Source organism: Kribbella sp. VKM Ac-2568, assembly GCF_004345365.1.
Taxonomy (GTDB): Bacteria; Actinomycetota; Actinomycetes; order Propionibacteriales; family Kribbellaceae; genus Kribbella; species Kribbella orskensis.
The window spans coordinates 167,652-393,892 of the sequence record NZ_SLVF01000007.1 but is presented as its reverse complement, the minus strand read 5'-3'; the positions used below and the strand labels follow the sequence as shown (position 1 = coordinate 393,892).

General features: G+C 68.4%; 223 protein-coding genes, 1 tRNA gene, 1 other RNA gene and 1 pseudogene (2 of these 226 cut by a window edge). 137 read left to right on the top strand and 89 right to left on the bottom strand.

Annotation, left to right across the window (positions count from 1 at the left end):
- Positions 1-1,030, top strand: the 3' portion of a protein-coding gene (locus tag EV648_RS22715; protein ID WP_132295160.1) for an MFS transporter. Its footprint begins 242 nt before the window's first position; the window shows 1,030 of its 1,272 coding nt (coding positions 243-1,272); its start codon lies off the left edge, out of view; it ends in the stop codon at positions 1,028-1,030.
- Here the strand turns inward: EV648_RS22715 and EV648_RS22710 are convergent.
- Both EV648_RS22710 and EV648_RS22705 read right to left on the bottom strand, forming a co-directional pair.
- Entirely contained in the window at positions 972-1,412 is a 441-nt protein-coding gene (locus tag EV648_RS22710) for an SRPBCC domain-containing protein (RefSeq protein ID WP_132295157.1), read from the bottom strand. The two genes, EV648_RS22715 and EV648_RS22710, sit on opposite strands and share 59 nt — an antisense overlap.
- Entirely contained in the window at positions 1,409-1,786 is a 378-nt protein-coding gene (locus EV648_RS22705; RefSeq protein WP_132295154.1) for a helix-turn-helix transcriptional regulator, read from the bottom strand. The genes EV648_RS22710 and EV648_RS22705 overlap by 4 nt, the downstream gene beginning before the upstream one ends.
- A gap of 150 nt (positions 1,787-1,936) precedes the next feature.
- Between EV648_RS22705 and EV648_RS22700 the strand changes: the two genes are divergently transcribed.
- Together EV648_RS22700 and EV648_RS22695 are read left to right on the top strand one after the other, a co-directional pair.
- Positions 1,937-2,146 (top strand): type II toxin-antitoxin system VapB family antitoxin, encoded by a 210-nt coding sequence (locus EV648_RS22700; RefSeq protein WP_199234754.1) that lies wholly within the window; start codon positions 1,937-1,939, stop codon positions 2,144-2,146.
- 5 nt (positions 2,147-2,151) lie between these two features.
- Positions 2,152-2,580: a PIN domain-containing protein gene (locus EV648_RS22695; protein ID WP_132295561.1), complete on the top strand. Its 429-nt coding sequence runs from the start codon at positions 2,152-2,154 to the stop codon at positions 2,578-2,580.
- Positions 2,581-2,590: 10 nt separating this feature from the next.
- Here the strand turns inward: EV648_RS22695 and EV648_RS22690 are convergent, their stop codons facing one another.
- On the bottom strand, positions 2,591-3,640 hold the full coding sequence (locus EV648_RS22690) for a carbohydrate kinase family protein (RefSeq protein WP_132295151.1): 1,050 nt from the start codon (positions 3,638-3,640) through the stop codon (positions 2,591-2,593).
- Between the two features lie 127 nt (positions 3,641-3,767).
- Between EV648_RS22690 and EV648_RS22685 the strand changes: the two genes are divergently transcribed.
- The 11 genes from EV648_RS22685 (at position 3,768) to EV648_RS22640 (ending at position 14,917) form a co-directional block, all read left to right on the top strand.
- Positions 3,768-4,154, top strand: a complete 387-nt coding sequence (locus tag EV648_RS22685) for a hypothetical protein (protein WP_132295148.1) — start codon at positions 3,768-3,770, stop codon at positions 4,152-4,154.
- Entirely contained in the window at positions 4,147-4,311 is a 165-nt protein-coding gene (locus EV648_RS42680; RefSeq protein WP_158294049.1) for a hypothetical protein, read from the top strand. Before EV648_RS22685 ends, EV648_RS42680 begins: the two co-directional genes overlap by 8 nt.
- A 246-nt stretch (positions 4,312-4,557) precedes the next feature.
- Positions 4,558-5,247: a cell division ATP-binding protein FtsE gene (gene ftsE / locus EV648_RS22680; protein ID WP_132187239.1), complete on the top strand. Its 690-nt coding sequence runs from the start codon at positions 4,558-4,560 to the stop codon at positions 5,245-5,247.
- Positions 5,248-5,277: 30 nt separating this feature from the next.
- Complete coding sequence (gene ftsX, locus EV648_RS22675; RefSeq protein ID WP_132295145.1) at positions 5,278-6,189, top strand: permease-like cell division protein FtsX; 912 nt, start codon at positions 5,278-5,280, stop codon at positions 6,187-6,189.
- Positions 6,190-6,411: 222 nt separating this feature from the next.
- On the top strand, positions 6,412-7,689 hold the full coding sequence (locus EV648_RS22670; protein ID WP_241995490.1) for a M23 family metallopeptidase: 1,278 nt from the start codon (positions 6,412-6,414) through the stop codon (positions 7,687-7,689).
- A 21-nt stretch (positions 7,690-7,710) separates the two neighbouring features.
- A complete protein-coding gene (gene smpB, locus EV648_RS22665) occupies positions 7,711-8,181 on the top strand; it encodes an SsrA-binding protein SmpB (RefSeq protein WP_132187242.1) in 471 nt (156 codons plus the stop codon).
- 70 nt (positions 8,182-8,251) lie between these two features.
- Positions 8,252-8,812, top strand: a complete 561-nt coding sequence (locus EV648_RS22660; protein WP_132187243.1) for a DUF1707 and DUF4870 domain-containing protein — start codon at positions 8,252-8,254, stop codon at positions 8,810-8,812.
- Between the two features lie 109 nt (positions 8,813-8,921).
- Positions 8,922-9,300: a transfer-messenger RNA gene (ssrA, locus tag EV648_RS22655) on the top strand.
- Between the two features lie 510 nt (positions 9,301-9,810).
- Positions 9,811-11,679: a hypothetical protein gene (locus tag EV648_RS22650; protein ID WP_132295139.1), complete on the top strand. Its 1,869-nt coding sequence runs from the start codon at positions 9,811-9,813 to the stop codon at positions 11,677-11,679.
- A gap of 56 nt (positions 11,680-11,735) precedes the next feature.
- A complete protein-coding gene (locus tag EV648_RS22645) occupies positions 11,736-14,162 on the top strand; it encodes an ATP-binding domain-containing protein (protein WP_132295136.1) in 2,427 nt (808 codons plus the stop codon).
- A gap of 74 nt (positions 14,163-14,236) precedes the next feature.
- Positions 14,237-14,917, top strand: coding sequence for a hypothetical protein (locus tag EV648_RS22640; protein ID WP_132295133.1), 681 nt, complete (start codon positions 14,237-14,239; stop codon positions 14,915-14,917).
- 163 nt (positions 14,918-15,080) lie between these two features.
- Here EV648_RS22640 and EV648_RS22635 read toward each other — a convergent pair whose 3' ends face one another.
- The 3 genes from EV648_RS22635 to EV648_RS22625 all read right to left on the bottom strand — a co-directional run bounded on the left by EV648_RS22635 (position 15,081) and on the right by EV648_RS22625 (position 17,706).
- The gene (locus EV648_RS22635) at positions 15,081-16,259 is read right to left on the bottom strand and encodes a hypothetical protein (protein WP_132295130.1); all 1,179 of its coding nucleotides are present in this window, start codon (positions 16,257-16,259) and stop codon (positions 15,081-15,083) included.
- Positions 16,260-16,423: 164 nt separating this feature from the next.
- Positions 16,424-17,137, bottom strand: coding sequence for an SRPBCC domain-containing protein (locus tag EV648_RS22630; protein WP_132295127.1), 714 nt, complete (start codon positions 17,135-17,137; stop codon positions 16,424-16,426).
- Positions 17,134-17,706 carry a winged helix-turn-helix domain-containing protein gene (locus EV648_RS22625; RefSeq protein ID WP_132295124.1) on the bottom strand — a complete coding sequence of 191 codons (573 nt, stop codon included), beginning with the start codon at positions 17,704-17,706 and terminating at the stop codon, positions 17,134-17,136. The genes EV648_RS22630 and EV648_RS22625 overlap by 4 nt, the downstream gene beginning before the upstream one ends.
- 158 nt (positions 17,707-17,864) lie before the next feature.
- On the opposite strand from EV648_RS22625, the gene EV648_RS22620 reads away from it, so the two are divergent.
- The 3 genes from EV648_RS22620 to EV648_RS22610 all read left to right on the top strand — a co-directional run bounded on the left by EV648_RS22620 (position 17,865) and on the right by EV648_RS22610 (position 21,974).
- Positions 17,865-18,782 carry a DNA polymerase beta superfamily protein gene (locus EV648_RS22620; RefSeq protein WP_132295121.1) on the top strand — a complete coding sequence of 306 codons (918 nt, stop codon included), beginning with the start codon at positions 17,865-17,867 and terminating at the stop codon, positions 18,780-18,782.
- Positions 18,772-19,554 (top strand): DNA polymerase beta superfamily protein, encoded by a 783-nt coding sequence (locus tag EV648_RS22615; RefSeq protein ID WP_241995488.1) that lies wholly within the window; start codon positions 18,772-18,774, stop codon positions 19,552-19,554. The genes EV648_RS22620 and EV648_RS22615 overlap by 11 nt, the downstream gene beginning before the upstream one ends.
- 266 nt (positions 19,555-19,820) lie before the next feature.
- Complete coding sequence (locus EV648_RS22610; protein ID WP_132295118.1) at positions 19,821-21,974, top strand: alpha-galactosidase; 2,154 nt, start codon at positions 19,821-19,823, stop codon at positions 21,972-21,974.
- Here the strand turns inward: EV648_RS22610 and EV648_RS22605 are convergent.
- The 3 genes from EV648_RS22605 to EV648_RS22595 are packed head-to-tail and all read right to left on the bottom strand — an operon-like array spanning position 21,971 to position 24,371.
- Positions 21,971-22,750, bottom strand: coding sequence for an ABC transporter permease (locus tag EV648_RS22605; RefSeq protein ID WP_132295115.1), 780 nt, complete (start codon positions 22,748-22,750; stop codon positions 21,971-21,973). The two genes, EV648_RS22610 and EV648_RS22605, sit on opposite strands and share 4 nt — an antisense overlap.
- Positions 22,747-23,553, bottom strand: coding sequence for an ABC-2 family transporter protein (locus tag EV648_RS22600; RefSeq protein ID WP_132295112.1), 807 nt, complete (start codon positions 23,551-23,553; stop codon positions 22,747-22,749). Before EV648_RS22600 ends, EV648_RS22605 begins: the two co-directional genes overlap by 4 nt.
- The gene (locus EV648_RS22595; RefSeq protein WP_132295109.1) at positions 23,550-24,371 is read right to left on the bottom strand and encodes an ATP-binding cassette domain-containing protein; all 822 of its coding nucleotides are present in this window, start codon (positions 24,369-24,371) and stop codon (positions 23,550-23,552) included. The genes EV648_RS22600 and EV648_RS22595 overlap by 4 nt, the downstream gene beginning before the upstream one ends.
- Before the next feature lie 330 nt (positions 24,372-24,701).
- On the opposite strand from EV648_RS22595, the gene EV648_RS22590 reads away from it, so the two are divergent.
- From EV648_RS22590 to EV648_RS22580, 3 genes are read left to right on the top strand one after another with little or no spacing between them, the layout of a single operon-like run.
- Positions 24,702-25,214 (top strand): DUF1707 domain-containing protein, encoded by a 513-nt coding sequence (locus tag EV648_RS22590; RefSeq protein ID WP_132295106.1) that lies wholly within the window; start codon positions 24,702-24,704, stop codon positions 25,212-25,214.
- Positions 25,211-25,624 (top strand): hypothetical protein, encoded by a 414-nt coding sequence (locus EV648_RS22585; RefSeq protein WP_132295103.1) that lies wholly within the window; start codon positions 25,211-25,213, stop codon positions 25,622-25,624. The genes EV648_RS22590 and EV648_RS22585 overlap by 4 nt, the downstream gene beginning before the upstream one ends.
- Positions 25,617-27,107 (top strand): multicopper oxidase family protein, encoded by a 1,491-nt coding sequence (locus EV648_RS22580; protein ID WP_241995485.1) that lies wholly within the window; start codon positions 25,617-25,619, stop codon positions 27,105-27,107. Before EV648_RS22585 ends, EV648_RS22580 begins: the two co-directional genes overlap by 8 nt.
- Before the next feature lie 145 nt (positions 27,108-27,252).
- Here the strand turns inward: EV648_RS22580 and EV648_RS22575 are convergent, their stop codons facing one another.
- Positions 27,253-27,489, bottom strand: a complete 237-nt coding sequence (locus EV648_RS22575) for a hypothetical protein (RefSeq protein WP_241995483.1) — start codon at positions 27,487-27,489, stop codon at positions 27,253-27,255.
- A 119-nt stretch (positions 27,490-27,608) separates the two neighbouring features.
- Here EV648_RS22575 and EV648_RS22570 point away from each other — a divergent pair, with 119 nt between their 5' ends.
- Positions 27,609-28,112 carry an RDD family protein gene (locus tag EV648_RS22570; protein ID WP_158294048.1) on the top strand — a complete coding sequence of 168 codons (504 nt, stop codon included), beginning with the start codon at positions 27,609-27,611 and terminating at the stop codon, positions 28,110-28,112.
- Here the strand turns inward: EV648_RS22570 and EV648_RS22565 are convergent.
- From EV648_RS22565 to EV648_RS22535, 7 genes are all read right to left on the bottom strand, one after another.
- The gene (locus EV648_RS22565; RefSeq protein WP_132295094.1) at positions 28,093-29,187 is read right to left on the bottom strand and encodes a sulfite oxidase; all 1,095 of its coding nucleotides are present in this window, start codon (positions 29,185-29,187) and stop codon (positions 28,093-28,095) included. The two genes, EV648_RS22570 and EV648_RS22565, sit on opposite strands and share 20 nt — an antisense overlap.
- An 81-nt stretch (positions 29,188-29,268) precedes the next feature.
- Positions 29,269-29,877 carry a response regulator transcription factor gene (locus EV648_RS22560; RefSeq protein ID WP_132295091.1) on the bottom strand — a complete coding sequence of 203 codons (609 nt, stop codon included), beginning with the start codon at positions 29,875-29,877 and terminating at the stop codon, positions 29,269-29,271.
- Positions 29,874-31,019 carry a sensor histidine kinase gene (locus EV648_RS22555; protein WP_132295088.1) on the bottom strand — a complete coding sequence of 382 codons (1,146 nt, stop codon included), beginning with the start codon at positions 31,017-31,019 and terminating at the stop codon, positions 29,874-29,876. Before EV648_RS22555 ends, EV648_RS22560 begins: the two co-directional genes overlap by 4 nt.
- A gap of 36 nt (positions 31,020-31,055) precedes the next feature.
- A complete protein-coding gene (locus EV648_RS22550; RefSeq protein WP_132295085.1) occupies positions 31,056-31,790 on the bottom strand; it encodes an ABC transporter permease in 735 nt (244 codons plus the stop codon).
- Positions 31,787-32,686, bottom strand: a complete 900-nt coding sequence (locus EV648_RS22545; RefSeq protein ID WP_132295082.1) for an ABC transporter ATP-binding protein — start codon at positions 32,684-32,686, stop codon at positions 31,787-31,789. The genes EV648_RS22550 and EV648_RS22545 overlap by 4 nt, the downstream gene beginning before the upstream one ends.
- Positions 32,687-32,801: 115 nt before the next feature.
- Complete coding sequence (locus tag EV648_RS22540; RefSeq protein ID WP_132295079.1) at positions 32,802-33,656, bottom strand: DMT family transporter; 855 nt, start codon at positions 33,654-33,656, stop codon at positions 32,802-32,804.
- Positions 33,657-33,818: 162 nt separating this feature from the next.
- Positions 33,819-34,457 (bottom strand): TetR/AcrR family transcriptional regulator, encoded by a 639-nt coding sequence (locus EV648_RS22535; RefSeq protein WP_132295076.1) that lies wholly within the window; start codon positions 34,455-34,457, stop codon positions 33,819-33,821.
- A 66-nt stretch (positions 34,458-34,523) separates the two neighbouring features.
- Here EV648_RS22535 and EV648_RS22530 point away from each other — a divergent pair, with 66 nt between their 5' ends.
- The 3 genes from EV648_RS22530 to EV648_RS22520 all read left to right on the top strand — a co-directional run bounded on the left by EV648_RS22530 (position 34,524) and on the right by EV648_RS22520 (position 37,603).
- A complete protein-coding gene (locus EV648_RS22530) occupies positions 34,524-36,005 on the top strand; it encodes an NAD(P)/FAD-dependent oxidoreductase (protein WP_132295073.1) in 1,482 nt (493 codons plus the stop codon).
- A 120-nt stretch (positions 36,006-36,125) separates the two neighbouring features.
- Complete coding sequence (locus EV648_RS22525; protein ID WP_241995482.1) at positions 36,126-37,388, top strand: hypothetical protein; 1,263 nt, start codon at positions 36,126-36,128, stop codon at positions 37,386-37,388.
- A complete protein-coding gene (locus EV648_RS22520) occupies positions 37,385-37,603 on the top strand; it encodes a hypothetical protein (RefSeq protein ID WP_132295070.1) in 219 nt (72 codons plus the stop codon). Before EV648_RS22525 ends, EV648_RS22520 begins: the two co-directional genes overlap by 4 nt.
- 163 nt (positions 37,604-37,766) lie before the next feature.
- Here the strand turns inward: EV648_RS22520 and EV648_RS22515 are convergent, their stop codons facing one another.
- Together EV648_RS22515 and EV648_RS22510 are read right to left on the bottom strand one after the other, a co-directional pair.
- On the bottom strand, positions 37,767-39,107 hold the full coding sequence (locus EV648_RS22515) for a fibronectin type III domain-containing protein (protein WP_241995481.1): 1,341 nt from the start codon (positions 39,105-39,107) through the stop codon (positions 37,767-37,769).
- Between the two features lie 99 nt (positions 39,108-39,206).
- The gene (locus EV648_RS22510; RefSeq protein WP_132295067.1) at positions 39,207-39,962 is read right to left on the bottom strand and encodes a MerR family transcriptional regulator; all 756 of its coding nucleotides are present in this window, start codon (positions 39,960-39,962) and stop codon (positions 39,207-39,209) included.
- A gap of 103 nt (positions 39,963-40,065) precedes the next feature.
- On the opposite strand from EV648_RS22510, the gene EV648_RS22505 reads away from it, so the two are divergent.
- Positions 40,066-41,871 (top strand): hypothetical protein, encoded by a 1,806-nt coding sequence (locus EV648_RS22505; protein WP_132295064.1) that lies wholly within the window; start codon positions 40,066-40,068, stop codon positions 41,869-41,871.
- Between the two features lie 70 nt (positions 41,872-41,941).
- Positions 41,942-42,913 (top strand): alpha/beta fold hydrolase, encoded by a 972-nt coding sequence (locus EV648_RS22500; RefSeq protein WP_241995480.1) that lies wholly within the window; start codon positions 41,942-41,944, stop codon positions 42,911-42,913.
- An 83-nt stretch (positions 42,914-42,996) separates the two neighbouring features.
- On the opposite strand, the gene EV648_RS22495 is transcribed toward EV648_RS22500, so the two are convergent.
- A complete protein-coding gene (locus tag EV648_RS22495) occupies positions 42,997-43,407 on the bottom strand; it encodes a DUF6855 family protein (RefSeq protein ID WP_132295061.1) in 411 nt (136 codons plus the stop codon).
- Between the two features lie 90 nt (positions 43,408-43,497).
- On the opposite strand from EV648_RS22495, the gene EV648_RS22490 reads away from it, so the two are divergent.
- The 6 genes from EV648_RS22490 to EV648_RS22460 all read left to right on the top strand — a co-directional run bounded on the left by EV648_RS22490 (position 43,498) and on the right by EV648_RS22460 (position 49,542).
- The gene (locus EV648_RS22490) at positions 43,498-43,914 is read left to right on the top strand and encodes a helix-turn-helix transcriptional regulator (protein WP_132295058.1); all 417 of its coding nucleotides are present in this window, start codon (positions 43,498-43,500) and stop codon (positions 43,912-43,914) included.
- Positions 43,911-44,354 carry an SRPBCC domain-containing protein gene (locus EV648_RS22485; RefSeq protein WP_132295055.1) on the top strand — a complete coding sequence of 148 codons (444 nt, stop codon included), beginning with the start codon at positions 43,911-43,913 and terminating at the stop codon, positions 44,352-44,354. The genes EV648_RS22490 and EV648_RS22485 overlap by 4 nt, the downstream gene beginning before the upstream one ends.
- 47 nt (positions 44,355-44,401) lie before the next feature.
- Positions 44,402-45,580, top strand: coding sequence for a CaiB/BaiF CoA-transferase family protein (locus tag EV648_RS22480; RefSeq protein ID WP_132295052.1), 1,179 nt, complete (start codon positions 44,402-44,404; stop codon positions 45,578-45,580).
- Positions 45,581-45,822: 242 nt separating this feature from the next.
- A complete protein-coding gene (locus EV648_RS22475; RefSeq protein ID WP_132295049.1) occupies positions 45,823-47,397 on the top strand; it encodes a sugar ABC transporter ATP-binding protein in 1,575 nt (524 codons plus the stop codon).
- A complete protein-coding gene (locus EV648_RS22465; protein WP_241995479.1) occupies positions 47,394-48,509 on the top strand; it encodes an ABC transporter permease in 1,116 nt (371 codons plus the stop codon). The genes EV648_RS22475 and EV648_RS22465 overlap by 4 nt, the downstream gene beginning before the upstream one ends.
- 25 nt (positions 48,510-48,534) lie before the next feature.
- Positions 48,535-49,542: a substrate-binding domain-containing protein gene (locus EV648_RS22460; protein WP_132295046.1), complete on the top strand. Its 1,008-nt coding sequence runs from the start codon at positions 48,535-48,537 to the stop codon at positions 49,540-49,542.
- Positions 49,543-49,614: 72 nt separating this feature from the next.
- Here the strand turns inward: EV648_RS22460 and EV648_RS22455 are convergent, their stop codons facing one another.
- Positions 49,615-50,610: a LacI family DNA-binding transcriptional regulator gene (locus tag EV648_RS22455; protein WP_132295043.1), complete on the bottom strand. Its 996-nt coding sequence runs from the start codon at positions 50,608-50,610 to the stop codon at positions 49,615-49,617.
- Between the two features lie 119 nt (positions 50,611-50,729).
- Here EV648_RS22455 and EV648_RS22450 point away from each other — a divergent pair, with 119 nt between their 5' ends.
- From EV648_RS22450 to EV648_RS22440, 3 genes are read left to right on the top strand one after another with little or no spacing between them, the layout of a single operon-like run.
- A complete protein-coding gene (locus EV648_RS22450; protein WP_132295040.1) occupies positions 50,730-52,160 on the top strand; it encodes an NAD-dependent malic enzyme in 1,431 nt (476 codons plus the stop codon).
- Positions 52,157-52,567 (top strand): VanZ family protein, encoded by a 411-nt coding sequence (locus tag EV648_RS22445; protein ID WP_241995478.1) that lies wholly within the window; start codon positions 52,157-52,159, stop codon positions 52,565-52,567. Before EV648_RS22450 ends, EV648_RS22445 begins: the two co-directional genes overlap by 4 nt.
- Complete coding sequence (locus tag EV648_RS22440) at positions 52,564-53,121, top strand: YqgE/AlgH family protein (protein ID WP_132187270.1); 558 nt, start codon at positions 52,564-52,566, stop codon at positions 53,119-53,121. Before EV648_RS22445 ends, EV648_RS22440 begins: the two co-directional genes overlap by 4 nt.
- Positions 53,122-53,902: 781 nt before the next feature.
- Here the strand turns inward: EV648_RS22440 and EV648_RS22435 are convergent.
- Entirely contained in the window at positions 53,903-54,166 is a 264-nt protein-coding gene (locus EV648_RS22435) for a DUF3039 domain-containing protein (RefSeq protein ID WP_132187271.1), read from the bottom strand.
- A gap of 140 nt (positions 54,167-54,306) precedes the next feature.
- Here EV648_RS22435 and EV648_RS22430 point away from each other — a divergent pair, with 140 nt between their 5' ends.
- The 3 genes from EV648_RS22430 to EV648_RS22420 all read left to right on the top strand — a co-directional run bounded on the left by EV648_RS22430 (position 54,307) and on the right by EV648_RS22420 (position 57,186).
- Positions 54,307-54,879, top strand: a complete 573-nt coding sequence (locus EV648_RS22430) for a Uma2 family endonuclease (protein WP_132295037.1) — start codon at positions 54,307-54,309, stop codon at positions 54,877-54,879.
- A gap of 90 nt (positions 54,880-54,969) precedes the next feature.
- Positions 54,970-56,733: a DEAD/DEAH box helicase gene (locus tag EV648_RS22425; protein WP_241995519.1), complete on the top strand. Its 1,764-nt coding sequence runs from the start codon at positions 54,970-54,972 to the stop codon at positions 56,731-56,733.
- Between the two features lie 102 nt (positions 56,734-56,835).
- A complete protein-coding gene (locus tag EV648_RS22420; RefSeq protein ID WP_132295031.1) occupies positions 56,836-57,186 on the top strand; it encodes a hypothetical protein in 351 nt (116 codons plus the stop codon).
- Positions 57,187-57,295: 109 nt separating this feature from the next.
- Here the strand turns inward: EV648_RS22420 and EV648_RS22415 are convergent, their stop codons facing one another.
- The gene (locus EV648_RS22415) at positions 57,296-58,141 is read right to left on the bottom strand and encodes a helix-turn-helix transcriptional regulator (protein WP_132295028.1); all 846 of its coding nucleotides are present in this window, start codon (positions 58,139-58,141) and stop codon (positions 57,296-57,298) included.
- A 102-nt stretch (positions 58,142-58,243) separates the two neighbouring features.
- On the opposite strand from EV648_RS22415, the gene EV648_RS22410 reads away from it, so the two are divergent.
- Positions 58,244-58,969, top strand: coding sequence for an SDR family oxidoreductase (locus EV648_RS22410; RefSeq protein WP_132295025.1), 726 nt, complete (start codon positions 58,244-58,246; stop codon positions 58,967-58,969).
- 62 nt (positions 58,970-59,031) lie between these two features.
- On the opposite strand, the gene EV648_RS22405 is transcribed toward EV648_RS22410, so the two are convergent.
- A complete protein-coding gene (locus EV648_RS22405) occupies positions 59,032-59,220 on the bottom strand; it encodes a hypothetical protein (protein ID WP_132187278.1) in 189 nt (62 codons plus the stop codon).
- A 113-nt stretch (positions 59,221-59,333) separates the two neighbouring features.
- Here EV648_RS22405 and EV648_RS22400 point away from each other — a divergent pair, with 113 nt between their 5' ends.
- Positions 59,334-60,569: an MFS transporter gene (locus tag EV648_RS22400; protein ID WP_199234752.1), complete on the top strand. Its 1,236-nt coding sequence runs from the start codon at positions 59,334-59,336 to the stop codon at positions 60,567-60,569.
- Here EV648_RS22400 and EV648_RS22395 read toward each other — a convergent pair whose 3' ends face one another.
- Positions 60,570-61,313: a hypothetical protein gene (locus EV648_RS22395; protein ID WP_241995477.1), complete on the bottom strand. Its 744-nt coding sequence runs from the start codon at positions 61,311-61,313 to the stop codon at positions 60,570-60,572. It lies immediately after the preceding gene.
- Positions 61,314-61,368: 55 nt separating this feature from the next.
- Between EV648_RS22395 and EV648_RS22390 the strand changes: the two genes are divergently transcribed.
- Positions 61,369-62,013, top strand: coding sequence for an IclR family transcriptional regulator (locus EV648_RS22390; RefSeq protein ID WP_132187281.1), 645 nt, complete (start codon positions 61,369-61,371; stop codon positions 62,011-62,013).
- Between the two features lie 22 nt (positions 62,014-62,035).
- Here EV648_RS22390 and EV648_RS22385 read toward each other — a convergent pair whose 3' ends face one another.
- Positions 62,036-62,509, bottom strand: coding sequence for an Lrp/AsnC family transcriptional regulator (locus EV648_RS22385; RefSeq protein ID WP_241995476.1), 474 nt, complete (start codon positions 62,507-62,509; stop codon positions 62,036-62,038).
- Between the two features lie 160 nt (positions 62,510-62,669).
- On the opposite strand from EV648_RS22385, the gene hppD reads away from it, so the two are divergent.
- The 6 genes from hppD to EV648_RS22355 all read left to right on the top strand — a co-directional run bounded on the left by hppD (position 62,670) and on the right by EV648_RS22355 (position 68,798).
- Positions 62,670-63,872: a 4-hydroxyphenylpyruvate dioxygenase gene (gene hppD, locus EV648_RS22380; RefSeq protein WP_132295013.1), complete on the top strand. Its 1,203-nt coding sequence runs from the start codon at positions 62,670-62,672 to the stop codon at positions 63,870-63,872.
- Positions 63,873-64,038: 166 nt separating this feature from the next.
- Entirely contained in the window at positions 64,039-64,509 is a 471-nt protein-coding gene (locus EV648_RS22375) for a DUF2690 domain-containing protein (protein ID WP_132295010.1), read from the top strand.
- A 43-nt stretch (positions 64,510-64,552) separates the two neighbouring features.
- On the top strand, positions 64,553-65,926 hold the full coding sequence (locus EV648_RS22370; protein WP_132295007.1) for an FAD-binding oxidoreductase: 1,374 nt from the start codon (positions 64,553-64,555) through the stop codon (positions 65,924-65,926).
- A 150-nt stretch (positions 65,927-66,076) separates the two neighbouring features.
- Positions 66,077-66,685: a hypothetical protein gene (locus tag EV648_RS22365; protein WP_132295004.1), complete on the top strand. Its 609-nt coding sequence runs from the start codon at positions 66,077-66,079 to the stop codon at positions 66,683-66,685.
- 6 nt (positions 66,686-66,691) lie between these two features.
- Positions 66,692-67,390 carry a two-component system response regulator CseB gene (gene cseB / locus EV648_RS22360; protein ID WP_132295001.1) on the top strand — a complete coding sequence of 233 codons (699 nt, stop codon included), beginning with the start codon at positions 66,692-66,694 and terminating at the stop codon, positions 67,388-67,390.
- Positions 67,391-67,553: 163 nt separating this feature from the next.
- A complete protein-coding gene (locus tag EV648_RS22355) occupies positions 67,554-68,798 on the top strand; it encodes a HAMP domain-containing sensor histidine kinase (protein ID WP_132294998.1) in 1,245 nt (414 codons plus the stop codon).
- Between the two features lie 95 nt (positions 68,799-68,893).
- Here EV648_RS22355 and EV648_RS22350 read toward each other — a convergent pair whose 3' ends face one another.
- The 3 genes from EV648_RS22350 to EV648_RS22340 form a co-directional block, all read right to left on the bottom strand.
- A complete protein-coding gene (locus EV648_RS22350) occupies positions 68,894-72,676 on the bottom strand; it encodes an endo-alpha-N-acetylgalactosaminidase family protein (RefSeq protein ID WP_241995475.1) in 3,783 nt (1,260 codons plus the stop codon).
- A gap of 159 nt (positions 72,677-72,835) precedes the next feature.
- Positions 72,836-74,038, bottom strand: a complete 1,203-nt coding sequence (fahA, locus tag EV648_RS22345) for a fumarylacetoacetase (protein WP_132294995.1) — start codon at positions 74,036-74,038, stop codon at positions 72,836-72,838.
- Positions 74,035-74,889 (bottom strand): hypothetical protein, encoded by an 855-nt coding sequence (locus tag EV648_RS22340; RefSeq protein ID WP_132294992.1) that lies wholly within the window; start codon positions 74,887-74,889, stop codon positions 74,035-74,037. The genes fahA and EV648_RS22340 overlap by 4 nt, the downstream gene beginning before the upstream one ends.
- A 102-nt stretch (positions 74,890-74,991) precedes the next feature.
- Between EV648_RS22340 and EV648_RS22335 the strand changes: the two genes are divergently transcribed.
- Both EV648_RS22335 and EV648_RS22330 read left to right on the top strand, forming a co-directional pair.
- A complete protein-coding gene (locus EV648_RS22335) occupies positions 74,992-76,182 on the top strand; it encodes a homogentisate 1,2-dioxygenase (protein WP_132294989.1) in 1,191 nt (396 codons plus the stop codon).
- Between the two features lie 504 nt (positions 76,183-76,686).
- Complete coding sequence (locus EV648_RS22330) at positions 76,687-77,199, top strand: hypothetical protein (protein WP_241995474.1); 513 nt, start codon at positions 76,687-76,689, stop codon at positions 77,197-77,199.
- Between the two features lie 7 nt (positions 77,200-77,206).
- Here EV648_RS22330 and EV648_RS22325 read toward each other — a convergent pair whose 3' ends face one another.
- Positions 77,207-77,995: a polysaccharide deacetylase family protein gene (locus EV648_RS22325; RefSeq protein ID WP_132294983.1), complete on the bottom strand. Its 789-nt coding sequence runs from the start codon at positions 77,993-77,995 to the stop codon at positions 77,207-77,209.
- Positions 77,996-78,168: 173 nt separating this feature from the next.
- Between EV648_RS22325 and EV648_RS22320 the strand changes: the two genes are divergently transcribed.
- The 4 genes from EV648_RS22320 to EV648_RS22305 all read left to right on the top strand — a co-directional run bounded on the left by EV648_RS22320 (position 78,169) and on the right by EV648_RS22305 (position 82,323).
- Positions 78,169-80,046 (top strand): bifunctional UDP-sugar hydrolase/5'-nucleotidase, encoded by a 1,878-nt coding sequence (locus EV648_RS22320; RefSeq protein WP_132294980.1) that lies wholly within the window; start codon positions 78,169-78,171, stop codon positions 80,044-80,046.
- Between the two features lie 514 nt (positions 80,047-80,560).
- Complete coding sequence (locus tag EV648_RS22315) at positions 80,561-81,340, top strand: SDR family NAD(P)-dependent oxidoreductase (RefSeq protein WP_132294977.1); 780 nt, start codon at positions 80,561-80,563, stop codon at positions 81,338-81,340.
- A 92-nt stretch (positions 81,341-81,432) separates the two neighbouring features.
- The gene (locus EV648_RS22310) at positions 81,433-82,011 is read left to right on the top strand and encodes an isochorismatase family protein (protein WP_132294974.1); all 579 of its coding nucleotides are present in this window, start codon (positions 81,433-81,435) and stop codon (positions 82,009-82,011) included.
- A gap of 15 nt (positions 82,012-82,026) precedes the next feature.
- On the top strand, positions 82,027-82,323 hold the full coding sequence (locus tag EV648_RS22305; RefSeq protein ID WP_132294971.1) for a DUF664 domain-containing protein: 297 nt from the start codon (positions 82,027-82,029) through the stop codon (positions 82,321-82,323).
- Between the two features lie 219 nt (positions 82,324-82,542).
- On the opposite strand, the gene EV648_RS22300 is transcribed toward EV648_RS22305, so the two are convergent.
- A complete protein-coding gene (locus EV648_RS22300; protein ID WP_132294968.1) occupies positions 82,543-83,277 on the bottom strand; it encodes a Type 1 glutamine amidotransferase-like domain-containing protein in 735 nt (244 codons plus the stop codon).
- Between the two features lie 287 nt (positions 83,278-83,564).
- Between EV648_RS22300 and EV648_RS22295 the strand changes: the two genes are divergently transcribed.
- The 4 genes from EV648_RS22295 to EV648_RS22275 all read left to right on the top strand — a co-directional run bounded on the left by EV648_RS22295 (position 83,565) and on the right by EV648_RS22275 (position 87,003).
- The gene (locus EV648_RS22295; protein WP_132294965.1) at positions 83,565-84,416 is read left to right on the top strand and encodes a phosphotransferase enzyme family protein; all 852 of its coding nucleotides are present in this window, start codon (positions 83,565-83,567) and stop codon (positions 84,414-84,416) included.
- 161 nt (positions 84,417-84,577) lie between these two features.
- Positions 84,578-84,934 carry a YciI family protein gene (locus EV648_RS22290; protein WP_132294962.1) on the top strand — a complete coding sequence of 119 codons (357 nt, stop codon included), beginning with the start codon at positions 84,578-84,580 and terminating at the stop codon, positions 84,932-84,934.
- Between the two features lie 74 nt (positions 84,935-85,008).
- On the top strand, positions 85,009-85,653 hold the full coding sequence (locus tag EV648_RS22285; protein WP_132294959.1) for a class I SAM-dependent methyltransferase: 645 nt from the start codon (positions 85,009-85,011) through the stop codon (positions 85,651-85,653).
- Between the two features lie 582 nt (positions 85,654-86,235).
- On the top strand, positions 86,236-87,003 hold the full coding sequence (locus tag EV648_RS22275) for a sulfite exporter TauE/SafE family protein (RefSeq protein WP_132294956.1): 768 nt from the start codon (positions 86,236-86,238) through the stop codon (positions 87,001-87,003).
- A 41-nt stretch (positions 87,004-87,044) separates the two neighbouring features.
- On the opposite strand, the gene EV648_RS22270 is transcribed toward EV648_RS22275, so the two are convergent.
- The 3 genes from EV648_RS22270 to EV648_RS22260 are packed head-to-tail and all read right to left on the bottom strand — an operon-like array spanning position 87,045 to position 90,444.
- The gene (locus tag EV648_RS22270) at positions 87,045-88,043 is read right to left on the bottom strand and encodes a YdcF family protein (RefSeq protein WP_199234751.1); all 999 of its coding nucleotides are present in this window, start codon (positions 88,041-88,043) and stop codon (positions 87,045-87,047) included.
- Between the two features lie 39 nt (positions 88,044-88,082).
- The gene (locus EV648_RS22265; protein WP_132294953.1) at positions 88,083-89,387 is read right to left on the bottom strand and encodes an ADP-ribosylglycohydrolase family protein; all 1,305 of its coding nucleotides are present in this window, start codon (positions 89,385-89,387) and stop codon (positions 88,083-88,085) included.
- A gap of 58 nt (positions 89,388-89,445) precedes the next feature.
- Positions 89,446-90,444, bottom strand: a complete 999-nt coding sequence (locus EV648_RS22260; RefSeq protein ID WP_132294950.1) for a hypothetical protein — start codon at positions 90,442-90,444, stop codon at positions 89,446-89,448.
- A 139-nt stretch (positions 90,445-90,583) separates the two neighbouring features.
- Between EV648_RS22260 and EV648_RS22255 the strand changes: the two genes are divergently transcribed.
- The gene (locus tag EV648_RS22255) at positions 90,584-91,819 is read left to right on the top strand and encodes a D-arabinono-1,4-lactone oxidase (RefSeq protein ID WP_241995472.1); all 1,236 of its coding nucleotides are present in this window, start codon (positions 90,584-90,586) and stop codon (positions 91,817-91,819) included.
- 3 nt (positions 91,820-91,822) lie between these two features.
- Here the strand turns inward: EV648_RS22255 and EV648_RS22250 are convergent, their stop codons facing one another.
- Entirely contained in the window at positions 91,823-95,509 is a 3,687-nt protein-coding gene (locus EV648_RS22250; protein WP_132294944.1) for an ATP-binding protein, read from the bottom strand.
- Positions 95,506-96,975 (bottom strand): lecithin--cholesterol acyltransferase, encoded by a 1,470-nt coding sequence (locus EV648_RS22245; RefSeq protein WP_132294941.1) that lies wholly within the window; start codon positions 96,973-96,975, stop codon positions 95,506-95,508. Before EV648_RS22245 ends, EV648_RS22250 begins: the two co-directional genes overlap by 4 nt.
- 137 nt (positions 96,976-97,112) lie before the next feature.
- Here EV648_RS22245 and EV648_RS22240 point away from each other — a divergent pair, with 137 nt between their 5' ends.
- From EV648_RS22240 to EV648_RS22230, 3 genes are read left to right on the top strand one after another with little or no spacing between them, the layout of a single operon-like run.
- A complete protein-coding gene (locus tag EV648_RS22240; protein WP_132294938.1) occupies positions 97,113-98,162 on the top strand; it encodes a LacI family DNA-binding transcriptional regulator in 1,050 nt (349 codons plus the stop codon).
- A gap of 3 nt (positions 98,163-98,165) precedes the next feature.
- On the top strand, positions 98,166-100,397 hold the full coding sequence (yicI, locus tag EV648_RS22235) for an alpha-xylosidase (protein ID WP_132294935.1): 2,232 nt from the start codon (positions 98,166-98,168) through the stop codon (positions 100,395-100,397).
- The gene (locus EV648_RS22230) at positions 100,390-102,324 is read left to right on the top strand and encodes a beta-galactosidase (protein ID WP_132294931.1); all 1,935 of its coding nucleotides are present in this window, start codon (positions 100,390-100,392) and stop codon (positions 102,322-102,324) included. The genes yicI and EV648_RS22230 overlap by 8 nt, the downstream gene beginning before the upstream one ends.
- Positions 102,325-102,894: 570 nt before the next feature.
- Here the strand turns inward: EV648_RS22230 and EV648_RS22225 are convergent.
- Together EV648_RS22225 and EV648_RS22220 are read right to left on the bottom strand one after the other, a co-directional pair.
- Positions 102,895-103,404 carry a MarR family winged helix-turn-helix transcriptional regulator gene (locus EV648_RS22225; protein ID WP_132294928.1) on the bottom strand — a complete coding sequence of 170 codons (510 nt, stop codon included), beginning with the start codon at positions 103,402-103,404 and terminating at the stop codon, positions 102,895-102,897.
- Complete coding sequence (locus EV648_RS22220; protein WP_241995518.1) at positions 103,401-104,690, bottom strand: nicotinate phosphoribosyltransferase; 1,290 nt, start codon at positions 104,688-104,690, stop codon at positions 103,401-103,403. Before EV648_RS22220 ends, EV648_RS22225 begins: the two co-directional genes overlap by 4 nt.
- 186 nt (positions 104,691-104,876) lie before the next feature.
- Between EV648_RS22220 and clpS the strand changes: the two genes are divergently transcribed.
- The 6 genes from clpS to EV648_RS22190 all read left to right on the top strand — a co-directional run bounded on the left by clpS (position 104,877) and on the right by EV648_RS22190 (position 108,537).
- Entirely contained in the window at positions 104,877-105,164 is a 288-nt protein-coding gene (gene clpS / locus EV648_RS22215; protein WP_132187310.1) for an ATP-dependent Clp protease adapter ClpS, read from the top strand.
- Complete coding sequence (locus EV648_RS22210; RefSeq protein WP_132294922.1) at positions 105,161-105,718, top strand: DUF2017 domain-containing protein; 558 nt, start codon at positions 105,161-105,163, stop codon at positions 105,716-105,718. The genes clpS and EV648_RS22210 overlap by 4 nt, the downstream gene beginning before the upstream one ends.
- A 36-nt stretch (positions 105,719-105,754) precedes the next feature.
- On the top strand, positions 105,755-106,732 hold the full coding sequence (locus EV648_RS22205) for an aldo/keto reductase (RefSeq protein ID WP_132294919.1): 978 nt from the start codon (positions 105,755-105,757) through the stop codon (positions 106,730-106,732).
- Positions 106,733-106,802: 70 nt separating this feature from the next.
- Positions 106,803-107,246, top strand: coding sequence for a Mov34/MPN/PAD-1 family protein (locus tag EV648_RS22200; RefSeq protein ID WP_132294916.1), 444 nt, complete (start codon positions 106,803-106,805; stop codon positions 107,244-107,246).
- 51 nt (positions 107,247-107,297) lie between these two features.
- On the top strand, positions 107,298-107,576 hold the full coding sequence (locus EV648_RS22195; RefSeq protein WP_132294913.1) for a MoaD/ThiS family protein: 279 nt from the start codon (positions 107,298-107,300) through the stop codon (positions 107,574-107,576).
- Between the two features lie 13 nt (positions 107,577-107,589).
- A complete protein-coding gene (locus EV648_RS22190) occupies positions 107,590-108,537 on the top strand; it encodes a PLP-dependent cysteine synthase family protein (protein ID WP_132187315.1) in 948 nt (315 codons plus the stop codon).
- Positions 108,538-108,575: 38 nt separating this feature from the next.
- Here EV648_RS22190 and EV648_RS22185 read toward each other — a convergent pair whose 3' ends face one another.
- Positions 108,576-108,938 carry a zinc finger-like domain-containing protein gene (locus EV648_RS22185; RefSeq protein ID WP_132294910.1) on the bottom strand — a complete coding sequence of 121 codons (363 nt, stop codon included), beginning with the start codon at positions 108,936-108,938 and terminating at the stop codon, positions 108,576-108,578.
- A 180-nt stretch (positions 108,939-109,118) separates the two neighbouring features.
- Here EV648_RS22185 and murI point away from each other — a divergent pair, with 180 nt between their 5' ends.
- The 3 genes from murI (at position 109,119) to EV648_RS22170 (ending at position 111,565) form a co-directional block, all read left to right on the top strand.
- Positions 109,119-109,922: a glutamate racemase gene (murI, locus tag EV648_RS22180; RefSeq protein ID WP_132294907.1), complete on the top strand. Its 804-nt coding sequence runs from the start codon at positions 109,119-109,121 to the stop codon at positions 109,920-109,922.
- Between the two features lie 63 nt (positions 109,923-109,985).
- Positions 109,986-110,732 (top strand): MBL fold metallo-hydrolase, encoded by a 747-nt coding sequence (locus EV648_RS22175; RefSeq protein ID WP_132294905.1) that lies wholly within the window; start codon positions 109,986-109,988, stop codon positions 110,730-110,732.
- Positions 110,732-111,565, top strand: a complete 834-nt coding sequence (locus tag EV648_RS22170) for an alpha/beta fold hydrolase (protein ID WP_132294902.1) — start codon at positions 110,732-110,734, stop codon at positions 111,563-111,565. The genes EV648_RS22175 and EV648_RS22170 overlap by 1 nt, the downstream gene beginning before the upstream one ends.
- Here the strand turns inward: EV648_RS22170 and EV648_RS22165 are convergent.
- The gene (locus EV648_RS22165) at positions 111,558-112,739 is read right to left on the bottom strand and encodes a Gfo/Idh/MocA family protein (protein WP_132294898.1); all 1,182 of its coding nucleotides are present in this window, start codon (positions 112,737-112,739) and stop codon (positions 111,558-111,560) included. The genes EV648_RS22170 and EV648_RS22165 overlap by 8 nt on opposite strands.
- A 145-nt stretch (positions 112,740-112,884) precedes the next feature.
- On the opposite strand from EV648_RS22165, the gene EV648_RS22160 reads away from it, so the two are divergent.
- From EV648_RS22160 to EV648_RS22140, 5 genes are all read left to right on the top strand, one after another.
- Complete coding sequence (locus EV648_RS22160) at positions 112,885-113,754, top strand: SGNH/GDSL hydrolase family protein (protein WP_132294895.1); 870 nt, start codon at positions 112,885-112,887, stop codon at positions 113,752-113,754.
- Between the two features lie 10 nt (positions 113,755-113,764).
- Positions 113,765-114,481, top strand: coding sequence for a ribonuclease PH (rph, locus tag EV648_RS22155; RefSeq protein WP_132294892.1), 717 nt, complete (start codon positions 113,765-113,767; stop codon positions 114,479-114,481).
- A complete protein-coding gene (rdgB, locus tag EV648_RS22150) occupies positions 114,478-115,083 on the top strand; it encodes an RdgB/HAM1 family non-canonical purine NTP pyrophosphatase (protein ID WP_132294889.1) in 606 nt (201 codons plus the stop codon). Before rph ends, rdgB begins: the two co-directional genes overlap by 4 nt.
- A 1-nt stretch (position 115,084) precedes the next feature.
- The gene (locus EV648_RS22145) at positions 115,085-115,669 is read left to right on the top strand and encodes a hypothetical protein (protein ID WP_132294886.1); all 585 of its coding nucleotides are present in this window, start codon (positions 115,085-115,087) and stop codon (positions 115,667-115,669) included.
- 108 nt (positions 115,670-115,777) lie between these two features.
- A complete protein-coding gene (locus EV648_RS22140; protein ID WP_199234750.1) occupies positions 115,778-116,188 on the top strand; it encodes a hypothetical protein in 411 nt (136 codons plus the stop codon).
- A gap of 7 nt (positions 116,189-116,195) precedes the next feature.
- Here EV648_RS22140 and EV648_RS22135 read toward each other — a convergent pair.
- The 3 genes from EV648_RS22135 to bcp form a co-directional block, all read right to left on the bottom strand.
- Positions 116,196-116,276 (bottom strand) — tRNA-Leu (locus EV648_RS22135).
- Between the two features lie 67 nt (positions 116,277-116,343).
- Complete coding sequence (locus EV648_RS22130; protein ID WP_241995470.1) at positions 116,344-117,972, bottom strand: substrate-binding and VWA domain-containing protein; 1,629 nt, start codon at positions 117,970-117,972, stop codon at positions 116,344-116,346.
- 420 nt (positions 117,973-118,392) lie between these two features.
- On the bottom strand, positions 118,393-118,860 hold the full coding sequence (bcp, locus tag EV648_RS22125; protein ID WP_132294880.1) for a thioredoxin-dependent thiol peroxidase: 468 nt from the start codon (positions 118,858-118,860) through the stop codon (positions 118,393-118,395).
- 172 nt (positions 118,861-119,032) lie between these two features.
- Between bcp and EV648_RS22120 the strand changes: the two genes are divergently transcribed.
- From EV648_RS22120 to EV648_RS22065, 12 genes are all read left to right on the top strand, one after another.
- The gene (locus tag EV648_RS22120) at positions 119,033-120,076 is read left to right on the top strand and encodes a glucose 1-dehydrogenase (protein WP_132294877.1); all 1,044 of its coding nucleotides are present in this window, start codon (positions 119,033-119,035) and stop codon (positions 120,074-120,076) included.
- 39 nt (positions 120,077-120,115) lie between these two features.
- On the top strand, positions 120,116-120,400 hold the full coding sequence (locus tag EV648_RS22115) for a DUF3618 domain-containing protein (protein WP_241995469.1): 285 nt from the start codon (positions 120,116-120,118) through the stop codon (positions 120,398-120,400).
- Between the two features lie 44 nt (positions 120,401-120,444).
- Positions 120,445-120,741, top strand: a complete 297-nt coding sequence (locus tag EV648_RS22110) for a co-chaperone GroES (RefSeq protein ID WP_132187654.1) — start codon at positions 120,445-120,447, stop codon at positions 120,739-120,741.
- Between the two features lie 109 nt (positions 120,742-120,850).
- Positions 120,851-121,276 (top strand): MarR family winged helix-turn-helix transcriptional regulator, encoded by a 426-nt coding sequence (locus tag EV648_RS22105; RefSeq protein WP_132294871.1) that lies wholly within the window; start codon positions 120,851-120,853, stop codon positions 121,274-121,276.
- 111 nt (positions 121,277-121,387) lie between these two features.
- A complete protein-coding gene (locus EV648_RS22100; protein ID WP_132294868.1) occupies positions 121,388-121,984 on the top strand; it encodes a TetR/AcrR family transcriptional regulator in 597 nt (198 codons plus the stop codon).
- 44 nt (positions 121,985-122,028) lie between these two features.
- Positions 122,029-122,985: an alpha/beta fold hydrolase gene (locus tag EV648_RS22095; RefSeq protein ID WP_132294865.1), complete on the top strand. Its 957-nt coding sequence runs from the start codon at positions 122,029-122,031 to the stop codon at positions 122,983-122,985.
- 2 nt (positions 122,986-122,987) lie between these two features.
- Positions 122,988-124,097, top strand: coding sequence for a succinyldiaminopimelate transaminase (gene dapC, locus EV648_RS22090; protein ID WP_132294862.1), 1,110 nt, complete (start codon positions 122,988-122,990; stop codon positions 124,095-124,097).
- A 99-nt stretch (positions 124,098-124,196) separates the two neighbouring features.
- A complete protein-coding gene (locus EV648_RS22085; RefSeq protein WP_132294859.1) occupies positions 124,197-125,603 on the top strand; it encodes a M15 family metallopeptidase in 1,407 nt (468 codons plus the stop codon).
- Positions 125,604-125,713: 110 nt separating this feature from the next.
- On the top strand, positions 125,714-126,370 hold the full coding sequence (locus EV648_RS22080; RefSeq protein WP_132294856.1) for a hypothetical protein: 657 nt from the start codon (positions 125,714-125,716) through the stop codon (positions 126,368-126,370).
- 43 nt (positions 126,371-126,413) lie between these two features.
- On the top strand, positions 126,414-127,568 hold the full coding sequence (locus EV648_RS22075) for an amino acid deaminase/aldolase (protein WP_132294853.1): 1,155 nt from the start codon (positions 126,414-126,416) through the stop codon (positions 127,566-127,568).
- Positions 127,565-128,866, top strand: coding sequence for a D-arabinono-1,4-lactone oxidase (locus EV648_RS22070; RefSeq protein WP_132294850.1), 1,302 nt, complete (start codon positions 127,565-127,567; stop codon positions 128,864-128,866). The genes EV648_RS22075 and EV648_RS22070 overlap by 4 nt, the downstream gene beginning before the upstream one ends.
- 9 nt (positions 128,867-128,875) lie before the next feature.
- Positions 128,876-129,598, top strand: a complete 723-nt coding sequence (locus EV648_RS22065; RefSeq protein WP_132294847.1) for a PIG-L deacetylase family protein — start codon at positions 128,876-128,878, stop codon at positions 129,596-129,598.
- Positions 129,599-130,383: 785 nt separating this feature from the next.
- On the opposite strand, the gene EV648_RS22060 is transcribed toward EV648_RS22065, so the two are convergent.
- From EV648_RS22060 to gndA, 4 genes are all read right to left on the bottom strand, one after another.
- Positions 130,384-130,797, bottom strand: a complete 414-nt coding sequence (locus tag EV648_RS22060; protein WP_132294844.1) for a hypothetical protein — start codon at positions 130,795-130,797, stop codon at positions 130,384-130,386.
- A gap of 109 nt (positions 130,798-130,906) precedes the next feature.
- Complete coding sequence (locus EV648_RS22055) at positions 130,907-131,464, bottom strand: DUF6817 domain-containing protein (protein WP_132294841.1); 558 nt, start codon at positions 131,462-131,464, stop codon at positions 130,907-130,909.
- Positions 131,465-131,780: 316 nt separating this feature from the next.
- Complete coding sequence (locus tag EV648_RS22050; protein ID WP_132294838.1) at positions 131,781-132,269, bottom strand: DUF6319 family protein; 489 nt, start codon at positions 132,267-132,269, stop codon at positions 131,781-131,783.
- A gap of 203 nt (positions 132,270-132,472) precedes the next feature.
- Complete coding sequence (gndA, locus tag EV648_RS22045; RefSeq protein ID WP_132294835.1) at positions 132,473-133,948, bottom strand: NADP-dependent phosphogluconate dehydrogenase; 1,476 nt, start codon at positions 133,946-133,948, stop codon at positions 132,473-132,475.
- Positions 133,949-134,196: 248 nt separating this feature from the next.
- Here gndA and EV648_RS22040 point away from each other — a divergent pair, with 248 nt between their 5' ends.
- From EV648_RS22040 to EV648_RS22030, 3 genes are read left to right on the top strand one after another with little or no spacing between them, the layout of a single operon-like run.
- On the top strand, positions 134,197-137,430 hold the full coding sequence (locus EV648_RS22040) for a DUF2961 domain-containing protein (protein WP_132294832.1): 3,234 nt from the start codon (positions 134,197-134,199) through the stop codon (positions 137,428-137,430).
- Positions 137,430-139,085: a family 43 glycosylhydrolase gene (locus tag EV648_RS22035; RefSeq protein WP_132294829.1), complete on the top strand. Its 1,656-nt coding sequence runs from the start codon at positions 137,430-137,432 to the stop codon at positions 139,083-139,085. The genes EV648_RS22040 and EV648_RS22035 overlap by 1 nt, the downstream gene beginning before the upstream one ends.
- An 11-nt stretch (positions 139,086-139,096) precedes the next feature.
- Positions 139,097-139,633, top strand: coding sequence for an isochorismatase family protein (locus tag EV648_RS22030; RefSeq protein ID WP_241995467.1), 537 nt, complete (start codon positions 139,097-139,099; stop codon positions 139,631-139,633).
- 4 nt (positions 139,634-139,637) lie between these two features.
- Here EV648_RS22030 and EV648_RS22025 read toward each other — a convergent pair whose 3' ends face one another.
- Complete coding sequence (locus EV648_RS22025) at positions 139,638-139,988, bottom strand: hypothetical protein (protein WP_132294823.1); 351 nt, start codon at positions 139,986-139,988, stop codon at positions 139,638-139,640.
- Between the two features lie 148 nt (positions 139,989-140,136).
- On the opposite strand from EV648_RS22025, the gene EV648_RS22020 reads away from it, so the two are divergent.
- From EV648_RS22020 to EV648_RS22005, 4 genes are read left to right on the top strand one after another with little or no spacing between them, the layout of a single operon-like run.
- Positions 140,137-140,589: a hypothetical protein gene (locus EV648_RS22020; RefSeq protein WP_132294820.1), complete on the top strand. Its 453-nt coding sequence runs from the start codon at positions 140,137-140,139 to the stop codon at positions 140,587-140,589.
- Positions 140,586-141,815, top strand: coding sequence for an NRAMP family divalent metal transporter (locus EV648_RS22015; protein ID WP_132294817.1), 1,230 nt, complete (start codon positions 140,586-140,588; stop codon positions 141,813-141,815). Before EV648_RS22020 ends, EV648_RS22015 begins: the two co-directional genes overlap by 4 nt.
- Position 141,816: 1 nt before the next feature.
- Entirely contained in the window at positions 141,817-142,116 is a 300-nt protein-coding gene (locus EV648_RS22010; protein WP_132294814.1) for a hypothetical protein, read from the top strand.
- Positions 142,103-142,444, top strand: a complete 342-nt coding sequence (locus EV648_RS22005; RefSeq protein ID WP_132294811.1) for a PRC-barrel domain containing protein — start codon at positions 142,103-142,105, stop codon at positions 142,442-142,444. Before EV648_RS22010 ends, EV648_RS22005 begins: the two co-directional genes overlap by 14 nt.
- A 15-nt stretch (positions 142,445-142,459) precedes the next feature.
- Here the strand turns inward: EV648_RS22005 and EV648_RS22000 are convergent, their stop codons facing one another.
- The 4 genes and pseudogenes from EV648_RS22000 to EV648_RS21985 all read right to left on the bottom strand — a co-directional run bounded on the left by EV648_RS22000 (position 142,460) and on the right by EV648_RS21985 (position 145,184).
- Positions 142,460-142,861: a VOC family protein gene (locus tag EV648_RS22000; RefSeq protein WP_132294808.1), complete on the bottom strand. Its 402-nt coding sequence runs from the start codon at positions 142,859-142,861 to the stop codon at positions 142,460-142,462.
- Positions 142,862-142,900: 39 nt separating this feature from the next.
- A pseudogene (locus tag EV648_RS21995) lies at positions 142,901-143,613 on the bottom strand (SDR family NAD(P)-dependent oxidoreductase).
- 42 nt (positions 143,614-143,655) lie between these two features.
- Positions 143,656-144,483, bottom strand: a complete 828-nt coding sequence (locus tag EV648_RS21990) for an NAD(P)H-binding protein (protein ID WP_132294805.1) — start codon at positions 144,481-144,483, stop codon at positions 143,656-143,658.
- Positions 144,480-145,184 carry a 3-keto-5-aminohexanoate cleavage protein gene (locus EV648_RS21985; RefSeq protein WP_158294046.1) on the bottom strand — a complete coding sequence of 235 codons (705 nt, stop codon included), beginning with the start codon at positions 145,182-145,184 and terminating at the stop codon, positions 144,480-144,482. Before EV648_RS21985 ends, EV648_RS21990 begins: the two co-directional genes overlap by 4 nt.
- 82 nt (positions 145,185-145,266) lie before the next feature.
- Between EV648_RS21985 and EV648_RS21980 the strand changes: the two genes are divergently transcribed.
- The 3 genes from EV648_RS21980 to EV648_RS21970 all read left to right on the top strand — a co-directional run bounded on the left by EV648_RS21980 (position 145,267) and on the right by EV648_RS21970 (position 148,550).
- Positions 145,267-146,121, top strand: a complete 855-nt coding sequence (locus EV648_RS21980; RefSeq protein ID WP_132294799.1) for a class I SAM-dependent methyltransferase — start codon at positions 145,267-145,269, stop codon at positions 146,119-146,121.
- A gap of 90 nt (positions 146,122-146,211) precedes the next feature.
- The gene (locus EV648_RS21975) at positions 146,212-146,973 is read left to right on the top strand and encodes a hypothetical protein (protein ID WP_132294796.1); all 762 of its coding nucleotides are present in this window, start codon (positions 146,212-146,214) and stop codon (positions 146,971-146,973) included.
- A gap of 137 nt (positions 146,974-147,110) precedes the next feature.
- Positions 147,111-148,550, top strand: coding sequence for an HNH endonuclease signature motif containing protein (locus tag EV648_RS21970; RefSeq protein ID WP_241995466.1), 1,440 nt, complete (start codon positions 147,111-147,113; stop codon positions 148,548-148,550).
- A gap of 316 nt (positions 148,551-148,866) precedes the next feature.
- Here EV648_RS21970 and tyrS read toward each other — a convergent pair whose 3' ends face one another.
- A complete protein-coding gene (gene tyrS / locus EV648_RS21965; RefSeq protein WP_132294793.1) occupies positions 148,867-150,066 on the bottom strand; it encodes a tyrosine--tRNA ligase in 1,200 nt (399 codons plus the stop codon).
- 166 nt (positions 150,067-150,232) lie between these two features.
- Positions 150,233-151,351 (bottom strand): phosphotransferase, encoded by a 1,119-nt coding sequence (locus EV648_RS21960; protein WP_132294790.1) that lies wholly within the window; start codon positions 151,349-151,351, stop codon positions 150,233-150,235.
- Positions 151,352-151,443: 92 nt separating this feature from the next.
- Between EV648_RS21960 and idi the strand changes: the two genes are divergently transcribed.
- The 3 genes from idi to EV648_RS21945 all read left to right on the top strand — a co-directional run bounded on the left by idi (position 151,444) and on the right by EV648_RS21945 (position 153,745).
- Positions 151,444-152,088 carry an isopentenyl-diphosphate Delta-isomerase gene (idi, locus tag EV648_RS21955; protein WP_241995465.1) on the top strand — a complete coding sequence of 215 codons (645 nt, stop codon included), beginning with the start codon at positions 151,444-151,446 and terminating at the stop codon, positions 152,086-152,088.
- A gap of 67 nt (positions 152,089-152,155) precedes the next feature.
- Positions 152,156-152,731, top strand: a complete 576-nt coding sequence (locus tag EV648_RS21950) for an RNA polymerase sigma factor (RefSeq protein ID WP_132294784.1) — start codon at positions 152,156-152,158, stop codon at positions 152,729-152,731.
- Positions 152,732-152,743: 12 nt separating this feature from the next.
- The gene (locus EV648_RS21945) at positions 152,744-153,745 is read left to right on the top strand and encodes a GNAT family N-acetyltransferase (protein WP_241995464.1); all 1,002 of its coding nucleotides are present in this window, start codon (positions 152,744-152,746) and stop codon (positions 153,743-153,745) included.
- Between the two features lie 10 nt (positions 153,746-153,755).
- Here EV648_RS21945 and EV648_RS21940 read toward each other — a convergent pair whose 3' ends face one another.
- The 3 genes from EV648_RS21940 to EV648_RS21925 all read right to left on the bottom strand — a co-directional run bounded on the left by EV648_RS21940 (position 153,756) and on the right by EV648_RS21925 (position 156,569).
- Positions 153,756-154,763, bottom strand: coding sequence for a 2-dehydropantoate 2-reductase (locus tag EV648_RS21940; protein WP_132294781.1), 1,008 nt, complete (start codon positions 154,761-154,763; stop codon positions 153,756-153,758).
- Positions 154,764-154,983: 220 nt separating this feature from the next.
- Positions 154,984-156,111 (bottom strand): peptidoglycan recognition family protein, encoded by a 1,128-nt coding sequence (locus EV648_RS21930; RefSeq protein ID WP_132294778.1) that lies wholly within the window; start codon positions 156,109-156,111, stop codon positions 154,984-154,986.
- Complete coding sequence (locus tag EV648_RS21925; protein ID WP_132294775.1) at positions 156,111-156,569, bottom strand: DUF3574 domain-containing protein; 459 nt, start codon at positions 156,567-156,569, stop codon at positions 156,111-156,113. Before EV648_RS21925 ends, EV648_RS21930 begins: the two co-directional genes overlap by 1 nt.
- Positions 156,570-156,740: 171 nt before the next feature.
- On the opposite strand from EV648_RS21925, the gene EV648_RS21920 reads away from it, so the two are divergent.
- The 5 genes from EV648_RS21920 (at position 156,741) to EV648_RS21900 (ending at position 164,648) form a co-directional block, all read left to right on the top strand.
- A complete protein-coding gene (locus EV648_RS21920) occupies positions 156,741-159,575 on the top strand; it encodes a BTAD domain-containing putative transcriptional regulator (protein WP_132294772.1) in 2,835 nt (944 codons plus the stop codon).
- 269 nt (positions 159,576-159,844) lie between these two features.
- Entirely contained in the window at positions 159,845-160,069 is a 225-nt protein-coding gene (locus EV648_RS21915; RefSeq protein WP_132294769.1) for a hypothetical protein, read from the top strand.
- Positions 160,060-161,058, top strand: a complete 999-nt coding sequence (locus EV648_RS21910; protein ID WP_132294766.1) for a sigma-70 family RNA polymerase sigma factor — start codon at positions 160,060-160,062, stop codon at positions 161,056-161,058. Before EV648_RS21915 ends, EV648_RS21910 begins: the two co-directional genes overlap by 10 nt.
- Before the next feature lie 186 nt (positions 161,059-161,244).
- Positions 161,245-161,658 (top strand): SgcJ/EcaC family oxidoreductase, encoded by a 414-nt coding sequence (locus EV648_RS21905; protein WP_132294763.1) that lies wholly within the window; start codon positions 161,245-161,247, stop codon positions 161,656-161,658.
- A gap of 386 nt (positions 161,659-162,044) precedes the next feature.
- The gene (locus tag EV648_RS21900; RefSeq protein WP_132294760.1) at positions 162,045-164,648 is read left to right on the top strand and encodes a LuxR family transcriptional regulator; all 2,604 of its coding nucleotides are present in this window, start codon (positions 162,045-162,047) and stop codon (positions 164,646-164,648) included.
- Between the two features lie 57 nt (positions 164,649-164,705).
- On the opposite strand, the gene EV648_RS21895 is transcribed toward EV648_RS21900, so the two are convergent.
- Positions 164,706-166,067 carry an FAD-binding oxidoreductase gene (locus EV648_RS21895; protein WP_132294757.1) on the bottom strand — a complete coding sequence of 454 codons (1,362 nt, stop codon included), beginning with the start codon at positions 166,065-166,067 and terminating at the stop codon, positions 164,706-164,708.
- Between the two features lie 130 nt (positions 166,068-166,197).
- Positions 166,198-167,217 carry an aldo/keto reductase gene (locus tag EV648_RS21890; protein ID WP_132294754.1) on the bottom strand — a complete coding sequence of 340 codons (1,020 nt, stop codon included), beginning with the start codon at positions 167,215-167,217 and terminating at the stop codon, positions 166,198-166,200.
- Positions 167,218-167,325: 108 nt separating this feature from the next.
- Here EV648_RS21890 and EV648_RS21885 point away from each other — a divergent pair, with 108 nt between their 5' ends.
- Positions 167,326-168,240, top strand: coding sequence for an AraC family transcriptional regulator (locus EV648_RS21885; protein WP_132294751.1), 915 nt, complete (start codon positions 167,326-167,328; stop codon positions 168,238-168,240).
- A gap of 133 nt (positions 168,241-168,373) precedes the next feature.
- On the opposite strand, the gene EV648_RS21880 is transcribed toward EV648_RS21885, so the two are convergent.
- The 5 genes from EV648_RS21880 to EV648_RS21860 are packed head-to-tail and all read right to left on the bottom strand — an operon-like array spanning position 168,374 to position 174,099.
- Entirely contained in the window at positions 168,374-169,333 is a 960-nt protein-coding gene (locus tag EV648_RS21880; protein WP_132294748.1) for an ABC transporter permease, read from the bottom strand.
- A gap of 13 nt (positions 169,334-169,346) precedes the next feature.
- Entirely contained in the window at positions 169,347-170,270 is a 924-nt protein-coding gene (locus EV648_RS21875; RefSeq protein ID WP_241995463.1) for an ABC transporter permease, read from the bottom strand.
- Entirely contained in the window at positions 170,267-171,316 is a 1,050-nt protein-coding gene (locus EV648_RS21870; RefSeq protein ID WP_132294745.1) for an ABC transporter ATP-binding protein, read from the bottom strand. The genes EV648_RS21875 and EV648_RS21870 overlap by 4 nt, the downstream gene beginning before the upstream one ends.
- The gene (locus EV648_RS21865) at positions 171,313-172,293 is read right to left on the bottom strand and encodes an ABC transporter ATP-binding protein (protein WP_132294742.1); all 981 of its coding nucleotides are present in this window, start codon (positions 172,291-172,293) and stop codon (positions 171,313-171,315) included. Before EV648_RS21865 ends, EV648_RS21870 begins: the two co-directional genes overlap by 4 nt.
- 3 nt (positions 172,294-172,296) lie before the next feature.
- Positions 172,297-174,099 (bottom strand): ABC transporter substrate-binding protein, encoded by a 1,803-nt coding sequence (locus EV648_RS21860; protein WP_132294739.1) that lies wholly within the window; start codon positions 174,097-174,099, stop codon positions 172,297-172,299.
- Positions 174,100-174,267: 168 nt separating this feature from the next.
- Between EV648_RS21860 and EV648_RS21855 the strand changes: the two genes are divergently transcribed.
- The 4 genes from EV648_RS21855 (at position 174,268) to EV648_RS21840 (ending at position 180,502) form a co-directional block, all read left to right on the top strand.
- Positions 174,268-174,951, top strand: coding sequence for a response regulator transcription factor (locus tag EV648_RS21855; RefSeq protein ID WP_132294736.1), 684 nt, complete (start codon positions 174,268-174,270; stop codon positions 174,949-174,951).
- 2 nt (positions 174,952-174,953) lie between these two features.
- A complete protein-coding gene (locus tag EV648_RS21850) occupies positions 174,954-176,369 on the top strand; it encodes a HAMP domain-containing sensor histidine kinase (RefSeq protein WP_132294733.1) in 1,416 nt (471 codons plus the stop codon).
- Positions 176,370-176,533: 164 nt separating this feature from the next.
- The gene (locus tag EV648_RS21845; protein ID WP_132294730.1) at positions 176,534-178,132 is read left to right on the top strand and encodes an ABC-F family ATP-binding cassette domain-containing protein; all 1,599 of its coding nucleotides are present in this window, start codon (positions 176,534-176,536) and stop codon (positions 178,130-178,132) included.
- A 1,383-nt stretch (positions 178,133-179,515) separates the two neighbouring features.
- Entirely contained in the window at positions 179,516-180,502 is a 987-nt protein-coding gene (locus tag EV648_RS21840) for an RNA polymerase subunit sigma-70 (RefSeq protein ID WP_241995462.1), read from the top strand.
- On the opposite strand, the gene EV648_RS21835 is transcribed toward EV648_RS21840, so the two are convergent.
- Positions 180,477-181,310: a S9 family peptidase gene (locus EV648_RS21835; protein WP_132294727.1), complete on the bottom strand. Its 834-nt coding sequence runs from the start codon at positions 181,308-181,310 to the stop codon at positions 180,477-180,479. The two genes, EV648_RS21840 and EV648_RS21835, sit on opposite strands and share 26 nt — an antisense overlap.
- A gap of 97 nt (positions 181,311-181,407) precedes the next feature.
- Between EV648_RS21835 and EV648_RS21830 the strand changes: the two genes are divergently transcribed.
- On the top strand, positions 181,408-181,968 hold the full coding sequence (locus EV648_RS21830) for an ABATE domain-containing protein (protein WP_158294044.1): 561 nt from the start codon (positions 181,408-181,410) through the stop codon (positions 181,966-181,968).
- Positions 181,969-182,123: 155 nt separating this feature from the next.
- On the opposite strand, the gene EV648_RS21825 is transcribed toward EV648_RS21830, so the two are convergent.
- Positions 182,124-182,696 (bottom strand): TetR/AcrR family transcriptional regulator, encoded by a 573-nt coding sequence (locus tag EV648_RS21825; protein ID WP_132294721.1) that lies wholly within the window; start codon positions 182,694-182,696, stop codon positions 182,124-182,126.
- A gap of 69 nt (positions 182,697-182,765) precedes the next feature.
- Here EV648_RS21825 and EV648_RS44190 point away from each other — a divergent pair, with 69 nt between their 5' ends.
- The 4 genes from EV648_RS44190 (at position 182,766) to EV648_RS21800 (ending at position 186,244) form a co-directional block, all read left to right on the top strand.
- Positions 182,766-183,797 carry an SDR family NAD(P)-dependent oxidoreductase gene (locus EV648_RS44190; protein ID WP_241995460.1) on the top strand — a complete coding sequence of 344 codons (1,032 nt, stop codon included), beginning with the start codon at positions 182,766-182,768 and terminating at the stop codon, positions 183,795-183,797.
- A 95-nt stretch (positions 183,798-183,892) separates the two neighbouring features.
- Entirely contained in the window at positions 183,893-184,381 is a 489-nt protein-coding gene (locus tag EV648_RS21810) for a DUF1453 family protein (RefSeq protein ID WP_132294718.1), read from the top strand.
- A 7-nt stretch (positions 184,382-184,388) separates the two neighbouring features.
- Positions 184,389-185,606, top strand: coding sequence for a sensor histidine kinase (locus EV648_RS21805; RefSeq protein WP_241995459.1), 1,218 nt, complete (start codon positions 184,389-184,391; stop codon positions 185,604-185,606).
- The gene (locus EV648_RS21800; protein WP_199234748.1) at positions 185,603-186,244 is read left to right on the top strand and encodes a response regulator transcription factor; all 642 of its coding nucleotides are present in this window, start codon (positions 185,603-185,605) and stop codon (positions 186,242-186,244) included. The genes EV648_RS21805 and EV648_RS21800 overlap by 4 nt, the downstream gene beginning before the upstream one ends.
- A gap of 47 nt (positions 186,245-186,291) precedes the next feature.
- On the opposite strand, the gene EV648_RS21795 is transcribed toward EV648_RS21800, so the two are convergent.
- Positions 186,292-186,567, bottom strand: coding sequence for a DUF1905 domain-containing protein (locus EV648_RS21795; protein WP_132294712.1), 276 nt, complete (start codon positions 186,565-186,567; stop codon positions 186,292-186,294).
- Positions 186,568-186,661: 94 nt separating this feature from the next.
- Here EV648_RS21795 and EV648_RS21790 point away from each other — a divergent pair, with 94 nt between their 5' ends.
- Entirely contained in the window at positions 186,662-187,186 is a 525-nt protein-coding gene (locus tag EV648_RS21790) for a GNAT family N-acetyltransferase (RefSeq protein ID WP_241995457.1), read from the top strand.
- On the opposite strand, the gene EV648_RS21785 is transcribed toward EV648_RS21790, so the two are convergent.
- The 10 genes from EV648_RS21785 to EV648_RS21745 all read right to left on the bottom strand — a co-directional run bounded on the left by EV648_RS21785 (position 187,140) and on the right by EV648_RS21745 (position 197,790).
- Positions 187,140-188,210: a cation diffusion facilitator family transporter gene (locus EV648_RS21785; RefSeq protein ID WP_241995455.1), complete on the bottom strand. Its 1,071-nt coding sequence runs from the start codon at positions 188,208-188,210 to the stop codon at positions 187,140-187,142. The genes EV648_RS21790 and EV648_RS21785 overlap by 47 nt on opposite strands.
- Positions 188,207-188,617, bottom strand: a complete 411-nt coding sequence (locus tag EV648_RS21780) for a helix-turn-helix transcriptional regulator (RefSeq protein ID WP_132294706.1) — start codon at positions 188,615-188,617, stop codon at positions 188,207-188,209. The genes EV648_RS21785 and EV648_RS21780 overlap by 4 nt, the downstream gene beginning before the upstream one ends.
- Positions 188,618-188,714: 97 nt before the next feature.
- Entirely contained in the window at positions 188,715-189,416 is a 702-nt protein-coding gene (locus EV648_RS43330) for a hypothetical protein (protein ID WP_199234747.1), read from the bottom strand.
- On the bottom strand, positions 189,311-190,072 hold the full coding sequence (locus tag EV648_RS43325; protein ID WP_255512862.1) for a hypothetical protein: 762 nt from the start codon (positions 190,070-190,072) through the stop codon (positions 189,311-189,313). Before EV648_RS43325 ends, EV648_RS43330 begins: the two co-directional genes overlap by 106 nt.
- Positions 190,073-190,277: 205 nt before the next feature.
- Positions 190,278-192,446, bottom strand: coding sequence for a TIM-barrel domain-containing protein (locus tag EV648_RS21770; RefSeq protein WP_132294703.1), 2,169 nt, complete (start codon positions 192,444-192,446; stop codon positions 190,278-190,280).
- Between the two features lies 1 nt (position 192,447).
- On the bottom strand, positions 192,448-193,575 hold the full coding sequence (locus EV648_RS21765; RefSeq protein ID WP_241995454.1) for a glycoside hydrolase family 15 protein: 1,128 nt from the start codon (positions 193,573-193,575) through the stop codon (positions 192,448-192,450).
- A complete protein-coding gene (locus tag EV648_RS21760) occupies positions 193,572-194,822 on the bottom strand; it encodes a sugar ABC transporter substrate-binding protein (RefSeq protein ID WP_132294697.1) in 1,251 nt (416 codons plus the stop codon). The genes EV648_RS21765 and EV648_RS21760 overlap by 4 nt, the downstream gene beginning before the upstream one ends.
- A gap of 28 nt (positions 194,823-194,850) precedes the next feature.
- Positions 194,851-195,711 carry a carbohydrate ABC transporter permease gene (locus tag EV648_RS21755; RefSeq protein WP_132294694.1) on the bottom strand — a complete coding sequence of 287 codons (861 nt, stop codon included), beginning with the start codon at positions 195,709-195,711 and terminating at the stop codon, positions 194,851-194,853.
- Positions 195,704-196,585: a carbohydrate ABC transporter permease gene (locus EV648_RS21750; RefSeq protein WP_132294691.1), complete on the bottom strand. Its 882-nt coding sequence runs from the start codon at positions 196,583-196,585 to the stop codon at positions 195,704-195,706. Before EV648_RS21750 ends, EV648_RS21755 begins: the two co-directional genes overlap by 8 nt.
- Complete coding sequence (locus EV648_RS21745; RefSeq protein WP_132294688.1) at positions 196,582-197,790, bottom strand: ROK family transcriptional regulator; 1,209 nt, start codon at positions 197,788-197,790, stop codon at positions 196,582-196,584. Before EV648_RS21745 ends, EV648_RS21750 begins: the two co-directional genes overlap by 4 nt.
- Positions 197,791-198,129: 339 nt before the next feature.
- Here EV648_RS21745 and EV648_RS21740 point away from each other — a divergent pair, with 339 nt between their 5' ends.
- A complete protein-coding gene (locus EV648_RS21740) occupies positions 198,130-198,381 on the top strand; it encodes a hypothetical protein (protein WP_241995453.1) in 252 nt (83 codons plus the stop codon).
- A 163-nt stretch (positions 198,382-198,544) separates the two neighbouring features.
- Complete coding sequence (locus tag EV648_RS21735) at positions 198,545-199,714, top strand: epoxide hydrolase family protein (protein WP_132294682.1); 1,170 nt, start codon at positions 198,545-198,547, stop codon at positions 199,712-199,714.
- 13 nt (positions 199,715-199,727) lie between these two features.
- Here EV648_RS21735 and EV648_RS21730 read toward each other — a convergent pair whose 3' ends face one another.
- Both EV648_RS21730 and EV648_RS21725 read right to left on the bottom strand, forming a co-directional pair.
- Complete coding sequence (locus tag EV648_RS21730; protein ID WP_132294679.1) at positions 199,728-200,681, bottom strand: zinc-binding dehydrogenase; 954 nt, start codon at positions 200,679-200,681, stop codon at positions 199,728-199,730.
- 1 nt (position 200,682) lies between these two features.
- A complete protein-coding gene (locus tag EV648_RS21725) occupies positions 200,683-201,630 on the bottom strand; it encodes an NAD-dependent epimerase/dehydratase family protein (protein WP_132294676.1) in 948 nt (315 codons plus the stop codon).
- Positions 201,631-201,685: 55 nt separating this feature from the next.
- Between EV648_RS21725 and EV648_RS21720 the strand changes: the two genes are divergently transcribed.
- Positions 201,686-202,312: a DUF2461 domain-containing protein gene (locus EV648_RS21720; RefSeq protein WP_132294674.1), complete on the top strand. Its 627-nt coding sequence runs from the start codon at positions 201,686-201,688 to the stop codon at positions 202,310-202,312.
- A 1-nt stretch (position 202,313) separates the two neighbouring features.
- Here EV648_RS21720 and EV648_RS21715 read toward each other — a convergent pair whose 3' ends face one another.
- Positions 202,314-203,186, bottom strand: a complete 873-nt coding sequence (locus EV648_RS21715; protein ID WP_132295514.1) for a helix-turn-helix transcriptional regulator — start codon at positions 203,184-203,186, stop codon at positions 202,314-202,316.
- Between the two features lie 509 nt (positions 203,187-203,695).
- Between EV648_RS21715 and EV648_RS21710 the strand changes: the two genes are divergently transcribed.
- Both EV648_RS21710 and EV648_RS21705 read left to right on the top strand, forming a co-directional pair.
- Positions 203,696-203,887, top strand: a complete 192-nt coding sequence (locus EV648_RS21710; protein WP_132294671.1) for a hypothetical protein — start codon at positions 203,696-203,698, stop codon at positions 203,885-203,887.
- Between the two features lie 23 nt (positions 203,888-203,910).
- Complete coding sequence (locus tag EV648_RS21705) at positions 203,911-204,099, top strand: hypothetical protein (RefSeq protein WP_132294668.1); 189 nt, start codon at positions 203,911-203,913, stop codon at positions 204,097-204,099.
- 304 nt (positions 204,100-204,403) lie between these two features.
- Here EV648_RS21705 and EV648_RS21700 read toward each other — a convergent pair whose 3' ends face one another.
- Positions 204,404-204,637 (bottom strand): DUF397 domain-containing protein, encoded by a 234-nt coding sequence (locus EV648_RS21700; protein ID WP_132294665.1) that lies wholly within the window; start codon positions 204,635-204,637, stop codon positions 204,404-204,406.
- Positions 204,638-205,167: 530 nt separating this feature from the next.
- On the opposite strand from EV648_RS21700, the gene EV648_RS21695 reads away from it, so the two are divergent.
- The 4 genes from EV648_RS21695 (at position 205,168) to EV648_RS21680 (ending at position 209,212) form a co-directional block, all read left to right on the top strand.
- The gene (locus EV648_RS21695; RefSeq protein WP_132294662.1) at positions 205,168-205,995 is read left to right on the top strand and encodes an SAM-dependent methyltransferase; all 828 of its coding nucleotides are present in this window, start codon (positions 205,168-205,170) and stop codon (positions 205,993-205,995) included.
- A gap of 87 nt (positions 205,996-206,082) precedes the next feature.
- On the top strand, positions 206,083-207,303 hold the full coding sequence (locus EV648_RS21690; RefSeq protein WP_132294659.1) for an APC family permease: 1,221 nt from the start codon (positions 206,083-206,085) through the stop codon (positions 207,301-207,303).
- Positions 207,304-207,403: 100 nt separating this feature from the next.
- The gene (locus tag EV648_RS21685) at positions 207,404-208,249 is read left to right on the top strand and encodes a SigB/SigF/SigG family RNA polymerase sigma factor (RefSeq protein ID WP_132294656.1); all 846 of its coding nucleotides are present in this window, start codon (positions 207,404-207,406) and stop codon (positions 208,247-208,249) included.
- Between the two features lie 165 nt (positions 208,250-208,414).
- On the top strand, positions 208,415-209,212 hold the full coding sequence (locus tag EV648_RS21680; protein ID WP_241995452.1) for a hypothetical protein: 798 nt from the start codon (positions 208,415-208,417) through the stop codon (positions 209,210-209,212).
- 72 nt (positions 209,213-209,284) lie between these two features.
- Here the strand turns inward: EV648_RS21680 and EV648_RS21675 are convergent, their stop codons facing one another.
- A complete protein-coding gene (locus EV648_RS21675; protein WP_132294651.1) occupies positions 209,285-209,740 on the bottom strand; it encodes a carboxymuconolactone decarboxylase family protein in 456 nt (151 codons plus the stop codon).
- 151 nt (positions 209,741-209,891) lie between these two features.
- Between EV648_RS21675 and EV648_RS21670 the strand changes: the two genes are divergently transcribed.
- Positions 209,892-210,785, top strand: coding sequence for a LysR family transcriptional regulator (locus EV648_RS21670; protein ID WP_132294648.1), 894 nt, complete (start codon positions 209,892-209,894; stop codon positions 210,783-210,785).
- 46 nt (positions 210,786-210,831) lie between these two features.
- A complete protein-coding gene (locus tag EV648_RS21665; protein ID WP_132294645.1) occupies positions 210,832-211,965 on the top strand; it encodes an NAD(P)/FAD-dependent oxidoreductase in 1,134 nt (377 codons plus the stop codon).
- 3 nt (positions 211,966-211,968) lie between these two features.
- On the opposite strand, the gene EV648_RS21660 is transcribed toward EV648_RS21665, so the two are convergent.
- Complete coding sequence (locus EV648_RS21660) at positions 211,969-212,820, bottom strand: phosphotransferase (protein ID WP_132294642.1); 852 nt, start codon at positions 212,818-212,820, stop codon at positions 211,969-211,971.
- 62 nt (positions 212,821-212,882) lie between these two features.
- On the opposite strand from EV648_RS21660, the gene EV648_RS42675 reads away from it, so the two are divergent.
- Positions 212,883-213,041 carry a hypothetical protein gene (locus EV648_RS42675; RefSeq protein ID WP_158294043.1) on the top strand — a complete coding sequence of 53 codons (159 nt, stop codon included), beginning with the start codon at positions 212,883-212,885 and terminating at the stop codon, positions 213,039-213,041.
- Here EV648_RS42675 and EV648_RS21655 read toward each other — a convergent pair.
- A complete protein-coding gene (locus EV648_RS21655; protein WP_132294639.1) occupies positions 213,031-213,966 on the bottom strand; it encodes a helix-turn-helix domain-containing protein in 936 nt (311 codons plus the stop codon). The genes EV648_RS42675 and EV648_RS21655 overlap by 11 nt on opposite strands.
- Positions 213,967-214,163: 197 nt before the next feature.
- Between EV648_RS21655 and EV648_RS21650 the strand changes: the two genes are divergently transcribed.
- From EV648_RS21650 to EV648_RS21640, 3 genes are all read left to right on the top strand, one after another.
- Positions 214,164-215,051, top strand: a complete 888-nt coding sequence (locus EV648_RS21650; RefSeq protein ID WP_132294636.1) for an ABC transporter ATP-binding protein — start codon at positions 214,164-214,166, stop codon at positions 215,049-215,051.
- Positions 215,048-215,890: an ABC transporter permease gene (locus EV648_RS21645; protein ID WP_241995451.1), complete on the top strand. Its 843-nt coding sequence runs from the start codon at positions 215,048-215,050 to the stop codon at positions 215,888-215,890. Before EV648_RS21650 ends, EV648_RS21645 begins: the two co-directional genes overlap by 4 nt.
- Before the next feature lie 134 nt (positions 215,891-216,024).
- Complete coding sequence (locus EV648_RS21640; protein ID WP_132294633.1) at positions 216,025-216,972, top strand: TIGR03560 family F420-dependent LLM class oxidoreductase; 948 nt, start codon at positions 216,025-216,027, stop codon at positions 216,970-216,972.
- 34 nt (positions 216,973-217,006) lie between these two features.
- Here the strand turns inward: EV648_RS21640 and EV648_RS21635 are convergent, their stop codons facing one another.
- A complete protein-coding gene (locus EV648_RS21635; protein WP_241995450.1) occupies positions 217,007-218,128 on the bottom strand; it encodes a sigma-70 family RNA polymerase sigma factor in 1,122 nt (373 codons plus the stop codon).
- A 64-nt stretch (positions 218,129-218,192) separates the two neighbouring features.
- Here EV648_RS21635 and EV648_RS21630 point away from each other — a divergent pair, with 64 nt between their 5' ends.
- Together EV648_RS21630 and EV648_RS21625 are read left to right on the top strand one after the other, a co-directional pair.
- Complete coding sequence (locus tag EV648_RS21630; RefSeq protein WP_132294630.1) at positions 218,193-218,873, top strand: DinB family protein; 681 nt, start codon at positions 218,193-218,195, stop codon at positions 218,871-218,873.
- Entirely contained in the window at positions 218,870-219,502 is a 633-nt protein-coding gene (locus EV648_RS21625) for a maleylpyruvate isomerase family mycothiol-dependent enzyme (RefSeq protein WP_199234745.1), read from the top strand. The genes EV648_RS21630 and EV648_RS21625 overlap by 4 nt, the downstream gene beginning before the upstream one ends.
- Here EV648_RS21625 and EV648_RS21620 read toward each other — a convergent pair.
- Positions 219,487-220,284: an alpha/beta fold hydrolase gene (locus EV648_RS21620; protein WP_132294627.1), complete on the bottom strand. Its 798-nt coding sequence runs from the start codon at positions 220,282-220,284 to the stop codon at positions 219,487-219,489. The genes EV648_RS21625 and EV648_RS21620 overlap by 16 nt on opposite strands.
- Positions 220,285-220,675: 391 nt before the next feature.
- On the opposite strand from EV648_RS21620, the gene EV648_RS21615 reads away from it, so the two are divergent.
- Positions 220,676-222,451, top strand: a complete 1,776-nt coding sequence (locus tag EV648_RS21615) for an HNH endonuclease signature motif containing protein (protein WP_132294624.1) — start codon at positions 220,676-220,678, stop codon at positions 222,449-222,451.
- Positions 222,452-222,802: 351 nt separating this feature from the next.
- On the opposite strand, the gene EV648_RS21610 is transcribed toward EV648_RS21615, so the two are convergent.
- Positions 222,803-223,210, bottom strand: a complete 408-nt coding sequence (locus EV648_RS21610; RefSeq protein ID WP_132294621.1) for a hypothetical protein — start codon at positions 223,208-223,210, stop codon at positions 222,803-222,805.
- Positions 223,211-223,238: 28 nt separating this feature from the next.
- Positions 223,239-223,565 carry a nuclear transport factor 2 family protein gene (locus EV648_RS21605; RefSeq protein ID WP_241995449.1) on the bottom strand — a complete coding sequence of 109 codons (327 nt, stop codon included), beginning with the start codon at positions 223,563-223,565 and terminating at the stop codon, positions 223,239-223,241.
- Positions 223,566-223,659: 94 nt separating this feature from the next.
- On the opposite strand from EV648_RS21605, the gene EV648_RS21600 reads away from it, so the two are divergent.
- Positions 223,660-224,229: a PadR family transcriptional regulator gene (locus tag EV648_RS21600; RefSeq protein WP_132294618.1), complete on the top strand. Its 570-nt coding sequence runs from the start codon at positions 223,660-223,662 to the stop codon at positions 224,227-224,229.
- On the opposite strand, the gene EV648_RS21595 is transcribed toward EV648_RS21600, so the two are convergent.
- Positions 224,206-225,123 (bottom strand): aminoglycoside phosphotransferase family protein, encoded by a 918-nt coding sequence (locus tag EV648_RS21595; protein WP_132294616.1) that lies wholly within the window; start codon positions 225,121-225,123, stop codon positions 224,206-224,208. The genes EV648_RS21600 and EV648_RS21595 overlap by 24 nt on opposite strands.
- Positions 225,124-225,264: 141 nt before the next feature.
- Here EV648_RS21595 and EV648_RS21590 point away from each other — a divergent pair, with 141 nt between their 5' ends.
- Both EV648_RS21590 and EV648_RS21585 read left to right on the top strand, forming a co-directional pair.
- Complete coding sequence (locus EV648_RS21590; RefSeq protein WP_132294613.1) at positions 225,265-225,612, top strand: YciI family protein; 348 nt, start codon at positions 225,265-225,267, stop codon at positions 225,610-225,612.
- A protein-coding gene (locus EV648_RS21585; RefSeq protein WP_132294610.1) for an RNA polymerase sigma factor crosses the window boundary here: on the top strand, positions 225,609-226,241 show its 5' portion. The gene runs 624 nt beyond the window's last position; 633 of the gene's 1,257 nt are visible here — the first part of the coding sequence; the start codon lies at positions 225,609-225,611; the stop codon falls past the right edge of the window. The genes EV648_RS21590 and EV648_RS21585 overlap by 4 nt, the downstream gene beginning before the upstream one ends.

Here is a 226,241-nt window from a genome sequence, read left to right as displayed (position 1 = left end):
CCGCGTCCTCCCACCACTGGCAGCCCTCTGCGGATCAGGCCTGGCCGCGACAGCCGTCACCCGTACTCCGAACGCGGCCGAGCTGGTGCTCCTCGTCGGCCTGACCGGGGTGTTCGCCCCGCCGCTCGGGCCTTCGATGCGCTCGACCTGGCGGCTCATCACCGACAAGTCCGACCTGAAGCAGCGCGCCTATGCCCTCGACGCGATCTGCGAGGAATCGCTCTACCTCGGTGGTCCGCTCATCGCCGGACTCCTGATCAGCTTCTGGTCCGCGCCGGTCGCGTTGTCGTGCACGGCGGTGCTGATGGTCTGCGGGACCTTCGCGATGGTGACGACGCCGCTGGCTCGTCACGTCGCGGAACAACCTCCGACTCCGCGGAGGTTCCTGGATCCCGGGCCGCTCCGCAGTACGGGATTGCGGCGGGTTCTGGTCGTCATCTTCTTCGTGGCCGCCGGGGTGAGCGTCGCCTATGTCTGCGTGGCAGGCGTTGCGCAGGGCCAGGGTCGCGCTGGGGCGGCCGGGTTCGTCGAAGCCGCTATCGGCCTCGGCAGTGTGATCGGCGGGTTGGCCTGGGCCCGCCGTACCCACGCTCGCTCGCACTGGCAGCATCTGGCCGGACTGATCGCCTTGCTGGGCGTCGGATTCCTTGCTGCGTCGATGGCCGGCAACCTGATCGTGCTGGGTGTGGTGCTGGGGATCGGCGGACTCGCCGTGGCCCCGCTCTTCGTCGTGTCCTACCTGGCCGCCGACGAGCTCACCCCGGCCCACGAGCGGACCGAGGCGAGCACGTGGATCAACACTATCAACAACCTGGGCAGCTCGGCCGGCTCGTCGCTGGCCGGCCTCGCGATCGATCGCACGACTCCCTCCCACGGCTTCCTGGCCGCGGGGCTGCTGCTCCTAGCCGTCGCGCTGGTCAGCTCTCTCAGCAGAGTCAGCGCGATCAGCACGGTCGGCAGGGTCGGCAACGTCAGCTTTGGGCGGCGAGCAGCTTCTCCATCGCGTCGAAGAAGCCGTTGTAGCCCATGATCGTGGCCTCGACCTGCTCCTGGGTGAAGTCGCCGCGGAGCTGGGTCAGGGTCATCTCGGTGCCGCCGGGGACCTCCGCGAACACCACCACGATCGGGACGTCCGAGGGGTTCGCGGGGTCGTCGGTCATCGTGAACGACAGGCGCTCGGGTGGGTCGACCTCGGTGTACTCGCCGACCCAGTGGATCTGGTTGCCGTCGGGCAGTTGCATCACGGCGTTCCACGCGCCGCCGACCCGGACGTCGAGGCTGAGCGTGTCCAGCGGTACGTCGACCGCGTCGGTGCCGAACCAGACGGAGAAGTGCTCCGGCTTGGTCCACGCCTCGTAGACGAGCTCGCGGGGCGCGTTGAAGGTGCGGGTGACGACTACGTCTTGGCTCATGGCCGTTCTTCTGGGGTGTCGTTGGCTGGGCTGTCGTTGGATGGCGTGTTGTGCTGCTGCAGCTTGTCGAGATAGCTGCCGAGCGTGTCGAAGCTGTCGGCCCAGAACTTCTTGTAGTCGCCGATCCACTCCGACGCCGCGGCGAGCGGCCGCGCGTCCAGCCGGGCCGGCCGGTACTGCGCGTCCCGGCCGCGGGTCACCAGACCTGCGGTCTCGAGCACCCGGAGGTGCTTCGAGACCGCGGCGAAGCTCATCGCGAAGGGTTCGGCGAGTTGGCCGACCGTCGCCTCACCCGTCGACAACCGCGCCAGGATGGCGCGTCGCGTCGGGTCGGCGAGAGCCGCGAAAGTGCGGCTGAGCTGGTCGGTCGGCATGGTCGCTGGCTCCTATTCAACTACTTGGTTCTAAACCGATGAGTTGAATATAGCGCGGAAAGCGGGAGAGTCAAGTGGCGAGCGGTGACAGGTATCGGTTTGGCGACGGAGTATGTCTGGGTATATATACATGGCTATATCGTTGTCTACATGAAGACGATGATCGATCTCAATGACGAGGCGTTGGCGCTCGCGGCGAAGGAGTTGGGAACTGTGACGAAGAAGGACACGGTGAACGCCGCCTTGGAGTTCGTCGCCAGAAGACGCGAACGTATCGAGGCCCTGCTCGACGACCCGTTCGCCTTGGGGGTCGGGCCTGACATCGCCGATTCGGACATCATGCGGGAGGCTCGCCGTTGAGCACGGTGACCGGTGTGGGCAAGCTCTATCTGGTTGATACGTCGGCGCAGGCTCGCAGTCGGCATCCGGCCGTGCGAACCGTGATCGCCGGTCTGATCGTGGATCGTGCGGCCGCAACGTGCGTCACCGTCGATCTCGAAGCCGGTTACTCAGGCCGGGATCTTGAGGACCTACGGACGATCGCCGCCCGGAGGAAGGCGTTGTACACGGTGCTTCCGGTCACTGAGGCCATCGCCGATCGGGCCCGTGAAGTCCAGCTTCGGATGGCGGCGCGGGGGCATCATCGCGCGGCCGGAGTGGTGGATTTGCTGACCGCCGCCGTCGCAGAGGAACACGATGCGGTGATCCTGCACTACGACGCCGATTTCGAGCACATCGCCGCAACCACGGGGCAGCCGCATCTCTGGGTGGCGCCGCGCGGGACTCTGGACTGATTCGCCGACGTCAGGCGTCGGAGAGGCGGGCGATGGTGGCGCTGGCTCGGCGGACGATGGGGACCGGCCCTTCGGGGAGGACGTCGCCGATGAAGGTGTAGTGGCGCAGTACCTCGGGGTCGACGTCGCCCGGGCGGTGACGGCTGTGGTCGCGGACCCAGTCGATGATGTCGCCCCAGCCCGGCGCCGCCAGGGATCCGCCGAAGTGCTGGACGGACAGGCCGGCACACAGGTTGCCGAACGCGAGCCGGTGAGCCAACGGCCAGCCACGCAGCGTCCCCAGTACAAGGGAGGCAAGGAAGACGTCGCCCGCACCGGTTGGGTCGTACGAGCGAACGGGCAGGGCCGGGATGTACTCCTCCTCGCCCGTCTCGGAGTCGATCGCGAGGACACCGTCAGACCCATTGGTCACGACGGCCAGCGGGACCCGCTCGGCCAGTTTGTGCAAGGCGGCCTTGGGGGAGTCGGTCCGGGTATAGGCCATCGCCTCGCCCGCGTTCGGGGTGAAGGCGTGGAAGCCGTCGAGGACGTCGAGCACCGCGGGGGACCAGACGTCCGTCGGGTCCCAGCCGACATCGCCGAACAGCAGCGCGCCGGACTGGCGCGCCTCGGCGGTCCAGCTCGGCAGTTCCTCCGCGACCGGCACGATCGCGGATCTGGTCTTCAGGCCGGGCCCGACCAGCTTGCTCGGATCGCCCGGCGCCTCGTGGGCGTGGGTGACCATCGCGCGGTCCCGGTCGATCGACATCGACACGGTGACCGGGGAGTGCCAGTGCCCGATCCGGCGCGAGTGGGACAGGTCGACCTTCTCCTGGTCGGCGAGCGTGCGCCAGCAGAAGTCGGCGTACACGTCGTCGCCGAAGACGGCGGCCAGGCCGCTGCGCAGGCCGAGGCGGCTCGCGGCGATGGCGAAGTTGGCGACACCGCCCGGGCAGGAGCCCATGCCCTCGGCGAAGATCTCGGTACCGGTGGTCGGAGCGGACTCCAGGCCGGTCAGCACGATGTCGAGGAACACGGTCCCCTGCACGAACACGTCGTAGCAGGGCTCGTCGTCCTTCACGGTGACACTGCCCCCTCTGGTTGTGTCTCGACGATGACTTGTCGGTGGCTGGTGGTGTGCTGTCCTTCGTAGCATCATCGACCGGCCACCACCATGGATTTGGGAGGACCTTGATGAGTTCTGAGGCGTGTCCGTGATCCCTACCTGGATCTCGGTGATCGGCGTCGTGGTCACCGTGCTGAGCCCGCTCCTCGCCTTGGGAGGCGTCGCGCTGGGCGCCTACCTGACCCGCAAGTCCGACCGCGAGCTGGATACCTGGCGGCACCGCGAGGAGACGATGCGGATGGTCCGCTGGGCCGTCGAGCAGATCCTGGACGGCGACGAGGCCGGGACTGACGCCGGGGTGGTGACGCTGCGCTCACTGATGAGATCGGAACTGTTGCAGCCCGAGGACTACGACCTGGTCGCCGCGCTGACGGCCGCTGTAGCGATCGACCGGGTCGGGCAGGCCGCGTACGCTGATATCGCGGAAGAAGATGCCGATGTGGTCGAGGGAGACAATGCCGATGGCTGAGAAGAAGACCGTCAAGGTCTCCCGCCAGGCGGTCGAGCTGGCCAGGTTGCACGTGGAAGCCGCCCGCAAGGCCGGCCGCAAACCCGACGCCGGCGTCGCCCGGATAGCCGGCGCCCGCCCCGAGAACGGCAACGGCCCGACTCCGGCCCCGGCCTGATCTGCTACTCCAGCCACTGCTGCGAGCTTGCTCGCGTACTCAGCCAGTGACTGCCTGTGCCGTGCCCGCCCACCTCAGCCGGCGCAGCGCAGTACGGCTATAGGACAGTGACGCCCGAGCCGGGACGCCTGCTCGGACCACGCCCGGGAAGCCCCTACACTGATCGACGGCCGCTCCGGTGGCGTACGGTGCCTTGGTGGCTACCTGTGCGCTGCTCCCTGTTCCCGACCACGGCCGGAAGCTCCCGTGATCCGCTTCGAGAATGTTTCCAAGACCTTCGAGGGTCAGTCCAAGGCTGCCCTGCTGAACGTCAACGTCGAGATCGAGAAAGGCGAGTTCGTCTTCCTGGTCGGCACCTCCGGGTCCGGCAAGTCGACGTTCCTTCGTCTCGTCCTGCGTGAGCACCGGAGCTCCAAGGGCCACATCATGGTGGCCGGCAAGGACCTGAACCGGCTGGCCAGCTGGCGGATCCCGCAGATGCGCCGCCAGATCGGCACCGTCTTCCAGGACTTCCGGCTGCTGCCGAACAAGACCGTCGCGGAGAACGTCGCGTTCGCGCTGCAGGTGATCGGCAAGCCGCGCTCGCACATCCGCAAGACCGTGCCCGAGGTGCTCGAGCTGGTCGGCCTGGACGGCAAGGAGGATCGGCTGCCGGACGAGCTGTCCGGTGGTGAGCAGCAGCGGGTGGCGATCGCCCGCGCGTTCGTGAACCGGCCGATGATCCTGATCGCGGACGAGCCGACCGGAAACCTGGACCCCGGCACCTCGGTCGGCATCATGAAGCTGCTGGACCGGATCAACCGCACCGGGACGACCGTGGTGATGGCCACCCACGACGTCTCGATCGTGGACCAGATGCGCAAGCGCGTGATCGAGCTGGAGAACGGCCATGTCGTCCGCGACGAGTCGCGTGGCGTCTACGGCTACCAGCACTGAGACCCACGACGATACGGAACTGACTCTCCTATGCGACTCAACTACATCCTCTCCGACCTGGGCATCGGCCTGAAGCGGAACCTCTCGATGACGATCGCGGTCGTCGTCACCATCTGGGTCTCGCTGTCGCTGTTCGGCAGCGCCCTGCTCGCCCGCGAGCAGGTGGACCTGATGAAGGGGAACTGGTACGACAAGATCCAGATCTCGATCTTCCTCTGCACCAAGGACTCCGGCGGCCGCGGCTGCTCGGGCGCCGAGGTGACCACGGAGCAGAAGAACCGGATCAAGCAGGTGATCGAGTCGAACCCGGACACCGCGCCGGAAGGCGTGTTCGGCGAGTCCAAGAAGGAAGCCTTCGACCAGTTCAAGAAGCTCTACAAGGACTCCCCGATCGTCAGCACGGTGACCGAGGACCAGATGCAGGAGTCCTACCGGGTCAAGCTGAAGGATCCACAGCGCTACCAGAACCTGATCAGCGCGGTCGTGGGTCTACCGGGGGTCGATACGGTCCAGGACCTCAGACAGTATCTGGATCCACTCTTCAACGCGCTGAACAAGCTGAGATGGGGAGCGCTGCTGGCCGCCGGGTTGCTGCTGGTCGCCGCGCTGATGCAGATCTCCAACACGATCCGGCTGGCTGCCTATGCCCGGAGACGGGAGATAGGCATCATGCGCCTGGTGGGCGCCTCGAACTTCTACATCCAGCTGCCATTCCTGCTGGAAGCGATATTGGCGGCCCTGATCGGCGCGGTCCTTGCCTGCGGCACCCTCTGGCTCGGGGTGTACTTCCTGGTGAAGAAGCAGGCGGAGGAGACGTTCCGGGTCTGGCAGTGGGTCGGCGCCTCCGAGACGCTGCGGGCCACCCTGATCATGGTGGTCGTCGGTCTGGTGCTCGCGGTGATCCCGACATTCCTGACAACGCGGAAATACCTCAAAGTCTGACCCGGGTGACTTATCGTGCAGTAGCACGACAACTCAATCCATAGCAAGGGGTCGACTGTGGTCCCGCACTTCCCCGGTGCGAACCCGCTCAGGCGGGGGAGCATCAAGCGAGACGACAGCATCGGCACCACCGAACTACCGAACCGACGGACACTCAGGCAACGCCTGGGCGGGCCTGCCGGTCGGCCGACGATGGTCGCCGCTTGCTGCGTTGTCCTGTCCATGTCCGCCGGAGTCCTGGCGGTGGTCCCGTCTGCCCAGGCGGTGCCACCGGATCCAGCAGCGAAGAAGAAACAGCTCGACTCGCAGATCCAGGAGTCGCGCGCCGACCTGCACGAGTCGTACGACCAGCTCGCCAAGTCCACCGCCTCGTACACTCTCGCCGAGACGCAGTACAAGGCCGTCCAGGTCCGGTACGCCGCGGCGCAGGGCCGGCTGGCGGCCGCGAAGGCCGCCGATGTGGTTGCCGCGAGCAAGTTGAAGGCCGCCGAGGAGGCGCTGCAGACCGCGTTGTCCGACGTGGACGCCGGTGAGCAGGTGATCCTGGAGCAGAAGCACGTGGCCGGCCGCGCGGCGCAGTCGGCGTACCAGCAGCAGAACAGCCTGGTCGGGCTGTCGATCGTGCTGAACGGCGCGTCGCCGGCCGACGTCGCCACCGGCGTGCAGGTCCAGCGCAACGTGTTCGGCATCCAGGGCAACACGATCACCAAGCTCAACAATGCCCAGGCCCAGCTCGCGAACAAGCGCGCCAAGGTCTCCCAGGCGGAGAAGATCGTCGCCGCTCAGCGGGCCGAGGCCGCCCGGACCGTTCAGCAGGTCACCGCGCTCACGCTGCAGGTGGCCAAGGACAAGGCCGAGGCCGCGAAGCTGGCTCAGGCACGACTGGTCGCGTACAAGGCCGCCGAGAAGGACAAGAACAGCGAGTTGGCGCAGTACAACGCGCTGGTCGCCGAGCGGAACCGGGTGCAGGCGATCCTGGTCGCCCGGGCCAAGGCCGAGAAGGCTGCGGCCGCCCGGCGCAAGGCCGCGGCGGAGGCCAGGGAGCGCGCGAAGGCGAAGAAGGAGCACCGGCCGCCGCGCGACGTACCGGACGACCCGGGCAGCTCCTCAGGGCTGAGCTACCCGATCAACACCTACATCACCTCGCCGTACGGGATGCGGTTCCACCCGGTGCTGCACTACTGGAAGCTGCACGACGGCACCGACTTCGGCGCCGGCTGCGGTACGCCGATCCACGCCGCCGCGAGCGGGGTCATCACGGACCGCTACTACAACGGCGGCTACGGCAACCGGCTGTTCCTGTCGAACGGGGTGATCAACGGCTCGTCGATCACCACGGTCTACAACCACCTGTCGCGGTACAAGGTGCGCGTCGGTCAGCGGGTCAAGAAGGGCCAGGTGATCGGCTACGTCGGCACCACCGGCTACTCGACCGGTTGCCACCTGCACTTCATGGTCTACCAGGACGGACGGGTGGTTAACCCGATGAAGTGGTTGTGAGTTGTCTGGGATACTGGTCGGATGGTGAAACAGACCGGCCAGAAGCCGATCGCGCAGAATCGTAAGGCGCGACACGACTACCACATCGACGACGTGGTGGAAGCCGGACTCGTGCTGACCGGGACCGAGGTGAAGTCCCTGCGGCTGGGTCGGGCCTCCCTCGTCGACGCTTTCGCGTCCGTGCGGGGCAACGAGCTGTGGCTGCAGAACCTGCACATCCCGGAGTACACGCACGGCACCTGGACCAACCACGAGCCCCGGCGTACCCGCAAGCTGCTCCTGCACAAGGACGAGATGCAGAAGCTGATCAAGGCCGTCGAGCAGCAGGGCGTCAGCCTCATCCCGCTGTCGCTGTACTTCAAGGACGGCTACGCCAAGGTCGAGCTCGCCACCGGGCGCGGCAAGAAGGACTACGACAAGCGGCACGCCCTGGCCGAGCGCCAGGCGAACCGCGAGGCCCAGCGAGCACTGAGCGACCGCAGGAAGGGCTAGGGGTCTCCCCAGGGGTGGTTCCGGGCGTCACCCGATGGGTTGCGGGGTGGTCCGGCGTCAGGCTGGGGGCATGTCCACTTCAGAGCTGCTGGTGACGCCGGCCCAACGGGACCGAGCGGTCGAGATCCTGCAAGAGATGTACGCCGACGGCCGGGTCGAGCGTGTCGAGTTCGACACCCGCCTGGAACTGGCGCTCAAGGCCCGCACCCGGGCCGAGCTGAACGGCACCTTCGACGGACTGGTGGCGCGCCCCGTCCCGACGTACGTGCCGGCGGCCTTCACCCGACCCGCCCCGGTCAAGCGGTACGACAGCCAGGGCCGCGGCCTCGGCACGATCGCCCACTGGCTCGGGTATCCCACCTTCTTCGTCGGCCCGGCGCTGATCGTGGCCACCGCCGGCAAGGAGAACCCTGCGGTCCGCAAGCACGCGGTAGAGGCGTTGAACTTCCAGTTGAGCGCGTTGGCCGTCTTCGCCCTCCTAGGCGTGGTCACCGGCGTCACCGAAGGTTTCACCGGCTTCCTCTTCCCCCTGGTAGGCCTCGTCTGGTTCGTCCTCACCGGCATCGGCGGTCTGGCCACCCTCCTCGGCTCCAACTTCCGCTACCCCTTCACCCTCCGCCTGATCAAGTGACCCACGGTGACGGGAATCTGTGGTGCGGCAGCCTTGTTGGACTTGATAGTGTGGACCTTCCGCGGTCAGTCAGAGCGCTACCGGACCACGGGAGATTGACAACTCAACAGGGGGTGAACGGTTTCGACTTTGGACGTACGTTCCAAGAGAAGCGGGCCGAGGATCCAGGGTTATCTCGTTAACGATCTCTGGAAAACAATAACTGCCAACGCTAAAGCGCGCAGTAGCTTCGCTCTCGCCGCCTGACGGCCTGAGCTAAAAGAAGCGGTCAGCCCGGGGTTGCTTCCGACCCGGTTCCTGGCCTCAGCTAGGAAGCTTGCTTCGTTAACCCGGTCGCGGGGTTAACGCGGGACATTTACAGCGACTGAGTCTGTCGGCAACGTGTCTGTACGAGTGCTGGGACTGAGAAAACGACACAACAGACTGCGCCCGGAGAAGTCTTGGATCGACGCTGAAGGACGCGGGTTCGATTCCCGCCACCTCCACCCCTGAAAAGTTGGACGAAGCCCCGGCAGCCCAAAGCTGCCGGGGCTTCGTCATGTCTGTGGTCGGGGCGATCTGAACGCTGCCGGATACGAGGTGTAACGGATGAAGCCTCTTCAGCGATAGGCGGATGACAAGTCCAGGGATGGATCGGGTTGGATTGCGCTTGTCGCGACTGTCAGGGAACGGGGGAACATCGTGACGGCGGCCATGTGCCCCTCTCGACTTCAGGAAGTTGATTGGCGAGGTGTCGTAGCACTTCATCACGCGGGGCACCAACCTCAAGCTGCGAGTCGAGATTGGCGAACAGGCACTCGGCTGGCTCTCAGAGGACGATGTCCCTTGCGAGAACGGCCGCGCGCTGAAGCTCGATCATGCGGGCTTCGAGGAGAGGCAATGAGCGACTCTGGTCAGCCGGAGTTTTCGTCTTCTGCGGCCCTGGCCAGTCACCTGTCCATCGCGCGCCGCACAATGGCAATTGTGGTTTGCGGGACTTCGAGGGGAACTGAACGCAGATGTCGCTGGTCTACCGCTCTGTCTTCAACGACTCTGACGGTCGCATCGCAACCGCGCTCCGCCCGGAGTTCGAGCGGTGGTTGGATTCGAAGGCTCTGCGCCTGCCGAAGTCGGGACTTTCACAGCGAGGGTCCGCCCTCGAATCCGACGATGGTGCCATCGCGTGGGCAACAGAGCTCGACACGCAATTGCCGAACGGCGACAGAATCTACCGCGTGCGCCTGATCGAGGAGACGGCGGACGCACGCTGGATCACGACCGCAGCTGCGATCCGGCCAGCCGGCGACGCTACCTCGGTCGAACTTAGTCCTGCCCGGATTTGGGTGGATCTCGAACATGAGCCTGTCCGGAGAGCCAATCCCGTGCGGCCTGGGAGCCCTCGACTCGTCCGCGAGCTCCTGGCGGCAGGGGAAGGGTATGACGGACCGGTTCCCCTGACTGCTGAAGACTGGACTCTGCAGCAGAGCCACGTCGCGGAGATTGCGTCCTATATTTCGTCGCCGCACCGATCTGTTCCGGTCATCGTGTTCGCGCACGACGGGCAAGATGCCTACGACCAGCCGCACCTGACACGGCGTCTTGCGCGCGATGTGGCCGGTGTGGCCGCGGTCTTCAGGCTCGCCGACGCCTCGGCCACTGAGCAGCTCGCGAACAGCTTGCCCGAGGGCTATGCCGTTTATGGCGGGGCAATGCGTACCTATCTCCCCGGGGCGATATCCGACCCCGCCGATGTGGCGTCGCGGCACCGGATCCTTGGTCGGACTTCGCTCGTAGCCCTCGGCAGCAGGGCATTTCCTGCCGTGAAGGACCAGATTCTCGAGCTCTCGACGCGGCGCCCCGCACCCGTGGCGCTCCGATCCGCCCAGTCGGTCGCGGCACCTTCGGAACGAGTCCGACGGTCTGTCTCCGCCACCGCAGCCGCCGGTATCGGCCGCACCTGGCTGAACGAGCGGCTGGATCGGATGCGGCGAGCTCTGAGAAACCACCGCGGCAATGACCTTGCACCTGCGTCGACGTTGAGCCTAGACGACCTAGAGGCATTCGACGTAGTTCTGGATGAGCTGGTGTCTAGCCTTGCTACGCAGGCTCCAGCTGTGCACGACCTGGTGCCGGTGGCTGAGGTCGAACTCCGTCGCCAGCTGGTGCGGGAAACTGAGGAACGCGAGGCGCTTGAACAGCTACTCAACGAAGCGCAGGAGAACATCGAGGACCGCGCTTTGCTGGTTAGCCAGCTAACAACGGCCTACGACGATCTCACCATTGAGGCAACTGAGGCGAGAGAAGAGGTTGATAGCCTCGATCGCCGCGTCCGTTGGCTGGAACGACGCGTACGTGACCTCGGCGACCCGGGTGTGGGCACCGATGAAGAACTCCCGACCGCTCCATCTTCCGTGGCTGAGGTTGTGGCACTCGCAAGGCAGCATCTCAGCGCAATCCACGTAGGAGAGATCGAAGAAGACGCCGCTGAACTCGATCTGCACGGCGGTGCCCAGCTGTACGCGATCAAGAGCTGGGCTGCGCTTTGCGCCCTGGATGCGTATGCCCAGGCCAGGAGCGCCGGCATGTTCCACAACTCCTTCTACGCGTGGTGCCAGGAGCCCCCGCCGGGCCAGCCCGCGATATCAGCAACGGCCGTTGCCATGGTCGAGAGTGAGTCGGTGGAGTCGTCGTCCGACCTCCGCAACGCCCGTACATTCGCAGTGCCGACACAGGTCGCTGTGACCGGCCGCAAGTACATGCCGGCTCATGTGAAGGTGGTACGCCGAGGAGCGCCGGCACCACGCCTGCATTTTTATGACGACGCGGCTGGCACGGGGAAGGTGTACGTCGGCTACCTAGGTGCCCACCTGCCGACCGCTCGATTCTAATGACGCGTTGCCGATGAATAGATCAAACAGGTTTCGATCTTGGGAGGGGATACGGGATGGCTAGCGTTGCCGAGCTCGAGGAAGAGCAGACCTACTTTGACAGGGCGGCTGAGGCACGAGAGCGAACTAGGCAGACGCTCTCTTCAGCCTCAGCCGCTGCTGCTGGCTCGCGTGCTGCCGCCTCGGCCGTCAATCGGGGCGCAAAGTCGCTGCTAGACAATGTGGCAGACGCTGATGAAGCCGTCTCGTTCGCCATGTTCGAGGACGAGTCGGGTGAGAGGCTCTACCTTGGCAAGCACGCGATCAGTGACGCCGAGCGGAATAAGCTCGTGATCAATTGGCAGGCAGACGCTGCCTCCCGCTATTTCCAGGCATCGTATGAAGACTCCTGCGGCGTCCTTCGGCGACGCAAGTTCGTGACAGAGCGAAATAAGGTCATCGACTTCGATGAGGTCCTGTTCGCCGAGTTGGCAAAGGCCGTCGAGGACATCACCGAGGCGGATCGAAACGGCATCGACGACTCCGTCCTTCGAGACCTTGAGCAGGACCGCACCGGCGAGATGCGCGATATCGTCCAAACGATTCATGCAGCTCAGTACAAGCTCATCCGCTCGCCGCTTGACCAGCTTCTCGTTATCCAGGGCGGACCTGGAACCGGGAAGACAGCGGTGGCGTTGCACCGCGTGTCATGGCTGCTCTTCAACCATCGGCAGAGCCTGGCAGCCGACGATGTGCTCGTGATCGGCCCGAACCCTACGTTCACCCGCTATATACGGGCGGTCCTGCCCGGTCTGGGCGATGCCGAAGCCGTCCACCGGGACCTGCGTTCTCTAGGGCCGATCTCATCGAACTCGCGACCCGAAGATGTTGACGTACAGCGTCTCAAGGGCAGCGGGAGGATGGCGGCGCTGCTCGAGACTGCCCTGCAGCAGCGCGTACGGTTTCCAGCGGGCGTCGAGATCATCGAGGTTGGGCCGCCTACACGTCCAACCCGGCTGGGGGCTGCTGATGTCGAAGGACAGCTGCGCAGGTTCCTCCAGAACGCCCCTACCTACGCGGCCGGCCGCAATGGATTCAGAAGCTGGCTCGCGGGTGAGGTGACGAGTGAAGCCAGTCCCGCGCAGGTCGACGCAGCCGTCGAGCGCGTGTGGCCGTCCCTCACCCCCCAACTGTTTCTGCGAGATCTACTTGGATCCCGAGAGCGCCTTGTGGCGGCCGCTGGTGACCAGTTCACGGCAGGTGACGTTAGTCGTCTCCTGAGGCAGCCAGCTGGACGTCTGAGCGAAGAGACTTGGAGCGATGCCGACATCGCACTTGTCGATGAAGCCGCCTTCTTGATCAACGGCCGCGGCCACACCTACCGACACGTTGTCATCGACGAGGCGCAGGACCTGTCACCGATGCAGCTTAGATCCGCGCGGCGGCGGTCACGGAATGGATCGATGACGATCGTCGGTGACGTCGCCCAGTCGACTGGACCTTGGGCAAGGGATACGTGGGACGAAGTTGTCGAAGCGCTTCAGCAGGATTTCCCGACCACCGTTGAGGAACTGACACTTGGGTATCGCGTTCCCCTGCAGATCTACGAGCTTGCCGCTCGTCTTCTCCCGGAGGCGGCGCCGTCCATCACGCCGCCTCGCATCGTCAGATCCGGACCCGCAGACCCCACCCTGATCCAATGTGAGGACGATCAGCGGATCCCTCACGCGCTGGACGCTGCACGGGACTACGCAGGACGGGGATTGTTCGTCGGGCTCGTCGTGGCTGATTCGATGCGTCAGTTCCTCGTCGAGGAACTTCGGAAGGCGGGCATCGCCTGGAGCGACGCGAGCAAAGGCGATCTGAGCAAATCGATCAACGTGCTGTCTGCCGAGGAGGCCAAGGGCCTTGAGTTCGACGCCGTGGTCTTGATCGAACCCGAGGCGATCGTCGCCGAATCCGACAGCGGCTTGCGGCTGCTTTACGTGGCGCTTACGCGCTCCACGCGGTACCTCACGGTGACGTACACGGGACGTTTGCTTCCCAGCAAGCTCGACGCGTCCGCCATTACGATGGAAGAGCAGGCGGCCATTCGGGCTGACATCGCTGTCCGTTCCACAGAGGATGAAGCGACCTCATTGGCGAGTCCAGTCGAGATCGAGATGACGCCCGCCGCTGGTGCTGCATCTATGGTGGCAAGTCGAGGTCCCCGGGCAGCCTCAGCACCGGACTCTCTGTTCGAGATCGCTGTCGTCCCCAGTACCGATGCGACGCTGTCACAGACAAGGCATGTATCAAGCCCGACTAGGTCCGTAGACATGGCATCATCCAATGCTCCGGTCGTCGCCGACCTCGGTCGTCTTGTCGCGGACACTGTCGCTTCGTCCATTGCCGCGAGCATTCGCGAGAACGTGCCAGTCGCAAGGTGGGCTTACGTCGTCGATAGGGTGCGTCGAGAACTCGAAGTCAGCAGCGACGATCTTCTGGATCTGCTGACCGACTAGTAGCGATGCTCAGTGAGCTCGCGACCGGCACTCGACGGATCAGCAGTAGTCCATCGATCGGCAGGAGGAGAGATATGCAACCCGACTCAACGACTCAGGGCGATCTGAGCGACGAGTCCGGCTTTTCTGACGACGTGACAGCGCCCGAAAGCCGTGCAGACGAGGTCGAGGATCTCGGCGATCTTCGCAGCATTGCCGAGGACATCTTCCGGACCTGGTACGGAGGCACGGAGATCGAATGGGCCGAATACGCATGGGCATGTCTCGGCAGTGCAGGACTGACTCGGTTTGACACCGAAATTGAGCGGGCCCGCGTCGTGTGCCGACTTCTGGCGTTGGCCGCCCTTGCTCGCGAGTTCTATGCGCGTGCATATGGGGAAGGCTATCCCGGTGAGCATCCGTTCTCTGAAGACGATGTCCTCGGGCCTTATCCACGCATCGATCCATTTGTGCTGGGACAACTAGCGGAGAGGGATGGGGTCGACACGGACATCGAGTTCGGGTACGACTTTGAGGAAGGCGTCGCAGGATATGCGCTCCGCGAGATCGTCCGCGCCCAGTGCCGAACTGTCGCCCAGACTCTCACGTCCAGATGGGGATCCGCTCTGTCGTTCGCCTCGCTTTGGGCGTCCGCCAATGACGACACCAAGTACCCCCTTGCCGATGACGTCGTTCGAGACATCGTCAACGTCGACATCACGAACATGAAGATGGACGGGTGGCACTGGATAGAGGAAGGGATGCCCGTCGGCTGAGCGTCACCCTTGGTTCACCGTTGAGCACCCCAGCGCAGGTGCCTCGAGGAGTGGTCTCACTGGCGGAGGCAGGAGCGGGGCCGAGCCCAGCCACCTGCACCTCTTGGAAGTCGAACAAAGTCCCGGCAGCCCGCAAACCGCCGGGACTTTGTCATACCCAGTGCTAGTTCAAAGTCATTCTCGGTTCGCCGTTGGTTAGGCCTGGACCGGTGATCGCGCAGGCGCCGCCGCGGTTGGCGGTGTAGGACTGGCGGACGCAAGAGCGTAGGGCTAGTTGGGCCCAGTAGTTGGGGTGTAGGGATTCTTGGATGTAGTAGTTGGAGCCGATGGTGGTTACCGTGCGGATTTGGTTGATCCATTCGGTTTTGTCTACCGCAGCGGGGGCGGTCCAGGAGGAGAGGCCTACCTCTTCGTAGAGGCCTACGGCTTTTTCGCAGAGGCGGCGGCCGTTGAAGGTGGATTGGAGTTCCAGGAGGCGGGTGTTCGAGAGGCCTGATTGGGTGATGGCGGCTCGGACGGTGTTGTTGATGGTGGCCAGGGCGGTGGTGTTGGCCCAGTCGGCGTCCGCGTTCCAGAAGCCGCAGCCGCCGATGTTCTGGCGGGTGTAGCCGGTCTGGCCGTAGCGAAAGCCGCTCGCCGGCGGGATCGGGGACGGGTACGTCTGCACCAGCAGGTTCCACGCGTTGTCCGCGTAGCCCGCGTTGCGCATCGCCGTCCGGATGTTCTGGAACGAGGTCGCGATCCGGCCCCGTACTGCGGTGACGTTGGCCGAGGTGAAGTTCGCGACCACCGACGAGTCGTCCTTGCAGTAGTCCGGGAACCACGAGGGCGACAGCAGGAAGTCCGTCACGCACGACGTCACGATCGAGGCGAAGTTGAAGTCGTTGCCGCCGATCGAGGCGACCACCAGGTTCACGTTGTGGGTCGAGGCGAACTGCTGCAGCATCCTCGCCTGGCCGAGGTGGCCCGCGCCGTCGTCGTAGAAGTCGAGTCCGGGTTTGAAGGTGTCCCCGGTCGTGGTGTTCGTACGGGCGCCGGAGCACGCGAGGTTCAGCCCGCCGACGCCGCCGCCGATGAACGCCTCGGCGGATCTGCTGCGGTGGCACTTGGCGATCGTCTCCGCGGTGCCGGCCGCGTTGTCGTGGTACGCGTGGGCGCCGAGCGCGTCCGCGGGTGCCTCGGAGTTGTTCGAGCTGCCCGCCCAGCGGCCGGCCTCACCCGAGATGTAGGAGTCCCCGACGGTCACGACGTACGGCGTACCGGAGCCGGGGCCGTCCGCGTGGGCGGCGGGGGTGGTGACGACCAGGCTCCCGGCCGTCAGGACGAGAGTGGTGATGGTCAAGGACAAACGACGACTTCGCGGACTGAGCACCGGAAGGCCTCCTCGCCGAAGGTCGGTGACCACTTGGACCCCGTGGTGGTCACCGTGCAGCGAGAATGTACTCCTGAGTAACGTCGAAGGATAGACCGAGAGTGCTGGCACGTATGCGCCCTGTCACCACCGTGTCACTCGGTCGACGGATACCGCAGCGACCACCAGTCGCTCCACCGCTTGTCAGTCCCGGCAAGAGCGGCATCGTCCACCCCATAGAACGTGAGCACGGCCATCGCCGCACCGTTCGGCTTCTTCTCGCCGGCGCCGACGTGGCTCAGCACGAGCAGCCCGTCGCCCCACTGGTCGACCGTCAGCCCCACCTGGTTGTCCGACCGGAACCACACCCGCCCGGTCGCCCGCTCGCCGACCAGGTCCACCTCGTACTCCGAGCCGACCGCCGCGGTGATCCCCAGTTGCTCGGCCGGACCCGTACTGCGGTCGCCCGCGCCCGAGTAGAACAACGTCCGGCGGGGTTCACCGGGATGCCGTTCGAGAGCGAAGCGGAGTTGCTGGACGAAGGTGATCCAGCCCTCGGTGATGTCGTCGTAGTACGCGTCCCACTCGGGGTCGTCGCCGTGCGGTGCGCGCGTCAACGTGATCCTCGAACCACCTTCGGCAGGCTCCACCACGAACCGGTCGCCGCCGTGGATCTCCAGCATCCGGCTCTCGCTCTCCCCGGCGTCCTCTGTGTACCCGGTGAAGAAGATCAGGTCGATCTCGGCGTCCAGCCCCTCGTACTCCCACCCGTGCCAGTGCCGGATCTTCTCCTTGTCGCGGAGCGCGTCCCAGACCGCCTCGACGGGCGCGGCCACCGTCACCACGATCACCGGGGTCTCGTCACTCATGACTTCCCTCCTTCTGTACTGCGGGGTGCCGGGTGGCCGCCGGCGATCACCCGGTACGGGCGTCCGCCTTCGGCGTCGAAGGCCTCGATGGTCTGCCGGACGGCTTCGGTCAGCGCGTCCGTGAAGCGGTGCACATCGCCCGGCTCGGTGAATCGCACCTCGGCTTCGAGCGTGAAGGTCAGCAGTCGCTTGCCGGCGGCATCGGCCTTGTTCTGCATCCGGGCCACGTCGCGAACGGTGCCAGCGGCAACTTCCACCAGGTGCTCGGCCGCGTACTGGTCGCCGATCCGGCTGAAGGTGCGCCCCATCACGGACGGGTCCACGACAAACGAGCCGGAGGTCGCACGCAGGATCCGCTCGACACATCCCCGCCGCTGCCGCTCCTCGACCAACTCCACCAGCCCGGCCTTCTCGAGTTCGCGCAGGTGGTAGTTCACTCGCTGCCGCGGCAGTTCGAGGGCAGCCGCCAACTGAGTTCCCGAGGCAGGCTCCTGGAGCAGATCAAGCAGCTTCCGCCGCAACGGCGACAGCGCAGCCCGCACCTTCTCCGGCTCCTCCAGCAACTTCATGCCCACAGACTCGTATTGACAGTTTCATTTGTCAATAAGCCAGACCGGAGCTGCAGCACTGACCAATACGGTCTCCGACCGGGCGCTCACGCTCGGCGCGACCGGTGGCGGGAGGTTGGTGAGTGGTGGCGGTCCGGGAGTGAGAGAGCATGGGCGGCATGTCTGTTGAGGGGCCGCAGTTGCCGGTGGGGACTCAGGTTGTACTGCGGGTGGCGCGGACGGATGGCGCGGGTGGGACTGCGCAGCGCGGGGCTACCGGGCGGGTCAGTGGCGTCACCCCGGACGGGCGGTACGCCGTGAGGTTGGTCGATGGGCGGGACGCCACGGCTCAGCGGGATCAGCTCAGTCTGCGTACGGCGTACCAGGACGACGCTGTCGCCGTGGATCAACCCGATGGGGACAAGATGGTCCGAGAGCACACGATCTACGCGGCGGTGGTCGGGTCGCGGGCGTTCGGATTGGACACCGACGCCTCCGACACGGACACGCGTGGGGTGTACGTCGCGCCGACCGAGGCGTTCTGGTCGCTTGCCAAACCGCCGACTCACGTGGACGGGCCGGAGGATGAGTGGTTCTCCTGGGAGGTCGAGCGGTTCTGCGAGCTCGCGCTGAAGGCGAACCCGAACCTGCTCGAGGTGCTCCACTCGCCGCTAGTGGTCCGCCAGACCCCGCTCGGCGAGGAGCTCGTCGGACTCCGCGAGGTGTTCCTGTCGCAGCTCGCCTACCAGACGTACTCCGGCTACGTGCTGAGCCAGTTCAAGAAGCTCGAGGCGGACTTCCGGCGGGACGGGGCGCCGAAGTGGAAGCACGTCATGCACCTGATCCGGTTGTTGCTTGCAGCCCGTACTTTGCTGCGCGAGGGCCGGCTGGTCGTCGACGTCGGCCCGCATCGCGACAGGTTGCTCGCGGTCAAGGCCGGGGCCGTCGAATGGGAAGAAGTGGAACGCTGGCGGCTCGGCCTGCACGAGGAGCTCGACGAGGCGTTGCGGAAAACCGTGCTGCCGGCCACGCCCGATGTCGGTAGGGTCGACGCCTGGCTCAGATCGGTCCGGCGGAGGAGCATCGGTGACGCGTGACATGCGGCAGCTCGACTACGACGAGCTGCGCGGCGTCATCGCCGACCAGCCCTATATGTTGCTCTTCGCAACGGTCTCCGGCGCTCACCTGTACGGCTTCCCGAGCAGGGACTCCGACATCGACCTGCGCGGGGTGCATGTGTTGCCCGCCGAGGAGGTCGTCGGGTTGACCACTGGACCGGAGACGCTCGACCGCACCTGGTTCCAGAACGAGGCCGAGGTCGATCTCGTCACCCACGACCCGGCCAAGTTCGCCCGGCTGATGCTGCGGCGCAACGGCTACGTGCTGGAGCAGGTGTTGTCGCCGCTCGTCGTCGCCACGACCCCGGAGCATGAGGAACTCGTCGCTCTGGCGCCGGGCTGCCTGACGAAGTGGCACGCGCATCACTACCGCGGGTTCGCGAGCACTCAGTGGACGCTGTTCGGGAAGTCGGGCGAGCTGAAGCCCCTGCTCTACACGTTCCGGGTGCTGCTCACCGGCATCCACCTGATGCGCGCGGGCGAAGTACAGGCTGATCTGCGCGAACTGCAGACGATCGTCGCCGAGGCGCCGGGGTATCTGGGGGAGTTGATGGCGGCCAAGGCGGAGGCTGAGCATGGGCCGCTGACCGGGCCGCTGACCGGGCCGTCCAGGGACCTGCTCGAGCGGGATGTGGTCGCGCTCCAGGCAGCACTCGACCAGGCCGAGACCGACTCGAAGCTGGCGGACCGGCCGACTGCTGACGCCGCCCTTCACAACCTCCTCGCACGGACGCGGCTGCGCTCAGCCTGAGCATTCCCGCGAGGACGCGGCTGCGCTCAGCCTGAGCATTCCCGCGAGGACGCGGCTCTGCTCAGGCTGAGCCGTCCCGCGAGGTGACCGGATAGCGGTCAATCGGTGGCCGGCTCTGCGCTGAGCGTGGCCGCATCAGGCGCGCCCTGTGCAGCGGGGGAGGCACCCTCTAAGGTATTTACTTAACTGCGTGAAGCTATTGACACCTGCCGTGATTGGGTAAATAGTTTCGTCCTGAAACAATCAGAAAGCAGAGTGAATCAACAGTGTCGAACATCAAGGTGCTGCAGCTCCGCTCGGCGGGTGTCAGCCTGGTCCTGGACTGCTCCGGTCCTGCCCTTCCGTCCGTCCTGCACTGGGGTGCGGACCTGGGAGCCATGGACGAGGCCGCGCTGGCCGATCTCCGCCGGGGCGCCGGCGCGGTCCAGGCCGGCAACGGGCTCGACGACAACCTGCCGGTCGCGATCATCCCCGAGTACTCCGCCGGCTGGTTCGGCCTGCCCGGGCTCAACGGGCACCGCGACGGCCACGACTTCTCCGCGTCGTTCCAGCTGACCGCTGTCGAGCAGACCGGGAACACGGTCCAGGTCCAGGCGTCGGACCAGCAGGCTGGTCTGAAGGTCGACCTCACCATCGAGCTGACGGATTCCGGCCTGATCCGGACGAAGGCCGAGCTCACGAACACCGGCGATTCGGCGTACACGGTCGACGGGCTGGTGCTCGCGCTGCCGGTGCCGACCGAGGCGACCGAACTGCTCGACATGACCGGCCGGCACATCGGCGAGCGCGTCCCGCAGCGGCACGCGTTCACCCAGGGCGCGCACATCCGCGACAACCGCCGCGGCCGCACCGGCGCCGACGCCACTCTGCTGCTGATCGCCGGCACCCGCGGCTTCGACTTCGGCTCCGGCGAGATCTGGGCCGTCCACACCGCCTGGAGCGGCAACCACCGCTCGTACGCCGAACGCGGCATGAGCGGGTACGCCGTGATCGGCGGCGGCGAGCTCCTCCTCCCCGGCGAGGGCCGTCTCGAAGCGCAAGGCTCCTATGCCACCCCCTGGATCTACGGCTCGTACGGCGTTGGCCTCGACCGGGTGTCGACGCGATTCCACGAGTACCTGCGGGCGCGGGAGACGCACCCGAAGACCGACCGCCCGGTGGTGCTGAACACCTGGGAGGCCGTGTACTTCGACCTGGACCTCGACAAGCTGAAGGCACTCGCCGACGCGGCCGCCGAGGTGGGAGCCGAGCGCTTCGTGCTCGACGACGGCTGGTTCCGCGGCCGCCGCGACGACCACGCCGGGCTCGGCGACTGGTACGTCGACGAGGGGATCTGGCCGAAGGGGCTGCACCCATTGGTGAACCATGTCACCGGGCTGGGGCTGCAGTTCGGCCTCTGGGTCGAGCCGGAGATGGTCAACCCCGACTCCGACCTGGCCCGTGAGCACCCGGACTGGATCCTTGCCACCGGCAACCGGATGCCGCCGACCGCACGCCACCAGCAGGGGCTCAACCTGGGCATCCCCGAGGCCTACGAATACCTGCTGGAGCGGCTGGACAGTCTGCTGAACGAGTACGACATCTCCTACCTCAAGTGGGACCACAACCGCGACTTCGTTGACGGGGGCAACCAGCAGACCGGCACCGCCGGGATCCACGAGCAGACGCTGGGCGTGTACCGGCTGCTCGACGAGCTCAAACGCCGCCACCCCGGCCTGGAGATCGAGTCCTGCTCGTCCGGTGGGGCTCGCGTCGACCTCGGCATCCTGGAGCGGACCGACCGGGTCTGGGGCAGCGACAGCAACGACGCCCTGGAGCGGCAGAAGATCCAGCGCTGGACCCAGATGCTGCTGCCGCCGGAGCTGATCGGCTGCCACGTCGGCCCACCGAAGGCGCACACCACGGGCCGGACCCAGAGCCTGGCGTTCCGGGCGACGACCGCGTTGTTCGGCCACTTCGGCATCGAGTGGGACATCAGCGCGGCGACTCCTGAGGAGCGCGCCGAGCTGGCAGGGTGGGTCGCGCTGCACAAGGAACTCCGGCCGCTGCTGCACACCGGCCGGGTGGTCCGGGCCGACCGTGGTTCGGACGACTTCCTGCTGCACGGCGTCGTCGCGCAGGACGGATCCCGCGCCGTCTACTCCGCCGTACAGATGGCCCAGTCGGTCACCTCCGATGTCGGCCGCGTCCGGCTGCCCGGGCTCGACCCGAACCGGACGTATCGGGTGAGCAAGGTCGCCACCCCCGGCCCGGAGCCGCGCAACTCGGCGCCGTGGTGGGTCGACGGCGGCCGGGTGGAGCTCAACGGCGCAGCCCTCGCCGCGGTCGGCTTACAGGTGCCGACGCAGTGGCCCGAAAACGCGATCCTGCTGGAAGTTCAGGCCATCGACGTCAACCAGATCCTGTCCGCAAACTCCTAGCTCGCGCTGCTGTAGCGGCGGCCGGCGACGCGCCAGTGCACGACGGTGAGCGTGAAGCCGGCCGCCAGCAGCAGAATCGCCAGGGAGATCGCGGCGGTGGAACCAGTCAGAACGCCGGTTGGCACGGCCGCGATCAGCCCGGCCGGGACGATCGTCGCCAGGATCAGCTGGACCGTTTTCGGGAAGTAGGCGAGGGGATACTTGCCTGCTTCCCGGAGTTGCTGGGCGACCTCGTTGACGGGTTCCGCGCTGTCGACCCAGAAGGCGAGGTACGCGAGGTTCGCCCAGAGTAGGCTGAAGCCGACGAAGCCGATCGCCATCCAGAGCAGGGCAACGAGCAGCAGACCGGGGCTCGGCGAGAGGTGAGCCGCATGGGCGCCCGCAACCGCTAGCCCGAGTCCCGTGACGACCCGGCCGAGCTCTGCCGGCTCCATCCACCTCAGCGTCGCGTAGAGCTGGGCATTCACCGGACGGATCAGGATCAGGTCGAGCTCGCCGCGGCGGACGTAGCCGTCGATCCGGCGGACATTCGGCGCCACGAAGCAGTCCATCAGCCCGGTGCAAGCGCCGTACAGGCCGACCACTACCAGGGTCAGTGGTCCGTTCCAGCCGACGGCCGTGGCCGAGACGTCGGCGAGGATCAGGACCGGGATGACGCCCAGGATGAGCTCGGTCGTCGACGAGACCGCGGTGATGATCGTCTGACTGCGGAACTGCAGATCCCGCCTGATCGCCTGCACGAAGCAGCTCCACCACAGGCGCGCGAACCTCCTCATGCGCCGGCTCCCTGGTAGTTGCGCAGACCGATCCGCCAGATCACGACGGCCGCCCCGAGGAAGGTCGTGAACCAGCCGACGGCCAGGAGGTAGCTTTCATCGGATGGCCTGCCCAGCAGCACTTCCAGCGGAAAGGACACCATGAAGCGGAACGGCTGTGCGGTCAGGAACCCGGAGAACGCGGCGGGGAAGAGCGCGAGGGGAATCAGTGCCCCGGATAACGTTCTGGCGAGCAGTTGCCGCAGCCTGTCGATCGCGGAGACATCCTCGAACCAGAAGGCCAGCGAGCCGATCACCACATCGAGCGCGAAGGTCATTCCCGCGGCCATGAACAGAGCAACCAGGAAGGCGATCCACCGCAGACCGGGCGGCGGCAGGGCGACCTTGTCGCGGAAGAGGAGGCCGAGGGCGACCGCCAGCGGAGCGAGCAACGTCAGCTTCATCAGCTTCTCGGCCACGTTGTTGGCCAGGCCGTTGACGTGGGTCGAGCACGGCCGGACGAGCCAGGAGTTCAGCTCGCCCAACCGGATGCCGGCGGCAAGGAAACCCGAGGTCCAGCTGGAGGTGAGCATGGAGACGAGGCTGACCAGCACGAGGTAGGTGGTGAGGAAGGACTCGGAGACCGGTGGCGTCGCCCCTTGCGCGATGGCTCCGCGCCAGACGAGCAAGGAGATCGCCGGCGCGATGATGTTGCTGAGCTGCATCATGGCCAGCCACCAGCGGTAGTGCAGGACCAGGGAGATCTCCCGGGCGACCAGGACCCGCAGTACGCGAAGGATCCTCAGCTTGGGGGCGGCGGTCATGAACCCGCCGTGAAGAGATTCGACATCACCTGGTCGAGATCCGCCTCGCCGCCGGCGTCCGCGTGGCCGCGCAGGGCGGTGAGATCGCCGTCGAAGATGGTCACGCCGTGGTTGATCACGACGACGCGTTCGCAGAGTGCGGCCACGTCGTTCATGTCGTGGCTGGTGAGCACGATCGTGGTACCGAGGTCGCGGTTCAGCTCGGCGAGGAACCTGCGGACGCTGAGCTTGGCGACCACGTCGAGACCGACGGTCGGCTCGTCGGCGAACAGCAGTTCCGGGCCGTGCAACAACGCCAGCACCAACTCGCACCGCATCCGCTGTCCGAGCGACAGTTTCCGGACCGGGACGTGCAGGATGTCCTGGATCCCCAACCGTTCGGCGAGATCGTCGACGCTGCGGTCGAACCGCGGCTTGGGGATGGCATACATCTCCCGATGGATCACCAGCGAGTCGTACGTCGAGACGTCCCACCAGAGCATCGACTTCTGGCCGAACACGACCGAGATCCGGGACAGGAAGTCGAAGCCGCGGCGGGACGGTCGATGGCCGAGAACCTCGAGCTCGCCTTCCGTCGGCCGCAGTAGGCCGCAGAGCATCTTGATCGTGGTGGTCTTGCCCGCGCCGTTCGGACCGAGCAGGCCGATGATCTGGCCGCGCGGCACCGTCAACTCGAGGGCGTCGACCGCCAGGCGTTCCCGCCGGTCGGGGCGGAACACGCCCTTCAGCGCACCGGTCAACCCGGGGCTCTGCTCGGTGTAGCGGTAGGTCTTGGTGAGTCCCTCGGCGCGGATCGCTGGTTCGCCGGATTTGGGCATGGGACGCCATCCGTTCCGCGACTCCACGCAGACTGGGGGAGCCGCCTCACTGGATAGCCGGAGTCTGCCGGCGGCCACACGGATCGGCGCGACCGTTGTCGACCCTAACCCGATCAGCGTTTCCGGATCATCCGATTTTCGCCCGCTGGGGGTTCGACCCTGGCCCGGTCCCTGGTACGGCATACCCCAGCGGGAGTACGTCGTACTGCGTCCAGGGGTGCAGGGTGCGTCGGCTGGAGTAGCCGAGGTGTAGCCGCCGAGGCGACGCGGTGAAGGGGTCCCGGAGGACACGATCGGTGCAGTCGGAAATCGCGAGCATCGAGGAGTGTCATGAACGAGGAGAGGCCGGGCGGAAGCATCCGCATTGGCGACCAGGAGAGGGAAGACGCGGTCAAGCGGCTCGGCGCTCACTACGAGGCCGGCCGGTTGAGCGCGGAGGAGCACCAGGAGCGCGTCGGCGAGGCGCTGCAGGCGAAGACCCAGGAGGACCTCGCGGGGTTGTTCGCGGATCTTCCCGGCGAGCGGCCGGCCGCTGAGGATCAGGCTGAGCAAGGCGCGCCGTGGGGTTGGACGCGGCCGCCGTGGACCGCGCCGCAGGACACGAACGCCGCACGTCAGGGCGGTCCCAGTCAGGGGCAGTGGAGCAGCGCCGGGCCGCCGTGGGCCGCGAAGGAGCCGTTCGGGACGATCCCGTTCCCGCTGTTGATCGCGCTCGCTGTGATCGGAGTACTGGCGTCGATCGGTTGTGTGGTCGGCGGTGGGCACCCGCCGGTGCTGCCGCTGCTGCTGATCGTGGCCGGCGTCGTGATCTACAAGAAGCGCAAGCAGGAGCGTCGGGCATGAGGGCGGTCTATCGGGTGCTCGCGTCCGCGATCGCGGTGGCGGTAGTGCTCCAGGTCGCGTCGATCGCGCTGGCCGGGTTCACCATCGCCAGCGACGCCGAGGACGGGACCACCATCGGCGCGGACTACAGCAACTTCGGGCAGAGCTTCCACAGCATCGCCGGTACGGCGATCGGGCTGCTCGCGCTGGTGTTCCTGATCGTGTCCTTCCTGACCGACGTACCGCGCGGCCGCACGCTGGCCGGGATCGTCGTCGGTCTGGTGGTCCTGCAGTTCCTGCTCGCGATCGTGTCGTTCGGAGTACCGGCGCTCGGCATCCTGCACGGCATCAACGGGCTCGCGATCGCCGGTGTGGCCGGCGCCGCGTCCCGACGGGCCGCCACCGTGGCCCAGCCCGCGACTAGTGGCTAGGTGGAAGGGGCGACTGGTCGCCCTCGGGGTGGCGCTGGCGGTGCTTGTACCGCTGGCCTACCTCTGGGCGACCAGCCTCGTCCCCGGCAACTACTCGGCGATGGACATGGGGTACGCCGACTACGGTGGCGGGCCGTCGTCCGCGGAGCACATGCACCATGGCGGGAAGAGCGTGGCGGATCTGGTGGGTCCGACCTCCAGTACGCCGGATGTCGCGGTGACGCTGACCGCTCGGAAGCAGAAGTTCACCCTCGCCAGCGGGGAATCGGTCGACGGGTTCACCCTGAACGGCAGTTCGCCGGGCCCGCTGATCCAGGCGCGTCAGGGTGACGTTGTCGAGGTGACCCTGGTGAACGAGTCCGTGCCGGACGGAGCCACCTTGCACTGGCACGGCATCGACGTACCGAACGCGGAGGACGGGGTCGCCGGGGTCACGCAGGACGCAGTACCGGTCGGAGGGAGGCACGTGTACCGATTCCGGGCGGAGCAGGTGGGGACGTATTGGTACCACTCGCACCAGGTGTCGAGCGAGGAGGTCCGCGGTGGTCTCTTCGGCACGATCGTGATCTCGCCGCGCGGTACTGCGGCCGGCAGTCGCGGGGCTGGTGCTCGTGAGGCCGGTGCTCACGAGGTGGTTGCCGCGATCCACACGTACGACGGCAAGCGGACCATCAACGGGCGCACCGGCACTCAGCGAGTGGATGCGCCTGCCGGGACGTCGGTCCGGGTGCGGGTGATCAACACGGACAACGCGATCGTCCGGACGGGGTTGGTCGGGGCGCCGTACAAGGTGATCGCGGTCGACGGGCGTGAGGTGCACGGGCCGACTCCTGTGACTGCTGGATATGCGTTGGCCGCTGGGGCTCGGGTGGATCTCGAGGCGGTCGTTCCTGCGCGGGGCGCCTTGCGGTTGGATGCTGGTTCTGCTGCTGTGTCGATGGCGATCGGACCGGCCGATGCTGAGGTGCCTGGGGACGCGCTGTGGTCGGAAACCGTTGATTTGTTGAGCTATGGGACTTCGGCGCCGCTGGGGTTGGACCCGGCGAAGGCGGACCGGTCCTTCGAGTACCGGATCGGCAGACGGCCGGGGTTCCTGGACGGCGTACCCGGGTTGTGGTGGACGATCAACGGCCACAAGTTCCCTGACGTGCCGATGTTCATGGTCGCCGAGGGAGACGTGGTGCGGATGAAGATCAGCAACACCAGCGGCCAGGCCCACCCCATGCACCTCCACGGCCACCACGCCGTCGTCCTCTCCCGCAACGGAGTGGCCGCCACGGGCTCACCGTGGTGGGTCGACACTCTCGAGGTAGGCGACGACGAAAGCTATGAAATAGCCTTCCTGGCCGACAACCCAGGCATCTGGATGGACCACTGCCACAACCTCCCCCACGCGTCTGAAGGGCTGATGACGCATCTGGCCTACGAAGGCGTCAGCACGCCGTACAAGATCGGCGGTGCCGTAGGCAACAAACCGGAGTGACTTGTCCTTCGGCCCGCATCGCGCCTCCTCCATCGGCCGCTCGACACCGCGACCAGGTGCCGAGCTGACTTTGTGCACCGCCTGAGCGGTCTGCGCACGGCAGGATGCTCGGAGCGTGCACAAGGTCCGGAACCGGGTACCGCCCTCAGCTGATACTTGCCAACGACAACAACTGTTGGCTGATGCGTTCGGCGCGGGCTCGGTTGAAGGCGGCTATGCGTTCGCAGGCGGCATCGATGGCGGCTCGCTGGGTGTCGTAGTAGCCGTACCAGAAGGGGTCGTCCGGTTGTGGGTCGAGGTGGTCGTCGATGTCGGCGTACCAGTCGCAGCCTGCTCGGAAGACTCTTGCGTGCAGGTGGATCTCCGTGCCCAGTGTGTTCATCGCCCGCATCCCCGTGAGGTGAGAAATCGTGCGTTGCCCACTTCCCATCATGAAACCGCCGGACGCCGATTTCGCGACCCGACACGCGGCTGGTCGCGAAGATGCGAAAGGGTGGGCGCATGCGTACCCGACAGCTGGCCTGGCGCCGTCTGACTGCCTGGCTGGTCGACTGGCTCTGCATCCTGATCCTGCCGGCTGTACTCGTGCCGATCGGCCTGCTCGTGCACAGCGCGGGTGTCGACGTCCCCGGGTGGGTGCTCAACCTCGGCGCGTTCCTCATCCTGATCGTGCCGGTGACCTGCTGGCTGGCCTGGTGCGAGTCGGGACCGCACCAGGCCACTCCCGGCAAGCGCCTCCGCGGCCTCAGGGTGGTCGGCCGACTAGGCGAACGAGCCACCTTCGGTCGCACGCTCGTACGGAATTCCCTGAAGGTCGCGCTGCCCTGGGAGCTCGGGCACACGGTCGCTTACGGGTTCGCGGCCGGCTCCGAGGGCGCCTGGCTGACCGTCCTCACGATCCTCACGTACGGCGTACTGCTCGCCTGGCTCTGGTCGATCCTCCTACCGCGAACTCCGTACGACGTATTGAGTGGCACCCAGGTGATTACCGCACCAGCACGGTGATCCGCTGGGCCGAGTTGTTCGCGAAGCCGCCGCGGTTCCACGGCGCCTCGATCGGCTGCACCCGGCCGCTCTCGTCGTACCCGCGGACCGTCAGCACGTGCTCGCCCGGACGCGCGTCCCAGTCGTACTCGAAGCCACGCCACGCAAGGTCGTCGCTCGCGGCATCGAGTTTCGCGTCCTGCCAGCTGACTCCGGCGTCGACGCTGACCTCGACCCGCTCGATCGGGGCCCACCCCGACCACGCCCGGCCCTGCAGCGTGACGGTGCCTGCGGCAACGAACCGGTGGCGGCTCATGAAGTCCGGGTGGCCGGGCGGGATCAGCAGTGCGCGCGGCTCGATCCGGGTCACCGCGACGCCGTCCTCGCCCGACTCCTGGCGGAACCGGTAGGCGACCGCGTTCTGGTACCCGGCGAACTCGTGGTCGATCACCTCGATCGATCGCAACCACTTCACGCTGGCCATGCCGTACCAGCCGGGCACGATCAGCCGCAGCGGATACCCGTGCTGCGGCGGCAGCGGCATCCCGTTCATCTCCCAGGCGACCAGCGCGCCGGCCTCGAGTGCTTCGGCGACGGTCAGCCCGCGCTGGTAGTCCTGCTCGACCCCGCGCTCGAAGCCGTGGTCCGCGCCGGTGAAGACGACGTCCACCGCGTCCTCGCGCAGTCCGGCCGCGCGGAGCAGGTTCGCCAGCGGTGCACCGGTCCACTCGGCCGTGCCGACGGCCTCCATCAGCCAGGGCTGACTGATCGGCCGCGGATGCAGCCCGGCACGACCGTTGCCCGCGCACTCCAAGGTGACCCGGACGGTCTCCCGCCCCATCGCCCGCAGCTCGGTCAGCCCGAAAGACAGTGGTTGCTCGACGCAACCATCAACTGTCAGCCGCCAGGTCGACGCGTTCGTGGCCGGGATGTCGTAGTGCACCAGCACGTAGTGCAACCCGGGCGGCGTCAGTTCGTACCGCAACGCCTCCAGCGGGATCCCGTGATTCCGGGCCGCCAACTGCAACTCGTCGCCGGTGATCCCCTCACCCGTGTCGGCCAGCCGCCCCTTGGTACTGAAATGCTCGATCGACATCACAAGGCCCCTTTCCCCCAGCTGTCAGCCTAATTCAAACCTCACTACCAGTCATCGCCCGGTGTGGCGTCCGGTCTCCGGTCAGAGCCAGCCGTTGTCGTTGGCTATCCGGACCGCTTCGGCCCGCGTCCGGGCGCCGGTCTTGCCGATGGCGGCGGAGAGGTGGTTGCGGACGGTCCCCTCAGAGAGGTGGAGCTCGCGCGCGATGTCCGCGACGGTGCCCCCTTCGCGAGCGGTCCGCAGTACGTCGGACTCCCGAGCGGTCAGCGGGCTCGTGCCCGCCACGAGGGTCTCAGCGGCCAGCGACGGGTCGACCACCCGGAGCCCCTGGCTGACCCGCCGTACAGCATCGGCCAACTGCGCGGCAGGGGTGTCCTTGACGACGAATCCCGCAGCGCCGGCCTCCATAGCGCGGCGCAGATACCCCGGCCGGCCGAACGTGGTCACCATCAGCACCCGAACCCCCGGTACTGCGGACCGCAGCGCGGCGGCTGCCTCGATCCCGTCCAGCCCGGGCATCTCGACGTCCAGGAGAGCCACGTCCGGCTTCGAACTACGAGCGGCTTCGACGACCTCGTCGCCCCGGCCGATCTGGGCCACCACCTCGAGATCCGGTTCCAGGTCCAGCAGCGCGGCCAGGGCTCCCCGGACGAGTGCCTGATCGTCCGCGATCAGCAGTCGGATGCTCACGGGTCAACTCTGACAGCCAGCCGGAACCCACCGTTCGGCGCGGTCCCGACGGTCACGGTCGCGCCGGTCTGGTTCGCCCGCTCACGCAGCCCGATCAGCCCGTGCCCGGACATCTCACCGCTGGGAGTCGGTCCCTTGCCGTCGTCGATCACCTCGATCGACGACTTGCCGAGCTCGATCCGGCATCGCTTGGCGCCCGAATGCCGGATCACGTTCGTGACTCCCTCGCGCACCACCCAGGCGAACAGCTCGCGGTTCTTCTCCGGCACCTCGTCCACCGTCGTCGGGAGGTCCGCCCTGATCTCAGCCGCCTGCAGCGCCGCCCGGGCAGCCACCAGCTCGCCTGCAAGACTCAACTCGCGGTACCCCGCAACAGCCGCCCGTACGTCGGCCAGCGCCGCGCGTGCGAGTTGTTCCACATCGGCGACCTCGGCGGCCGCACGGTCCGGATTGGCCGGGATCAGACGCCCGGCCAGCTCGGCCTTCACCGTGATCACCGTGAGCGAGTGCCCGAGGATGTCGTGCAGGTCCCGCGCGAACCGGTTCCGCTCCTCCTGCACGGCCAGTTCGGCGAAGTCCTTCCGGGCCTCGGCGAGCTCGACGCTGCGCAGGATCGCCCGCCGCAGCCCGAACACCGCCAACCCGCCGAGCACGATCGAGAATCCGTACGTGCCGTCGTCGTGCCAGCCCGGGACCAGCCGCAGGGAGATCTCGACGAGCGCCAGCAGCGTCAGCCCGAGGAACACCCCGGCTCGCAGGGGGAGCAACATCATGCCCAGCGCCTCGACGTACACGAGGGTGGTCAGACTGCTCTCGCCCGCGGCCGGGATCATCAGCGCGGTCATGGCGAGCAGGGCGACGAGGAAGCCGATCCGCACGACGACCGGCAGTTGCGTGCCCTGACGGTTCTGGTAGCGGGCCCAGCCGAAGAATCCGAGGTAGCCGAGCGCGAAGAGCGCCAGCGCGGCGATCCCGAGCACCCGCTCGGCCATCTCCCGGTGCTTCAGGATCTCGCCGAGCGGCTTGCTCAGGAAGACCAGCCAGACCCCCGCGAACAGCCAGCCGATCCCGGCGCGCCGGCGGAGGTCCCCGAAGGGTCCCGGCACCGGCCCGTCCGGGATCGGCTGGTTGATGAACGTCACGCTGTCACGCTATCTGTCGGGGTCGAAGGACCGGAGTCAGGCGCGGGCGGTGTCGGCGCGGAAGCGGCGCAGGCCGATGGCGCCGAGCACCACGGTCCAGCCGAGCACCACCAGCAGGGCGTGCATGTCGAGGCCGCTCTGCGACAGCGCGCTGCGGGAGCTCAGCCCGGTCCAGTACGCCGGGGTGAACTCGGCGATGTGCTTCATCAGCGAGGGCATCGACTCGACCGGCAGCCACAGTCCACCGAAGGCGGCGATCAACATGGTGGTCAGACCGGTGATCGGCTGGACGCTGTCGGGCTTCGCGACGTATCCGATGACCAGGCCGAGCCCGGCGAACGGCAGGGCGCCCAGCCAGGAGACGAGCGCCACCGAGGCCCACTGGCCGGCGCTCAGGTGCACGTGGCCGAAGATCATTCCGGCCGCGAACACGACCACCAGCGGCGGGATCGCCAGCAGCAGCGACAGGATCACCTTGGTGACCACGTAGGCCTGCGGCTTCAGCGGGGTGAGCCGCAGGGTCCGGTTCCAGCCGCCGTCGCGTTCCATCGCGATCACGCCGCCGCTGCTCATCGCGGCGGACAGCGAGCCGAACATCGCCATACTGACCATCACGTAGGCGATCGCGGAGATGCCGGCCTCCGTGTCGGTCTGCTTCAGGCTCATCCCGAAGATGACGAAGAGGATCAGTGGCATGAGGATCGAGAAGATCAGCACCCGGCGGTTGCGCAGCGTGCGCTTGATGTCGAAGAGCAGGTAGTCGAGGTTCATGCGAGGGTCTCCTGTTCGGCGCTGATCGCCAGTACGGCGTCCTCGAGGTCGGCCGAGGTCACTTCGATGTCATGGGCGGAAGTGTTGGAAAGCAGGTAGCGCAGGGTGTCGTCGGAGTCGGCGCACTGCAGCAGTACTACGTCGCCACGCGTCTCCACCGTCCGTACTCCGGGGAGCGCGGCGAGGGTGGCCAGGTCAGCGCCGGGCACGGTGGCCCGGATGGTCCGGCCGGACACGCTCGCCTTGATCTGTGCGGCGGTGCCGTCGGCGGTGACCTTGCCGTCCCGCATCAGCACCACGCGGTCGGCGTACGCGTCGGCCTCTTCGAGGTAGTGGGTGGCGAACAGCACGGTGCGGCCGCGCGCGGTCTCGGCGTGCATCGAGGCCCAGAAGTCCCGGCGCGACTCGACGTCCATCCCGGTGGTCGGCTCGTCCAGCACGATCAGGTCGGGCTGCGGGATGATCGCCATCGCGAATCGCACCCGCTGCTGCTGACCGCCGGACAGGCCCTTCATCTTGCGGTCGGCCAGGTCCGCGATCCCCGCGCGGTCGAGTGCCTCCTTCACCGGCAGCGGCTTGCGGTGCAGCCCGGCGACCAGGGTCAGCAGCTCGCCCACCTTGGCGTCCTCGATGATCCCGCCGCTCTGCAGCATCACGCCGACCTGGCCCGCGGCGATCGCGTCGACGGCAGAGGTACCGAAAACCTGCACGCTGCCCTGGTCGGGCCGGACCAGGCCGAGCAGCATCTCGATCGTGGTCGACTTGCCCGCGCCGTTCGGGCCCAGCAGCGCCACCACTTCGCCCGACCGGATGGTGAGGTCCACCCCGGCCACGGCCTGGACTGTGCCGTACTCCTTGGTCACGCCGCTCAGGGTGACCGCAGTCGTTGTCGTCATACCCAGAAGCTTGCTGGCGCACGGCGTACCGGCCCTGGTTCGGCCGTCACGACGTACCCATGACATCCGTCAGCCGCACATCAGGGTCGCCCGTCAGGGCCGACCTCAGGGGCCGTCAGATGTCGGGGGCTTCGGAGCGGGGGGTGCGGGTGATGGCGATGGAGGCGCCGACGACGCAGGCCATGCCGATCAGTTGGATGGGCGCGAGGCGCTGGCCCAGGATCAGGTAGCCGGCAGTGGCGCCGACGGCCGGCTCGAGGCTCATCAGGACGCCGAACACGGCCGGCTTCATTCGGCGCAGGGCGAGGGTCTCCAGGGAGTAGGGGAGAACCGAGGAGAGCAGGGCGATCGCGAGTCCGAGGGTGAGGGAGTGCCAGTGCAGGAGTTCGGCGCCTGCGCTGCTGATGCCGATGGGTACGGTGATGAGCGCGCTGACCACCATCGCGAGCGCCAGACCGTCGAGCTGGGCGAACCGGCGGCCGGTCTCGGCGCTGAGCAGGATGTAGCAGGCCCACAGGGCGCCGGCCAGCGCCGCGAAGCCGATGCCTACCCAGTCGACGGCCTCGAGCTCCTGCCCGTTCACCAGTACTACGCCCAGGGCGGCCGCCGCGACGGCGATCAGGTCGCGGCGCTTCCGGGACATCGCGGCTGCGAGTCCGAGCGGTCCGATGAACTCGATGGTGACGGCGACGCCGAGCGGGAGCCGTTCGAGCGACAGGTAGAACGACAGGTTCATCAGGCCGAGCACGATGCCGAAGGCAACCACCGCGAGCAGGTCGCGTTTGGTCCGGTTCCGCAGCGACGGGCGGGCGATCAGCAACAGGATCGGGACAGCCATCGCGAGCCGGAGCGCAACGGTGCCCGGGGCCCCCAACGTTTGGATCAGCTTCGCCGCCAACGCCCCGCCGAACTGGACGGAGACGACCCCACCCAGCACCATCGCCGTCGGCGGCACCCGCAATGTACGCACAAATCGATCAGATCACGCCGCTCCGGTGCCGCCGTGCCAGGCCCGGGGTGTGGACGGCGGACGCCCAGCCCATCAATCACCAGGGATCGGCCGGAGGAGACCTCCGTGTCGAGCGCGGACGGTGCGTGGTGGGCGCCGATTGATGGGGTGGGGGTCCGCGGGTCAGCCGCGGAGGGCGTCGAGGCCTCGCCAGAGGAGTTCCTGCAGGGTGGTGGCCAGTTTCTCCGGGGTGGGGGAGCCGCCGTTCTGGGTTCGCCAGATGGCGAGGCGTTCGGTGGCGCCGGAGATGGACTGGGCGACGATCTGGATCTGCTCCTCGTCGATCGCCCGGTCCGCCGGCAGGTTGAGCCGGACCATCGTCGCGATCAGTTCGACGAAGTCGGCCCGGACCTCGTCCGCGGCCTGTGCGGCGGGACCTGCCGAGAGCATCCCCTCGTCGACGATCACCGACCACGCCCGCGGATGCTCGTCGAGGAACGTGAACCAGGCGACGAACCCGGAGTACATGGCGTCCTCCGGATCGCTCGCCCCGAGCACCGCGTCGGAGACGGCGTCCAGCAGTTGCGCCCGGAGTCGGGACAGGCAGGCGAGGAACAGGCCGTCCTTGGAGCCGTAGTACTGGTAGACGAGCGGCTTGGAGACGCCGACGGCGGCCGCGATCTCGTCCATCGAGGTGCCCTGATACCCGCGCTCGCCGAAGATCCGCTCGGCCGCGTCGAGCATCTCCCGCTCGCGGGCCGCGCGGTCGCGGCGCCGCTTGACCGGTACTGCGCTGTCAGCGGCCGGGGTGGTCGAGGTCACTTGCGCAGTCTAACTGACTCCGAGTAACTTACTGGGAGTAAGTTCACTCTCGCCCCGGAGGTTCCGATGGCAGCCGCGCAGGATCACCAGCCCCGCACCGAAGCTCAGAAGCACCGCATCGTGGTGATCGGGACCGGGTTCGCCGGGATCGGGATGGCGGTCCGCCTGAAGCAGGCCGGCTACCACGACTTCGTCGTACTGGAGCGGGCCGATGATGTCGGCGGCACTTGGCGCGACAACACGTACCCGGGCTGCCGGTGTGACGTGCCGTCGCACCTCTACTCATTCTCGTTCGCACCGAACCCGGACTGGTCGAGCACGTTCTCCCCGCAGCCCGAGATCGAGGCGTACCTGCGGAAGGTGACGGACGGGTTCCGCGTCCGGCCGCACATCCGCTTCGGCCACGCCGTCGAGTCCGCTCACTGGCAGGGCGACCACTGGCTGATCCACACGAACCAGGGCGACTTCACCGCGGACCTGCTGCTCTCCGGGATGGGCCCGCTCGCCGAGCCGTCGTACCCGAAGCTCGCGGGAATCGAGTCGTTCGAGGGCGACGTCTTCCACTCGGCGCAGTGGAACCACGACCTGGACATGAGCGGCCGCAAGGTGGCCGTGATCGGCACCGGCGCGTCGGCGATCCAATTCGTGCCGGCGATCCAGCCGGACGTCGAGGAACTCCACCTTTTCCAGCGCACACCGCCGTGGGTGATGCCGCGCCCGGACCGCAAGATCAGCGGCGTCGAGAAGGCAATCTACCGACGGTTTCCCCTTGTGCAGAAGGCCGTCCGGGCCGGCATCTACTGGGGTCGTGAGTCGCTCGTGCTCGGCTTCGCCAAGCTCCCGGCGATCATGAAGCAGGGGCAGAAGATCGCCGAGCGGCACCTCCAGCAGCAGATCCGCGACCCTGAACTGCGCACCAAGCTGACGCCGGAATTCACCCTCGGCTGCAAGCGGGTGCTGATCTCCGACGACTACTACCCGGCGGTCGCGCAGCCGAACGTCGAGGTGGTCACCGATCCGATCCTCGAGGTCACCCCGACCGGCATCGTCACCGAGGACGGCGTGAAGCACGAGGTCGACACGATCATCTACGGCACCGGCTTCCGGGTCACCGACCTGCCGGTGATGGACATGCTGCACGGCCGCGACGGCCGGACCCTGCGCGAGGTCTGGGCGCACGGAATGGAGGCCCACCTCGGCACGGCGATCGCCGGCTTCCCGAACTTCTTCCTGCTGATCGGCCCGAACACCGGCCTCGGTCACAGTTCGATGGTGTTCATGATCGAGTCCCAGATCGCCTACATCCTCGACGCGATCCGGACGATGGACGCGAACGGTCTGCGCGAGGTGGAGGTCCGCCCCGAGGTGCAGCGCGAGTTCGTCGACGGGGTCCGCTCGTCGATGCGCAACACGGTCTGGACCCGCGGCGGCTGCACGAGTTGGTACCTCGACGCCGAGGGCCGCAACACCACACTCTGGCCGTCCTTCACGTTCCGCTTCCGCCAGTTGACCAGGCACTTCGACCGCAGCCAGTACTTGACCCGCTGACGCCCTGGCTATGTGACATCGATCGTGTTACATTCGATCGGTCATATAGCGAGCTGATCGGAGGGCGCCGTGGCGCTGCTGATTCCAATGCACGGTATCGGCGGACGAGGGGACCTCCCGGTGCCGTTGTGGCTGGCGGTCTACTCGGCGGCCGCGGCGGTCGCGGTGTCCTTCTTCGCGCTGGCAGCCTTCTGGTCCCGGCCGCGCTTCGAGCTGACCGCCGGTACGCCGCTCGCCCGGCTGACGCGGATCGTCGACGCTCGCGCGACCCGGTGGTTCCTCAAGGTCATCGGGCTGGCGGCGCTCGCGCTGCTGCTCGGCTCGGCGTGGTTCGGCAGCAGTTCGCCAAGCCTCAACCCGGCGTCGACCTGGCTCTACGTCTGGATCTGGGTCGGCATCATCCCGCTTTCGCTGCTCTTCGGCCCGATCTGGCGGCTCGCCAACCCACTGCGCACTCTTGCGGCCCTCATCCGGCGCAAGACCTACCGCGACCTCCCTGACAGCATCGCTTACTGGCCGGCAGTCGCGGGACTGGCCGGGTTCCTCTGGCTGGAACTCGCCTACCCGGACGGCTCCGAGCCGCTGGTGGTCGCGATCTTCGTGACGACCTACACGCTCGTGAATGTTGCCGCCGGCATCGTCTACGGCCCGCGCTGGTCCTCGATCGGCGACAGCTTCGAGGTGTACGCCGAGGTGCTCGCCAAGCTGAGCCAGATCGGTCGCGACGACCAGCGCCGGCTCGTACTGCGGAACCCGCTCGCCGGGCTGGCCACGATCCCGCAGGAGCCGGGCATCGTCGGACTGCTCTGCCTGTTACTCGGCTCGACCGCCTTCGACGGCATCAGCCGGTGGTCCGCCTGGACGAACCTCACCGGCGAACTCGGCCGCGCGGGACACATCGCAGTACACACGGCTGGTCTGCTCGCGGCGGTCGCCGTGGTGTCCGGGTTGTTCGTGCTCGCGGCGCGGGCTACCGGCGTCGCGCAGGTCCGGCCCGGGGCTGTGGGCAACGCCGGGCTGCCCGGGGCGTTCGTGCACTCGCTGGTGCCGATCGCGATCGGGTACGCCGTCGCGCGCTACTTCTCGTTCGCGATGTTCCAGGGCCAGGAAGGGGTGCTGCTGGCAACGGATCCGTTCGGCCGCGGCTGGGACCTGCTCGGTGCCGGTGACACGAGCATCGACTACGCCTTCCTGGGTACCGGGCTGATCGCGAGGGTCCAGATCGGCGCGATTGTGCTCGGACATGTCACAGGGGCGGTGTCCGCCCACGATCGCGCCGCTGGGCTCTTCCGGCGGCGGCAGCTGCGGCGCGCGCAGTACCCGATGCTCGCGGCCATGGTTGCCTTCACGGCCGGTGGGATCGCGCTGGTGACGGCCTCATGATCGTCCTGCACCTGGGTGGCATTCCCGAGACCGCGATGTTCCTCGGCCCGATCCTGCTGATCATCGCCTTCCTGAAGATCGCTCGGCGCAACGAAGCGGGCGCGGTGGACGACGAGGACGACTGGGACGCCGACCTCGGCGATCTCACCCCGCCGGACGAGAACCCGTCAGCGCCGGCCATGCCACAGAGTGGACAGCGGTTCAGCGGACCTTGACCGCGACGGCTGCGCCGTTCCTGACATTGCGGCCGTCGCTCACCTCGACGTGATAGCCGACCGATTGGCCGCTCTTCACACCCGTGTCGGTGAACGTCGTCACCGTGGGTTTCGTCCACGAGTACGAGTAGCGGGACCAGCTACCGACCTTCGTGGTACCCCGCTACAGGGTGTAGGTCAGCGAGATGTTGTCCACGTCGACCACGGTAGGGAAAGTGACCGTCGTCTGGTTGGGGCGCTTGCTGGACGCCTTCGGCGCGACCGGCAGACCCGGCCGCGCACCGCCCGGGGGGTTGGTGAACCGGGTGAGGCCCTGCTGCCCCACGCCGTTCACGCGAGTGAAGTCGCCGCCGACCCAGAGGTCGTTGCCGCCGGACGCGAACGCCAGCGGGCCGACCTCCGTGGTGCCGCCAGCGTCGGTGTTCGGGTACCACGGGCCGAGCTTGCCGTCGATGGCGTTCTCCACCAGCAGGTGGTGCATGCCGGTCTTGTCGGGGAAGCCGCCGTCCTGGCTGCAGTCGTGCGCGTGCGACCCCTTGTAGAGCCAGTTGCCCATCGCCTTGATCGCCTCGGTCGCGCCCAGGCAGTTGCTCTGCCACACCAGCTTGCCGTTCGTCGCGTTGGCAGCCAGTACGCCGTCGTAGCAGCCGATGCCGCTGCCGGCGTTGGCGACGAAGACCTTGTCGCCGAGGGTGTCGATGTCCTTGACCCGACTCGTGCAGTCGGGCGACGCCTCCGGGATCGCCTCGGATGCCGGCATCGAGTAGGCGTTGCCGGTCGTGGTGCTCACCATCGCCAGCGCGTTGTGGTCGTTGTCCTTGAGCGTGGTGAAGCCACCGCCGACGAAGACGCGGGTGCCGTCGTCGGACACGTCGATCGCGTAGACCTCGTCGTCGGCATCCGGGTTCCACGCCAGCAGGTCGCCCTGGATCAGCCGGACCGCGGCCAGCCGGTTGCGGACCTGGTTGTCCAACCGGCCGAAGGAGCCGCCCAGGAAGACCCGGTTGCCGGAGATCGCCAGCGCCTTGACGCGGTAACCGACCACCGGGTCCCAGGCGGAGACGATCCGGCCGGTCGCCACGCTGAACATCGCGATGTGTTGGCGGGGCAGGCCGTTGACGGTGGTGAAGTCGCCGCCGATCACCACCCAATTGCCGTCCGGGCTGGTCGCGATGCTCCAGACCGCGCCGTTGAGCCTCGGCGCGAAGGTGGTCGGCGCGCCGGTGGTGCGGTTGAACGCGGCGATGTAAGTGCGGGCCGCCTCACCCTGTCCGGCCGGTTTGCCTGGCTGGCGGATCCGGGTGAACAGGCCGCCGGCGTACACCGTGTTCCCGGCGACGGCGAGTGCGTTCACGCTGGCGTTGGTCTGCCACGACGTCTGCTTGATCGCGGACACGGCCGAGGCGAAGCCCGTCGTGGCTGCCTCCACCGGTGGCCCGGAGGGGATCAGCGCCGCGGCGAGCACGGCGGCAGCGGTCACGACTGCAAGAACCAGCTTCTTCATCAAACGTCCTCAGGGCGGGCCGACGGGCTCTTGTGATCAAGCGTGGTGACTGAGTGCTGTCACACGATAACTGTCCGCTGAACGTTTTGAAGTGTCGGGTCAGCCGGTGGAGGAGGCGGTGTCCGGGGGAAGGCCGAGTTCTTGGTAGGCGGCGATCTCGATCTCGCGGCCCATCGCCTCGCGGAAAGCGGCGACGAGGGCCTGGCCGGCCAGCGGGATGATGTTCTCCAGGGTGCGCTGGATCTCGGGCCAGCCGTCGGCCGGCATCCGGGCGTCGGCGAACTGGCGCCAGACCGTACCGCGGAACAGCTCGACGTAGATCTTGGCGACCTCGTCGGCCTGGTGGAACAGCTTCGGCAGCATCTCGAAGATCGCCTCCAGCGGGACGCCGAGCTTGATCACCTCGAGGCCGGTGCGGAGGAGATCCGGGTTCGGGATCCGCAGCCGGCCGTCGTCCTGCCGCTCGGCGATGCCCAGCTCGACCAGCTTGGCGATGGTGGCGGCGTTGTGCGGGATACCAGCGCGCTCGGCCAGTTGGAGCTCGGTGATCACCTCGGGCTCGGTCGGCGTCCACGGGCTGACCAGCGTCTCGAAGACCCCCAGCGCGAGCGCGCCGTCGGGGAGCTCGCTCATCATCCGCTCGACCGCGGACAGCGTGTAGCCCTTGTCGAGCAGCTCGCGGACGAGCGTCAGCCTGGCCACGTGGTCGGCGCCGTAGTACCCGGTGCGGCCGGCCAGGCGAGGCGGCGGGATCAGCCCGCGGCCGGCGTACGCGCGCACGTTGCGGACCGTCATGCCCACCTTGGCGGCGAGCTGGTCGACCGTGAACTCCTCGCTGGCCGACTCCGCCGGCATCTGTCCTCCCACCCTTGACAGTGTTGCAGACTCCACGTTACATATCTTATGTAACATTATTCATGGCGCATGCTGACTGTAAGGCCTAGCGAGGGGAGTGCCGATGTCCGTCCCGCTGGCGACTTCGACCGGAACCGCGACGTTCGACCAGATCGCGATCGTCACCGGCCTCGTCTCGCTGCTGTACCTCGCACTCGCCGTGCTCCTGTGGCGCGAACGCACCGGAAGGCCCACGCTGGTAGGGAGACTTGCGGACACCATCGGGAGACTGGACGGAGTCCCCCGATGGGCCGCGATCACCCCGTACCTGCATGCGGTCTCGCTGCTCGCCTGCGCCTTCGGGGTCTGGTGGGACATCGCGGTGCACATCGACAAGGGCCGCGACACCGGCCCGTTCGGCACCCCCGCGCACTACCCGATCTTCTTCGGCATCCTCGGCGTGATCGTGTCCGGCGTGCTGCCGATCGCGCTCGCCCGCAAGCCGCTGCCCGCCCGGACGATCAAGCTGACCAAGGGCTGGCGGATCCCGTGCAGTGCGGCGCTGGTGACGTTCTGCGGCACGTTCGCACTGGTCGGGTTCCCGATGGACGACGCGTGGCACCGGCTGTTCGGCGAGGACGTCACCCTGTGGGGTCCGACGCATCTGCTGATGATCGGCGGCGTGGTGTTGTCGATCTTCGCCCGGCTGCTGGCGTCCGCCGAGGTCGAGCAACTGGTCGGCATCAACCTGCGCCGCCGGTTCCAGGAGATCGTTGCCGTCGGCGCCTTGCTGATCGCCTGGGACCTGTTCAGCACCGAGTTCAACTACGGCGTGCCGCAGTTCCCGTTGATCCTGCAGCCGATCCTGATCGTGTTCGGCGCCGCGCTGGCGTTCACGCTGCTGCGTGCCCGGCGCGGTCCCGGTACGACGTTCGGTGCGCTGGCCGTCTACCTGATCATCCGGGGCGGTATCGCCTGGGCGGTGAACCAGCCGCTGGGGGAGATCCTCGGCCACTTCCCGCTGCTGATCGTCGAGGCCGTCATCGTCGAGGTCGTCGCGCTTGCCCTCGGCAACAAGAACCGTTTCCGCCTGGGCCTGGTCTCCGGCGCGCTGATCGGGACCGTCGGCGTGCTCGCGGAGTACTGGTGGAGCACAGTGTGGATGCCGATCCCGTGGCCCTCGTCGATGATCCCGTCCGCCTTGGGCTTCGGGGTGGTCGCCGGGATCGGCGCGGGTCTGGTCGGCGCCTGGCTGGCCACCCGGTACGCCGAGGTCGCGGGCGAGGTTCGAGCCACCCCGTCGGTACGCCGTACTCACCAGCTCGGCGCGATCGGGCTGGTCGCAGTACTGGCGGCTCTCTTCTTCTGTGTACCGCGGTCGGCTGATCCCGGGGTGAGCGGGACGGTCACGCTGGATCGGGTGGCCACCGGTGCCGAGCCGACGGCGTACGTGACGGTGAAGCTCCAGCCGGCCGACGCCGCGGTGGATGCGCGCTGGTTCGAGGCCATGTCGTGGCAGGGCGGCGGGTTCATGACGCACCGGATGATGAAGGTTGCCGACGGCATCTACCGGTCGGCCGAGCCGTTGCCGATGTACGGCAAGTGGAAGTCGATGGTCCGGCTGCACCAGGGACAGCGGGATCTGGTCGCGATGTGGGTCTACGCACCCGAGGACCTGGCGATCCAGAAGCCGGCCGTGCAGGTTTCGGACGGGCAGACGGTCGAGTTCATCGGCGAGCAGCAGGTGCTGCGCCGGGAGGAGCGGACCGACGTACCACGCTGGATGTGGAACGGCGGCTATGCGCTGCTGGCGGTGGTCGGGTCGCTGGAGATCCTCGGGATCGCCTGGCTCGTCGGTCGAGGTGCTCGCGGTGGACGGATGCGTGCCGCGCACCTGGAATCGCAGGAGCGGGCGAGGGAGATTGCGTGACCGGCTTGCGGACCAAGCAGCAGCGGCGCGAGGGTGGACTGGGCGAGTGGACTGACAAACTGGGGAAGATATGACGATTCAGGCGGACCGTGCCGGGGTGGTGACTCCGGACGGCGTGCGGTTGCACGTGGAGACCAGTGGGTCGGCGGATGCGCCGGTGACCGTGGTTCTCGCGCACGGCTGGACGTGTTCGACCCGGAGCTGGCACCACCAGCTCGACGGGTTGCCGCGGGTGCTCGGCTCGTCCGCAGTACGCGTCGTCGCCTACGACCACCGCGGGCACGGGCGGTCCGATGCCGCACCGGCTGGGACCACCCGGATCGAGCAGCTGGCCGATGATCTCGTCACCGTGCTCGACGAGGTCGTCGGGGACGGGCCGGTCGTCTACGCAGGCCACTCGATGGGCGGGATGACCTTGATGGCGCTGGCGGACCAGCACCCGGAGTTGTTCGGCTCGCGGATCGCCGGTGCGGCGCTGGTGAGTACGTCGTGCGGGCAGATCTCCTCGCGCGCGTTCGGGCTGCCCGCGCGGTTCGACGGTGCCGCGGCGGCGGTCGCGCCGCGGGCGATGAACCTTGCAGGCGAACGTATCGAGCGCCGTGCTCTGCGTCGGGCCACTCGGCAGTCCGAAGCTGCTGTACGGGCTCAACGGGCCGCCTGGGTGGAGTTGGCGTCGACGCGGATGCGACGGCCCGCAGTACGGCAACTGGTGTTCGGCAAGAAGGCGGATCCGGCCGAGGTGGACATCCTGATGGCGGATCTGGCGCACACGCCCGGGCGGTCCTTCAGCGGGTTCTTCGAGGCGATCACCCGCCATGAGCTCGGGCATGCGTTGAAGGCGCTCGACGGGATACCGGTGGAGATCATGCACGGCACGCGGGACCGGCTGTTGCCGCCGCGGCACGGCAACCGGATGGCGCACGAACTACCGTCGGCACGGCTGTGGATGTACCCGGGCGCCGGGCACATGCTCATGCAGGAGCGGCCCCGGGATGTGACGCAGCGCCTCGCCTCCCTGGTACGCCGTACCGCCGCCGCCTAGGTACGCCGTACCGCGGCCTGGGCACGCCGTACCGGCCCCTCCCAGGTACGCCGTACTGCGGTCGCGGGGTTGCGGGGGTTGGCCTAGATCGCGCGCATGCGGTTGTTGCGGGCGTTGTGCTCGACCTCGGCGAGACCGAGTGCCTCGAGCACCGGTGGCACGTAGTTGGCGAACCGGCCGCGGAAGCCCTTCTTGAGCCCGTACCATCCGCCGACCGGGTTGTCGTCGGCGCGAGCCCAAGCCTCGACGGTCCCGGGCGCGGCAGGCTTCTGCTCGTCCGCGTTCCCCAGCGGCATCCAGTCCCCGTACCCCTTGAGCATCTCGTGCAGGTCGTCGATGCACCGCAACTGGTAGCTCAGCTTGGTGCTCCCCACCTGGCACATCAACGCCGGCGGATCCGCCGTCTCGTCCCGATACACCTGGTACTGCGAGCCGCCCGGCGGCGTACTCACTGTCCAGGGGTCCTCTTTCGTCCCCGACCCGGTGAAGGCCATCGCCGTTCCCTCCCTTGGTTGTCCGTCAACCTTCGGTTACCGTAACACCGAAGTTACCGAGTTCGGCAGGGTCGGAGAGGGGTCGGGACGATGTCGGAGCCAGCCAGTCGATCGCCGGCCGACCGTGCGGGAGGGGCCGCCGTACCGGCCGAGGGCGGGCGTGCGCTGGAGGCGCTCGGGGATGCGAACCGGCGGGCGATCGTGGAGATCCTGGGGAGCGGTGCGTTGTCGGTGCAGCAGATCGCCGAGCGGTTGCCGATCAGCCGCCCGGCGGTGTCGCGGCATCTCCGGCTGCTCAAGGAGGCCGGCCTGGTCGACGACGAGCCGGACGGTACTCGACGTGTGTACCAACTCAGAGCCGCCGGGGTGGAAGCGATCCGCGACTACTTCGCCGAGGTCTGGGGTGCCGCGTCCACCCGCTTCCGTATCGTCGCCGAGAACACCGAACCCCGCGATCACCACGGCTCCGGGGTCGATCGCCGCGGGTCCGGGGGAGGGGGCACATGATCGAGCCGCTGGTGGTCGAGTTCGAGGTCGCGGCGCCGGTGACGCACGCGTTCGACGTGTGGACCGGACGGTGCGCGACCTGGTGGCCGCCGAGCCACACGGTCAGCGGCAACCCCGACGCGATCACCTTCGAACCACGCCCGGGCGGCCGGATCTTCGAGACCTCACCCGCGGGCGACGAACACCTCTGGGGCGAGATCCTCGACTGGGAACCACCCGGGCGCCTGCGCTTCCGCTGGCACCTCTTCTTCGACCCGAGCGAAGCCACCGAGGTGGAACTCACGTTCACCCCGCACCCGTACGGCACCGTAGTACGACTGGAACAGACCGGCTGGGACAAGCTCGGCGAACCGGCCGCGTCCACCCGCCGGGAACGCACGGGCCATGCGTGGTCCGCTATCACCACCCGGTATGCCGCCGCGGTTGGTTCGTCGGAATGAGTAACGCGTCACGGCCGATCGGGGTGCCACTCGCCTAGTGTGGCGAGGTGCAGAATCTGCTTTCGGATGTCGTGGTCGTGGACCTGACCCGGGCGCTCGCGGGACCGCAGGCCGCCATGATGCTGGGGGACCTCGGGGCGCGGGTGATCAAGGTCGAGTCACCCGACGGTGGCGACGACAGCCGGGGCTGGGGGCCGCCGTTCGTCGGGCCTGACGGCGAGCAGGAGTCGACGTACTTCCTCTCCGCCAACCGGAACAAGGAATCCGTCACCGCGGACCTGAAATCGGCCGAGGGCAAGGAGTTCCTGACCGCGCTGGTCCGCAAGTCGGATGTGCTGATCGAGAACTTCCGGCCCGGGGTGCTCGACCGGCTCGGGTTCTCCGTCGAGCGGCTGCACGAGCTCAACCCGAGTCTGGTGATCCTGTCGATCACCGGGTTCGGGCACGACGGACCCGAGGGCGGACGCGCGGGGTACGACCAGATCGCCCAGGGCGAGGGCGGGCTGATGAGCATCACCGGCGCGGTCGAGCCCACCAAGACCGGAGTACCGATCGCTGATCTGCTGGCCGGCATGTACGGCGCTTACGGTGCGCTCGCCGCGCTCCATGAGCGGAGCATCACCGGCAAGGGGCGCGTGGTGCGCACGAGTCTGCTGGCGTCGGTGGTCGGGGTGCACGCGTTCCACGGCACGAAGTGGACGGTGGCTGGTGAACTGCCCGAACGCGTGGGGAACCACCACGCGCAGATCGCGCCGTACGGGATGTACCACACGACCGACGACATCATCCAGGTCGCCGTCGGCAGCGAAGGCCAGTGGCGCACTTTCGCCCCCATCGTCGACTTGGATCCCCTGGACGAGCGCTTCGCCACGAACTCCTCTCGCGTGGCCCACCGCGACGCCCTGACCGCAGCCATCGAGTCCGCCTTCGCCGGGGCTCCCGCCGACGTCTGGCTCGCTCGCCTCTCGGAGGCCGGAATCCCCTCAGGCAAGGTCCGCGACTTCCAACAGGTCTACGAGTGGGACCAAACCCTCTCCCAGGGCCTCCTCATCGAAGTCGACCACCCAACCCTCGGCCGCATCAACCTCCCCGGCCCACCCCTCCGCTTCGACGACAACCCCCACGCCGGCGCCCGCCGGACCAACCTCCCCCCACCCCGCCTGGGCGAACACAACACCTCCGTCAGAGCCTGGCTCGACGAAGGCCGGACCGCCGGCACTCAGTAAGCGGTGCCGTCGGGCTCGGCTCACGCGTGGCGGCCCGGTCCTGGAGCGGCAGTTCGGCGGTTGGTGAGTGGTGGCGGTCCGCGACCCCTTCGATGGGCTGCGGCGACCCTGGTCTCGCGATGGGGTGCGCGGGTGGTGAAGGGGTCACGGTTGGGGGTGGGGTGGGGGTAAGGGGTTGACGGGTTGAGGAGCTCGGGTCTAGCGTCCGGGAAATCGATTACTCACCCGATCGCGGAGGTGCCATGGCCGAGGTCGCCGACCTGGTCCGGATGTCCCGGATCGGCAAGCGGTACGGCGGTGTACAGGCCTGCCGGGAGGTCGACTTCACCCTGGGCGCGGGCGAGGTGCACGCCTTGCTGGGGGAGAACGGCGCCGGCAAGAGCACGCTGATGAAGATCCTGTCCGGCGACGTCACGGAGTACGACGGGCAGATCGAGATCAACGGCCGGAACGTCAGCTTCGCCGGCCCGACGGACGCGCAGGCGGCCGGGATCGCGATGATCCACCAGGAGCTCGACCTGGTTCCCGGGCTGTCGGTCGCGGACAACATCTTCCTCGGCCGTGAGCTCCGCACCCGCTGGAAGACGGTCGACCGCCGCCGGATGGAACGCGAGGCGCGCACCCTGCTCGAACGCAGCGGCGTCGACCTCGACCCCCGCCGCCCGGTCGGCGAGCTTCGCGTCGGCGAGCAGCAACTCGTCACCATCGCGAAGGCGATCTCGCTCGACGCGCGCGTGCTGATCATGGACGAGCCGACCTCCGCGCTCACCACCTCCGAGGTCGAACGCCTCTTCGTGGTGATCCGCGAACTGCGCCGCGGCGGCGTCGGCATCGTCTACATCTCGCACCGGATGGAGGAGATCGCGCAGGTCGCGGACCGCGCGACGGTGCTGCGCAACGGGCAGTTCGTGACCAGCTTCGATCCGCGCAGGCTCAGTACCACGGAGGTGGTCGAGGCGATGGTCGGACGCCCCGTGCAGACCATGTTCACCACCCCCGACGCGGCCGCCGGCGACGAACTCCTCCGCGTCGACAACCTCGTCCTCAAACCACGCCGTCCCCGCCCCGGCCGTCGCGACCCCGACGGCATCTCCCTGACGGTCCGCTCCGGCGAGATCGTCGGCCTCGCCGGCCTGCTCGGCGCGGGCCGCACGGAGTTGCTCGAGACCCTGTACGGCGTTGCGCCGGGCGGGTCACGCTCCGGGCGAATCGTCCTGCAGGGCAAGGAGATCCAGCCTCGCAGTCCGCGGCACGCATTGAGCCAGGGGATCGGGTTCGTCCCGGAGGACCGGCGCACCTCGGGGCTCGTGCTCTTCCACTCGATTCTGGCGAACACCGTCGTCTCCAGCCTCCCGTCGTACGGGCGGCTCGGGGTGATCGCACGGCGGATGGAGCGCGCGGCATCGGTACGGATGGCCGATCGGCTGCGGCTGAAGTTCGGCCGGCTGCAGGACGACGTGGGGACGCTGTCGGGCGGGAACCAGCAGAAGGTCGTGTTCGGGCGGATGCTGCTGACCGAACCGCGGCTGCTGCTGCTCGACGAGCCCACCCGCGGCGTCGACATCGGCGCCAAGTCCGAGATCTACCGCCTGCTGGGCGAACTGGCCGGGCAGGGCATCGGAGTACTGCTGGCTTCGTCAGAGCTGCCGGAGCTGGTCGGTGTCTGCGACCGCGTGGTCGTACTGCGGGACGGGCGCGACGTGGCGTCGTTCAGTACGGCCGACTCGAGCGAAGGCGATCTGCTCGCTGCCGCTATGGGAGACCGTGCCGAATTCGAAGGCAGGGCCGTGTTCGAAGAGGTCGGAGGACCGCAGTGACCAACGCTCAGGACAAATCGGCAACGGCACCGGCGGACGCCGACCGGCAGGCGGAAGCTGTCCCGCCGACGGCGGCGGGGACGACGACGGCCGTGAGCGCCGCGAAGGCGCCGACGGCGGTCGCCGAGAGCTCGGGTGGTGTGGTCGCGACGCTGTTCCGGTTCCAGAGTGTGTTCGGGCTGCTCGCGGTGTTCATCGCGGCGATCATCTTCTCGCCCCGGCGCGACGGCGAGATCCTCTTCCTCAGCGCGGACAACCTCGCCAACGTCGTCCGCGCGGTCTCCGAGATCGGCATCATCGCCGTCGGGATGACGTTCGTGATCCTGATCGGCGGCATCGATCTCTCGGTCGGCGCCGTGCTCGGCCTGGCCGCGGTCGGCTCCGCAGTACTGATGGTCGAGAACGACTGGGGTTTCCTGCCGTCGATCGTCGTGGTGCTGGCGATCGGCCTGGTCTTCGGCGCGCTGCAGGGCATGGCCACGGCGATGATCGGGATCCAGTCCTTCATCGTGACGTTGGCGGGCCTGCAGATAGCCAGAGGATTAGCCCGGATCTGGTCCGACGGCCAGGGCGTGGCCATCGCCTATGGCAACGGTCCGAACGAGGCGCCGGACTCGTTCGCGATCCTGGGCGAACGCACCTTCGGCGGCCTGGTCCCGATCCCGGTGCTGATCTTCGCGGTGGTCGCGATCGCCGCCATCGTCTTCCTCCGGGTCAGCGCTTTCTCCAGACACCTGTACGCCGTCGGCGGCAACGAGAAGGCGGCTCGTCTGTCGGGTGTGCCCGTGATCCGGGTCAAGATCGCGGTGTTCGCGATCTGCGGGCTGCTCGCCTCGCTGGCCGGCATCGTGCACGCGGTCCAGCTGAACCAGGGCAGCCCGAACGACGGCATCGGCTACGAGCTCGACGCGATCGCCGCGGTGGTGATCGGCGGGACCAGCCTGGCCGGCGGCCGGGGATCCGTCGCGGGCACGGTGGCCGGCGCGCTGCTGCTCGGAGTACTGAACAACATCCTCGCCCTCAACAACATCGACTCCAACATCCAGCTCCTGATCAAGGGACTCGTGATCGTCGCCGCGGCCGCGCTGCAACGGCTCCGTCCCGCTTCGTGACGCTCCGCCCAGAGAAAGGCTCGACATGCGAAACCTGAAAGCCCCGCTAGCCGCCGCGGCCGTTGCCGCCCTGGTACTCGCCGGCTGTGGAACCACCAGTGAACGAACCTCGGCCGAGCCGCAGGCCGGCAGTTCGAAGGAGTGCAAGGGTGCCGACGGCAAGTACACGATCGGGATGAGCCAGGCGAACGTCGCCGAGCCCTACCGGCAGCGGATGGACGACGACATCAAGGCGGCAGCCAAGGACGTGCCGCAGTTCGATGTGAAGTTCGCCGACGCGGCGCAGGACAACGCCAAGCAGGTCGCCGACGTGGAGAACTACCTCACCCAGCAGATCGACCTGCTGATCATCAGCCCGAACGAGGCCAAGCCGCTCACCGCGGTGGTGAAGAAGGCCTTCGACAAGGGCATCCCGGTGATCGTGCTGGACCGCAAGGTCGAGGGTGACGCGTACACCGGCTTCATCGGTGGCGACAACGTCGAGATCGGTACCGCGGCCGGCAAGTTCGTGGCCGAGAAGCTGCTGCCGAGCGGCGGCAACGTGGTCGAGATCAAGGGCCTGGCCGGCGCCACCCCGCAGGCCGAGCGCAACCAGGGCTTCGCGGCCGGGATCAAGCCGAACCCGAAGATCAAGATCATCGCCACCGCCAGCGGCGACTGGCTGCGCGAGAAAGGCCAGGCGCAGATGGACGCGCTGCTCAAGGCCAACCCGAAGATCGACGTGGTCTACGCGCACAACGACCCGATGGCCGAGGGCGCGTACCTGGCGGCGAAGGCGGTCGGCCGGGAGAAGGAGATGAAGTTCATCGGCATCGACGCGCTGCCGATCCCGTCCGGCGGCATCAAGGCCGTCGAGCAGGGCCGCCTGAGTGCGACCTTCACCTACCCGACCAACGGCAAGGAAGCGATCGCCGCGGCGAAGAAGATCCTGGTCGACTGCGGCACGATCGAGAAGACCCAGACCCTCCAGACCCGCCTGATCGACAAGTCCAACGCCGCCTCCATCTACGCCGAAGAAAACCCCACCGGCTGACCCACCCCGCGATGCCCTGGCGTCCGGAGAAGTGCGGACCCCGCTCCGCGCTTCTTCGGACGCAAGCCGTCGTCAGCCGCGGTGGGAGGAGCCGCGTTCGATCAGGCGAGCACCAAGGGTGGTAGTGGTGGCAGGGCGGCTGTTGTCGGCGATTCTTGCCAGTAGCAACCTCGCGGCCACGGTGCCGATCTCGTACGCCGGCTGGGCGACCACCGAGAGCGGCGGATCCACCAGTTCCGCCCAGGGCGCGTCATCGAAGGCAACCATCCCGACATCCCTGCCCGGCCGGATCCCGTGCTCCTGCAGCGCCTGTAGAACACCCACCGCCATCGCGCTGTTCGCGACGAGCAACGCGTCCGGCGGCTCGGCCTGGTCGAGCAGATCCTGCGCCGCCCGCCGAGCCCCCGCCGCCTTGTACTCCGTACGCCGTACCAGCTTGGTCGTGCTGCGGAGACGGGCGGCCTTGAGCGCGTCGCGATACCCCGCGAGCCGGTCGTCCGCAGTACGGACGCCGAGTGGTCCGGTGATACAGCCGATCCGGTCGTAGCCCTGGGCAATCAGGTGCGCGGTTGCCTGCCTCGCGGCGAGCCTGGTGTCGACCAGCACGACGTCGCTCTCCTGCTCCGGCAGCGGCCGGTCCACCGCCACGAACGCAGTACCGCGGCTGGTCAGCTTCTCGACGCTGGTCGTCGTACCGCTGGGGGACAGGATGACGCCGGCGACGCGTTCCTGGATCGCGATGTCGATGTAGCGGTTCTCCTTGTCGGCGCTCTCGTCGGAGTTGCACAGCACGACGGAGTAGCCGACCTCGTGCGCGACGTCCTCGACGCCGCGGGCGATCGCGGTGAAGAACGGGTTCTCGACGTCGGAGATGATCAGCGCGACGACCGCGGCCTCCTGCCGCCGCAGGTTCCGCGCCGGGCCGTTCGGCTGGTAGCCGAGCTCCTCGGCGGCCTCGCGGACCCGGGCAGCCAGGTCGCGATCGACGGTGGACTTGCCGTTCAGCGCCCGCGAGACGGTGGCCGTGGAGACCCCGGCCCGGGCCGCGACATCACTGATGGTGGCCACGTCCGCCCTCCCTTCGACGCCTCAGGGTAGCCTGCGAGTAAAGGATTACCCAGCCGATCCGGGTGAACGCAATGTACGGAACCTGCGGGCGGTCCGGGCGTCGTGAGAAGATCGCGGGCGTGACTGCCTTGCCGAGCGTTTCCTACTCCATCACCGTCCGCCTCGAGGTCCCCGCCGGTGGCTCGACGGTGAGCAAACTGACGACCGCCGTCGAGCAGGCCGGTGGCCTCGTCACCGCCCTCGACGTGACGGCCTCCGGCCACGAGCGGCTGCGCATCGACGTGACCTGCGCGGCCGCCGACACCGAGCACGCCGGCCGCCTGGTCGAGGCGATGCGGGCGGTACCGGGCGTCGAGATCGGCCGCGTCTCCGACCGGACCTTCCTGATGCACCTCGGCGGCAAGATCTCGATGGAGGCCAAGCACCCGATCCGCAACCGCGACGACCTGTCGATGATCTACACCCCGGGGGTGGCGCGGGTCTGCCTGGCCATCGCGGCCAACCCCGACGACGCCCGCCGGCTGACGATCAAGCGCAACAGCGTCGCCGTGGTCACGGACGGCTCCGCGGTACTCGGGCTCGGCAACATCGGCCCGAAGGCCGCCCTGCCGGTGATGGAAGGCAAGGCTGCCCTGTTCAAGCGGTTCGCCGGGATCGACGCGTGGCCGCTGTGCCTGGACACCCAGGACACCGAGGCGATCATCCAGGTGGTCAAGGCGATCGCGCCCGGGTTCGCCGGCATCAACCTGGAGGACATCTCCGCGCCGCGCTGCTTCGAGATCGAGGCCCGGCTGCGCGAGGAACTGGACATCCCGGTCTTCCACGACGACCAGCACGGTACGGCGGTCGTCGTACTGGCCGCGCTCTTCAACGCGCTGCGGGTGGTCAACAAGGAGATCAGCAACGTTCGGGTGGTGATGTCCGGCGCTGGTGCGGCCGGTACGGCGATTCTCAAGCTGCTGACCGCCGCGGGAGTCAAGGACGCGATCGTCGCCGACATCGCGGGGGTCATCCACCTGGAGCGTGACGGGCTGTCCCCGGAGCTGCGCTGGATCGCGGAGAACACCAACGCCGCGAAGTACAGCGGCGACCTGAAGGGCGCGCTGTCCGGGGCCGACGTGTTCATCGGCGTCTCGGCACCGAACATCCTGAACGGCGACGACATCGCCACCATGAACGAGGACGCCATCGTGTTCGCGCTGGCCAACCCGGATCCCGAGGTCGACCCGGCGGCGGCGCACGAGCACGCGGCCGTGGTCGCGACCGGCCGGAGCGACTTCCCGAACCAGATCAACAACGTGCTGGTCTTCCCGGGCGTCTTCCGCGGTCTGCTGGACGCGCAGTCCTCCTCGGTGTCGATCGAGATGGAACTGGCCGCCGCCCGGGCGCTGGCCGGTGTGGTCACCGACGACGAGCTGAACGCGGACTACATCGTGCCCAGCGTCTTCCACCCGGAGGTGCACACGATGGTCGCGCACGCCGTTCGTGACGCCTGCGGAGGCAAGGCGCCGGCGGCGGAAGTGTTCCCGGACGACTCCCCGTCACTTTGAGCACGACCGCTGTGAAGTCGTCCGGCCCGCGTGCAGTCTGGCGGGTCCGGTTGTGGCGGGCCGCGTTCGTGCTGGCCTGCCTGATCCACCTGTACGGGCTGTACTCGCCGCACCAGGCCGGACCCGAGGCGAGCTTCCCGCTCGAGGACAAGCTGGCCCACCTGCTGCTGTTCGGCTCGGTCGCCTACCTCGGCCTGCGCGTCGGCGTACCGGCTCGGTGGTTGCTTCCGGTGCTGGCCGCGAACACGATCGTCAGTGAGCTGGTCCAGCATTTCCTGCTGCCGCAGCGCAGCGGGGATCCCCTGGACACGGTCGCGGATCTCTGCGGGCTGGCGCTAGGTGCCTGGCTGGGCTTTCGGGCTCTGCGGGCCCAAAAGGTTGCCGGGCACGACATGATGGGTGCATGACGGCCTCGACCCTGACCGGTTCGCTGCTGGTGGCGACCCCGTTGCTCGACGAGCCGCCCTTCCGCCGCTCGGTGATCCTGCTGCTGGACCACGACGAGGACGGCGCACTCGGGGTGGTCGTCAACCGTGCCGCCGACCTGGAGGTCGACCGGGTGCTGTCCGACTGGTCGACCACCGTCAGCGAGCCGGGCGTGCTCTTCATGGGCGGCCCGGTAGGCACCGACAGCGCCCTCGCCGTCGCCGAGGTGATCGAGTCCGCCGACCCACCGGGCTGGCGCGGATGCTTCGGCCGCATCGGCCTGATCGACCTGGACGTCCCACCCGCCCTGCTCGAAGGCGCGATCCAGCGAATGCGCATCTTCGCCGGCTACGCGGGCTGGAGCAGCGGCCAACTCGAAGGCGAGATCACCGAAGGCGCCTGGTACGTCGTCCCCTCCGAACCCGACGACGTCTTCAGCCTCCACCCCGACAGCCTCTGGCGCCGAGTCCTCCGCCGCCAAGGCGACCAAATGGCGTATCTGGCCACGTATCCAGACGACCCCACGCAGAACTAACTGGTACTGCCCCACGCGGCTCCTACGCCGCTCGCTCCCACCCAACCCCGGCCCGCGGCTGCTCCGTCGCCGCTCAGCGAATGCCGGGTAGCCGCAGCGGAGCGAACAATCGCCGGACGGGCTCGGGGTGGTTCGCCGATACGCCCCGCGTACTTCGCGCCGCACGGCGAGGCGGTCTCGTCCCAGGCCGCCGCGAGGCTGTCAGGCCCGGCTCGTCTGACAGGAAATCCACCTCGAGCTGCTGCTCCGGCACTGCTGTACCGAACAACAGGAAGAGGTCGCTCGCGAGGTCAACCTCCACACCTATCCAGACGGTTGAGGGGCGCAGAGAACGCAGTACTTCCTGTCGTTGTGTACGCCGCTTGCCCGTCCTCAGCGATTGCGGCGCGCGCTTCAACCTTCCAACACCGCTTCGCCCACCCAGAGGCAAGCCCACCTCCACGGCTTGCCCCAGTCGTTGAGGCTCATCGGTCACCAGCTCTCACTCACCCCGCCCCGCGACTCCTCCGTCGGGCACGCGAGTTACTCGACAGGTGTCCTCAGCCGGGCATGCGGAGTACGGCGGAGCGGTTGAGAACGCGCAGTATGAGCTGTCCTAAGCCCGGGCAAGCGGAGTACGGCGGCGTGGGCGGCGGGACGCGCAGTACGAGCGGCGGCCGGGAGCGCGCAGTACGTGCGGTGGCTAGGGCCGAATGGCGCCCTACAACAGCTGGCGTGCTTGCTCGCGTGCCTGGCTGGGCACGCGAGTTACTCGGCGAGCGACCTCAGGCTGGCGTGGGGACTACTCGTCGTTGTCGTCGTCGCCGGGGTTCAGGGAGTCCCAGATTTCCTTGCACTCCGGGCAGACCGGGAACTTCTGCGGGTCGCGGCTGGGGACCCAGACCTTGCCGCAGAGGGCGACGACCGGCGTGCCCATCACCATCGCCTCGGTCAGCTTGTCCTTCGGCACGTAGTGCGAGAACCGCTCGTGATCGCCCTCGTCCAGCGACGGCTTGGTGCGCTCGTCGATGACCGTCTCTGCGCCGGGGCTCAGCTGAGTACTCATGCCCAAGAGTGTAGGTCGCCCCGTCCACCAACACCCGCACTTTGTCCACAAGCCCGCACCAGAAACATCCCTGTGGACAACCGGGGCAGCCGCGGGCAGATGACGGCACGTTGTAGGCATGGACTACTGAAGGAGGCACCATGGGGCTCGTGGATCCCGTGCAGGACGACTACACCGTTCCCTGGCCACCCAACCGGCCGCTGACCAGGGACGACCTCGATCGGATGCCCCATGACGGGCACCGGTACGAGCTCGTCGACGGTGCGCTGATCATGACGCCCGCGCCCTCACGCCTGCACCAGCGAGCCGTCGCAGCGGTCTACCGCGCGCTGTTCGCGGCCTGTCCCGACGAGTTGGAAGTGCTGTTCGCTCCACTTGATGTCGTCATAGCGCCCGACACCGTGATTCAGCCTGACGTCCTGGTCGCTCGTCGCGATGACTTCACCGAGCGGGATCTGCCCAAGGCGCCTTTGCTCGCGGTTGAGGTGTTGTCGCCGAGCACCAAGCGGGTCGACCTGATGCTGAAGTGGTCGCGGCTGGAGGCGGCCGGCTGTCCGGCGTACTGGGTGGTGGATCCCGACACGCCGAGCCTGATCGCGTGGGAGATGCGGGATGGGGCATATGCGCAGGTCGCGAAGGTCACCGGGGATGAGGTGGCGCGCCTGGAGGTGCCGTTCGCGGTGACGGTGGTGCCTGCCGATCTGACCTCGTAGGCGTTGTCGGGTAACGTTCCTGCACGGCCGACAGTCGACTATCGGGGGAGTATGCCGTCCGTGGATTCGCACGCGCCCGCACCACCTGCCGTGCTTCCTCCGGCCTATCCGGACCGCGCTGCTTGGGGTACTGCGAGCAAGCTGCGGGCCTGGCAGGCGGAGGCGCTCCAGCTGTACCTGGACCAGCAGCCGAAGGACTTCCTGGCGGTCGCGACGCCGGGCGCGGGGAAGACCACCTTCGCGCTGACGGTTGCTGCCGAGTTGCTGCACCGCCGGGTGATCGAGCGGATCACGGTGGTGACGCCGACCGAGCACCTGAAGGTCCAGTGGGCTGACGCAGCTGACAAGGCCGGGATCGCGATCGACCCGGCCTTCGCGGGCCGCCGGGGCCGGACGAACAAGGACTTCCAAGGTGTCGCCGTCACCTACGCGGGCGTCGCGGTGAACCCGCTCGCCTTCCGGGTCCGGACCGAGAAGTTCCGCACCCTGGTGATCCTCGACGAGGTGCACCACGGCGGTGACGCGCTGAGCTGGGGTGACGGCGTGCGGGAGGCGTTCGATCCCGCCACCCGGCGCCTGGCATTGACCGGTACTCCGTTCAGGTCAGACGACAACCCGATCCCGTTCGTCACCTACGAGCACGGCCACGACGGGGCCGCCCGGAGCAAGGCGGACTACACGTACGGCTACGGCCACGCGCTGCGCGACCACGTCGTACGGCCGGTCATCTTCATGTCGTACTCGGGTGAGATGCGCTGGCGCACCAAGGCCGGCGACGAGGTCGCGGCGCGGCTCGGCGAACCGTTGACGAAGGACCTGACCGCCCAAGCCCTCCGTACTGCGCTCGACCCGACCGGCGAGTGGATGCCCGCGGTGCTGGCGGCTGCGGACAAGCGGCTGACCGAGGTACGGCGGCATATGCCGGACGCGGGTGGGCTCGTCATCTCGGGTGACCAGAACACGGCTAGGGCGTACGCGAAGGTGCTCCGCGAGCTGACCGGCGAGGCGCCCACCGTCGTACTGTCCGACGAGAAGGCGGCGAGCAAGAAGATCGCCGCGTTCTCCGAGGGCGAGCAGCGGTGGATGGTCGCGGTCCGGATGGTGAGCGAGGGCGTCGACGTACCGCGGCTCGCGGTCGGGGTGTATGCCACGCCCACCTCGACCCCGTTGTTCTTCGCGCAGGCCGTCGGGCGGTTCGTGCGGGCGCGCAAGCGAGGTGAGACGGCGTCGGTGTTCGTACCGTCGGTGACTCGGTTGCTGAGCTTCGCGGCGGAGATGGAGGTCGAACGCGACCACGTCCTCGGCCGGAAGAACTCCAACGAGGACGGCGATATCTTCGCGCTCGAGGACGATCTGCTGAAGAAGGCGAACCAGGCCGAGGGAGCCAGCGACGACCTCGAGGCGAAGTTCGAGGCGCTCGGGTCGGACGCGACGTTCGACCGGGTGGTCTTCGACGGCGGCGACTACGGCACGGGTGGTGACATCGGGTCCGACGAGGAGCTCGACTTCCTCGGTCTGCCGGGGTTGCTCGAGCCCGACCAGGTCCGTGAACTGCTCCGCAAGCGCCAGGCGAAGTCGCTGGCGGCGCAGAAGCGCTCGCGGCGCGGGGACGCGTCCGACGACAGGGACCCGACGCCGAAGGAACTCGCCACCCACGAGCAGGTCTCCCTGCTCCGGCGCGAGCTCAATGGCCTGGTCGCCGCCTGGCACCACCGCACCGGCCAGCCGCACGGAGTCATCCACAACGACCTCCGCCGCAAACTCGGCGGCCCCGCCGCGGCCCACGCCTCCTCCACCGAACTCCGCGACCGCATCGAACTCATCCGAGACTGGGCCACCCAACGCCGAGCCTGACCCACCCCCGTACGCCGACCTCCTGGGCGCTGGTGGCTGCTGACGCCGCGCCTGGGGGTGGGATTGTTTGGGGGTGGGTGGTTGAGGTGGCAGGATCCGGTGATGAGTTATGACTTGGTGGTTTGGGTGGGGAAGCGGCCGAAGGATGCAGCCGAGGCTGATGAGCGGTACGAGGAAGTCATGGACCTGCTCGAGGCGAACGCCGACAACACCCCACCCAACCCGCGCCTGGTGGCCTACGGGGCGGCTCTCGTCCGCCGCTGGCCTGAGCTCGACGATGCCTTCGACAGCCCGTGGGTCGTCTCCCCGCTGATCGCCGACGCGGTCGGCGACGTCTTCCCGTTCAGCATCGACTCCAGCCGCGCCGACGAGGTGGCCCCGTACGCAGCCCGCCTGGCCGCCGAGCAGGGCCTGACCTGCTACGACCCCCAGGAAGGCGCCCTCCGCCCCTGACGACACCCCGCGCGGCCGCCAACCCAGGCCGTCCTACGGGCGTGAGGCCGAGACGGCGCCGGGGGTGTGCGATAGACGGGACGTGCTCGAGGTGCATCACGCTGCGTGCTCAAGAATCAGCCAGCAGCGACTGGGTCCCCACGACATCGAGAAGCCGGAGAGCCTCGTCGGAGGAGGAGCCGGGCGCGGCGGTGTAGAGGATCACCCGCTGGTCGCGCTCAGGGATCACCAGCACCTCGCAGATCATGTCGATCCGGCCGACCGTCGGGTGGAAGATCGTCTGGCACATGCTCTGCTGGTTCGCGACCTCGTGCAGCGCCCAGATCCGGGCGAACTCCTCGCTGCCCGCAAGCAGGTCCGCCACCAGCGCCGAGATCGCCGCATCGTCGGGATACCGGCCGGTCGCGGCGCGCAGATCGGCCGCCGTCTCCCGGGCGAAGTCGTTCGTCGCCTCCTCCCCGAACCGCTCCCGCTGCCGGTCGCCGGAGAGGAACCGCAGCCGCAACAGATTCCGCTCCCGCGGCGGCAACGCGGAGAAGTCGGCGATCAGCGCGGCCGCCAGCGGATTCCACGCCAGCACGTCGTACTTCGCGTCGAGCACCAGAGCCGGTACGTCGAGCCGCGCCAGCATCCGCAGTACTCCGGTCCGGACCTCGGCAGGTGGTCCCGGCGGAGGCGCGGGCTGTTCGCCCGCCAGCCGGAAGAGGTGATCCCGCTCGGCATCGGACAACCGCAACGCCCTGGCCAGTCCGGCGAGCACCGGCCGGGAGGGACGCGGACCACGCCCTTGCTCCAGGCGCGTGTAATAGTCCGTCGACATGGTGGCGAGGCTGGCGACCTCCTCGCGCCGCAGGCCCGGAGTGCGCCGCCGGAGGCCTGCGGGCAGTCCCACATCGGCAGGGCGCAGGCGTTCCCGCCGGATGCGGAGGAACTCCGCCAACTGTGCCCTGTCCATATCTCCAAGGATCTCAAGCGCGGAAAGTCCCAACCAGGGACCGCCGATCCCTGGTTCGGCTCGCTCTGCCTGGAAGCCGGGATCCCGCCCAGCCTGGACCGTATGAACAAGAAGATCGCGCTGGTCACCGGCGCCAACAAGGGAATCGGCAAGGAGATCGCCCGGCAGTTGGGCGAACTCGGCTACACGGTCCTGGTGGGCTCGCGGGACCTGGCCCGCGGTGAGGCCACCGCCAAGGAGCTCGTTGCTGACGGCATCGACGCTCGGGCGGTCCACCTCGAGGTCACGGACGAACGGTCCACCGGCGCCGCGGCGGCCGCGATCGAGCGCGAGCACGGGCGGCTCGACGTACTGGTGAACAACGCGGCGATCATCCCCGAGGGCGACGGGCCGGTGTCCCAGATCTCGGCGGACGCGCTGCGGGCGGGGTACGAGACGAACGTGATCGGGCTGGTTCTCAGCACCCGGGCGATGCTGCCGTTGCTTCGCCGGGCGGACGACGCGCGGATCGTGAATCTGTCGAGCGAGCTGGCGTCGCTGACCCGCGTGGGGGATCCGGAGTCGCGGATGTCGACCGTGCGGACGCTCGCCTACAACTCGTCCAAGGCCGCGGTTAACATGGTCACGGTGATGCTGGCCAACGAGCTGCGAGGCACCGGCATCCTGGTGAACGCCGCTGACCCGGGCAACTGTGCCACCGACATGGGCGGCTGGGACGCCGCACGCACGCCGTCCCAGGGCGCGGCCGTCGCCGTCCGCCTCGCCACCCTCACGCCCGACGGCCCCTCCGGCGAGCTCCACGCCGAATCCGGCCGCCTGCCCTGGTGAGAGCACGCCCCGGCTGAGGCCGCCACCGAAGCCGCGGTGCAGTCAGGTCGGGCGTGAATGTGTCAGTCGAAGTCGAAGATCGAGTTCTTGTCGTAGAAGTGCAGGACGTAGCGGCAGTTCTGGCAGATCAGCAGGGTCATCCGGTGGGAGGTGAAGCCCCAGCGCGAGTCGCTGCGGGCCTCCTCCTGCTGGAACTGCGGGCAGCTGCAGAGTGGGCAGGTGAGCGTCGGTGCTTGCGGCTGGTTCGTCATAACGGGTACTGACGCACGCCGCCCGTCCGCGGTGCCCCCGAACCAGATGGTCCGCCAAGCGGTGCCACCCGGCCGCTATAACGAGCGAGTTGGTCGTGACATAGGTTCTGACCGTGGCCCGCCTGCTGACTGATATCCGTCCGCTCAAGGAGTCGGCCGATTTCCGGCGGTTGTGGATCGGGTCCACGGTTTCGCAGCTCGGGCAGCAGATGACCGCGGTGACCGTCTCGATCCAGGTCTACGCCCTGACCCACTCGACGTTCTCGGTCGGCCTGGTCGGACTCTGCTCGCTGGTGCCCCTGGTCGTCTTCGGCCTGTACGGCGGGGCGATGGCTGACGCCGTCGACCGGCGACTCCTCGCACTGGTGTCCTCGGGCGGTCTCTGGTTGCTCTCGATGCTGCTGGTCGTCCAGTCCGAGCTGCACTGGAACCAGGTCTGGGTCCTGTACGCCGTGGTCGCCGTCCAGTCGGCGTGCTTCGCGGTGAACGGCCCGGCGCGCTCCGCGATCATCCCGCGGCTGATCCGCCCGGAACTGCTGCCGGCCGCGAACACGCTCAGCCAGGCGGCCTTCAACCTCGGCTTCACCGCCGGGCCACTGCTCGGAGCCGCGGTGATCGCCTGGCAGGGGTTCGGCGCGGCGTACCTGGTCGATGTCATCACCTTCACCGCCGCCCTGTACGCGCTGTTCCGGCTACCCCCGGTCCCACCGACCGGCACGGTCCGGCGCGCGGGACTCCGCTCGGTGCTGGAGGGATTCACCTTCCTCAGGGCGGCACCGGTCCTGCTCGCCACCTTCGTCGCGGACATCCTGGCCATGGTCTTCGCGCAGCCCCGCGCGCTCTTCCCCGCGGTGGCGGGCTCCTTCTTCGGGGGCGGCGTACGGACCGTCGGCCTCCTGCAGGCGGCTCCCGCGATCGGGGCGCTGGTGGGAGTGCTGTTCTCGGGCTGGGTGAGCCGGGTACGCCGCCAGGGCGTGGCGATCGTTGCCGCGATCACCGTGTACGCCGCCGCGGTCGGCCTGTTCGGGTTGTCCCGCACGATCTGGCTGGGAGTCAGCCTGCTCGCGCTGTCGGGAGCCGCCGACATGGTGAGTTCGGCGTACCGGAACACCGTCCTGCAGTCGGCGGCGCCGGACGCGATGCGCGGGCGTCTCCAGGGCGTGTTCATCGTCGTGGTCGCGGGTGGCCCGAGGCTCGGGGACTTCGTCGCCGGCACGACTGCCTCACTCACCACGCCCACGATCGCGCTGCTCGGCGGAGCGTGCGTGTGCATCGTCGGCCTGCTCATCCTGCTCGCCTGGAACAAGCCCTTCCGCCGCTACGACTCGCAAGTCCGCGCCCTGCGCTGATCAGCCGCCGGTGGCGAGCTTCTTGAGCACGGTGGGCCAGGAGTCCATGTCCGGGTTGATCTGGGTCATCGGCTTGTCGCCTACGGTGACGATCTTGCGATCGCCGAGCGGCTTCTTCAGCTTGACCGGGGTGAGCGAGATCGCGTCGTCCGGCGGGCACGGCTCGGTGGAGTCGAACAGCACCGAGATCTTCTCGTCGGTCTGCTGGATCTTCAGGTCGATCGTGCAGTCCGCGCCCACGCCGACCAGGAAGTCCGCCTCGTCGTAGTCGGGCCTGTTCTGGATCCACTTCAGGTACTTGGGCTTCTTGCCCTCGACCATCTGGTACGCCGGGACCGGCTGCTGGGTCTTCTCGAACGCCTCGCCGCTGCCGGTGTTGAAGAACTCGCCGAAGATCATGTTGATGCACGGATCGGCCATCGTCTTCTGGTCGTCCACCGCGCCCCACGCCTTGGCCGCCTGGTAGCAGCCGTTCGCCTCCCGGTTCAGCGAGACGTTGAAGCCGATCAGTGCCAGCGCGGCGATCACCAGGGTGCCGGCGAGCATTCGCCGGGACCGGATCTGCTTGTCGCCGAGCCGATCGGCGTCCTCGACCTCCTCGGCCGTCGCGTCCGTCGGCTGTTGCCGGAACAGCCCCAGAACGTTGCTCGTCCAGCGCGGATTGATCAGCGTCGGGACGGCGTAGACGAGAATCAGCACGACGCAGAAGGCGATGGCGGGGAGGAGCGCCCAGTAATTTCGCACGGCAGCAAGATACGGGGCCATCGGGCCGCGGCCGAAAAACGGTTACGCTTCGCCTGTGCCCGCAGAGACGTCCCAGACTCTCGACCGGGGACTCACCGTCCTCGAGTTGCTGGCGGACGCCCCGGACGGCCTGTCCATCACCGAACTGGCCGCCGCGCTGAGCGTCAGCCGGACCGTCGTCTATCGCTTGGTGAACACCCTCGAGTTGCACCGGCTGGTCCGGCGCGACAGTGAGGGCAGAGCCCGGCTCGGGCTGGCCGTGCTGCACTACAGCCGCCGCGTCCAGCCCACCCTTCGCGACGCGGCCCTGCCGGTACTGCGCTCGCTGGCCGAGGACACCGGTGCGACGGCACACCTGACCGTGGCTGACGGTGATGAGGCGCTCGCGATCGCGGTGATCGAGCCGAGCTGGACCGATTTCCACGTGTCGTACCGGATGGGATCACGGCACGCGCTCGACCAGGGCGCCGCCGGCAAGGCCATCCTCGCGGGCCGCCGCAAGCCGGATCCGGCCGGCCGCCCCTTCGTCATCACCGCCGGCGAACTCCAGGCCGGCGCGCAAGGCGTGTCCTCCCCGGTCCTCGGCGTCCCAGGCGTCGAAGCCTCGATCGGCGTCGTTGTCCTCGGCAAGCTCGACCGCGACTTCGTCGGCCCCCGAGTAGCCCGCGCCGCCGTAGAAGTAGCCAAACGCCTCGCCTGACCGCCCGCGACACGCCCGAGAATCACGGCTTCGTGGCGGCGTGCAGGAGCGGGAGGACTCGGTGGGGGATCTGTTCGGCCAGGGCGATGACGGTGGAGGCGCGTTGGATGCCTTGGACGATGACCACCTGGTCGATGACGCGTTGCAGGTCGGCGTTGGAGCGGGCGACGATGCGGCACCACAGGTCCTCGGCACCGGTGATCGTGTGGACCTCCAGCACCTCGGGGATCCTGGCCAGGGCGGCTGCTACCGCGGTGTGGCCTGAGCCCTGCTCGATCTGCAGAGTCGCGAACGCGGTCACCGGGTAGCCGATCGCGGTGGTGTCGACGTCCGGGCCCCAGCCGCGGACCACGCCGTCGCGCTGCAACCTGTCCAGCCGGGCCTGCACGGTCCCGCGGGCCACCCCCAGCCGGCGCGAGGCCTCCAGCACGCCGACCCGCGGCTCGGCGGCGAACAGGTCGAGGATGCGCGCGTCCAGCGCGTCCACTCCAGTCACTGGCTTCCTCCTAGTCATGGTGACCAAATAGCCCAATAGAACCTAGAGAATACTGATCAACCTGCGCAGTCAAACAGAGAACTGTTGCGCAACCTGTCCGCATCCGGCCAAGCTCACCACCAAGCCGAACCCGACCGACCCACCGACCGGGAGGACCCCGATGACCAGCACCGACCTCACCCCCGCAGAGCTCGACGCCGATCTCGATCTCGACCAGCTGAAGCAGCTCGTCGGACTGGTGCCCTACGACGAGAGCACCGACCCGTTCCCGGTGACCGCGATGGACGCCGTGGTGTTCGTCGTCGGCAACGCCACCCAGACCGCGAAGTACTACCAGCTCGCCTTCGGGATGGACCTGGTCGGCTACTCCGGCCCGGAGACCGGCAACAAGGACAGCAAGGCGTTCGTGCTGAAGGCGGGCTCGGCGCGATTCGTCATCACCGGGGGCGTGCACCCGGCCAGCCCGCTGCACGACCACCACCGCAAGCACGGCGACGGAGTCAGCGACATCTCGCTCGAGGTGCCGGACGTGGACAAGTGCATCAAGCACGCGCGGGTCGCGGGCGCCACCGTGCTGGAGGAGCCGCACGACGTGACCGACGAGCACGGCACGGTCCGCCGCGCCGCGATCGCGGCCTACGGGGACACCCGGCACTCGCTGATCGACCGCAGCGGGTACCACGGCCCGTACCTGCCGGGGTTCGTCGAGGCCGAGACCTCGGTGGTCCGGCCCGAGGGGCACCCGAAGCGGCTCTTCCAGGCCGTCGACCACGTGGTCGGCAACGTCGAGCTCGGCCTGATGGACGAGTGGGTGACGTTCTACAACAAGGTGATGGGCTTCGTGAACATGGCGGAGTTCATCGGCGACGACATCGCCACCGACTACTCCGCACTGATGAGCAAGGTGGTCGCCAACGGCAACCACCGGGTCAAGTTCCCGCTGAACGAGCCGGCCATCGCGAAGAAGAAGTCGCAGATCGACGAGTTCCTGGAGTTCTACGACGGCGCCGGCGCCCAGCACATCGCGCTGGCCACCAACGACATCCTGCGCACCGTCGACATCATGCGGTCCAACGGCGTGGAGTTCCTGGAGACGCCCGACTCGTACTACGAGGACCCGGAGCTGCGGGCCCGGATCGGCAACGTGCGGGCGCCGATCGAGGAACTGCAGAAGCGCAAGATCCTGGTCGACCGGGACGAGGACGGCTACCTGCTGCAGATCTTCACCAAGCCGATCGGGGACCGGCCGACGGTGTTCTACGAGCTGATCGAGCGGCACGGCTCGCTCGGTTTCGGCAAGGGCAACTTCAAGGCGCTGTTCGAGGCGATCGAGCGCGAGCAGGAGCGCCGCGGCAACCTCTGACCGCCCGACTGATCGGTAACTTCGCGACACGCACGGTGACACGCCCGGGACACTCCGTTCCGGGCGCGTTCATTGTCCGATTACCGGATTGAGTGTCAGGTCAGGGGAGGTTCGCGTACTCTGCCCAATGAGTGTGCGTCGGGGCGTACGCTCAGGAAGGGTTTCGATGAAAACACTGGGCATTCTGCTCAGCACCGCGGGCCTGGCCGGAGTAGGCGTTCTCGCCCTGGCCACCCCAGCTCAGGCGGCCGAAGCCGCCAGCTGCTCGGGTGCGACATCCATCTCGTCCAACAGGATCCTGCGCGACCACAAGCCACCCGGCTTCGGCAGCGTCCGGCTGGTCCGGGACAGCTGTTCGCAGTACTGGGCCGAGATCACGATGATCTCGCGGCTGCCGAAGAACGCTAGGGCGAACGCCTACTTGGTCCAGTACGGCGGAGCCAATGCGGGCCGAACGTTGTCGTGCGACAGCAGCGGCGGCACCGACGCGGTGATCGCCGGGCAGCGAACGTGCCGGACGCCGAAGGTGAAGTCGACCGACCGCCGGGTGACGTTCGTGGCGGTCGGCCGCGAGTTCCACAACTACGGTGGCGGCTTCAAGGAGATCTCGGAGAACGCGACCAGCCGGACCCGCTGACAAGTCCTGCCACATCCCGCTGGGCGCACTAGGCTCAACCGGTATGAACGATCTAGTCGAGCGTCTTCGGCAGGTGCTGCCGCCGGAGGCGCTGGTAACCGATCATGACCGGATCCAGAGCTACCGCTATGACCGGGCGATGTTCTGCCCGGCCGGTGAGCCGATCGCGGTTGTGCTGGCGCGAGAGACGGCGCACGTCCAGGCGGCGGTGCGGATCGCCGCCGAGGCTGGGGTGCCCGTCGTGCCGCAGGGCGCGCGGTCGGGCCTGTCCGGTGCCGCGAACGCGCTGGACGGCTGCATCGTGGTGTCCCTGGAGAAGATGGACAAGATCCTCCAGATCGAGCCCGTCGACCGGTACGTCGTAACGCAGCCCGGCGTCTTCAACGCGGTGCTGTCGCGCGCCGTCGCCGAGCAGGGACTCTTCTACCCGCCGGACCCGTCCAGCTGGGAGTTCTGCTCGATCGGCGGCAACCTGTCGACGAACTCGGGCGGCCTGTGCTGCGTGAAGTACGGCGTCACCACGGACTACGTGCTCGGCCTCGAGGTCGTCCTCGCGGACGGCCAGGTGCTGCGGACCGGGCGCCGTACCGTCAAAGGCGTCGCGGGCTACGACCTGACCAAGCTGATCGTGGGCAGCGAGGGCACCCTCGGCATCATCACCGAGGCCACGCTGGCGCTGCGGCCGGCGGCGGCCCGGCCGCGCACGATGGCGGCGCTGTTCGACTCGGGTGTGACGGCCGGCAACGCGATCATCGAGATCATCCGCAGCGGCGTCTCGCTGTCGTTGCTGGAGATCATGGACCGCACCACCATCTCGGCGGTGAACGACTACAAGCGGATGGACCTGCCGACCGAGGCCGCCGCGATGCTGATCGCGCAGTCGGACGCGGGCGGCGAGGCCGGTGCCGCGGACGTGGCGACGGTGGCGAAGCTCTGCCGCGAGTTCGGCGCGATCGAGTGCATCGAGGCGGACGACCCGGCCGAGGGCGAACTGCTGCTCGAGGCGCGCCGGGTGGCGCTGACCGCGCTGGAGACGCTGGGCACCACGATGATCGACGACGTCTGCGTACCGCGGTCGCGGCTGGCCGACTTCATCGGCGCGGTCGAGGATCTCTCCGCCAAGCTGGACATCACCGTCGGGGTGCTCGGCCACGCGGGGGACGGCAACATGCACCCGACCGTGGTCTTCGACGCGACCGACCCCGAGCAGGCCCGCCGCGCCCAGGTGGCGTTCGACCGGATCATGGAGATCGGTCTGGAGCTCGGCGGCACCATCACCGGCGAGCACGGGGTGGGCGTGCTGAAGCGGGACTGGCTGGTCCAGGAGATCGGTCCGGTGGCGGTCTCGGTGCACCACGCGATCAAGGCCGCGCTGGACCCGAAGAACCTTCTCAATCCCGGCAAGGTCGTGATGTGAGGGTTCTTTCAAGTTCTGTGATTCAACCGCAACGGAACTGCCGCGGCCACAGGACGTTCATGGCCGTCGAATGTGACGTGCCGGCCGCACCATGGAAGGCAGTTGACTGAACCAGCGGGGGAGATTTTGAGGCAAGGCAGGAGGAGACCCATGCGCGCACGGCAGCTGATCCCGGCTGCACTCGCCGTGGGCAGCCTGCTGGCGCCGGCCGGTTGTGCGAACGGCAGCGGGCTGCGGGTCGAGGACTCCAACGTGCCCGCCCCCGCGTCGACGCCGTCGATGTCCACCAAACAAGGGTTCGGATCGAGCGAGGAGCCGACAGCGAAAACCGTCCCGGCCGTCACCCTGAGCCTGGACCAGGTCCGCAAGATCCTGCTGGCAGACAAGAAGCTGGACGAGCAGTCGCGCAAGGTGCTGGACAAGTGCACCGTGACCACGCGTTGCCTGAAGCCTGGCCCCACCGTCGACGCGATGCACACCGGCCGGCCCCAGCAGGTGGTGCTGATCCAGACGTTGGACCCCTTCGTCTTCGGCGCGTTCCTGATCGCGCCGGAGCCGTCGCCGCCACGTCGGGTTTGGAGTATCGCGGCTCAGCAGTTGAAGATCAATGCCGGTAGGCAAGGCGAGCTGATCGTCCAGTCGGAGCTATTCGACCTGGACGACAAGCCCTGTTGTCCGTCCGGAACCCGGGTAGAGGTCTACCGTTGGGTCGGCGGGCAGATGACCAAGGTGAGCTCGCAGGATCAAAAGGGAGACTGAACTTCGGTGGTACCGGAAGAACCGGCAGCGCGCATCCTGATGGTCGAGGACGACGCGGTGATCCGTGAGGCGACCCAGTTGAGCCTTGAACGCCACGGGTACGACGTCACCACGGCCGAGGACGGCCTGGAGGCGATCGAGAGTTTCGAGAAGCTGCACCCGGACGCGGTGATGCTGGACATCATGCTGCCCGGCCTGGACGGCATCTCGGTGTGCCGGCGGATCCGGGAGTCCAGCACGGTCCCGATCGTGATGGTCTCCGCCCGCGGCGACGCGCTCGACGTGGTCCTGGGGCTCGAGGCAGGCGCCGACGACTACGTCACCAAGCCGTTCGACACCCAGGTCCTGGTGGCCCGGTTGCGCGCCGTGATGCGCCGCGCGGTCGCGGACCCGGAGCGGCCCGCGCCGTCGACGGGCGCGAGCATCGAGTCGTTCGGCGACCTCGAGCTCGACCGCGAGGCGCTGGAGGTCCGCCGGGCCGGCAGCACCGTGCAGCTCACGCCGACCGAGCTGAAGCTGCTGATCGAGTTCGCGAACAACCCGGGCGTGGTGCTGAGCAGGTCCACCCTGCTGCAGCGGGTCTGGGACTACGAGTGGGGTGGCGACGGCCGGCTGGTCGACGTCCACCTGCAGCGGTTGCGGACCAAGATCGGCGCGGACCGGATCGAGACGGTGCGCGGATTCGGGTACAAGCTGCGGGCCTAGTGTCCTCCGTCCGAGATCCGCACGCCAGCTCCGGCGTCCAGGCGGGCGCCTCGCTGCGTTGTCGGAAGCGAACGATGAACCCCGCATCGAGCGCTTCCTCCGCCTTGCGATCCACCCGCCTGGACGCCGGAGCTGACGCACTGACCCCGGACGGAGGACACGGATGGGCCTCCGCAGCAAACTAGGCCTGATCATCCTGCTCGTCTCCTCACTCGCGATCCTGGTGCTCTGCGTCGCGGTCTACACCCAGGCGCAGTCGTCCCGGCTGGACCGGACCCGCAGCTTCGCCGACGAACGGATCCAGTCCGCCGCGGAGATCTACAACCGCACCGACGTGCAGGGGCTGGGCGCCCGGCTGGACGATCCGGACCTGCCGCCGCAGTTGCGGGAGGCGGTGCTGGAAGGCAAGCGGGCCACCTTCAAGACGGCGTCGCCGAACGCGAAGATGTGGGCGGCCGTCGGGGTCAATGACGGCCGGATCCTGTCGATCGTGCAGGACTACGACACCGATGACGCGTCGATGAGCGCGCTGCGCCGCGCCCTCATCCTGGGCGGGATCGGAACGGTGGCCCTGGTCGCCCTGGTCAGTGTCGTCGCGGCCGGCAGCCTGTCCCGCCGCATCGTCGCAGTCGCCGGTACCGCGCGTCGCATCGCGGGCGGTGATCTCGATGCCTCGGCGGCGGAAGTGGCCGGCAAGGGCAAGGACGAGGTGCAATCGCTGGCGACCGCGCTGGACACGATGGCCAGTTCCCTGCGGGGCCAGCTAGAGGCCGAGCGCCGCTTCACCGCGGACGTCGCACACGACCTGCGAACCCCGGTGACCGGGCTGCTGACGGCGGCTGAGCTGTTGCCGCCCGGCCGTCCGAGTGAACTGGTCCGGGACCGTGCGAAAGTTCTGCGGCGGCTGGTGGAGGACCTGCTGGAGATCGCGCGGTTCGACTCCGGTGTCGAGCAGGCCGACCTGGAACACGTCGGCCTCGGCGCGTTCGTCGGGTCCGCGGTCGGCCGGCTCCGGATGCAGCAGTCGCTCGCCCCGGACAGCGTCGTCGTACACCGGGTCGGCCGGGAGGAAGTGGTGTCCACCGACTCCCGCCGGATCGAGCGGATCCTGGCCAACCTGATCGTCAACGGCCTGCGGCACGGACGGCCGCCGATCGAGGTGACGGTGGAGGGCCGGACCATCGAGGTAGTGGACCACGGCAACGGTTATCCCGAGGAGTTGATTGCCGAGGGCCCCCGTCGGTTCCGGTCCGGGATGGCCGAGCGCGGGGTCGGTCACGGACTCGGCCTCACCATCGCCGCCGGCCACGCGAAAGTCCTCGGCGCGGAACTCACCTTCGGTACGGCGCCCGGCGGCGGCGCCTGCGCCCGGCTGGTTCTCCCCGGCACTCCTGACACGGAGTCGTAACCCAGGACAGCTGCCAACCCAGCACAGCTCCTGACCCAGGACAGCGGCGCCATTCTCGGGGGAGATGGCGCCGCTGTCTGCTGTTCGGGCAGTCCCTACCGGGTGCCGTAGACGTTCAGTTCCGCGGCCGATCCGAAGACGGCGCCGTTCAGCGAACTGGTGCCGACGAACTTCACGTAGCGGCCGGCCTTCGCGGGGAAGTCGACCCGCTGCACGGCGATGGAGTTGGGGAACTCACCGGTCTGCACCGGTGTACCCCAGTCCTGCCCGTCCGCGCTGACGTAGATCTCGTAGCCCTTGAACATCCCGTTCGTGCCGCTCTGCCGAGGCAGGTAGCTGAACCCGTCCACCTGGTACGTCGTACCGAGGTCCAGCGTGATGTGGTGCGGATACGTGGCCGGGGTGGGGACCTCGGACCAGGCGGAATGCCAAAGGGTGCTGGGGTTTCCGTCGAGGGCAGCGATCGCCGGGCCGCCGGTGGCGACGTCCTCGCTGCTCACGTCGGCCACCTTGATCCGGGACTGCGGCACGATCCCGGGCGGCAGGAGCGTAGCCTCGGCCGTGGTCGTCGCCGTACCACCGGTTGCCGTGAGCACGTACTTGCCCTCCGGTGTCCCGGCCGGTGGGGTGACGTTCCAGGTCGTGGTGACACTGGTGCCGGCGGCAACCGTCGGGTGGGCCGCCGGAGTGGTTGCCTCGACGGTCCACCCGGCCGGCGCCGTGAGGGCCAGCGTGATGTTGTTGACGGCAACCACGTCGTTGTTGGCGAAGGTGGTGACCACCGTGTTCGCCTCGCCCGAGACCATGCCGTTGAGGCCCGCCCCGGACAGGTTCAGCGAAGTACAGTCGGCAGCTTCACTGGATGCGCCCAGGTCGGTGACGGCGAAGTTGTCCATGATGAAGTCGGCCTGGTCGCCACCGGATGACAGCTTGCGGAGGCCGACCCAGTAGTCGCCGCCGCAACCGGCCACGAACTCCTGGTCGAAGGTCGCCTTGGTCCGCTGCGCGCCGATCGGGGTGGACTTCACCTCGACGGACTGCGGGCGGTCGACACCCTGCACCCAGGTGTACTGGCCGGCCTGGCCGCTCTCGTAGTCGAAGCTGACCTTGTACTTGTGGCCCGGCTTGAAGTCGACAGTCCATGGTGCGGTCCGGTAGACGAGGCCCTCGTTCTCCTCGTGCGACTTGAGCGACCAGTCGCCGTCGAGCACGTCGTCGACGAGTTTGCCGTTCCAGCCGGCCTGCGTGTACGGCGCGTGCTTCTTCAGCAGGCTGGTCCGCGGGTCCGTGGTGCCACCGGCATCGCCCTTCACAAACGGTCCCCAGCCCTGGTCGACGTTCTCGAAGTCGTCCACCAGGCCGGCGCTCGGCCGCTTCGTCTCGACCACCCGGACGTCGTCGATGCGGACCTTGGCGTTGCCGGCCGCGGCTCCGATGCTCAGGTCGGCGGTGGAGCCGGTGGCGTCGAAGAGCACGCGCGCCCGCTGGTAGTACAGGTCTTGCTTGTCGTCGGACGCGACCTTGTTCTGCGCCGTGGACCGGCTGAGCGAGGTGCTGACGCCGTTCACCGAGATCGTGGTCTTGCGGGACTTGCCCGGTTCGACCTCGATCCACGCGGAGGCGCTGTACGTGCGGCCCTTGGTGAGGCCGGTGATCCGCTGCTTGAGCGTGGTCTGGTCGGGTCCCATGACGGCGACGTGCTGTCCGTTGGCCAGGGTGTCGAGCTTCGCGGAACCGGTCGGGCTCCAGGCCTTCAGGTCACCCGCGTTGAAGCCCGGGTCCTTCAGGTGGCTGCCCTCGCCCCAGTTGACCGCCTGCGGAGCCGGGGCCTCGTCGGGGTACAGGACGTAGGGCTGGCCGGGTTCGGCGTTCAGGGTCACGACGCCCTTGCGGACCGGTGCCGTGGTCGTCTTGACCCGGCCGGTGTCGGTCAGCTTGTAGACGGTGAACTTGCTCGTGCTCGCCAGCGCCGCGGGCACCCGCCACGCGGTCAGGCCGCCTTCGGGGTTGTAGTGGTAGAGCTTCTTGTTGTCATCCCACGGGAGCAGGTACTTGTCGCCGTCGAGCACCTTGGCCGCGCCGACGTACAGGCTGCGCTTGCCGCTCTCGACGGTGCCGCGGACGCCGCCGGTGAAGGCGATCTCGTTCGGGTTCCAGTCGCTGATCTTCTGCTGCTGGAGGAACTTGGCCGGCAGGTTGCGCTGCCAGATGTTGGCGTAGAACTTGTTCCAGTCTGTCTCGCTGGTCCAGCCCTCGAACTCGACGATCGACGACTGGCCGAGGATCGGGTCGGCGTTCCAGACGTCCTTCTCGTGGTTACGGACGAACCGGATGATCTTGCTGTTGAGGCCCTTGTTGGTGGCGCCGCCGTAGTCGAGGTCGTTGGCCCAGTGCGACCACAGCGAGGTGCGCTCGTGCCGGTCCGCCCACTCGGTGGCGACCTGCCAGCCCTGGTCGGCGAGCTGCCTGGTCAGGCCGTCCGCCAGCCAGCCGGACTGGTAGTACACGTCGATGTAGAGCTCCTGCAGGTTCTTGTCGGTCTCGTCCCGCAGTTGCTGGAAGCGCTTCACGATGTTGCCGGTGGCAAGATCCGGGCGCTGCTTGATGTAGTAGCTCTGGTTCAGCCAGTTCCAGCCCTTGCTGGACTTGTCCACCAGGTCCTCGCTGAACGCGTTCGCCTCGGGGTACGACTCGGTCGCGTTCACGTGTACGCCGAACGCGGCGTTCCAGTCCTTGCCCGTCGTCAGCAGCGTGTTCAGGTCGGCGAGACCGCCGGCGCGGATGTTGTAGTTGCCGCCGTAGTCCGGATGAGCCGAGTCGTGGCCCTCGGAGCCGTATCCCTTCAGCAGCGCCATCTGGCCCAGGCCGTCAGTGGCGAGCGAGATGCGCTTCACGTCGTCGAGCGTGCGCAGGAACGGGTGCGTCGCCTGGCTGGCGAAGTTGAACGGGATGTGCGTGACGACCCGGTTCTTCACCTGGTCGCCGCCCTTCGGCTCGGTCATGATCGAGCGGAACGCGATCGCGCCGTCCTGCCAGTCGACGGTCTTGTCGTTGTTCGCATCTGGCGTCACGACGACCTTCGCCCAGGGGAGCGGCTCGGTGTACGGCGAGGTGTCGGCGCGGTAGGTCCACTGGCCGCTCCACACGCCGACCCGGCTGGTCCCGTCGGTGGCCTTGCGAGCGCGGTGCCAGAAACGCGCACCGTCGTCCACGGATTGCCCGGACGGCTTGTCGTAAACGGAGTTCGACTCGATCCCGGCGGCGAGCCCGCTCGTGTTGACGAACGCGTACGCCGCTCCGGTGGCTGCGGGCTCGGCCGGAGTCGTCGGGGTGACCGGGGTGATCTTGTCCGCGGTCCGGGTGGAGTCCGGGTCCAGCGTGGTGAAGGCGGTGGTCGCGCCGGCGTCGGTGCTGGCGACGGAGACCAGGTCGTGGTCGGGGATGTCGATCGTTTTCACCCGGCTGGTCTCGGTGTCGCTGACCGCGTCGATGCTGAACTTGGTCACCCGGCCGGTCACGGCCAGGCTGGCGTCGAGCTCGACTCCGGGGAGCGCGTCGAAAGCCAGCTTGTACGACGCCCGGCTGCCGGTGATCGTCGGTGGGCCGGCCAGGTGCGCGGTCCGGGCGGTGCCGTTGATGGTGATCGTGGAGATGGCGTCGGGCTGGCCGCCGAGGGACCTGCCGGACGCGGTGTCGGCGTACCGGATGACGCGCGGGAAGTCGGCGCCGATGGTGACGGTCAGCTCGTTCGAGCTGAGGGTGAGCGGGTCTGCCGCGGCTGGGGCGGCCTGTGCTGGGGCGAGTGCCGGGGCGGCCACGAGGAGGCTGCCGGCGAGGGCGATAGCGGCGGTCAGAGCCGCTGGGCGAATGGGAATCACGGGCGCACTCCTGGAAGGACGGAAGGGGTGTCGATCCGGATTCTGTGCGCAGGAACGAGCATCAGTCAAGAGAAACGAACAGTTATGAACAGGATTGGCGGTTTTGACAGCACAAAGCCCGCCTCCGATCGGTCAACCGGGGACGGGCTTCGAGGGGCTTCAGATGGCTGGGAGGATGCGGCCGGTGACGGAGCCGAGGCCGATGGGGGTGCCGTCGGCGGCGGTGGCGTGGGCGGTGATGGTGACCTCGTCGCCGTCCTGCAGGAAGGTGCGCTCCTCGCCGTTCACGGTCAGCGGCTCGCGACCGCCCCAACTCAGCTCGATGAGCGAGCCGCGTTGATCCTTCCCGGCCCCGGAGACCGTGCCGGAGGCGAAGAGGTCGCCCGTGCGGACCGAGGCGCCGTTCACCGACAGATGAGCGAGCATCTGGGCCGGCGACCAGTACATCTCCTTGTACGGCGGACTGCTGACGAGCTGGCCGTTCAGGTACACCTCGAAGGTGATGTCGTAGTTCGTCAGCCCGTCGCCCGCGAGGTACGGGAGGACGGCGGGTTCCTGCTTGCCGAGTGGGACGGCCGCGGCCTCGAGTGCCTCCAGCGAGACCACCCACGGGGAGATCGAGGTGGCGAACGACTTGCCGAGGAACGGCCCGAGTGGCACGTACTCCCAGGCCTGCAGATCCCTGGCGGACCAGTCGTTCACCACGACCACGCCGTACACGTGGTCCTTGAAATCATCAACGGAGACAGGCTTTCCGAGCATCGACGGGCTCCCGACGACGAAGCCGAGCTCCACCTCGATGTCGAGCCGCTGCGACGGCCCGTACGTCGGGGCGTCGTCGGCCGGGGCCTTCCGCTGCCCCGAGGGGCGGACGATGTCGGTGCCGCTGGCAACCACTGTGCCGGCGCGGCCGTGGTACCCGACCGGCAGGTGCTTCCAGTTCGGCAGCAGCGGTGCGGAGTCGGGCCGGAACAGCCGCCCGAGGTTCGTCGCGTGCCGCTCGGAGGCGTAGAAGTCGACGTAGTCCGCGACCTCGAACGGCATCAGCATCGTCACCGCGGACTGCGGGATCAGGTGCGGCTCGACCGCGTCCCGCTCGTTGGAGTTCCAGACCAGTTGCAGCAGCCACTCGCGGGTCGCGTGCCAGATCCGCGGGCCGCGCGCGAGGAACGCGTTCAGCGTCGGCTCGGCGAAGACCTGCGCGCCGTCCAGCATCTGCGCCGACGCGACCAGCGCCAGATCGATCACCTGGTCGCCGATCGCGGCGCCCACCCGGGGCTCCTCGTCCCCGGCCCGGAAGATGCCGAGCGGCAGGTTCTCGGGTCCGAACGGGGAGTTCGCGGGGATCTCGATCCAGGTCACTTGGTCTCCAGCAGGCCGAGTTCGGTCAGGTCGTGACGGGGTTCGTCGATGCTGCACGAGCCGAACGAGGTGAACCACTTCCTGGTGCCGACGGCCTGAGCCTCGGACAGGTCCCTCGCCTGTGCGGCGAGTGGTTCGCCGTCACGATTCTCCAGCAGCGCGGCCATCTCGTCCTGGGCGGCTCCGTCGAGCGAGGCCCGGGTGGCGAGCAGGACGTTGAGGAAGCCGTGATGCTCGAATCCGGTGTCGGTCGCGGTGTGCCGGACGGCGTTGTGCAGGCCGGCGGTGCACTTGAACGCGACCTCGCGATCCAGGCAGGCGGTGATGAACGCCGCGACCTGGTCCGCGTTCGGGAACAGCGAGGCGTCGAGGCCGCCGGTGCGCAGTTTGGCCGCGTAGCCCGCGTCGGCGACCACGTCGAGCGCCCGCTCCCAGGCGCCGTCCAGGCCGATCTCGACGAAGGCGTTCTCCTCGTCGAGGCAGTCGTCGCAGACGCGGACCACCCGGAGCGCGTTGCGGGACAGGTCGTCCTCGTCGCGGAGTCGCACCTCGACCGACTTGACGACCACTTCGGACGAGCGGTCGCCGTACCGGACGGCGGGCTCGATGCCGCCGGCGCCGCCGATGATGACCACGCTGACCTCGAGCGGGCCGCCGCCGGTGCGGGCCGCCTCGGCGGCAACCTTCATCAGGTCGTCATCGGTGCACACGAACGGGCCGACGAGGTCTGCATGGTCCGACTTCCGGTGCGCCCGGTGCGCGGCCACGGCCTCGACCAGGGGCAGGTCCCCGGGCGGGAACATCGCCGCGTCGTCGACCAGGTGCCGGAACAGGGCAGGGATGGTTGACATGCTGGTGAGCCTAACGGATGCTTTCGGTAAGCGGACACAAGCGTCCGATAAACGTACGACACCGGTCGGTCACCGGTGTGTTTCCGTTCGGAAGAAGGAGCCATGGCGCACTACCGGCAGGTCGGGCAGATCCCGCCGAAGCGACACACCCAGTTCCGCAAGCCCGACGGTGGGCTGTACTACGAGGAACTGATGGGCGAGGAGGGGTTCTCGTCCGACTCGTCGCTGCTGTACCACGCGGGGGTGCCGTCGGCGATCGTCGATTCGCAGGTCTGGGAGTTGCCGGACCTCTCGACCACGCCGAACCACCCGCTGACGCCGCGTCACCTGAAACTGCACGACCTGTTCAAGGCCGGCATCGACAACAACGCGGTCGAGCACCGCCGGCTTGTGCTGGGCAACGGCGACGTCCGGATCTCGTACGTCGTGGCCGCCGAACCGTCGCCGTACTACCGCAACGCCATCGGCGACGAGTGTGTCTACGTCGAGCGCGGCTCCGCGACCGTCGAGACCGTGTTCGGCGTGCTCGCCGCAGCCGAGGGCGACTACGTGATCATCCCGCGAGCCACCACGCACCGCTGGATCCCGGGCGCGGACGGAGTACAGGCCTACTGCATCGAGGCGAACAGTCACATCGCGCCGCCGAAGCGTTATCTCAGTCGCTTTGGCCAGTTCCTCGAGCACGCGCCGTACTGCGAACGCGATCTGCAGACGCCAGGTGACGTCTTCGTTGTCGAGAGCAACGATGTGGAGGTGCTCGTCAAGCACCGGGGCAACGGGCCGAGCGGGATCGTCGGCAGCCGGATGACGTACGCGACCCACCCCTTCGACGTGGTCGGCTGGGACGGTTGCCTCTACCCGTACACCTTCAACGTGAGCGACTACGAGCCGATCACCGGCCGCATCCACCAGCCGCCACCCGTGCACCAGGTCTTCGAAGGCAACAACTTCGTCATCTGCAACTTCGTCCCGCGGAAGGTCGACTATCACCCGCTGTCGGTGCCCGTGCCGTACTACCACTCGAACGTGGACTCCGACGAGGTCATGTTCTACTGCGGCGGCGACTACGAAGCCCGCAAGGGCTCCGGCATCGGCCTCGGCTCCATCTCCCTGCACCCCGGCGGCTACGCCCACGGCCCGCAACCGTCGGCCATCGAGGCGTCTCTAGGCGCGGACCGGTTCGAGGAGTTGGCGGTGATGGTGGACACCTTCCGTCCCCTGGAACTCGGCGAAGGCGGCGCGGCAGTCGACGACGGGGTCTACGCCTGGACCTGGGCCGGCCGCCGCGTCTAATCCCACGCCCCTCCTGCGTCGCGGCCCCCACCCACTCGGTGGGCGCGGCCGCGGCTCCTGCTTGCAGACCGTAATGTTCAGTGGGCGACTGCCCGAACGTGCGTGTCAGCCCTGCCGGTTGCCGGGGGCGGCGTACCGAGTGACAGGAGGTCGACGGGATTCGGTCATCTTGCGGGAGTTGGCACGCGGGGCCTGGGGCCGACGACTGGACTACTTCCTGTCACTCGGTACGTCGACCTGGGGCGACGCCACGGAGTAACAGACCGGGGCGGTTTTGGTGCCCGCTGTGGGGTTGCTCCGTCAGCTGTCCGGGCGGTCGGCGCGTGGGGCGGGCCGGAGTACTGGGGGTGTGTCGCTGCGGGGGACCTTGGGTGCTGCGATTGTGTACCTATGAGTGAGCGGGCGCCGGTGCAGACGTTTGTTGTCGGCATTGATCGGGAGGTTGTGCTGCGGCGGCGGGGTTTGGTCAGCAGGGTGCAGCGGCGGGGGGCTTGGGTCACGTTGGTGATCGGGGCCTTGGGCATCCTTGTGGCGCTGGTCGCGTTGGTTGCCTTCCGGGGTGCGGGGTTGTGGCCGTTTGCGTTGCTGCTGATCGCGGCGATGGTGCCCTTGGTGCTCAGTACCGTGCTTGCGCTCAGGCTGGAGAAGGAGCGGCAGGAGTGGTACGCCGCGAACGAGTTGCCGCCGGTCGCGATGCGGATGTCGCCGAAGGCGCTCGAACTCGCGGTCGAAGGCGCTGCCTTCCCGGTGATCCTGCCTTGGAAGACGGTGAAGGGGTTCCGGCAGGTGAAGATCTTCCGGCTGTTCGTGCTTGAGCTGCGGCTGGCTCCGGGGATCGGGGCCACCACGGCCGGAGTACGGGGACTCGATCAGCCGGCCGTGCGCGCTGTCATCAAGCCGAGTCCGCTGCTGAAGCCGACCGGGCTGTACCTCGTGAACGCGCTCGACCAGCCGGTCCACGTGATCGACCAGGCGCTCAAGCACTTCTCCGGCGGCACGGCCGGCATCGAGCACTGAGAACGGCTCAGCAGCCCAGGGCTTGGTAGGTGTAGCCCTGGGCGGTCAGTTTGGTCAGGGCGTGGTCCAGGGCGGCGACCGTCTGGGCACGGTTGCCGCCGCCGTCGTGCATCAGGATGATCGCGCCGGGGCGGGCGCCCTGGAGGATCGCGCGTTCGATCTTCGCCGTGCCGGGCTTCTCCCAGTCGAGGGTGTCGACGTCCCAGAGCACCTGGCGCTGGTGGTACGACGCCGCGACCGCCGCCACGTGCGCGTTGGTGGCGCGGTACGGCGGACGGAAGCACTTCGACGGCACGCCCGACGAGATCTCCTGGCGGATCTTGGCCGGCGTCAGGTGGGTCAGCATCGGGTGGTCCCAGGTGTGGTTGCCGACGTGGTGCCCGAGGCGCTTCTCCAGTGCCACCAGGTCCGGGTGCGCGGCCGCCTCACGGCCGAGCACGAAGAACGTCGCCTTCGCCTTGTGCTTGGCGAGCAGGCTGAGCACGCGCGGCGTCCACTCCCGCTGCGGCCCGTCGTCGAAGGTCAGGTAGAGCACCTTCCCACCAGGCCCGTGGGGCTGGGCGTTCCCCTGATGCGTGACCGGGTGGGACGTTTGCCCGGTCCGCCGCGCCGGCGGCGTCGTATGGCGGCCTTCCGGTACGACGGCCAGCGGTCCGTGGTTCGCGGCGGGTCTCACCTCGGTTTGCGCGACCGGGCCCGCGGTCGCGTGGTCGGAGGAGGGCTTGGCTGCTTGGGCGAGGGCGGCCCCGAACAGGACGGCAGCGACGAGCAGGAGTCTGCCGGGCGGCAAGGTCATGGGCGGCATCTTCTCGCGGGGAAGGGGCCATCCCATCACCACCCCGGGGTGTGTCGCCCGTATCGTGCAGCCCAGGCCGCGTCCTCCCCGCCCGGGAACCAGAGGACAAAGGTCCTCCCCGCCCGGGAGGACAGCGCCCTGAAGCCAGAACCCAACGATGCGTGAGGCGAATCATGACGGACAGCAGGAGCGAGGACCAGGCGGTTGACCGGAGCATGGGCAGGCGAACGGTGATCGGGGGCGCCGCTGCGACGGCCCTGGCCGCGGCCGGCTTCCAGGCGGTCCCCGCGTACGCCGGCGGCTCGTACAGCGGGGGATCCAACGGACGGACGGTCCGGCTCAGCGTGATGGGCACCACCGACCTGCACGGCAACGTCTTCAACTGGGACTACTTCAAGAACACCGAGTACGACGACACCGCGCACAACGACATCGGCCTGGCCAAGGTCTCGACCCTGGTCAAGGCGGTCCGCGCCCGGATCGCCAAGGAGCGCCGTACTCCGGCCCCGCTGATGCTCGACGCCGGTGACACCATCCAGGGCACCCCACTGGCCTACTACTTCGCCAAGATCGAGCCGATCACGGGCGGCCACGTGCACCCGATGGCCGCGGCGATGAACGAGATCGGGTACGACGCCGCCGCACTCGGCAACCACGAGTTCAACTACGGGCTCGACATCCTCCGCAAGTTCCAGCGGCAGTTGCGGTTCCCGCTGCTCGGCGCCAACGCGCAGGACTGGACCACCGGGCTGCCGGTCTTCCCGCCGTACGTGCTGAAGCGGGTGCATGTACCGGGCGAGAAGCCGATCACGGTCGGCATCCTCGGTCTGACCAACCCGGGCATCGCGATCTGGGACAAGGCGAACGTCGAGAACAAGGTCAAGTTCGGCGGCATCGTCGAGCTCGCCAAGGTCTGGGTGCCGCGGGTCCGCAAGGCCGGCGCCGACGTGGTGATCGTGTCCGCGCACTCCGGCATGGACCTGTCCTCCTCGTACGGCGACGCGCTGCCGGTCCCGGAGAACGCCTCCGCCCTGATGGCCGAGGAGGTCCCGGGCATCGACGCGGTGCTCGTCGGGCACGCGCACCTGGAGATCCCCGAGCGCCTCGTGACGAACAAGGCGACGGGCGAGTCCGTAGTACTGGTCGAGCCGCTCAAGTGGGGCATGCGGCTCGCTCTGATCGACCTGGACCTGCAGAAGGTCCGCGGCCAGTGGAAGGTGGTCGGCCGGCACAGCCAGGTGCTGAACGCGAACACGGTCGCCGCCGACCCGAACGTCACCAAGCTGCTGCAGAAGGACCACGACAAGGTCGTCGAGTACGTCAACTCCAAGATCGGTACCTGCACCGAGGCGATGTCCGCGGCGACCGCGCCCTGGGAGGACACCGCCGCGCTGGACTTCGTGAACTTCGTCCAGGCCGACGCGGTCAGCAAGGCCCTCGCCGGTACTCCGGAGGCGGCGTTGCCCGTGCTCGCGATCGCGGCGCCGTTCAACCGGGCGGCGGCGATCCCCGCGGGTGACGTCTCCGTGCGGGACGTCGCCGGGTTGTACATCTTCGACAACACCCTGCTCGCGGTGACGATGACGGGCGCTCAAGTGAAGGACTACCTCGAGTTCTCCGCGCAGTACTTCAAGCAGGTCAGCGGCCCGGGGCCGTTCACGCCGGACCAGGTGACGAACGCGCCGACGCCGACCGCGCCGGGCGGGACGCCGGACTACAACTACGACATCCTCGGCGGGCTGGCGAAGCCGCTGGCGTACAAGATCGACATCGCGAAGGCGGTCGGGGCGCGGATCAGCGACCTGACGTACGGCGGGGAGGCGGTGACGGCCGACCAGCAGTTCGTCGTCGCGGTGAACAACTACCGCCAGTCCGGCGGCGGGAACTTCCCGCACGTCAAGACCGCCCCGGTGCTCTACAACCGCCAGGTCGAGATCCGCCAGCTGATGATCGACTACGTCACCACCACCGGCGAAGTGAACCCGAACACCTTCCACACCACCGACTGGTCCCTCACCGCCAACGGCGCCCCCGTCGTCATCACGCCCTGACTCCCCCGCCCCCTCCTCCCCGCCCCGGCTCACACCTCCGCGCTGCTCGAGAACGCACGCGAGGTGTGAGCCGGCGCTCATTCGTGGATCAGCGTTCTGGGCAACCGCATTCCCGCCCCGAAATCCACGACTCAGTCCGTACTGGTACGTCGGCAGCGGATGCAAGCATGCATCCGGGATGTCTGTGGAAGTGGTGGTGGCTGTGGGCAACGATCAGCTGGTTGCCGAGATCACCAGTCGCCCGGGTGATGGCACCTCCGTCCACTTCACTCTGGGGCCCGTGCAGTTCGCTCTCGGGCAGTACGAGCCGGCGCCGGCGACGGGTGCGCGGTTCAACTTCGAGGTCGCCGAATCCGCGACGGCGACGGCAATGAACTGGGGTTCGTGCAGAAGTAGTCAACCCGCCGGGAGTGGTGCTCGGCCAGGGTGCAGGAGCCTGGGTCCTCGAGCCTGGTTGCGGGCGGGTGATTAGTCGGCTAAGTTTTTGGTTAGCCGACTAAAGGATGGAATGGTCATGGATCTGGGATTGCGCGACGCGGCCGTGTTGGTGACGGGCGGGTCTTCGGGGATCGGGCGGGCGACGGCGGTCGGGTTTGCCCGGGAGGGGGCTCGGGTGGCGATCACCTACAACTCCCGACTGGACGCGGCCGAGGAGGTCGCCGGGGAGATCAAGGCCGCCGGCGGCGAGGCGTTCGTCGTACCGATGGACCTGCGGGAGCCCGAGTCCGTCGAGGAGGCGGTCGGGGCGGTTGTCGCCGCGTGGGGTGGGCTCGACGTGCTGGTGGGGAACGCGGTGAACTGGGGGAGCGGCAGCTTCCACGACCGGCCGACCCGGATCGAGGATGCGCAGGCCGAGCAGTGGGTGCCGGTGATGCGGGCCAACCTGGAGGGCAATTTCCACCTTGTCCAGCAGGCGGCTCCGGCCCTGCGGCAGTCGAACCAGGGCCGGCTGGTGTTGCTGTCGACGGATCTGGCCGAGCGTGGCATGGCCGGTTCCTGGGCGTACGGCGCCGCGAAGGCCGGGTTGCACGGCATGGTGGCGAGCCTGCAGCACGACCTCGGCCAGGACGGCGTACTCGTGAACATCGTGATGCCCGGCATCACCCTCGAGAACGGCGAGCACCGGGTGATCCCGCAGCCCGCGCTGGCGGAGATCGCACAGAAGTTCACCGCCCGGCGGCTCCCCGAGGCGGCGGACGTCGCGGCCGCGATCGTCTTCCTCTGCTCGCCGCGGACCACCGCCACGCAGGGCGAGATCATCCGCGTCAACGGCGGCTCGCCGATCCCGGCCTGACCGATCGCGCCACATCGGCGACACGGCAACGCCCGGAGATCAGGCCTGAGGCTTGTACCGTAGCTGTCAGGACACTCTGAAGGAGCGTTGCGATGACGCGGGCGTTGATCGTGGTCGATGTGCAGAACGACTTCTGCGAGGGCGGGAGCCTGGCCGTCCGCGGCGGCGCCGACGTGGCGTTCCGGATCGGGCAGCTGCTGCACCAGTGGCACGAGGCCGATGAGAAGGACCGGGAGTACGCGTACGTCGTCGCGACCCGGGACCACCACGTCGACCCGGGCGACCACTTCTCCGCGAATCCCGACTTCGTCACCTCCTGGCCCCGGCACTGCGTGGCCGGCACGGACGGCGTCGGCTTCCACCCGAACCTCGACCCGCAACCGTTCGACGCGATCTTCGACAAGGGCGAGCACGCCGCGGCGTACTCCGGGTTCGAGGGGAAGTGCCAGGACGGCCAGGGGCTGGCCGCGTGGCTGCAGGAGAAGGGCGTCACCCAGGTCGACGTGTGCGGGATCGCCACCGACTACTGCGTCCGCGCGACCGCCCTCGACGCGAACAACGCAGGCTTCGGTACGACGGTGCTGGCCCGGCTCACCGCAGGGGTGGCACCGGCCAGCACCGAGCAGGCCATCACCGACCTGCGCACTGCGGGAGTCACTGTCACTACCTGACGGTTCCAAGTCGTCATGGGCGGACGTGAGTTTCCCGACGAGTGGCCCACCGTCAAAACCGAGCCCCGAGACGCCGACCTGATGGTCGGTGAGAACGACACAGTGGACCACTGGGTCGCGTGTTACCGGGAGCAGATTGAGCAGTCCCGCGCTGTCGCGGCTTCGATGGATCTTGACAGTCCATGCGCGCGGCCAGACCTCATCGAGTGCAACGTGCGATACGTCCTGTTCCACATGATCGAAGAGACCGCGCGCCATGCCGGCCACGCGGACATCATCCGCGAGACCCTCGACGGCTCACGCGGAATGTGAGCCATACCCGGCGCAGCCCGGCCCCCTTCGCTCGTACCGAAGGGGGCCCGGTGCAACTAGAGCTCGCCAAAGCAGTTGCCGGACGAACACTGCATGTCCGGCGGGGCGCGCTACGAAACTGAAGTGGCGGGACCGCGCAGTGAATTCGACCGCGAAGAGGGCGATCGCGAGCAAGACCGGGATCCTGACCACAGGGTGGTATCGCGGCCCCTTCGTGTATCAGGGGGTGAACAACTTCCACTGGCCCTCGGAGATGACTTCGACGGTGCCGTCGGTCACTTTGATGGCGGTCTGGTCGTCGATCGCGTACGTCGGCGCGGGAATCCGTGCCGCCCACTTCTCTGCGTTGGCCAAGGAAGCGTCGGGGTGGTAGGGGTGGTCCAGGTGCGGGATCACCGCGAAGTCAACGAGTCCCACTCCCTGTCCCGTGACCAGGATTCTGTCGACGTCTCCTTGGGGTGTGGCGAAGACGATGTCCTCCGATTTCAGTGGTCCGTCGTTTCCGCGGGGCGGTTCGGTGTAGGTCTCGACGAAGGTGGAGGTAGCAGCGATGCTCCCGGCGCTCACCCCCACGTAGACCGCCTCGGAGCGCAGCGTCGGCAGGAGATCGGCCAAACCGGAGCGCTGCATCCAGTTTGCGAGAAACAGGGGGTCGCCGCCCCCTACCAGCAGCGCGTCGGCGTCGCGGACCGTTGGCACCCAAGCAGCCTCCTCGATGCTCGGCAGCACCGACAACTCCAGGATCCCCAACGATTTCCACCCCAGTTCGCACAACTTCGATGGAGTCTCGCCGCTGATCGCCCGCGACGCCATGTAGGGGCCGCCGGGGAAGGGGTAGATGGCGGTGGGGATGAAGAGGGCGTTGGACTCGGCGATCGGTTTGCCTAGCAGGTCGACCAGCGTGTCGTGGATGCTCGCGTTCTTGACGCCACCGGAAGTGAGAAGAAGCCTCATGTCGCCTTTCCTTGGTTGTCTGGCGAGTGCGATGCCGCCGAGCCGTCGTCAGGCGTCACACCGAGCTCACAGTCTGTCAGTAGCGGTGGAGCGAGCGCCCTCATGTGCGGCCGCTCACCCCTGCAACGAACGTCTCTGCCCCGATCCGACAGCGCCTCCCGGATTTCTCCAAGAAACTTTCTGGTAGCCAGCGCACGATGGCGCCATATCGACAACTTGGTATGGTGCCCGGGTTGTGCCGCTTGGAGCGATTCGGCGGTTCTCAGAGGAGAGGGGCAAGGCGAACGATGCGGGCGTCAGAGGCCCAGCGTGCGGTGGCTGCGGCCATGTCTATCGCCTCATCCCTCGGACTGCCGGTCGACGACGCGATCGTTCTCAATGACTCGAACAAGCTCACTCTGCGTCTTCTGCCTTGTGACGTCCTGGCCCGGGTGGCACCTGTGGCCGAGCAGGTCGCACAGTTCGAGATCAAGCTTGCTCAACGCCTCGCCGAGTCCGGGAGCCCTGTGGCTGCTCTCGAGCCTCGAGTGGAACCGCGTGTCTATGAGCGTGATGGCTTCGTGGTCACGCTGTGGACCTACTACGAACCCGTGACACCTGAAGAGGTCTCACCAGCCGACTACGCCCATGCGCTCGAGCGGCTGCATGCCGGCATGCGCAAGCTCGATATCCCGACGCCGCACTTCACAGATCGAGTTGAGAGTGCCCAACAACTCTTGGCAAGCCGTGACCTCACCCCAGCGCTTGCCGACGCGGACCGGGAGCTCCTGAGTAACACGTTACGAAGCCTGAGACGAGCGATCGACGAAAGCGGCCCCGCCGAGCAGCTTCTGCACGGCGAGCCTCATCCAGGCAACCTGCTCACCACGAAGACCGGGCTGCTGTTCATTGATCTTGAGACGTGCTGCCGTGGGCCTGTCGAATTCGACCTCGCACATGCACCCGAAGAGGTCAGCGAGCACTATCCAGATGTCGATCAGGATCTGCTGCGCGAGTGCCGGATCCTTGTGCTGGCGATGATCACAACGTGGCGCTGGGATCGAGGCGACCAACTCCCGAACGGGCGCCAACTGGGCACAGAGTGGCTAAGCCAGATCCGAGCGGCGCTCGGTTGCAAGGCGCCCGAGACCCACAGCTGATCGCGGGCCATCGGGTTCCTTCGGTTCACGCCGGGCACCTCGGCGACGAAACGCCCGGCCACCTGCATGCGTTGGATGTCCGCAGGCGTCTTCAGTTCAATCACGTATACCTCGCGTCACAGGCGCCCGTACAGGCTGAGCCTGTCACTTAGGCTTGCGGCATGAAGTTCGACCAGCACACTCTCGTTCTGTTGGTGCCGCCGGCGGACGCGCCTGAGCTGAGCGAGCAGGAGGCTGACGCGCTCCAGGACGCACACCTCGCCTTCCGCGCGGATCTGCGCGAGCAGGGCTATCTCGTCGCCGGCGGGCCATTGCTTGGTCAGGACGACGAGCGCTTGCGTGGAGCTTCGGTGATGTCGGTCGACCCGGAGACCGCGCGCGAGTTGTGCAGTGCCGACCCGGCGGTGCGGGCCGGCCGCCTCGAGGTACAGGTGATGACCTGGATGGTGCCTGCGGGCAACATCCGCTTCGAGAAGGTTTCCGCTCCGCGTTCGGTGGCCGAAGTAGACGCGGACTAACGCCGTCGCGTCGCGGCTCGCCGCCCTGCTAGCCCCCCGAGCGCCGAAGAACTCGGTCAACTATGGTTCCGTCCGTGGATGCCAAGACTGACGAGCTGAGGGCCGCACACGATGTGCTTGCGGAGTGGTATGCCGAGCGCCTGGTGGGAGCGCTGGACGCGATGCCCATCGAGCGGGCGGTGCTTGGGTTGTTCTGTGAAATGACCCTTGCCGCAGACCTCGGCACCGACGTCGCGGACATCGGTTGCGGGACCGGCCGGCTGGCTCCCTTTCTGAAGGGGCACGGTGTGACCCCACGCGGGGTCGATCTCTCGCCCGAGATGGTCAACGTCGCCCGGCGTGACTATCCGGACTTCACCTTCGAGGTCGCGGACCTGCGGGACCTGCCCTTCGCAGACGCCTCGCTGGCAGGGGTGGTGTGTTGGTACTCGCTGATCTTCCTCGCGCCTGCCGACCGTCCGGTCGCCTTCGGCGAACTCGCCCGCGTCGTGAAGCCCGGGGGCTACCTGGTCACCGCCTTCAAGGACGGTGACGGCAAGCTCCGGCGCGGCGGCCGCAGCGCCGGCCTCGGGGTCGAGTTCGACGGGTACTGGCTGTCGGCGGACGAGATGCAGCGCCGGCTCGCCGACGCCGGGTTCGCGACGGCGTTCTGGGCCGGCCGGCCCGCCGAGGAGCAGGAATCCACTCCGCAGGGTTACCTGCTCGCTCGGAGAACCTGAATCCAAGGCGGACCGGCAGTTACGGACGGCTCCTAGCCAACGGCCTCAGAAACTGACCGCGCTGATTACTTACGCCCCTGCTTCGTGGGCGGGATGATCGTGCTGTCGCCGGGGTTGGCTTTCGGCTGTTTGGGTTGCTTGGGTTTGCGGACTTCGCGTCCGCCCTTGTTCTTGGACATCTCGGGCTCCGGGGCTCGGTTCGGATGGGCTGGGTTCGCTGGGCGAACCTCGTACGCCGCGGTACTCCTGGGCCTCGGTTGTTGCACTTGACGGTACACCTCTGGGGAGATGTTCAGCTGAGATCGGCCAGTTGTTTGCGAAGGCGGTCGGCGTACGGCGGGAGGCGGCGGTCCGCGACCTCGAGGGCCTGGTACGGCGCGATCGAAGTGCCGCGTTGGCGCGGCGTGACTCACTGGCCTAGCAATAGCTCAGTGACCCATTGTCAATAAGGTGGTCTCATGGCCGACGACCGCTTCCCCCGCCCCGTACTCCGTACCCGGCTGTATGAGCAGGTCGCCGAACAGATAACCGGGTGGACCACGTGATGCTGGTCAGCGACGTCGCGCTGCTGCGCGAGCAGCCGTGACGGGGCTCGAACAGGTGGCGATCCTGGCGGCCGGGCTCATCGCGGGCATCCTGACGTCGACGGTCGGGGTCGCCTCGCTGGTGAGCTTCCCGGTGCTGCTCGCGATCGGTATCCCGCCGGTGGTCGCGAACGCCTCGAACACGGTCGGCCTGATCCCGGCCGGGCTCAGCGGCTCGCTGGGCTATCGCCGCGAACTGCGGGAGCAGCCGCACGTCACCTGGTACGTCGTCGCCACCTGTGCGATCGGATCGATCGGGGGAGCGGCGCTGCTGTTGTGCCTGCCTGCCGGCGTGTTCGAGGTCGTCGTACCTTGGCTGATCCTCTTCACCTGCCTGATCGTCGGCGCGCAGCCGTGGATCTCGCGCTGGCTGCGGTCGCGGCACGAGGACCCGGATTCGCTCGAGCCGCGGACGTCGATGTCGCCGGTCACCACCTTCTTCGCCGCGCTGACCGGCGTCTACGGCGGGTACTTCGGAGCCGGGTCCGGGGTGATGATGATGGCGGTGCTCGGGCTCGGCCTCGACCTGGAGTTGCGGGTCGTCAACGCACTCAAGACGCTGGCCGTGCTCGCCGCGAACGTGATCGCCGGGCTGATCTTCGTCTTCGTCGCCGACCTCAACCTGACCGCGGTCGGTCTACTGGCTGCCGGTTCGGTAGTAGGCGGCTACACCGGAGCCCACATCGGCCGCCGGCTCCCACCCACCCTCCTCCGCATCCTGATCGTCCTGGCCGGCATCACCGCCGCCATCGTGATGCTCCGCTAGCTGTTCCTGCGTGCCCATTGACCTGGACAAGCGATCGCCCATCAGATGACGGGCAGGAGGGCGTGGGCGAGGATCAGCAGGACGATGATCGTGTTGGCGAGGCGGTGCTCGGCGAGGATGGCGATGAACTCGCGGATGGTTGCGCTCGGCCAGTAGTACGCGGCGGTCGGGGAGCCGATCACCTGGCCGTTGACCTTCGCCTTGCGGGCGATGAAGGCGGCGCGGAGGGCGTGGAAGTTGTTCGTCACCACCAGACAGCGGTACTTCGGGACCAGGCCGACCATGATCTCGCGGCTGAAGGTGAGGTTCTCGAAGGTCGACGTCGAGCGGTCCTCGCGCAGTACGCGGTCGGCGGGGATGCCGTGCTCGATCAAGTAGTCGGCCATCGCGTGTGACTCCGGCACGTCCTCGTCAGGTCCTTGACCACCCGAGGTGATCAGCAGCGGAGTTCGGCCTTTGCGGGTTTGCTGGTCGTAGACGGCGTGGGCGCGATCCAACCGGCTGGCCAGCAAAGGTGGCACCCTGCTGCCTCGGAGTCCGGCGCCGAGCACGACGATGAAGTCGACCTTCCGGCTGAACCTGAAGCGCCCGTAGACGAAGGCGTAGAGCAGGAAGCAGACGAACAGGAACGACACGTACGTGAGGACCCCGATCAGCACGCTCCGCACGATCTCCAGCGGACGCCAGCCCATCTGCTGCACCAGCACGCTGAACACGACGAACCCGATGATGCCCAGCCCGGCCAGCAGCGACAGCAGGTTGGCCGGGCGGCGGCCTTCGCGCCGCAGCATGACCACGCCGTTGGCGATCAGGAACACCGCCAGCACCGCGATGCTCAGCGGGATGCAGACGAGAACGGCGACGACGAGTACCTTGGCCGCCGACTCCGAGACCTTCTCGAGGGCGAACACCACGCCGAGACCCGCGAACAGCAACATCAGCACGAGGTACACCCCGTTGCGCAGCAGCCGTTGATCGCGCAGGAAGCTCACCAGGAACAGCACGAGCCAGACCCCGGCCATGCCGAACGAGATGATCACGCCGGGTATCAAACCACGGGCCGAGCACTCACCGCCGGATCACGAGGGCGGGTTGCCGGACCGTAACTCCTGCCGGACCGCCTCGGTCCGGGTGACGAGTTCGTCGATGGTGATCCGGTCGAAACCACGGACCGCGCTGCGCACAATGCCCTTGCCAGGGGCAACCAGTTCCGCGGGGATCGCGGCCGAGCCGTGGAGAGCGCCGAAGACGCTGCCGGCGGTGGCGCCGTTCGAGTCGGTGTCCCGCCCGGCGCCGACGACCAGTCCGAGCGTCCGCACGTAGTCGTCCTCACCCCAGAGCAGCCCGGCGCTGATGATCGCCGCGTTGTTCAGGGTGTGGACCCAGTTGTAGTCGAGCTTGTGGTCGATCCAGTCCAGTGCCTCGGCGGCGGTCGCGCCCGCCTCGGACAGGTCAAGCAGTTTCTGCTGGCTCTCGGCCATCCGTGAGCGCGATGGAACCACCGACAGCGCAGTACGGAGTGCGTCGGCGGCGGTGTCGGCGACGAGAGCCTGGGCGACCAGCGCGGCTGCCCACTGGGCGCCGTAGATGCCGTTGGCCGTGTGGGAGAGGACCGCGTCGGTGCGGGCCATGCGTGCCGCACTGGTCGGGTCGCCGGCGTTCACGTAGCCGTAGGTGTCCACCCGGATCAGGGCACCGATCCACTCGCGGTACGGATTGCGGTTGGTGGCGGTGTTCGGTGGCTTGAGGCCGCTGACCAGGTTCCGGTACGCGACCCGCTCGGCGGTGTAGGTCTGGGTGAACGGCATCCGGTCGAGCCACTCGCGGGCGATGTCCTCGGTCGACAACTCGGCGCCGTAGGTCTCCAGCAGATGCAGCCCGAGGATGGTCCAGTCGAGATCGTCGTCCCGGGGGATCGCGTCGAACCGGCCGGCCGAGGCCTCCGCCGCCGACGGGTGCAGCGAACCGATCCCCTCGGGGAGCGGGTCCACCAACGGGACGAAGCCGCTCAACGGCCAGTCGCCCGCGGCCCGCAGGTAGCGCTCCACCTCGGTGTGGCTTAGCCCTTCGACCGGCTTGCCCATGGTGTTGCCGATCGCCCGGCCGAGCCAGGCGCCGCGGATGCGGTCCGGTACGTCGTCGCCGGCCGGGGTGACGGCCGCCCCCGCGCCGAGGGAGGACAGGTCCGACGGCTCGTCGTACGGCCAGTCCTCCCGGCGGCGCAGGTCGCGCAGCGCGTACTCGATGGCGGCCAGTTCGTGCGGATCGTCCGCCGCGGCCGCCGCGCGGGCCCGGTCGAGCAGGTTGCCGGCCGGGTACCCGGCGCTCAGCAACTGCTCGGCCTCGTCGGGAACGAGGTCGCGGGGATCCAGGACGTTGTGCACGGGTGCTCCTTGAACTGACCGCCATCGGGCGGTGGCCTCAGGCCGGACTGCGGTGGCGTCAGGCCAGACTGGTGAGGGACGAGATCGTGGCCTTGTGCAGGTGGCTGATCACGTTCAGGGTCTTCGGGTCCGAGCGGTAGACGTGCGAGCCGGACTCGAACACCAGGTACGCGCGGCCGCCGTACTCCGTGATGCCCTCCGACATGCTCGGAGCGCGGAAGCAGCTCAGCTTCGCCTTGTCCAGATCCGGCTGGCCGCGGCGCACGACGTACAGGTTGCTGCGCTTGTCGCGGCCGTACGACGTGCTGAAGACGAAGTGGCTGCCGGTGACGAGCAGGCCCTGGGTCTTGGTCGGCACCTCCCACGCCTTGTTGATGGTGGTCAGCGAGCCGTTGCTGTTGATCTTGTACTGGTACATCTTGTCGCGGCCCTTGTCGTTGAACTTGCCGGACCAGACGTAGCCGCCGTAGCTGGTCAGGAAGGACGCGCCGTAGACCTTGCGTTCTGTGCCGACCGCCTTCAGGTACGGCGTGCCGGCCGCCTTCATCGCGGACTTCAGCGAGGACAGCTTGTACTTGCGGATGCCGTTGGTGCTGCCCTGAACGAACGCCCAGCCGTTGCTGGTGGTGATGCCGCCGCCGTGGGTGGCGGCGATGGCGACCACGCCGACCGTCTTGTTGGTGGCCGGGTCGATGCCGATGATCTGCGAGTTCGCGCCCGTCCGGTACGCCGTGACCAGCAGCAGGTCCTTCGAGCCGTCCCAGTTCCACCAGGTGCCGACGCCCTGCGGGGTGTAGCTGCCCAGGTTCGGTACGGCGGCGCTGTTGCTGAAGCGGGCGTCGTAGACCTTCGAGGCCGACGGCCCGTCGTAGAACGGCTTGCCGCCGGTCGCGGTGCTGCAGCTGATCGCCGTCGCGGCAGCGGTGCTGCTGGTGGCCGCCTGGGAGGCGTCGGACCCCTTGACCGCCACGGTGACCGCTGTACCCGCGGCGAGCACGCTCGCGAGTCCGATCGCGGTGGCGACCCGGTGCCGGCGAAGGATGGTGATGCGACTCATGAATTCCTCTCTCGATCGTTCAGGTCCTTCGACCCTAAGCGGCGACCGGGGTCGACCTGGGGACCCGCGGTGGTGTGGGTTGTGTAAGGCTCGACACGAGAGTGCCGGTCGGCCGGTGCGGGATGAAGGGTGTGTCGAAGTGGGCGAGCTGACGAACTGGGCCGGCAACATCACCTTCTCCACGGAGGTCCGCCGGCCGGAATCCGTGCCGGAGCTGCAGGAGCTGGTCAGGGACTCGGATCGGGTCCGGGTGCTGGGGACCGGGCACTCGTTCAACCGGATCGCGGACACCACCGGCACGCTGGTCTCGGTGGCCGACCTGCCGCGGGTGATCACGGTAGAGGGCGACTCCGTCACGGTCTCCGCCGGCCTCCGGTACGGCGAGGTCACCGCCGCGCTCCAGGCCGAGGGGCGAGCCCTGCACAACCTCGGGTCGTTGCCGCACATCTCCGTCGCGGGCGCCTGCTCCACCGGCACGCACGGATCCGGCGACACCAACGGCACCCTCGCCTCTGCGGTCTCCGCGATCACCTTCATCGGCGCCGACGGCGAGCTCGTCACGCTCACCCGCGACGACCCCGACTTCCTCGGCTCGGTGATCTCGCTCGGCGCCCTCGGGGTCACGGTCCGCCTCACGCTCGACACACGGCCGGCGTACGAGATCAGCCAGGTCGTGTACGACGGGGTCCCGGTCGGGCGGCTCGGCCCGGACTTCGAGGAGATCTTCGCCAGCGCGTACAGCGTCAGCGCCTTCACCGACTGGCTCGACCCCGACGTGATGGTGTGGCGCAAGCTGCGCGCCGGTACGCCGTACGAGCCCGAGTGGCTCGGCGGGCGGATCGCCGATGGGGCCCGGCACCCGATCAAGGCGATGCCGGCCGACTTCGCCACCCAGCAGGGCGGAGTGCCCGGACCGTGGAACGAACGGCTCCCGCACTTCCGCCTCGAGTTCACCCCGAGCAACGGCGAGGAGTTGCAGTCGGAGTACTTCCTGCCGCGCGCCGTGGCCGGTCAGGCGTTCGAGGAGATGCGAACCCTCGGCAAGCGCTTCGAGGGGCTCCTGCAGATCTCCGAGGTACGGACGATCGCCGCGGACGACCTCTGGCTGAGCCCGAGCCAGGGCCGCGACACCGTGGCTCTCCACTTCACCTGGATCCAGGACGAGGCCGCCATCCGCCCGGTGGTCGGAGCTCTCGAGGCGGCCATCCTTCCGCTCGGCGCCCGCCCGCACTGGGGCAAGGTCTTCACCACCGACGCCGCCACCCTCCGCGAGTGCTACCCGAAGGTCCCCGAGTTCATCAGCCTCGCCGCGAAGTACGACCCGGCCGGCAAGTTCCGAAACGACTACCTGGACACCTACCTGCCGTCGGCCTAAGGGCTACGAGGCGAAGTACTCGCTGCCCGACTGCGGTTCGAAGGTTCGCGCAAGAGGCAAGGCTTCGGTCAGCGCGGCGATCTCGACCGTCGGCGCAGCTCCCACCAGCCGTGCGAGCAGCGTGTCGAGCGCGGTCGGATTGCTGAGGGCAACGGGGACGAAGCGGGCGATGAGTGCCGTCGTCTCGATCTCGGGCAGGTTGGCGGCCAGGACCTCGGCGGACAGCCACGTGGCCATCATCGGCGCGAACGCCGGGTCCGGCACCACGACCCAGGAGCCGTCCGGCAGGACGTCGGAGCGCGAGTGATCGGGATTGGCGTAGGCGAGAGCCGCGATGGGCAGGTGGAAGACGTCGAGAGCCAGCCGCTCGATCGTGTTGGCCTGGGAGACGACGTCCATCGCGACGTGGTCCTCGCGCCTGCGGAGGAAGAACTGCTCGCCGACCCGGTGCATGCTGCCGAAGTCGGCTGCTCGCGCCGAGGGTGAGGAGACGAAGTCCTCGACCTGCGTAGGGAGGTCGGCCGGCGGCTCCAGCCGCTGCGCCAGGCAGTTCACCATCGCCGTCATCCGGGCGGCGAACGGTGGATCCTGGATGTTGTGCGCGGCCAGCCGCGCCAGCTCCAGACAGCGGAGCCTTCGCTGCGGGAACTCAGGCCGTACGACGAGGTTCGCCTCGGCCAGCGTGAGCAACGCGGGCGCCCTGAAACCGGCGAAGCCGAGCCGGAGACCCGCGGCCTTGTCCAGGAGCCGGCCGGCCGTGACCGGATCGCCGGCACCAGCGAGCGTCTCGGCCATCGCGGCCATGCGGCGCCGGTGGAACGACCAGAGATCGTTGCCACCGGAGTGGTGCGGCGCGGGCCGGCCCTCGGCGTGATCGAGCAGATAGTCCGCCGTACGCTCGAGATCCTGCGCCGTCTCGGTGAGATCCGGCCGGGCGGCGGCGCCTGCCCGTCGGTCGACGCTGAACCGGAGAGAGTCGCCGAACCGGACCGGAGACGGGTTCAGCGCGCTCTCCACCACGTGGACGATGTGGAGGCGCGCCTGGGCCGGGTCCGGGAGCAGCCGGACGATGGCATCGAGGAGCACCGCGAGCGCGCGGTTCCGGTAGTCGGCGTACGGGTTGGCGCCCTGCAGGTCGATGTACGCGTCGAGCAGCGCGTCGCCGTGGCCCGGGTTCCCGAGCGCCGCGTTCACCAGCACCTGGACCTCGGCGTCGACGCTGAATTCCGGTGACTGATCGGGACCCTCGCTATAGCTGGACGCCCGGGAGCTCAGACCCTCGAGGTTGCTGCCGGCCGACAGCGCCGTGATGATCTGCTGCGCCTGGTCGAGCAAGACGTCATCGGCTCCCGGCGAGGACACGGCAGGCTGGGGATCCCGTGCCATCGCCCCGCGGACTCTGACAGTCAACTCCCCGAGCAGGGACATCCCACCACCGTCGTCGTCCAGCAACCGCCGCACCTCGTCTCCGGCCTGATCCACCGCCAGCCAGGCGATGCACAACCGGGCGGCGGTCCGCCAGAGGTCGCCGGCGGGGAGCAACTCGAGACGCCAGACCGCCTCTTCCCATTGCCCGCGCCGGGCCAGATCGAAGACGGCGGCCGGTTGCAGCCAGCGAGTGCGGGCGTCGACAAACTCCAACGACATGGTCGCGAGGGTGCTGACGTCGATGGGTTCGACCTCGGCGAGGCGCTCGATCAGATGGTTCATGTCGGCCACCAGGCCGGCGCCGTCGCCGACCTTCTCGACCCGCGCCGTCTGGTAGTCGTGGTTGCGGGTGAGCTCGACGATCGCGCGTAGCCGTGGCCCTTGGTCCGCGGGTGGTGTGTTCGCGACCTCCTCCAGATGGTGGCTGACCCCTTTGGCCAGGGCATACCGGCAGTGATGCTCATGCCAGCGGTCACACCACGACAGGATCGCTTCTCGCGCCTGCCGGGTGCCCTCGATGCCCAGTCCACGGGAGACATAGTCCTTGAGCCGCCAGTGCGCGAACGCGATTCCCACCTCCTCGAGATCGCCCCGGACATAACGCTTCACGGTGTTCAGGGCCGGTCCGAAGGAGAAGAAGTCGAGCCCGTCGGTCCCACTGATGTCGATCAGCTCGGCCTGCGTCATCGGCGCGAGCGCGACGGTGAGATACGACAGCAGCGTCCGTACTTCGGCGTTGGGCGCGGATCGGTTCAGATCGGCCCACCAAGCCCCGATGTAGTCCCGCAGGCCGTGCTCGACGCGGGCGAGGTCGTCGAGGTTCGCGATCTCGTGATCGACGACCTGGTCGCAGAGCAGCCGGACGTAGAACGGATCGCCCTGGGCGCGCTGGGTGAGAACCGCGAAGGCTTCCGGTTCGAGCAACCAGGCCGGCGCGCCGGCGCCTTCGAGAATGGCGCGTACCGCGGCGTCGTCGAACGTTCCGAGCCTCAGCACCTGGGGGTTCCGCAGCCCGAGTTCCCTGCGCCAGTCGGTTCCCGCGACGGACCGCGCGGAGAGCACGACATGCACCGCGGCGGGCAGTTCACGCGGCAGGGTCGCCTTCGACAGGGACCATCCTTCGATCTCGTCGACGCCGTCGATCACGATGACGACCGGCCCCGGCGGCGGGCGGCCGGCGTCCAGCAGATCCAGCCAGCTCGCCTCCAGGATGCCGAGCGACCCGGTCGCGTTCACCGGCCGCCCCCACGCCCAGGAGGCCTGCTGCAGCAACGACTGGAAGAAGTCGAACTCCCGGTCGGCCGTGCCGTACTGCCTGCTGATGAAGTGATAGACCGGGCTGACGTCGACCCGGTCGGTGAGGCGCCGGAGCCACTCGGCCAGCAGCGCTGTCTTGCCGGTGCCCGCGTCACCGGTCACCAGGCAGTAGCCCGACGGCTCGTCGGCGATGAAGCGGTCGAGGGTGCTGAGTTGCTCTTCCCGCCCGGCCACGAACGAGTACTCGTCCATGAGTTGGCGATAGCGCAGCCGCAGGTCCGCGTTGATCCGCTCCATGCCGTCCGGCTTCGGGTCGTAGACCTCGATCCCGACGATGTCCTGCAGATAGGCGACGTCGATGGCGAACTGGAACTCCCTGCCTGGGAAGGCCAGTTGCTCCAGTCCGGCCTCGGTCGCGCGGTCGTACGACATCAGCCCGTCCGTTCGCCCGCTGCCCTCGGGGGTGGCCGGATTGATGGCCTCCCTGGCCATCGCGAAGCCGGTGCACTCGACCAACGCGTACTCGCCTCGCGTGACCAGTTCGCGCAGTACCTCGCTGTCCGTCAACAGCCCGTCGGTGAACGCGCCGCCGTTCTCGCGCTGCCTGCGGACTCCGCTGTCCGCGCGACGTCTGTCGGTGCCCGTCGACACCGCGATGAGGGCGTGTCCGTCGAGTACCACGACGACGGGAAGCAGGTCCTTACCCAGGGCCGCTCCTGCCAGCAGCAGGGCCAGGTCCAAACAAGTGCCGTCACCCGCACCGCGCAGGATCGCGTCGGGCGGCCGCACTTCCTGGCGAGCCTCGTCGGCGCGGTACATCTCGCGGGACCAGCGGATGTCCATCGCCAGCAGTGCCTCGTACAACTCGCGGAGGATCAGGCTCAGGTTTCCCGCGGCGTGTGCGTCGGCAGTCGGGGAGGCGAGCCGGACCGAGCCGGCCGTGCTCGCGAGCACGTAACCAGCCAGAGCCTTCTCGTTGCCCTTCGGCCAGACCGGCCAGGTCATCCGGCCACCTCGAACACGTCCGTCACCGGAAGGGCCCGGTATTGCGGACCCGCCACCCCGACGGTCACCCGGTATTGGCCTGGCGCGAGCTCCCCCAGCTCGGCGACGGCGTAGTCGTCGGTCCTGGGGAGCACGATCTGCGTGGTGGCGCCCACTCCGCCGGTCGGCTCGACCACGACCCGCAGTACCGACTGGACGGGGTGGTTCTCCCTGTCGACCAGCCGCGCGCGCAGTACGACGGGTTCGTCCGGCAGGAACACGTCGTCGACGACGAGATCGACGGCGGTGATCCCTGGCGCGTAGCTGCCCTGGATGTCCCGCATGTGCATGCTCTGCGATTGGCGGAGCCGTTCGACCAGGTCGTCGAGCGCCGACGCGCTGTTCTGCAGACCGCTGTGCTTGGCCCCGACGAAGGTGGCGGCGAAGGCGGACTCCATCTCGATCGGGATGGCCGAGATCCGGGGCACCGTGCCGTCACCACCGGAGACGTCGTCCTCGATCCAGCCCGGCAGTTCGTTGTTCACCGTGAGTCGGTTGTCCTGCAGCAGAGCCGACTGCTGCGTGTCCTGGTAGACGCCGACGAAGGGCACGACGGCGTACGCCTTGTTGTACGCCGGGTCGTTGGCGTGCTCGTCGACCTTCGAGCGGATCTCGTCGTGGAACTCCGCGGCGGCCGCCACATAGCGGGCTGCCATTTCCTCGAAACCGGATTCGACCACGGGCAATCGGACCTCGCTCGGGCGCTTCCACTCGCCGTCCTGCCGCACAGATCTGTAGATCGGCAGCAGTTCGTAGACGGACGGGCAGCTGAGCAGCACCGCTGTCAGGTCGACGAAGGCTCTCTTGTAGCCGTTGGCCAGATAGCCGACCGCGTCGAGCGACCCGCGGTACGGCGTACCGAACGTCACCAGGGCTTTGGTCTCGCGCCATCCCTCGAGTACCTCGAGCCAGTAGCGGGCCACCAATCCGCCCATGCTGTGCGCGACCAGGATCAACCGCGCCTCGGGCTCGCCGGAGTGGTCGCGCCAGGCGGCGAGCTTGTCCCGGATACCGGCCTCGAAAGCCTGTGCGCCGGCGCGGTTGCTCAAGCGCCAGTCGTAGGGAAATGTCAGCAGATTCGCCGGGCCGGGGTCCGACCAACTCCCGGGCGTGACGTCGAACCTGCTCTCCAACGCGTCGTAGATCGGCTTGTAGCCGTCGATCTTCGCCAGGCCGAAGACACCGTGGAAGCCGTCGACCAGGCCGGTCGCGGTGATATCGGTCGGGGGAGGGTCGGACCGGGGATCGTGCTGCGGTACGGCGAGCTGCTGAAGGCTGTCGCCGCGGGAGCGGAGATAGGACCACAGGGCCCGGCCGGACACGTCCCACAGGTCGCGGCGGTCGCCGTTCCCGGTCGCTTGCGAGAGCACGCTGCCGGTGATTCCGGGCAGCACGACGATGACGTCACGCATCTTGAGCTTGGCCATCGAACCGGCCCCCCTTGCACCCTGAGGCCAAACAATCACTGCCCGCTGAGCAGGTCAACGGTTGACGCCCCGGAGACCTTGGCCTAACTTTGTCGAAACGCTTCGACGAAGCGTTTCGATGATCGCCGGAGGCGGGCATGGCGACGATGACCGACGTGGCTCGGCGAGCCGGGGTGTCGGTGAGCACGGTGTCGTACGTGTTGACCGGGACGCGGCCGATCTCGGAGGCGACCCGGGACCGGGTGCTCGCGGCGATGGCGGAGCTCGACTACCAGCCGAACGCGATGGCGCGCGGGCTGGCCAGCCGGAAGAGCAACATCGTCGGCTTGCTGCTGCCGCTCACCGGGCGTGGGCTGGGTGCCACCGAGACCGCGTTCGTCACCGGTGCCACCGAGGCCGCGCGCGAGGCCGGGTACCACCTGATGCTGTGTCCGGTCGGCGCCGCTGACAGTGATGAGCTGCAGTCGCTGGCGACCCAGCGGTTGCTGGACGGCTTCCTGGTGATGGAGGTGCAGTTGACCGATCGGCGGGTCGAGCTGCTCCGGAAGCTGGAGTCGCCGTTCGTGCTGATCGGGCGGACCGAGGACGGCGCCGGACTGGCCTGTGTGGACATCGATTTCGAGCAGACCGTGGACGACGCGGTCGCGCACCTGGTCGACCTCGGGCACGAGACCATTGCCTACATCAACCATTCTCCCGCCAGCCTGGCCAGCGGTTACGGCCCCGCCAAACGGACCGAGGCGGCCTTCCAGGCGGCACTCGAGCGGCACGGGATCACCGGCGTGATGGTGCCGACCGAGGACACCGCCGCCGGTGGCCGGGCCGCGATCCAGCGGGCGCGCGAGGAGTGCCCGGCGTTGACCGGCGTGCTGGTGATGAACGAGAACGCCGCGCTCGGGATCCTCGCGGAACTGCGCGAGGCCGGCCTCGACGTACCGGGTGATGTCTCGGTGGTGTCGATGGTGACCTCTGAAGTCGTCGCCGATCTGGCGAGTCCCGCGCTGACCGCGATGACGTCTCCGGGGGCTGTGCTCGGCGCGGCGGCCACCCGGGTGCTGCTGAAGAGGCTCGCCGAGGACGACGGTTCGACGTACGAGGAGTTGTTGCCCTGTGCGCTGGAGGTCCGGGGGACGAGCGGCCGGGCGAAGAAGAGGAAGACGGCCAGGAGTGCACGAGCAAAGAGGTAGTAGATGAAGTTCACTGACGGCCACTGGCAGCTTCGCGAGGGCCTGACCAGGCTCCGGCCGGCCGAGGTGGAGAGTGTCGAGGCCGGCGAGCGCTCGCTCACCGTCTACGCACCGGCCAAGCGGATCGTGCACCGCGGCGACACCCTCAACCAGCCGCTGTTCACGATCACCTTCAGCTCGCCCGCGCTCGGGATCATCGGCGTCCGCGTCCAGCATCACAGCGGCGGCCGGCCACCGCGTCCGGCGTACCGGCTGAACAGCGGGAACGAGCACCCGGTCAAGGTGGAGGTGGATGCGGAGACCGCGAGGCTGACGAGTGGTGGGCTCACCGTGGTGATCGCGCTCGAGGGCCCTTGGAACGTGCGCTTCGAGCGGGATGGGCGGTTGCTGACCGGGTCGGCTGCCAGCAGCATCGGGCTGATCACCGATCCGGCCGGGTGCACGTATGTGCACGAGCAGTTGGCGTTGGGCGTGGGTGAGACGGTCTACGGCCTGGGCGAGCGGTTCGGTCCGCTGGTGAAGAACGGGCAGGTCGTCGACATCTGGAACGCCGACGGCGGCACGTCCAGCGAGCAGGCGTACAAGAACGTGCCGTTCTACCTGAGCAGCGCCGGGTACGGCGTCCTGGTGGACACGCCGGCGCACGTGTCGTTCGAGCTCGGGTCTGAGGTGGTCTCGCGGAACCAGTTCAGCGTCGAGGGTCAGGAGTTGAGCTACTACGTCATCGACGGGCCGACGCCCAAGAAGGTGCTCACCCGCTACACCGGGTTGACCGGGCGGCCGGCTCAGGTGCCCGCGTGGTCGATGGGGTTATGGTTGTCGACCTCGTTCACCACCGACTACAACGAGCCGACGGTGACGAGCTTCGTCAACGGGATGGCCGAGCGGGACCTGCCGCTGAGCGTGTTCCACTTCGACTGCTTCTGGATGCGGCAGTTCCACTGGTGCGACTTCCTCTGGGATCCCGCGGCGTTCCCGGACCCCGCGGGGATGCTGCAGCGGCTGAAGGCGCGGGGCCTGCGGATCAGCCTTTGGATCAACCCGTACATCGCCCAGCGCTCGGTGCTCTTCGAGGAGGGGCGCGAGCTCGGCTATCTGCTGAGGCGTGCGGACGGCTCGGTCTGGCAGTGGGACATGTGGCAGGCCGGGATGGGGATCGTCGACTTCACCAACCCGGCGGCGACCGCGTGGTTCCGCTCGAAGCTGCAGGCCTTGATCGATATCGGAGTGGACTGCTTCAAGACGGACTTCGGTGAGCGGATCCCGACCGAGGACGTGGTCTGGTCCGACGGATCTGATCCCGGGCGGATGCACAATTACTACCCGCACCTCTACAACGAGGCAGTGTTCGACCTGTTGCGGGACAACCGCGGCGAGGGCGACGCCGTACTGTTCGCGCGGTCGGCGACGGCCGGCGGGCAGCAGTTCCCGGTGCACTGGGGTGGCGACTGCGAGTCGACGTTCGAGGCGATGGCGGAGTCGCTGCGGGGCGGATTGTCCTTGGCTGCTTCGGGTTTCGGCTACTGGAGCCATGACATCGGAGGCTTCGAGGGGACGCCGGAACCGGCTGTCTTCAAGCGGTGGGTGCCGTTCGGGCTGCTGTCGTCGCACTCGCGGCTGCACGGCTCCGGGTCCTACCGGGTGCCGTGGGCGTTCGATGACGAGGCAGTCGACGTATTGCGATCGTTCACCAAGCTGAAGATGTCCCTGATGCCCTACCTGGCGGTGGCGGTCTCCGAAGCCCACACGGCTGGTACGCCGATGATGCGGCCGATGGTGCTGGAGTTCCCTTCAGACCCGGCGGTCGCCTATCTCGATCGGCAGTACATGCTCGGGCCCGATCTGCTGGTGGCTCCGGTGATGAGTGCCGAGGGGGCGACCAGGTTCTACCTGCCGGAGGGTCTTTGGACGGACCTACTGACCGGGGAGCGGCTGGCTGGTTCTCGGTGGGTCACTCGGACCTACGGCTTTGGCAGGTTGCCGCTGCTGGTCCGGCAGGGGGCGGTGATCCCCTTCGGGTCCGTGGACGATCGGCCTGAGTACGACTGGGTGGAGGACGTGGAGTTGCGCTGGTTCGAGCCGGTCGAAGGCGAGGTGGCCCGTGTCTGTCTCCCCGGGCCGAACGGGGCGCCTGCAGCGGTGATCGAGCTGACTCTGGTGGACGGTACGGCGCAGAGCAGGGTGGTCGAAGGTGTCTGCGAGCGATACGAGGTGAAGGTCGTACTCGGTGGCTGAGCTGTACTACGGGGGCGACTACAACCCGGAGCAGTGGTCCCCGGCGGTGTGGGCCGAGGACATGGCGTTGATGCGGCAGGCCGGGGTGAACCTGGTCACCGTCGGGGTGTTCTCCTGGTCGAGCCTGGAGCCGGAGCCCGGCCGGTACGAGTTCGGCTGGCTTGACCGGGTGCTGGATCTCCTTGCCGGTAACGGGATCCGGGTGAATCTGGCGACGCCGACTGCCTCTCCGCCGCCGTGGTTCAGCCTTGCCCATCCGGAGGCTCTACCCGTCACGGCTGACGGCGTACGGCTTCTGCATGGCAGTAGGGACACGTACTGCGTGTGCAGCCCGGCGTACCGAGAGGCCGCTGTCGGGCTCGCCCGGGCTCTTGGGGAGCGGTACGGCAGCCACCCGGCGCTGGAGATGTGGCATGTGCACAACGAGTACGGCAGCACCTGCTACTGCGACCAGGTGGCCGTGTCGTTCCGGCGGTGGTTGGAGGACCGGTATGACGGGTTGGCCGCGCTGAACGAGGCGTGGACGACCGCCTTCTGGAGCCAGGGGTACTCCGCGTGGGAGCAGGTGTTCCCGCCGCGGCGGACGCAGTACCTGGCGAATCCCGCGCAGGTGCTGGACTTCCGCCGGTTCTTCTCGGAAGAACTCCTTACGGCGTACGGAGAACAGAAAGCGGTACTGCGGTCGCTGAGTCCGGGGATCCCGATCACGACCAACTTCGTGTTCGGGTCATGGGTGCCGGTGGATCACTGGCGCTGGGCCCGCGAGGTGGATCTCGTTGCCATCGACCACTATCCGGAGGGTGCGGGGATCGAGGCCGAGCAGCAGACCGCGTTCGGTGCGGACCTGGCGCGGTCCTGGGCCGGTGGTGGTTCGTGGCTGCTGATGGAGCAGGCGGCCGGCTCGCTCAACGACGGCGGCCGGATGCATGCGAAGGAGCCCGGCAGGATGGCCCGGCACAGCGTCTCGCACATCGCCAGAGGTTCGCGGGGATCGCTGTTCTTCCAGTGGCGTGCGTCCCGGGGTGGGTCCGAGCGTTTCCACACCGCGATGGTTCCGCACGCGGGTCCGGACAGCCGGGCCTTCCGCGAGATCACCGCGCTGGGTGAGGCGTTGCCGAGGCTCGCCGAGGCCGACGAGGGTGCGGTCGACGCCGAGGTGGCGATCCTGTGGGACGCCGAGTCCTGGTGGGCGACCGACGGGCCGGGTCTGCCGTCGCCCGAGATCGACTATCTGGCCGCCGTACGAGCGGCGCACCGGCAATTTTGGTCGTTGGGCGTCAGCGCCGATTTTGCCCATCCCACAGGAGATCTGAGCCGGTACCGCGCCGTCATCGTGCCGAGCCTCTACCTGGTCTCCGACGAGGCCGCCGCCGCGATCAACCGGTACGCCGAGGGTGGTGGACAACTGCTGGTGACCTCGTTGAGCGGAATCGCCGACGCCACCTCGCAGATCCGGCTCGGTGGCTATCCCGGCGCCTTCCGCGATGTCCTCGGCATCCGGGTGGAGGAGTTCCTCCCGGTGGACTCGGTCGACCTGGACACGGGTGACCACGGCACCGGCTGGAGCGAACGCCTCCGCCTCGAAGGTGCCGAGGCCCTCGCCCGCTACCAGGGCGGACCACTCGAAGGCCTGCCCGCGATCACCCGCCACCACAACGCCTGGTACGTCTCCACCTGGCTCGACGACCCGTCGTACAAGTCCCTTGTAGACAAGGTGATCCGCGCCGCCGGCATCATCCCACCCGACCTACCGGAAGGCGTCGAGGTGATCACGCGAAGGTCGAACAAGACCCGCTGGCGCTTCATCCTCAACCACACCCCGCACCCCGTCGCCCTCCCCGGCGGCGGCGTCGACCTTCTGACTGGCGAAACTGCCGACACCGACCTCATGCTGGCAGCCGGAGCCTGGACGGTCCTAAGAGACTGACCGTCACAACCAACGCCACCACCGACTTCTCCGAACCGCGCTAGATGCCCCCCGGGGGCCCTCGGCCCTCGGCAACCGCAAAGTACGGGTGGGTTACCTGTTGTTGTTGTGCCTTACCTGTCGAACCTCCGGTGGGACAACCCACAACACCGGCAGGTAACCCCCACGATGCCCGCCGCGATGCCCTCCGCCCGCAGCCTGCTGGCCAGCCGATCGCCTGCCTCTGAGGGGACAACCCCTCAGAGGCAGGGATGCCTGCCCGGAATCCGAGAGGGCAACCCACCCACTCCGGGGTTGACCCCCTCAGAGGCACGCCGGCATGCCGGACCTGAGGGGACAACCCCTCAGAGGCGGGGATGCCTGCCCGGAATCCGAGAGGGCAACCCACCCACTCCGGGGTTGACCCCTCAGAGGCACGCCGGCATGCCGGACCTGAGGGGACAACCCCTCAGAGGCGGGGATGCCTGCCCGGAATCCGAGGGGGCAACCCACCCACTCCGGGGTTGACCCCTCAGAGGCACGCCGGCATGCCGGACCTGGAACCCGGGGGAGCCGAGCGTGGGGAAGCGGCTAGCCGGGGAGTTCGTCGATGTTGGCGGTGATGGTCCAGAGGAGGTTGCGGAGGAGGCGGCGGTGTTCGGGGGAGATGCCTTGGAGGGCGCGGTCGCCTGCCTGGGCGTGGAGTTGCTGGACGGTCTTGGCCAGTTCCTTGCCGCGGTCGGTGAGTTCGATGCTGACCTGGCGGGCGTCGGTGGTGTTCTTCAGCCGGCGGACCAGGCCGGCCGCCTCCATCCGCTGGGTCGTGCGAGTGGCCGTCGGCACCTCGACGTCGAGGACCTTGGCCAGCTGGGCGACCGGGAGCGAGCCGAGGTGCAGCAGCTTGGCGAGCACGATCTCCTGGCCGGTGTGGACGCCGGTGCCGGTGAGTTCGTCGCTGACCGCCTTGCGGGCCGCGCGATCGGCGAACCGCAGGGCGATCAGGATGTCCCCGCCGCTGGCCGGAGCGTCGGGGTCCCACCGCAACGGCTCGCCGGCCGCGGCGGGCTGCCCGCGCTCCGCAGTACCGTCGGCTGTGGTCACCTCGCGCTCCGGGAGACGAAGGGATTGCGGGCGTTCAGGTCGCCGATGTACTCCGTCGGGATGGCCGGCTCGCCGCGGCTGAGCTGGCTCGCGCTGCGCGGGAGTTCGTCGCGGACCTTGAGGTGGTGCGCCTGCGACTCGTCCGGGGTGGTCCGGCCGACGATCTTGCCGGCCTCGACCAGCGGCTTCAGCAGTTCGCGGTCGTCGCCGTCGTCCGCTGGCGGCTCGCCGACGCCGATCAGCTCGACTTCGGCGACGCCCTTGGCCGAGCGGCGGCGCAACGCGTACTTGCGGCCGCCGATCGAGATCTTGTCCGGGCTCTTCTTGGCGACCGGCAGCAACGCGCCGCTCGAGTCCTCGCGGGCGACCAGCTTGTAGACGAACCCGCAGGTCGGATAGCCGCTGCCGGTCACCAGCGAGGTGCCCACGCCGTACCCGTCGACGGCCGCGGGCGCGAGGGCCGCGATCTGGTACTCGTCGAGGTCGCTGGTCACGATGATCCGGGTCTTGGTGGCGCCCAGCGAGTCGAGCTGGTCGCGGACCTGGCCCGCCAGTGACGGCAGGTCGCCGGAGTCCAGCCGCACCGCGCCGAGGTCGGTGCCGGCCACGTCGATCGCCATCGCCACCGCCTCGGTCAGGTCGTAGGTGTCCACCAGCAGCGTGGTTCCCTTGCCCAGGGCATCCACCTGGGAGGTGAAGGCGTCCCGCTCGGTGTCGTGCAGCAGGGTGAACGAGTGCGCCGCCGTGCCCGCGCTGGGGATGCCGAACCGCCGGGCCGCCTCCAGGTTGGAGGTCGTCGCGAAGCCCGCGATGTACGCCGCGAGCGCCGAGGCGACGGCCGCCTCCTCGTGGGTACGGCGCGAGCCCATCTCGATGCAGGGGCGGCCGCCGGCCCACCAGGTCATCCGGGACGCCGCGCTGGCGACGGCGGAGTCGTGGTTCAGGATCGACAGGAACACGGTTTCCAGCAGCACCGCCTCGGCGAAGCTGGACTCCACGATCAGCACCGGCGACCCGGGAAAGAAGATCTCCCCGTCGGCGTAGCCGGAGATGTCGCCGGTGAACCGGTAGTCCGCCAGCCAGTCGGCCGTCGCCTGGTCGACGATGCCCCGGTCGGCCAGGAAGGCGATCGTCTGCTCGTCGAACCGGAACCGCTCGAGGGCGTCGAGCAGCCGGTTCACGCCCGCGACCACGCCGTACCGGCGCCCGTCGGGCAGGCGGCGGGCGAACAGCTCGAAGACGGACCGGCGATGCGCCGTGCCGTCGGCGAGACTGGCCTGCAGCATGGTCAGCTCGTAGTGGTCCGTCAGCAAGGCTGTCGTAGCGTTCACAGAGGTAGTGTCCTCCGCCGGTCGTTCGTGCACATCTCCGGTGCCCAGGCACGCACCTGGACACCGGAGCTGAAGCACGAACGACCGGCGGAGGACACTGCCTATTGCGAGCCGGGAACCGATGATGGAGAGAATGGGTAAGTGACCACCGCACCGAGCGAGCTCGAGAGCCCCGAAGTCGACGAGGCGATCGAGTTGAGCCCACCGTGGGTGACCATCGTCTGGAACGACCCGGTCAACCTGATGGACTACGTCACGTTCGTCTTCCAGACGTACTTCGGCTACTCCAAGCAGAAGGCGGAGAAGCTGATGATGCAGGTCCACCAGGAGGGCAAGTCCGTCGTGTCGAACGGCAACCGTGAGGCGATGGAACGCGACGTCGAAGCCATGCACAGCTACGGCCTCTGGGCCACCTGCGAGAAGTCGTGACGAGGTTCCGCAAGCGCAAGAAGACCGTGATCGTCAGCTTCGCCGAGCACGAGGCCGACATCCTGGCGAACCTGCTCCGCAACCTGGTGGAGCTGCTGTACGACGGGATGCCGCCGCGTGTGAGCGAGTCGAGCGACCCGCTGGCGGCACTGCTCGACAACGACGGGCCCACCTCGCCGCCGGAGGACGTGGTACTGCAGCGGCTGCTGCCGGATGCGTACAACGCGGACGACCAGGCGTCGTCGGAGTTCCGGCGGTTCACCGAGCGCGGGTTGCGCGACGGCAAGGCGTCCGATGCCAAGCGGGTCCTCGCCGCGTTGGAGGACGCCGACGCGGTAGAGGACGGGATCGTGCTCGAGGGCGAGGACCAGCTCGCCTGGCTCCGCGCGCTGAACGACCTCCGGCTGGCGATCGGCACCCGCTTGGACATCAAGGAGGAGGACGACTACTCCGTCTGGGAGAAGCTGCCCGACGACGATCCCCGGCGCCTCACCTACGACCTCTACGACTGGCTCGGCTACCTCCAGTCCGCCCTGCTCCACAACATCCGCTGACTCGTTCCCGGCGGGCGCCTAGCTAGTGTGGGCGGCATGGAGAAGCGGACGTTGGGTCGGACCGGTCGGGATGTCGGTGTGGTCGGGCTGGGGGCCTGGCAGCTCGGGGCGGACTGGGGCGAGGTGGACGAGAGCGACGCGCTCGCCGTGCTGAACTCGGCCGTCGAGGGCGGGGTCACCTTCATCGACACCGCCGACGTGTACGGCGACGGGCGCAGCGAGCGACTCGTCGGCAAGGTGCTGAAGGAGCACCTGGAGCTGACGGTGGCCACCAAGATGGGCCGCCGGGTCGAGCAGATCCCCTCGAACTACAACCTGGACGCCTTCCGCGCCTGGAACGACCGCTCCCGGGAGAACCTGGGCGTCGACACGATCGATCTGGTCCAGCTGCACTGCCCGCCGACCGAGGTGTACTCCACCGACGCCGTGTTCGACGCGCTCGACACGTTGGTGCAGGAGCGGCGCGTCGCGGCGTACGGGGTGAGCGTGGAGACCTGCGCGGAGGCGCTGACGGCGATCGCGCGGCCGAACGTGGCGTCGGTGCAGATCATCCTGAACGCGTTCCGGCTGAAGCCGCTCGACGAGGTGCTCCCGGCCGCCCAGCGCGCCGGTGTCGGCATCATCGCCCGGGTCCCGCTGGCGAGCGGCCTGCTGTCCGGCAAGTACGACGAGAACACCACCTTCGGCCCGGACGACCACCGCAACTACAACCGCAAGGGCGAGGCCTTCGACGTCGGCGAGACCTTCTCCGGGGTCGACTTCGGCACCGGCCTGGAGGCGGTGAAGCGGCTGATCCCGATCGTCCCCGAGGGCGCCACGATGGCCCAGTTCGCCCTCCGCTGGATCCTCGAGCAGCCCGGCGTCTCGGTCGTCATCCCCGGCGCTCGCAACCCCGACCAAGTCCGCGGCAACCTCGGCGCCGCCGCCCTCGCCGCGCTCACCGAAGGCCAACTGAAGGCCGTCCAGACCGTCTACGACGAGCTGATCCGCCCTCAGATCCACAACCGCTGGTAACACCTGTCCGCATATTGGACCGACCTCGCTGTTGGCGGGGTGGGTGCGGTGGCCGCCGTACCGTGGGGGCGTGCTGATCATCGACACCGCGACGTACGAGGCGATCGTGGACCATGCTCGCCGGGACCACCCGGACGAGGCGTGTGGCGTGGTCGCCGGGCCGGAGGGATCGGACCGGCCGGCGCGGTTCATCCCGATGCTGAACGCGGCAATGTCGCCGACGTTCTACGAGTTCGACTCGGGCGACCTGTTCCGGCTGTACAAGGAGATGGACTCCCGCGACGAGGAGCCGGTGGTGATCTACCACTCGCACACCGCCACCGAGGCGTACCCGTCGCGCACCGACATCAACCTGGCCCAGGAGCCCGGCGCGCACTACGTGCTGGTCTCGACCCGGGACGGCGCCGACTCCCCGTCGTACGACGGACCGGTCGAGTTCAGGTCGTACCGGATCATCGACGGCGAGGTCACCGAGGAAGAGGTCCAGGTCGTCCCGGCCTACCCGGCGGAATGACCCGACCAGCGGCGGATGTTGGCAACAGTAAAGACCGAGGAGAGAACTGATATGGCGATCGAACTGCGGGTTCCGACGATCCTGCGCACGTACACCGGCGGCGAGAAGGCGGTGAACGGGGCGGGTAGCACGCTGGCCGAGTTCATCGACGACGTGAACGGCAACCACCCGGGCCTGAAGGAGCGGATCGTGGAGGGCCGGCCGGAGGAGCTTCGCCGGTTCGTCAACGTGTACGTGAACGACGAGGACGTGCGCTTCACCGGTGGCCTCAAGACCGAGGTGAAGGACGGCGACGTGGTCGTCGTACTGCCCGCGGTCGCCGGCGGCTGACGGAGCCCCGGTCATGCGCTTCGACAGTCTGCTCGACTCCGTCGGCGGTACTCCGCTGGTCGGCCTGCCACGGTTGTCCCCGACGGCGGACGTGCGGTTGTGGGCCAAGCTGGAGGACCACAACCCGACCGGTTCGATCAAGGACCGGGCCGCGTTGCGGATGCTGCTGGACGCCGAGAAGGACGGCCGGCTGCGACCGGGCAACACCATCCTCGAGCCGACCTCGGGCAACACCGGGATCTCGCTCGCGATGGCGGCCAAGTTGCGCGGCTACCGGATGGTCTGCGTGATGCCGGAGAACACCTCTGAGGAGCGCCGGCAGATCCTGCGGATGTGGGGGGTCGAGATCATCTCCTCCCCGGCCGCCGGTGGTTCGAACGAGGCCGTCCGGGTGGCCAAGCAGGTCGCGGAGGAGCACCCGGACTGGGTGATGCTCTACCAGTACGGCAACCCCTCGAACGCGGCCGCGCACTACGACGGCACGGCCCGGGAGATCCTCGCCGACCTCCCCTCGGTGACGCACTTCGTCGCGGGCCTCGGCACCACCGGCACGCTGATGGGCGCCGGGCGGTTCTTCCGTGAGCACAAGCCCGAGGTCCGGATCGTCGCCGCCGAACCCCGGTACGGCGAACTGGTCTACGGCCTGCGCAATCTCGACGAAGGCTTCGTTCCCGAGTTGTACGACGAGACGCTCATCGACGCGCGGTTCTCGGTCGGCCCGAGAGACGCCGTACGGCGGGTCCGGGAACTGCTGGACAACGAGGGCATCTTCGCGGGGATCTCCACCGGGGCGATCCTGCATGCGGCCCTCGGTCAGGCGGCAAAGTGCGTCCGCGACGGTCAGACCGCGGACATCGCCTTCGTCGTGGCCGACGGCGGCTGGAAGTACCTCTCGACCGGCGCCTACGAGGGCACCATCGACGAGGCCGAGGACCGCCTCGAGGGCCAGCTCTGGGCCTGAGGTTCCTTAGCCTGCTGGAGAAATGCCGGCGGGTGGGATCAGGTCTTGAAGAGCACTTTGCGTCCTAGTCGGGGATGCACACCGCGACCCTTGCAGCTGTTGCAGGGGCGCTGCGCGTAGCTGAAGAACGCGCCTTTGTGCCGTCCGGCGCCCTTGCAGCGATTGCACTTCCGGTTCGGGTGCAACGACAGCGAGATGACGTACGCGGCGAAGACGGCGACGGCGAGGAGCAGCAGCATTCCGGTCGGGCCGAGAGTCGTCGCGATGTCCGCGCTGGTGCTGGACGCGTTCGTTTCCGCAGCCTGACCGGCGGCCGAGCCTGCTGCCGCGGCGTTGGTGGGATGCGGATTCGGTGCGGCGGTGGAACTCAGGGCCACCGCGAGGTGGACTGCCAGATTCATGGCATCGCTGAGGGCGGTTGCAAACACATCCGTCAAGAGTGGCCTGGGTCACGTCAGATTGCAATTCCGCAGAGTAAAGATGTGGACAACTCCGGCGTGTCGTTCACCCCGCTTAGGTAAGGGTTACTTCAGCTCTGCCCGCTACCGGACTTGTCGGCTCGCACAGCTAAGGTTCGACTCGTGGCAGACGCACCGATCGGCATCTTCGACTCCGGCTTCGGAGGACTCACCGTCGCCCGCGCGGTGCTCGACCAACTCCCGCACGAACCGATCCTCTACCTGGGCGACACCGCCCGCCAGCCGTACGGTCCCAAGCCGATCGCCGAGGTCAGGGAGTATGCGCTGGAGTGTCTCGACCACCTGGTCGAGGCCGGCGTGAAGACCCTCGTGATCGCATGCAACTCGGCCAGCGCCGCGATGCTCAGAGACGCCCGCGAGCGGTACGACGTACCGGTGGTCGAGGTGATCCTGCCGGCAGCACGTCGTGCGGTCGCCGCCACCCGGAGCCAGCACGTCGGAGTGATCTGCACGCAGGCGACGGCGACCTCGCTGGCCTACGACGACGCGTTCGCCGCGGCGCCGCAGGTGGATCTCCTGACCAAGGCGTGTCCGCGGTTCGTGGACTTCGTCGAGGCGGGCGTCACGTCGGGTTCCGAGCTCCTCGCGGCCGCTCACGAATACCTTGATCCGCTGGTGGAGGCCGGTGTCGACACGCTCATCCTCGGCTGCACGCACTACCCGCTGCTGACCGGCGTCATCTCGTACGTGATGGGCGACAACGTCACCCTGGTCAGCAGTGCGGAGGAGTGCGCGAAGGACGTGTACGGCGTGCTCACCAAGAGCGGCCTGCTCCGCGCCGACGACCTGCCCGAGCCCCGGCACCGCTTCGTCACCACCGGGAGCCCGGCCGAGTTCGCGGCGATCGGCTCGCGCTTCCTCGGACCGGTGATCTCCGGCGTCGACCAGTTCGCCTGGGTGCGCTGAGTAGTTGCCTGCACCACACAACGTTTCCTGCGAAGCCGGCAACCCGCCGGTAATGTTCCAGTCATGAAGCTCACCGTGCTCGGCTGCTCCGGGTCCGTCCCCGGGCCCGACTCGCCCGCCTCGAGCTATCTGGTCACCGCGGACGGGTTCAACCTCGTCCTCGACCTCGGCAGTGGTGCGCTGGGAGCCTTGCAGCGCTACCTCGCCGTCAGCGAGATCGGCGCGATCGGCCTGTCCCATCTGCATCCTGACCACTGCATGGATCTGTGCGGCCTGTACGTCGCGGCGAAGTACTCGCCGACGTCACCGTTGCCGAGGATCCCGGTCTACGGTCCACCCGGTACGGCCGGCCGGATGGCGCTCGCCTACGACCTGCCGGAGGATCCGGGGATGCAGGAGGAACTGGAGTTCCACACCTGGCAGGCGATCCAGCGGATCGGCCCGTTCACCGTCCGGACCACTGCGATGGTGCACCCGGTCCCGGCGTTCGCGATCAGGGTTGAGCACGGCAACAAAGCGCTCGTCTACACCGGCGACACGGGCCCGAACGACGGCCTGGTCGAGCTCGCCCGCGGCGCGGATCTGCTGCTCTGCGAGGCCGCCCTGCGCGACGGCGATCCGAACAACCCGCACGATCTGCACATGACTCCGGCCGATGCCGGCGAACACGCCAAGCGAGCCGAGGTGAAACGCCTCGTCATCACGCACGTACCGCCCTGGTTCGACCGCGACACCCAGGCGGAAGCTGCCCGCCGCACCTACCCGGGCGACGTCCAGGTGGCCACCCCGGGCAAGCTCTTCGAGATCTGATGGAGTTCGTCGCACTCCCAGACGGCACCCGCCTGCGCACCTGGACAACCGGTACTGCGACCGCCCGGCCGCCGGTGATCCTCGTGCACGGTGGTCCGGGGCTGTGGGATTACCTCGAGCCCGTCGCCGCGCTGCTGGACGACCTGACGGTGGTGCACCGGTTCGACCAGCGGGGTTGCGGTGGTTCGGATCCTTCGGACGAGCAGACGATGCAACGACTCTGCGACGACATCGATGAGCTACGCCGGCACTGGGGTCATGAGCAGATCGCTGTCGTCGGCCACTCGTTCGGTGCGACCTTGGCGCTCACCTATGCGGCGGCCCATCCCTCGCGCGTCGCTCGGGTGGGTTACCTCTCCGGTGTCGGGCTCGGCGACTGGTACACGCCGTACGACCGGGAGCGCACGCTTCGGATGTCCGACGAGCAGCGTGCTCGCCTGACCGAGTTGCAGCGTCAGAGCCGGAGCCCTGAAGAGGAGATCGAGTTCCGCGCGCTCTCGTGGTTCACCGATCACGCCGATCGCGAGCAGGCCTGGATCTGGGCGCTGGAAGATGCCGCGGTCCCGTTGCCGATCAACTTCGCGGCGAACAAGGCCATCAACGCCGAGACCGACTCCTGGACCGACGGTCACCAGGCTGCCGTGGCAGGGAACCTCCCGATGCCGGTATGGCTGGTGCACGGCACGGGTGACCCGCGGCCGGCGAGCGCAGTACGGGCTCTGGCTGGGCACATCCCCGACCATGAACTGCACCTGATCGAAGGCGCCGGCCACTCCCTTTTGCGGGAGCGGCCGGACGCGCTTCGCGAAGTACTGAAGGCCTTGCTCAGCTAGGACTCTGGCCGCGGTCGAAGTACTCGACCAGGGCCGGATCGAGCGCCGGTACGTCGATCGGGGTGCCGTTGGCGCGCAGCGAGGTGGTCGCCGCGTAGCCGGCTGCCACGGCCGCGCGGGCGGCGACCGGCGAGGTCAAGGTGGCGCCGCCGTCGCGCACGAAGCGGACGAACTCGGCCACCAGCCGGGGATCGGCACCGGCGTGACCGCCTTCGGCCGCGGGGATCTCGACGACCTGGTCGGCGTCCTCGCGATAGCCGGAGCGGCGGCTGTTCCACACCTTCACGGTGTCACCCGGACCGTCGCCGAAGTTCTCCAGCCGCCCGGCCGTGCCGATCACCGTGTAGTTGCGCCAGTAGTCCGGGGTGTAGTGGCACTGCTGGTAGGTGAGGTAGACCCCGTTGTCCAGTTGGAGATTCGCCATCGAGAGGTCCTCGACGTCCATCACCGGCGCCATCCCGGTCTGGCTCAACGGCGGCCAGTTGTCCTCGGAGACGAAGTCGGCGAACCGCTGCCCGGAACGATCCATCCGGTCCTCGATCGCGCCGTACATGGTGAGACCGCCGAAGGCGTTCGCGCGGGTGGTGTAGCCGCCGGCCAGCCAGTGCATCACGTCGATGTCGTGGGCACCCTTCTGCAGCAGCAGGCTGGTGGTCCGGCGACGATCGGCGTGCCAGTCCTTGAAGTAGAAGTCGCCGCCGTGCCCGACGAAGTGCCGGCACCAGATCGCCTTCACCTCGCCGATCGCGCCGGAGGCGATCAGGTCGCGCATCGTCAGCACCACCGGCATGTGCCGCATGTTGTGGCCGACGTACAGCCGGGCGCCGCTCTCGTACGCCGCCTGCAGCACGCGGTCGCAGCCGGACGTGGTGATCGCCAGCGGCTTCTCCACGAACACCGGTACGCCGGCCCGGAGGAAGTCGATCGCCGGGTCCTCGTGCAGGTCGTCGGGGGTGGTCAGGAAGACGCCGTCCAGCTTCAGGTCGAGCATCTCGCGGTGCTCGGCGTACGCCGTTGCGTCCGGCAACTCGTCGAGCGTCGCCTTCCGCTGCACCTCGCTCGGGTCGCACACCGCGACGAGGCGGGACCCCGCGCCGGGCAGGTGCGCGTGCCGCGCGATCTTGCTCCGGGCCCCGAGGCCGACCACACCGAACCGTAGGTCTTCAGTACTCATGCACCAGGCTCCTGCACGTAGATGATTGCAGAAGCCTATGTCCGAACACTTCCGACCTTCAACACCCGTCCGCTCCTGAGGTGTCCACCAGGCTGTCACCTGCGTCTCACCCTGGCATCGACCAGTCCGGTCACCATGACGGAATGTGAGCCTCCACTATGTGGCACTGGGCGACTCGACCACCGTTGGTGTCGGGGACCCGCTGAATGGCACGACCACCGACCTTTCCGGTGCCGGAGCGCGGCCGGGGCAGGGGTGGCGAGGCTGGGCCTCGCTGCTCGCGGATGCCCTGGACAGTTCCCACCGTGTGACGTTCTCGAACCTCGCGACCAGTGGCGCCACCGCATCGATGGTGGCGGCCGACCAACTCCCCGCCACGGGCACCGGCCCGATCGACCTCGCCTCACTGATCGTCGGGGTGAACGACACGCTGCGCTCGACCTTCGACCGCGGCGAGATCCGCGACTGCCTGCAGTACTGCGCGGAGCACCTGACCGCCCGCGGCGCGTTGCTGCTGACCGTCCGCTTCCACGACCACGGCCAGGTGTTCGGCCTGCCGTCCTGGTTGCGCCGGCCGCTGTGGCAGCGGATCGAGCAGGTCAACACCGTGTACGACGAGCTGTACTCGCGGTTCGGCGGGATCCGGATCGACATGGCGGACTATCCAGAGGTGTACCGCCGGGACTTCTGGAGCGTCGACCGGCTGCACCCGGGTGAGCGGGGGCACCGGCGGCTGGCCCGAGCCTTCTCCGACGAACTCCACCGGCGTGGGACGCGGATCGCGGTGCCGCCTGAGCTCGACTGTGCGGGGGAGCCGCCGACCAGGTGGGCGGACGCCCTGTGGATGGTCCGCGAAGGCGTCCCCTGGCTCGGCCGCCGAGCCGGCGACCTCACTCCCTGGGCCGCCCGCATGGCCCTCAGCCAACTACGCCCACCAACCCCGCGCGCCACGACCACCCCTACTCTCACCCGGACAGCAGTCCCGTCGGCCGATGCGGAGGTGCAGACCACGTAGGGTTTCCCGCATGGCTCGTATCGATGGACGTACCCCTGACCAGCTCCGGCCGGTGACCCTGACCCGGAACTGGCTCGACCATGCCGAGGGATCGGTGCTGGTCGAGTTCGGTAAGACGCGGGTGCTGTGCGCGGCCAGTGTTACCGAGGGTGTGCCGCGGTGGCGCAAGGGTTCCGGCCTGGGCTGGGTCAGCGCGGAGTACGCGATGCTGCCGCGGTCCACGAACACGCGCTCGGACCGGGAGTCGGTGAAGGGCCGGATCGGCGGCCGGACGCACGAGATCTCCCGGCTGATCGGGCGGTCGCTGCGCGCCGTGATCGACTACAAGGCGCTCGGCGAGAACACCATCCTGCTGGACTGCGACGTGCTGCAGGCCGACGGCGGCACCCGGACTGCGGCGATCACCGGCGCGTACGTCGCGCTCGCGGATGCGGTGTCGTTCCTGCGCGACCGCAAGGCGCTGAAGGGCGAACCGCTGACCGGCTCGGTGTCCGCGGTCTCCGTCGGCATCATCGACGGCACCCCGATGCTCGACCTCTGCTACGAGGAGGATGTCCGGGCCGAGACCGACATGAACCTGGTGCTCACCGGCGACGGCAAGTTCATCGAGGTGCAGGGCACCGCCGAGGGCGCCCCCTTCGACCGCGCCGAGCTGGACAGCCTGCTCGAGCTGGGGACGGTGGGCTGCGCCGAGCTGACCAAGCTCCAGCAGGAGGCGCTGGCATGAGCAAGATCCTGCTGGCCTCGAACAACCAGAAGAAGCTCGAGGAACTCCGCCGGATCCTCGCCCCGATCGTGCCGGGCATCGAGGTGCTCGGCCTGGCCGATGTCGCGCCGTACGAGGAGCCGGCGGAGACCGAGCCGACCTTCGAGGGCAACGCGCTGCTGAAGGCGAAGGCGGCCCTGGCCGCGACCGGGCTGCCGTCGATCGCGGACGACAGCGGGATCTGCGTGGACGCGCTGAACGGGATGCCCGGCGTGCTGTCCGCGCGCTGGTCCGGCCCGGCGAAGGACAACCACGCGAACAACCTGCTGCTGCTCGGCCAGCTGGAGGACGTGCCGGACGAGCGCCGGGGTGCGTCGTTCGTGGCCGCTGTCGCGTTCTGCCGGCCGGACGCGGAAGACGTCATCGTCCGCGGCGAGATGCCCGGCTCGGTGATCCGCGAGCTGCGTGGTACCGGTGGCTTCGGGTACGACGTGCTCTTCCAGGCGGAGGGGTACGACCGGACCACTGCTGAACTGTCGATCGAGGAGAAGGACGCGATCTCCCACCGGGGCAAGGCCCTGCGTGAGATCGCCCCGATCGTCGCCCGAGCGCTGGAGGCCTGAGATGTTGTTCGCCGGATCCGATCGTGACGGGGTCGCCGAGGGGCGCATCACCACCGCCTACCGGCGCTGGTCCGAGGCCCGGGTGGTGGAGGGCCGGATCTACCGGACCAACGCCGGCCGGATCGAGATCGAGAGCGTCCGCCAGGTCAACCCGGACCTGATCGCGGACAACGACGCCGACGTGATCGCGGCGGACCGGCAGAACGCGAAGGACGTCCGCCGCCGGCTGCGCGGCAACGAGGACTGGCCGACGTTCCTGGTGAAGTTCCACCTGGTCGAGGGCCCGGACCCGCGCGAGGAGCTGGCCGCCTCCGCGGACTTCTCGCCGGCGGAGCTCGAGGACCTCAAGGCCCGGCTCGCCAAGCTGGACGAGCTCAGCCGCCACGGCGCCTGGACCACCGACACGCTGCGCCTGATCCAGTCCAAGCCGGCCGTCCGGGCCGGCGACCTGGCCGCGGACCTCAACCGCGAGACCCCCGCCTTCAAACTCGACGTCCGCAAACTGAAGAACCTCGGCCTCACCTACAGCCTCGAAACCGGCTACGAGCTGAGCCCCCGAGGCGCGGCGTACCTCGCCACTGTCTGACCCACGGTCACAGTTCGTACGATCCGCGCCAGGCCCTAGGCATTTCCGACACGGAGCGTTACGGTGACCCACATCCCGAGGGGGGCTCGGGGATGAGGGGGAATTGTCATGTCTCAGCAGTATCCGGACCAGCAGCAACCATCCGCGCACCAGCCGATTCCGGAGCCGCCGATGCTTCCGGCGCAGCAGCCGCCGGGCGGTCCGCAGTACGGGAACCATCCGATGCCGCAGCAGGCGGGGTATCCGCAGATGTACGGGATCGGCTATCCGCACCAACAGGTGGCAGCGAAGAATCCGGGGCTGGCGCTCGTCGCGTCGTTCTTCGTCCCGGGCCTGGGCTCACTGATCAACGGAAGCGTCGGCATCGGGATCGCCATCTTCGCCGCGTACTGCGTCGCCTGGGTGCTGACCCTGGTGATCATCGGCTTCGTCCTGGTCCCGGCCGTCTGGGTCTGGGGAATGATCGACGCCTACCAAGGCGCCAGGAACTGGAACACCAGGCACGGGATCATCAGCTAGTGAAGGGTGCCAGAGGCGGGACTCGAACCCGCACACCCGAAGGCACCGGCACCTAAAGCCGGCGTGTCTGCCGTTCCACCACTCTGGCAACGAGGAACCGCGTTCCCAAGCGCCATCTTAGGGACTTGGGAACGCGGTTCGCCCGGTGGTCGTGCTCAGCGGTTCTGCAGCGCGTCGATGAAGACCTGCTGGAGGTCCGACGGGTTGCGGGCCACGTAACTCTGGCCGCCGGTCGCCTGGGCCAGTTGGCGCAGTTCCCCGGCGTCGGTGTCCGGCCCCATACCGAGGGCGATGATCCGGACCGGCCGGGCCGGGTCGCGCAGCGACTCGAGTGTCTGCACGGCACGCGCCAGGCTGAGGCTGCCCGGGTCGTCGTTCTTGCCGTCGGTGAACAGCAGGACCGAGTTGACCGCACTCGGGTCGTAGCTGCTCCGGACCGCCCGGACCGCGGCGATGGCCGTGTCGTACAGACCGGTGCCGCCGTTCGGGATCGCTGTCTGGGTCGTCAGGCTGCCGAGCATCCTCTGCCGTTGGGCCGGCGTCAGCTTGGCGATCGGGACCAGTTCCCGGAAATCGGCACCGAGGTCACCGATCTTGGTCGAGAAGGTCCACAGGCCCAGCGCCGCGTTTTCCGGGAAGAGCTTCAGACCGCTGGCGGCGGCCTCGATGGTCAGCTGCATCCGGGTCTTGTTGCCGACCTTCTCGGCCATCGAGCCGGACACGTCGATCACCGCGAGCGAGTGGGCCGACAGCGACAGCTTGGTCCACTCGAGCAGGCCCTTGTTGATCGCCGCCGTGGTCGGCTTGGTCAACTGGGTGACATCGCCGACCCCACGCCCGCCGCCGAGCGGGCTGAGCTGCGGGTCCCGGAAGCCGGCGTCGTCGCGAGCCTGGCCGGCCGCGTCGGTGAGCATCTCCGCCGCGAGCGCCTTGCCCGCCTCGGTGACGGCTTCGTTGTTGGTCTTGGCGGTGACGACGACCGGGTAGTCGAGCACCAGCGTTCCGGTGCGCGGCAGGATCGCCCTCAGCTGCGCCTCGGGGTGCTCTTCCTGGTACTTGACGAAGCTCGCCTCCGACGCCGGGACGACGACGTTGCTGCCGTCCTGGTTCGCCCGGCCGAACAACCCGTTCACGTCCGTGTACGGCTTGGCCATCGAGCCGAGCCGCTGCGCCAGCGGGATCAGGACCCCGGCGGTCTGCAGGTCGGTCGCGCTGGTCTTCGCCCGCTCCGACGCGATCGACAGCAGTGCCAAGGTGCCGGGTGACTGGGTCAGCGGGTCGAGCAGCGCCGGCGAGTTCGGTGGCGCGAACGAGCTGAGCCACGACGACGTGTTCGCGAAGTTCTCGCTCCGGCTGACCAGCACCAGGGGTGAGCTGGCGACCGACGGCACGGCGATGGCCGGCACCGTCTGCCCGTCATCGGCCTGGGCGATCCAGAGCGAGGAGTCGGGCACCCAGAGGTCGGGCCCGTTGTCATTTCCGTTCTTGACCTCCTGGGCGACCTTCGCCGAGGGAGCCGCGCTGATGGTGAACTGCAAGCACGGACCGTCGTTGTTGTCCTTGTTCGCCAGCGACTTCGCGGCCGACTCCAACTGCGGCTGGAGCTCGGGTGTCGTGCTGAGCCGGATCTGGGTGGGGTCGTCGCACGACTTCCCGCCCAGGAACCCGTCGGCACCCGATTCCGATCCGAAGGAGCGGACCACAAAGACGGCGCCCAATGACAGCACCAGTAGGCCGACGGCGGTCAGATACACCGGACGACGGTTGTTGTTACTTTTCGTCACCGCAGAGGAATGTTTTCCCATCGCGGCAGGTCCCTCCCTCCCAGAGGCAGACTGCGGGCGCAGATTACCCGCTTTGCACTGGTCAGGGCGAAGTTGGCGACCTTTGTTCACGCCGTGGACCAGGGGTTGCATCTGGACGCCGACTGCGCGGCTGGTACTGGTCGTCCCTGAGGAGGCTCGAAATATCGCGGAGGGTAGCTAAGCGACTCCAGTCCGGTGAGGTCGGCGTGTGATCCAAATCACAGTGACTGGTCGCTCAAGCGACCGTTGGATGCACCATGCCCATGAAACGGTTGCGGGTTTCCCTTCGAACCTTGACATGACAACGACCGCAGCCAGTAGACCCTGCCGTGCCGAAAAGGTTGTCTTTCACGATCGCCGACCGGCTTCACGGCCGCGGCGAACCGCGGGGAGGTGAGATCAGAGACCGAGGTCGCGGCGCAGCTTGGCGACGTGGCCGGTGGCCTTGACGTTGTACTGCGCGACGGCGATTTTGCCCTCCGGGTCGATCACGAAGGTCGAGCGGATCACTCCGGTCACCTTCTTGCCGTACATCGTCTTCTCCCCGAACGCTCCGTACGCCGACAGGACCTCTTTGTCCGGGTCGCTCAGCAACGGGAAGGTGACCCCGTCGCGCTCCCGGAACTTCGCCAGCTTGGCCGGCTTGTCGGGGGAGACCCCCAGTACGGCGTACCCAGCGGCCGCGAGCGAGTCGAGCGAGTCGCGGAAGTCGCAGGCCTGCTTGGTGCAGCCGGGCGTCATCGCGGCCGGGTAGAAGTACACGATCACGTTCTTGCCGCGCAGGTCCGCCAAGGAGACGTCGTTGCCATCGGCGTCGGGAAGGGTGAAGTCGGGTGCGGCGTCGCCGACGGACAGACGTTCGGACATCAGGAGCCCCTCCACGGATCGGTTGATTGTCAGACATTCTGCCGTACGCCGGTTCGCGAGGCGGAAGTGGCTCCTGGTGCCTGTGGTACCCCGCTCGCCTGACCCGGTTGCCGGGAGCCGGGGAACGGCGGGGTGACTTGCGTGTCGGGGTGGGGCGGGGTGGAGTGGAGCCATGCGGGCGATGACGGTGGTGCCGGGCAAGGCTGACTCTGCCGCTGTCGGCGAGCTGGCCGAACCGCCCGAGGCGGACGGCTCGGTCCTGGTCGAGGGACTCCTCACCGGCATCTGCGGCACCGACCTGGAACTCGTCTCCGGCGCCTTCGGCAGCGGCCGCCCCGGCTCGGACAAGCTGGTGATCGGCCACGAGTCCCTCGGCCGGGTCCTGGATGCTCCGCTCGGCTCGGGCTTCAACCCCGGCGACCTCGTAGCCGGAATCGTCCGCAGGCCCGACCCCGAGCCCTGCCCGGCCTGTGCCCGGGGCGAGTGGGACTTCTGCCGCAACGGCCGCTACACCGAGCGCGGCATCAAAGAGATGGACGGGTATGGCGCTGAGCGCTGGAGAGTCGACCCGTACTTCGCCGTACCGGTTCCCACGGAGCTCGGGGGCCTCGGAGTACTGGTAGAGCCCACGAGCATCCTCACCAAGGCCTGGGACCAGGTCGACCAGGTGGCGGCGCGATCCTGGTTCTCCCCGGAGCAGGTGCTGATCACCGGTGCCGGGCCGATCGGTCTGCTCGGGGCGCTGATCGCTCGGCAGCGTGGGTACACCGTGCACGTGCTCGACCGGGCGATGGACGGGCCGAAGCCCGAGTTGGTGCGGGACCTGGGTGCTGAGTACCTGACCAGCCTTGCCGACCTGGATGTAGTACCGGACGTGGTCATCGAGGCCACGGGCGCCGGGCAGGTCGTGGTGGACTGCGCGAAGCTGCTGGGCTGGGCGGGCGTGATGTGCCTGACCGGGATCTCCCCGGGCCCGGCGGCGATCGACGTACAGATGGACGCGTTGACGCGGCAACTGGTGATCCGGAACGCGGCGCTGGTCGGCTCGGTCAACGCTGCGAAACGGCACTACGCGGACGCTGTGGACGTGCTGCTGGCGGCAGACCGGGAGTGGGTGGACAGGTTGATCACCCGGACCGTGCCGCTGTCGGACTGGCCCACGGCCCTGGTCAGGGAGCCCGACGACATCAAGGTGGTCGTCGACCTCAGCGCCTGACCTGCGAGGATGTGATCAAACACAGTGAAGGGAGCCCTGGTGTCGGACACGCAGGCTCAGAGCGCCAAGCAGCAGGCTCGGAGCACCCAGCAGATCGAGGCGGACATCACCGCCACCCGTGCGCGACTGGCCTCGACCGTGGACGAACTGGTCGACCGGGCGCACCCGAAGAACGTCGCCAAGCGGCAGGTCGAGCAGGTGAAGGCGCAGGTCTTCGACGAGCGCGGCCAGTTGCGCACCCAGAAACTGATCGCGGTCGGCGGGGCCGTGGTGGGCGTCGTCGGGATGCTGCTGATGATCCGCCGCCTGGTGGGTCGCCGGTGACTCCTCGCAAACGTCTCTCCGACGACGACAAGCTGCCGATTCGGATGCTGCACGACCGGGTGCTCGTCTCGCTCGACCCCGAGGTCGGCGAGCGCAAGTCCTCGGCCGGCATCCTGATTCCCGCGACCGCGCAGATGGGCCGCCGGCTGGCCTGGGCGAAAGTCGTCGCGGTCGGCGCGAACGTCCGGACCGTCGAGGTGAACGACCGGGTCCTGTTCGACCCGGAGGACCGGGCCGAGGTCGAGGTCCGCGGCGACGACTACGTGCTGCTGCGCGAGCGCGACCTGCACGCGGTCGCCGCCGGCCGCCTCGAGGACGGCCAGACCGGCCTCTATCTCTAGTCCGTACTACGCACGCAGCCGCCGCGGCAGATCTCGTCTGCCGCGGGAGGAACCTCGCCCGGCGGGCGAGGATGTTCGCTGGCTGGAGCCTGCTGAACTGGAGGCCTGGATGGCGCTGGCCGCGTTGCTGTTCAAGTTGCCGGGTGCGCTCGACTATCAGTTGCAGCGCGACTCCGACCTGACTCACTTCGAGTATCTGGTGATGGCAGGCCTGTCGGAGTCGCCCGGGCATTCGCGCCGGATGAGCGACCTGGCCGGCTTCGCGAATGGCTCGCTGTCGCGGTTGTCGCACGTGGTGAAGCGCCTCGAGAAGCGCGGGTTCGTGGTGCGTCGTCCCTCCGAGGAGGACGGCCGGATCACGGTCGCCACCCTCACGGCGGCCGGCTATGCCCAGGTCGTCGCCGCCGCGCCGGGCCACGTCGCCACCGTCCGCGAGTACGTCATCGACGCTCTTACGCCCGAGCAATTGACCCAACTGAAGGCCATCGGCGCCGCCATCCACCAGAAACTCGATCCGAGCGCCGGCCCCTGCTGACCTGAAGCGCCGGTCTCTGCTGACGTCGCCGGTCCCTACTGACCGGATCTGACCGTCGCCCGGCAGGAATTCTCTTGCCGCGAATAGAACGCTCGTGCTTTTATGGCTGGTATGAGCAAGGGTGAGGAGACGCGAGCCGCGGTGCTGGACGAAGCCGCGCGGCAGGTGAGCCTGGTCGGGATGAACGGCCTCACCATCGGTCTGCTCGCGGAGAGGACCGGGCTGTCGAAGAGCGGGCTGTTCGCCCACTTCAAGTCCAAGGAGCAGTTGCAGGTCGCGGTGATCGACCGGGCCGTCGAGCTCTTCGCCGAGCGGGTGATCCGGCCGGCCCTGAAGACGCCTCGCGGGGAGCCGCGGCTGCGGGAACTGTTCGACCGCAAGCTCCGCTGGGACAGTGGGGACCTTTCCCTGCCTGGTGGTTGTTTCTTCGCCAGCGTGTCCGCCGAGCTGGACGACGCTCCGCCGGGCCCGGTCCGCGACCGTTTGGTCCAGGTCGAGCTCGACTACGCGGACACGCTCGCCACCGTCTTCCGGACCGGCATCAGCGAAGGCCAGTTCCGCGCCGATGCCGACCCCGAGCAGTATGCGTTCGACATCAGGGGAGTGTTGCTCTCCTGCCACCACGCCAGCCGGCTGCTGGCTGACCCGAAGGCCCAGGATCGGGCGCGCACCGCTTTCGAGGCGCTGATCCGAGCGGCCAAGAAGTAGAGCCCGGAACTGAGCTTGAATCCCCTGTGAACGAGGAGCACCCCGTGGCGGCAAAGAAAAGCACGAACGGTCGGTCTTTAGTCAGAGCCTTCCGCATCCTCGAGAAGATCGCGCCCGGGGTCGGGGCCGAACTGCTGGACCGCGCCTGGTTCCGCTTCCCGCCGATCTCCGAGAAGGCGCGGCGGCTCCGCGTCGAACTCCCCGCGGCAGAAACCTTCGAGGTCCCTTTCCAGGGCGGAATGTTGCGCGGTCAGGCCTGGGGTGAAGGTCCGACGGTCTACCTCGTGCACGGCTGGGGCGGCTGGGGTCTGCAGCTGGCCGCGTACATCCCGCCGCTGGTCGCTGAGGGCTTCCGCGTCGTCACGTACGACGGCCCGAGCCACGGTGCTTCGGACGCCGGTCGGGACGGCCCGACCCGGAGCTCACTCCCCGAGCTCGCGGAGGCCTTCCAGGCGGTAGTGGCCGCGCAGGGTCCGGCGTACGGGGTGGTGGCTCACTCGCTCGGCGCGGCGGCTACCGCGTTGGCGCTGCGGAGCGGGTTCGCACCCCGGCGGGTGGTGTTCCTCGCGGCGGCCACGGACTTCGTGCACACGCTCGACATGTTCCAGACGGCCTTCGGGTTCGGGCCGCGGGTCCGCGCGAGCTTCCTGCGCCGGTTCACCCGCAAGTTCGGCACGATGGAGAGCTATCGGATGGACCTGGTGATCGACGCTCTGGCCGAGGACCGCGAACTGCCCGCGCTGCTGGCGATCCACGACCGAGGCGACCACGAGACGCCGTACCAGGGGACCTTGGCGGCTGCCAAGGTGTGGCCGGGCGCAACCGTCCAGCTCACCGACGGGCTCGGCCATCACCGGGTGCTCTGGGACAAGGAGGTCGTCGAGTCCACCCGGCGGTTCCTCGCCGCGGCCCACCCGTACGCCAGAGCCGGTCACGGCCCTCAGGTGTCCGGGGAACGGGCGGTCGCCGACGGGGCGTTCGCAGTACGGGAGAGAATGTAGGGGTGACCTTCGCAACCACCTCCAGCCGTCTGCCCGACTTCCCCTGGGACAAGCTCGCTCCCTTCAAGCAGAAGGCGGCCGCGCATCCCGACGGCATCGTCGACCTGTCCATCGGTAGTCCTGTCGACCCGGTGCCGGACCTGGTGAAGAAGGCGCTCGCCGAGGCGGCCGACGCGCCGTCGTACCCGACCACGATCGGTACGTCGATCGTGCGGCAGGCAGCCGCCGACTGGCTGGCCCGCCGCCTGGAGGTGCCCGGCGTGGATCCGCTGGATGGCATCCTCCCGGTGATCGGCACCAAGGAACTGATCATGCTGCTGCCGACACTGCTCGGCATCGGCGCCGGCGACACCGTGCTCATCCCGGATCTCGCCTACCCGACGTACGAGGCGGGCGCGGCGCTCGCCCGGGCGACGAGCATCCCGGTCGCCGATCCCACGCAGTACGACGGTGGTCCGGTCCGGGTGGCTTACCTCAACTCCCCGCGGAACCCGTCCGGCGAGATCACCTCGGCAGACGACCTGCGCGCGGCCGTCGAGTGGGCCCGGGCCAACGACGTACTGCTGGTCAGCGACGAGTGCTACGCCGAGTTCGGCTGGGACGCGAAGCCGGTGTCGGTGCTGCACCCGGACATCTGCGGCGGCTCCTTCGACAACCTGCTCGCGGTGCACTCGCTGTCCAAGCGGTCCAACCTGGCCGGCTACCGCGCCGGTTTCGTCGCCGGGGACCAGGCGGTGGTCGCGGAACTGCTGGCCGTCCGCAAGCACGCCGGGCTGATGGTGCCGTCACCGATCCAGGCGGCGATGGCGGCCGCGTTCGCGGACGACGCGCACGTCGACGAGCAGCGCGAGCGCTACCTGCGCCGCCGCTCGGTCCTGCGACAGGCACTCACCGACGCCGGCTGGACGATCACCTTGTCCCAGGGCGGGCTCTACCTGTGGGCCGAGCACCCGTCGTACGATGCGTACGGATCCGTCGCAGCACTGGCAGATCGAGGCATCCTGGTCGCTCCGGGGGCGTTCTACGGAACAGCGGGCGACCGGCACGTCAGGATTGCTCTCACCGGTACGGACGAGCGGGTGGACGCAGCAGTGAAAAGGCTGCAGGACTAGGCGAACCTTTCGGGGCCGGTGTGACGTCTTCCTTGGTGACTGCCTCTAGTAGGTAGTAGGGGTGCCAAAAGGGCTCTCCTGGGGTGGAGAGGACTGGCCATGAAGTTTCGTAGCCTCGGCTCGGCTGCTGTAGCGGCAGCGCTGCTGTTAGGACTGGTTCCGGGAGCGGCCCTCGCCGCGTCCCCGGAGCCGACAGACACACCTGCCGCGATCGACACCGGGTCGCCGGAGGCGGGCGCTGCCTCGGACGACCCGACCACCGCGCCTCCCGCGACCGTCACCAAGTCCGACGCCGGCGCTGCCGCCGACGACCCGACGACGCCACCTCCGACCCCGCCGCCGCCGACGACGCCGCCACCGACGCCGACCGCGGTGCCGTATGCGCTGACGCTGAACCAGCCGGCGGCAGCGTGGGAGGACCGGCCGATCACCTTCACCGGCAAGGTGCTCAACGGCTACAACGGTCTCTACCTGACCCTGTGGGAGAAGGTCGGCACGACCTGGGTGATGCGCTCTCGCACCCGCTCGACCACCGGTGGGGCCTACAAGTTCGTCTACATCTCGCCGAACCCGTCGAAGAACCTCTTCCGGGCCAACGTCGGCGTCCTCTTCCCCAGCTCGAACGGCGGCTCACCCGACCGCACCGTCACCGTGCTCAACCGCACCCTGGTGATGAACAAGCCGGCCGCGTCGTACGTCGTCGTGTCCGGCGTGAAGATGACGGGCCGGCTGACCCCGGCCGAGCCCGGCAAGAGACTCGTCGGCCTGCAGGACCGGTACGGCAGTGGGTGGCGGACCCTGACGAGCGCGTGGATCGCCCCCAACGGGACCTTCGCCGTGCCGGTCCCGGACAACCTGCCGACGACCAAGACCGTCCGGGTGATCACCCTCGGAGTGGGGGCCGCCTCGGTCGAGGCGTCGGCGTACGCGGTGATCACGATCAAGGCGCTGGTGAACGCGAGGGTCTTCGCGGTGACCACGGGGCTCGTGTCGAAGACCTATCGCGCGGGCTGCCCGGTCCGGCCGTCCTCGCTGCGTCGGCTCCTGGTGAACTACTGGGGCTTCGACCACGTCGTTCACCGTGGTGAACTGATCGTCCGCGACGCCGCGGTGGCGAAGATGATCTCCGTCTGGACCGCCTCCTTCAACGCGAAGTTCCCGATCCGGCGGATGCAGCGCGTCGACGTCTTCGACGGCAGCGACATCCGGGCGATGGCGGCGGACAACACCTCGGTCTTCAACTGCCGCCAGGTGACAGGCAACCCGTATGCCCTGTCGCCGCACTCCTACGGCTTCGCGATCGACATCAACACGGTCGAGAACCCGTACCTCGCGGCGAACAACGTCTGGTACCCGTCGAACGGCCTGGCCTATCGCAACCGCAGCGTGTCCCGTCCCGGCATGCTCTTCAGCACCAGTACGCCGACCCGCTCACTGCGCAGCCTGGGCTTCTTCTGGGGTGCCGGCTGGAGCAAGCCCGACTACCAGCACTTCGAGCCGAAGTGAGGCTCGCAGTAGCGGCCGTGGCTGTTCTCGGACTGCTGGTGGGTTGCAGCAGTTCCGAGAAGCCCGCTGCTGCGCCCACTCCCGCGCCCCCGGCCAACGCAGGTGGAACGGTGCCCGTTCCGACGATCACCCTGAGCACGGCCAAGCCCACGGATGCTGCCGAGCCTCCGCAGATTCCGGAGCAGGCCACGGCACCTCCACCCGCCGCGGCCGGTCCGGTGTCGGCCAAGAACCTGCCGGCCGCGGCGAAGCTCGGTGCCGGTTGGAAGACCTACACGGATCCCGGTGGAGCCGAGGCGGGGTTCCAGGGCAACGAAACCTGGACGCGTCGCCGTGAGGCTCACCAGGCCGCGTTCGAGGCGCTGCCCATCGGTTGCGCCAAGCAACTGCCGAAGGACTCGCTGCCTGTCCCGCAGCACGCTCTGCAGGGTTCTTATCGCACCAGTCGCGCCACACCCGCCACTGCGCTGGTGCTTCGCTTCGGAGACGCGGACAAGGCCACTACCTACTACCGCGGTTACCAGGCACGCATGACCGCCTGTGGGAACGACGCCAACGCCCAACTCGCAGTACAGAGTCTGTGGTCCGAGGACACGGCCGCTGCATCGGTACGCCGGTACGCCGGGGCCGAAGCGTTCGTGGAGGTCTCGGTGGTTCAGGGGGCCACGGTGGCCTTGCTGGCGGCGGAATCGGCCGCGCCTGCCGGCGAGACCGCCTGGGCGCGGAGCGTCGTACCGGAACTTCGGGCTGTGGTCGATTCGCCGTAAAAATGTACTACCTTTCAGTATTTGTTGCCCTTAAACTCCTGACATGGGTGACTTCGACAGGTATGAGCGGCTGACGGCTGACCTCGAGCCGCCGTACGCGGTGGTCGACCTGGCGGCCTTCCGGCGGAACGCGGACGATCTCGTGCGTCGCGCCGGAGGGACGCCGATCCGGGTCGCGTCGAAGTCGGTGCGCTGCCGTGCGCTGATCACGGCCGCGCTCGACCGGCCCGGCTTCCACGGAGTGATGGGCTACTCGCTGCCCGAGGCGCTCTGGCTCGCGCGCAACGGGGTCGACGACATCCTGATGGGCTACCCGACCGTGCACCGCGGGGCCCTGCGCGAGCTCGCCGCGGACGCGGAAGCGGCCGCGCGGATCACCTTGATGATCGACGACTACGAGCAACTCGCGCTGATCAAGGCGGCGACCGGAGGAGGCGAGCGGATCCGGGTCTGCCTCGACGTGGACGCCTCGCTGCGGATCCTCGGCCAGCACCTCGGCGTTCGCCGCTCGCCGCTGCGGACCCCGGAGCAAGTGCTCGCCCTCGCCCGCCGGGTGGTCGCGGACAACGCGTTCGAACTGGTCGGCGTGATGTTCTACGAGGCGCAGATCGCGGGCCTGCCGGACACCTCGCCGGCGATTCGCCTGGTGAAGCGGTTGTCCGCCTCCGAGCTGTCGGACCGCCGCGGCGCGGTCGTCGATGCCCTCAAGCAGGTGGCGCCGCTGCGGCTGGTCAACAGCGGAGGCACCGGCAGCATCGAGGTCAGCAGCGCCGACCCGGCCGTCACCGAGGTCACCGCGGGCTCGGGTCTCTACGGCCCTACTCTCTTCGACAAGTACGACGTCTTCCAGCCGGAGCACGCGGTCGCCTACGCGCTCGGGGTGGTTCGCCGCCCGACGCCGCGGATCGCCACCCTGTACGGCGGCGGGTACATCGCCTCCGGACCGGCCAAGAAGTCGCGGCTGCCTTCGCCCACCTGGCCGCTCGGGCTGAAGCTGCTCGGCACCGAGGGCGCGGGCGAGGTCCAGACTCCGGTGCAGGGCGAGAACGCGCGGGGACTGCGGATCGGCGATCGAGTGTGGATGCGCTATGCCAAAGCGGGCGAGATGCTGGAACGATTCGATCGTCTGCAGGCGATCGACGGCGACGAACTGACCGAGCTCGTAACGTACCGGGGTGAGGGGAAGAACTTCGGATGAGCACCTGGCGCAACTGGGCCGGCACCGAGTCGGCGACCGGGCTGGAGGTCCTGCGGCCGTCGTCCGTGGACGAGGTCGCGGCAGCGGTCAAAGTCGCCGCGGAGCAGGGGAAACGGCTGAAGGCGGTCGGCGCCGGCCACTCGTTCACCGGATGCTCGGTGCCCGAGCAGGTGATGGTCCGGCTCGACCGGCTCGCCTCGATCACCTCTGCCGACTCGGTCTCCGGCAAGGTGACCCTCGGTGCGGGCACCGGCCTCGCCAAGCTCAACGCCGGCCTGACGTCATTCGACCTGGCGATGGCGAACCTGGGCGACATCGACAAGCAGACCATCTCCGGGGCGATCTCCACCGGCACCCACGGCACCGGCGCCAAGCTCGGCGGACTCGCCACCCAGATCGTCGGGCTCGAGCTCGTCACCGCCGATGGCTCGGTGCTGAACTGCTCGGCCGAGGAGAACGCCGACGTCTTCAACGCCGCCCGGGTGTCGGTCGGCGCGCTCGGCGTGATCACCGCGCTGACGCTGCAGACCGTACCTGCCTTCCTGCTTCGCGCGCAGGAGATGCCGCTGCCGCTCGGCGAGGTGCTCACCGGTTTCAATGAACTTGCCGACGGCAACGACCACTTCGAGTTCTACTGGTTCCCGCACACCGAGATCGCGCTGACCAAGCGGAACAACCGGGTCGCGCCCGGCGTCGGCCCGTCCCCGGTCGGCCGGATCCGCGGCTGGGTCGACGACGAACTCCTGTCCAACCGGGTCTTCGAGCTGACCAACCGCCTGTCCGTACGGCGACCCGGGCTGGTGCGGCGGATCAACCGGCTCGCCTCCCGGGCGTTGTCGGCCCGCGAGTACGTCGACTCGTCGTACAAGGTGTTCTGCTCCGAACGGAACGTGGTGTTCCGCGAGTCGGAGTACGCCGTACCGCGGGAGCACGTGGTCGAGGTGGTGCGGCAGTTGCGGGCCTGGATCGACCGGTCGGGCGAGCGGATCCCGTTCCCGATCGAGGTGCGGGTGGCCGCCGCCGACGACATCTGGCTGTCCACCGCCTACGGGCGCGACACGGCGTACGTGGCGATCCATCAGTACCACCGGCTCCCGCACGACAAGTACTTCGACGCGTTCGAGCAGATTGTCGCGCCCTTCGGCGCCCGGCCGCACTGGGGCAAGCTGCACAAGCTCGGCGCGGAGCAACTCCGCGAGCGGTATCCGCGGTTCGACGACTTCCTCGCGGTCCGGGACCGGCTCGACCCGCAGCGGGTCTTCGGTAATCCGTACACACGGCAGGTGTTCGGGGCTTAGCCTTCGGGCATGACTGCACCTGAGCCGCTGGAAGCGCTGCCCGAGGACTGGACCAAGGCCCTGGCCGTCGTGGCGCACCCCGATGACCTGGAGTTCGGCGCCGCCGCCGGAATCGCCCGCTGGACCGCGCAGGGCAAGGAGATCGTCTACTGCCTGCTCACCTCCGGCGAGGCGGGCATCGACGGCATCCCGCCGGCCGAGTGCGGCCCGCTGCGCGAGGCCGAGCAGATCGAGTCGGCCCGGATCGTCGGAGTCCCTGTGGTCGAGTTCCTCGGACAACCCGACGGCACCATCGAGTACGGCGTGGAACTGCGCCGGCTGATCGCGGGTGCGGTGCGGCGGCACCAGCCGGAGATCGTCATCACGAACAACTTCCGCGACACCTGGGACGGCAACGCGACGCTGAACCAGGCGGACCACATCAACACCGGCCGCGCCACCCTCGACGCGGTCCGCGACGCAGCGAACCGCTGGATCTTCGAGGGCGACGGCGAACGCTGGAACGGAGTACGCCAGGTCTGGGCCGGCGGCTCCCCACATTCCCGGCACGCCGTCGACACCACCGACACCTTCGACCTGGGCGTCCAGTCGCTGAAGGCCCACAAGGCCTACATAGAAGGCCTCAACTGGCCCCACTTCGACCCGAGCGAATTCCTCGAAGGCATCTCCCGCGCCGCCGGCACCCGCCTAGGCACCACCTACGCAGCCGCCTTCGAAGTCCTAACCCCGTAACCCCATCCCTCCGCCACCTCACCCCCGCGCTGGCCCGGGGTGCGCCACCCGCTATTTCGCCGAGTCGTGGATCTAGGGACGGGAAAGCGGTTGCCGACGACTCCGATCCACGAATGAGCGGCAGCTCATGCGTTGGTGGTAGCGCCTATCCACGAGTGAGTGGGGGCTCATGGGTTTGCGCGGGTGGTTAGGCGGCTTGGGGGGTGAGTCCCCGGCCGTCACGAGATCGCTCAATCCGCAGCAGCTCGCCAGGTCGATGAAGGTTCGCGCAGGCGGCGTCAGTGGCAACCCGGCAGACCCTATGACTTCCAGCTCCTGTACTTCGTGCACGCGCAGGCCGTGAACACGTGGCAGTGCCGCCTTCGGATCACGCCGAACACTCACGTGCAACTGGTCATCGACGGGACCACTGCCGCCCCACAACTCAAGCGCCGTGTGATGGCTCAGCACTCCTTCCGGGACCAACACCAGTGCTGCCTAAGCCCGTACTCGCGGGGAGACGACTACGTCAGCGCGCACGTACACCGAGCGAAGTACCTGCGTGTACCGATCGCCGCGGAGCATCTGCGGCGTGATCCCTGCTGCCCGCGCCTCGCTCACACTGAACGGCTTCCCGTCACCCCTTTCCACCCCACCACGATCGCGCATTCCGTCGCATGAGGTCGCCGGTTATCCACACCCTCGGCACACCCGCGGTCGAGTCGTGGATTTCGTATCGAGGCAACCGATTTACCACACCTTCAATCCACGACTCGACGCTTAGTTGAAGGGGCGGCTGGTGGGGGTCAGTTGTTGGGGAGGTCTAGGGAGATCTTGAGGTGGGGTGGGGTGGGGAGGGGGTTGCGGGGCTCGCGGTCTCCGGCGGGGTCTGGGCCGGGTGGGTTGTCGGGGCCTACCCAGGAGCGAACTAGGGTGCGGCCTTTGCGGGAGAGGCGGAGGAGGTCGATCTGCTGGACCTGTGCGGCGGGGATGCCGAGTTGGGCGAGGCTGCGGTTGGCCATTCCGGCGGCTGCGTCGTGCTTGCGCTTGCTGAGGTTGTGCTGCAGGACGATGGCGATCCCGCCGTCCGGGAGGTCCTCGATCCGTTGCAGACGCATGCCCTTGTCGAGGGATTGTGACATCAGGGCCACGTCGATGTAGGTGGAGTTGGACAGGCGCCGGTCGACTTTGGCGCGGGCGATCACTTCGTAGCGGGCCATGGTTCGATCATGCGTCGCCCGGGGGTCGATTTCCAGGAATACCGGCCAGACCTCGTAGTGGCGCGACGAGGTGGCGCAGGCCGTGACGGAGAAGGTCGAGGCGTGGCTGTCAGGCCGGGTGGGCCTGGGGCTGGACGTCCAGGACGCGGTGGGCGTCGGCCAGGACGGCGGGCGAGGCCAGGGACTGCCAGCGGGGGATCTGTTCCTGGAGGAACGGGCGGAGTTTGGGCTCGAGCTTCGGGGCGTGCTCCAGGACGTCGAGTTCGTTGACGATGGTGAGGTCGACGAAGTCGCGGAGCTCCGCGGTGGTCAGTTCTTCCGAGGTGCCGGTGAAGCGGTCGGTGACGGTGTTGTGCTCGGCGAGGTCGCGCCAGGTGGTCTCGCGCTCGCAGGAGCCGTACCGGTAGACCAGCAGTTCCGCGTCGGTGCCGATGACGGCTTCCAGGACGGGGCGTTCCTGCTGCCAGTCGAACAGGTGGGTCGGGAATCCGTCCGTCCCGTACGCCGCGTGCGCGAGGCCGGCGATCACGAGGGTCTCGGAGGCGCCGAGCGTTCTGAGCCGCTTGGCGACCCGGTGGAGGTGCACGTACAGGGTGCCGCCGGCGTGGTCCAGCTCGTCCGCACCGCGAACCAGCAACAGCGATCCCAGGTCTTGGAATGTGCTCATCTGACCTCTTCTGTTCGGAGCGGTCAGGGCCCAACGGGACCGGCCCAGGCCAACACGGTACGACGCGCGACACCGCCTCGCCCAGGGAAGCGGCGTGCCGGATCGGTCACACTGTGGATCACCACAGGTCACCGATCCGGCACCTCCCCATTACCTTCCCGACCACTCCGCGCCGGACGCCTCGGGCCCGGACCGTCGAGAAACCAGATGAGAAACCGACCGAGAAGCCGATCGGGGTGTTGCGAGAACGGATCGGGAGTTACGAGAAACCGATCGAGAAGCCGATCGGGGTGTTGCGAGAAACCGATCGGGGGAACTACTCGGCGAGCTCGGCGAGGGCCTTGCGGGCTGCTTCGAGCTCGGCCTCCAGGGCGGCGACCTTCGCGGCCTGCTGCTCGCGAGCCGCGTCGATGACCTCGTCGATCGGGCCGGACAGGTCCTCGTGCAGTTCCTTGGCGGCGCGCGAGACCGCGGCGGCCGCGACCGCGAGGTTGCGGGCGAGGTAGCTGCTGCCCTGCTTGAGCTCGGCGTGCCACTCACCGTCGGCAGTGCCGGTCACCGTCAGGGTGAGCTCGAGCGTCTTGGTCTTCTTCGCGGCCGGCGCCTTCTTGGCGGCGCGCTTGGGCTTCTCCGCGACGGCCTCGGCCGCCGGGGCGTCCGCGTCAGCCGAAGAGGTGCCGGCTGGCGAGTCGCCCGACGTTGCTTCCGCGGCAACGGAAGAGTCGGCAGAAGTGATGACACCTGCGTCGTCGGGAGTGTCGGCGACGTCGGTCTGCGGTTCTACTGCCAAAGTGTCTACAGTCATCGTTGCGGCGATCTCCCTGGGTGACATGTCCCCGCCGAAGCGGGCTGGCGCTGAGAGTGTATTAGAACACATGTTCGACCCAGAAAGCCAATCACGCCACGCGACAAGCCCTGCCCGCTCGGTGAGATCGGGCCGGGCTCGCTGCGAAGATCAGGCCGTGAGGCCGGCCGACAGGACGAGTCCCGGAAGATCAGGCCGGAAGATCAGGCCTGGTGTTCCTTGCGGTCGCCGGACCAGTCGAGGTGGAAGGTGCCCCCGCGGTCCGTACGTCGATACGTGTGCGCACCGAACAGATCGCGGAGCCCCTGGATCAGCGCAGCCGGCAGCCGCTCAGCCCGCAGTCCGTCGTAGTACGACAGCGCGGCCGAGAAGCCAGGAGCCGGTACGCCGACCGTGGCCGCGGTCGCGACGACGCGACGCCAGCCGTCCTGGCCGCTGGTGACGGCGTCCTTGAAGTAGTCGTCCACCAGCAGCGACGGCAGGTCGGCGTCCCGGTCGTAGGCCTCCTTGATGCGGTCCAGGAAGCGAGCCCGGATGATGCAGCCGCCGCGCCAGATCGTTGCCATCGCGCCCAGATCGATGTTCCAGTTGTACTGGTCGCTGGCCGCGCGGATCGCGTCGAAGCCCTGCGCATAGGCGACCAGCTTCGACGAGTACAGCGCGTGCCGGACGTCGTCGATGAACGCGTCCCGGTCCACGTCGGCCTTCGCCTCCGACGGCCCGGGCAGCACCCCGGCCGCGGCGGTGCGGCGTACGACGTCGCCGGACAGGGAGCGGGCGAAGACGGCCTCGGCCATGCCGCTGACCGGGATGCCGAGGTCGAGCGCGACCTGCACGGTCCAGCGGCCGGTGCCCTTCTGCTCGGCCTGGTCGAGCACCACGTCCACGAACGGCCCGCCGGTCGACTCGTCGACCTGGCTGAGCACCTCGGCGGTGATCTCGATCAGGAACGACTCCAGGTCGCCCCTGTTCCACTCGAGGAACACGTCGGCGATCTCGGTGGCACTGAGACCGAGCACGTGCCGGAGCAGGTCGTACGCCTCGGCGATCAGCTGCATGTCGGCGTACTCGATGCCGTTGTGCAGCATCTTCACGAAGTGGCCGGCGCCGTCGGGGCCGACGTGCACGCAGCACGGCTCGCCGTTCACGTGCGCGGAGATCTTGGTCAGCATCGGCTCGAGCGCGGCGTACGACTCCGGCGAACCGCCCGGCATGATGCTCGGGCCGTTCAGCGCGCCCTCCTCGCCGCCGGACACACCGCTGCCGACGAAGTGCAGGCCCTTGGCCTTCAGCGCGTCCTCGCGCCGCCGGGTGTCGGCGAAGTGCGCGTTGCCGGCGTCGACGACGATGTCGCCCTCGTCGAGCAGCGGCACCAATTCGTCGATCACGGCGTCGGTCGGCTCGCCGGCCTTGACCATGATGATGATCTTGCGCGGCTGCTCCAGGGAGGCGACCAGCGCGGGCAGGTCGGCGGCCGGGGTGAACTCACCTTCGTGGCCGAACTCCTCGATCAGCGCGTCCGTCCGGGCCTGGGACCGGTTGTGGACGGCGACGCGGAACCCGTTGCGCGCCAGGTTCCTGGCCAGGTTGCGGCCCATCACCGCGAGACCGGTGACGGCGATCTGGGCTGGAGCACCTGACCGGGGTGGTGGGGTGGGGTCAGCATGCACACTGCTCATGGAATTCTCCTGCGGGTGAGTGCTGGGAAAGAGTGCCGGGACCCAGTCTGGCGCTGATGGCAGCGGCCCGGTCTACCGGGTGCCAACTCGTGGACAACCGGTTCGATTCCGCTTCTGCCGCAACTGCGCGAGGGCGCGCGTAATAGCAGTTCGTGTGCAGGAAGTAAACGCCTTCGAACTCTTCTCAAGCACCGCGCTCCGATGGTAGATATCTGAGAAATCGATTTCCCAGATCGTGAGGTCCGCCCATGACCAGGTTGCTGAGACGCACCGCCACGGTGCTGCTCGGAGCAGTTCTCGTGCTTCCCGCCGCCGCCCTGTCGACCGCCGCCGCCACCCCACAAGCCCGTTCCGCGGGCTCATCAGCAGCCCGTACTGCGGACGCCGCGTCCCTGGCAGGCGGCAATGGCCCGGTCGGGTGGGACGTCTACCGCCGGCTCGACCGCCTCCCCGAACTGCCGACGGCTGTCCGCAGCAAGCAGTTCTCCAGCTTCGGCCGCGACGGCACCAACAACGACGGCTTCGACGGCAAGTACTCGTGCCTCAGGACGACCGCCGCGGGCTGCGTGCTCGCCGAGGACTCCGGCCCCGGTGAGATCGCCTCGATCTGGTTCACCCGCGACGAGGGTGACGTCCGCAAGACCGGCAAGCTGACCGTCGAGGTCGACGGCAAGAAGGTCGTCGACGCGAGCCTGCAGGACGTCGTGGACGGCAAGCTCGGCTCGCCCTTCGTCTACCCGCTCGTCGCCAACGCCCTGGAGACGAGTGGCGGCGTCTACCTCCGGGTGCCGATGCCGTACAAGAACTCGATGCGGGTGACGGTCCAGAACAACCCGCTCTTCTACCACGTCGACTACCGCGAGTTCCCGGACGCGAGCGGCGTCACCACCTTCGACCCGACCGACAAGGCCGCGGACGTCGTCGCGCTGCTGAAGTCGTTCGGCACGAAGGACCCGAAGCCCGCGAAGCCGGATGCGAAGACGACCGCCAAGCCGGTGGACCTTGCCCCTGGCAAGCAACTCACGGTGGCCGACAACCAGGGACCGGGTGAGCTGAGCGCGCTCCGCCTGAAGCTGCCGCAGATCGTCGGGCTCGACCTGCAGTCGTTCGCCGACGACGGCCGCGCCTTCCTCGGCGGCAGCCAGTTCACCCTGAAGATCGACCCGGCCAACACCGGCGTCAAGCTGATCCGCCGGATGGATCTGCGGATCGGCAACCAGCGCGCCAAGATCCTCGTCGACGGCGTCCAGGCAGGCGAGTGGACGCCGCTCCCGGCCAAGGGTGCGCAGTGGGCGGACCAGGTCGTCGACCTGCCGGCGAGCGCGACCGCCGGCAAGTCGCAGATCCAGATCCGGAACGAGTTCGTCTCCTCCGACCTCGACTTCAACGAGTTCACCTACTGGGCCGACTCGATCGTCGGCGGCACCGCCAAGCGCACCGACACCCTCGACGTCGGACCCGCGCACGTCGCCGACGAGCAGGCGCACGGCTACACGATCACCAAGCAGAACTGGGAAGGCTCCCACTCGATGCCGTACGCCGCCACGGCGGAGGACGCGGCTCGGGTGAAGTCCTCGGACGCGCTGCTCTCCGGCGTACGGGTCCAGGTCACCGTGGATGGCAAGAAGCGGGTGGACTCGCCGATCGGCGAGTTCTTCGGCTCCGGCCTCGGTGAGAACGAGGTCCGCTCGCTGTTCTTCGCGATGGACCCGGACGGCTGGTACTCCTCCTGGTGGCCGATGCCGTACCTCGCCCGCGCCACCGTCACCCTGGTGAACACCTCGCAGTACAAGCTGTCGGGTGGTCAGGCGGAGGTCACCTCGGCGCGGGACGCCAAGGTCGCGGTCGATCTGGTGACCGGCAAGAGCGGCTACTTCACCACGAGTTCGAACCGGGCGGAGCCGGCGATGGGCAGCGACTGGACCATCGCGAACACCACCGGACGCGGCAAGTTCGTCGGCGTCTCGCAGACCATGGAGGGCCTGCAGCCCGATGGCAACACCCGCGGGTACCTCGAGGGCGACGAGCGCGTGTATGTCGACGGCGAGCGCACCCCGGCGATCCACGGCACCGGCACCGAGGACTACTACGAGTCCGGCTGGTACTTCAACCAGGGCACCTACTCGACGCCCTTCCACGGCAACTCCGGCCACGAGGTCCAGGCGGGTGAGTGCAAGAACGAGTGCGACAGCGCGTTCCGCCTGCACATCACCGACGCCGTCGACTTCCAGAACCAGCTCACCTTCGGCATCGAGCACGGCCAGCAGAACGACCACCCGGCCGTCTACGGCTCCACCGCCTACCTGTACTCCGCGGGGCAGTTCGGCGCCCGGGAGACCGACCGGATCGACGTCGGCTCGGCGCAGAGCCGCCAGCAGCACGGGTACACCGACGCACAGGCGACCCAGGCCGACCTCACCAGCGTCTACGAGGGCGATCACGACGACACGGTATTCACCGACCAGGTGCGCGCCACGACCGCTCCGATCCGGTTCACCGTCGAGGTCGATCCGGTCAACCGCGGCGTGACGCTGCGCCGTACCAGCGACCAGAACGCCGGCTGGCAGTCGGCCAAGGTGGTTGTCGACGGCAAGGATGCGGGGACCTGGTTGCAGCCGCTGGGCAACGACCGGCAACGCTGGCTCGACGACAACTTCCAGTTGCCGGCGGCACTCACCTTCGGCCGGACCGAGCTCACCGTCGAGCTGCAGCCGAGTGGCCCGAGCTGGACGGCGGCGAGCTACGTGGTCCAGTCCTCCGTCATCCCGTACTCCGACCGGCAGGCTCCAGGGCAGGTGCAGAACCTCACGGCCACCGGGCGCACCGACAACGCCATCACCCTCACCTGGTCCGACACCGCCGATGACAGCGGCATCGCGAAGTACAACGTGTACGGCGCGAAGTCCGGCGCGGGCGAGAAGCTGATCGGCACCAGCAACACCCCGGGATTCCTGCACAAGGGAATCGGACTGAACGAGACCTGGGAGTACCGGGTCTCCGCGGTCGACCTCGCCGGGCACGAGGGCGGCAAGTCCGCCACCGCCCAGGCGACCTCGGGCAACACGGTCCGGGTCGAGGCGGAGACTTTGCTGCCAGTGGTTTCCGGGACGGTTCCGGCTGATCCGCAGGGCAACTGCTGCGGGGTCAGCTGGTCCGGTGGCGCGCAACTGTGGGTGCACGGCACGAAGGCCGGCGACAACGTGGTTCTCGACTTCTCCGTACCGAGCGCCGGGAACTACAAGCTGTCGACCGTGCTCACGAAGGCGGCGGACTACGGGATCGCTGATCTCGCTGTCGACGGCACCAAGCTCGCTTCGTTCGACGGGTACGCCGCCGCGGGTGTCTCCACCCAGACGGTTGACCTCGGCAACGCAACTCTTGCGGCGGGCAAGCATCAGCTGAAGATCACCATCACCGGCAAGAACCCGGCCGCGATCGGCTACCTCGTCGGTGTCGACCTGCTCGATCTGGAGGTGAACTGATGACCCGGCGGTGGAACAAGTTCGTCGCCGCGCTCGCGGGACTGATGCTGGCGGCGGTACCGCTCTCGGCGGCTGCCACCAGCGGGCCGAAGGTCAAGAGCGTGCCGTTCGTCAAGGTCGACAAGGTGGTCGCGGCCGGCAAGTTCGTCAAGGTCTACGACCCGAGCGTCGGGGAGACCAGTCCCTGGTACTACAACGACCACACGCTGGTACAGGATCGGAAGACCGGCACCTGGCACGTCTACGCGATCACGCACGCCGAGCCGGCGAACCCGCTCGACGAGAAGAGCTTCGGCCACGCCACGGCACCCACGCCGAACGGTCCGTGGACGAAGCAACCACCGGCACTGGTCGCGGATCCGGCCGCCGGGGAGAGCCACATCTGGGCGCCGTACGTCACGTATGACGCCGGCACCTACTACATGTTCTATGCCGGTGGGACGCCCGACCACACGGCGTACCGGATGCAACTGGCGACCTCGACGGATCTGGTCAACTGGACCAGGGATGCAGCCAACCCGCTGTTCACCGACGGGTTCGACGGCCGGGACCCGATGGTGCACAAGGTCGGGAACCAATGGGTGATGTACTACACCGCCAACTCGTCCCCGAGCGGTGGCAACCACATCGTTGCCTACCGCACCAGTCCGGACCTGCGGCACTGGAGCGACCGGCAGACGGCGTTCGAGCACCCGGCCACCGGCACCTTCGGCGGACCGACCGAGTCGCCGTTCGTGGTGCAGCGCGGCAGCGACTGGTACCTGTTCATCTGCTGCGACGGCGGCTACGAGGTCACCAAGGTCTACAAGAGCAACGACCCGCTGCACTTCACCATCGATCAGCAGGTCGGCACGATCGCGGCCCATGCTGCCGAGGTGGTCCAGGACGGCAGCAAGTGGTACGTCACTGGCGCGGGCTGGGGCAAGGGCGGCCTGTACGTCGCGCCGCTCGACTTCGACTCGCTGCAGATCACCAAGGGCCGGGTCGTCAGCAGCAAGTACTACCGGGCGACTGTGCAGAGCCAACCCAGGGCCGCGTTGACCAAGCTCGAGGTGGACCCGTCCGGCCGGGGTAGCTACCAGCCCGCGCTGGACTCGTCCTCGCGATCGACCGCGCCCTATCTCGCGGTCGGAACGTTCGGTGCCACCGACACCGCCGGCGCCGCGGCCCGGGTCAAGGCGAAGTCGGCGAGGATCGAGCTGAACGGCATCCCGTTCGGCGACGAGCCGATCACCGCCGACTGGTCGTTCTCCTTCGGCACGAAGACGTTCGACACCAACCTCCGGTGGAACGTGGCCGGCCAGACCACGGCACCCGTCTGGGAGGTCGCGCTCAACGTCGACTCGGCTCTGGGCGACCAAGGCGATCCCGGCGGCTTCGGGCGCAACGGCGACGTCGCGGGACTCCCGGACTGGTCGATGGCGACCGGCTCAGGTCTCAGCGTCGTCACCGCCTACAAGCAGGGATCGGCCTGGTCGGCGGACAACCACTGGTACGACCCGCCCAACGGAGCCGTTGCCTGGCAGCCCCTGTGGCAACCCGGCGGCCGCGCGCTGCCCCCGGGCTCGTACTCCGGTGGCACCTGGCGGTTCGGCTTCTCCGGTACCGAGAAGGACACCACCCTCGCCAACCGATTGGCCGACGACCTCAACTAATGTCGGCAGACGTGACCACTCTCGAGCTGGAACCGCGTCGTACCGCACTTGTCCTGATCGACCTGATGCCCCGGATAGTGGCGCTGGAGACGGCGCCACTGTCCGGGCCGGACGTGCTGGAGCGGTGTGTCGCGCTGGCCGAGGCGACCCGGTCCGTCGGCGGGCTGGTCGTCAACGTCCGGGTCGAGCGACCGGGCGTCGACGTCCAGCCCGAGGGCAGCGGACTCGCGCCGGAGCTCGACCCGCAGCCGGGTGACGTGGAGATCGTCAAGCACACGGTGGGCGCGTTCCACCAGACCGGCTTGGACGATGTACTGCGGTCGCGGGACATCGAGACGGTCGTGCTCGGCGGGATCGCGACCAACTTCGGCGTCGAGTCGACCGGGCGCGCCGCCGACGAGCACGGCTACAACACGGTCTTCGTCACCGACGCGATGACCGGCTTGGACGAAGCCGCCCACGACTTCGCGGTCAGCTACATCTTCCCGCGCTTCGGCACCACCTGCACCGGCACGGAGTACGTCGCCGCCTTGAGTCCACAGCAGTGAAGGCTTATGGAGTATGGGTATCCAGATAGCGGAGCCGCCGGCGGATCGCCTCGGAGACCTCGGGTAGCAGCTCGTTCGCCTGCTGGTTGAGCTGCCAGTTCGGGTTGGCCGCGCGATCCACCGCCAGCTGGCAGTCGCGCATCCAGTTCTCGGCGCTCTGCTCGGCGGCCCGGGGGAGCGAGGTGTACATGGCGGCCAGGCTGAGCAGCACGCTGTCGCCGAGCACGCGATCGGAGAGATCCATCCCGGTCATCGCCTGGTACTCCGCGATGAACGGCGCCAGCACCGCCAGCGCTCGCGTCCGGGGGCTCCGGGACAGCCAGAACAGCCGTACCCGGGCCAGGAACTGGTTCACCGCGCGACCTCCTCGGCTGCTCATACCCCTGCGACGCTACCTGGTTGCACCGCCGCCTCGGTAGGAAGTAGACCCTTAGTCCACGATTTGCCGACCGCACCCGTGGGTACCGGTTCGCCGCACGACTATCGGACTGGGGAGAGGGAACATGCGGCGGAGACTCGCGGCATTCGGGGTGACGGCCAGCCTGGTTCTGAGCCTGATCCTGGGCCTGGCCGGCTGCGGTGATCCGGACCAGCAGATGCTGTCCGAGGGTGCCCGCTCGGCGCGGGAGGCGGTGTCCGGAGTCAGGACGGCACAACTGGCGGCGCAGTCCTTGCTCGGCGGCAGGATCTGGGCCCAGCCGGCGACCGTGATGGTCACCGACGCCGAGGACGCCCTCGGCCAGGTCGCCACCACCTTCGACGCGCGGCAGCCGGAGACCGACGAGTCCCGCCAGACCTACGACCTGTACTCCGAGGCGCTGGCGAACGCCGCGGACGGCGTCACCGATCTTCGGATCGCGGTGCGCAGCGGAGACCTGGAGACCGTGCGGCAGCTGGTGGCGCAGCTGGACAAGACCGCCGAGCAGTTGGAGCAGCTGGGGGAGCGCGCCCAGTGAAGCGGCTGTTCGCGGTCACCCTCGGCATCCTCACGGCCATCGGCGGCTTCGTCGACATCGGCGACCTGGTCACGAACGCACTCGTCGGCGCCCGCTTCGGGATGCGGCTGGCCTGGGTGGTGGTGGTCGGGGTGATCGGCATCTGTCTGTACGCCGAGATGTCGGGCCGGGTGGTCGCGGTGTCCGGGCGGCCCGTCTTCGACCTGATCCGCGAGCGGCTCGGGCGGCGTACCGGCCTGTTCGCGTTGATCGCGTCGTTCCTGGTCACGTTGCTGACGTTGATCGCGGAGATCGGCGGTGTGGCGCTGGCGTTCGAGCTGGCCAGCGGGGTGAACTACCTGCTCTGGATGCCGCTGGCCGCATTCGCCGTCTGGCTGGTGATCTGGCGGGTCAAGTTCTCGCATCTGGAGCAGGTGTTCGGCCTGCTCGGCCTGCTGCTGATCGTGTTCGCCGTCGCGCTCTGGAAGCTCGGCCCGGACTGGGGTGACCTGGTGCAGCAGGCGACCAGTCCGGGCCCGATCGGCCACGAGACCTGGGCCACCTACGCCTACTACGGGATCGCCCTGTTCGGAGCCGCCATGACGCCGTACGAGGTGTTCTTCTTCTCTTCCGGTGGGGTCGAGGAGAAGTGGGACCGACGCGACCTGGTCACCGAGCGGTCGAACGTGTTCATCGGCTTCCCGTTGGGCGGCTTGCTGTCGCTCGCGATCGCCGGGTGCGCGGCCGTGCTCTACCTGCCGATCGGGGTCCAGGTCGAGACGCTCGGCCAGGTGACCCTCCCGGCGGCGGTCGCCTTCGGCAAGCTCGGGCTGGCGATCGTGCTGCTCGGGGTGTTCGCGGCGACCTTCGGCGCGGCGCTGGAGACCTCCCTGTCCTGCGGCTACACGATCGCGCAGTACTTCGGCTGGCAGTGGGGCAAGTTCGTGCGGCCGCGGCAGGCGTCCCGGTTCCACGTGGTGATGATCATCTGCCTGATCCTGTCGATCCTGGTGCTGATGACCGCGGTGGACCCGGTGAAGGTGACGGAGTACTCCGTGGTCTTCGCGGCGATGGCGCTGCCGTTGACCTATCTGCCGATCCTCATCATCGCCAACGATCCCGACTACATGGGTGAGCAGAAGAACGGCCGGGTGCTCAACTTCTTCGCCCTGGTCTACCTGGGGTTGTTGCTACTGGCATCGATCGCGGCGATCCCGCTGATGATCGTGACGAGAGCGGGGCGTTGAGATGGCCGCCGAAGGAAGGGTGCTGCACGCACAGCTGCATCTGCTGGACCGGCAGCTGATCCATGAGCGGACCGGCGAACTGCTCGGCAAGGTCGACGATGTCGAGCTCGACCTCGACGCCGGGATCCCGGTGCTGACGGCGCTGATCTCCGGGCACGAACGGATCCCGGCCACCCAGATCGTCGCGATCGACTCGGCGATCAAGATCCTGCCCGGCGACCTGGACCTGACCAAGGGCGACGACTGGGTCGAGCAGCACATCATCGACAAGATTCCAGGAGCCGGCGATGCGACTGAATGAGCTGCTCGGCCATCGGGTCCTCGACCGCGCCGGTGACGACATCGGCGGCGTGGCCGACGTCCGCCTGGTCCAGGACGGACCGCTCCAGCCGTCGATGCAGGCCGCCTTCCGCGTGGACGGCCTGATCGTGGTGGAGAAACACGCCACCCGCCTCTTCGGCTACGAACGCCACGTCGGCCCTGCCCTGCTCCGCTGGCTGGTCCACCGCCGCCTCGGTGCTGTCTTATACCTGCCGTGGGAGGACGTTGCCGCCGTCACGGACGGCACCGTCCAAGCCCGCTCGGGCCGCGAAGACCTCAAACCCCTTGAAGAGATGCCCCGCTACTAGGCGAGCGGTCGGTCTCTAGTGGAGGTGTGGCGGCCACTCGACGAGGGGTTTGCCGATCTCCCAGTGGTGGCCGAAGGGATCGCGGACCCGGCCCAGGCGCCAGCCGTGTTCGTCTGTCACCTGCGCCACCTCGGTCGCACCGGCCGCGACGGCCTGCGCGACCGAGGTATCGGGGTCAGTCACCACCAGCAGCATCCTGACCGTGCCGCCGCCGACGGACTCCGGGCTGAAGTTCTCGTGCTCCGGTGATTCGTCGGAGACCCAGAACAGGTCCTCGCCGATCCTCAGCTGCGAGACCACCTCCGGGTTCTCGTCCGTGCCGCCGACGCGGTAGATCTCGATCGCGCCGAAAGCCTGTCGGTAGAACTCCACCGCCGCCCGGCCGCGACGTACGGACAGCTGAGGCTGAATGCCCATCGGGTGGTCCTTCCCTCACGGAGGACACCCAGTCTGGCATCAGACGGCGAGGCGGCCGCCGTCGATCGGGAGAGTGGTGCCGTGGATCATCGCGGCGGCGTCGGAGGCGAGGAAGACGATGCCGGTTGCCACCTCGGCGGCGGTGCCGACGCGGTTGAGCGGGCCGGTGGCGGCGAGGTCGCCGAGAGCGTCTCCCATCTCCGCGGTCCCCTCGGTGTGGGTCGGCCCGGGGCTGACGGCGTTCACGCGGACGCCGAACGGGCCGAACTCGGCTGCCCAGGACTTGGTCAGGAGTTGCAGCGCCGCCTTCGACGAGCCGTAGAGCGCCATCCCGGCCTGGCCGTAGTTCGCCACCATCGTGGTCAGGTTGATGATCGAGCCGTGGCCGCGCTCGGCCATCAGCGGCGCGAGCTCGGCGACCAGGTAGAACGGCGCCCGGACGTTGACGGCGAACACCGAGTCGAAGTCCTCGGCCTGTACCTCAGCGGTCGGCGCGAACGGGAACACGCCCGCGTTGTTGATCAGTACGTCGACGTGGCCTCCGAGCGCGAGTGCCTCCTTGGCGAGGGCCCGCACGCTGGTCACGTCGTCCAAGTCGGCACGGACGAAGTCGGCCGTGCCGCCTGCCGCGCGGATCGCTGCCACCGCGGCGGCCCACGGTCGGCGTCACGCCCGCTGATCACCAAGTGTGCGCCGCGCTCGGCGAGCTGGTTGGCGACCTCCCGGCCGATCCCGCTGTTGCCGCCGGTCACGAGTGCGGTCCGGCCCACCTCCGCACCCTGGCCGCCTGAGGGTCAGCTGAACAGGCCGGCGTTCTCCCTGGTCCAGTCCTGCAGTGTGCGCGCCGGATGACCTGTGACAGTCTCGACGGTCGGCGTCACGCTGGTCTCATCGACGATGCCGTCGCCGAAGAAGCTCTCGATCGCGCTCGCGTACTGCGGAGGCATCGCGGCGGCCAACTCGTCGTGGGACTCGGACCGGCTCAGCTCGTGGGCGGTGAGCGACCGCCCGAGTGCCTGGCCGAGGATCTCCACCTGCTCGGCCGGCCTCAATGCGACCGGCCCGGTCAACCGGTACGCCGTACCCGCGTGGCCGTCTTCCGTCAGGGCGGCGACGGCGACGTCGGCGATGTCGGCCGGGTGGATCGTGGAGATCGGCACGTCGGGGAACTGGACGCGGACCACATCACCCGCCCGGACCTGGTCGAGCCAGCGCAGCGTGTTCGACATGAAGGTGTTCGGCCGCAGGAAGGTCCACTCCATCCCTGAGTCTTGTACGGCGGTCTCGGCAGCCAAGTGGTACTCGGCGATCGCGTTGGCAGTGTCGGTCCCGGTCACCGCGCTGCTCGACAGCAGCACGATCCGCTCCACCCCGGCGGCAACGGCGTTGGCCAGCAACTCGTCGGTGCTCTCGTACCCGCTCATCAGGAAGATCCCGGACACACCCTGCAGCGCATCGACGAAGGTGTCCGGCCGGTTGAGATCACCCAGTACCGGCTCCACCCCGGCAGGCAGCTCGACCTCACGCCGTACCAGCGCCTTGGCAGCAACCCCCTTATCCGCAAGAGCCCGAACCACCGCTCCACCCGCATTGCCCGTCGTCCCAGTCACCAGCACGGTCATCGCTTCCCCCTCATGAAGTCCACCAGCTCACCGATACTCCGAACCTGTTTCCCGCCCGGCCCGGCCAGCATGTCCTCGAACCCGGCGCGCAGTCCGTACCGCTCGCCTCTCGCCCACTCCAGCACCGGCCACGCCCACTCGTTCTCCCCGTGAACCACCAAGTCGAAGGTGTCCGGCAGTTCGCCGAGAATGGCCCGTGCCGCCGAGATCCCGTCGTCACCAGGCGAGATCCCGGGCAGCGCCTCGACCAGTACGCGGACGATCGGGCCTTGCCAGGTCAGGAACTTCCGCGCCGCGGCCGGCGTGAAGAGACCGGCCTCGATCCCGATGCCGCGCTTCAGCAGCAACTCCGCGACCTGCTCAGCGCCTTCTTCATGCCAGTTCACACTGGCGAAGTCCGGACCGGTCTCCCACTCGCTGAGCAAGCTGAGCCGGGTCGGGAGATCCGGCACGATCTCCTCCCGGGTTGCCACTCCGAGGGGCAGCCCGGGACAACGCTCACGGACTGCGGCGACCGCTGGCTGGATGTCCCTCCACGCCAGGCTTTCTCTCTCATCCTGACCGCGCGGATGAAAGTGCACGGCCTCCGCGCCGGCCGAGGCGGCGCTGTGAGCCCCCTCCGCCAGTTCGGCCGGCGTCACCGGTACTGCGGGGTGGTCGGCGCGGGAGCGGTCGCCGTTGAGGCATGCCTTCAGGGTCATCGTGTCGCCAGCCTGCCAGATGCTGGGGGTGAACCGGTTGAGGGTGGGCTGGCGTAGTGGGTGGAGACGAGAGGGGAACATCATGAGTGACGTGACGTGGATCGATCCTGGGAACGCGGATCAGCTCCGAGCCTGGGACATCGCCGAAGGTGTCTTCTGGGCCGAGGAGGCTGAGTTGTTCGAGCACGCGCTGCACCGGTACGACGACGCGCTGCTTCGCGCGGCGGGGATCCGGGACGGCGACCAGGTGCTCGACCTCGGCTGCGGAACGGGCAGTACGACGAGAGCCGCGGCCTGGCTCGCCGGTACCGGTACTGCGCTCGGGGTGGATCTTTCGTCGCCGATGCTGGCGATCGCCGAACGAACGGCCGCCGCGATCGGCCTGCCCAACGCACACTTCGCACACGTCGACGCGCAGATTCATCCGTTCGCGGACGACGAGTTCGACGTCGTGCTGAGTCGCACCGGCAGCATGTTCTTCGCCGATCCCGCCGCTGCCTTCAGCAATCTAGCGCGGGCGACCAAGCCGGGCGGACGGCTCGTCCTGCTCACCTGGCAGCCGCCCCCGCGGAACGAGTGGTTCAGCTCGTTCACCACCACACTCGCCGCCGGCCGGCAACTGCCTGTCCCGCCGCCGGACGCACCCGGGCCGTTCTCGCAGTCCGACCCGGACGAGGTGAGCCGCATCCTGATCGACGCCGGACTCGCTGCCCCGACCTTCGAGGCCCACGCCGAGCCGATGTACTTCGGCCCCGACGTCCGCACCGCCGAGCGTTTCGTCCTGGGCGTGCTCGGCTGGCTGCTGGCCGATCTGGACGACGACGCTCGTCACCAGACACTGGGTGCCCTGCGCAACGATCTCGCGAAGCACCAGACAACGGACGGAATCGCCTACGACTCCGCCGCCTGGCTGATCACCTCTCACCTACCTAGGTAGTCCGGTGCCGAGATAGGTGGCGGTTACCGATGCCGCGCAGGCCCGCGGAAACCTACAAAAGATGCATGAGTTCTGACATCAGAAGGGGTGTTGTTCACCGGAGACCTCCAGCGCAAGTACGCGCCGGAACTGGACTTCCGCGGCACGATCTCGACCAAAACCGATCTCCCAGTGGCAGATGACCTTCAACGCGGTCCGCCCGTTCACGCCGGACACTCCGGCGAACCCGTTCATCGTGCTGATCATGGGCGAACTCAAGGCGTCCACCCGGAGTTCGACCCGAGCCGCTACCTCACGGCGTACGGGATGGAGCTCTTCCAGAAGACGCTGGCGACAGACTGCTACAGCTCCATCGCGGAGCAGGCGGCCGGAAAGAAGAGCCAGGACCTGTACTCCGTCGACGCCGAGCAGATGCTGCAGTTGCTGGAGAAGGACGGCGAGATCCCCGTACGGCGTCACGCGGAGCCGATCTTCCTGGCCCAGGGAACCGCGGACACCGTGGTGTTCGGCCCGGCCATGACGGTCACCGCCGACCAGTTGCGTGCCGTCGGCAACGACCTGCCGTTCAAGGTGTGCCCGGGGGTCGACCACAACGGTCTGCTGGCCGCGCCAAGGTCGAGATCCTCGCCTGGGCAGCCGACCGGATGCGCTGAACCCACCACCCCGCAGTACGGCGGGCGTCACCTCAGGGGTGACGCCCGCCGAAGTCTGTCCGGGCGGCGAGACTTCACCTGTGGTCAAAGCCCAAGGTTCTTCGGACGGAACGGGTGGTCACGTGGGCGGCGGCCAGTTGCCCAACGGTCTGCCGATTCCCAGTGGTGGCCGAGGGGGCCGCTAAAGCTACTTCGCTAGCGAGGCAACAGCGTTCTTCGTCCACAGCTCTGTCGCCGTTGTGGACAAGGTGACCAGATCCGGCCGATCACGGAGTTCCTTGAAAATAAGGGCTTTCGAGTCGGAAAGTGTCGGCGCTGGGTTGTAGTGTCATCGGTATGGAACTCGTGGAGATGCGGCCGGCGTGGTCGATGAGTGGCAGCCAGCAGCTGGCCACTCTCGACGCCGTGCAATCCACGATCGCGTCATTGCAGACCTATAGCCTGCAGCTGATGGCGGAGCTCGAGAAGTCCGGATACGCAAAGGAGATCGGGGCCCGTGACACGGTGCGGTTGCTGTCGTTCCGGCATCGCCGCGATGCCAAGGAGGTCCGGCGCGAGCTGAAGCTGGCCACCAAGCTGTCGAAATACCCAGCCATCGCGGCTGCCCTGCCTGATCCGCAAGCCGATCCGCTCGCTGACGCGCTCGTCGAGGAGCCGGCGGTGTTGCTGCACCCTGCGCAGGCCGAGGCGATCGTGAGCGCCTTGGCGCAAGTCCCCGACACTGTGCCCGTCGATGACCTGGTCGTCGCCGAGGAACAGATGATCCAGGCCGCCCGGCACCTGTCGCCGTCGGACCTGCGGAGTCTGGGGAAGAAGGTCCGCGACACCCTCGACGCCGATGGTCTGGAGCCGGCCGAGGAGAAGGCGGCCCGGCGGGAGAAGCTGTGGTTGAAGAACGCCGACCAGGGGGTCGAGTTCGGCGGCTTCCTGGCCAACGAGAACGCCGAACTCCTCAGAACCCTGATCCACGCCGGCGCGAAACCACACAAGACAGTCGACGGTCAACCGGATCCGCGGTCCCGTGACAAGCGGCAGGCCGACGCCTTGGTGGTGGTGCTCGAACTGGCCGCCGGCAGCAACGGCATTCCTGGCCGCCCGCGGCTGGTGGTGACCATCGACTACGCCGACCTGTGTGATGCCACCGCCGGTGCGACCAGTGACGTCGTCTTCGGCGACGGCCTGTCCGCCGCGGCCGTCCGCCGACTGGCCTGTGATGCCGGGGTGATCCCGATCGTGCTCGGTTCCAACTCCCAACCGCTGGACGTGGGCCGAGAGGAACGGTTCGTCACCTCCGCGATCCGCACTGCCCTGATCAAGCGCGACGGCGGTTGCGTCATTTGCAAGGCACCGCCCCCGAACTGCCACGCTCACCACCTCGTGCCCTGGTACGAGGGCGGCAACACCAGCCTCGACAACCTGGTGTTGCTGTGCGGCGCCAACCACGCAGATGTCCACGCCGGCCACTGGACCATCGGCATCGCCCACGGCGTCGTCCACGTGTCCCGGCCCACCTGGGCCGAACCATCTCCCGGCAGCCGGCTGAACCTCAGACCGAACCGCCCATCATCCGCGACCGACCCACAGCGGCCGTCTACCCCTTGGCCGTGGACCGGTGACAACACCTGGCCCACCTCTGCGGAGTCCACCGCGCTCAACGCGTGGGGCGATGACCCCAACCCCGAAGCCACCACACGAATCCTGCGTCACCCAACCAATAACCTGGCCCCCGGCTCACCGCGGGCAGCTGACAACGCGACCTCGGCCCAAGGCCCGTAACAGGAGCCGAGACGCAGGCTCACACGCCTGCGCCGGGATTTCCGAAGACCACGCCGGACCCCGTCTCGCGGGAGCCCGCCCTTCGCCATGCCCGTCCGTCTCCATGCCCGTCCGTCTCCGTGCCCGTCCGTCTCCGTGCCCGTCCGTCTCCGTGCCCGTCCGTCTCCGTGCCCGTCCGTCTCCGTGCCCGTCCGTCTCCGTGCCCGCCCGCCCTCCATGCCCGTCCGTCTCCACCTCGTCAGTGTCGCGTCCGCCCCGACCGCCGCCAACCGGGTTTCCCGCTCAGCCACGGAAGCTAGGCAGACTCCGACAGGTATCAGGCCGGGGGAACGAGACGGTGCCAGATACGACGGCCCGAGCGGAGGGTCGTCGGTCCGGTCAAGGTGATCGGCTCGTCCGGGTCGCTGATCTTGCGGCCGTCGAGGGATACCGCACCTTGACCGATCAACCGTCTCAGCTCGGATCGGCTGTCGCTTGGACGTGCTGCCAGCAACAACTCGAGCACCGTTGCGCTCGAGACGATCACCTCGGGCAGGTCCGTCGGCCGGCTCCCTTCGCTGAAGAGCTGGATGAATGTTTCCCGTTCGGCCTTGGCGGTGTTGGCGCCGTGGTAGCGGGTGACGATGGCCGAGGCGAGACGGAGCTTGGCGTCACGGGCGGGTGGACCGCCCTGCGTCGCTGCCTCGCCCAGGCCGGCGACGACGTCTATCGGGAGTTCCGTGTAGACGTGGGCGTAGGTCTGGACGAGCGAGTCGGGCAGGCTCATCACCTTGCCGAACTTGTCCCTAGGACTGTCGGTCAGCCCGATGTAGTTGTACAGCGACTTCGACTGCTTGGCGCCGCCGTCGATGCCCGGCGTGATCGTGCTGGTGATGACGACCTGCGGAGCCGCCCCGAGCCGTTGCTGGAAGTGCCTGCCCAGCTGCTCGTTGAAGAGTTGGTCGGACCCGACGATCGTGAGGTCGCTGTTCGTCGCGAAGCTGTCGTATGCCTGCAGCACCGGGTAGGTCAGCTCGTGCAGCGCGATCTCCCGGCCCGCGGCGACCCGCTCCCGGAACATGTCCCGCGCCATCAGCTGGGCATGCGTCACCTGGCTGAACAACCCGAGCAACGTCGCCACGTCCATCGCGTCGTACCACTCGGAATTTCGCCGTACCTCGAACACCTCCGGCTCGGTCCGCAGTACGAGGGAGACCTGGACGAGGAAGGACGCGGCGTTCGTCTCGATCTCCTCGGGCGTCAGCACCGGGCGGGTCTCGGAGCGGCCGGTGGGATCGCCGATCCGGGTGGTCAGGTCGCCGAGCAGGAACACCACCTGGTGGCCGAGGTCCTGCAGGTGCCGCATCATCCACAGGTTCACCGCATGGCCGAGGTGGAGGTCGGGCGCGGTGCAGTCGACGCCGTACTTGATCCGCAGCGGGCGGCCCGAGGCCAGCCGTTCGGCCAGGTCGGTCTCGCCGACGATGGTGTCGGTCGTCCGCCGCAGCCGCTCGAGCACGGCGCTCACTTCAGTCATCGCTGACCTCTCGGGGTATCAGGGGAGAGGCACCCAGCTCGATGCCTCCGGCAACGGAAAGAGGCAGGAACCACGACGGGTTCCTGCCTCGGAGGCTCTGGGGTGGAAGCGAACTACAGCAGGCCGGCTCGTCCCAGAGCCGGTCGATACTGCGCGGGTCGCTTGATCACGCGGTCAGGCTAGCAGCTCCGAGCCCGACCAGATACCGAGTTAGCTGCAGCCGCTGCGCAACCATCGCCGCGAGTTCGTCCGTCAGCGGCTCGGGCAACTTGTCCAACGGCACGGACAGGAACGCGTTCCGCGCGATCAGTGAACCGTCCAGCCCAGCCCGTACGTCGTCCTCGTCGATGTCCGCGCGTCCTTCGCAGACCAGGCCGGCGTGATAGCGGCCGATCACCAGTTCGCGTAGTTCCGCGAGCTCCGCGACGCCGAGCTCGCCGGAGTGTGCGCGGCCGATCAGCAACTGGCCGAGGTCGTCCCCGGCGGCGACCAGTCCGCTCGCGGTCCAGTCGATCGCGACGAAACCGTCCGGCTGATCGGCCGGGACCAGCAGGTTCTGTGGACACGCGTCGCCGTGGCTCATCAACTGCGGCCGCCTCGCCAGGTCGTCGAGCAGAGCAGGGACCCGGTCGGCGAGGTCGGCCAGGTCCTGCCGGAGGTCGGACTCGGCCAGCAGAGGATGGGTCCAGGTGGCGGGATCGAGCAGCGGCGGCAGGGCGAACCTCTCGACGAAGCCGCTGAACATGCTCCGGGTCAACCAGCCGGGCGTGCGTACCGCAGACGCCGGCAACGCATCGTTCCTGGTCAGGCGGGCATTCAGCCTGCCCAGGAGTTCGGCGGCATGGCCGTAGCGCTCGCGGTCCCACGGAGCCGGCGCGGTCTCGACGTCCTCCACCACCATGACCAGATGATCGCGGTCGAGCTCTTCCACGCAGTACACCTGCGGTAGCCGAAGGCCCACTGGGAGTGAGCCGCTCAAGCCGTCCAGGTACACGTCCGCCTCGTAGCGCCACAGGTCCGTGCCGAGTGCCACCGCGCGGAAGTCCTCTGCGAGGAGGTGAACCATCGGCCAGCGCTCGTAGGTGCTCAGGACCTTCACGAACAACGAGTTCCACCCGCTCGTGAACCGGATCCGGTACAGCCCGGCCGTCGTCGGCGAGTTCGCCGCGTAGCCGACCTCCTCCAGCGCCCAGCCGGGTCCCGCGCCGCTCGATACGCCTCCGTGATCGAGGCCGAGCAGTTTCGTCAGCCGTTCAGCGAGCTGGTTCTTGATACCGCGATCCATGGTCTCTCCTCCTTCTCAGTCCTTTCTAAATGACCGTGGGGGGAGTCGGCATCGGTAGTGATTGCCTATCTCGGAGCGGATACCCTCGGGCAGTGACGACGGAGAAGGTGGTGCTGGTCGACGAGACCGGCCGGGCGATCGGTAGCCAGGACAAGGCGACGGTCCACCATGCCGCGACCCCGCTGCACCTGGCCTTCTCCAGCTACGTGTTCGACGAGGCCGGCCGCCTGCTGCTGACCCAGCGTGCCTTCGGCAAACGGACCTGGCCGGGCGTCTGGACGAACAGTTGCTGTGGGCACCCGCTCCCGGGCGAACCGCTGGAGGACGCCGTACGCCGGAGGCTGTCCGACGAGCTCGGGCTGATCGCGATCCAGGTGGACCTGGTGCTGCCCGCGTTCCGATACCGCGCGGAGATGCCCGACGGGGTGGTCGAGAACGAGCTGTGCCCGGTGTACCGGGTCACCTGCAATGGGGAACCGACCCCCGACCCCGACGAGGTCGCCGCCTTCCAATGGACCACCTGGGCCGCTCTCGACGTACAGCTTGATGCCGATGGATCGCCTCGGTTCGCCGCGGCGCCCGGATCCGGCGTACCGGCAGGGCTTTCGCCGTGGTGTCTGCTGCAGGTGGCCGAGCTGCGGCGGCTGGGGGACTCGCCGGGTGATTGGCCGGTGGCGGATCCGCGGCTGCTGCCGCCCGCGGCCCAATTGGGCAGCGCTGGGCAGGTTGATAGGTAGGGCTTACCGATGCCCTGTCCATCCCGTCGCCTCAACTCTGGAGAGGACACCAGAGGAGGGGTTCGGAATGACACGGGGGGAGACACAGCCACGGGACGAGGAGTCACTGGGGGCGCGGTTCCAGCGAGGCGAGGACGACGCGCTGCACGAGATGTACCGGCGGTACGCGGGGCCGATGTTCGTCACCGCGATCAGCCTGCTGGGCGATCGCGAGCAGGCCGCCGACGCGGTCCAGCGGGCGTTCGTCCAGGCGTGGCGGGCCGCCGACGGGTTCGACCCGAGCCGTGAGCTGAAGCCCTGGCTGTACGCGATCACCCGGCGCGCGGCCGTCGACGTCTACCGGCGCGAGCGCCGCAGTGCGGGCCACGTCTCGCTCCAGGTGGTTCGCGAACCGTCCGACGACGGCCCTTCGATGGACCGGATCTGGCGGTCTTGGCAGGTCCGCGAGGCGCTCGACCAGTTGTCCCGCGACGAGCGCCAGGTGCTCGAGCTTGCCTACTTCCAAGGCCTCTCCCAGAGCGAGATCGCCGGCAAGCTCGATATCGCCCTCGGCACGGTGAAGAGCCGTACTTCGCGGGCCCAGCGCCGGCTCGCCACCCTGCTCCCACACCTGCGCGAAACCGCCCAGGCCGTGGCGTCCTGAGGAGGCGGCGTGATGGGGCAGAGTGCAGCGGCGAGGCTGGAGGCAGCGATGGGGCCGGCAAATTACCGCGCCGATTCCGGGTGGCTGGGGCAAGCTGAGGAGGTGACCACGATGATCCGGATCCGCGAGGCGATCACTGATGCCGACTACGAGGCGTGGCGCGGCGTGCGTCTCGCAGTACTGCCGAACGAGCGGTGCCCGACCGTGCTCGAGATGCGCGAGATGGACCGGCCGGGACGGCTGCTGCTGTTGGCGGAACTCGGTGACGAGGTAGTCGGCAGCGGACTCTCGGACAGGTCCGACGAGGCTGGCCGCGCCGGGCTGGCACCGCGGGTGATCCCGGGTGCACGACGAAGGGGTGTCGGGACGAAGTTGCTGCTGGCCCTCGCCGAGCACGCCGTCGGGCAGGGCTATGACCGGGCTGGTTCCGGCGTGGAGGACGACGGCTCACTGGCCTTCGCCGAGCGCTTCGGCTTCGTCGAGACCAGCCGCCAGGTCGAGCAGGTCCGCAGCATCGGGGTCGAGCCGTGGCCGGATCCGCCGACCGCCTTCGAGGTGTTCACCGTCGCCGAGCGGCCGGAACTCTGGCCGCTCGCGTACCACCAGGTCGCGCTGCCGACCTTCCCCGACATGGACGTGCCGAGCCTGCTCAACGTGTCCGCGGTGCACTGGGAGAAGGAGTGGATCAACGACCCGGCGGCGATGTTCGTCGCGGTCGACGGCGACCAGGTGATCGGTGTGGCCGGACTGATGCTCGACGAGGACCGGCCGGAGCACGCGGAGGTCGCTTACACCGCGGTACGGCGGGAGTGGCGCGGCAAGGCGGTCGCGTCGACGCTCAAGCGGATGAGCATGGCCTGGGCTGCTGAGCACGGCATCACCGATGTCTACACCTGGACCCAGCGCGGCAACGACTCGATGCGCCGCCTGAACGAACACCTCGGCTTCGCCTACGGTGCCGTCAGCATCGACGTCCGCGCAGCCCTGCCGCTCGCCTTGCCGATGGGCCTCTGAGTCCGCTTGGTCAGTGGGTCGAGGTGAGTTCCCTGAGCAGGTCGGGTCCGGTCATGCCCCTTGTGCGACCGGACTCGACCGCACGGATCAACTCGATCAGCTTGGCGTTCACCGGCGCCGTCCTCCCGAGCGACTCGGCCAGCCGGACCACCTCGCCGTTGAGATAGTCGATCTCGGTACGACGGCCCGCCTCCAGGTCCTCCCACATCGACGTACGGGCGAGCGGATCGATCGCCAGCATCTTGCTCGCGAGTCGCCGGAAGAGGAAGTCCGGCAACCGCAACAGCATGGGTAGCCAGTGCGGCGGCACGGCCATCAGCCGCGCGGGCGTGATGCCGGCCGCGGTCAGCAGCTCGAGGGTTTCGGCCTGCGCGGCGGCGAGGCAGCGCCGGTACGCGCGCTGGGCGAGCTCGTCGCGCAACGGCAGGTCCGAGAGGGCGTTCACCGGGTTGTTCAGGTTCAGCAACAGCTTCGCCCACTGCACCGGGAGGATGTCGTCGTGCTGGGTCAGCGGCAGCCCGGCGCGCGCGAACGTCTCGACGTACGGGTCGAGCGCCGGGTGCTTCGCGATGTCGAGGCCGCCTTCGGTGCCTTGGTGGAAGGCGCCGCCGCCGCGGTTGAGGACGTTGAACGGGACCATGCCGGTCAGGACGACCCGGTCGGGGAGCCGCTCGCGCAGGATCTCGCCGTTGCGGATGCCGTTCTGGAAGCTCCCCACGACAGCGCCGGGCTTGAGTACCGCGGCGAGTTCGTCTGCGGCCGTCGCTGTTGCGGCGCTCTTCACGGTCACCAGCACCAGGTCGGCCTCGGCGGCAGCGTCCTGCGTTGTCTCGAAGTGGATCTGCTCTGCCGGCACTCGGAGGTCCGCGCCGAGGTAGTCGGTGAGGTGCAGCCCGTGCTCGGCAAGCTCGTCGGCCAGCCGTTGCCGCCCGATGAACGTCACGTCGGCATCGGCCGCAGCCAGCCGACCGCCGACGTAGCACCCGATCCCGCCGGCGCCGTACACCACGATCCTCACAACGTCCTCCTCGTCGGCACCACCCGGTCCTTGCGGGTCCGGCGGGTGCGGTCAGTCCCCATCCAAGCGGAAAGGTCGCGGTCGGGCAGCGGCGCGGTCTCGCCGGTCAGTTGCTGGAGGGTCCATCAGAGCGCATCCGTCCCGACGGTCGACAACCACGTCTCCGCGATCCTGACCCGTCTGGAAGCCTCCTCCCGCCGCGACGTCAGAGCCGCCGCCCTCAGCCGCTCCGCCGTCGCGTAGTACTCGGTTGACCACTTCCGCCTAGACCATCGACGGGGACTCGCTGTCGGAGCGCGTCCGTTGACTCTTCTGTTGTTTCGCCGGCTGCGAGCAGCCTCGCGACGTCTTCGCGTATGGCGGGGAGGTGGGGGTAGAACGCGTCGCCCGGGCAGGCTGTGGCGGACCAGTTGCGGTGGCCTGAGATGGCAGGAACGGTCCGGGTGGCGCCGCTGATCGGGTTTGCGTAGTCCACCTGACCGAGCGGGTCGATCTCGGTGGAGCCGGCGAGTGCGGCGAGGACTCTGACCAGGCTTGCTCGGGTCGCCGGGGTGGGCTGGGTGATGGTGAAGTCGCCGAGCAGGGAGACGCCGACATTGCCCGCGTTGAACCCGCCGACATGAGCCGCGTTGCACATCCGCGGGGAGTCGCCGGACCGGCCGTGGAAGACCGGGGTCGCGTCGGGTCCGGAGTACCGGCCTTCGTAGACGGTGCCGTTCTGGTCGATCAGCAGGTGGTAGCCGATGTCGCTGAAGTCCTCGCTGACCGTGTGGAAGAAGTAGATCGCGCGGACGGTCGCGGCCGGGTCCGGGTCGGAGTTGGCCGTCACAGTGTGGTGGACGGTCAGCGTCTGCACCGGGAAGTAGGCCTGCGGGAAGATCTCGCTGCCGTCCGGTGCGAACCGCAGGCTCTCGTCGGCGCCCCAGCCGGCCCTGCTGACGAAGCGGAACCCCTGCACCTCCCGGCTCGCGGCCGCCTGCGCGACCAGTGGGCCGTCCGTGGTGTTGATCGCGACGGTCTGCAGATCCTCCGCCCCTGCGGGCGGCATCACCTGATAGGCCAGGGCGCCACCCGCGGGGATGAGCGCAGTACTGCGGCCGCTGCTCGACGGGTCGCCCGGCCTCAGCGGCTGCCAGGAACTCCACCCGGTCCGGGCATGCCGGAACCGCAGGGAGCCGCCCAGGCGGTCACCCATCCAGCTGATCCCCAGGTGCCCGATCGCGAAGTCCGGCGTGTTCACCAGCCGCTCGGACCTGGCGAAAGCCATCAGCGTCTCCGGCACACCGGGAGCCCCACCACCCGCGGGCACGACGGCGCTGAGGAGGGTGGGGTGGTTCGGCGCGGCCATCAGAACGAGACCAGGTCGCGGCTGTCCGCTCGCAACACCGATTCCTGCTGGAACAGGTGCCGGTAGGACTTGCGGATCTCCTCGATCTCCAGGTTGGCCGCGCTGTCGCTGACCGGATAGAGCAGAATCAGCACGAACGACTTCTCCTCGATCGGCCCGGTCGTGCCGAGGAACTGGCCCTTGCCGGTGAGCTGGGTCAGCCCGTCCGGGAAACGCGGCGTGACCACCCTGTCGACGAACCAGTCGAACTGCGCCGGTGTCACCTGACCCTTGGGCTTCTGCGAACCGAAGTACAGCTCGGTCCGCAGGAAGGTGGTGCCGGGCGACCGGTCCAGTGCGGCTGTCTCGTTGCCCGAGGTGAGCTGCGGGCTCGCGGGCGCTGACGCGTTGGCTGTGGTCAGACCGAGAGTGGCGATGAGTGCTCCACCGGCGAGCAGCCGGGGAAGGATCTTGGGCATCTGTCGGCATCCTTTGCGATCGTTGCTTGCCTTCGTTGGTGCTGTCACTGTCCCTTCGCCGACAGTGGCCGGGCATCGGTAACCACTGCCTAATTACCGGCCGCTTCTGCCCAGTCCTTTTCCGTCGTTTCCAGGTGCCGCAGGGAGAGGGCGGCCGATTAGGCTGGGCCAATGGCGGTGGGAGATCTGCCTGTCCGGTTGTCCAGCTTCGTCGGGCGGGAGTCCGAGCTGGTCGATCTGGCCGAGCTGGCCGGTGTGCACCGGCTGGTGACGCTGACGGGGCCAGGCGGCGGGGGAAAGACCAGGCTGGCGTTGACGCTGGCCGATCGGCTGCGCCCTTTGTACTCCGGCGGCGTCCGCTGGGTCGGCCTGGCGGAGATCGCCGACGCCGAGGTCGTGCTGCCGGCTGTCGCGGATGCTCTTGGGTTGCCTGAGGCAACAGAAGAGGCGGTGACCGCCAAGCTCGCCGATGCCCCGCTGCTGCTCGTGGTCGACAACTGCGAGCATCTGCTGGACCCGGTGGCGCGGTTGATCCGGCGGCTGCTGCGTGCCTGCCCTCCGCTGAAGGTGCTCGCGACGAGTCAGGAGGCGCTGGGGAATCCGGGCGAGGTCGTTTTCACTGTGCCGCCGCTGGGTGCCGAGTCCGCCCGGCTGTTCGTCGAACGTGCCCAGGCGGCGTCGTACACCTTCGAGCAGACCGAGGGGAACGCGGCCGACATCGCGTCGATCTGTGAACGGCTCGACGGCGTGCCGCTGGCGATCGAGCTCGCGGCCGCCTGGGTGCCGGCGCTTTCGCCTGCCCAGATCGCCGATCGGCTGGACGACAGCCTCCGCGTGCTGACCGGCGGCGATCGGGAGGCCATGCCCCGGCATCGCACGCTGCGCGGCGCGCTCGACTGGAGTTGGGATCTGCTGTCTTCTCCTGAACGCGACTTGCTCGCCCAGCTCTCGGTGTTCCCGGCCGGGTTCACTGTCGATGCTGTGGAGGCGGTGGCGGACCTCGGCGATGCGGACGTGCTGCAGTCGTTGTCGCGGTTGGTGAACCGGTCGCTGGTGATGGTGCAACAGGGGGACGAGGTACTCCGGTATCGCCTGCTGCAGATCGTTCGGCAGTACGCCGCGAATCAGCTCGGTGGTGACTCTGGCCCGGCCCGGCGGCATGCGCAGTACATGCTCGCGTTGGTCGAACAGGCGGCCGGGAAGCTCGCGGGTGACGAGCAGCAGGAGTGGGTCGAAACGCTCGTCCAGGAACGGCAGAGCATCCGTACTGCGCTGCGCTGGTTCATCGAGCAGGGCGAAGTGGAGTCGGCGGCGCGGGTCGCGGTCGGGACCTGGTGGGCCGCGTACCTCCTCGGCCGGTACGGCGAGCCGCGGACGTGGCTGGAGGAGGTCCTGCGACTGCCGGGCGAGTTGCCCTCCGCGTTGCGGGCGGAAGCCCTTGTCGCCGTTGGCACGCTGGCTCATCTTCAGGGTGATGCCGAGGTGGCGGAGACCCGGCTCCAAGAAGGCTTTACAACGTATAGAGAAGCTGGAGACCGTTCCGGCGAAGCGATGGAGCTCAACTGGCGCGGTGGGGTCGCCATGCGCAGAGGTGACTACGCCGAGGCGCGGCGACTGGGGGAGCGCTGCGTGGAGCTGTGGCGCGAGCTCGGGGATGAGTCGAAGCTGTCGCGTGCGCTCGACTTCCAGGGGATGCGGGAACTGCTGGCCGGTGAGCTCGATCGGGCCGAGGTTCTGGCGCGGGAGGCTCGTATCCGGTACGAGCGCGATGGCGATGGCGAAGGGCTCGGCTGGGTGACGATGTTGCTCGGGGCCGTCGCGCATTACCGAGGCGATCGCCTTGTGGCGCACACGTTGCTGACGGAAGCGCGGCGCCGGAGTGAGGCGAACAGCCAGACCGCGACCCTCGCGTGGAGCCTGCAACTCCTCGGCCAGGAAGCCCGGCGCGACGGTGATCTCGACCAGTCGGATCAGCTGCTCGGGGAGAGCCTCGAGCTGCACAACGACTCCGGCAATCGCTGGCGCGTGGCGAGCATCCTGGAGGCACTGGCGGCGACCGCCCTCGCGCGGCCCGACGTACCGCGGGCTGTCCGGCTGTTGGGTCATGCCGCGTTGATCCGGGAGAAGCTCGGTACTCCGGTGCCTGCGGTCGAGCAGTCTGAGGTCTCCGAGACCGCGGCGGCAGCTCGTACTGCGTTGCCGGCTGAGGAGTTCCGGCTGCATTGGACCGAGGGGGAGATCCTCGGCCTGGACGAGGTGCTCGGAGCGCAACCGACCGGCCGGCGGACCTCCTCGCCGCTGAGGATCGCGGAGTCGCGGGTGGAGCCGCTGCACATCGTGGCGCTCGGGACGTCCGAGGTCCGGCGGAACGAGACTCTGCTGGACGCCGGCGACTGGGGGTATGCGAAACCGCGCGAACTCTTCTACTTCCTGCTGGGCTCAGGGCCCGTCCGCAAGGACCAGATCGGCGCGGAACTCTGGCCCGAGGCCTCCGCCGCCTCACTCCGCAACAGCTTCCACAGCTGCCTACACCAACTACGCCGCACCCTCGGCCGATCCGACTGGATCACCTTCCGCAAGGGCCGATACGAGTTCAACCAGACCCTCGACCACACCTACGACGTAGCCGCCCTCGAGTCAGCCGCGGCGGCCGGCGACCTGCAGCGCGTAATCGACCTCTACCAAGGCGATTACCTGACAGACCTCTCCGCCACCTGGGCCAATTCCCGCCGCCAATCCCTCCGCCACCTCTTCGAACAATCCCTCTTCCGCCTAGCCGACCACCACTACAGGTCAGGCCACCCAGAGGACGCAGCCACCCTCTACGAACGAGCCATAGCCCACGACCCCCTCCTGGAAACAGCCCACCAGGCCTTGATAAAGCTCCACCTATCCACCGGCAACCGAGCCCAAGCAGTCCGCCAGTACAACCACCTGACCACGCTGCTAGCCGACGAGCTGAACACCACCCCCTCCCCCCAAACCACAGCCCTCCTCGACCCCTGAACCACAACCCAGGGGACGGGAGGTGGGGCCGCCCCACGCGTGGCGTGGGCAGGTCAGCCACAACCCGGCGTACGGGAAGTAGTGTCAACGCTTCGCGAAATTGGCCCCTTGGGTGGTTGTTCCCGGGGTCGGCGCCCGGCCGGCGGGCATCGGAGGTCTTGGTACAGTCGGCCCGGTGAAGGCACTGCTCATCCCCGTGGAGAGTGAGCCCACGGTCATCGAGATCCGTGACGCGGCTCCGGGGTTTCCTGCGTGATCTCTGTGCCGCGATGGCGGCCATGGCGGTCGAGGCCGTGTCCTTGACCGATCACTGGGTCGACGAGGCGGGCATCCGCCCGGTCAATCGCGTGGCCACGCGCCTCGCGCACGACTACGACGTACACGTGGACCTGCGCGGCGCCATGGTCCTGCCTCGCCTGCTGGAACCCGCCATGGGTGTCGCTGCCCTCGGGTTTGGCGGTCTTGGTGGGAGCAGAGAAGGGGCATGGGAGTGACAGGGAGAGAAGACGGCTTCGATCGCCTGGTCGAACCGTTCCGAACGGAGCTGTTGGCGTACTGCTACCGGATGCTCGGCTCGGCTCACGACGCCGAGGACTTGGTCCAGGACACGTACCTGAGGGCGTGGCGGGCGCGGGAGCAGTACGACGCTACTCGCAGCTCACTGCGCACCTGGCTCTACCGGATCGCGACGAACGCCTGCCTGACCGCCTTGGAGGTTCGCGGCCGGCGACCGCTGCCGTCGGGGCTGGTGGCCGCGTCGGACCCGCTCGGCCCGCTTGTCCAGGGAGAGAACGCCTGGCTTCAGCCCTTGCCGGACTCGCTGCTGGACGCGGGCGATCCGGCTAGGGCCGTGATCGACCGCAGCAGCCTGCGCTTGGCGTTCGCCGCCGCTCTGCAGCACCTGTCGGCGCGTCAGCGCGGTGCGCTGATCCTGCGTGACGTACTCAGCTTCTCCGCGGCCGAGGCGGCGGAAATCCTCGGCACTACCGCCGCATCGGTGAACAGCTCCCTGCAGCGGGCACGTACCCGGGTGAAGGAAGTCGGGGTCCGCCAGGAACCTCTCAGCGAGCCGTCCGCAGCCGAGCAGCGCGCCTGGGTCGATCGCTACATGAAGGCGTTCGAGCAGGCCGATGTCGAGGGTCTCAAGCGGCTGCTCACCGAGGACGTGCTCATGGAGATGCCGCCGATGGTCAACTGGTTCGTCGGCCGCAGCAACTACGGCCTGTTCATGGAGTGGGTCTTCGGGGCGGCCGGGAAGGACTGGCTTCTCAAGGAGGTCGCGGCCAACGGCGGCCAGCCCGGATTCGCCGCCTATCGGCGCGTCGGTGGCGGATACGAGCTGCACACGCTCCAGATCTTCACCGTCACCGCCGAGGGCATCAGCCGGAATTCGGTGTTCCAGGATTCCGAGGTCTTCGCGTCTTTCGGTCTGGCGGCCGGCCTCGACGCCCAGGGCCTTGTCAACGGCGGGGGTGGTGTGTAGCCGGGTGAGGGGGATGACAGGTCGAGTGGCAGCAGGGCACCCGGCGACTGCTACGGCAGCCTCTCCCCTGTCGAGCACGCCTCGAGATCTCTTGACCGCGGGCGCGATGAGTTTCGAACCCGCCGCCGGTATGTATTGGCGAGTTCGCCGGAACACCCCGGGCGAGCCGATCACAAGGGAGATCCGATGTCGAACAGTCGTGCGGAAGACGTGGCGGCAATCCAGGCCGTGCTGGTTGATTCCTACCAGGCGTGGGAGGCTGGCGACGCCGACGGCATGGTCGCCAACTACACCGCGGACGCGACCGCCATCATGACCGGCTCGCTCCGCGACAGCCGTGACGTGATCCGCAAGAACATGGCCCTGGGCTTCGAGGGGCCACTCAAGGGCAGCTCGACCTACAACAAGCAGCTCAGCATCCGCTTCGTCGGCAGGGACGGCGCGATCGTCATCAGCGAATCCGGCATCCTGTTCGCCGGCGAGACCGGGGTTCCGGACGACCAACGTAAGGTGAACGCGACCTGGGTCTTCGAGAAGCGGGACGGCCAGTGGCTGATCGCCGCCTATCACAACAGCCCGGTGCTGGCGCCTGGGCAGTGAGCCGCGGCTGCGCAGCGCGAAGTGAGCCCCGGGACGTTCGATACCGAGGCCCCGCGGATTCGCGCTGAGCAGACTGAGCCCCGTCCTGTCAGCCGGGATGGGGCTCAGTGCGCTCCTCGACATCGCGTACTGCGGGGTTGTGGTTGGCGCACGCAGGGACGGTTGCTGTGGATCAACCCTCGCGGGGCGGCCGATCGCAGGCGCGCATGTGCAGGTAGGTAACGCCTGCCTGGTTCGACTCAACTTCCCGTACGCCGGGCTGTGGTGGACCACCTGCCGAAACGTCCGCCCGTGGTTCGCCACCTGCACACAGCCACCTCCGGCTGGTGGCGTGAGCGGGCACAGCGGTTCCCACAGCGGGGAGTGGAAGGGTCGGGTGGGGTTTTGTGGAGGTTTTCGGATCGGGGGTTGTGGTGGGGCGGTTGGTGGAGCGGGATCGGGTGATCGCCGAAGTGGTGGGGGCGGTTGAGGGGGCCCGGCGTGAGAGTGGGGCGCTGGTGCTGGTTACCGGGGAGGCGGGGGTCGGGAAGACGAGTGTCGTGCGGGAGGTGGTGGCTCGGCTGGGGGGTGGGGTTCGGGTATTGCGGGGGGCTTGTGATGACATGTTGGCGCCGCCGCCTTTGCAGCCTTTGCGGGATGCGGTTCGGGGGTCTGGGGGGCCTTTGGAGGCTGCGCTTCAGGCGGAGGCGACGGATGGGTTGTTCGAGGCGATCGTGGCCGAGTTCGACGGAGCCCAGCCGACTGTCCTGGTGGTCGAGGACGTGCACTGGGCTGATGACGCCACGTTGGATCTCCTGCGGTACCTCGCTCGCCGGCTGCAGCGTCTCCGCGCAGTACTGGTTCTGACCTATCGAGCCGACGAGATCGACCCGCGCCACCCGCTGCGGTCGCTGCTGGGTTCGCTGACGGATGTGCCTGTGCACCGGGTCGGCCTGAAGCCGCTCTCGGCCGAGGCCGTCAGAGTGATGGCGGTCGGCACCCGCCGGGATGTCGAGGAGTTGTACCGGCTGACCGGAGGCAACCCGTTCTATCTGACCGAGGCGCTCGCCGGTCCCGCGGACGCAGTACCGGTGACAGTGGTCGACGCGACGCTCGCCCGGCTGCACACCCTGGATCCCGAGAGCGTGGCCGTGGTGGAGCAACTCTCCGTCGTCCCCACGCCGGTCGACCTCGAGCACATCGGGACGCTGGTCGGCGGTCGGATCGAGGCTCTCGCCCGGGCCGAGCAGCGCGGCGTGCTGGAGACCGACGAGCAAGGCGTCCGCTTCCGGCACGAGCTTGCACGGCGGGCGATCGAGGAGTCGCTCCCCGCGATCCGCCGGCGAGAGCTGAACGCGACCATCGTGCGGCTGATCCTCGGCTGCGACGTCGACCGCGAGCTCTGCGCCCTCGTGCATCACGCCGTCGGCGCGGGCGACATCGCGACCATCGTGGAGTACGCGCCGCGCGCAGCACGGCAAGCCACCCGCGCCGGCTCCCACCGCCAGGCGCTGGCGCAGTACGAAGCAGTCTTCCCGTACTGCGACCGCCTGCCGCCCGCCGCGAGGGCTGAGGTGCTGGCGGGGTACGCGTGGGAGCTGCACATCGCCCACAGGTTTCCCGAAGCGGTCGAGCGGTGCCGGGATGCCGTCGAGCTGTTCGAGCAGCTGGGTGATCCGATGCCCTGGGCTGAGACGTTGCTCCAGCTGGCGAGGCACTGCTATCTGGCCGGTGAGACGGATGCAGCGCTGGCTGCGGTCGGCCGCGCACTGGAAGTTGCCCAAGGCAACGATGAGGTTCTGCCGGCCGCGATCGGCTGTCGCGGCATGCTGCTGGTCCTGACCGGGGCTGCCGAGGAGGCGATCCCGGCGCTGGAGCAGGCGCACGGTCTCGCCCAGCAGGCCGGGCGTACTGATCTGGCCGCACTCTGCCTGAACTATCTCGGTCTGGCGTACTGCGACCTGGACCGGCCCGGCGGGTTGGAGAACCTGCGGATCAGCATCGACGCCGCGCTGGCCACCGGGGACTTCGAAGCCGTCGCCCGCGGGTACACCAACCTCGTCGAGATGCTGTACCGCGCTCGTCGGTGGGATGAGCTGGACGAGACGATCTCGGCCGGCCTCGAGTTCACCCGGGAGCGTGGGTTCGGCTCGCACACGTACAACCTGGAGACCCATCGCGGGTTGCTGACCATGCGCCGAGGAGACCTGGCGGCCGCGGAGGAACACCTGCGGTGGTTGATCGACACCGTGGAGGAGCCGGGCATGCTGTCGGTGCTCAGCGCCTCCAGCCTCGGCCGCGTTCTTGCTCGTCGGGGTGATGCCGCGGCGGAGGAGTTGCTTGCCGATGCGTGGGAGCGGTCTCGGCGTCAGCGGTCGGTGCTCGGCCTGGCTTATGCCGCGACGGCGTACGTCGAGTGGGCTTGGTTGAACGATCGGGCCGCTCTCGCGGAAGTCGTTCGCGATGATCTGGGCGATGAGGTGCTGACGGCCCCGGCGTATCGCGAACTCTGCCGGTATCTCACCCTCGCCGATGCCACGGCCGACTGGTCTGACGCGTTGGGGAAGGGCGGTCGGGGGTGCACTGGGTTGGAGTACGCCGACGCCTGGGAGGACACGCCGTACGAGCAGGCGCTGGCGATGGCGGGTTCGGGGGAGCGCGAACCGACGTTGCAGGCGCTCCAGATCCTGCTCAACCTGGGCGCGGCACCGGCCGCCTCGCTGGTACGCCGGCAGCTCAGGGAGCTCGGCGTGAGCCGCATCCCCCGCGGCAGCCAAGCGCGGTCCAGGAACAACCCGGCCGGTCTCACCGATCGCCAGGTCGACGTACTGCGCCTCCTGGTCGAGGGCCACACCAACGCGGAGATCGCGGAGAAGCTGGTCGTGTCGGTGCGCACGGTCGACCACCACGTCTCGGCCATCCTGTCCCGCCTCGACGCCCGCACCCGCCGAGAAGCAGCCACCATCGCCAAAACCCTCGACCTAACCGAAGACTCCCGCCAATCGGCCTGAGAACGAGGCCCGCCGCCTCCCCGTGAGTACGGGATGGCGGCGGGGTGGGGGAGGGAACTAGGCGATCGGGCGATTGCCTCGGATGGTGGCGTGAGGGTCGACCCGGTGCTTGATCGCGCCTAGGCGGGCGAGGGAGTCTGCGGAGTACAGGGCGGTCAACGGCTCGGTGGTGCTGAAGTTCGGGGTGTTGTGGCCAGTGATCCAGGGCGACATCTTCGCCTCGACGCCCTCGATGGCTGCCTCGATCACCTCCGCCATGCCCGGACCTGCGACGAAACCGCCGAAGAGCAGGAAGTAAGGCTCCTCGATCACCCCGGCGACCCCCTGAGATGCGTCCGGGCGAGCCAGCGCACCGCCGAAGTGCCGGACCTCGAAGGCGAACAGCGGCGACGGCGTACCCGGGGCGGCGACCTCGAGCAGCGAGTCGATCGCGTCGGAGTCGAACCCGGACAGCAGCACCGTCTTGAGCAGCCCCGGCACCGGCTCATCCGGCTCCTGCGCGATCGACCCCAGCTCACTCAGCGGAACCCTCGCGACGGTATCGGCGATCGGCTCCGCCACCGCACGCAGCGGCGCGAGCAGCTTCTCGCTGTCCTCCTCGGACCCGAGGAACGTCGAGTCGACAGCCGCGACCCACCTGCCCCGCAAGGGCTCGGGCACGAACGGCACGTCCGGCAGGTTCAGCAACCAGGCCCACAGCGTCAGCTCGTCGGGCGCGGTCGCGGTGACGTCGGCGAACGCCCGCAGTACGTCGCGCGCGTGCTCGATCGACCACAGCATCCGGCCGCCCTGGATCTCCGGCGCGAGCCGCAACTCCAGCTCCATCGCGACGATGATGCCGAACTCGCCACCACCGCCACGCAGCGCCCAGAACAGCTCCGGGTCGGACTCGTGGGTGACCCGCTGGAAGTCGCCCCGCGCGTTGACCAGCTCGAACGACCGCACCGTGTTCGCGGCCTGCCCGTACTTCCGGCCGAACCAGCTCAGCCCACCGCCGAGGGTGTACCCGACCACGGTCGTGTCACCGGAACTGCCCGGCAGGCTGGTCAGCCCGGTCCCGGTCAGCGCGTCGTTCAGGTCACGCCAGCGAACGCCCGCCTCGACCCGCACCACCCCTGAGGCGATGTCGACGTCGATCGCGGTGAGCCCGCCGGTGCGGAGCAGGATCGTCCCGTTCACCGCCGGCGAGGCGCCGTGACCGACCGGCTGAGCGGAGACCGCCAGCTCGTGCCGGCGGGCGAAGCGGATCGTGGCCGCGATGTCGTCCGCGCCGGTGACGTGTACTACGGCCGCAGGCCGCTGGTCCGCGAGCAGATGCCACGCACCCCGCTCCAAGTCCCACGCCGGGTCGTCGGCCCCGACGACCCGGCCCGCGATGTGCGTCCGGAGTACCTCGAGCAACTGAGGTGTGAGCGTCATTCGTTGTCCCCCTGGGAAAAGAATCGTGTGAAACCCGGTCCCTCGAGGAACCGGCGATTCTTTTGTACGGCGCCCAGCGCACCCTGCTCATCGGCAAAAGCTACCTAGATCTAGCAACCACCCACCCACATCAGGCAGCCGGGTGACGCCAGCTCTGGTCGGCCTGGAGCCACGCGGGGTACCTCAGCGGAGTACGGCTGACCTCGTCCAGCGCGGCCAGGTCCTCGGCGGTCAGCTCGAGGTCCGCCGCGGCCAGGTTGGCGGTGAGCTGGTCGGGCCGCTTGCCCCCGACGATCACGCTGGTCACCGCGGGCTGGGCGAGCACCCACGCCAGTGCCGTCTGCGCGACGGTGGCGTCGCGGCGCTCGGCAACCTTCCTCAGTACGTCGATGATGTCGTAGGTCCGCTCCAGCTCGACCGGCGGGAATTCGGCGTTGGCCCGGCGGGCGTCGCTGTCGGTGGACCCGTTCCGATCGAACTTTCCGGACAGGAAGCCGGCTGCCAGGGGACTCCAGACGAGCAGCCCGACGTTCTCCGCGGTCAGCAACGGCACCAGCTCGGCTTCGATGTCACGGCCGGCCAGCGAGTAGTACGACTGCGACGCGACGAACCGCGAGAGCCCGAACCGGTCGGACTTGCCCAGCGCCCTGGCGAGCTGCCAAGCGGCGAGGTTGGACGCGCCGAGGTACCGCACCTTGCCCTGCCGTACTGCGTCGTCGAGCGCGCGCAAGGTCTCCTCGATCGGCGTCACCGGGTCGAAGTTGTGGATCTGGTAGAGGTCGATGTGGTCGGTGCCGAGCCGTCGCAGGCTGTTCTCGATCGAGTTCATCACGTGATGCCGGGACAGGCCGACCTCGTTCGGGCCCGGGCCCATCCGGGCGGCCAGCTTGGTGGCCAGCAGCACCTCGTCGCGGCGGGACTTCACGCTCCGGCCGAGGATCTCCTCCGACTCGCCGGCGGCGTACATGTCCGCGGTGTCGATCAGGTTGACGCCGTGGTCCAGCGCGGTACCGACGAGGGTGTCCGCGGCCGCCTGGTCGAGGGCCCCGACGGTGTCCCAGGGCTGGGTGCCGGCGCCGCCGAACGTCATGGCTCCCAGGGAGATCCTCGAGACGTAGAGACCGGTCGCGCCGAGCTGAGCGAATTTCATCGATGTCCTTTCGTGGTGACCTTGCCTCCAACCTAGGAACGCGATCGGCGATACTCCATGAGCGGAAGTCCTGACTAGTTGCTCGATCGTCCCGGAGGTGAGAACCGGATGGATCCGCTGTCCGAGATGCTGACCCTGCTCAACGTCGAGGCCGCCCTGCCGTCGCGGTTCGAGGCGGGCGGCGACTGGTCGCTGCAGTTCCTGGAGTTCCAGCACATCAAGGTGGGCGCGATCTTGGCCGGGCAGTGCTGGATCACCGCGGACGGCGCCGAACCGTTGCTGCTGACAACAGGTGACTGCTACCTGCTCGCCAGCGCGCGGAAGTTCGGCACGGCCTCGGACCTGACGCTCGAGCCCGTCGACGGCCACGCGGTCTTCGAGGAGGTCTATCCCAAGACCGTCTACTACAACACCACCCCCGACGATCCCGACCGGACTGTCATCGTCGGTGGCGCCGTTCGCTTCGACGAAACCACCGCGGCGCTGCTGCTGGACCACCTGCCGACCAGTGTGCGGATCAGCGCAGACACCCGTACTGCGAAAGCGCTGCGTCCGCTGCTCGAACTTCTCGGCGAGGAGTCCTTGCACGATTCACCGGGCTCGATGAACGTGCGCGAGCAGCTCACCAAGGTGCTCTTCGTGCAGGCGCTGCGGGCGATGATCGAGTCCGGCGACAGTCCGACGGGCTGGCTCGGCGCGCTGGCGGACGAGAGCATCGGGACGGCGCTGGACCTGATCCACCGGAAGGCCTCGCACCGCTGGACCGTCGCCGAGCTCGCGGAGCAGGTCGGCATGTCCCGGAGCAGCTTCGCCCTGCGGTTCAAGAACCTCGTCGGCCTGCCGCCGCTGGATTACCTGGCCCGCTGGCGGATCCAGGCCGCCGGACGCGCGCTGCGGTCCACCGATCGCACGGTGTACTCCGTGGCGACCGAGTTCGGCTACGGCTCGGAGAGCGCGTTCAGCGCCGCCTTCAAGCGGGTCACCGGCCAGTCGCCCGCGCGGTACCGCCAGCTCCCCCGCTGAGCCGAACGACGTCGCCAGCTCGTCCGCTGAGCGTGGCCCATCCCGAGCTCAGCGGACGAGCTGACTTTCATATGGGCGCCTGACCGCTCGGGCGCCTCCCCCTGGTACCGCGGTGCCGCGGCCCGGGGGCCGTCTAGTGCAACCGCACCCGCGGATCGAGTACGGCGTAGACGATGTCGACCAGGATGTTCGCGACGACCACGGCGGCGGACGCGAACAGCACGATGCCGATGATCACCGGAAGGTCCTGCTGGTTGATCGCCGTCACCGCGGTCTTGCCCAACCCGGGAAGGCTGAACACGGACTCGATCACGACCACACCTCCGACCAGTTGGCCGAGGTCGATCCCGAACTGGGTGACCACCGGTGTGAGCGCGCTCCGCAGACCGTGCCGCACCACCACCCGGCTCTCCCGGATGCCCTTCGACCGCGCGGTCCGGATGTAGTCCTCGCCCAGTACGTCGAGCATCGACCCGCGGGTCAACCGCGTGTACGTCGCTGCCAGCAACAGCGCGAGCGCGAGCCACGGCAATATCAGATGCTGCACCCAGGACCCCAGCTCCTGGGTGATTCCGGTGTAGCCGCCGGCCGGGAACCACTCAAACCCGGCGAGGGTCAGCCGGAAGTACAGGAAGTACAGCAACAGCAGCCCGAGCAGGAACGACGGGAACGAGTAGAAGAACAACGAGAACAGGGTCAGACCGCGATCGGCCAGCGAGCGCGGATGCACCGCCGAGATCACCCCGTTGAACACCCCGAGGAGCAACCACAGTACGGCGGCGCCGAGTGCGAGCGACACCGTCACCGGCAGCGCCTGCCCGATGATCGTTGTCACCGGCACCTGGTGGTAGTAGTCGAACCCCAGGTTGCCGTGCGCGGCGTTCTCGATGAAGTTCAGGTACTGCCGCCAGATCGGCAGGTCGAGTCCCAGCCGGTGCTTGACCAGCGCGATCGTCTCGGGGGTCGCCTGCCGGCCGGCCAGCGACTGCGCGACGTTGCTCGGGGCAACGAAGAACAGGCCGAAGACGGCGAGGGTGATCAGCCAGAGCACCAGGATGCCGTGGCCGATCCGGCGGATCAGGAATACCAGCATGTCGGAACCTCCCTCACCGGAGCCGGTCCGCCCGCGGGTCGAACGCGTCCCGGACGCCGTCGCCGAACAGGTTGAAGGCGAGCGTCGTGATCAGCAGCGCGAGACCGGGGAAGAGGATGAACCACCAGGCGGTGGTGTAGTAGTTCTGCGAGGCGCTGATCATGCCGCCCCAGTCGGCGGTGGGTGGCGGCAGCCCGAGTCCCAGGAAGGACAACGTCGCCTGGGTGACGATCACCACCGGGATCAGCAGCGTGGTGTAGACGATCACGGGTGCGAGCACGTTCGGCAGCACGTCGACGAACATGATCCGGGTGTCCCCGGCGCCGAGCGAGCGCGCCGCCTCGACGAACTCGCGCTCGCGCAGCGACAGCACCTGGCCGCGGACGATCCTGGCCACCGAGGCCCAGCTGAAGAACCCGATCACCAGCACGGTGATCGACAGGCTCGGCCCGGTCACCGACACCAGCGCGATCGCCACCAGCAGGAACGGCACCGACAGCACCACGTCGATCAACCGCGCCAGGATGGTGTCCACCACCCCGCCGAGGAAGCCGGCCGCCAGTCCCAGCACGATGCCGACGGCAACGGTGATCGCGGTCGCGGCGACGCCGACGAGCAGCGAAACCCTTGCTCCGTAGGCGATCCGGACCAGCACGTCTCGGCCGAGATCGTCGGTGCCGAGCCAGAACGTCCCGTTGGGACCCCGCGGCAGACCGTCGGGCGTCAGCCCGATGTCGCGGTACTGCTCGTTCGGCGGGTGTCCGGTGATCGTCGCGAACAGCGGCGCGAAGACCGCCATCAGCACGATCAGCACGATCACCACGAGCGAGACCATCGCCACCTTGTCCCGGCGCAGCCGCCGGAACGCCAGCAGGAACGGGCTCCGCCCCTCGATCGCCGGCGCCGACGTCTCGAGCATCTCCAGGGACGCGGTCACGACGCCTTCAGATCCGGTACGGCGGTCGACAGGTCCTCGCCGATCGTCAACGGGAAGAAGCAGGCGGTCCGGTGTGCCGGGCCGTCGTCGAGCACCGGGTCGAGCCCGGGTTCCGCGGCGGCGCAGGTCGCCCGGGCCTTCGGGCACCGGGTGTGGAACCTGCACCCCTGCGGCGGGTTCGTCGCCGACGGGATGTCACCGGCGAGAATGATCTGCTCGCGGCTGTCGGCGGTGTCCGGGTCGGCGACGGGGAGCGCCGAGAGCAGCGCACGGGTGTAGGGATGGCGGGTCTGCTGGAACAACTCCTCGGTCGGCGCGACCTCGACCAGCTTGCCCAGGTACATCACCGCGATTCGGTCGCTCACGTGCCGGACCACCGACAGGTCGTGCGAGATGAACACGTAGGTGAGGTCGAACTCCTTCTGCAGATCGGCGAGCAGGTTGATGATCTGCGCCTGGATCGACACGTCCAGGGCCGACACCGGCTCGTCGCAGATGACCAGCTTCGGCCGCAGCGCCAGCGCCCGGGCGACCCCGATCCGCTGCCGCTGGCCGCCGGAGAACTCGGCCGGAAACCTGTTGTAGTGCTCGGGGTTGAGCCCGACCACCTCCATCAGGTCCTGCACCTTCCGCTTCCGCTCCGCCCCGGCGGAGATGCCGTGGATGGCGAACGGGTCGCCGATGATGGAGCCCACCCGGCGGCGCGGGTTCAGCGAGCCGTACGGATCCTGGAAGATCATCTGGATCTCGCGGCGCAGCGGCCGCATCGCCCGGCGGGACAACCCGGTCAGCTCGGTCCCGTCGAACTCCACCGAGCCCGACGTCACGTCGTACAGGTGGGCGATGCAGCGGGCCAGGGTCGACTTGCCGCAGCCGGTCTCGCCGACCAGGCCGAGGGTCTCGCCCTTGCGCACCTCCAGCGAGACTCCGTCGACCGCCCGGACGACCTCCCGGCCGTGCGTCGGGAACTCCTTGCGGACGTCCCGCACGCGCAACAGCGGTTGGGTCACGGGTTGGGTCACGGGTTGTGTCAGCGCCTCGGTCATGAAGCCACCGCCTCGGTCACGTTGTGGTCCAGCCAGCAGGCCGACTGGTGCCGTGGATCCCCCTGGACGTCGGTCGCCGGCGGGGTCTCCACCCGGCAGCGGTCGAACACGTGCGGGCACCGGGCCGCGAACGGGCAGCCCTTCGGCAGGTTGATCAGGCTCGGCGGGCTGCCCGCGATCGGGGTCAGCCGCTTGCCGCTCTGCGCCGGCAACGAGGCCAGCAGCCCTTGGGTGTAAGGGTGATGGTTGCGGTAGAAGATGTCCCGGCGCGGCGCCCGCTCCATCATCGCGCCCGCGTACATCACGATCACCTCGTCCGACATCTCCGCGACCACCCCGAGATCGTGGGTGATCAGGATGATCGCGGTGCCGAACTCCTCCTGCAGCCGCCGCATCACGTTCAGCACCTGGGCCTGGACCGTCACGTCCAGCGCGGTGGTCGGCTCGTCCGCGATCAGCAGCGCCGGGTCGAGTGCCATCGCCATCGCGATCATCACCCGCTGCCGCATCCCGCCGGAGAACTGGTGCGGGTAGTCGTCGATCCGCTCCGCCGCCCGCGGGATGCCGACCAGCGTGAGCAGGTCGGCGGCCCGGCGGCGGGCCGCCCGCTTGGAGATCTCGTGGTCGTGCGCCTGGATCATCTCGACGATCTGCCAGCCGATCCGGTAGTGCGGGTGCAGGCTGGACAGCGGGTCCTGGAAGATCATCCCGATCTCGGCGCCGCGCAACCGCCGCAACGTCGCGGCGTCCGCGCTGATCAGGTCGGTGCCCTCGAAGTACGCCGTACCGGAGATCTGCGCGCCGCGGGTCAGACCGGTGATGGTCTGGGTGGCGACGCTCTTGCCCGAACCGGACTCGCCGACCACGGCCAGGGTCTGGCCGCGGTCCACGCTGAAGGACAGCCCCCGGACGGCGCGGACGGTGCCGTCCGGGGTGTCGAACGAGACCCGAAGGTCCTGGACTTCCAGCAAAGCCATCGATCAGCCCTGCTTGTCCTTGGTCAGCCAGACGTTCGTCGGGTCGAAGTTCTGCAGCGACGGGACGTAGACCGCGTTGTTCACCTGCTCGGCGTGGTAGTTCGCCTGCTTGTTGTTGGTGAGCGGGTAGAACGCCGCGTCCGCCATCACCTGGGCGTCCGCCTTGGCCCACAGTGTGGCCGCCGCGTCGGTTGTCGGTGCCGCGACCGCCTGAGCGATCAGGGCGTTGGCCGCCGGGCTGTTGTAGAGGCCGAAGTTGCTGCCCACCGGCGGGAAGGACGGCTCACCCGAGAACAGCGGGTTGAAGAAGGACACGGCCGCGTTGCCGTACCAGTCGGCTCCCCAGCCGGCCAGCGAGACGTCCCAGACGCCGCGCTGCGCGACGCTCGGCACCTGCAGGTACTTCACGTAGAAGTCCGCGTTGGGCGACGGTACGCCGACGACGGTGATGCCCACCTTCGACAGGTCCTGTTGGATCGTCTGGAAGGACTTGCTGCTTCCCTCGGTGGCGTTGCGGTACAGGAACTTCAACGTCAGGTGCGGGAAGCCGGCCTCGGCGAGCAGTTGCTTGGCCTTGTCCGGGTTGTAGGGGTACGGGTCGATCTGCTTCGAGCCGACGATCACGTCCGGCAGCACGTGCGTCAGCGGCGGGTTGAGCGTCGGGCCGCCGAGCACCTGCAGGATGTGGTCACGGTTGATCGCGAAGCTGAGCGCCTGGCGGACCTTGGGGTTGGCCAGCGCCTTGTTGTTGTTCGGCGAGGCCGTGTTGTAGACGACGTACGGGTTGCTGCTCGCCGTGTCGCCCAGGTTCAGGTTCGGGTCCTTCTTCGCCTGTAGCGCGGGGATCTGCGACGGCGGCGGCGCGACGTCCCACTCGAGGTCGGCGCTCGGCGTACCGGTCTGCAACTGCTGCTGGACCGAGTCCTGGCTGGTCGTCTCGTTCACCACGATCTTGTCCACGTAGGCCTTGCGGACCGGGTCGGTGGAGGCGTTCCAGGCCGGGTTCCGCGAGTAGTTGACCGACTTCGTCGGCACCCAGGAGTCCACCTTGTACGGGCCGTCGGAGGGGAAGTGGTTGCCGAGTTCGGTGCTGGCCGGCAGGTACTTGAGCACCTCGACCGGAGCCGGCGAGAAGGCCGACAGCGTCAGCATGTCGACGAAGTAGGTGGCCGGCTGGGTGAGCTTGAAGACCACCGTCGTCTGGTCCTTGGCGACCACGCCCGGCAGCGACGTCTTGTTGATGTAGTCCGCGATCGCGGCCGGCGTCTTCGCCACCTTGGTGAAACCGTCCGCGAACGCCTTGTAACCGACGATCAGGTTCGCGAAGTCCGGGATGCCGCCGAACGGCTGCACCGGGTTCGCGGTCCGCTTCACACCGAGCACCATGTCGGCGGCGGTGACCTGGCGGGCCGGGGAGGTGTTCCACTGCGCGCCGGGCCGGAGGTGGATCGTGTAGGTCTTGCCGTCCGCGCTGATCCCGCCGTTGGCCGCGGTCGGGATCGTGGTGGCCAGGTCCGCCACCGGCGCGGTGTTCTTGCCGCCCGGCTCGGCCGGGTAGGTGAACAGCTGACGGCTCCACATCCGCATGTTCAGGTAGCCGACGGAGTAGTAGCTGATGTTCGGATCCATGTAGTCGACGTCACCCGCCCCGAGCATGTTCAGGGTGCCGCCCGCGACCGGGTTGCCGGTCGTACCCCCGCCCGCCGCGCCGACGGTGCCGTTGTTGCCGGCGTTGCAGGCTGCCAGCGTGAGACCCACGACGGCAACTATGGTCGCGGTCGCGAAGCGTCTGGTGGAACTGGCCATTGGTCCTCCTCGGAAACTCGATGAGGCCGAACGTAGGGTCGGCCGGCCAGAATCCGGGGGTGGTTCACGGAAGTGTCAAACCCTTGTCATCGGGGCCGCGCGGGCAGATGTCGAAGTCATGACAGATGTCACCCTTTCGTTCGCGTTTTCGCGAGCAACACTTGGGCAGTGGCGCATAGCTTGCTGTTGGTGGACGACGAACCGCGGATCCGGAGAGTCCTTCGGCTCGCCCTCGAGGACGAGGGCTACCAGATCTCCGAGGCGGCGAACGGGTTCGACGCACTGGCAGCCCTCCGCCGGGAGCCGCCCGACGTGGTCCTGCTGGACCTGATGCTGCCGGACCGGGACGGATTCACCGTCTGCCGGGAGATCCGCCGGAACAGCGACGTCCCGGTGATCATGGTGACGGCCCGGACCGACAGCCACGACGTGGTCGCGGGGCTGGAGGCCGGCGCGGACGACTACGTGACGAAACCCCTGGTGGCCAAGGAGCTCTCGGCCCGGATCCGGGCCCTGCTCCGGCGGGTGGAGCCGGCGAGCACCCGGACCTCCGACCTGTACGTCGTCGGCGACCTGGAGATCGACGTGGGGGCCGCCGAGGTGGTCCGCGACGGCGAGGTGCTGCCGCTGACCCGGACCGAGTTCAAGCTGCTCGCCGAGCTCGCGTGCGCCGAGGGCAAGGTGTGCAGCCGCGAGCAACTGCTCTCCCAGGTCTGGGGCTACGGTTACTTCGGCGACAGCCGGATCGTCGACGTCCACATCCGCCGGTTGCGGCTGAAGATCGAGCACGACCCGGCCACCCCCAAGCACCTCGTCACCGCCCGAGGCCTCGGGTACCGACTGGTGAACTGACGTTGCGGCGACGGTTCGGCCTGCGGGATCGGGTGATGCTGGCCTACGGGCTGCTCGCCCTGGGGCTGTCGGGCGCCCTGGCACTCGTCACCTTCCATGTGGTGTCGGACTATCTCACCGGGCAGCGGGTCTCGTCGGCGATCGTGGAGACAGCCGACAACGCGGCGGCCCTGCATTTCGGCCTCTTCGAGGCCGCGCCGCCCTGCCGGCCCAGCCGCAACAACCCCGGCGAGTGCACCACCGTCCCGATCCCGCGGCAGGCCCCGGACGTGATGGCACTTCTCGACGGGCTGCCCACGACCGACTCCGCCGCCTCGCTGCTGTTCTTCAACGGCCGTTGGTACTCCGCGGCCGGCCAGCCGGCCGATCTACCGGCCGACATGGTGAACACAGCCAAGTCCGGGACCGTGGTGAACCGCCGGATCGAGGTGGGGGGTCAGCAGGTGCTGGCGGTCGGAGTGCCGCTGCCCCGGTCCGGTGAGGCTTTCTTCGAGTGGCATCCGCTGACCGGTCTCGACAACACCCTGCGGACGCTGAAGATCACCCTCATTTTCGCCGCCCTCGTGACCGCGCTGCTCGGCCTGGCCGTCGGCAGGTTCGCCAGCACGCTGGCCTTGCGGCCGTTGGCCGAGCTGACCCAGGTCGCGGCGGCCGTCGCTCGTGGCCGGCTCGATGCCAGGTTGCAGGCCGAGAACGACCCGGATCTGGGTGGTCTGGCGCGGTCGTTCAACCAGACCGCCGCGGCCCTCGAGCAGCGGGTGGTGGCCGATGCCCGGTTCGCCGGGGACATCAGCCACGAGTTGCGGACGCCGCTGATGACGATGATGAACTCGATGCAGTTGATCCAGAACCACCGGACCGAACTGCCGCCGGTGGTGCGAGAACCGGTCGAGTTGCTCGGCGACGACCTGGACCGGTTCCGCCGGCTGGTGATCGACCTGCTCGAGATCTCCCGTGACGACGGCGGCGACCAGGGCCTGCGGGAGACGGTCCGGATCGCCGACCTGGTCCGGGCCGCCGCGGACGCGACCGCCGGCCGGTCGATCACGGACGTCGCCGAGGACGCGGCCGACCTGACCATGGAGGCCGACAAGCGACGGCTCGAACGGGTGATCGCGAACCTGGTCGAGAACGCCGAGGTCCACGCCGGCGGCTGCAAGGGCGTCAGTGTCCGGGCCGGCGGCCGCGGAGTCATCGTGTACGTCGACGACGCGGGCCCGGGGATCCCCGAGGCCGACCGGGAGCGGATCTTCGAGCGGTTCGGCCGGGGTGGCGGCGACGGCCAGAGCCGGGGGATCGGCCTCGGCCTGGCGATCGTCGCCCGGCACGTCGAGTGGCACCACGGCCTGATCATGGTCGAGGACCGCCCCGAGGGCGGCGCCCGCTTCATCGTCGAACTCCCCACCAAGTCCCGCTGAGCCCGCCTCGGCACGGGCTGACCGGCGGTCGGCCGGAAAATCACCTGACGTGCCCTTGGGGCCGGATCTACTCTTGGGGCATGGCTACTTGCCTCTGTGTCTAGCTGCGCGACCCGCTTCCACACCAGAAGTGCGTCCACCAGCTACCACGGAGAGTAACCAACATGATCACCGTCCGCGGTGTCGACATCCGCGTCGGCGCCCACCTGTTGTTGTCCGACCTGTCCTTCCACATCAGCCCCGGCGACCGCATCGGTCTCGTCGGCCGGAACGGCGCGGGCAAGACCACCCTGCTGAAGACCCTGGCCGGCGAGGAGCGCCCTGCGGTCGGCTCCGTCAGCGCGACCGGTTCCATCGGCTACCTGCCGCAGGACCCGCGCGCCGCCGACCCCGACATCACGGTCACCGCCCGGATCCTGTCCGCCCGCGGCCTCGACGTCGCAGTACAGCGGCTCCGCAAGGCCGAGGCGGCAATGAGCCACGCCGTCGGCGAGGCCCAGGATCGCGCGATGGCTGCGTATGCCCGTGCCGAGGCGCAGTTCCAGGCCGGTGGTGGCTACGCGGCCGAGGCCGAGGCGGCCCGGCTGGCGGCCGGCGTCGGTCTGCCGAACCGTGCGCTCGAGCAACCCGTCGGGGAGCTCTCGGGCGGCCAGCGTCGTCGGGTCGAGCTGGCCCGCATCCTGTTCGCCGAGCACGACACCCTGCTGCTCGACGAGCCGACCAACCACCTGGACGCCGACTCCGTGCTGTGGCTGCGGTCGTTCCTGCTCGGCTACCAGGGCGGCCTGGTCGTGATCAGCCACGACCGCGACCTGCTCGCCGCCACGGTCAACCGGGTATTCCACCTGGACCCGCAGCGCACCACGATCGACATCCACAACACCGGCTGGAAGAAGTACCTCGACCAGGTGGAGACCGACGAGCGCCGCCGCGCCCGCGAACGCAGTACGGCTGAGCGGAAGGCGGCGGTGCTGCACGCCCAGGCGGACAAGATGCGCGCGGGAGCGACCACAGCCGTGGCCGCCCGGAACATGGCTCGTCGCGCGGACAAGCTGCTGTCCGACCTGGAGCCGGTACGCCGGGTGACGCGGGTGGCCCGGATCAGGCTGCCCGACCCAGCGCCGTCCGGACGGACCCCGCTGGGCGCGATCAGCCTGACCAAAGCGTACGGCGGACTCCAGGTGCTCAACGGCGTCGACCTCGCCGTTGACCGAGGGAGCCGGCTGGTGATCCTCGGGCTCAACGGCGCGGGCAAGACCACGCTGCTGCGGATCCTGGCCGGCCGGGAACAACCCGACTCCGGCCGGGTGGTCCACGGGCACGGGCTGCGGCTCGGGTACTTCGCTCAGGAGCACGACACGCTCGACCTGGCCGGCACGGTCCGGCAGAACCTGGCGTCCGTGGCTCCCGGGCTGACCGACGGGGAGGTCCGGAACGTGCTCGGGTCCTTCCTGTTCAGCGGCGACGACGCGGACAAGCCCGCCCGGGTGCTCTCGGGTGGCGAGAAGACCCGGCTGGCCCTGGCCGGCCTGGTCCACTCGGGCGCGAACGTGCTCCTGCTGGACGAGCCGACCAACAACCTCGACCCGGCCTCCCGCGACGAGGTACTCGGCGCAGTCGGCAACTACCCCGGCGCGATCGTCATGGTCACCCACGACGAAGGCGCCATCGAAGCCCTCCGCCCCGACCGCGTCCTCATCCTCCCCGACGCCACGGAAGACCTCTGGACCGACGACTACCTAGACCTGGTCTCCCTGGCCTAACCCCCTACCCACGGACCGCCGTACCCGCCACTCCGCGAGTACGCCGGTCCGTGGCTCGGTGGGTACGTGTGTTCACGGTTTCGGCCAGTACGTCGGTACATGGGGTGGGGTGCTCGTCCCGGCGTGAGTGCGGGTGGTTCCCCGGGCGAGAGTGCGGGGTTCCCCGGCATGGGTGCGGGGTTCCCCGGCATGCGTGCGGGTGTCTCGTCTGGCATAGGCCGAGGTGGTACGCGGTCTCCGCTGCGTGATGGTGCTAGTCGTGCTGGTGTGCGTCAAGAGCGCTCCGCGTCCCTTCGGGATCGAAACAAGTTTCGACTCTTGACCCACCCCATCCCGACCAGGGAAGGACGCAGCTACGCGGATCCCGCGGAGGGGTCTGAGCCGGTCCGGGGTGGTGCTTTCGGGGGTGGGTGTACGGACCGACAGGTAGTACTGGGGTGGTCGCGGAGGTTCCAGGTGTGGGTGGCGCGTCGGGGTGGTATGTGTAGCGACTACTTCCGGTCCGTCGGTACGCCAGCGGCCCCGGGGATGGGTTTTCGTCCCGGTGGGTGGTGGTTGTGCCCGATTCGGGGGCTGGTGCTGGCGGGTTGTTCGACCACTGGCAGGTCGTTCGACCACTGGCGGCTTGTTAGGCGCCAGCGGCCGGACAACCCGTCATCGGGAGGCCGATCGCCGGCCCGGGTCCGCCGGCGGCACAGGTGCCGTGCAGTTGTGGGGACCGCGGACACCTTTTTGGGGGTGTGACCGCCGGTGGCGGTGCGGTTGGGGGGACCTCGGACACGGTGTGGGGCCCTGGGACAGGTCATGTCGTGTCCGGGGTCGCGACTTGGTGTCCGAGCCCGCACTTTGTGCACGCGTTGAGTGTCCGGGTCGCCGGGATCGGCTCAGGGTGGTGCACAAGGTGCCGGTTTCGGGAGGCCCCGCTTCCCCTCCGGGCAAAGGAACACCCCGAACTACCCGGCGATGCAGCTCCCCGAGCTTCCAAGCGAGGCAGCTCCCCGACGTTTGGGCGAAGGAACTCCCTGGGCCTTGTCGCCACACCTCTGAGCGGCTCCGGGATAGCTGCGTTCCTTCCCTGGTCGGGGTGGTGTGGGTCCAGAGTCGGAACTTGTTCCGATCCCGAAGGGACGCGAAGCGCTCTTGACGCACACCACCCCGACTAGCACCATCACGCAGCCCGGGGACGCAACCACCCGCGCTAATACCGATGGCAGCACCTCCGCCTGTCCTGGTGGGACGACGTCCGCCTGTACCGAGGCAGAACCCTCACTTGTTTCGGCGGTGTCTACCTCCGCCTGCCTCGCGGGAGCGATTCCTTTCGCGCCTGGCTCTGGTCTGTCTATCGACGGAGGGTTCTGGAGAAAGGGAGGCAGACTGGTGCAGGTGGCGGTTTCGGAGGAGTTTGTCGGGGCGACCGAGTCGTTCCGGCGGGAGTTGGTGGCTCACTGCTACCGGATGGTCGGGTCGGTCGATGACGCCGAGGATCTCGTGCAGGAGGTCTATCTGCGGGCCTGGCGGGCGTGGCGGAAGTTCGAGGGGCGGGCATCCGTGCGGACGTGGCTCTATCGGATCGCCACCAACGCGTGCCTCAGCGCTCTGCAGCACCGCGACCGGCGGTACGTGCCGTCCGGGCTTGGCGCGCCCGGGGATGATCCTCACGCGCCGGTCGAGCTCGCGGCGTCGGGGACGAAGTGGGTCCAGCCGATTCCCGACGCGATGGTCGATCCGGCGGAGATCGTGGCCGAGCGCAACAACCTTCGGCTGGCGCTGATCGTCAGCCTGCAACATCTTCCGCCGCAGCAGCGCGCGGTGCTGGTACTGCGGGAGGTGCTCGCGTTCTCCGCGGCCGAGGTGGCGGAGATGCTCGAGCTGAGCGTGCCCGCGGTGAAGAGCAGCCTGCAGCGAGCCCGGGCCACCTTGGCCGAGCTGGAGGCCGACCGCGAGACGATCACCGAGCCCACCGACGCTCGCGCGACCGAGCTCCTCGACGCCTACCTCGCCGCCTTCGAGCACTCCGACCCGGCGGAGCTGGAGAAGGTCCTGCGTCGCGACACCGTGCTCGAGATGACCCCGGCACGCACCTGGTTCAAGGGACTCCGGACCTGTATGCCGTTCTTCGCCGCCTCCGCGCTGGGCTCACCCGGCGACTGGCGGATGCTCGCAGCCAAGGCCAATGGACAACCCGCGGCGGCGGCGTACCGGCGTACCGGAGCAGGGGTTTACGAGGCCTTCGGGATCGCGGTGCTGGAGGTGGCGGAGGACGGGATCGCCCGGATCACCGTGTTCGGTGACCCGGGCTTGTTCCCCGTCTTCGGCTTCCCTGCGATCGCTAGCCCCGGTCCGACTAGCGCAGGTCCAGCTGGTCGGTGAGCCAGGCGAGCCTGTCGTCCTTGGCTTGCTGGTTGAAGAAGTGTTCGGCGGTCTCGTAGAGGCTGACGGTCGCCTTCGGGTTGGCGGTGCTGAAGGCAGCCCGGATCTCCGGCGAGACGAAGATGTCGCGGCCGGCCCACTGGAAGTAGACCCGCTTGACACGGCCGACCGTGTCGATCGGGTCGAGGCCGGTGAAAACCTTGCGGTAGGCAACGGCCTGGTCCGCGGGCAGCCCCAGCCAGTACTTGTCGAACCAGTTGGCCCAGGTCGCGTCACCCGCCATGAAGACCAGCGCGTGTGCCCGGCTCTTCAGCATGGATCCGTACATCGCGCCGTAGTCGTGCCCGATCACCGCGGTCCGGCGCGGATCAACCCCGTCCTGCCGGAGCAGGGCCTGGTACGCCGCTTCGACCGCGGCGAGCTGGTTCGTCACCTTGGCGCGGTCCGAATTGTCGCCGATCGGGTCACCCTCCCAGGGGAACGTCAGCTGAGGCAGGATCGCGACCGCGCCTCGCCCGGCGAGTGCGATCGCCTCGGCCAGGAACTCGGTCCGGTTCTGCGTCGAGTTCGGCGGCGCGAACCAGTGCAGGTAGAGCGCACCCGCCAGTTTCTCCGAGCGGTCCACGTGCGCGGGCCGGACCAGGTACGCCGTGACCGGTGCCTGCCCCTTCACCGGGATCTGGATGTCCGTCACCACCATCGGGTTCGGCTGCCTCGGCCGGTCGAGCTGCCCCGCGTTCGATGCACCCGCCGCGGTGACGCCCAGTATCAGGGCACCCACCACGGTCGCCACCAGGAATCGCTTCATCCCCACCCCTTTGATCATCAGTTGCTAAAGTCTGTTGATAACTGATGACGGTAGAGCGGGCTGGGTGCACGGTCAAGGCCGGGGGAGGATGTGCGGCGTGAGCAGAGTGCCGACGGCTGATCCCTTGCTGGGCTTCGTGCTGGACTTCTGCAACACCTACGACCTGCTCGAGGATCCGCCCGATCGGTTGAGCATGCCGCTAGTCGCCCGCCTGGCCGATCGCTCGGAACTCCCGCCGCCCGGCCTGGCCGACGATGACCTCGAGCGCGTGCGCGCTGTACGGAACCAGCTCTACGAGGTCTTCGCCGCGGACTCCATGGACGCGCAGATCGGCGTACTGAATCGGCTCTTCGACTCGTACGGCGCTACGCCGCGGCTGGTGGAGAGGCGATCGACTTCGGCGGCGTTGGGGACTTCGGCGCCTCGGCTGGCGGCGACGGGTGGTTCCGATCCAGTGGCCCGGCTGGCCGTGGCGTCGGCCGACGCGCTCGCGCGGGCGATCGCCGAGGGCGCGGGGGACCGGTTGCGGACGTGCGCGGGCGATCCCTGCCGGTGCGTGTACGTCGACCGGAGCAAGGCGAACCGGCAGCGCTACTGCTGCGAACTCTGCAACGACCGCATGGCCTCCGCCGCCTATCGCCGCCGCAAGGCCGACTAGCGGCGCAAGCCCCGGCTAGCGGTGCTCGTTTGACTAGCGGCGCAAGCTCCGGCTAGCGGCGCTCCGGCTAGCGGTGCTCGTTCGACTAGCGGCGCAAGCCCCGGCTAGCGGCGCTCCGGCTAGCGGTGCTCGTTCGACTAGTGGCGCTTGTCCGGTTAGCTGAGGGCGCGGACGGCGAGGTTGGTGAGGGAGTCGGCGTAGGCCTGGTCGAGCGGGTTCGTCTGCAGCAGCCAGCGGTGGTAGATCGGGCCGAAGATGATCTCCACGGCCACGTCGAGGTCGAGGTCGGCCGAGAGTTGGCCGGCCTGCTGGGCTGACTCCAGTCGTCGCTTGGTCGCCGCCAGTTGAGGACCGAGCATCCGCTCCAGCACGCTCTCGCTCAGAGCCGGCTCGTGCTGCATGTCGATCATCAGCGCCCGCAGGGTGGCCGAGGTGTTCGCGTCGGCGAACTCGTCGACTGTTGCCCGGAGCACCTTCCGTAGATCGGCGGTGAAGTCACCGGTGTCGGGCAGTTCGACCTCGGCCTGCTCGGCCAGCAGTGCGTCCAGGATCACGGCGCCCTTCGACGGCCACCAGCGGTAGATCGTCTGCTTGCCGACTCCGGCCCGCGCGGCGATGCCCTCGATCGTGGTCTTGCCGTAGCCGAGCTCCGCCACCGCCGCGGTAGCCGCGTCGAGGATCGCGGTCTGCGCCCGGTCGCTGCGGCGCTTGCTGTCTGGACTCTTCACAGACGAGACGATACGGTTCGTCTCGTAAGAACACAAGAACTCGCTCGCTCGATTAGTAAGGGGCCGCACATGACGCAACGCCTGTGGTTCGTCACCGGCGCAGGGCGTGGACTCGGCCGCGCCTTCACCGAGGTCGCGCTGGAGCACGGCGACCGGGTGGTCGCGACGATCCGCCGCGACGGGGTGCTGGACGACCTCGCCAAGGAGTACGGCGACCGGCTGATCCCGCGCCGGCTCGACGTCGCAGTACGGGACGACGTTTTCCGGGTCGTCGATGAAGTGGCGGCGACGGTCGGTACGCCGGACGTGGTCGTCAACAACGCCGGATACGGTCTGGTCGGGGCGGTCGAGGAGTTGTCCGAGGAGGAGATCCGGGCGCAGTTCGACGTCAACCTGTTCGGCGCGGTCTGGGTGACGCAGGCGGTGCTGCCGCATCTGCGGGCACGTGGATCGGGCCGGATCGTGCAGGTCTCCAGCGTCGGCGCGGTCGGGCATCTGCCGTTGTTCGGCGCCTACAACGCGACCAAGTGGGCGCTGGAAGGGCTGAGCGCCGGACTTGCCGAGGAGGTCAAGCCGCTCGGCATCGGCGTCCACCTGCTGCAACTCGGCGGCTTCGCCACCGACTGGGCCGGCTCGAGCATGCGCTTCACCACCGCCGACCTTGCGTACGACGGAACCCGCACAGCCATCCTCGGCATGCCCGGTTACCCCACCCCGGAAATGATCCAGGCCGCCGCCGACCAAGCCGCGGCGGAGGGTGCCGCGGGCGGAGGGGCCGCGGCGGAGGGTGCTGCGGGTGAAGGGGCCGCGACGGAAGGCGCTGCGGACGAAGGGGCCGCGGCGGAGGGTACCGGAGACGAAGCGGCCGCGGCGGAGGGCGCTGCGGGCGAAGTGGCTGCGGAGGAGATGGCGGTGGATGAGGAGCCGCGGGTGGCGGCGGAGGCGTTGCTGGCGTTGCTCGACGAGCCGGAACCGCCGCTGCGCAAGGTGATCGGCGCGGGCGCCCACGAGATGGTCCGGATGGCCCTCGGCTGGCGGCGAGACGACTACGAACGTGACCCGGCGTTCGTCTGGCCGGACGCATCTCAACCCGTGGGTTGAGAGCGGGATCCATCCGGGTCCAACCCGAGGGCCGACGTCCGGTGCGGTGGTTCCGGCGAGTCTGGAATCGCCAAACTCGCCGGAAAGGAACTGTGATGTCGGTCAACCTCCTGCTGGGCATCCTGATCGGGGCTCTCGTCGTGGTCCGGGTGATCGGCCGCCAGGTGCGCGGCTCGATGGTGACCCAGAAGTCGCTGGTGGTGATGCCGCTGATCCTGGTCGCCGTCGGCCTGCTGACCGCGCGGGACGCGTTCAGTGCGGCGACGCCCGGCGAACTCGCGTTCTTCGTCTTCGACGTGGTCGTGCTCGTGCTGATCGGCTTCGCCCGCGGTGCCAGCACCCACTTGTCGCAGCGGGAGGGAGGCCTGTACCAGAAGGGCACCGGCCTCACCCTCGCGCTCTGGCTGCTGACCATCGCCATCCGCGTCGGCGCGGGCCTCCTCGGTTCCGCGATGGGCCTGAACGGCTCGCTCACCAGCACCGCCCTGCTTCTGACCTTCGGCCTCACCATCGCGGCCCAGAACGTGGCGGTCTACCTGCGAGCGCAGCGCCTGAACATCCCGCTGGCAGCCGAGCGGGCATGATGACGGTATGACGGAGCTGCCGCATCCAGACCTTGAGCGAACCGTGCGAGAGGGCTGGCTGCAGCAGACGTGGCACCGGCTGGTGGCGTTCTGGAACTCGCCCGTTCCGGGAACCGTGCTCCGGCTGGTGCCGACCGGCCTGGTGATCGCGACGCTGATCCGCACAGCCGGTTCGCCGGAGCGCCGCCAACTGCCGTTCCCGGTCATCTTGTTGCTCGCAGCAATTGTTGTGCTGGGCAACCTGGCGATGCTCCCTCTGCGGTACGGCGAACCACTCGGCCGGCGCCGCGCGATCGGCCTGCTGGCGTTCGTGATCGCCGGGTCGCTGCTCTGGTTCGCCTTACCCGACAGCGTCCTGGTGGTCCTCCCGTTCTGGGCGGTCCGGACAGCCGTCCGCTACCGCATGCCCGGCCCGGTCGAGATCATCGTCGTACTGCTCGGGATCGTCGGTGCCAGCCTGCCGATCCTGCTCAACCACGGCTCTCCTGGCGGAGCCGTCGGTACTGCGGTAGGCGCCGTCGCGCTGCTCCTCGCCTCCATCAACCGCCGGGTCCGGGAACAGCAGCTCGACGACCTCCAGGTATCCCTTGCCCGCAAGCAGGCCGCGATCGAGGAGCACAGCCGCGCGGCCGCTCTGGCGGAACGTGCCCGGATCGCGCGGGACGTGCACGACGTACTGGCTCACTCGCTGGCCGGGTTGTCCCTCAGCCTGCAGGGTGCGCGGTTGATGCTGGTCCGCGATGGCGCATCGGAGGAGGCGATCGGCCAGGTCACCCGGGCGCAGGGGCTGGCGGCGGAGGGGCTGGCCGAGGCAAGGCGTGCGGTGGCGACGTTGCGCGAGGACGCCGTCCCCGACGTCCGGGCGCTGTCCGATCTCGTCACGGCATTCAGGCTGGAGTGCGGTGGCGCGGCGACCTTCGAGGTAGAAGGAGAGCCGCGGGAGTTGCCGGCCGAGGCGATGATCGCGTTGTACCGGGGGTTGCAGGAGGCGCTGACGAACACCCGCAAGCACGCGCCGGGCGCTGCGGTCGAAGTACGGCTGGCATCTGAGAGCGGGCGGACTGCGCTGACGGTGGAGGACCATCCCGGCAGGCCTCCGGCGCGTGTGGTCGGGGGCGGCTACGGTTTGGTCGGGATGCGGGAGCGTGCCGAGTTGATCGGTGGCAGCCTGGAGGTCGGTCCGACGGAGGACGGGTGGCGAGTTCGGTTGGTGGTGCCGGCGTGAGCGATCTGCGGGTGGTGGTCGCGGACGACCAGACAGTGGTCCGCGACGGCCTGGTGACGCTGCTGCGGCTGCTGCCGGGGATCGACGTGGTCGCCGCGGCTTCGGACGGGCAGGAAGCGGTGGAGCTGGTCGCCGCGCACAAACCGGATGTGCTGCTCGTCGATCTGCGGATGCCCCGCTGCGACGGGGTGGAGGCGACCAGGCGGGTGCGCGCGGAGTACCCGGGCACTGAGGTCGTCGTGCTGACGACGTACAGCGACGACGACTCCGTGCTGGCCGCGCTGCGCGCCGGAGCGCGCGGGTTTCTGACGAAGGACGCCGACGCGGAGTCGATCGGGCGGGCTCTGCAGGCGGCCGCTGCCGGCCAGTCGATCGTGGATGGTGACGTCCAGCGCCGCCTGGTCGAGGCGAGCACCGCCGTACCGACTCCGCGGGATGCGGCGGCGGACGGGCTGACGCCGCGCGAGACCGAGGTACTGCGGTTGATCGCGGCCGGGTTGTCGAACACCGAGATCGCGCGGCACCTGGTGGTCAGCGAGGCCACGGTCAAGACCCACATCAACCACCTGTTCGCCAAGGCGGGCCTGCGGGACCGCGCGCAGGCCGTCGCCTACGCCTACCGCCTCGGCCTCGGCTAAGCCGCCCCACCTGACGGCCCGGCTAGTGCCGCCACAACGTGGCTGAGCTAAAGCCGCTCCTCCAGGTGGACGGTGATCTCCTCGCCGGGCGACTTGCCGATCAGCTTGCGGAGCTCGCCTTTCACCGGCAGCTTGTGGGTGCCGTCGCCGAGGGCCATGAACGAGCTCTCGAACGGGTGGCCGTCCATCGTGCCGCGGACCTTCACCAGCCCGCGGGTTCCGAAATACTCGGCCGAGCCGGGCATCTTGACGTAGGTCCAGCCACCCTTGGCCGGGCTCTGCAGCAGCGGCGCCGTGAACTGCTTGTCCAGCTTGGTGCTCATGGTGGTTCCTCTTCCTGACCGGGTTTCAGTGTGCCTTCACCCAGTACGTGGAAGCCACCGGCCCGCTTTCGACAACGAGTGGAAGGATGGGCCGGTGACTTCTTCCTTGACGGTACGACGGGGCGCCCGGGCGGACGTGGACGCGGTGCTCAGGCTCCTTGACGGCGCGACCGAATGGCTGGTGGCGCGAGGGCGGACCGACCAGTGGGGGACCGAGCCGCACTCGACCAATCCGCGACGGATCGAGCAGATCAACGGCTTCGTCGATGACGAGGGTTTGTGGGTCGCGGAAACCACGGACGGACGCGTCGTCGGCGCGCTCGCGGTGGGCGCGGCGATGCCGTACGTGCCGCCCGCGACCCAGCCGGAGTTGTACGTCCGCCTGCTGGTGACGGACCGCGCCTCCAGCGGGACCGGCATCGGTACCGACTTGCTGGAGCACGCCCGCTCACTGGCGCGTGGGCTCGGCGTGGACCTGCTCCGGGTGGACTGCTTCGCCGGTGGCGACGGCGCCCTGGTCCGGTACTACGAGAAGCAGGGGTTCACCCGCGCCGAGCAGTTCGCAGTACCGGTCAAAGACTCGGAATGGCCTGGTCAGATTCTGTTCCAGCGGCTGTGATCGTGCCGGTGGCGGGTCGATGGACCACGCCGTGCGCGTCGCTGCAGTGCACGTCCCACTCGTCGCCGGAGGCATGGTCGACCTGGAGCGTCGAGTGCGTCAGCTGGTGCCGCTCGGCGAGTAGCGCCTCGATCTGACCGCGGATCTGGTGACAGTCCAGGCCCTCGCGGACCAGGATGTGCGCCGACGCCGCCGGCTCGCCCGAGGTGATCTCCCAGACGTGCAGGTCGTGCACCTCGACCACCCCCGGTACCGCGCACAGCTCGGCGCCGACCGCGGCCGGATCGAGGCCCGCGGGTGCTGCCTCGAGGAAGATCCGGCCGGAGTCGCGGACCAGGCCGATCCCCGCCTTGAGCATCAGCGCGGCGACGATCAGCGCGGCGATCGAGTCGGCCTGGGCGAAGCCGGTGAGCAGCACGACCAGACCGGCGATCGCGGTCGCGACGAAGGCGAACAGGTCGTTCAGGATGTGCTGGAAGGCGCCCTCGACGTTCAGGCTCGAGCGGTTCGCCTTGCTGATCAGCCAGGCCGCGATCAGATTCACCACGATGCCGACGACACCGGTGATCAGCACCAGCGCGCCTTCCACCTCGGGCGGGTGGATCATCCGGTTGATCGCCTCGTACACGAAGAACGCCGCCAGCAGCAGCAAGGTGATCCCGTTGGCCTGCGCGGACAGGATCTCGACCCGCTTGAGCCCGTAGGTGAACCCGCCGGCCGGGGGCCGTGCGGACAGCCGGATCGCGATCAGCGCGAGGGCGATCGCGGCGGCGTCGGTGAGCATGTGCGCCGCGTCCGTGATCAGCGCCAGCGACCCGGCCGCAAACCCGACGATCACCTCGGCCGCCATGAAGGCGAGGATCAGCGCGAGCGCGCCACTCAGCAACTTCCGGTCGGCATCAGCCTTGACGCCGTGCCCGTGCCCATGGCCGTGACCGGCGCTTGTGGTGGCGCCGTGGCCGGGGCTCGGGGTGGCACTCTGGCTGGCGCTCGAGGTGTGGCGGTGGTCCTGGCCGGCGGTCATGAACTGCGCTCCGGGTGGATCGCGTCGGTGTGCTCGGTGTGGGCGACCGCGAGGTCGACCAGCATCCGGACGTGCGCGTCGTCGAGCCGGTAGTAGGCCATCCGCCCGTCCCGGCGGACCGAGACCACGCGGTGGGCACGCAGCAACCGCAGCGCGTGGGAGGTCGCGGACTCGCTCATCCCCGTCACCGCGGCGAGATCGCAGACGCACAGTTCGCCGTCCAGGAGCGCGACCAGCAACTTCAGCCGCCGCGGGTCGCCGAGCAGCCCGAACACATCGGACGTGTCGACGACATCCTGCTCCGAAGGCATCCTGGCATGGACGGCCGCCACCTGCTCCGGATCGACCAGCCGCACGTTGCAGGCGTCGATCGGGGCTGGAGCTTGCACATCTGCAGAACTCTTCATACGTCGACGGTATCCGATCCGCCCGCCCCACGCGAGTCCCCGCGGTGAGGACCGGGACCAGCCTTCCGACAAAGACTGGTCCCGGTCGGTCAGGAGGTCAGGACGGAAGGTCGTTCCGTACCTCGTGGGCCGCGTCGACCAGGTGCTGCAGGGAGTCGCGGACCTCTGGCCAGCCGCGGGTCTTCAGGCCGCAGTCGGGGTTGACCCAGAGGCGTTCGGCCGGGATCGCGGCCAGGCCCTTCCGGAGCAAGGAGACGATCTCGGGCGTGCCGGGCACGCGGGGTGAGTGGATGTCCTCGGTCACGGCGGCGACGCGTGCGCGCACATCGCGGCGGTTCGTCAGCGCCGAACCGGCTCGTGCCTCTAGCGCCGCGCGATTGGCGGTGAGCTCGGCCTCGATCGCCTCCGTACCCTCGGTGATTCCGCGGGTGAGCGTGACGATCTCGGCCGTCTTCTGCCGGGCGAACGCGAGCCAGGCAAGGACCTCCGGGTCGATGTCCTTCTCCGCCGCGACATCCAGCGGGACGTGGAGCAGCGAGCAGGACGAGCTCACGTCCACCTGCCCGGCGATCCCCATCAGCGTGGCGAGAGTGGACAGCGACCTGGAAAGGTCGTTGATCCAGATGTTGCGGCCGTTGACGACGCCCGCGACCAGCCGCTTGTGGCGGAGCCCGGCGACCGACGCGAGCGCGTCTAGGTTGGCCGCGGCGGGCCCGGTGAAGTCGAGCGCCAGACCTTCGACAGGCGCCTTCGCGAGCACGGGCAGCGCCTCGCCGAGGCGATCGAAGTACGACGCCACCAGGAGCTCGGGCGATCCGTGAGCCCACCCAGCACTGCGTACGCGCGGGCGGCGGCGTCCAGTTCGTCGGCAGTACGGTCCTGGACGAGCGCGGGCTCATCCAGCTGCACCCACTCGGCCCCGGCCGCGCGCAGGTCCGCCAGGATTTCTCCGTACGTCGTAAGGAGTTTGTCGAGGAGACACAGCTGTTCGAAGCTGTCGGGAACACCGGATGCGCGTTTCGCGAGCAGCAGGTAGGTGACCGGGCCCACGAGAACCGGCCGGGCCTTGAGACCCAGCGCGACCGCCTCCTGCAGCTCGGCGACCTGCTTGGTCAAGTCGGCCGTGAAGACGGTGTCCGGGCCGAGCTCGGGGATGAGGTAGTGGTAGTTCGTGTCGAACCACTTCGTCATCTCCAGCGGCGCGAGTTCCTGCGTCCCGCGCGCCATCGCGAAGTAGCCGTCCAGCGGGTCCGCCTCAACGGCAGCGCGGTACCGGTCGGGGATCGCGCCGAGCATGACGGTCGTGTCGAGCACGTGGTCGTAGTACGAGAAGTCACTGGTCGGGACCTCGTCGATGCCGTCGGCGGCGAGCTGCTGCCAATTGGCTCGGCGGAGTTCGGCGGCGGTCTGCCGGAGGGCATCCGCGCTGACGGTGCCCTTCCAGTAGCCCTCGATGGCCTTCTTCAGAGATCACCACGCGCGCCGGGCGCACGTGGGCAGTGGCAGGTCTTCGGACTCGCGGGCACGCCTGTCGCCAGACACCTAGTGGCCGTCGCTTCCCAGACCCGGAGGCCGGAGCGCTCATGAGATCGACCGAGCTCCTCGACTCCAAGGAGGCGTTCCTGCTCTCCGCGGTGAAGCCTGCCCTCGAGCGACTGGATCAGGCGAAGTAGCCCGCGACCTCCGGCCAGGCGGTGGTTCGGCAGTAGACGGGGACGATCTCCAGGGGGACGTCGCGCGTGGTCAGGCCGTGCGGGACTTGCTCGCCAGTCCAGACGTCGATCCAGTCGCCTTCCGGGAGGTACGTCGTCCAGATGGTGGCGCCGGGTTCCAGGACCGGGTTGACGAGGAGGGCGTCGCCGAGGAGGTACTGGTGGGGGTGGTTCCAGATCTCGGGGTCCTCGGCGTAGTCGAAGAAGAGGGGGCGCATCAGTGGGCGGTCTGTGGTGATGGTCTGCGCGGCCCGGGTGGTCAAGTAGGGGACGAGGCGTTCGCGGAGTCCGGCGAAGGAGCGGAAGAGGGGGATCACGCGGTCGTCGCCGGTGGTCTCCGCCACGTGCCAGGGGGTGCGGTCGCGGAGCGGGAGTTGGTGGTGGTTGAACTCCGAGTGGTACTGCATGATCGGCATGAAGACCGACGCCGCCGCGGCGCGGACGTAGAGCTCGGCGTCGGGGACGGGTCCGGAGAAGCCGGCCAGATCCCAGCCCCAGTAGACGATTCCGCACGAGGCCGCGGTCAGACCGGCGGTCACCGAGGAGCGGAACGCCTCCCAGGTCGAGTCCTCGTCTCCGGCCCAGAAGATGCCGTGCGCCTGCGACCCGGTGAACCCCGATCGCGAGAACGTGACCGGCGCCTTGCCGGCAGACCGCAGCAGGTCACCGAAGGTACTGGCGTAATGCACCGGGAACAGATTGTTGCCCTCGTCACCGAGTTTGCCGTCGGCGTAGACGAGGTCGTGCCCCCAGGCGTGCTCGCCGCCGTCGGTCTTGAATCCGTCCACATCCAGCTCCTCGACGAGGTAGCGCCGCTTCGCAGTCCACCAGTCGCGGGTCCGTTGCACGGACAGGTCCGGCATCAGCGCCTTCGGGAACCACCAGCCGCGGTTGTGGTACGCCGTACCGTCCGCGTCGAGCACCGCGTGTCCGTCCCGGACCATCGCCTCGGCATCGGATGCCACCTGGCCGGTGCTGAACTCCGTTTTCTGCAAGGGGATCTGCCACAGGATCACCTTGACCCCGCGCGCGTGCAGCTCATCGATCATCGCCTTCGGATCGGGCCACGCGCCGTCAGCGCGGTACTCGAAGTCCCCGGCCTGGTGCGCGCCGCCGTCGGCGTTCACCTCGTACCGCGCGTCGCGCCAGATGGTGATTCCTTCTTCGTCGCTCCATGCCTCGATCACCACCGCGCCGACCGGGATCGCCAGGTCGCGGTGTGCGTCCATCCGCGCCATCACCAGATCCTGCGTGTTCCACTCGTTGCCCGAGGCCCACAACCGGAAGACCCACGACGGCAGCTCCTCAGCCCGCCCGACCTCGTCCAGGAACGCTTTCAGTACTGCGGTCGCCGACCCCTCGTAGATGCCCAGGTCGACCACAGACTCGTCGCCAAGGGCCACCTCGACGGTGAGGTTGCTGTCATCCGACGAGTACCACGTACGCCGAGACGTCCGCACGTGGAATCCCCAGCCATCGCCCGATCCGCTCACCACATGAGCGAAGGGCATCGGCAGATACGTCCGCCCATGCACGCCCTGGGACTTGTACTGCTCGAACACCACGGCATCGAGTGATCGCCCCCGCTGGTCGAGCGCGTCATACCGCTCCCCGAACCCCACCAGATGCTCATCCGGCCGCAACAGCATGCTGAACCTCGCCCGGTGGACTCCAGCAGCCGACACCAACCACTCGACACACTCCACGCGACCCTCGCCACCTCGCAGCTCGCCACCCTCAGAAGCCCAGGCAGCGGGCGCCACCTCGAACCACTCGGTGGTCTCGACCGTTGTGCCGTAGCCGTGGAAGCGGTACTTGGTGGGCTCGGTCACCGGCGGGGTGACGACCGACCAGCCACCGTCTGCGCCGAGGGACGTCGCCTGGGCTTCGGCGAGGTGACCTTCTCCGCCCGCGAGCGCGGCGGCATCGGCGGTGTCTGCCTTGGCCGGCGTCAACGTCAACTCGGTCGCGCCCCATTCACAGACCACGCGCTCGACGTCGGGTGACACCACGACACCGAGTCGGACCTGCTGTCCGGCCAATGGCAGTACCGGTACGCGCTGGTCCGGGGAGACGGCGTACGGGTGTTCGATGCCGAACGGGCGGTGCGTGATCATGTCAGTCAATCCTGTCGGTGATGCCGAGTTCGTCGGCGAGGATCAGGTACATGCCGTGGGACCAGAGCAACGGGCTCGCCACGGACCCCCAGCGCGCGATCCACTCGTCACGCGAGCCGGGGTGCAGCAGGTGGTGCGGGACCTGCTCGGGCAGGTCGCCGTGTTCGTCCGCCTGGGCGGCGATCCACCTCAGGTGGCGAAGTCCGCCCGAGGTGTCGCCGGCCGCGGCCAGGTTCCACCCGAGCAACGCGGACAACAGGATCCACTGCCCACCGCCGTAGAACACGTCCGCGGTGAACCGATGCACCCCGCCGTCGACATCCAGATCCCGGGCCACTGCCGCGAGCGTCTCACTCGCGACGTCGGAGCCCGGGGCAACCAGCCCGAACGGAACGATGCATGAGGGCAACGACCCGTCCACCGCCGAATCACCCAGCCACTTGGTCAAATGCGCGTCCTCGATGCCCTCCGCAACCACCAGGCGACGGATGCGCTCGGCAATCTCCAGCACGGGCGCCGAAGTATGCGGTGCGATCGCAACCAGTCCGCCGTAGATCGCCCCCAGGGTGGAGACATGTCGATGCTCGACGTGCTCCTCCCACCAGTCGTAACAAGGCCGGTCCCAGAACGCGACCAGATAGTCCACCGCCACGTCGATCCCCGCCCGCCACCGCGACAGGTCCAGCCCGTACCGCGTTGCGTGGGTGACCACCGACCACAGCCACAGGCCGTACCCGTCGGTCTGGAAGTCCCACCACGGATCGGATCCGTCGTCCCCGGCGAAGGTGAACCTGGTCGGCAGCATCGCCTCGTTCGACGGCACCTCGCCCCGGCCGAGCGCCGCGCGCAGGTCGTCCACCTGCGCGCGGCGACGACGCAGTACGCCGTCCACCCAGTCGTGGAACCGCCCGGCCGAGGTGACATCGCCGTATCGGGATACTCCTTCGGCCGTGAACGAGCCGTCCCGCAGCCAGGCATAGCCCCGGTACGCCGAGAAGGTCGGCGCGGCGGGATACGCCCCGCCGGCATCCTGGTGCTCGGTGATGACGGCGTGGCTTTGCCGGACCAGCTCGCGGAGGCGGGTCAGTTCGGTCAGGTCCGGGGCGGAGGTGATCATCGGGTCGGTCACTTCTTGAGCAGGCCGTTCACCTTGGTCTGGGCATCGGCGAGGGCCTTCTCGACCGGCTTCCGGCCGGCGGCCGCGGAGGTGAGCTCGGTGGTGACGAGGTCCTGCATCTCTTGCTGGCGCTCGATCACCGGCGGCAGCACAGTGTCCTCCAGCGCGGTGAAGACGGCCTCACGGTTGGCCGGCTTCGGCTGGTCCAGGTACGGCGCCAGCTTGGCTTCGTCGGCGACCGGCGGCAACTCCCACGAGGTCGCCAGCCGGGTCTTGGTGGTCTCGTCGGAGGAAGCCAGGAAGGTGACCCACTTCTGCGCGGCCTCGGCGTTCTTCGACGCGGCCGAGACGACGAGTCCGTTGACGAACATCGCGGAGGCCTTCTGGGTGTTGCCCGGCTCGACCGCGACGTCCCAGTCGAACGGCGCGTCGGCCATCCCGGCGAACATCCAGATGCCGGTGTGCCACATCGCGAGCTTGCCGGACTTGAACAGCTTGGAGTCGAAGTCCGGGGTGCCGGCGCCGTCGGCCTCGGTCGGCATCGTCTTGCCGACCTTGTCGATCAGGAACTTCGCCGCCTCGACGCCCTGCGGGGAGTTGAAGGTCGCCTCGGTCCGATCCGCGTTCAGGAACTCGCCACCGTTCTGCGCGAGCACCTTGTAGAACTCGTTGTACGAGACGGGCTGGTAGTCACCCCAGACCTTGGCGCCCTTGTCGGTCAGCTTGGCGGCCGCGGCCTGCTCGTCCTTCCAGGTCCACTCGGCCGTCGGCCCCGCCACGCCCGCCTTCTTGAAGAGGGCCTTGTTGTAGAAGAGCACCACGTTGGAGAACGACTCCGGTACGCCGTACTGCTTGCCGTCGGAGGTGAACGCGTCGTACAGGGACTTCTTGTACGCGGCCGAGTCGACGTCCTTGAGCTCGGCGAGCGAGCCGTTCTTCGCGTACGTCACGAAGTTCTCGTAGTTCAGCTCGAAGGCGTCGGCCGCGGTGCCACCAGCGACAGCGGTCTGCAACTTCGTGAAGTAGTTGGCGTACGGCACCGTCTCGACCTGGACGGTGATGTTCGGGTTGGCGGTCTGGAAGGCGTTGACGATCGCCGTCAGGTCCTTCTCGTGGCCGTCGTTGCTGGAGAAGTTCAGGTAGCGCACGACGGACTTGCCTTCCGGCGCCGCGACTTCCTTGGTTGCCGAGCCCTGCCCGCAGGCCGTCAGTGCGAGCGCGGCGGTCACGCCGATCGCTCCGAACTTGAGTAGACGCATGATTGTTCCCCTCACTTGATGCCGGGCCTTACTTGATTCCTGTATGGGCCACACCGGCGATGATGTGGCGCTGCGCGAGCAGATAGACGATGGCGATGGGCACGATCGAGACGACCGAGCCCGCCATCACGACGTCCCACTGGGTGGTGAACTGGCCCTGCAGAGTGGACAGACCCAGCGGAAGCGTCATGAACTCCGGCGACCGGATCACGACGAGCGGCCAGAGGAAGCTGTTCCAGCTGCCCATGAAGGCGAACACCGCGACGGTCGCGAGCGCCGGCCGGATCAGTGGCAGCACGATGGTGGTGAAGATGCGCAGATGCCCCGCGCCGTCGATGGTGGCCGCCTCGTCCAGTTCCAGCGGTACGGCGCTGACGGCCTGCCGGAGCAGGAACACCCCGAACGCCGAGGCGATCGTCGGCGCCAGCAGGGCGAAGTACGTGTCCTGCAGGTTCAGCGTCTTCATCTCGATGAAGAGGGGGACGACGAGCACCTGCAGCGGCACCATCAGGGTGGCCAGGTAGAACCCGAACACCACGTTCTTCAACGGGAAGTGCAACCGCGCGAACCCGTACGCCGCCATCGACCCGGTGACGAGCTGGAACGCGGTGGAGGCGACGGCGACCCCGAGTGAGTTCAGAACGATCCGCCAGATCGGCAGCGCGTCCACCAGCGTCCGGTAGGCGCCGAGCGTCGGGTTGTCGACGATCAGCGTCGGGCCGTCGGCCAACGATCCCTCAGGAGTGATCGAGGTGATCACCGTCCACAAGAACGGGAAGAGCATGATCGCGGCGCCCACCAGCACAGCGGCGTACAGGGCGAGCCTGGCGGTCAGCGACCGCGTTTCAGGACCGCTGTACTGCGTGCTCCGGCGCCGGCTGTCATGCATAGTGCACCCACCGGCGCTGGCCGCGGATCTGGACCACGGTGATGACGAGGATCAGCGCGAACAGGATCCAGGAGAGCGCGGAGGCCTCACCCGCACGGCCGTAGCGGAAGGTCAGGTCGTAGATCTGCCCGACCACCACCTGGCTCGACCCCGCCGGGCCGCCGGCGGTCATCACGTAGACCTGGTCGAACACCTGAAACCCGTTGATCAACGAGATCACCACCACGAAGAAGGTCGAGGGTGACAACAGCGGCAGGGTGACCCGCCAGAACCTCTGCCACGCGTTCGATCCGTCCACCTTGGCCGCTTCGTACAGGTCGCCCGGGATGGACTGCAGACCCGCGAGCAGGATCACCATGACGAAGCCGAGGTCCTTCCAGGCCGACGACAGGATCACGGCGGGCAGTGCCCAGTGCGGGTCGGTCCACCAGCCCGGCTCCGGCAGCCCGATGGCCCCGAGCACCTGGTTGACCAGGCCGTTCGTTGGATTGAGCAACCACTTCCAGACGAGCGCGACCACCACCCAACTGGTCACCACCGGGAGGAAGTACGTCGCGCGCAGGAACGCGCGTCCCTTGAGCCTCTGGTTCAGCGCCAGCGCGAGAGCCAGCCCACCGGCGTACACGATCGGCAGGTAGCCGACCACGTAGATCAGGGTGTGCAGGAAGACGCGGCGCGTCATCGGGTCAGTGAGCAGGTTCGAGTAGTTGCTCAGCCCCACCCATTCCATCGGGGAGATCAGATTCCACCTGTGCAGGCTCACCCAGAGCGAGGAGACCATCGGGACCAGCGTGAAGACGAACAGCGGGATCGCGCTCGGCAGCAGGAAGAACAGCACCCAGCCGAGGTTCCTCCACCTCGCGGGTCGGCTCATCTGGCGCCGAGCTTGGCCCGGACCAGGCGGCTCTGCTCGCCGCCGTTCCCGGCGGAGTCGAACGGGGACGACAGCACCAGTGACGCGGCCCCGCGGGCCCACTGATCCTCCGTCCACGGTTCCACCACGACCGGTACCTCTTTGCGGGCCGGTAGCAACGATCGCCGGAACGACGGCTCGAACCCGGTCTGCCAGAAATCCCATCCGTCTACCCCTTCACCCATCAGGACGACCACCTCGGGGTCGACCGTGTGGATCACGCCGGCCAGCGCCCGTCCGAGCATCGCGCCGGCCTCCTCGAAGATCTGCTGTGCCTTGCCGTCCCCGGTCGTTGCTGCCTGCAACAAGGTGGAAAGGGTGCCGCGAGGGCCGATCACCGCACGGCCCCGGCCGGTCCGGACCAGTCCGGCGGCGCCGATGTAGGCCTCCAGACAACCCGTCGAGCCGCAGGTGCAGGGCGGCTCGTCGCCGACGGGGTGCCAGCTCGGGATGTGCCCGATCTCGCCGGCGCCGCCGTTCGCGCCGCGGTAGATGCCGCCGTCCACGACGATGCCGCAGCCGATACCACGCCCGATCGTGACCACCAGGTACGCCGAGTGGTCCCGCCCGATCCCGTACAGCCGTTCGGCGGCGGCCAGGGTGTTGACGTCGTTGTCGACCAGAACCGGGGTCCCGATCGCCGCGCGCAGGGCCGGTCCGACCGGAGCCGCCTGCCAGCCGAGCGTGGGGGCGTCGACGATGCCGGACGCCTGCGAGTCGACCGAGCCCGGTACGCCGACGCCGACCCCGAGCAGGCGATCGTCGAGCTCGGCGATCTCCTCGGCCAGGATCTGGCTCAACCGGCCGATCGCGTCCTCGGCGGTCGGGTCGTACTCGTGCTCCACCGACGACCGCACCGTGCCGTCCAGTTCGACGGTGACGACGGCGACGTGGTCGGCGGTCACCTTGGCGCCGAGTGCGACACCCGCGTCGGTGACGAGGCCGAGCAGCCGGGCCGGCCGGCCACCCTTCGACGGCACGGACTCGAGTTCCTCGACCAGGCCCCGCGCGATCAGGTCCTTGGTGACCTGGGTGACGGTGGCCGGGCTGAGGCCGAGGGCGCGGGCGATCTCGGTCCGCGAGGTCGGGCCCTGGGTGCCCAGCAACCCGACGATTCCCGACGGCACCAGATCGCCGCGGGGGATCGGACCTGGGGAGTTGACCACGAGCACGCTCCTCGGAAACTTACTTCGGCACTAAATTTAGTAGAAAAGTAAGCCCCGCCACAGTCGCTGTCAAGAGTCGGCCGGCGGGTCGGCGTCGTGGCACAGTGATGCCACTGTCACCAACGGTCGTGGGGTTTGAGACGATCGTCACGCGGAAGTATGTCCTGAGTAAGGACTGTGTGAAGATTCGCTGCTGACGGCTCTGTGGATGTGGCCCGGAGGGCTGAGAACCGTAAGTTCAGAGAGGTGTCAGTCGAAGTCAGGAGTGAGCGAAGTGCAACGGGGCAGTCGGGTCGTGCCGTCGGCATGCCCGCGGAAGCCGGCGTCAGCGTGACGACGGTGAACAAGATTCTGGCGGTCGCGGGAGTGGTTCTGCTGCTGGGCGGCCTGGCGCTCGGCTTCCGGTCGATCTCGGCCGCGGGGACGAACTGCGGTTCGGTGTTCCAGCCGGCCGCCGGTATCACCCCGATGGCGTGTGACGGCCGGCTGAACAGCTCGTCCACCATCGTGACGCTGGTCATGGTCGCCGGCGCCCTCTGCCTGGCGACCGCTCTCGCCATCAAGGTCCTCCGCGACCGCATCCGGGTCTGACCGCGACGAGGTCGAACTACCAGGAGCGGTGGCGGGCACTCGAGCCGCACCGCCATCGGCTTCGAGGCTCTGATGGTCATCCTCGACTGAAGTGTCTCCGGCCGGACGCGGTCGGGAGGAAATTGTCTGCGGCGGATGACGACTCTGAGGCAAGGTAGTCGCGATGACCATCGAACCGTTTCGTCTCGACATTCCCCAACCCGAGCTCGACGATCTGCACGCCAGGCTTGACCGGGTGCGGTGGCCGGACGAGTTGCCCGGAGTCGGGTGGAGCTACGGCGTTCCGCGCGACTACCTGAAGGAGCTCGTGGCGTACTGGCGGGACGAGTACGACTGGCGGGCGGAAGAGGCGAAGCTCAATGACTGGCCGCAGTTCACCACCACGATCGATGGTGCGACCGTGCACTTCGCGCACCTGCGATCGCCCGAGCCGGACGCCACCCCGCTGCTCATCAGCCACGGCTGGCCCGGGTCGATCGTGGAAGTCCAGCAGGTCGCCGGCCCGCTGTCGAACCCGCGCGCGTACGGCGGCGACCCGGCGGACGCGTTCCACCTCGTGATCCCGAGCATCCCGGGCTTCGGCCTGTCCGGGCCCACGCGGGAGACCGGCTGGGAGCTCCTGCGAGTCGCCCGCGCCTTCGCCGAGCTGATGGATCGCCTCGGCCACGACCGGTACGGCGTACAGGGTGGTGATTGGGGCGCGGGGATCCTGCGGGAGCTCGGGCGGATCCATCCCGAGCGCGTCGTCGGAGTACACCTGAATCTGATCCCCGGCGCAGGGGCGACCGCAGAGCCGACGGAAGACGAGCTGGCGCCGCTGGAACCGTCGGAGCGCGAACGCACGATCGCTTCGTGGCGGCGGTACGAGGCGTGGGTCAAGGATCGGCAGGGGTACGCCGACCTGCAGATGACCCGGCCGCAGACGTTGTCCTATGCGCTGACGGACTCCCCGGTCGGCCAGCTTGCCTGGATCGTGGAGAAGTTCAAGGAGTGGACGGATTCCGTCGAGCGTCCGGAGGAGGCGGTCGACCGCGACCAGATGCTCACCAACGTGATGCTCTACTGGCTGACCGGGACCGCCGGATCGGCCGCGCGGATCTACTACGAGCGCGCGCACGCGGACTACTGGGGCAAGCCGATCGAGCCCTCCGCCACCCCGACCGCGCTCGCCGACTTCGCCCACGACAACTTCATCCCGCTCCGCCACATCGTCGACCGTACGAACAACATCACCCGCTGGACCTCATACCCACACGGCGGCCATTTCCCCGCAATGGAGGTCCCCGACGTCCTCGTCGAAGACATCCGCGCCTTCTTCCGAACGCTACGCTGAACCTTGCGCTGACTCAGGGGCGCAGAACGAGCTTGCCGGTCGTCCGCCGGGCGAGCAGGTCCTCGTGCGCCTTTCGCGCGTCGGCCAGCGCGTACTCCGCTCCTACGAGCGGCCGGAGTACGCCGGTCGCGGTCAGTTCCAGGAGCTCGGTCAACGGCTCGCGGTAGGCACCGGGGAGCTCGAGTGCCGGCCGGAGCCAGAAGCCGCCCACGATCAGGTTGCCGTCGGCAAGTGCACTGGGGTCGATCTGCGGCCGGTGCTCGTGCCTTCCGGCGTTGCCATAACTGATCAATCGGCCGAACCCGGCCAACACCCCCAGCGCCGCCTCGACCGCCGGGCCACCAGTGGACTCCAGTACCACATCCACCGGGCGTCCCTCGTTGGCGGCAAGGACTCGCTCGCGATAGCCCTGGACGTCACTGTCGACGGCGGCATCGGCACCGAGGCTGATTGCGAGGTCGCGCTTCGCCGCAGTGGATGCAGCCGCGATCACCCGGGCCGCGCCGAAGTGCCGCGCCAGTTGCACCGCGAGGGATCCCACGCCACCCGCGGCAGCGTTGACCAGGACCGACTCGCCGGGCAGCAGGCGCGCGCTGCTCCGGAGTACGTGCCAGGCGGTCAGTCCCTGGACGAGCAACGTCAGCGCCTCGCCGTCACCCACCTGCTCCGGTACCTCGACCGCGTCAGCCGCCGAGATCACCGCGGCTTCGGCGTACCCGCCGCCCTCGAAGATCGGCGCGAGCACCCGGCGGCCGTCCGGAGTACGGCCCACGACCTCGGTGCCTGGGATGAACGGGAGCTTCGGAGTGGCCCGGTAGGTGCCGTCGGTACGGTGCGTGTCCGCATAGTTGACGCCGGCTGCGGCGACCTCGACCAGGAGCCGGTCTGCTGACGCTACAGGCGCGGGGACCTCGCTCAGGACGAGCACCTCGGGACCACCGAACCGGCTGACCTGAATGGCGCGCATTTCAGGCGACCTTGATCTTGCCGTTGTCCACCAGCCAGGCGATCGCCTCGAGTGTGGTGCTCAGGGCGGAGTGGCCAGGGCGGAAGCCGAGCAAGCGGGACGCCTTCTCCATCGAGCAGTGGGGGCTGTGGGCGATGTGGTCGCGGGTGGTCTGGGCGTCCTGTTCGGACACGGTCTCCGTCCACTCCTCCCAGGGGAGGAACATCAGCCGGGGCTCGCGGCCGAACCACCTCGCCACGCCCTCGGCGTACCCGCGAAGCGTCAGCGCGCCGTCGGCGACGGCGTGGAAGCTCTCGCCGATCGCGACGGACCGGTTCGCCATCGCGGCCAGGAAGACGCCGGCCACGTCGGCGGCATGCACGTGCTGGACGGTCTCGAGCCCGAGGTTGGGCAGCGCCAGTTCGTTGCCTTGCGCAAGCGTCTCGAAGACGGCGAGGTCGAGGTGACCGGCAGGGTTGACGGGCGCCCAGCCGGGTCCGCTGATGTGTCCCGGGTGGATCACGGTCGCGGGCAGGCCGTCGAGATTCAACAGGTAGCGCTCGATCGCGGCCTTGGCGATGCCGTACTCGCCGAACGGCGTCCGGGGCGCGTCCTCACGGGTCGGTACGGATGCACTCGGCCCGTGCACCCAGATCGTGCCGCAGTGCAGGAAGTGCCGCACCTCGCCGCGCAGCGCATCACCCAGTTGCCGGGCGCTGTCCTCGGTGAAACAGATCAGGTCGATCACCACGTCCGCCCGCAGGTCGCGGATCCGCGCGGCGAACGTGCCGGCCGCATCTTCGGCCGCCCGGTCCACGGTCTGCAGCTCGACCTGCCGCCAGGTCGAGCTCGCCCGGTACGGCAATCGCTGCCCCCGGCTGAGGACGACCACCTCATGGCCCGCCTGCACGAGCTCCGGAACCAGATAGCTACCGATATGACCGGTACCGCCGACGACGACTGTGCGCATGCCCACCACCCTAGGCCGCGAGATCCGGGCCGGCTCAGCGAACTATCGTGACCGCATGAGCTTTACCGGTTTCCCGACGGCCGCCCTGGACTTCTACGACGACCTGGAGATGGACAACACCAAGACGTTCTGGACGGCGCACAAGCAGGTGTACGAGGAGTCGGTCCGCGCACCGATGGCAGCGCTGCTCGCGGAGCTCGAGGAGGAGTTCGGCACGGCCAAGATGTTCCGCCCGTACCGCGACGTCCGCTTCGCCAAGGACAAGACGCCGTACAAGACGCACCAGGGCGCGTTCATCGACCTCGGTCCCTCGACCGGCTGGTACGTCCAGATCTCGGCGCCCGGGGTGCGCGTCGGCGCCGGCTTCTACGAGGCGCCGTCCGACCGCCTGGCGCGGATCCGTACGGCGATCGACGACGAGCGGCGCGGTTCCGAACTGGAGAAGCTGCTCGCGGATCTGCAGACGGACGGCTGGACGCTCGGCGGCGACAAGCTGAAGACGACACCGCGCGGGTACGACGCCGAGCATCCGCGGATCGACCTGCTCCGGCACAAGTCGATGACGCTGGGCCGGTCCTACGGCTTCGAGCCGATCATCCACTCACACGAGCTGGTCGACCAGATCCGCCGCGACTGGCGCGCCACCGGGCCGTTCCTCGACTGGATCGCCGCCAACGCCTGAGTCAGCTGTCGAAGTCGTGCAGGATGCCGGCCAGGATGTCGCGGGTCTTGCTCGGCGGGGGAGCGGCGACGCAGAGCGCCTCCATGGTGGCCGTGTACTGGTCCAGGTCCTCGAGCTTGTCCAGGTAGAGCGCGCTGGTCAGGTGCTCGATGTAGACGATGTCCGGCAGGTCCTGCTCCGGGAAACGCAGGATGCTGTACGCACCACCGGTGGCCGCGTGGCCACCGGAGTCGAACGGCATCACCTGCAGCGTCACGTGCGGGATGTGCGTCGCCTCGATCAGCGCCTCGAGCTGGACCCGCATCGCCTTGACGCCACCGATCGGCCGACGCAGCACCGACTCGTCCACCACGGCCCAGAGGCGGACCGGGTTCGGCCTGGTCAGCACCTCCTGCCGGCTGACCCGCAGGGAGACGCGGCGCTCGACCTCTTCGGCCGGGATCAGCCCGCGGCCGAGCTGGACGACGGCTCGCACGTACTCCTGGGTCTGCAAGAGGCCGGGCACGAACTGCAGCTCATAGGTACGGATCAGCTGGGCGGCGGCCTCGAGGCCGAGGTAGGAGTGGAACCAGCTGGGCAGCACGTCGCCGAAGCGGTGCCACCAGCCGGGGTTGTTCGCGTCGCGCGCGAGCGCCATCAAGCGGTCGCGCTCTTCCCCGTCGTCCAGTCCGTACAGCGTCAGGAGGTCGCGGACGTCGCGTTCCTTGAACCCGACCCGGCCCAGCTCCATCCGGCTGACCTTGGACTCCGACGAGCGGATCTCCCACCCCGCGTCGGACCGGGTGATCCCGGCCGCCTCGCGCATCCGCCGCAAGTGCGCTCCGAGAATGATGCGAAGCGCGGTCGGCCCGCTCTGAGCGCCCGACTCCGTCACACTCACCTCCGACGCCCCAGCTCGAATCCACGGCAGGTGTCTGCCCACCCCGACCAAATCATCGCACGTCGAGACCGCGATCTGTCGAAGTTCTTACATAGGTATCGCATTTCCGGTCCACCGGCACACCCGGGTGGCATCGATGCCAGCCGAATCGGCCTCTTCGTGACTCTGTGTGAGTGCCCGATCGGGTGCACTTCAGCCGGACCGGACCCGCACGGCCGGGCTCGCGGATGCGGAAATCGCTTCCCGGTCAGCTAGATCGGCAGGTTCGAGACTCAGATCGGCGGTTTCGGCACGCTCAGAGGCCGTCCCGATGGTCACAACTGAAAAACGTGCGAATGCACGTGCATCGGGCGCTTGCATTCGTATCGTGCGACCGCCATGATTGCTTCATGCACAGAAGGTGAGCTGAATCTCGCGAATAGTGACATCGTGTGATCAGCAGGCCGGTCCACAGATCCGTCGGCGCGGTACCGCCGGCATGACTGGTTGGGGAACCCGAGTCGATGAGCAACCACGACACCGAGCCCGTCGAGTACGTCGCCGACACCAGTGGCGAGCGTGCCCCGGACGAGCTGACCGAACGGGAGATCCAGGACCTGGTGGCGCGCTGCCCCGAGCAGCAGCGCTGGGCCTTCGAAGGCTGGCTTCGCGGCGTCCGTCATCTCGACGGGGATCCGATCGTGAGCCTGGGATGAACACCGATCGAGGAGGCCGAAAAATGGTGCGGATCTGGTTGGGCGACCACCTGATCGCCGAGTACGTCGCGGAGCCGGATCGGGCGTCGCGCTACCAGCGGGTGATGACGCCCAAGTTCACCGGTCTGCGCATCACCGTGGACAGCGCCGCCGCCCCGAATGCGGCCTCGGAGCTTCCCAGCGAACAACTCTGGCCGCTGACGGTCCAGTGATGTCCGGGGCGGCTCGGTAGTAATAGAGCCGCTTCGGTAAGGAGTACTGCTCTTGAGAGTGCAGGAGAGCGAGCCCTGCCACTAGTGATGTCCCACTAGTCCTAGGCCGCGGCGCGGGCGCCAGGGAAAGCCTCGCGTCGCGGAGCGCAGTACCGGTCGAGGCCGGCCTTCTAGCGGAAGGCCGGCCTTCGTCGTTCCCGGCGGTCGGCTGTATTTCCTGGGGCCGCTGCCGGGCGGTCGCAGACGTTAAGAGGCCCCCTCACCACTCGCCTGGTGAAGGGGCCTCTTGCCTTCCGGAAACTCTCTAGGCGAGGTCGTCGAACTCCCCGTCTTGAACGCCGCCGAGGAATGCCTCGATCTCGGCCTTGGTGAAGACCAGCGCCGGTCCGTCCGTGTGACGCGAGTTCCGCATCGCCACACCGCCACCGGGAAGCTTCGCTACCTCTACGCAGTTGCCGTTCGGGCCACTCCGCTGACTCTTCCGCCAGGTCAGCTCGCTCATCGAGTCGCCGGGCATGCCGTTGTAGACAGCAGTCATCAGCTGCACCTTCCGTACGTCTTTGGCATATGCACGTGCATTTGGGCTTGCATTTGCATCGTACACGTTGGAGGCCGTGGTGTCCGGTCCTTTACGAAGCGTGCTGGCGTGCCGCTCAGGACCGGCGTGGCGGTCGCTTTCGGTGACAGAAGCCGGAGCAGAACCGGTCGGGAGGTGCCGGCGGACCCCTGGGTGACGGGGCTCGCGCGCGGATCAGCGGTGCCCGGTCGAGGGGTCGGCGGAGAGCCTGGTGAGGAAGTGCCGGAGCAGGCCGGTGAGAGGTGATGAAAGAACCTGGCGAAGCTGCTCGGAGAACCGGCGGAACAGGTCTCTACCGGAATTGAATCGTTATGTCAGGACGTTCGGGGCGTAACTCCGGAACCCCTTGCGTAGTTGAGAGATCAGGCACCACGCAAGGCTTCGTCAAATCTCTGCCAGGACACTCCCGCCGGCGCCACACCGGACTTCTACTGGTATGCGAGTGCACTACGATGACGGCATCGATTCCCTACAACACAAAGGCTGCGCCGATGGCGACTCCCGACGGCCCGGAAGCTCCTCCGGAGTTCGACACTTCCCAACCCACCATCGCGCGCGTCTACGACGCCCTGCTCGGTGGTAAGGACAACTTCGCCGCCGACCGCGAGGGTGCGGCGACCTATCTGAAGTACGTCCCGGACGCCGGTCGCTGCGCGATCGAGAACCGGGAGGCGCTCGTCAAGGGTGTTCAGTACCTGGTGCGTGCAGCGGGGATCGACCAGTTCCTGGACATCGGCAGCGGATTGCCGACGCAGAAGAACACCCACCAGGCGGCTCAGGAGATCAACCCTGACGCCAAGGTGGTCTACGTCGACAAGGACCCGATCGTGCTCGCCCACGGGCGTGCGCTGCTGGCGACGAACAACAGCACCATCGTCGTCACCGCGGATCTGCGCGACCCGCAGAGCATCCTCGACAACGAGGAGATCAAGAACCACCTGGACTACAGCCGGCCGGTCGCGCTGATGATCGTCGGCATCCACATGCACTTCCACGACGACGAGAAGCCGGACGAGTGGGTCCGGACGATCATGAACGAGCTGGCCCCGGGCAGCTACCTGTTCATCACCGACTTCGTCGACACCGGCGAGCCGCTGCAGAAGGCGATGGAGCAGGCCGGCCTCGAGAGCCTGGGCAACGGCTGGATCCGGACCCCGGAGCGGATCGAGCAGCACTTCCTCGGTCTGCCGCTGGTGCCCCCGGGCCTGGACTTCCTGGCCCGCTGGTTCCCGGAGGACCCGGAAGGCGACGTGCCCGACGCCGAGGACCTGCAGCCGTACCAGCGCATCCTGATGGCAGGGATCGCCAAGAAGGGCTGACCCCCTTCCAGCACAGTGAAGAGCGCGCGACCCTCCGGGGACGCGCGCTTTTCGTTGTCCTCGTGATCCACTGCTTTCGTGGTGGAGATGCGCAGGCAGCTGGGGCTGAGGGACGCGGTCGTCGTCGGGTTGGGGTCGATGATCGGCGCGGGGGTATTCGCCGCCTTCACGCCGGCCGCCGAGGCGGCCGGGTCGGGCTTGCTGATCGGCCTGGCGGTGGCCGCGGTAGTTGCCTACTGCAACGCGACCTCGTCGGCGCGGCTCGCCGCGCGGTACCCTGCATCGGGCGGCACCTATGTCTACGGCCGCGAGCGGCTCGGGCCGTTCTGGGGGTACCTGGCCGGCTGGGCGTTCGTGGTCGGCAAGATCGCCTCGTGCGCGGCGATGGCTCTGACGGTCGGTTCCTATCTCTGGCCTGACCAGGCGCACGCCGTCGCTGTCGCGGCGGTCGTTGCCCTGACCGCACTCAACTACTTCGGGATCCAGAAGGCGGCCTGGCTCACCAGGATCATCGTCGCCGTCGTCCTGCTGGTCCTGGCCGTGGTCGTGGTCGTCTGCCTGACCTCTAGCAGCGCCGATCCCGGCCGCCTCGAGATCGGTGGCGACGCGACGTACCGAGGTGTGCTCCAGGCGGCCGGGTTGCTGTTCTTCGCCTTCGCCGGCTATGCCCGGATCGCGACTCTGGGCGAAGAGGTTCGTGATCCCGGCCGCACGATCCCGCGAGCCGTACCGCTCGCGCTGGCGATCACCCTGATCACATACGTCGCAGTGGCCTTGGCGCTGCTGGTGGTTCTCGGGCCCGAGCGGCTCGCGGCGAGTCCTGACGCGGTGGCGGCCGCGGTCCAGGAAGCGGGTGCGCCGGAATTGGTGCCGGTGGCAAGGATTGGCGCGGCCGTGGCGGCGTTGGGTTCCCTGCTCGCGCTGATCCTCGGGGTTTCGCGGACGACGCTGGCGATGGCGCGTGACCGGCATCTGCCGACCGCGCTTGCCGAGATCCACCCGAAGTACCAGGTCCCGCATCGTGCCGAGCTCGCGGTCGGGGCGGTGGTCGCAGTACTGGCTGCGCTGGTGGATGTCCGTCAGGCGATCGGGTTCTCCTCTTTCGGAGTGCTCTTCTATTACGCGATCGCCAACCTGTCCGCGGCTACCCTCCGCCCGGACGAAGGGCGGCCGCCGCGCGCAGTACCGGCGGTTGGGCTGGTGGGGTGTTTGACGCTGGCGTTCGCGCTGCCGTGGTCGTCAGTTTTCGCCGGTGGGGCGGTTCTGCTGCTGGGGGCGATTCTCTATGGGGTACGCCACAGACAGTGACGATGCATGAACCAGCTGGATCGGGGTACGGGCGTAGTCAGGTATTTGACCGTGGTCCAGAGATGTGCCACGCCGTGACTATGCGTCGCGAGGTCAATCCATGAATTCCACCATCAGCACCGTTCTTTTCCACTCCAGCACCGAGCCCGTGCCGACGCAGTGTTCCTCCGCCGAGGAACGGGCCGCCAGGGAATCGGCCACCATTGAACTGCTGGAGCGCAGGGAAGCCAGCACCGACGAGTTCGAGCGGCAGGAGCTGCTCGAGGCCGTCATCGAGCTGAACATCGAGATCGCCCGGGGTATCGCCCGTCGGTTCCGCGGCCGGGGCGCCGAGGCGGAGGATCTCGAGCAGGTCGCCTACCTCGGTCTGGTCAAGGCGGCCCACCACTACCGGCTGGACGCGGACACACCGTTCATCGGGTTCGCCATCCCGACCATCCGCGGCGAGGTGAAGCGGTACTTCCGTGACTGCGCCTGGACCGTCCGGATCCCGCGCCGGCTGCAGGAGATGCAGGGCACGATCGCCGCCAAGCTCCCCGTGCTGGAGCAACAGTTGAACCGCGAACCCACTCCGGCCGAGATCGCCGAGCACCTGGGTGTAGAGGCCGGTGAGGTGGAGCAGGCGATGGCGGCCAAGGGCTGCTTCAACGTGCTGTCGCTGGATCGCCCGTCCGACGTGGACGCCGATCTCACGCTGGCCGACGTGGTGGCCGACGAGAACGACAGGTCGGTCGATCAGTTGGAGACCGTCGACATGCTGCAGCCGGTGCTGGAGGACCTGGGCCCGCGGGAGCGGCGGATCCTGCATCTGCGCTTCATCGAGGGCTGGACCCAGTCGGAGATCGGCAAAGACATCGGTGTCAGCCAGATGCAGGTGTCCCGGGTGCTGCGCCGCATCCTCGACGAGCTTCGGGACAAGTTGTCCCCGATGCCGGCCGTTGCCTGAAACTGCGTGACATAGCTTGACGGTGCTCGAGCGGGCTCGGCCGCCGTGGCCGAGGGCAACTGAACAAATCATCCGCCCGGGTGGTGCCGGACCGCGCCGGATGCGGGCAGAATGAGAAGTCTCAGTAGCGATCGACCACGGAGACTGGACGTTTTGCCCTTCAGGATGATCAGGACGCTGCCGGCGGACGCGGCGACCATCGTGCGGGCCTACCCACCGATGGTGGTCTGCTTCGCCGCGGCCCTGGCGCTCACGGCGCTGGTCTTCGACGTGTTCTACCTGGTCGCGAGCCCGGGGCTGACGTTGGCGGCGGTCTACACGATCCCGGTGCTGGCCGGGCTGATCGCCGGGTTGGTGGCCGCCGCCGACGACCTCGAGCTGGAACGCCGCGTGCTGGTCCGGACGATCGTCGCGACCGTTGCCGTCGGCATCACCAATGTGGTGGTGGTGGCGATGGTCTCGGCGATGCGCCGGACCGGGCCGTCGGACTGGGGGGCCGGTGGCCGGGCGATCCTGTTCGCCGGCTGCACGGTGCTGTCCGTCGCCATCACGATCGTTGCCACCAGCAACCTCATTCGCAGCCTCCGGCTCGACCTCAAGACCAAGCTGCCGAAGAAGAGGAAGAAGGAGTATGTGCCGCCGCCCGCGCTGGCCCGGCCGAAGCCGCGGGTGAGCAAGGAAGCCGCCGCTCGCGCCAAGCCGGTACAGGTCCAGCAGGTGGAAGAGCCTATGTACGACGAGGCGGAGCTCGGTCGCCGCGCGGAGCCGGTGCCGGCTCTCACTCCGCCTGCCTACCTTCCGCCGCCGCCGCAGCGGATCGACCTCGACGAGGCCCGGCCGGTCACGCCGTGGGCCGAAGGCACCGGCCACGCCGACCGCCGCGCTGCCCGCGCCGCCCGCCGCATCCCCGCCGTTCCGCCATCGCGCCGCCCGTACCGCCACGGCCGCCGCGGCGAACGCTGAGCCCACGCGGGTGCGGCGGCGGACGCTGGAGCCCACCGGGCGCGGCCGGAGTCGGTCGCGCCCGGCCGACTGTCAACCCCAGTCGCCGGCGAGCTGGCGAGTGGTCGCGTTGAGGCGGTTGAACAAGTTGGTGACCGCGATCATCAAGGTGATGCCCGCAAGTTCCTTCTCGTCGTAGTGCTTGGCCGCCTCCGCCCAGATCTCGTCCGGTACGGCGTTCGTCCGGTCGGCGAGGCGGGTGGCCGCCTCGGCCAGTGCGAGGGCGGCGCGCTCGGCGTCGTTGAAGTACGGGGTCTCGCGCCAGGCTGCCACCGTCGCGAGCCGTTCGTCGGTCTCGCCGGCCTTGCGGGCGTTGCGGGCGCCGGAGTCGACGCACGCGCTGCAGCCGTTGATCTGGCTGGCCCGCAGATGCACGAGTTCGAGCGTGGTCTGCCGGACCCCGCTCGAGTACGTCACCTTGAACAGGTTCTGGATCGGCTGCATGGCGTCCGGGAGGACCATCGCCGGGTTCTTCATCCTTGCTTGCATGGCTGTTCGCGCTCCTTGGCTAGGGATGAGCAATGGATCGGAAGGGCCCTTCCGGACAGCTCCCAGCCTGCTGACAAAGGACGGTGGGGATCAACCGCTGATCCCGTACCATCCGATAACCCGGAGCTAATCGTTCGAAGGGACCGCCCCCTTGGAGCTGCGCGACATCGAGATCTTCCTGACCCTGGCCGAGGAACTGCACTTCGGCCGGACCGCCGCGCGGCTGCACGTGTCGCAGGCCCGGATCAGCCAGTCGATCAAGCAGCAGGAGCGGCGGATCGGCGGCGCGCTGTTCGAGCGCTCGAGCCGGACGGTGCGGCTGACGCCGGTCGGGGAGCAGTTGCGCGGCGACCTGCTGCCGATCTACCACGGCCTCAAGCAGTCGGTGCAGCGCGCGCGGGACGCGGCCCGCGGCGTGACCGACGTACTCCGGATCGGGATGATCCCCAGCAACACCCACGACCTGAGGCCGTTCTGGGACACGTTCCGCAAGCGGCATCCGCAGTGGGGGTTGCGGGTCCGGCACAACCAGTTCATGGACCCCTTCGGCCCCTTGCGCCGCGGCCAGATCGACCTGCTGGTCAGCTGGTTGCCGGTGGAGGAGCGGGATCTGACGGTGGGACCGATGATCTTCTGCGAGCCGCGGGTGCTGGCGGTCGCGTCCGACCACGTCCTGGCCGGGAGCGACACGGTGTCGTGGGAGGTGCTGGGAGATTTCGGGTCGCTGGGCGCCGTCGAGCCGGCACCGGACTACTGGGAGGACGCGTTCACGCCGTTCTACACGCCCAGCGGCAGGCCGGTCGAGCGGCAGCGGACGATCGCCACGCTCGACGACCTCTACACCTTGATCAGCATGGGCGAAGGCGTGAACTCCCTCGGTCGGCATGTGATCCGCTACCACCCGCGGCCCGACGTCGTGTACCTGCCGTACCACGACGCTCCACTGCTGCGATGGGGGCTGGTCTGGCGGAGTGAGCCCGACAGCCCGCTCATCCGTGGCTTCCTCGAGGTGGTCCGCGACCTCGGCACACCGGAGCTCAGCTGATCGCGGGTTGGCGGCCGGAGGCAGGCTGGAGGGGTACGTTCGGTTGATGGCGGGAGGGCCTGTGGACTGGGATCTGGTGGTGGTCGGGGCCGGGCCTGCTGGTGCGGCGGCGGCGCTGGGTGCGCTGGCTGCCGAGCCCGGGCTGTCCGTGCTGCTGCTCGATCGCCAGGACTTCCCGCGGGACAAGGCGTGTGGTGACGGGATCGCGCCGCACGTGTTCGATCTGCTGGCCGAGGTCGGGGTCACCGGTCTGGTCGACGACCGTACTCCGGTTCGCCGGCTCGCACTGCGCCGCGGTGAGCTCGCGGTCGACCGGTTGATGGAGCGGCCGGCGTGGGTGGTTCCCCGGACGATCTTCGACCAGCGGCTCGTCGAGGCGGCCCAGGCGGCCGGTGCGGAACTCCGCCGGCACCGCGTTCGCGCCCTCGACGTACTGCGCTCGGCTGTGCGGGTGGACGACCTGTTCGAGGCACGGGTGGTGGTCGGCGCGGATGGCGCGCAGTCAGTGGTGCGCCGGACGCTGGGGCTTCCGGTGGGACCTACGGCGCTCGCGCTGAGGGGTTATGCGCCGACGCCTGACGGTCGTTCCGCCCGGCAGGTGATCGTGTTCGGGACGGCGCGGCAGCCGTCGTACGCGTGGTCGTTCGATCGGGGTGATGGGCTCTCGAACGTGGGATACGGGGAGCAGTTGATGGCGGGTCGTTCTCGGCCGACGCGGGCCGAACTGCTCGACCGGCTGGAGGAGTTGCTGCCAGGCGCCGGGGCCGGCGGGATCGATTGGCGAGGGCATCACCTGCCGCTGTCGAGCTGGTCCTGGCGGCCTTCGGATGGGCGGGTGCTGCTCGCGGGAGATGCTGCTGGGCTGATCAATCCGATGACTGGGGAGGGGATCTACTACGCCGTCGCCACGGGGTTGCTGGCGGGACGGGCGGCTGCCGCTGCTGTCCGGCGGGATGACGGCGGCGCGGGTTCGGAGTACAGGCGATCGACGGCTCGGTTGCTTGCTCGGCATCTGCGGCACACCGCGCTGACGGCGCGCCTGACCCGGTCTGGGCGGGTCCTCGATGCGGGGATCCGAGCCTCTGCGGCCGATCAGCGCGTCTTCGACGATCTGGTCGAGCTCGGGCTCGCGGCTGGGCGGATCACGCCGGCCATGCTTCGTGGGCTGGTGACGAAGTAGCCGTTAGCCGAGGATCGTGGTGATGGCTTCCTGGGACCACTCGTCGAACAGGCGCCAGCGGTTGTCCGGGAAGAGCGTGTACTGCGCCTCGACCGCCCAGTGCAGCCGGAGGAACCAGAAGATCCCGACGATCGCCGGGTCGATGAACTCGCGCGGATCGATGCCCTGATCGACCAGCAGCAGGACCAGGTCGACGTCGGCAGGAGCGAGCACAGGACGCTGCCAGTCGATGACGCGGTAGCCGTCGGAGGTGATGAAGACCTGGTCGGCCTTGAGGTCGCCGTGGATGACCTGGGGAGTCGCGGTGAGCGCGTTCAGTACCGCGTCACCGGCCGCCCAGGCTCGAACCTTCCGCACACTCTCGTGGTTCGTCAGCGTGAAGCGTCCGTCCGCCAGCAGCTTCTCGTGCCGTTCGAGCACCTCATCGACGAGGTCCGACCAGGTCTGTTCGTCTCCGATCGTGAGGTACGTCGGCAGCTGCCCGCCGATCTCGCCGATCTGGGTCACCAGGCGACGTCCGTGCTCGACGAGTTCGGTCGGTTCCAGCTCCAGGTCAGCCAGCAGTGGGGCGTCGATCCACTCGATCGTCATCGACCGGGATGCGTCCAACCCGCCGAGGTCCTGGTGGCCGGGCAGCAGCTTCGACGAGGCTGCCTGGTAGTACTCCGGCTCCACGGTCGGCGGGAGTTGCGCTTTGTAGACGAGCGTCCTGCCATCGCCGAGCAGCACCCGCTGGACACACGACAGCGGCCACACGTGGATGGTCTCGCGCTCCTCGATCGGAGCACCCAGCGCCTCGGCGAGCTCGTCGTCGGTATGCAGGGCGATGTCGCTGAAGGCAGGGTGTCTTTCCACCTCGCAGACTCTTCCGGACCGCCGCCCGAACCACAACACCTCCGCAGCCTGCTCGTGCGAGGGTGGGTCGAGCACATCGGGCCGTGGCCCGCGACGACTGGCCGGTCCGTACTGCGGAAGCGGCGTGGGCGATCCGCCGGGAGCGGTACGCCGGGTGGCTCGAGAACGGCAGCGGGACGTTGCTACTGGCAACTGATGCCGACAAGCTCGTCAGGCTTTGAGGGCGGTGCGTTGGGTTGGTGTCAGGCGGTTGGGGCTGGCGTCGACTGTGTAAGCGGCGGTGGCGGCGGGGCGGAGTACGAGGGGGTCGGTGAAGTCTTTGTAGGTGTGGGCTGTCTTGAGGGCGGCGGTGATGCGGTCGGTTGGCCAGTCGAGGGCGGTTGCCAACTGGGGTGCGGTGAGTGGGCGGGCTGCGTGGAAGAGGGCGGCCAGGACGGTCATCGCGTCTTCCGCGGCGCCCGCGGCGGGGCCGCCTGACATGTCGTTGCTGAGTTGCTGGAAGAACTGGCTCATCTGCTCCAGCCGTGCGCCGGCTGGAGTGCTGGACTGGAGCAACTCGGCACCTTGTCGGGCGGTTGCCGCCCAGTTCGCGTTCGCGCGGGCACTGGTCTTCCAAGCCTGGATCCAGACGTCCTCGGCAATGAGGTAGTGCTCGTGGCGGCCTCCTCGGTCGTCCGGCTCACGGCGGACCAGTTCCACCCGCTCGAGGTAGCCGATCGCCTTCGAGATCGAGGCATGGCTGACCTGCAGGTGGCGGACCAGTTCTGCGGCCGTGAGGCTCGGGGAGTCCGCGGTGTAGAGGTGGGCGAGGACGCGGGCGGCCATCCGGGGGACGCCGGTGTCGACCATCGTTGCCGCGAAGCGCTCGGCGAACTCGCGGACCGCCTGGGGATCCCGGCCGTAGGCATCCACCTCCGCAGGCTCCTCCATGGTGGCGGCCGGCCTGCTCCTGCGAGCGCGAGAACTGGTCGCGTAGTGGGCGTGGTCGGCCCGGTAGCCGCGGGCGCCACCGTTGCGCGCGATCTCGCGGCTGATGGTGGAGGTGGGGCGATCCAGCCGCCGGGCGATCTCGGCGTACCCGTGTCCCGCTGTCAGCCCGGCAGCGATCGCCAGACGGTCCTCGTGGCTCAGTCGGCCTCCTGGCATCGCTTGGCTCCTTCTCGGTGCGTTCACCGCCAGCTCATTGCAACGGCTGTTGAGACTGCGTTGCATTTGTCGTCAAAACCATTGCAACAATAGCCTTTCAGGCGCTCGATTTCCTAGGCGTATCGTCCTGTGAGCGTTGCCTGGGCAGGAAACGCAACGTAGCTTCCTCGACATCACGGAGATGCTGAGGAGGCTGGATGACTGGCGGTGAAGTCGTGCTCGACGTCGACGGGCTGCGAATGCGGTACGGCGCGACCGAGGTGCTGCACGACGTGGCGTTGCGGGCCCATCGGGGCGAGGTGCTGGCGTTGCTCGGTCCGAACGGCGCGGGCAAGACCACCACGATCGAGATCCTCGAGGGGTTCCGGCTGCGATCGGCCGGCCGGGTCGAGGTGCTCGGCGTGGACCCGGCGCACGGTGACGAGCGGTGGCGCGCGCGGCTGGGCGTAGTACTGCAATCGTGGCGGGATCATGGCAAGTGGCGGGTGCATGAGCTGTTGACCCATCTGGGCAGCTACTACACGCCGTACTCCGACGGGGCGATCCAGCGACCGTGGGACGCCGCCGAGTTGATCGCGGCGGTCGGGCTGACCGAGCACGCGGGCCAGAAGATCAGGACGTTGTCGGGTGGGCAGCGGCGTCGGCTGGACGTCGCGATCGGCATCGTCGGCCGGCCCGAGGTGCTCTTCCTGGACGAGCCCACGGTCGGCTTCGACCCGGCCGCGCGGTACGAGTTCCACGAACTCGTGCAACGGCTCGCGGGCGATCAGGGGACCACGATCCTGCTCACCACCCACGACCTGGACGAGGCGGGCAAGCTCGCCGACCGCATCCTGATCCTCACCGCCGGACGGATCGTCGCCGCTGGTACTGCGGCCGACCTGACCCGGCAGATCGCGGGCGAGGACGAGGTGCGCTGGACACTCGACGGCAAACCGTGCGTCGAGTCCACCAAGGACTCCACGGTCTTCGTCCGGGAACTCTTTACGCGGTACGGAGAAGCGATCGGAGAGTTGGAGGTTCGCCGGGCTTCATTGGAGGACACCTACCTGACCTTGGTCCGGCAGAGCGAGGTGGCCCGGTGAACCCGCGCGGGGTGGCGATGCGCGCGGGCTGGCAGCGCGGGGTCATCGAGCTGCGGCAGTCGTTCACCAACGGCGCGGAACTCTTCAGCCACTTCCTCTGGCCGGTGCTGATGCTGGTCGCGCTGTTCTTCCTGCGGGACAAGGCATTCGGCGGGTTCCAGCTCGGCGCGCTGGTGCTGCCAAGCATGCTCGGGATGAACGCGGCGATGGGCATGGTCTCGATGAGCCAGCAGTTGACGGCCGATCGCGAGGACGGCACCTTGCTGCGGGCGAAGGCGACGCCCAACGGCATGCTCGGCTACCTCGTCAGCAAGGTGGTGTCTGTCGCCGGGGGGCTGCTGGTCGATCTGGCGATCCTGCTGGTGCCGGGGTTGATCATCATCGACGGGCTGGCGACCGGGAGTGCCGAGTCTTGGTCGACGCTGAGCTGGGTGCTGGTGCTCGGGCTGCTGGCGACGTTGCCGATCGGCGCGATCCTGGGGTCGGTGTTCACCAGTGCGCGGGCTCAAGGGCTGATTCAGCTGCCGATCCTGGCGTTGATCGCGATCTCGGGGATCTTCTATCCGATCACCGCGTTGCCCGACTGGCTGCAGTGGATCGCACAGCTCACGCCGATCTACTGGCTGGGGCTGGGGATGCGCTCTGCTTTGTTGCCGGAGGCGGCGGTCGGGGTCGAGATCGGCGACTCCTGGCGGCACCTCGAGACGATCGGGGTGCTCGGAGTGTGGGCGGTGGCGGGTCTGCTCGTCACTCCGGTCGTACTGCGCCGGATGGCTCGGCGGGAGTCGGGGTCGAGCGTGGCCGGCCGCCGGGAGAGGGCGCTGCAGCGGATCGGGTAGCCCGCGGTTCGGGGTGTGAGGCTGTGGTGGAGCGAGCGGTTCGGGGTGGGCGGTTGTGGGTGGAGCGATTCCTTTCGGGGTGGTGCGTGGTCTATCCGATCACGCGACCCACTCACGTTGGAAGGACTCCCGTCATGCCACTCAAGTACAGCCTGTTCCTGCCGACCGGCTTCGGCCAGGACCTGGCCGGGTTCACCGATCCGGGGGAGGCGTACGACCTGTTGTTCGAGCTGGTGGAGGCCGCCGAGCAGAGCGGGTTCGATGCCGTCTGGACGCCGGACCATCTCCAGACCGTGCCACCCTCGCAGGCCTACCTGTTCGAGTCCTGGTCGTTGCTGTCGGCAATCGCCGGGCGGACCGACCGGATCCGGATCGGCCAGCTGGTCAGTGGGAACGGGTACCGCAACCCCGCGCTGCAGGCGAAAATGGCGTCCACCGTGGACGTGCTCTCCAAGGGGCGGCTGACCTTCGGCATCGGCGCGGGCTGGTACCAGCGCGACTACGACGCCTACGGGTTCGAGTTCCTGCCCGCGCCCGAGCGGTTGCGGCAACTGGGTGAGGCGATCCAGGTCATCCAGTCGCTGTGGACGAACGACGTCACCAACTTCGACGGGAAGTACTACCACCTGGTCGACGCGGTCAACCAGCCGCGGGGGATCCAGCAGCCGCGGATCCCGCTGATGGTCGCCGGTGGTGGCGAGAAGGTGACGCTGAAACTCGCCGCCAGGTACGCGGACCTCTGCAACGTGATGGAGTCGCCGGCCGGCGCTGAACGCAAGTTCGGGATCTTGCGGGACCACTGTGCGTCGGTCGGCCGGGAGTACGACGAGATCCGGCGCACGGTGACCACGCACTGCTTCATCACCGACACCGACGAGGAGGCCCGGGCCGCGTTGTCCCCGGGGATGGGGCTGTTCTACCCGGGCGACTTCGGGTCGTATCTCCTGTACGGAACGCTCGACACTGTGCGCGAACGCATCCACGCGTACCAGGCGGCCGGAGTACAGGAGTTGATCGTCGGGTTCCATCAGTCGACCGATCCGGAGGCGATCAGGCGGTTCGCGAAGGAGTTCGTCAGCTGAGCAAGGCAGTTTGTCAGCTGAGCGACGCAGTTCGTCAGTCGACAGACGCGGGCAGGCCCAGGAGGGCGAAGTGCTCGGGGCCGACGAACGAGGTGATCCCGCAGATCTTGTCGCCGCGCAGGGTCAGCACGGTGATCGCCCAGCCGAAATGCTCGGCGTCCGGGGCGGTGCCGAGATAGCAGGCGACCGCGGGCTGGCCGTTCGCCGTGATCGTCCTGTTGCGCCAGCTCGGGCATCTGGTCAGTGGGACCTCGACGGCGAAGTCCATCGCCGCCTTGATCCCGCTGTACCAGTGGCCCATCGGCGGCATCGCCCAGGTGACGTCCTCGGTGAGCAGTGCGACCAGTGCGTCGGCGTCCCCGCGTTCGAGGGCGGTCGAGTACTGCGTGACGATCTCCTCCAGCCGCGCGTTGCCGATCTCACGGATCGTCTGCTGCTGGGTGACGGCGGGGACCTTCTCGTCGACGAGCTTGCGAGCCCGCTGCAATGCGCTGTTCACCGACGCCGTCGAGGTGTCCATCATGGTGGCGATCTCGGCCGCGCTGAACCCGAGCACCTCGAACAGCAGCAAGGCCGCGCGCTGGTTGCCCGGCAGGTGTTGCAGCGCCGCGACGAAGGCGAGCTCGACCGCCTCACGCTGCTCGTAGCGAGCCACCGGGCCGCCGGCGAGGTCGCCCGCGGAGTACGGGCCGAGCCAGGCGATCTCGGTCAGCGGGGGATCTTCGAGTACCGCGCGGTCGCTCGACGGGCTCAGGTCCATCGGCAGCGCGCGGCGGCCGCGGCTCTCGACCAGGTCGAGGCAGGTGCGGGTTGCGACGGTGTAGAGCCAGGAGCGCAGAGTGCTGCGGCCCTCGAAGCGCGCCAGGCCGCGCCAGGCGCGCAGTAGGGCGTCCTGCAGAGCGTCGTCGGCGTCATGGGACGAGCCGAGCATCCGGTAGCAGTGGGCGTGCAACTCGCGCCGCAACGGCACCACCAGTCGCGTGAACGCAGCGTCGTCGCCCACCCGGGCCGCGGCGAGATCCTCCTGCGCGGCGAGGTTCTCCTGCGCGGCGAGGTCGGGCTGCGCGACGAGGTTCTCTCGCGCGGCGAGGTCCTCCTGTGCGGCGAGGTCGGGCTGTGCGGTGAGGTCGGTTTGCGGCAAAGAGTGTTCGCTCACACCGATGAGTCTGCCTCATCCCGGGAGTCCTACTTGCGAACCAGCCGAATCAGGAGGACTCCCGATGGACCCGAAGTCTGACTTGCACCGTTACCTCCAGGCCGCCCGCGAGGACTTGCTCTGGAAGCTCGAAGGCCTCTCCGACTACGACGTCCGGCGGCCGCTCACGCCGACCGGGACCAACCTGCTCGGTCTGGTCAAACACCTGGCCGTCGTCGAGTTCCTGTACTTCGGGCTCGTGTTCGACCGGCCCGTCGAGAATCCGCCCGAGTATCTGGTGCGCCAGGACGGCGAGGTCAACGGGGACTTCTGGGCGACGGCCGACGAGACTCGTGAGGACATCCTCGATCTCTACCGTCGGGCCGCGGTGCACGCCGACGCCACGATCGCCGAGCTCGACCTGGACGCGGTCGGCTTCGTGCCCTGGTTCTCGCCGGCGATGCAGCGGCTCTCGCTGCACGCAGTACTCGTGCACGTTGTCGCCGAGTGCCACCGGCACGTCGGTCATGCTGACATCGTGCGCGAACTGATCGACGGGACCGCCGGGCTCTCCCGCGACGAACCCTTCCTGCCATCCGACGACCCCGCCTGGTGGGACGAGTACCGCGCCCGGGTGAGCGACGCCGCGGCCGCGCGAGTGAACGGTGCGGCGGCTGCGCAGGTGGGCGGTGCGGCGGCCGCGGGAGTGGGCGGTGCGGCGGCTGCGCAGGCGAGCGGCGGCGCCGCGCAGGTGGTGGACGCGTGAGTGAGGTGATGGCGTGGACTGAGGCGGAGCGGCTCAGTTTCGCGGATCTGCTGGAGGATCTTGAAGAGCACGAGTGGTCGGTGGACTCGCTGTGCGCCGGGTGGACCGTACGGGAGGTCGCGGCGCACCTGACGATGTCGACCCGGCTGACGCTCGGCCTCGCGATCAGGGGTGCGATCCGGGCCGGCGGCAGCTTCGACCGGATGGAGAACAGGTTCGCCAAGGAGCGAGCCGTACGGTTCACGTCCGCCGAGCTGATCGCCCAGATCCGGGAGACGGCGGCTTCGCCTCGGCGCGCCCCCGGCGCGAAGCCCCTCGATCCGCTGCTCGACGCGTTGGTGCACGGGCAGGACATCGCGCGACCCCTCGGGCGTCAGCGGGCAGTGCCTGTCGAGCCGGCGCTGGCCGCCCTGGAACACGCGCGGACGAGTGCCTTCTACGGAGCGCGCAAGCGATTCCGCGGCCTCAGGTTGGTGGCGACGGATGCGGACTGGGCTGCGGGTGGCGGTGTGGAGGAAGTCCGCGGTCCGGTCAGCGATCTCCTGCTGCTGGCGACCGGCCGACCCGCCGGACTGACCGGAACCTCCGGACCGGGCGCGGACCGGCTCGCTGCTCAGCTGAAGGTCTGACCAGCCAGGAAATCGAGCACCAGCGGACTCGCTGTCGTCTGGAACTCGTGGAAATACGCGTGCCGAGCGCCTGGGATCACGTGAGCGTGGGCGTCGGGGATGCGGTCCGCCAGTACTGCGGCGTTGGCGATCGGGCTGAACACGTCGTCCGCGCCGTGCAGGATCAACGTCGGCGCCTTGATGTCCGGCAGTTCTTCCCACGCCTCGTGGTTGTTGCTCGCGACCAGATGCCGCCCCCGCGCGTACGTCTGCATCGTGGAATCACCCAGTACGTCGTACGGGCCGGGGTGCTCGGCGAGCCAGCCGGGCGTGTACATCAGGTCGAGCAGGATCCGGTCCCGCCCGGCCTGATCGGCCCGTGCGAGTGCTCGCCGGATCTCCTGACTCCGCTCGAACCCGTGCTTCGTGCCGGGCGACGTGCAGCCGAGAACCAATCGCCGGACGCGCCCGGGGTACCGAATCGCAACCCACTGCGCGACCCGCCCACCCATGGAGGTCCCATAGACATCGGCGACCTCTATCCCGAGGTGATCCAGCACCGCCACGACGTCATCGGCGAAACCTTGCGTGCTGTAGATGTCATCCGGCCGGTCGCTGTCGCCGGTCCCGCGCCAGTCCAACGTGATGGTCTGACACGAGTCCTCGAAGTCTCCCCGCACCGCATCCCACCACCGATGGCTGTTAGCCTGCCCCGCCAACAACACCAACGGCGTACCGGAACCCCTCATCTGGTAGGCGATCCGAAACCCATCAGCCGCCGCGGCAAACCCGACGTCGCTCATAGCGCCATCCCAGGACGGGTCCGTGCTGCGACCTCCACCCCTGCTGCTCCCACCCATCCAAGGTACGGCTCCGTCGTCGCAGCTGACGTAGAGAGGTGTTCCGCCTCGGCGCCACGCATCGCCGGGGGTGGTCCGGGTGGTCCCTACATCCCCGCACCGACACCTGCACCCACTGCTCCGATTTCTCTTTGGCTGGCGTTCTGGTTGTAGATCGTGCTCGGCTTCTCATTCGTCCCCACACTCTTCCCCTAGATCCACAGGCCCGCTGGGGTTGTGGACAACTCGTCCGGATCCGGAGTGTCGGCACAATTCCGGACAATCTTTGGAATCCCTTACAGATAAGGGCCTTCCGGACCGGAAACTGTCGGAGGGGGTGTCTAGGGTCTGAGGTATGGAGATCTTGGGCGAGCGGCCGGTGTGGTCGATGAGTGACAGCGAACAGCTGTCCACTCTCGACGCCCTGCAGGCCGAGATCTCCCGGCTGCAGACCTACCGCCTGCAGGTTCTGGCCGCCTACGACGCGACCGGTCACGCCGCCACCCTCGGCGCGGGTGATACCGCGAGGCTGCTCGCGTTCCGGCACCGCCTGGACCCGGGCGTGATCAAGCGCGACCTGGCCCTGGCCAAAGCGCTGCGCAAGTACCCCGCCATCACCAACGCCCTCCCACCGGTCAACCCGCACGTCGACACCGACACCGACACCGACGGCATGGACGCCGACGGCGTCGACGCGGATGCCGAAGCCGGTGCGGGTGTGGGGGTGGTGTTGTCGCCGGCGCAGGCCGCGGCGATCGTGGCCGAACTGGAGAGCGTGCCCAAGACCGTCGCGGTCGAGGACCTGGCCGTGGCCGAACAACAACTCGTCGCCCTGGGTCGCCACTTCAACCCGTCGGAGCTGCGCAAGGCGGCCCGCCGGGTCCGGGACCTGCTGGACGCCGACGGCCCGGCACCGGAAGAGGACAAGGCCTATGCCCGGGAAGAGTTGCGGGTGAGGCCGGCGGACCGGGGTGTGAAGTTCAGTGGCTTCCTGGCCAACGAGAACGCCGAACTGTTCCAGGCCCTGATCCTGTCCGGTGCCAAGCCCCGTAAGACCGTCACCGGTGAGTTGGACCCGCGCTCACCGGACAAGCGCCGCGCCGACGCCCTCACCGACGTACTCAACGTCGCCTCCAACGCCATCACCGCCGCCACCCCGGCAGATCCAGCCGATCCAGCTGACACGGCCGGAGCAACCCTGGACGATGCCGAGACCGCCGGATCGCCAAGTGGCAACGGCACTCGACAGGCGGCCGGTAGCGCCGCCCCGACTGGTGCAGCCGCGAGCGGTGCCGCAGGCAGTGCAGCCGGCAGTGGCGCTGCAGGCCGTGGTGTGGCGGAGGCCGGGTACGGCCCGAAAGCGCACGTCACGGTCACCATCGACCTCAAAGACCTCACCGACGCCGGTGCCCACGCGGTCGGCACATTGGTGCACGGCGAGGGGTTGTCCGCGGGCGCGATCCGCCGGCTGGCGTGCGAGGCGCAGATCATCCCGATCGTGCTCGGCGCGAACTCCGAACCCCTCGACGTCGCCATGGCCCAACGCTTCGTCAACCGCGCCATGCGCCGCGCCCTGAACGCCCGCGACAAAGGCTGCGTCGTGTGCAAGGCGCCGCCGATCTTCTGCGACGCCCACCACCTGATCTCCTGGATCGACAACGGCCCCACCGCCCTGACCAACCTGGTCCTGCTCTGCCGCCGCCACCACATCGACACCCACCACGGCCACTGGACCATCACCCTCCACCACGGCACCGTCACCGTCGCCCGACCCGCCTGGGCCGAACCCGCCCCGACCCGGCACCGCTACCGCAGACCCGCCAGCAGCTACGGCGGAGCTGCGGCGTCGCCCGGCCCTGTCCGGAACCACGCCAACGATCCGGCTTGCACCACGACCGGGAACACCGCGGTCGCGCAGTTCGACCCCTGGGGCGATGCCGACCCGCCCGAACCAGGCTCCGGCAAACACACCCGTCCACCCGACGACCCGAATCCAGGTCACCGGGCGCTGCACCACGCCAACAACCCGCCACCGGCCACCACCACCGATCACCGGGATCGGGACCGGCGCCCTTCCGTCACGGGGTTCACGGAGCCCAGGCCAGGACCGCCGTGCGCCCGACCGGGCTGACGGTCCCACGACGCAGCGCACCTCGTGCGGACAGGGCAACCGAAGATCACGCCACGCCGGGCGAGGCGTCGTGCGCCCGCCCGCCCGACGGCCAGCATTGCGGATCTTCCCGAGTGATTGACGCGCACCGCGATCGGGCGAAGTGAGTGACGCGCACCGCGATCGGGCGGAGTGAGTGACGCGCACCGCGATCGGGCGGAGTGAGTGACGCGCACCGCCGATCGGGCGGAGTGAGTGACGCGCACCGCCGATCCGGGGCGGCCCGTACTGGTTGGCCTAGGATCCGCTCGAGTGGCTGACCCATCCCGGGCCAACCGGGAACTGTCACCTCTCCAACAGGGCTGGCCGGACCTAACGCGTGGCTCGGCTGCCGATGGTGTGGAGGAGTTGGGTGGTCGCGAGCGCGTGGAAATGGGTGGTGATGACCAGCAGCCGGTACAGGCGGCCGTGGGGGCCGGGGAAGGCTGAGTAGGTGTGGGCGCTCAGGACGGTCTGGCCGTTGGGAGTGTCGGTGAGGTCGAAGATCAGTTGGTACTTCGCGAAGCGGTGGCGGCCGGCGAGGGTCAATTGGTGCTGGGGGATCTCGTGGATCGGCTCGAATCCACTCTGCGGCTTGGTCCCCAGAACCCAGGCCAGCGGCACCGCTTTGCGAGCCCCGAGCGAGGTGTCGACGTACCGGAGAAGCGCGCTCCAGACGCGCTCGCGGGGTGCGTCGACCGTGGTCTGGTGGGTGTCCACGTAGGGCAGGTCGCTCGTCATGAGGATGCGTCAGAGGTGAGTTGGGCGCTCATGGCTTCGGCCAGGGCCACGACGGCGCTGAGCGGACGGACCATGACGGTAGTTCGGTGATCGAGCCGGTCTCGTCCGCGTGGAGGAAGTCGCAGCCCTCGATCTCGCGCCCACCGATGGCCGCCTGGAACACGAGCGCGTGGTCGGCCGCGTCAGCCGCGCCGATCTCTCGCACGTAGCGGAAGTCTTCGAACACTTCGAGCACGGACCTCAGGATCGGTACGACGGCCGCGCGACCCTGGTACGGCTTGAACACGACCGGGCTGCGGAAGATCACGTCTTCCGCGAGCAGGCCCACCATCGCGTCCAGGTCTCTTGCTTCCACGGCGGTGCGGAAAGGGTGCACAGCGGACTCCCGTATACTCAACTTGTTGAATAGGTGTCTTTGAGACTATTCCGCCGACGGAGGACCTGTCCAGATGGGATTGCGTCACGCTGTGCTTGCCTCGCTGCTGGAGGGGGACGCCGCGGGGTACGAGTTGTCCAAGCGGTTCGACGTGTCCGTCGCGAACTTCTGGTCGGCCACTCCGCAGCAGTTGTACCGCGAGCTCGAGCGGCTCGAGAGCGAGGGGTTCGTCGAGGGACGCGTGGTCGAGCAGCAGCGCCGGCCGAACAAGCGGGTCTTCGCCTTGACCCCGGCCGGGCGGGCGGAGTTGCGGGCCTTTATCGCTCAGCCGACGCGGCCGGGCGCGATGCGGGATGACCTACTCGTGAAGGTCCAGGCCGCCGGGCCGGACGACCTGCCCGCAGTACGGAAGGCCATTGAGGAACGGCGGCAACAGGCGCGGGAGAAGCTCGCGTTCTACGACCACCTTCACGACGGTCTCCTCGACGGGCGCACCGATGCCGCTCATCTGGCAGAGGCTGAGCGGGTTGGGCCGTACCTCACGCTGATGGGCGGACGCCTGTACGAGCAGGCGAACATCCACTGGTGCGAGTCCGTCCTGGCTGTGCTCGACGAGAGATCACCGGTACCAGACGGCGACTAAGTGTTCGAGGCGGTTGCGGATGCGGGCGCGGCCGGGCTCGGGGACATAGGGGAAGAAGGTGGGCCACTCGAGCATCACCAGCGTCAGTTCGGAGGCGACGGCCGCTCGGTGCAGGAGCGCGTCGTCCGGGATTCCCCTGGCAGCGGCGTACGCGGTGAGCATCGCCTCGCGGGGCGGGTTCACCCCGTCGACCCCAGCGCGCTGCCACAGCAGAGCCAAGTCCCCGGGGCCGTGGCCGATGTGGACTTCCTGCCAGTCGATCCAGACGAAGCGGTCCGCCGGATCGGTCAGGAGGTTGCCCAGGTGGAAGTCGCCGTGACACAGGCAGGCGGGCAGTTGCCGGATCGCGGCGCCGAGGGCCTCGAAGCTGGCCCATAGCGGCGCCAGCAGCCGCTCGCACCCCAGCTCGATCCAGGCGCGCTCGCCGGCCGCGAGCTTCTCCGCCGAAGCCGGCTCCCGCGCAGTCGCGCCACGGTCGATGGTCACTGCAAGCACCTGCTCGCGATGCAGCCGCCCGAGCTCCGTGGCGAGCTCGGTCCATCGCAGCTCTGACCATCGCTTGGCATCCGTCGGCACGCCCGCAGCCGTCAGAAGCAAGTAGGCACTGCCCTCGACCTCGCCTCCGACCAAGAACTCCGGCACCAGCACCGGCACCTGCGCGGCCAGCTCCCGATAGAACGTCACCTCACGCCGTGCCCGCTCCCGCAACCCCGGCCGAGAGGCCACCTTCAGCACGAACTCACCCGCGGGCTGGTCCACGGAAAGCCCGTATACCGCGGACCCCGAGGCCCCGCCCGCCATCGTCCGCGCACCGACCACCTCGCCTCGGACCCGATCACCCAGCAGCTCCCACCACCGCGCGGCCTCGCCCTCAACTGCCTCAGTAGTCGTCACCACAACACCCGCGTGCCCGGTCTCATCACCCGCTCAGAACTACCAGGGCCTACCGACAATCCGGCGATGTCCTTTTGCCAGCCCCCCGTTCGTTCCATTCTTGAGGGGCCAGACGGGCCCACGGCGATGAAGGAGAGTTCGATGCCGCAGTACCTTGCGTTGACTTACACGGCGGACGTGGACTGGTGGGCGCCCGAGCAGGCGGACGAGCTGGCGGAGTACCGGAAGTTCGGGGTCGACCACGCCGACACCATCAAGGCGAGTGCCGTGCTGCACCCGACCAGTACGGCGACCGTGGTGCGGGTCGAGGGTGCCCGCGGCGGCGAGGTGATCACCACGGACGGGCCGTACGCGGAGACGAAGGAAGCGCTGACCGGGTACTACCTGATCGAGGCGGACGACCTCGAGGCGGCGGTGCGGATCGCGGCCGAGCTTCCCGCGGCCTGGAGCGGCGCGGTCGAGGTACGGCCGGTCATCCTGGCCAAATGACCCCACATCCGGCGCACGACACGGTCGCCGAGACTGTCCGGATCGAGGGCGCGCGCATCCTCGCAACTCTGATCCGGACCGTCGGCGACGTGCAGCTCGCCGAGGACGCCGTCCAGGAGGCGAGCCTGGCGGCCCTCGGCGCGTGGCCGGTCACCGGGGTACCGCCGCAGCCGCGAGCCTGGCTGACGGTGACCGCCCGGCGGAAGGCGATCGACATCCTCCGGCGCGAGCGGGCCCGGCCGGACAAGGAGCGGGACGGGCTGATGATGATGGAACTCAGCGGGTCCGAGATACCGCCGGACGAGGTCGTCCACGACGACCTGCTGCGGTTGATCTTCACCTGCTGCCACCCCGCGCTCTCGCCGGCGACCCGGATCGTCCTGGCGCTGAGGACGCTGTGTGGTCTCACGCCCGCGCAGATCGGCGGGGTACTCCTCACCACCGAGGTCGCGACGACCAAGCGCCTGACCCGGGCTCGCCAGAAGATCGCCGCCGCCCACATCCCGTACCGCGTACCGGCCGAGGGTGAGCTGGCCGGGCGACTTCCTGCGGTGTGCGGGGTGATCCACAGTCTCTACACGGCGGGCCATGCGCCGGTCGACGGTCAGGCGGCGTACGACGTGGACGCG

Excerpts from the sequence above, each read along its gene's own strand:
- EV648_RS22710 (WP_132295157.1), bottom strand. The coding sequence starts at position 1,412 with ATGAGCCAAGACGTAGTCGTCACCCGCACCTTCAACGCGCCCCGCGAG.
- EV648_RS22705 (WP_132295154.1), bottom strand. The coding sequence starts at position 1,786 with ATGCCGACCGACCAGCTCAGCCGCACTTTCGCGGCTCTCGCCGACCCG.
- EV648_RS22700 (WP_199234754.1), top strand. The coding sequence starts at position 1,937 with ATGAAGACGATGATCGATCTCAATGACGAGGCGTTGGCGCTCGCGGCG.
- EV648_RS42680 (WP_158294049.1), top strand. The coding sequence starts at position 4,147 with ATGGCTGAGAAGAAGACCGTCAAGGTCTCCCGCCAGGCGGTCGAGCTG.
- ftsX (WP_132295145.1), top strand. The coding sequence starts at position 5,278 with ATGCGACTCAACTACATCCTCTCCGACCTGGGCATCGGCCTGAAGCGG.
- EV648_RS22670 (WP_241995490.1), top strand. The coding sequence starts at position 6,412 with ATGTCCGCCGGAGTCCTGGCGGTGGTCCCGTCTGCCCAGGCGGTGCCA.
- smpB (WP_132187242.1), top strand. The coding sequence starts at position 7,711 with ATGGTGAAACAGACCGGCCAGAAGCCGATCGCGCAGAATCGTAAGGCG.
- EV648_RS22660 (WP_132187243.1), top strand. The coding sequence starts at position 8,252 with ATGTCCACTTCAGAGCTGCTGGTGACGCCGGCCCAACGGGACCGAGCG.
- EV648_RS22650 (WP_132295139.1), top strand. The coding sequence starts at position 9,811 with ATGTCGCTGGTCTACCGCTCTGTCTTCAACGACTCTGACGGTCGCATC.
- EV648_RS22645 (WP_132295136.1), top strand. The coding sequence starts at position 11,736 with ATGGCTAGCGTTGCCGAGCTCGAGGAAGAGCAGACCTACTTTGACAGG.
- EV648_RS22640 (WP_132295133.1), top strand. The coding sequence starts at position 14,237 with ATGCAACCCGACTCAACGACTCAGGGCGATCTGAGCGACGAGTCCGGC.
- EV648_RS22630 (WP_132295127.1), bottom strand. The coding sequence starts at position 17,137 with ATGAGTGACGAGACCCCGGTGATCGTGGTGACGGTGGCCGCGCCCGTC.
- EV648_RS22625 (WP_132295124.1), bottom strand. The coding sequence starts at position 17,706 with ATGAAGTTGCTGGAGGAGCCGGAGAAGGTGCGGGCTGCGCTGTCGCCG.
- EV648_RS22620 (WP_132295121.1), top strand. The coding sequence starts at position 17,865 with ATGTCTGTTGAGGGGCCGCAGTTGCCGGTGGGGACTCAGGTTGTACTG.
- EV648_RS22605 (WP_132295115.1), bottom strand. The coding sequence starts at position 22,750 with ATGAGGAGGTTCGCGCGCCTGTGGTGGAGCTGCTTCGTGCAGGCGATC.
- EV648_RS22600 (WP_132295112.1), bottom strand. The coding sequence starts at position 23,553 with ATGACCGCCGCCCCCAAGCTGAGGATCCTTCGCGTACTGCGGGTCCTG.
- EV648_RS22595 (WP_132295109.1), bottom strand. The coding sequence starts at position 24,371 with ATGCCCAAATCCGGCGAACCAGCGATCCGCGCCGAGGGACTCACCAAG.
- EV648_RS22590 (WP_132295106.1), top strand. The coding sequence starts at position 24,702 with ATGAACGAGGAGAGGCCGGGCGGAAGCATCCGCATTGGCGACCAGGAG.
- EV648_RS22585 (WP_132295103.1), top strand. The coding sequence starts at position 25,211 with ATGAGGGCGGTCTATCGGGTGCTCGCGTCCGCGATCGCGGTGGCGGTA.
- EV648_RS22575 (WP_241995483.1), bottom strand. The coding sequence starts at position 27,489 with ATGAACACACTGGGCACGGAGATCCACCTGCACGCAAGAGTCTTCCGA.
- EV648_RS22570 (WP_158294048.1), top strand. The coding sequence starts at position 27,609 with ATGCGTACCCGACAGCTGGCCTGGCGCCGTCTGACTGCCTGGCTGGTC.
- EV648_RS22565 (WP_132295094.1), bottom strand. The coding sequence starts at position 29,187 with ATGTCGATCGAGCATTTCAGTACCAAGGGGCGGCTGGCCGACACGGGT.
- EV648_RS22550 (WP_132295085.1), bottom strand. The coding sequence starts at position 31,790 with ATGAACCTCGACTACCTGCTCTTCGACATCAAGCGCACGCTGCGCAAC.
- EV648_RS22545 (WP_132295082.1), bottom strand. The coding sequence starts at position 32,686 with ATGACGACAACGACTGCGGTCACCCTGAGCGGCGTGACCAAGGAGTAC.
- EV648_RS22530 (WP_132295073.1), top strand. The coding sequence starts at position 34,524 with ATGGCAGCCGCGCAGGATCACCAGCCCCGCACCGAAGCTCAGAAGCAC.
- EV648_RS22520 (WP_132295070.1), top strand. The coding sequence starts at position 37,385 with ATGATCGTCCTGCACCTGGGTGGCATTCCCGAGACCGCGATGTTCCTC.
- EV648_RS22515 (WP_241995481.1), bottom strand. The coding sequence starts at position 39,107 with ATGAAGAAGCTGGTTCTTGCAGTCGTGACCGCTGCCGCCGTGCTCGCC.
- EV648_RS22510 (WP_132295067.1), bottom strand. The coding sequence starts at position 39,962 with ATGCCGGCGGAGTCGGCCAGCGAGGAGTTCACGGTCGACCAGCTCGCC.
- EV648_RS22505 (WP_132295064.1), top strand. The coding sequence starts at position 40,066 with ATGTCCGTCCCGCTGGCGACTTCGACCGGAACCGCGACGTTCGACCAG.
- EV648_RS22500 (WP_241995480.1), top strand. The coding sequence starts at position 41,942 with ATGACGATTCAGGCGGACCGTGCCGGGGTGGTGACTCCGGACGGCGTG.
- EV648_RS22495 (WP_132295061.1), bottom strand. The coding sequence starts at position 43,407 with ATGGCCTTCACCGGGTCGGGGACGAAAGAGGACCCCTGGACAGTGAGT.
- EV648_RS22490 (WP_132295058.1), top strand. The coding sequence starts at position 43,498 with ATGTCGGAGCCAGCCAGTCGATCGCCGGCCGACCGTGCGGGAGGGGCC.
- EV648_RS22485 (WP_132295055.1), top strand. The coding sequence starts at position 43,911 with ATGATCGAGCCGCTGGTGGTCGAGTTCGAGGTCGCGGCGCCGGTGACG.
- EV648_RS22475 (WP_132295049.1), top strand. The coding sequence starts at position 45,823 with ATGGCCGAGGTCGCCGACCTGGTCCGGATGTCCCGGATCGGCAAGCGG.
- EV648_RS22460 (WP_132295046.1), top strand. The coding sequence starts at position 48,535 with ATGCGAAACCTGAAAGCCCCGCTAGCCGCCGCGGCCGTTGCCGCCCTG.
- EV648_RS22440 (WP_132187270.1), top strand. The coding sequence starts at position 52,564 with ATGACGGCCTCGACCCTGACCGGTTCGCTGCTGGTGGCGACCCCGTTG.
- EV648_RS22435 (WP_132187271.1), bottom strand. The coding sequence starts at position 54,166 with ATGAGTACTCAGCTGAGCCCCGGCGCAGAGACGGTCATCGACGAGCGC.
- EV648_RS22430 (WP_132295037.1), top strand. The coding sequence starts at position 54,307 with ATGGGGCTCGTGGATCCCGTGCAGGACGACTACACCGTTCCCTGGCCA.
- EV648_RS22420 (WP_132295031.1), top strand. The coding sequence starts at position 56,836 with ATGAGTTATGACTTGGTGGTTTGGGTGGGGAAGCGGCCGAAGGATGCA.
- EV648_RS22415 (WP_132295028.1), bottom strand. The coding sequence starts at position 58,141 with ATGGACAGGGCACAGTTGGCGGAGTTCCTCCGCATCCGGCGGGAACGC.
- EV648_RS22410 (WP_132295025.1), top strand. The coding sequence starts at position 58,244 with ATGAACAAGAAGATCGCGCTGGTCACCGGCGCCAACAAGGGAATCGGC.
- EV648_RS22405 (WP_132187278.1), bottom strand. The coding sequence starts at position 59,220 with ATGACGAACCAGCCGCAAGCACCGACGCTCACCTGCCCACTCTGCAGC.
- hppD (WP_132295013.1), top strand. The coding sequence starts at position 62,670 with ATGACCAGCACCGACCTCACCCCCGCAGAGCTCGACGCCGATCTCGAT.
- EV648_RS22375 (WP_132295010.1), top strand. The coding sequence starts at position 64,039 with ATGAAAACACTGGGCATTCTGCTCAGCACCGCGGGCCTGGCCGGAGTA.
- EV648_RS22370 (WP_132295007.1), top strand. The coding sequence starts at position 64,553 with ATGAACGATCTAGTCGAGCGTCTTCGGCAGGTGCTGCCGCCGGAGGCG.
- EV648_RS22365 (WP_132295004.1), top strand. The coding sequence starts at position 66,077 with ATGCGCGCACGGCAGCTGATCCCGGCTGCACTCGCCGTGGGCAGCCTG.
- EV648_RS22355 (WP_132294998.1), top strand. The coding sequence starts at position 67,554 with ATGGGCCTCCGCAGCAAACTAGGCCTGATCATCCTGCTCGTCTCCTCA.
- EV648_RS22340 (WP_132294992.1), bottom strand. The coding sequence starts at position 74,889 with ATGTCAACCATCCCTGCCCTGTTCCGGCACCTGGTCGACGACGCGGCG.
- EV648_RS22335 (WP_132294989.1), top strand. The coding sequence starts at position 74,992 with ATGGCGCACTACCGGCAGGTCGGGCAGATCCCGCCGAAGCGACACACC.
- EV648_RS22325 (WP_132294983.1), bottom strand. The coding sequence starts at position 77,995 with ATGACCTTGCCGCCCGGCAGACTCCTGCTCGTCGCTGCCGTCCTGTTC.
- EV648_RS22320 (WP_132294980.1), top strand. The coding sequence starts at position 78,169 with ATGACGGACAGCAGGAGCGAGGACCAGGCGGTTGACCGGAGCATGGGC.
- EV648_RS22315 (WP_132294977.1), top strand. The coding sequence starts at position 80,561 with ATGGATCTGGGATTGCGCGACGCGGCCGTGTTGGTGACGGGCGGGTCT.
- EV648_RS22310 (WP_132294974.1), top strand. The coding sequence starts at position 81,433 with ATGACGCGGGCGTTGATCGTGGTCGATGTGCAGAACGACTTCTGCGAG.
- EV648_RS22305 (WP_132294971.1), top strand. The coding sequence starts at position 82,027 with ATGGGCGGACGTGAGTTTCCCGACGAGTGGCCCACCGTCAAAACCGAG.
- EV648_RS22300 (WP_132294968.1), bottom strand. The coding sequence starts at position 83,277 with ATGAGGCTTCTTCTCACTTCCGGTGGCGTCAAGAACGCGAGCATCCAC.
- EV648_RS22295 (WP_132294965.1), top strand. The coding sequence starts at position 83,565 with ATGCGGGCGTCAGAGGCCCAGCGTGCGGTGGCTGCGGCCATGTCTATC.
- EV648_RS22290 (WP_132294962.1), top strand. The coding sequence starts at position 84,578 with ATGAAGTTCGACCAGCACACTCTCGTTCTGTTGGTGCCGCCGGCGGAC.
- EV648_RS22260 (WP_132294950.1), bottom strand. The coding sequence starts at position 90,444 with ATGAGTCGCATCACCATCCTTCGCCGGCACCGGGTCGCCACCGCGATC.
- EV648_RS22250 (WP_132294944.1), bottom strand. The coding sequence starts at position 95,509 with ATGACCTGGCCGGTCTGGCCGAAGGGCAACGAGAAGGCTCTGGCTGGT.
- EV648_RS22245 (WP_132294941.1), bottom strand. The coding sequence starts at position 96,975 with ATGGCCAAGCTCAAGATGCGTGACGTCATCGTCGTGCTGCCCGGAATC.
- EV648_RS22240 (WP_132294938.1), top strand. The coding sequence starts at position 97,113 with ATGGCGACGATGACCGACGTGGCTCGGCGAGCCGGGGTGTCGGTGAGC.
- yicI (WP_132294935.1), top strand. The coding sequence starts at position 98,166 with ATGAAGTTCACTGACGGCCACTGGCAGCTTCGCGAGGGCCTGACCAGG.
- EV648_RS22220 (WP_241995518.1), bottom strand. The coding sequence starts at position 104,690 with ATGCTGCAGGCCAGTCTCGCCGACGGCACGGCGCATCGCCGGTCCGTC.
- EV648_RS22205 (WP_132294919.1), top strand. The coding sequence starts at position 105,755 with ATGGAGAAGCGGACGTTGGGTCGGACCGGTCGGGATGTCGGTGTGGTC.
- EV648_RS22195 (WP_132294913.1), top strand. The coding sequence starts at position 107,298 with ATGGCGATCGAACTGCGGGTTCCGACGATCCTGCGCACGTACACCGGC.
- EV648_RS22190 (WP_132187315.1), top strand. The coding sequence starts at position 107,590 with ATGCGCTTCGACAGTCTGCTCGACTCCGTCGGCGGTACTCCGCTGGTC.
- EV648_RS22185 (WP_132294910.1), bottom strand. The coding sequence starts at position 108,938 with ATGAATCTGGCAGTCCACCTCGCGGTGGCCCTGAGTTCCACCGCCGCA.
- EV648_RS22175 (WP_132294905.1), top strand. The coding sequence starts at position 109,986 with ATGAAGCTCACCGTGCTCGGCTGCTCCGGGTCCGTCCCCGGGCCCGAC.
- EV648_RS22170 (WP_132294902.1), top strand. The coding sequence starts at position 110,732 with ATGGAGTTCGTCGCACTCCCAGACGGCACCCGCCTGCGCACCTGGACA.
- EV648_RS22165 (WP_132294898.1), bottom strand. The coding sequence starts at position 112,739 with ATGAGTACTGAAGACCTACGGTTCGGTGTGGTCGGCCTCGGGGCCCGG.
- rph (WP_132294892.1), top strand. The coding sequence starts at position 113,765 with ATGGCTCGTATCGATGGACGTACCCCTGACCAGCTCCGGCCGGTGACC.
- rdgB (WP_132294889.1), top strand. The coding sequence starts at position 114,478 with ATGAGCAAGATCCTGCTGGCCTCGAACAACCAGAAGAAGCTCGAGGAA.
- EV648_RS22145 (WP_132294886.1), top strand. The coding sequence starts at position 115,085 with ATGTTGTTCGCCGGATCCGATCGTGACGGGGTCGCCGAGGGGCGCATC.
- EV648_RS22140 (WP_199234750.1), top strand. The coding sequence starts at position 115,778 with ATGTCTCAGCAGTATCCGGACCAGCAGCAACCATCCGCGCACCAGCCG.
- bcp (WP_132294880.1), bottom strand. The coding sequence starts at position 118,860 with ATGTCCGAACGTCTGTCCGTCGGCGACGCCGCACCCGACTTCACCCTT.
- EV648_RS22120 (WP_132294877.1), top strand. The coding sequence starts at position 119,033 with ATGCGGGCGATGACGGTGGTGCCGGGCAAGGCTGACTCTGCCGCTGTC.
- EV648_RS22110 (WP_132187654.1), top strand. The coding sequence starts at position 120,445 with ATGCTGCACGACCGGGTGCTCGTCTCGCTCGACCCCGAGGTCGGCGAG.
- EV648_RS22105 (WP_132294871.1), top strand. The coding sequence starts at position 120,851 with ATGGCGCTGGCCGCGTTGCTGTTCAAGTTGCCGGGTGCGCTCGACTAT.
- EV648_RS22100 (WP_132294868.1), top strand. The coding sequence starts at position 121,388 with ATGAGCAAGGGTGAGGAGACGCGAGCCGCGGTGCTGGACGAAGCCGCG.
- EV648_RS22085 (WP_132294859.1), top strand. The coding sequence starts at position 124,197 with ATGAAGTTTCGTAGCCTCGGCTCGGCTGCTGTAGCGGCAGCGCTGCTG.
- EV648_RS22075 (WP_132294853.1), top strand. The coding sequence starts at position 126,414 with ATGGGTGACTTCGACAGGTATGAGCGGCTGACGGCTGACCTCGAGCCG.
- EV648_RS22070 (WP_132294850.1), top strand. The coding sequence starts at position 127,565 with ATGAGCACCTGGCGCAACTGGGCCGGCACCGAGTCGGCGACCGGGCTG.
- EV648_RS22065 (WP_132294847.1), top strand. The coding sequence starts at position 128,876 with ATGACTGCACCTGAGCCGCTGGAAGCGCTGCCCGAGGACTGGACCAAG.
- EV648_RS22060 (WP_132294844.1), bottom strand. The coding sequence starts at position 130,797 with ATGGCCCGCTACGAAGTGATCGCCCGCGCCAAAGTCGACCGGCGCCTG.
- EV648_RS22055 (WP_132294841.1), bottom strand. The coding sequence starts at position 131,464 with ATGAGCACATTCCAAGACCTGGGATCGCTGTTGCTGGTTCGCGGTGCG.
- EV648_RS22050 (WP_132294838.1), bottom strand. The coding sequence starts at position 132,269 with ATGACTGTAGACACTTTGGCAGTAGAACCGCAGACCGACGTCGCCGAC.
- gndA (WP_132294835.1), bottom strand. The coding sequence starts at position 133,948 with ATGAGCAGTGTGCATGCTGACCCCACCCCACCACCCCGGTCAGGTGCT.
- EV648_RS22040 (WP_132294832.1), top strand. The coding sequence starts at position 134,197 with ATGACCAGGTTGCTGAGACGCACCGCCACGGTGCTGCTCGGAGCAGTT.
- EV648_RS22035 (WP_132294829.1), top strand. The coding sequence starts at position 137,430 with ATGACCCGGCGGTGGAACAAGTTCGTCGCCGCGCTCGCGGGACTGATG.
- EV648_RS22020 (WP_132294820.1), top strand. The coding sequence starts at position 140,137 with ATGCGGCGGAGACTCGCGGCATTCGGGGTGACGGCCAGCCTGGTTCTG.
- EV648_RS22010 (WP_132294814.1), top strand. The coding sequence starts at position 141,817 with ATGGCCGCCGAAGGAAGGGTGCTGCACGCACAGCTGCATCTGCTGGAC.
- EV648_RS22005 (WP_132294811.1), top strand. The coding sequence starts at position 142,103 with ATGCGACTGAATGAGCTGCTCGGCCATCGGGTCCTCGACCGCGCCGGT.
- EV648_RS22000 (WP_132294808.1), bottom strand. The coding sequence starts at position 142,861 with ATGGGCATTCAGCCTCAGCTGTCCGTACGTCGCGGCCGGGCGGCGGTG.
- EV648_RS21990 (WP_132294805.1), bottom strand. The coding sequence starts at position 144,483 with ATGACCGTGCTGGTGACTGGGACGACGGGCAATGCGGGTGGAGCGGTG.
- EV648_RS21985 (WP_158294046.1), bottom strand. The coding sequence starts at position 145,184 with ATGACCCTGAAGGCATGCCTCAACGGCGACCGCTCCCGCGCCGACCAC.
- EV648_RS21980 (WP_132294799.1), top strand. The coding sequence starts at position 145,267 with ATGAGTGACGTGACGTGGATCGATCCTGGGAACGCGGATCAGCTCCGA.
- EV648_RS21970 (WP_241995466.1), top strand. The coding sequence starts at position 147,111 with ATGGAACTCGTGGAGATGCGGCCGGCGTGGTCGATGAGTGGCAGCCAG.
- tyrS (WP_132294793.1), bottom strand. The coding sequence starts at position 150,066 with ATGACTGAAGTGAGCGCCGTGCTCGAGCGGCTGCGGCGGACGACCGAC.
- EV648_RS21960 (WP_132294790.1), bottom strand. The coding sequence starts at position 151,351 with ATGGATCGCGGTATCAAGAACCAGCTCGCTGAACGGCTGACGAAACTG.
- EV648_RS21950 (WP_132294784.1), top strand. The coding sequence starts at position 152,156 with ATGACACGGGGGGAGACACAGCCACGGGACGAGGAGTCACTGGGGGCG.
- EV648_RS21945 (WP_241995464.1), top strand. The coding sequence starts at position 152,744 with ATGGGGCAGAGTGCAGCGGCGAGGCTGGAGGCAGCGATGGGGCCGGCA.
- EV648_RS21930 (WP_132294778.1), bottom strand. The coding sequence starts at position 156,111 with ATGGCCGCGCCGAACCACCCCACCCTCCTCAGCGCCGTCGTGCCCGCG.
- EV648_RS21925 (WP_132294775.1), bottom strand. The coding sequence starts at position 156,569 with ATGCCCAAGATCCTTCCCCGGCTGCTCGCCGGTGGAGCACTCATCGCC.
- EV648_RS21920 (WP_132294772.1), top strand. The coding sequence starts at position 156,741 with ATGGCGGTGGGAGATCTGCCTGTCCGGTTGTCCAGCTTCGTCGGGCGG.
- EV648_RS21915 (WP_132294769.1), top strand. The coding sequence starts at position 159,845 with ATGGCGGCCATGGCGGTCGAGGCCGTGTCCTTGACCGATCACTGGGTC.
- EV648_RS21910 (WP_132294766.1), top strand. The coding sequence starts at position 160,060 with ATGGGAGTGACAGGGAGAGAAGACGGCTTCGATCGCCTGGTCGAACCG.
- EV648_RS21905 (WP_132294763.1), top strand. The coding sequence starts at position 161,245 with ATGTCGAACAGTCGTGCGGAAGACGTGGCGGCAATCCAGGCCGTGCTG.
- EV648_RS21895 (WP_132294757.1), bottom strand. The coding sequence starts at position 166,067 with ATGACGCTCACACCTCAGTTGCTCGAGGTACTCCGGACGCACATCGCG.
- EV648_RS21890 (WP_132294754.1), bottom strand. The coding sequence starts at position 167,217 with ATGAAATTCGCTCAGCTCGGCGCGACCGGTCTCTACGTCTCGAGGATC.
- EV648_RS21885 (WP_132294751.1), top strand. The coding sequence starts at position 167,326 with ATGGATCCGCTGTCCGAGATGCTGACCCTGCTCAACGTCGAGGCCGCC.
- EV648_RS21880 (WP_132294748.1), bottom strand. The coding sequence starts at position 169,333 with ATGCTGGTATTCCTGATCCGCCGGATCGGCCACGGCATCCTGGTGCTC.
- EV648_RS21870 (WP_132294745.1), bottom strand. The coding sequence starts at position 171,316 with ATGACCGAGGCGCTGACACAACCCGTGACCCAACCCGTGACCCAACCG.
- EV648_RS21865 (WP_132294742.1), bottom strand. The coding sequence starts at position 172,293 with ATGGCTTTGCTGGAAGTCCAGGACCTTCGGGTCTCGTTCGACACCCCG.
- EV648_RS21860 (WP_132294739.1), bottom strand. The coding sequence starts at position 174,099 with ATGGCCAGTTCCACCAGACGCTTCGCGACCGCGACCATAGTTGCCGTC.
- EV648_RS21845 (WP_132294730.1), top strand. The coding sequence starts at position 176,534 with ATGATCACCGTCCGCGGTGTCGACATCCGCGTCGGCGCCCACCTGTTG.
- EV648_RS21835 (WP_132294727.1), bottom strand. The coding sequence starts at position 181,310 with ATGAAGCGATTCCTGGTGGCGACCGTGGTGGGTGCCCTGATACTGGGC.
- EV648_RS44190 (WP_241995460.1), top strand. The coding sequence starts at position 182,766 with ATGACGCAACGCCTGTGGTTCGTCACCGGCGCAGGGCGTGGACTCGGC.
- EV648_RS21810 (WP_132294718.1), top strand. The coding sequence starts at position 183,893 with ATGTCGGTCAACCTCCTGCTGGGCATCCTGATCGGGGCTCTCGTCGTG.
- EV648_RS21805 (WP_241995459.1), top strand. The coding sequence starts at position 184,389 with ATGACGGAGCTGCCGCATCCAGACCTTGAGCGAACCGTGCGAGAGGGC.
- EV648_RS21795 (WP_132294712.1), bottom strand. The coding sequence starts at position 186,567 with ATGAGCACCAAGCTGGACAAGCAGTTCACGGCGCCGCTGCTGCAGAGC.
- EV648_RS21785 (WP_241995455.1), bottom strand. The coding sequence starts at position 188,210 with ATGACCGCCGGCCAGGACCACCGCCACACCTCGAGCGCCAGCCAGAGT.
- EV648_RS21780 (WP_132294706.1), bottom strand. The coding sequence starts at position 188,617 with ATGAAGAGTTCTGCAGATGTGCAAGCTCCAGCCCCGATCGACGCCTGC.
- EV648_RS21770 (WP_132294703.1), bottom strand. The coding sequence starts at position 192,446 with ATGATCACGCACCGCCCGTTCGGCATCGAACACCCGTACGCCGTCTCC.
- EV648_RS21760 (WP_132294697.1), bottom strand. The coding sequence starts at position 194,822 with ATGCGTCTACTCAAGTTCGGAGCGATCGGCGTGACCGCCGCGCTCGCA.
- EV648_RS21755 (WP_132294694.1), bottom strand. The coding sequence starts at position 195,711 with ATGCATGACAGCCGGCGCCGGAGCACGCAGTACAGCGGTCCTGAAACG.
- EV648_RS21750 (WP_132294691.1), bottom strand. The coding sequence starts at position 196,585 with ATGAGCCGACCCGCGAGGTGGAGGAACCTCGGCTGGGTGCTGTTCTTC.
- EV648_RS21735 (WP_132294682.1), top strand. The coding sequence starts at position 198,545 with ATGACCATCGAACCGTTTCGTCTCGACATTCCCCAACCCGAGCTCGAC.
- EV648_RS21730 (WP_132294679.1), bottom strand. The coding sequence starts at position 200,681 with ATGCGCGCCATTCAGGTCAGCCGGTTCGGTGGTCCCGAGGTGCTCGTC.
- EV648_RS21725 (WP_132294676.1), bottom strand. The coding sequence starts at position 201,630 with ATGCGCACAGTCGTCGTCGGCGGTACCGGTCATATCGGTAGCTATCTG.
- EV648_RS21720 (WP_132294674.1), top strand. The coding sequence starts at position 201,686 with ATGAGCTTTACCGGTTTCCCGACGGCCGCCCTGGACTTCTACGACGAC.
- EV648_RS21710 (WP_132294671.1), top strand. The coding sequence starts at position 203,696 with ATGAGCAACCACGACACCGAGCCCGTCGAGTACGTCGCCGACACCAGT.
- EV648_RS21705 (WP_132294668.1), top strand. The coding sequence starts at position 203,911 with ATGGTGCGGATCTGGTTGGGCGACCACCTGATCGCCGAGTACGTCGCG.
- EV648_RS21700 (WP_132294665.1), bottom strand. The coding sequence starts at position 204,637 with ATGACTGCTGTCTACAACGGCATGCCCGGCGACTCGATGAGCGAGCTG.
- EV648_RS21695 (WP_132294662.1), top strand. The coding sequence starts at position 205,168 with ATGGCGACTCCCGACGGCCCGGAAGCTCCTCCGGAGTTCGACACTTCC.
- EV648_RS21690 (WP_132294659.1), top strand. The coding sequence starts at position 206,083 with ATGCGCAGGCAGCTGGGGCTGAGGGACGCGGTCGTCGTCGGGTTGGGG.
- EV648_RS21685 (WP_132294656.1), top strand. The coding sequence starts at position 207,404 with ATGAATTCCACCATCAGCACCGTTCTTTTCCACTCCAGCACCGAGCCC.
- EV648_RS21680 (WP_241995452.1), top strand. The coding sequence starts at position 208,415 with ATGATCAGGACGCTGCCGGCGGACGCGGCGACCATCGTGCGGGCCTAC.
- EV648_RS21675 (WP_132294651.1), bottom strand. The coding sequence starts at position 209,740 with ATGCAAGCAAGGATGAAGAACCCGGCGATGGTCCTCCCGGACGCCATG.
- EV648_RS21665 (WP_132294645.1), top strand. The coding sequence starts at position 210,832 with ATGGCGGGAGGGCCTGTGGACTGGGATCTGGTGGTGGTCGGGGCCGGG.
- EV648_RS21655 (WP_132294639.1), bottom strand. The coding sequence starts at position 213,966 with ATGCCAGGAGGCCGACTGAGCCACGAGGACCGTCTGGCGATCGCTGCC.
- EV648_RS21650 (WP_132294636.1), top strand. The coding sequence starts at position 214,164 with ATGACTGGCGGTGAAGTCGTGCTCGACGTCGACGGGCTGCGAATGCGG.
- EV648_RS21640 (WP_132294633.1), top strand. The coding sequence starts at position 216,025 with ATGCCACTCAAGTACAGCCTGTTCCTGCCGACCGGCTTCGGCCAGGAC.
- EV648_RS21630 (WP_132294630.1), top strand. The coding sequence starts at position 218,193 with ATGGACCCGAAGTCTGACTTGCACCGTTACCTCCAGGCCGCCCGCGAG.
- EV648_RS21620 (WP_132294627.1), bottom strand. The coding sequence starts at position 220,284 with ATGAGCGACGTCGGGTTTGCCGCGGCGGCTGATGGGTTTCGGATCGCC.
- EV648_RS21615 (WP_132294624.1), top strand. The coding sequence starts at position 220,676 with ATGGAGATCTTGGGCGAGCGGCCGGTGTGGTCGATGAGTGACAGCGAA.
- EV648_RS21610 (WP_132294621.1), bottom strand. The coding sequence starts at position 223,210 with ATGACGAGCGACCTGCCCTACGTGGACACCCACCAGACCACGGTCGAC.
- EV648_RS21600 (WP_132294618.1), top strand. The coding sequence starts at position 223,660 with ATGGGATTGCGTCACGCTGTGCTTGCCTCGCTGCTGGAGGGGGACGCC.
- EV648_RS21590 (WP_132294613.1), top strand. The coding sequence starts at position 225,265 with ATGCCGCAGTACCTTGCGTTGACTTACACGGCGGACGTGGACTGGTGG.